Source organism: Paenirhizobium cremeum (genome assembly GCF_047553425.1).
GTDB classification, from domain to species: Bacteria; Pseudomonadota; Alphaproteobacteria; order Rhizobiales; family Rhizobiaceae; genus Allorhizobium; species Allorhizobium cremeum.
In genome coordinates, this window is sequence record NZ_CP180217.1 from 1,334,586 (window position 1) to 1,552,714 (window position 218,129).

At 61.7% G+C, this 218,129-nt stretch carries 232 protein-coding genes, 9 tRNA genes and 1 riboswitch (1 of these 242 only partly in view); of the genes, 153 read left to right on the top strand and 88 right to left on the bottom strand.

Features of this window, described 5'->3' with window-relative positions; genetic code table 11:
• Positions 1-11 precede the first annotated feature (11 nt).
• The 9 genes from rpsE to rplQ all read left to right on the top strand — a co-directional run bounded on the left by rpsE (position 12) and on the right by rplQ (position 6,298).
• On the top strand, positions 12-581 hold the full coding sequence (gene rpsE / locus ACLBKR_RS06655) for a 30S ribosomal protein S5 (RefSeq protein ID WP_112830271.1): 570 nt from the start codon (positions 12-14) through the stop codon (positions 579-581).
• Positions 582-595: 14 nt separating this feature from the next.
• On the top strand, positions 596-799 hold the full coding sequence (gene rpmD / locus ACLBKR_RS06660) for a 50S ribosomal protein L30 (protein WP_112830270.1): 204 nt from the start codon (positions 596-598) through the stop codon (positions 797-799).
• 16 nt (positions 800-815) lie between these two features.
• Entirely contained in the window at positions 816-1,295 is a 480-nt protein-coding gene (gene rplO / locus ACLBKR_RS06665; protein WP_112830269.1) for a 50S ribosomal protein L15, read from the top strand.
• Positions 1,296-1,526: 231 nt separating this feature from the next.
• The gene (gene secY / locus ACLBKR_RS06670) at positions 1,527-2,867 is read left to right on the top strand and encodes a preprotein translocase subunit SecY (RefSeq protein ID WP_112830268.1); all 1,341 of its coding nucleotides are present in this window, start codon (positions 1,527-1,529) and stop codon (positions 2,865-2,867) included.
• On the top strand, positions 2,864-3,514 hold the full coding sequence (locus tag ACLBKR_RS06675; protein ID WP_113487632.1) for an adenylate kinase: 651 nt from the start codon (positions 2,864-2,866) through the stop codon (positions 3,512-3,514). The genes secY and ACLBKR_RS06675 overlap by 4 nt, the downstream gene beginning before the upstream one ends.
• Positions 3,515-3,742: 228 nt before the next feature.
• On the top strand, positions 3,743-4,111 hold the full coding sequence (gene rpsM, locus ACLBKR_RS06680) for a 30S ribosomal protein S13 (protein ID WP_112830266.1): 369 nt from the start codon (positions 3,743-3,745) through the stop codon (positions 4,109-4,111).
• Between the two features lie 135 nt (positions 4,112-4,246).
• Entirely contained in the window at positions 4,247-4,636 is a 390-nt protein-coding gene (rpsK, locus tag ACLBKR_RS06685; RefSeq protein WP_007598338.1) for a 30S ribosomal protein S11, read from the top strand.
• Between the two features lie 100 nt (positions 4,637-4,736).
• Entirely contained in the window at positions 4,737-5,747 is a 1,011-nt protein-coding gene (locus tag ACLBKR_RS06690) for a DNA-directed RNA polymerase subunit alpha (RefSeq protein WP_112830265.1), read from the top strand.
• 125 nt (positions 5,748-5,872) lie between these two features.
• The gene (rplQ, locus tag ACLBKR_RS06695) at positions 5,873-6,298 is read left to right on the top strand and encodes a 50S ribosomal protein L17 (RefSeq protein ID WP_113487630.1); all 426 of its coding nucleotides are present in this window, start codon (positions 5,873-5,875) and stop codon (positions 6,296-6,298) included.
• Between the two features lie 82 nt (positions 6,299-6,380).
• Here rplQ and ACLBKR_RS06700 read toward each other — a convergent pair whose 3' ends face one another.
• From ACLBKR_RS06700 to ACLBKR_RS06710, 3 genes are read right to left on the bottom strand one after another with little or no spacing between them, the layout of a single operon-like run.
• On the bottom strand, positions 6,381-7,640 hold the full coding sequence (locus ACLBKR_RS06700) for an RNA polymerase sigma factor (protein WP_113487628.1): 1,260 nt from the start codon (positions 7,638-7,640) through the stop codon (positions 6,381-6,383).
• A gap of 50 nt (positions 7,641-7,690) precedes the next feature.
• Entirely contained in the window at positions 7,691-8,113 is a 423-nt protein-coding gene (locus tag ACLBKR_RS06705; protein ID WP_113448598.1) for a VOC family protein, read from the bottom strand.
• A gap of 25 nt (positions 8,114-8,138) precedes the next feature.
• A complete protein-coding gene (locus ACLBKR_RS06710) occupies positions 8,139-8,576 on the bottom strand; it encodes a YciI family protein (protein ID WP_113340540.1) in 438 nt (145 codons plus the stop codon).
• A gap of 454 nt (positions 8,577-9,030) precedes the next feature.
• Here ACLBKR_RS06710 and ACLBKR_RS06715 point away from each other — a divergent pair, with 454 nt between their 5' ends.
• Complete coding sequence (locus ACLBKR_RS06715; RefSeq protein ID WP_414901065.1) at positions 9,031-9,519, top strand: DoxX family protein; 489 nt, start codon at positions 9,031-9,033, stop codon at positions 9,517-9,519.
• 59 nt (positions 9,520-9,578) lie between these two features.
• Here the strand turns inward: ACLBKR_RS06715 and msrQ are convergent, their stop codons facing one another.
• From msrQ to ACLBKR_RS06730, 3 genes are all read right to left on the bottom strand, one after another.
• Positions 9,579-10,232: a protein-methionine-sulfoxide reductase heme-binding subunit MsrQ gene (gene msrQ / locus ACLBKR_RS06720; RefSeq protein WP_113448600.1), complete on the bottom strand. Its 654-nt coding sequence runs from the start codon at positions 10,230-10,232 to the stop codon at positions 9,579-9,581.
• Between the two features lies 1 nt (position 10,233).
• Positions 10,234-11,181: a protein-methionine-sulfoxide reductase catalytic subunit MsrP gene (gene msrP, locus ACLBKR_RS06725; protein ID WP_414901068.1), complete on the bottom strand. Its 948-nt coding sequence runs from the start codon at positions 11,179-11,181 to the stop codon at positions 10,234-10,236.
• Positions 11,182-11,349: 168 nt separating this feature from the next.
• On the bottom strand, positions 11,350-11,838 hold the full coding sequence (locus ACLBKR_RS06730; protein WP_414901070.1) for an RICIN domain-containing protein: 489 nt from the start codon (positions 11,836-11,838) through the stop codon (positions 11,350-11,352).
• Positions 11,839-12,064: 226 nt separating this feature from the next.
• Between ACLBKR_RS06730 and ilvD the strand changes: the two genes are divergently transcribed.
• Complete coding sequence (gene ilvD / locus ACLBKR_RS06735) at positions 12,065-13,900, top strand: dihydroxy-acid dehydratase (RefSeq protein ID WP_112830256.1); 1,836 nt, start codon at positions 12,065-12,067, stop codon at positions 13,898-13,900.
• Positions 13,901-14,015: 115 nt separating this feature from the next.
• Here ilvD and ACLBKR_RS06740 read toward each other — a convergent pair whose 3' ends face one another.
• Positions 14,016-16,355 carry a calcium-binding protein gene (locus tag ACLBKR_RS06740; protein WP_414901072.1) on the bottom strand — a complete coding sequence of 780 codons (2,340 nt, stop codon included), beginning with the start codon at positions 16,353-16,355 and terminating at the stop codon, positions 14,016-14,018.
• A 245-nt stretch (positions 16,356-16,600) separates the two neighbouring features.
• On the opposite strand from ACLBKR_RS06740, the gene ACLBKR_RS06745 reads away from it, so the two are divergent.
• The gene (locus ACLBKR_RS06745) at positions 16,601-16,993 is read left to right on the top strand and encodes a GFA family protein (RefSeq protein WP_113487622.1); all 393 of its coding nucleotides are present in this window, start codon (positions 16,601-16,603) and stop codon (positions 16,991-16,993) included.
• Between the two features lie 42 nt (positions 16,994-17,035).
• On the opposite strand, the gene ACLBKR_RS06750 is transcribed toward ACLBKR_RS06745, so the two are convergent.
• On the bottom strand, positions 17,036-17,356 hold the full coding sequence (locus ACLBKR_RS06750; protein WP_414901747.1) for a lysozyme inhibitor LprI family protein: 321 nt from the start codon (positions 17,354-17,356) through the stop codon (positions 17,036-17,038).
• A 200-nt stretch (positions 17,357-17,556) separates the two neighbouring features.
• On the opposite strand from ACLBKR_RS06750, the gene ACLBKR_RS06755 reads away from it, so the two are divergent.
• Together ACLBKR_RS06755 and ACLBKR_RS06760 are read left to right on the top strand one after the other, a co-directional pair.
• Positions 17,557-18,963 carry a DegQ family serine endoprotease gene (locus ACLBKR_RS06755; RefSeq protein WP_112830252.1) on the top strand — a complete coding sequence of 469 codons (1,407 nt, stop codon included), beginning with the start codon at positions 17,557-17,559 and terminating at the stop codon, positions 18,961-18,963.
• Entirely contained in the window at positions 18,960-20,270 is a 1,311-nt protein-coding gene (locus tag ACLBKR_RS06760; protein ID WP_113448605.1) for a replication-associated recombination protein A, read from the top strand. Before ACLBKR_RS06755 ends, ACLBKR_RS06760 begins: the two co-directional genes overlap by 4 nt.
• 11 nt (positions 20,271-20,281) lie before the next feature.
• Here ACLBKR_RS06760 and ACLBKR_RS06765 read toward each other — a convergent pair whose 3' ends face one another.
• Positions 20,282-20,593, bottom strand: a complete 312-nt coding sequence (locus ACLBKR_RS06765; RefSeq protein ID WP_112830250.1) for a DUF1883 domain-containing protein — start codon at positions 20,591-20,593, stop codon at positions 20,282-20,284.
• A gap of 182 nt (positions 20,594-20,775) precedes the next feature.
• Here ACLBKR_RS06765 and ACLBKR_RS06770 point away from each other — a divergent pair, with 182 nt between their 5' ends.
• The 3 genes from ACLBKR_RS06770 to ACLBKR_RS06780 all read left to right on the top strand — a co-directional run bounded on the left by ACLBKR_RS06770 (position 20,776) and on the right by ACLBKR_RS06780 (position 22,792).
• Positions 20,776-21,030, top strand: coding sequence for a hypothetical protein (locus tag ACLBKR_RS06770; RefSeq protein ID WP_414901076.1), 255 nt, complete (start codon positions 20,776-20,778; stop codon positions 21,028-21,030).
• 994 nt (positions 21,031-22,024) lie between these two features.
• Positions 22,025-22,456: an OsmC family protein gene (locus tag ACLBKR_RS06775; protein WP_112830248.1), complete on the top strand. Its 432-nt coding sequence runs from the start codon at positions 22,025-22,027 to the stop codon at positions 22,454-22,456.
• Between the two features lie 132 nt (positions 22,457-22,588).
• Positions 22,589-22,792, top strand: a complete 204-nt coding sequence (locus ACLBKR_RS06780) for a DUF1059 domain-containing protein (RefSeq protein ID WP_112830247.1) — start codon at positions 22,589-22,591, stop codon at positions 22,790-22,792.
• A 402-nt stretch (positions 22,793-23,194) separates the two neighbouring features.
• Here the strand turns inward: ACLBKR_RS06780 and ACLBKR_RS06785 are convergent, their stop codons facing one another.
• Both ACLBKR_RS06785 and ACLBKR_RS06790 read right to left on the bottom strand, forming a co-directional pair.
• Entirely contained in the window at positions 23,195-23,482 is a 288-nt protein-coding gene (locus ACLBKR_RS06785) for a GIY-YIG nuclease family protein (RefSeq protein WP_113487618.1), read from the bottom strand.
• A gap of 320 nt (positions 23,483-23,802) precedes the next feature.
• Entirely contained in the window at positions 23,803-27,615 is a 3,813-nt protein-coding gene (locus ACLBKR_RS06790; RefSeq protein ID WP_113487641.1) for a vitamin B12-dependent ribonucleotide reductase, read from the bottom strand.
• A 786-nt stretch (positions 27,616-28,401) separates the two neighbouring features.
• On the opposite strand from ACLBKR_RS06790, the gene ACLBKR_RS06795 reads away from it, so the two are divergent.
• The 3 genes from ACLBKR_RS06795 to ACLBKR_RS06805 all read left to right on the top strand — a co-directional run bounded on the left by ACLBKR_RS06795 (position 28,402) and on the right by ACLBKR_RS06805 (position 31,370).
• Complete coding sequence (locus ACLBKR_RS06795; RefSeq protein WP_414901079.1) at positions 28,402-30,306, top strand: methyl-accepting chemotaxis protein; 1,905 nt, start codon at positions 28,402-28,404, stop codon at positions 30,304-30,306.
• 165 nt (positions 30,307-30,471) lie between these two features.
• Entirely contained in the window at positions 30,472-30,840 is a 369-nt protein-coding gene (locus ACLBKR_RS06800) for a metalloregulator ArsR/SmtB family transcription factor (protein WP_113437812.1), read from the top strand.
• A complete protein-coding gene (locus ACLBKR_RS06805) occupies positions 30,837-31,370 on the top strand; it encodes an SRPBCC family protein (RefSeq protein ID WP_113339642.1) in 534 nt (177 codons plus the stop codon). The genes ACLBKR_RS06800 and ACLBKR_RS06805 overlap by 4 nt, the downstream gene beginning before the upstream one ends.
• An 85-nt stretch (positions 31,371-31,455) precedes the next feature.
• On the opposite strand, the gene gpt is transcribed toward ACLBKR_RS06805, so the two are convergent.
• The 3 genes from gpt to ACLBKR_RS06820 form a co-directional block, all read right to left on the bottom strand.
• Positions 31,456-31,953: a xanthine phosphoribosyltransferase gene (gpt, locus tag ACLBKR_RS06810; RefSeq protein ID WP_112830241.1), complete on the bottom strand. Its 498-nt coding sequence runs from the start codon at positions 31,951-31,953 to the stop codon at positions 31,456-31,458.
• 230 nt (positions 31,954-32,183) lie between these two features.
• Positions 32,184-33,026 carry a universal stress protein gene (locus tag ACLBKR_RS06815; RefSeq protein ID WP_112830240.1) on the bottom strand — a complete coding sequence of 281 codons (843 nt, stop codon included), beginning with the start codon at positions 33,024-33,026 and terminating at the stop codon, positions 32,184-32,186.
• Between the two features lie 95 nt (positions 33,027-33,121).
• Complete coding sequence (locus ACLBKR_RS06820; protein ID WP_113437813.1) at positions 33,122-33,910, bottom strand: competence/damage-inducible protein A; 789 nt, start codon at positions 33,908-33,910, stop codon at positions 33,122-33,124.
• Positions 33,911-34,236: 326 nt separating this feature from the next.
• Here ACLBKR_RS06820 and wrbA point away from each other — a divergent pair, with 326 nt between their 5' ends.
• Both wrbA and ACLBKR_RS06830 read left to right on the top strand, forming a co-directional pair.
• Positions 34,237-34,833, top strand: a complete 597-nt coding sequence (wrbA, locus tag ACLBKR_RS06825; protein ID WP_112830305.1) for an NAD(P)H:quinone oxidoreductase type IV — start codon at positions 34,237-34,239, stop codon at positions 34,831-34,833.
• Between the two features lie 145 nt (positions 34,834-34,978).
• Positions 34,979-35,236: a PilZ domain-containing protein gene (locus ACLBKR_RS06830; RefSeq protein WP_112830238.1), complete on the top strand. Its 258-nt coding sequence runs from the start codon at positions 34,979-34,981 to the stop codon at positions 35,234-35,236.
• Positions 35,237-35,330: 94 nt separating this feature from the next.
• Here the strand turns inward: ACLBKR_RS06830 and ACLBKR_RS06835 are convergent.
• From ACLBKR_RS06835 to ACLBKR_RS06850, 4 genes are all read right to left on the bottom strand, one after another.
• Positions 35,331-35,416: transfer RNA gene (locus tag ACLBKR_RS06835), tRNA-Leu, on the bottom strand.
• Positions 35,417-35,504: 88 nt separating this feature from the next.
• A complete protein-coding gene (locus ACLBKR_RS06840; protein ID WP_414901083.1) occupies positions 35,505-37,721 on the bottom strand; it encodes a putative bifunctional diguanylate cyclase/phosphodiesterase in 2,217 nt (738 codons plus the stop codon).
• A 134-nt stretch (positions 37,722-37,855) separates the two neighbouring features.
• A complete protein-coding gene (locus ACLBKR_RS06845) occupies positions 37,856-38,452 on the bottom strand; it encodes a hypothetical protein (RefSeq protein WP_113339621.1) in 597 nt (198 codons plus the stop codon).
• An 85-nt stretch (positions 38,453-38,537) separates the two neighbouring features.
• Positions 38,538-39,992, bottom strand: coding sequence for a TrkH family potassium uptake protein (locus tag ACLBKR_RS06850; RefSeq protein ID WP_112830235.1), 1,455 nt, complete (start codon positions 39,990-39,992; stop codon positions 38,538-38,540).
• Positions 39,993-40,092: 100 nt separating this feature from the next.
• Between ACLBKR_RS06850 and ilvA the strand changes: the two genes are divergently transcribed.
• Complete coding sequence (ilvA, locus tag ACLBKR_RS06855; RefSeq protein WP_414901086.1) at positions 40,093-41,343, top strand: threonine ammonia-lyase; 1,251 nt, start codon at positions 40,093-40,095, stop codon at positions 41,341-41,343.
• Here the strand turns inward: ilvA and ACLBKR_RS06860 are convergent.
• Positions 41,336-42,271, bottom strand: a complete 936-nt coding sequence (locus tag ACLBKR_RS06860) for an alpha/beta hydrolase (RefSeq protein ID WP_414901088.1) — start codon at positions 42,269-42,271, stop codon at positions 41,336-41,338. The two genes, ilvA and ACLBKR_RS06860, sit on opposite strands and share 8 nt — an antisense overlap.
• A 69-nt stretch (positions 42,272-42,340) precedes the next feature.
• Positions 42,341-43,351: a glycerophosphodiester phosphodiesterase family protein gene (locus ACLBKR_RS06865; protein WP_113339660.1), complete on the bottom strand. Its 1,011-nt coding sequence runs from the start codon at positions 43,349-43,351 to the stop codon at positions 42,341-42,343.
• Positions 43,352-43,454: 103 nt separating this feature from the next.
• Between ACLBKR_RS06865 and ACLBKR_RS06870 the strand changes: the two genes are divergently transcribed.
• The 3 genes from ACLBKR_RS06870 (at position 43,455) to ACLBKR_RS06880 (ending at position 48,553) form a co-directional block, all read left to right on the top strand.
• A complete protein-coding gene (locus tag ACLBKR_RS06870; protein ID WP_113439064.1) occupies positions 43,455-43,778 on the top strand; it encodes an HlyU family transcriptional regulator in 324 nt (107 codons plus the stop codon).
• A 285-nt stretch (positions 43,779-44,063) separates the two neighbouring features.
• Complete coding sequence (gene amt, locus ACLBKR_RS06875) at positions 44,064-47,153, top strand: ammonium transporter (protein ID WP_414901091.1); 3,090 nt, start codon at positions 44,064-44,066, stop codon at positions 47,151-47,153.
• Positions 47,154-47,290: 137 nt separating this feature from the next.
• Positions 47,291-48,553 carry a diguanylate cyclase gene (locus ACLBKR_RS06880; RefSeq protein ID WP_414901093.1) on the top strand — a complete coding sequence of 421 codons (1,263 nt, stop codon included), beginning with the start codon at positions 47,291-47,293 and terminating at the stop codon, positions 48,551-48,553.
• Here ACLBKR_RS06880 and ACLBKR_RS06885 read toward each other — a convergent pair.
• Positions 48,550-49,164 (bottom strand): FMN-dependent NADH-azoreductase, encoded by a 615-nt coding sequence (locus tag ACLBKR_RS06885; RefSeq protein ID WP_112830231.1) that lies wholly within the window; start codon positions 49,162-49,164, stop codon positions 48,550-48,552. The two genes, ACLBKR_RS06880 and ACLBKR_RS06885, sit on opposite strands and share 4 nt — an antisense overlap.
• 137 nt (positions 49,165-49,301) lie before the next feature.
• Here ACLBKR_RS06885 and ACLBKR_RS06890 point away from each other — a divergent pair, with 137 nt between their 5' ends.
• Entirely contained in the window at positions 49,302-50,309 is a 1,008-nt protein-coding gene (locus tag ACLBKR_RS06890) for a LysR family transcriptional regulator (protein WP_113487599.1), read from the top strand.
• A gap of 4 nt (positions 50,310-50,313) precedes the next feature.
• Here ACLBKR_RS06890 and ACLBKR_RS06895 read toward each other — a convergent pair whose 3' ends face one another.
• A complete protein-coding gene (locus tag ACLBKR_RS06895) occupies positions 50,314-52,302 on the bottom strand; it encodes a bifunctional 2',3'-cyclic-nucleotide 2'-phosphodiesterase/3'-nucleotidase (protein WP_113442872.1) in 1,989 nt (662 codons plus the stop codon).
• Positions 52,303-52,509: 207 nt separating this feature from the next.
• Here ACLBKR_RS06895 and ACLBKR_RS06900 point away from each other — a divergent pair, with 207 nt between their 5' ends.
• Positions 52,510-53,280 (top strand): hypothetical protein, encoded by a 771-nt coding sequence (locus ACLBKR_RS06900; RefSeq protein ID WP_162759003.1) that lies wholly within the window; start codon positions 52,510-52,512, stop codon positions 53,278-53,280.
• 74 nt (positions 53,281-53,354) lie between these two features.
• On the opposite strand, the gene ACLBKR_RS06905 is transcribed toward ACLBKR_RS06900, so the two are convergent.
• Entirely contained in the window at positions 53,355-53,690 is a 336-nt protein-coding gene (locus ACLBKR_RS06905) for a PilZ domain-containing protein (protein ID WP_112830227.1), read from the bottom strand.
• Between the two features lie 104 nt (positions 53,691-53,794).
• Positions 53,795-54,256 (bottom strand): Lrp/AsnC family transcriptional regulator, encoded by a 462-nt coding sequence (locus ACLBKR_RS06910; protein ID WP_113339612.1) that lies wholly within the window; start codon positions 54,254-54,256, stop codon positions 53,795-53,797.
• 157 nt (positions 54,257-54,413) lie between these two features.
• Between ACLBKR_RS06910 and ald the strand changes: the two genes are divergently transcribed.
• Positions 54,414-55,532: an alanine dehydrogenase gene (gene ald / locus ACLBKR_RS06915; protein ID WP_113339611.1), complete on the top strand. Its 1,119-nt coding sequence runs from the start codon at positions 54,414-54,416 to the stop codon at positions 55,530-55,532.
• Between the two features lie 103 nt (positions 55,533-55,635).
• Here the strand turns inward: ald and ACLBKR_RS06920 are convergent, their stop codons facing one another.
• The 7 genes from ACLBKR_RS06920 to ACLBKR_RS06950 all read right to left on the bottom strand — a co-directional run bounded on the left by ACLBKR_RS06920 (position 55,636) and on the right by ACLBKR_RS06950 (position 61,845).
• The gene (locus ACLBKR_RS06920) at positions 55,636-56,106 is read right to left on the bottom strand and encodes a DUF1203 domain-containing protein (RefSeq protein WP_113339610.1); all 471 of its coding nucleotides are present in this window, start codon (positions 56,104-56,106) and stop codon (positions 55,636-55,638) included.
• Between the two features lie 172 nt (positions 56,107-56,278).
• The gene (gene sseA / locus ACLBKR_RS06925; RefSeq protein ID WP_113339609.1) at positions 56,279-57,712 is read right to left on the bottom strand and encodes a 3-mercaptopyruvate sulfurtransferase; all 1,434 of its coding nucleotides are present in this window, start codon (positions 57,710-57,712) and stop codon (positions 56,279-56,281) included.
• Positions 57,713-57,751: 39 nt separating this feature from the next.
• The gene (locus tag ACLBKR_RS06930; RefSeq protein ID WP_113339608.1) at positions 57,752-58,489 is read right to left on the bottom strand and encodes an alanyl-tRNA editing protein; all 738 of its coding nucleotides are present in this window, start codon (positions 58,487-58,489) and stop codon (positions 57,752-57,754) included.
• A 4-nt stretch (positions 58,490-58,493) separates the two neighbouring features.
• A complete protein-coding gene (locus ACLBKR_RS06935; protein WP_112830221.1) occupies positions 58,494-59,534 on the bottom strand; it encodes a cysteine synthase A in 1,041 nt (346 codons plus the stop codon).
• 215 nt (positions 59,535-59,749) lie between these two features.
• Positions 59,750-61,192: a cryptochrome/photolyase family protein gene (locus tag ACLBKR_RS06940; RefSeq protein ID WP_113487593.1), complete on the bottom strand. Its 1,443-nt coding sequence runs from the start codon at positions 61,190-61,192 to the stop codon at positions 59,750-59,752.
• Positions 61,193-61,400: 208 nt separating this feature from the next.
• Positions 61,401-61,622, bottom strand: a complete 222-nt coding sequence (locus tag ACLBKR_RS06945) for a hypothetical protein (protein ID WP_113339606.1) — start codon at positions 61,620-61,622, stop codon at positions 61,401-61,403.
• Positions 61,623-61,770: 148 nt separating this feature from the next.
• A tRNA-Asn gene (locus ACLBKR_RS06950) sits at positions 61,771-61,845 on the bottom strand.
• Between the two features lie 161 nt (positions 61,846-62,006).
• On the opposite strand from ACLBKR_RS06950, the gene ACLBKR_RS06955 reads away from it, so the two are divergent.
• A complete protein-coding gene (locus tag ACLBKR_RS06955; protein ID WP_112830218.1) occupies positions 62,007-62,291 on the top strand; it encodes a hypothetical protein in 285 nt (94 codons plus the stop codon).
• 180 nt (positions 62,292-62,471) lie between these two features.
• Positions 62,472-62,545 (top strand) — tRNA-Cys (locus ACLBKR_RS06960).
• A gap of 107 nt (positions 62,546-62,652) precedes the next feature.
• On the opposite strand, the gene ACLBKR_RS06965 is transcribed toward ACLBKR_RS06960, so the two are convergent.
• The 13 genes from ACLBKR_RS06965 to ACLBKR_RS07025 form a co-directional block, all read right to left on the bottom strand.
• The gene (locus ACLBKR_RS06965; RefSeq protein WP_414901100.1) at positions 62,653-63,801 is read right to left on the bottom strand and encodes a tyrosine-type recombinase/integrase; all 1,149 of its coding nucleotides are present in this window, start codon (positions 63,799-63,801) and stop codon (positions 62,653-62,655) included.
• A complete protein-coding gene (locus ACLBKR_RS06970) occupies positions 63,783-64,061 on the bottom strand; it encodes a helix-turn-helix transcriptional regulator (protein WP_414901102.1) in 279 nt (92 codons plus the stop codon). Before ACLBKR_RS06970 ends, ACLBKR_RS06965 begins: the two co-directional genes overlap by 19 nt.
• Positions 64,045-64,254 (bottom strand): hypothetical protein, encoded by a 210-nt coding sequence (locus ACLBKR_RS06975; protein ID WP_414901104.1) that lies wholly within the window; start codon positions 64,252-64,254, stop codon positions 64,045-64,047. Before ACLBKR_RS06975 ends, ACLBKR_RS06970 begins: the two co-directional genes overlap by 17 nt.
• Entirely contained in the window at positions 64,251-65,396 is a 1,146-nt protein-coding gene (locus tag ACLBKR_RS06980) for a phage Gp37/Gp68 family protein (protein WP_414901106.1), read from the bottom strand. Before ACLBKR_RS06980 ends, ACLBKR_RS06975 begins: the two co-directional genes overlap by 4 nt.
• Positions 65,389-65,847 (bottom strand): hypothetical protein, encoded by a 459-nt coding sequence (locus tag ACLBKR_RS06985; protein ID WP_414901108.1) that lies wholly within the window; start codon positions 65,845-65,847, stop codon positions 65,389-65,391. The genes ACLBKR_RS06980 and ACLBKR_RS06985 overlap by 8 nt, the downstream gene beginning before the upstream one ends.
• Entirely contained in the window at positions 65,844-66,416 is a 573-nt protein-coding gene (locus ACLBKR_RS06990) for a hypothetical protein (RefSeq protein WP_414901110.1), read from the bottom strand. Before ACLBKR_RS06990 ends, ACLBKR_RS06985 begins: the two co-directional genes overlap by 4 nt.
• A 76-nt stretch (positions 66,417-66,492) precedes the next feature.
• On the bottom strand, positions 66,493-66,927 hold the full coding sequence (locus ACLBKR_RS06995) for a hypothetical protein (RefSeq protein WP_414901112.1): 435 nt from the start codon (positions 66,925-66,927) through the stop codon (positions 66,493-66,495).
• A 3-nt stretch (positions 66,928-66,930) separates the two neighbouring features.
• Positions 66,931-67,446 (bottom strand): single-stranded DNA-binding protein, encoded by a 516-nt coding sequence (gene ssb / locus ACLBKR_RS07000; RefSeq protein WP_414901114.1) that lies wholly within the window; start codon positions 67,444-67,446, stop codon positions 66,931-66,933.
• Positions 67,446-67,796, bottom strand: coding sequence for a hypothetical protein (locus ACLBKR_RS07005; RefSeq protein ID WP_414901116.1), 351 nt, complete (start codon positions 67,794-67,796; stop codon positions 67,446-67,448). The genes ssb and ACLBKR_RS07005 overlap by 1 nt, the downstream gene beginning before the upstream one ends.
• On the bottom strand, positions 67,793-67,948 hold the full coding sequence (locus ACLBKR_RS07010) for a hypothetical protein (protein ID WP_414901118.1): 156 nt from the start codon (positions 67,946-67,948) through the stop codon (positions 67,793-67,795). Before ACLBKR_RS07010 ends, ACLBKR_RS07005 begins: the two co-directional genes overlap by 4 nt.
• Complete coding sequence (locus tag ACLBKR_RS07015; protein ID WP_414901120.1) at positions 67,948-68,199, bottom strand: hypothetical protein; 252 nt, start codon at positions 68,197-68,199, stop codon at positions 67,948-67,950. The genes ACLBKR_RS07010 and ACLBKR_RS07015 overlap by 1 nt, the downstream gene beginning before the upstream one ends.
• Positions 68,192-68,923, bottom strand: a complete 732-nt coding sequence (locus ACLBKR_RS07020) for a hypothetical protein (protein ID WP_414901122.1) — start codon at positions 68,921-68,923, stop codon at positions 68,192-68,194. Before ACLBKR_RS07020 ends, ACLBKR_RS07015 begins: the two co-directional genes overlap by 8 nt.
• Positions 68,920-69,243, bottom strand: a complete 324-nt coding sequence (locus ACLBKR_RS07025) for a hypothetical protein (protein WP_414901124.1) — start codon at positions 69,241-69,243, stop codon at positions 68,920-68,922. Before ACLBKR_RS07025 ends, ACLBKR_RS07020 begins: the two co-directional genes overlap by 4 nt.
• Positions 69,244-69,518: 275 nt before the next feature.
• Here ACLBKR_RS07025 and ACLBKR_RS07030 point away from each other — a divergent pair, with 275 nt between their 5' ends.
• Positions 69,519-70,196, top strand: coding sequence for a hypothetical protein (locus tag ACLBKR_RS07030; protein WP_414901126.1), 678 nt, complete (start codon positions 69,519-69,521; stop codon positions 70,194-70,196).
• Positions 70,197-70,221: 25 nt separating this feature from the next.
• On the opposite strand, the gene ACLBKR_RS07035 is transcribed toward ACLBKR_RS07030, so the two are convergent.
• Complete coding sequence (locus ACLBKR_RS07035; RefSeq protein ID WP_414901128.1) at positions 70,222-70,458, bottom strand: hypothetical protein; 237 nt, start codon at positions 70,456-70,458, stop codon at positions 70,222-70,224.
• A 233-nt stretch (positions 70,459-70,691) separates the two neighbouring features.
• Here ACLBKR_RS07035 and ACLBKR_RS07040 point away from each other — a divergent pair, with 233 nt between their 5' ends.
• Entirely contained in the window at positions 70,692-71,909 is a 1,218-nt protein-coding gene (locus tag ACLBKR_RS07040) for a hypothetical protein (protein ID WP_414901130.1), read from the top strand.
• 23 nt (positions 71,910-71,932) lie between these two features.
• On the opposite strand, the gene ACLBKR_RS07045 is transcribed toward ACLBKR_RS07040, so the two are convergent.
• A complete protein-coding gene (locus ACLBKR_RS07045; RefSeq protein WP_414901132.1) occupies positions 71,933-72,550 on the bottom strand; it encodes a S24 family peptidase in 618 nt (205 codons plus the stop codon).
• Between the two features lie 64 nt (positions 72,551-72,614).
• Here ACLBKR_RS07045 and ACLBKR_RS07050 point away from each other — a divergent pair, with 64 nt between their 5' ends.
• The 9 genes from ACLBKR_RS07050 to ACLBKR_RS07090 all read left to right on the top strand — a co-directional run bounded on the left by ACLBKR_RS07050 (position 72,615) and on the right by ACLBKR_RS07090 (position 78,856).
• The gene (locus ACLBKR_RS07050; RefSeq protein WP_162757589.1) at positions 72,615-72,809 is read left to right on the top strand and encodes a helix-turn-helix domain-containing protein; all 195 of its coding nucleotides are present in this window, start codon (positions 72,615-72,617) and stop codon (positions 72,807-72,809) included.
• A gap of 20 nt (positions 72,810-72,829) precedes the next feature.
• Positions 72,830-72,905 (top strand) — tRNA-Met (locus ACLBKR_RS07055).
• 289 nt (positions 72,906-73,194) lie between these two features.
• Positions 73,195-73,653, top strand: a complete 459-nt coding sequence (locus ACLBKR_RS07060) for a phage regulatory CII family protein (RefSeq protein ID WP_414901134.1) — start codon at positions 73,195-73,197, stop codon at positions 73,651-73,653.
• Positions 73,650-73,838, top strand: a complete 189-nt coding sequence (locus tag ACLBKR_RS07065; RefSeq protein ID WP_414901136.1) for a hypothetical protein — start codon at positions 73,650-73,652, stop codon at positions 73,836-73,838. Before ACLBKR_RS07060 ends, ACLBKR_RS07065 begins: the two co-directional genes overlap by 4 nt.
• Positions 73,838-74,494 (top strand): GcrA family cell cycle regulator, encoded by a 657-nt coding sequence (locus ACLBKR_RS07070; protein ID WP_414901138.1) that lies wholly within the window; start codon positions 73,838-73,840, stop codon positions 74,492-74,494. Before ACLBKR_RS07065 ends, ACLBKR_RS07070 begins: the two co-directional genes overlap by 1 nt.
• Positions 74,491-75,834 (top strand): DNA methyltransferase, encoded by a 1,344-nt coding sequence (locus tag ACLBKR_RS07075; RefSeq protein ID WP_414901140.1) that lies wholly within the window; start codon positions 74,491-74,493, stop codon positions 75,832-75,834. The genes ACLBKR_RS07070 and ACLBKR_RS07075 overlap by 4 nt, the downstream gene beginning before the upstream one ends.
• Before the next feature lie 111 nt (positions 75,835-75,945).
• The gene (locus ACLBKR_RS07080) at positions 75,946-76,413 is read left to right on the top strand and encodes a hypothetical protein (RefSeq protein WP_414901142.1); all 468 of its coding nucleotides are present in this window, start codon (positions 75,946-75,948) and stop codon (positions 76,411-76,413) included.
• Complete coding sequence (locus ACLBKR_RS07085) at positions 76,410-76,733, top strand: hypothetical protein (protein ID WP_414901144.1); 324 nt, start codon at positions 76,410-76,412, stop codon at positions 76,731-76,733. The genes ACLBKR_RS07080 and ACLBKR_RS07085 overlap by 4 nt, the downstream gene beginning before the upstream one ends.
• Complete coding sequence (locus tag ACLBKR_RS07090) at positions 76,730-78,856, top strand: DNA cytosine methyltransferase (protein WP_414901146.1); 2,127 nt, start codon at positions 76,730-76,732, stop codon at positions 78,854-78,856. Before ACLBKR_RS07085 ends, ACLBKR_RS07090 begins: the two co-directional genes overlap by 4 nt.
• Before the next feature lie 8 nt (positions 78,857-78,864).
• On the opposite strand, the gene ACLBKR_RS07095 is transcribed toward ACLBKR_RS07090, so the two are convergent.
• Together ACLBKR_RS07095 and ACLBKR_RS07100 are read right to left on the bottom strand one after the other, a co-directional pair.
• Positions 78,865-79,293 carry a type II toxin-antitoxin system HicB family antitoxin gene (locus tag ACLBKR_RS07095; protein ID WP_414901148.1) on the bottom strand — a complete coding sequence of 143 codons (429 nt, stop codon included), beginning with the start codon at positions 79,291-79,293 and terminating at the stop codon, positions 78,865-78,867.
• A gap of 62 nt (positions 79,294-79,355) precedes the next feature.
• Positions 79,356-79,553: a hypothetical protein gene (locus ACLBKR_RS07100; protein ID WP_414901150.1), complete on the bottom strand. Its 198-nt coding sequence runs from the start codon at positions 79,551-79,553 to the stop codon at positions 79,356-79,358.
• Positions 79,554-79,646: 93 nt separating this feature from the next.
• On the opposite strand from ACLBKR_RS07100, the gene ACLBKR_RS07105 reads away from it, so the two are divergent.
• The 32 genes from ACLBKR_RS07105 to ACLBKR_RS07260 all read left to right on the top strand — a co-directional run bounded on the left by ACLBKR_RS07105 (position 79,647) and on the right by ACLBKR_RS07260 (position 106,659).
• Positions 79,647-81,002 carry a primase-helicase zinc-binding domain-containing protein gene (locus ACLBKR_RS07105; RefSeq protein ID WP_414901152.1) on the top strand — a complete coding sequence of 452 codons (1,356 nt, stop codon included), beginning with the start codon at positions 79,647-79,649 and terminating at the stop codon, positions 81,000-81,002.
• Positions 80,995-81,174, top strand: coding sequence for a hypothetical protein (locus ACLBKR_RS07110; RefSeq protein ID WP_414901154.1), 180 nt, complete (start codon positions 80,995-80,997; stop codon positions 81,172-81,174). The genes ACLBKR_RS07105 and ACLBKR_RS07110 overlap by 8 nt, the downstream gene beginning before the upstream one ends.
• Complete coding sequence (locus tag ACLBKR_RS07115; RefSeq protein ID WP_414901156.1) at positions 81,171-82,985, top strand: phage/plasmid primase, P4 family; 1,815 nt, start codon at positions 81,171-81,173, stop codon at positions 82,983-82,985. Before ACLBKR_RS07110 ends, ACLBKR_RS07115 begins: the two co-directional genes overlap by 4 nt.
• 304 nt (positions 82,986-83,289) lie before the next feature.
• Positions 83,290-84,087 carry a hypothetical protein gene (locus ACLBKR_RS07120; protein ID WP_414901158.1) on the top strand — a complete coding sequence of 266 codons (798 nt, stop codon included), beginning with the start codon at positions 83,290-83,292 and terminating at the stop codon, positions 84,085-84,087.
• Positions 84,088-84,273: 186 nt separating this feature from the next.
• Complete coding sequence (locus ACLBKR_RS07125) at positions 84,274-84,807, top strand: phage tail protein (protein ID WP_244710240.1); 534 nt, start codon at positions 84,274-84,276, stop codon at positions 84,805-84,807.
• A gap of 173 nt (positions 84,808-84,980) precedes the next feature.
• On the top strand, positions 84,981-85,631 hold the full coding sequence (locus ACLBKR_RS07130) for a hypothetical protein (protein WP_414901161.1): 651 nt from the start codon (positions 84,981-84,983) through the stop codon (positions 85,629-85,631).
• On the top strand, positions 85,628-87,607 hold the full coding sequence (locus ACLBKR_RS07135) for a phage terminase large subunit family protein (protein WP_414901163.1): 1,980 nt from the start codon (positions 85,628-85,630) through the stop codon (positions 87,605-87,607). The genes ACLBKR_RS07130 and ACLBKR_RS07135 overlap by 4 nt, the downstream gene beginning before the upstream one ends.
• Positions 87,604-89,217, top strand: coding sequence for a phage portal protein (locus ACLBKR_RS07140; protein ID WP_414901165.1), 1,614 nt, complete (start codon positions 87,604-87,606; stop codon positions 89,215-89,217). Before ACLBKR_RS07135 ends, ACLBKR_RS07140 begins: the two co-directional genes overlap by 4 nt.
• A complete protein-coding gene (locus ACLBKR_RS07145) occupies positions 89,214-89,483 on the top strand; it encodes a hypothetical protein (RefSeq protein ID WP_113437855.1) in 270 nt (89 codons plus the stop codon). The genes ACLBKR_RS07140 and ACLBKR_RS07145 overlap by 4 nt, the downstream gene beginning before the upstream one ends.
• 9 nt (positions 89,484-89,492) lie before the next feature.
• Entirely contained in the window at positions 89,493-90,413 is a 921-nt protein-coding gene (locus ACLBKR_RS07150) for a S49 family peptidase (protein WP_414901168.1), read from the top strand.
• 2 nt (positions 90,414-90,415) lie between these two features.
• Positions 90,416-90,997 (top strand): hypothetical protein, encoded by a 582-nt coding sequence (locus tag ACLBKR_RS07155; RefSeq protein WP_414901170.1) that lies wholly within the window; start codon positions 90,416-90,418, stop codon positions 90,995-90,997.
• A 3-nt stretch (positions 90,998-91,000) separates the two neighbouring features.
• Complete coding sequence (locus ACLBKR_RS07160; protein ID WP_414901172.1) at positions 91,001-91,363, top strand: head decoration protein; 363 nt, start codon at positions 91,001-91,003, stop codon at positions 91,361-91,363.
• 12 nt (positions 91,364-91,375) lie between these two features.
• Positions 91,376-92,395, top strand: coding sequence for a major capsid protein (locus tag ACLBKR_RS07165; protein ID WP_414901174.1), 1,020 nt, complete (start codon positions 91,376-91,378; stop codon positions 92,393-92,395).
• Between the two features lie 61 nt (positions 92,396-92,456).
• Entirely contained in the window at positions 92,457-92,822 is a 366-nt protein-coding gene (locus ACLBKR_RS07170; RefSeq protein WP_414901176.1) for a hypothetical protein, read from the top strand.
• A 3-nt stretch (positions 92,823-92,825) separates the two neighbouring features.
• The gene (locus ACLBKR_RS07175) at positions 92,826-93,227 is read left to right on the top strand and encodes a hypothetical protein (RefSeq protein ID WP_414901178.1); all 402 of its coding nucleotides are present in this window, start codon (positions 92,826-92,828) and stop codon (positions 93,225-93,227) included.
• Positions 93,214-93,945, top strand: coding sequence for a hypothetical protein (locus tag ACLBKR_RS07180; RefSeq protein ID WP_414901180.1), 732 nt, complete (start codon positions 93,214-93,216; stop codon positions 93,943-93,945). Before ACLBKR_RS07175 ends, ACLBKR_RS07180 begins: the two co-directional genes overlap by 14 nt.
• A 23-nt stretch (positions 93,946-93,968) precedes the next feature.
• A complete protein-coding gene (locus ACLBKR_RS07185) occupies positions 93,969-94,139 on the top strand; it encodes a hypothetical protein (protein WP_250943718.1) in 171 nt (56 codons plus the stop codon).
• Positions 94,129-95,613, top strand: a complete 1,485-nt coding sequence (locus tag ACLBKR_RS07190; RefSeq protein ID WP_414901182.1) for a phage tail sheath subtilisin-like domain-containing protein — start codon at positions 94,129-94,131, stop codon at positions 95,611-95,613. Before ACLBKR_RS07185 ends, ACLBKR_RS07190 begins: the two co-directional genes overlap by 11 nt.
• Before the next feature lie 60 nt (positions 95,614-95,673).
• On the top strand, positions 95,674-96,048 hold the full coding sequence (locus tag ACLBKR_RS07195; RefSeq protein WP_414901184.1) for a hypothetical protein: 375 nt from the start codon (positions 95,674-95,676) through the stop codon (positions 96,046-96,048).
• Positions 96,049-96,050: 2 nt separating this feature from the next.
• Complete coding sequence (locus tag ACLBKR_RS07200) at positions 96,051-96,425, top strand: hypothetical protein (RefSeq protein ID WP_414901186.1); 375 nt, start codon at positions 96,051-96,053, stop codon at positions 96,423-96,425.
• 58 nt (positions 96,426-96,483) lie between these two features.
• The gene (locus ACLBKR_RS07205; protein ID WP_414901188.1) at positions 96,484-98,370 is read left to right on the top strand and encodes a phage tail tape measure protein; all 1,887 of its coding nucleotides are present in this window, start codon (positions 96,484-96,486) and stop codon (positions 98,368-98,370) included.
• Positions 98,371-98,387: 17 nt separating this feature from the next.
• Positions 98,388-98,846: a DNA circularization N-terminal domain-containing protein gene (locus tag ACLBKR_RS07210; protein ID WP_414901190.1), complete on the top strand. Its 459-nt coding sequence runs from the start codon at positions 98,388-98,390 to the stop codon at positions 98,844-98,846.
• On the top strand, positions 98,846-99,469 hold the full coding sequence (locus ACLBKR_RS07215) for a hypothetical protein (protein ID WP_414901192.1): 624 nt from the start codon (positions 98,846-98,848) through the stop codon (positions 99,467-99,469). The genes ACLBKR_RS07210 and ACLBKR_RS07215 overlap by 1 nt, the downstream gene beginning before the upstream one ends.
• A 49-nt stretch (positions 99,470-99,518) precedes the next feature.
• Positions 99,519-100,589, top strand: coding sequence for a phage baseplate assembly protein (locus ACLBKR_RS07220; RefSeq protein ID WP_414901194.1), 1,071 nt, complete (start codon positions 99,519-99,521; stop codon positions 100,587-100,589).
• On the top strand, positions 100,586-101,005 hold the full coding sequence (locus tag ACLBKR_RS07225; protein ID WP_414901196.1) for a phage baseplate assembly protein: 420 nt from the start codon (positions 100,586-100,588) through the stop codon (positions 101,003-101,005). The genes ACLBKR_RS07220 and ACLBKR_RS07225 overlap by 4 nt, the downstream gene beginning before the upstream one ends.
• A 2-nt stretch (positions 101,006-101,007) precedes the next feature.
• Positions 101,008-101,544: a phage GP46 family protein gene (locus tag ACLBKR_RS07230; RefSeq protein ID WP_414901198.1), complete on the top strand. Its 537-nt coding sequence runs from the start codon at positions 101,008-101,010 to the stop codon at positions 101,542-101,544.
• A complete protein-coding gene (locus ACLBKR_RS07235) occupies positions 101,516-102,595 on the top strand; it encodes a baseplate J/gp47 family protein (protein ID WP_414901200.1) in 1,080 nt (359 codons plus the stop codon). Before ACLBKR_RS07230 ends, ACLBKR_RS07235 begins: the two co-directional genes overlap by 29 nt.
• A 3-nt stretch (positions 102,596-102,598) precedes the next feature.
• Complete coding sequence (locus tag ACLBKR_RS07240; RefSeq protein ID WP_414901202.1) at positions 102,599-103,303, top strand: hypothetical protein; 705 nt, start codon at positions 102,599-102,601, stop codon at positions 103,301-103,303.
• A gap of 15 nt (positions 103,304-103,318) precedes the next feature.
• Positions 103,319-104,080, top strand: coding sequence for a gp53-like domain-containing protein (locus ACLBKR_RS07245; RefSeq protein ID WP_414901204.1), 762 nt, complete (start codon positions 103,319-103,321; stop codon positions 104,078-104,080).
• A gap of 1 nt (position 104,081) precedes the next feature.
• Positions 104,082-104,639, top strand: a complete 558-nt coding sequence (locus ACLBKR_RS07250) for a hypothetical protein (RefSeq protein WP_414901206.1) — start codon at positions 104,082-104,084, stop codon at positions 104,637-104,639.
• A gap of 95 nt (positions 104,640-104,734) precedes the next feature.
• Positions 104,735-105,787, top strand: a complete 1,053-nt coding sequence (locus ACLBKR_RS07255) for an acyltransferase family protein (protein ID WP_414901208.1) — start codon at positions 104,735-104,737, stop codon at positions 105,785-105,787.
• Between the two features lie 47 nt (positions 105,788-105,834).
• On the top strand, positions 105,835-106,659 hold the full coding sequence (locus tag ACLBKR_RS07260) for an alpha/beta hydrolase family protein (RefSeq protein WP_414901210.1): 825 nt from the start codon (positions 105,835-105,837) through the stop codon (positions 106,657-106,659).
• Here ACLBKR_RS07260 and ACLBKR_RS07265 read toward each other — a convergent pair.
• A complete protein-coding gene (locus tag ACLBKR_RS07265; RefSeq protein ID WP_414901212.1) occupies positions 106,637-107,395 on the bottom strand; it encodes a class I SAM-dependent methyltransferase in 759 nt (252 codons plus the stop codon). The genes ACLBKR_RS07260 and ACLBKR_RS07265 overlap by 23 nt on opposite strands.
• A 134-nt stretch (positions 107,396-107,529) precedes the next feature.
• Between ACLBKR_RS07265 and ACLBKR_RS07270 the strand changes: the two genes are divergently transcribed.
• Genes ACLBKR_RS07270 through ACLBKR_RS07285 form a run of 4 tightly spaced genes read left to right on the top strand, consistent with a single transcriptional unit; the run spans position 107,530 to position 110,488 of the window.
• Entirely contained in the window at positions 107,530-108,231 is a 702-nt protein-coding gene (locus tag ACLBKR_RS07270) for a peptidoglycan-binding protein (protein ID WP_414901214.1), read from the top strand.
• A gap of 10 nt (positions 108,232-108,241) precedes the next feature.
• Positions 108,242-108,442 carry a hypothetical protein gene (locus tag ACLBKR_RS07275; protein ID WP_113450950.1) on the top strand — a complete coding sequence of 67 codons (201 nt, stop codon included), beginning with the start codon at positions 108,242-108,244 and terminating at the stop codon, positions 108,440-108,442.
• Positions 108,443-108,471: 29 nt separating this feature from the next.
• Positions 108,472-108,765, top strand: coding sequence for a hypothetical protein (locus ACLBKR_RS07280; protein ID WP_414901216.1), 294 nt, complete (start codon positions 108,472-108,474; stop codon positions 108,763-108,765).
• 4 nt (positions 108,766-108,769) lie between these two features.
• Positions 108,770-110,488, top strand: coding sequence for an SGNH/GDSL hydrolase family protein (locus tag ACLBKR_RS07285; RefSeq protein ID WP_414901218.1), 1,719 nt, complete (start codon positions 108,770-108,772; stop codon positions 110,486-110,488).
• 25 nt (positions 110,489-110,513) lie between these two features.
• Here the strand turns inward: ACLBKR_RS07285 and ACLBKR_RS07290 are convergent, their stop codons facing one another.
• On the bottom strand, positions 110,514-111,035 hold the full coding sequence (locus ACLBKR_RS07290; RefSeq protein WP_414901220.1) for a hypothetical protein: 522 nt from the start codon (positions 111,033-111,035) through the stop codon (positions 110,514-110,516).
• A 116-nt stretch (positions 111,036-111,151) separates the two neighbouring features.
• On the opposite strand from ACLBKR_RS07290, the gene ACLBKR_RS07295 reads away from it, so the two are divergent.
• The 3 genes from ACLBKR_RS07295 to ACLBKR_RS07305 are packed head-to-tail and all read left to right on the top strand — an operon-like array spanning position 111,152 to position 112,108.
• Positions 111,152-111,556: a secretion protein HylD gene (locus ACLBKR_RS07295; RefSeq protein WP_414901222.1), complete on the top strand. Its 405-nt coding sequence runs from the start codon at positions 111,152-111,154 to the stop codon at positions 111,554-111,556.
• A gap of 37 nt (positions 111,557-111,593) precedes the next feature.
• Complete coding sequence (locus tag ACLBKR_RS07300; RefSeq protein WP_414901224.1) at positions 111,594-111,761, top strand: hypothetical protein; 168 nt, start codon at positions 111,594-111,596, stop codon at positions 111,759-111,761.
• Positions 111,758-112,108, top strand: coding sequence for a DUF1515 family protein (locus ACLBKR_RS07305; RefSeq protein WP_414901226.1), 351 nt, complete (start codon positions 111,758-111,760; stop codon positions 112,106-112,108). Before ACLBKR_RS07300 ends, ACLBKR_RS07305 begins: the two co-directional genes overlap by 4 nt.
• Before the next feature lie 15 nt (positions 112,109-112,123).
• Here ACLBKR_RS07305 and ACLBKR_RS07310 read toward each other — a convergent pair whose 3' ends face one another.
• The 5 genes from ACLBKR_RS07310 to ACLBKR_RS07330 all read right to left on the bottom strand — a co-directional run bounded on the left by ACLBKR_RS07310 (position 112,124) and on the right by ACLBKR_RS07330 (position 115,332).
• On the bottom strand, positions 112,124-112,336 hold the full coding sequence (locus tag ACLBKR_RS07310; protein WP_414901228.1) for a hypothetical protein: 213 nt from the start codon (positions 112,334-112,336) through the stop codon (positions 112,124-112,126).
• Positions 112,333-112,566 carry a hypothetical protein gene (locus ACLBKR_RS07315; RefSeq protein WP_414901230.1) on the bottom strand — a complete coding sequence of 78 codons (234 nt, stop codon included), beginning with the start codon at positions 112,564-112,566 and terminating at the stop codon, positions 112,333-112,335. Before ACLBKR_RS07315 ends, ACLBKR_RS07310 begins: the two co-directional genes overlap by 4 nt.
• Positions 112,567-112,577: 11 nt before the next feature.
• Positions 112,578-112,808, bottom strand: a complete 231-nt coding sequence (locus tag ACLBKR_RS07320; RefSeq protein WP_414901232.1) for a hypothetical protein — start codon at positions 112,806-112,808, stop codon at positions 112,578-112,580.
• A 91-nt stretch (positions 112,809-112,899) separates the two neighbouring features.
• Positions 112,900-114,111, bottom strand: coding sequence for a recombinase family protein (locus tag ACLBKR_RS07325; protein ID WP_414901234.1), 1,212 nt, complete (start codon positions 114,109-114,111; stop codon positions 112,900-112,902).
• Between the two features lie 507 nt (positions 114,112-114,618).
• Positions 114,619-115,332 (bottom strand): SOS response-associated peptidase, encoded by a 714-nt coding sequence (locus ACLBKR_RS07330; protein WP_414901236.1) that lies wholly within the window; start codon positions 115,330-115,332, stop codon positions 114,619-114,621.
• A gap of 208 nt (positions 115,333-115,540) precedes the next feature.
• Here ACLBKR_RS07330 and ACLBKR_RS07335 point away from each other — a divergent pair, with 208 nt between their 5' ends.
• From ACLBKR_RS07335 to exoR, 9 genes are all read left to right on the top strand, one after another.
• Positions 115,541-115,807 (top strand): hypothetical protein, encoded by a 267-nt coding sequence (locus tag ACLBKR_RS07335; RefSeq protein WP_414901238.1) that lies wholly within the window; start codon positions 115,541-115,543, stop codon positions 115,805-115,807.
• Between the two features lie 148 nt (positions 115,808-115,955).
• Complete coding sequence (locus ACLBKR_RS07340) at positions 115,956-117,581, top strand: AAA family ATPase (protein ID WP_414901240.1); 1,626 nt, start codon at positions 115,956-115,958, stop codon at positions 117,579-117,581.
• A 285-nt stretch (positions 117,582-117,866) separates the two neighbouring features.
• Complete coding sequence (locus ACLBKR_RS07345; RefSeq protein ID WP_113487591.1) at positions 117,867-118,205, top strand: hypothetical protein; 339 nt, start codon at positions 117,867-117,869, stop codon at positions 118,203-118,205.
• Positions 118,206-118,378: 173 nt separating this feature from the next.
• Positions 118,379-119,050: a protein-L-isoaspartate O-methyltransferase family protein gene (locus ACLBKR_RS07350; protein WP_112830301.1), complete on the top strand. Its 672-nt coding sequence runs from the start codon at positions 118,379-118,381 to the stop codon at positions 119,048-119,050.
• Between the two features lie 257 nt (positions 119,051-119,307).
• Positions 119,308-120,702, top strand: a complete 1,395-nt coding sequence (locus ACLBKR_RS07355; RefSeq protein WP_113487589.1) for a TolC family outer membrane protein — start codon at positions 119,308-119,310, stop codon at positions 120,700-120,702.
• Between the two features lie 167 nt (positions 120,703-120,869).
• Entirely contained in the window at positions 120,870-121,730 is an 861-nt protein-coding gene (locus ACLBKR_RS07360; protein WP_113487587.1) for a PopZ family protein, read from the top strand.
• Between the two features lie 122 nt (positions 121,731-121,852).
• The gene (locus tag ACLBKR_RS07365; RefSeq protein ID WP_113437890.1) at positions 121,853-124,696 is read left to right on the top strand and encodes a valine--tRNA ligase; all 2,844 of its coding nucleotides are present in this window, start codon (positions 121,853-121,855) and stop codon (positions 124,694-124,696) included.
• Positions 124,697-125,115: 419 nt separating this feature from the next.
• The gene (locus tag ACLBKR_RS07370) at positions 125,116-126,273 is read left to right on the top strand and encodes an OmpP1/FadL family transporter (RefSeq protein WP_414901244.1); all 1,158 of its coding nucleotides are present in this window, start codon (positions 125,116-125,118) and stop codon (positions 126,271-126,273) included.
• A gap of 533 nt (positions 126,274-126,806) precedes the next feature.
• Positions 126,807-127,601 carry an exopolysaccharide production regulator ExoR gene (exoR, locus tag ACLBKR_RS07375; RefSeq protein ID WP_112830211.1) on the top strand — a complete coding sequence of 265 codons (795 nt, stop codon included), beginning with the start codon at positions 126,807-126,809 and terminating at the stop codon, positions 127,599-127,601.
• A gap of 63 nt (positions 127,602-127,664) precedes the next feature.
• Here the strand turns inward: exoR and xth are convergent, their stop codons facing one another.
• Positions 127,665-128,453: an exodeoxyribonuclease III gene (gene xth, locus ACLBKR_RS07380; protein WP_414901246.1), complete on the bottom strand. Its 789-nt coding sequence runs from the start codon at positions 128,451-128,453 to the stop codon at positions 127,665-127,667.
• Between the two features lie 4 nt (positions 128,454-128,457).
• Positions 128,458-128,787: an iron-sulfur cluster insertion protein ErpA gene (erpA, locus tag ACLBKR_RS07385; RefSeq protein WP_112830209.1), complete on the bottom strand. Its 330-nt coding sequence runs from the start codon at positions 128,785-128,787 to the stop codon at positions 128,458-128,460.
• Between the two features lie 207 nt (positions 128,788-128,994).
• On the opposite strand from erpA, the gene ACLBKR_RS07390 reads away from it, so the two are divergent.
• The 14 genes from ACLBKR_RS07390 to ACLBKR_RS07455 all read left to right on the top strand — a co-directional run bounded on the left by ACLBKR_RS07390 (position 128,995) and on the right by ACLBKR_RS07455 (position 145,288).
• Entirely contained in the window at positions 128,995-130,212 is a 1,218-nt protein-coding gene (locus ACLBKR_RS07390; RefSeq protein ID WP_112830208.1) for a deoxyguanosinetriphosphate triphosphohydrolase, read from the top strand.
• Positions 130,213-130,277: 65 nt separating this feature from the next.
• Positions 130,278-132,038 carry an arginine--tRNA ligase gene (gene argS / locus ACLBKR_RS07395; RefSeq protein ID WP_414901249.1) on the top strand — a complete coding sequence of 587 codons (1,761 nt, stop codon included), beginning with the start codon at positions 130,278-130,280 and terminating at the stop codon, positions 132,036-132,038.
• Positions 132,039-132,103: 65 nt separating this feature from the next.
• Complete coding sequence (locus ACLBKR_RS07400) at positions 132,104-134,941, top strand: SPOR domain-containing protein (RefSeq protein WP_414901251.1); 2,838 nt, start codon at positions 132,104-132,106, stop codon at positions 134,939-134,941.
• A gap of 117 nt (positions 134,942-135,058) precedes the next feature.
• Positions 135,059-136,087 carry a beta-N-acetylhexosaminidase gene (nagZ, locus tag ACLBKR_RS07405; RefSeq protein ID WP_113339598.1) on the top strand — a complete coding sequence of 343 codons (1,029 nt, stop codon included), beginning with the start codon at positions 135,059-135,061 and terminating at the stop codon, positions 136,085-136,087.
• A gap of 74 nt (positions 136,088-136,161) precedes the next feature.
• On the top strand, positions 136,162-136,959 hold the full coding sequence (locus tag ACLBKR_RS07410) for a segregation and condensation protein A (protein WP_244710467.1): 798 nt from the start codon (positions 136,162-136,164) through the stop codon (positions 136,957-136,959).
• Between the two features lie 8 nt (positions 136,960-136,967).
• The gene (scpB, locus tag ACLBKR_RS07415; protein ID WP_113448395.1) at positions 136,968-137,705 is read left to right on the top strand and encodes an SMC-Scp complex subunit ScpB; all 738 of its coding nucleotides are present in this window, start codon (positions 136,968-136,970) and stop codon (positions 137,703-137,705) included.
• Positions 137,706-137,804: 99 nt separating this feature from the next.
• Entirely contained in the window at positions 137,805-138,911 is a 1,107-nt protein-coding gene (locus ACLBKR_RS07420) for an ABC transporter ATP-binding protein (protein ID WP_113339596.1), read from the top strand.
• 33 nt (positions 138,912-138,944) lie between these two features.
• On the top strand, positions 138,945-139,142 hold the full coding sequence (locus ACLBKR_RS07425; RefSeq protein ID WP_112830201.1) for a twin-arginine translocase TatA/TatE family subunit: 198 nt from the start codon (positions 138,945-138,947) through the stop codon (positions 139,140-139,142).
• Positions 139,143-139,193: 51 nt separating this feature from the next.
• Complete coding sequence (gene tatB, locus ACLBKR_RS07430) at positions 139,194-139,898, top strand: Sec-independent protein translocase protein TatB (protein WP_414901255.1); 705 nt, start codon at positions 139,194-139,196, stop codon at positions 139,896-139,898.
• Complete coding sequence (gene tatC, locus ACLBKR_RS07435; protein ID WP_112830199.1) at positions 139,895-140,716, top strand: twin-arginine translocase subunit TatC; 822 nt, start codon at positions 139,895-139,897, stop codon at positions 140,714-140,716. The genes tatB and tatC overlap by 4 nt, the downstream gene beginning before the upstream one ends.
• 114 nt (positions 140,717-140,830) lie before the next feature.
• On the top strand, positions 140,831-142,114 hold the full coding sequence (serS, locus tag ACLBKR_RS07440; protein WP_414901257.1) for a serine--tRNA ligase: 1,284 nt from the start codon (positions 140,831-140,833) through the stop codon (positions 142,112-142,114).
• A 17-nt stretch (positions 142,115-142,131) separates the two neighbouring features.
• A complete protein-coding gene (surE, locus tag ACLBKR_RS07445) occupies positions 142,132-142,905 on the top strand; it encodes a 5'/3'-nucleotidase SurE (protein ID WP_112830197.1) in 774 nt (257 codons plus the stop codon).
• Positions 142,906-142,913: 8 nt separating this feature from the next.
• Positions 142,914-143,555 carry a protein-L-isoaspartate(D-aspartate) O-methyltransferase gene (locus ACLBKR_RS07450; RefSeq protein WP_414901259.1) on the top strand — a complete coding sequence of 214 codons (642 nt, stop codon included), beginning with the start codon at positions 142,914-142,916 and terminating at the stop codon, positions 143,553-143,555.
• A 167-nt stretch (positions 143,556-143,722) separates the two neighbouring features.
• Positions 143,723-145,288, top strand: a complete 1,566-nt coding sequence (locus tag ACLBKR_RS07455; protein WP_113442860.1) for a peptidoglycan DD-metalloendopeptidase family protein — start codon at positions 143,723-143,725, stop codon at positions 145,286-145,288.
• Between the two features lie 66 nt (positions 145,289-145,354).
• Here ACLBKR_RS07455 and ACLBKR_RS07460 read toward each other — a convergent pair whose 3' ends face one another.
• Positions 145,355-146,227 carry an ATP-binding protein gene (locus ACLBKR_RS07460; RefSeq protein ID WP_414901261.1) on the bottom strand — a complete coding sequence of 291 codons (873 nt, stop codon included), beginning with the start codon at positions 146,225-146,227 and terminating at the stop codon, positions 145,355-145,357.
• A gap of 212 nt (positions 146,228-146,439) precedes the next feature.
• Between ACLBKR_RS07460 and yajC the strand changes: the two genes are divergently transcribed.
• From yajC to ACLBKR_RS07485, 5 genes are all read left to right on the top strand, one after another.
• Positions 146,440-146,790 carry a preprotein translocase subunit YajC gene (gene yajC / locus ACLBKR_RS07465; protein WP_112830194.1) on the top strand — a complete coding sequence of 117 codons (351 nt, stop codon included), beginning with the start codon at positions 146,440-146,442 and terminating at the stop codon, positions 146,788-146,790.
• A gap of 70 nt (positions 146,791-146,860) precedes the next feature.
• Positions 146,861-149,413, top strand: coding sequence for a protein translocase subunit SecDF (gene secDF, locus ACLBKR_RS07470; RefSeq protein ID WP_112830193.1), 2,553 nt, complete (start codon positions 146,861-146,863; stop codon positions 149,411-149,413).
• Between the two features lie 2 nt (positions 149,414-149,415).
• A complete protein-coding gene (locus ACLBKR_RS07475; RefSeq protein WP_113339590.1) occupies positions 149,416-149,817 on the top strand; it encodes an Mth938-like domain-containing protein in 402 nt (133 codons plus the stop codon).
• Positions 149,818-149,832: 15 nt separating this feature from the next.
• Positions 149,833-150,687: a phytoene/squalene synthase family protein gene (locus ACLBKR_RS07480; protein WP_113487572.1), complete on the top strand. Its 855-nt coding sequence runs from the start codon at positions 149,833-149,835 to the stop codon at positions 150,685-150,687.
• A gap of 80 nt (positions 150,688-150,767) precedes the next feature.
• Positions 150,768-151,229, top strand: a complete 462-nt coding sequence (locus ACLBKR_RS07485; protein WP_112830299.1) for a hypothetical protein — start codon at positions 150,768-150,770, stop codon at positions 151,227-151,229.
• A gap of 22 nt (positions 151,230-151,251) precedes the next feature.
• On the opposite strand, the gene trmFO is transcribed toward ACLBKR_RS07485, so the two are convergent.
• From trmFO to ACLBKR_RS07500, 3 genes are all read right to left on the bottom strand, one after another.
• Complete coding sequence (gene trmFO, locus ACLBKR_RS07490; protein WP_113487570.1) at positions 151,252-152,667, bottom strand: methylenetetrahydrofolate--tRNA-(uracil(54)-C(5))-methyltransferase (FADH(2)-oxidizing) TrmFO; 1,416 nt, start codon at positions 152,665-152,667, stop codon at positions 151,252-151,254.
• 162 nt (positions 152,668-152,829) lie between these two features.
• Complete coding sequence (locus ACLBKR_RS07495) at positions 152,830-152,973, bottom strand: DUF1127 domain-containing protein (protein ID WP_099059989.1); 144 nt, start codon at positions 152,971-152,973, stop codon at positions 152,830-152,832.
• 260 nt (positions 152,974-153,233) lie between these two features.
• Positions 153,234-153,380 carry a DUF1127 domain-containing protein gene (locus ACLBKR_RS07500; RefSeq protein WP_112830189.1) on the bottom strand — a complete coding sequence of 49 codons (147 nt, stop codon included), beginning with the start codon at positions 153,378-153,380 and terminating at the stop codon, positions 153,234-153,236.
• 662 nt (positions 153,381-154,042) lie between these two features.
• Here ACLBKR_RS07500 and ACLBKR_RS07505 point away from each other — a divergent pair.
• From ACLBKR_RS07505 to tig, 4 genes are all read left to right on the top strand, one after another.
• Positions 154,043-155,146, top strand: a complete 1,104-nt coding sequence (locus ACLBKR_RS07505) for a DUF2157 domain-containing protein (RefSeq protein ID WP_113487568.1) — start codon at positions 154,043-154,045, stop codon at positions 155,144-155,146.
• Positions 155,143-155,733 (top strand): GDYXXLXY domain-containing protein, encoded by a 591-nt coding sequence (locus tag ACLBKR_RS07510; RefSeq protein ID WP_414901266.1) that lies wholly within the window; start codon positions 155,143-155,145, stop codon positions 155,731-155,733. The genes ACLBKR_RS07505 and ACLBKR_RS07510 overlap by 4 nt, the downstream gene beginning before the upstream one ends.
• Before the next feature lie 191 nt (positions 155,734-155,924).
• Positions 155,925-156,009 (top strand) — tRNA-Leu (locus tag ACLBKR_RS07515).
• A 188-nt stretch (positions 156,010-156,197) separates the two neighbouring features.
• Positions 156,198-157,679, top strand: a complete 1,482-nt coding sequence (tig, locus tag ACLBKR_RS07520; RefSeq protein WP_113487637.1) for a trigger factor — start codon at positions 156,198-156,200, stop codon at positions 157,677-157,679.
• A 281-nt stretch (positions 157,680-157,960) separates the two neighbouring features.
• Here the strand turns inward: tig and ACLBKR_RS07525 are convergent, their stop codons facing one another.
• Both ACLBKR_RS07525 and sthA read right to left on the bottom strand, forming a co-directional pair.
• The gene (locus tag ACLBKR_RS07525; protein ID WP_113438279.1) at positions 157,961-158,614 is read right to left on the bottom strand and encodes a LysE family translocator; all 654 of its coding nucleotides are present in this window, start codon (positions 158,612-158,614) and stop codon (positions 157,961-157,963) included.
• Between the two features lie 21 nt (positions 158,615-158,635).
• A riboswitch (ZMP/ZTP riboswitch) is annotated at positions 158,636-158,717 on the bottom strand.
• Between the two features lie 121 nt (positions 158,718-158,838).
• A complete protein-coding gene (gene sthA, locus ACLBKR_RS07530; RefSeq protein WP_113487566.1) occupies positions 158,839-160,245 on the bottom strand; it encodes a Si-specific NAD(P)(+) transhydrogenase in 1,407 nt (468 codons plus the stop codon).
• A gap of 181 nt (positions 160,246-160,426) precedes the next feature.
• On the opposite strand from sthA, the gene recQ reads away from it, so the two are divergent.
• Positions 160,427-162,286, top strand: a complete 1,860-nt coding sequence (gene recQ / locus ACLBKR_RS07535; protein ID WP_414901269.1) for a DNA helicase RecQ — start codon at positions 160,427-160,429, stop codon at positions 162,284-162,286.
• 32 nt (positions 162,287-162,318) lie between these two features.
• On the opposite strand, the gene radC is transcribed toward recQ, so the two are convergent.
• The 4 genes from radC to ACLBKR_RS07555 form a co-directional block, all read right to left on the bottom strand.
• A complete protein-coding gene (gene radC / locus ACLBKR_RS07540; protein ID WP_414901271.1) occupies positions 162,319-163,167 on the bottom strand; it encodes a RadC family protein in 849 nt (282 codons plus the stop codon).
• Positions 163,168-163,169: 2 nt separating this feature from the next.
• Positions 163,170-164,006 (bottom strand): type I methionyl aminopeptidase, encoded by an 837-nt coding sequence (gene map, locus ACLBKR_RS07545; RefSeq protein ID WP_112830184.1) that lies wholly within the window; start codon positions 164,004-164,006, stop codon positions 163,170-163,172.
• A 38-nt stretch (positions 164,007-164,044) separates the two neighbouring features.
• The gene (gene sfsA, locus ACLBKR_RS07550; protein WP_113439050.1) at positions 164,045-164,764 is read right to left on the bottom strand and encodes a DNA/RNA nuclease SfsA; all 720 of its coding nucleotides are present in this window, start codon (positions 164,762-164,764) and stop codon (positions 164,045-164,047) included.
• Positions 164,765-164,860: 96 nt separating this feature from the next.
• Positions 164,861-166,756, bottom strand: a complete 1,896-nt coding sequence (locus tag ACLBKR_RS07555) for a class I poly(R)-hydroxyalkanoic acid synthase (protein WP_112830182.1) — start codon at positions 166,754-166,756, stop codon at positions 164,861-164,863.
• 108 nt (positions 166,757-166,864) lie between these two features.
• On the opposite strand from ACLBKR_RS07555, the gene ACLBKR_RS07560 reads away from it, so the two are divergent.
• The 6 genes from ACLBKR_RS07560 (at position 166,865) to recJ (ending at position 172,943) form a co-directional block, all read left to right on the top strand.
• The gene (locus ACLBKR_RS07560) at positions 166,865-167,272 is read left to right on the top strand and encodes an SHOCT domain-containing protein (protein ID WP_112830181.1); all 408 of its coding nucleotides are present in this window, start codon (positions 166,865-166,867) and stop codon (positions 167,270-167,272) included.
• A gap of 230 nt (positions 167,273-167,502) precedes the next feature.
• Positions 167,503-168,720: an LL-diaminopimelate aminotransferase gene (locus ACLBKR_RS07565; RefSeq protein ID WP_112830180.1), complete on the top strand. Its 1,218-nt coding sequence runs from the start codon at positions 167,503-167,505 to the stop codon at positions 168,718-168,720.
• A gap of 63 nt (positions 168,721-168,783) precedes the next feature.
• Positions 168,784-170,103: a homoserine dehydrogenase gene (locus ACLBKR_RS07570; protein ID WP_414901274.1), complete on the top strand. Its 1,320-nt coding sequence runs from the start codon at positions 168,784-168,786 to the stop codon at positions 170,101-170,103.
• 192 nt (positions 170,104-170,295) lie between these two features.
• Entirely contained in the window at positions 170,296-170,514 is a 219-nt protein-coding gene (locus ACLBKR_RS07575) for a hypothetical protein (protein ID WP_162759210.1), read from the top strand.
• 251 nt (positions 170,515-170,765) lie between these two features.
• Complete coding sequence (locus ACLBKR_RS07580) at positions 170,766-170,975, top strand: hypothetical protein (RefSeq protein ID WP_112830177.1); 210 nt, start codon at positions 170,766-170,768, stop codon at positions 170,973-170,975.
• 165 nt (positions 170,976-171,140) lie between these two features.
• Positions 171,141-172,943, top strand: a complete 1,803-nt coding sequence (gene recJ, locus ACLBKR_RS07585; RefSeq protein ID WP_112830176.1) for a single-stranded-DNA-specific exonuclease RecJ — start codon at positions 171,141-171,143, stop codon at positions 172,941-172,943.
• A gap of 59 nt (positions 172,944-173,002) precedes the next feature.
• On the opposite strand, the gene ACLBKR_RS07590 is transcribed toward recJ, so the two are convergent.
• The 4 genes from ACLBKR_RS07590 to gloA form a co-directional block, all read right to left on the bottom strand.
• A tRNA-Glu gene (locus ACLBKR_RS07590) sits at positions 173,003-173,077 on the bottom strand.
• A gap of 210 nt (positions 173,078-173,287) precedes the next feature.
• A tRNA-Glu gene (locus tag ACLBKR_RS07595) sits at positions 173,288-173,362 on the bottom strand.
• Positions 173,363-173,547: 185 nt separating this feature from the next.
• Positions 173,548-174,357, bottom strand: coding sequence for a hypothetical protein (locus ACLBKR_RS07600; protein WP_162761958.1), 810 nt, complete (start codon positions 174,355-174,357; stop codon positions 173,548-173,550).
• 147 nt (positions 174,358-174,504) lie between these two features.
• Positions 174,505-174,945, bottom strand: a complete 441-nt coding sequence (gloA, locus tag ACLBKR_RS07605; RefSeq protein WP_113448409.1) for a lactoylglutathione lyase — start codon at positions 174,943-174,945, stop codon at positions 174,505-174,507.
• 185 nt (positions 174,946-175,130) lie between these two features.
• Here gloA and ACLBKR_RS07610 point away from each other — a divergent pair, with 185 nt between their 5' ends.
• The 5 genes from ACLBKR_RS07610 (at position 175,131) to ACLBKR_RS07630 (ending at position 176,906) form a co-directional block, all read left to right on the top strand.
• Positions 175,131-175,709 carry a cold-shock protein gene (locus ACLBKR_RS07610; protein ID WP_112830173.1) on the top strand — a complete coding sequence of 193 codons (579 nt, stop codon included), beginning with the start codon at positions 175,131-175,133 and terminating at the stop codon, positions 175,707-175,709.
• Positions 175,699-176,184: a DUF192 domain-containing protein gene (locus ACLBKR_RS07615; protein WP_113487676.1), complete on the top strand. Its 486-nt coding sequence runs from the start codon at positions 175,699-175,701 to the stop codon at positions 176,182-176,184. Before ACLBKR_RS07610 ends, ACLBKR_RS07615 begins: the two co-directional genes overlap by 11 nt.
• Before the next feature lie 108 nt (positions 176,185-176,292).
• A tRNA-Pro gene (locus tag ACLBKR_RS07620) sits at positions 176,293-176,369 on the top strand.
• 94 nt (positions 176,370-176,463) lie between these two features.
• A complete protein-coding gene (locus tag ACLBKR_RS07625; RefSeq protein WP_162759213.1) occupies positions 176,464-176,769 on the top strand; it encodes an ETC complex I subunit in 306 nt (101 codons plus the stop codon).
• Positions 176,770-176,829: 60 nt separating this feature from the next.
• Positions 176,830-176,906 (top strand) — tRNA-Arg (locus tag ACLBKR_RS07630).
• Between the two features lie 4 nt (positions 176,907-176,910).
• Here ACLBKR_RS07630 and ACLBKR_RS07635 read toward each other — a convergent pair.
• A complete protein-coding gene (locus ACLBKR_RS07635; RefSeq protein WP_113487679.1) occupies positions 176,911-177,474 on the bottom strand; it encodes a transglutaminase-like cysteine peptidase in 564 nt (187 codons plus the stop codon).
• A gap of 703 nt (positions 177,475-178,177) precedes the next feature.
• On the opposite strand from ACLBKR_RS07635, the gene ACLBKR_RS07640 reads away from it, so the two are divergent.
• Positions 178,178-178,933: a nuclease gene (locus ACLBKR_RS07640; RefSeq protein ID WP_113487681.1), complete on the top strand. Its 756-nt coding sequence runs from the start codon at positions 178,178-178,180 to the stop codon at positions 178,931-178,933.
• Positions 178,934-179,100: 167 nt separating this feature from the next.
• Here the strand turns inward: ACLBKR_RS07640 and ACLBKR_RS07645 are convergent, their stop codons facing one another.
• The 4 genes from ACLBKR_RS07645 to ACLBKR_RS07660 all read right to left on the bottom strand — a co-directional run bounded on the left by ACLBKR_RS07645 (position 179,101) and on the right by ACLBKR_RS07660 (position 183,365).
• Positions 179,101-179,874 (bottom strand): amino acid ABC transporter ATP-binding protein, encoded by a 774-nt coding sequence (locus tag ACLBKR_RS07645; protein ID WP_112830168.1) that lies wholly within the window; start codon positions 179,872-179,874, stop codon positions 179,101-179,103.
• A gap of 15 nt (positions 179,875-179,889) precedes the next feature.
• Positions 179,890-181,047, bottom strand: coding sequence for an amino acid ABC transporter permease (locus ACLBKR_RS07650; protein WP_112830167.1), 1,158 nt, complete (start codon positions 181,045-181,047; stop codon positions 179,890-179,892).
• A gap of 1 nt (position 181,048) precedes the next feature.
• The gene (locus tag ACLBKR_RS07655) at positions 181,049-182,242 is read right to left on the bottom strand and encodes an amino acid ABC transporter permease (RefSeq protein WP_112830166.1); all 1,194 of its coding nucleotides are present in this window, start codon (positions 182,240-182,242) and stop codon (positions 181,049-181,051) included.
• Positions 182,243-182,336: 94 nt separating this feature from the next.
• Positions 182,337-183,365, bottom strand: a complete 1,029-nt coding sequence (locus tag ACLBKR_RS07660; protein WP_112830165.1) for an amino acid ABC transporter substrate-binding protein — start codon at positions 183,363-183,365, stop codon at positions 182,337-182,339.
• 136 nt (positions 183,366-183,501) lie between these two features.
• Between ACLBKR_RS07660 and ACLBKR_RS07665 the strand changes: the two genes are divergently transcribed.
• Both ACLBKR_RS07665 and ACLBKR_RS07670 read left to right on the top strand, forming a co-directional pair.
• Complete coding sequence (locus tag ACLBKR_RS07665) at positions 183,502-183,660, top strand: hypothetical protein (RefSeq protein ID WP_162761959.1); 159 nt, start codon at positions 183,502-183,504, stop codon at positions 183,658-183,660.
• A gap of 66 nt (positions 183,661-183,726) precedes the next feature.
• Entirely contained in the window at positions 183,727-184,917 is a 1,191-nt protein-coding gene (locus ACLBKR_RS07670; RefSeq protein ID WP_113490170.1) for a cystathionine beta-lyase, read from the top strand.
• A gap of 2 nt (positions 184,918-184,919) precedes the next feature.
• Here ACLBKR_RS07670 and ACLBKR_RS07675 read toward each other — a convergent pair whose 3' ends face one another.
• Positions 184,920-186,086: an FAD-dependent monooxygenase gene (locus ACLBKR_RS07675; RefSeq protein WP_113488190.1), complete on the bottom strand. Its 1,167-nt coding sequence runs from the start codon at positions 186,084-186,086 to the stop codon at positions 184,920-184,922.
• A gap of 24 nt (positions 186,087-186,110) precedes the next feature.
• Complete coding sequence (locus tag ACLBKR_RS07680; protein ID WP_113488189.1) at positions 186,111-186,356, bottom strand: zinc-finger domain-containing protein; 246 nt, start codon at positions 186,354-186,356, stop codon at positions 186,111-186,113.
• Positions 186,357-186,524: 168 nt separating this feature from the next.
• Here ACLBKR_RS07680 and ACLBKR_RS07685 point away from each other — a divergent pair, with 168 nt between their 5' ends.
• Positions 186,525-187,307, top strand: a complete 783-nt coding sequence (locus ACLBKR_RS07685; protein WP_113448415.1) for an alpha/beta hydrolase — start codon at positions 186,525-186,527, stop codon at positions 187,305-187,307.
• 3 nt (positions 187,308-187,310) lie between these two features.
• Here ACLBKR_RS07685 and ACLBKR_RS07690 read toward each other — a convergent pair whose 3' ends face one another.
• Together ACLBKR_RS07690 and ACLBKR_RS07695 are read right to left on the bottom strand one after the other, a co-directional pair.
• A complete protein-coding gene (locus tag ACLBKR_RS07690; protein WP_414901284.1) occupies positions 187,311-188,099 on the bottom strand; it encodes a peptidoglycan-binding protein in 789 nt (262 codons plus the stop codon).
• A gap of 93 nt (positions 188,100-188,192) precedes the next feature.
• Positions 188,193-188,996: an enoyl-CoA hydratase-related protein gene (locus ACLBKR_RS07695; protein WP_113448417.1), complete on the bottom strand. Its 804-nt coding sequence runs from the start codon at positions 188,994-188,996 to the stop codon at positions 188,193-188,195.
• 74 nt (positions 188,997-189,070) lie between these two features.
• Between ACLBKR_RS07695 and cysE the strand changes: the two genes are divergently transcribed.
• From cysE to ACLBKR_RS07735, 8 genes are all read left to right on the top strand, one after another.
• A complete protein-coding gene (cysE, locus tag ACLBKR_RS07700; RefSeq protein WP_112830159.1) occupies positions 189,071-189,895 on the top strand; it encodes a serine O-acetyltransferase in 825 nt (274 codons plus the stop codon).
• 126 nt (positions 189,896-190,021) lie between these two features.
• Entirely contained in the window at positions 190,022-190,225 is a 204-nt protein-coding gene (locus ACLBKR_RS07705) for a DUF3126 family protein (RefSeq protein WP_112830158.1), read from the top strand.
• Positions 190,226-190,423: 198 nt separating this feature from the next.
• On the top strand, positions 190,424-190,777 hold the full coding sequence (locus ACLBKR_RS07710; RefSeq protein ID WP_112830157.1) for a phasin family protein: 354 nt from the start codon (positions 190,424-190,426) through the stop codon (positions 190,775-190,777).
• A 249-nt stretch (positions 190,778-191,026) separates the two neighbouring features.
• Positions 191,027-191,377: an ATP-dependent Clp protease adapter ClpS gene (gene clpS / locus ACLBKR_RS07715; protein ID WP_112830156.1), complete on the top strand. Its 351-nt coding sequence runs from the start codon at positions 191,027-191,029 to the stop codon at positions 191,375-191,377.
• Positions 191,378-191,386: 9 nt separating this feature from the next.
• Positions 191,387-193,858, top strand: a complete 2,472-nt coding sequence (clpA, locus tag ACLBKR_RS07720; protein WP_113448418.1) for an ATP-dependent Clp protease ATP-binding subunit ClpA — start codon at positions 191,387-191,389, stop codon at positions 193,856-193,858.
• A 187-nt stretch (positions 193,859-194,045) separates the two neighbouring features.
• A complete protein-coding gene (locus ACLBKR_RS07725) occupies positions 194,046-194,462 on the top strand; it encodes a nuclear transport factor 2 family protein (protein ID WP_113442846.1) in 417 nt (138 codons plus the stop codon).
• Positions 194,463-194,560: 98 nt separating this feature from the next.
• Positions 194,561-195,313: an AzlC family ABC transporter permease gene (locus tag ACLBKR_RS07730; protein ID WP_113467275.1), complete on the top strand. Its 753-nt coding sequence runs from the start codon at positions 194,561-194,563 to the stop codon at positions 195,311-195,313.
• Positions 195,310-195,645, top strand: a complete 336-nt coding sequence (locus ACLBKR_RS07735; protein ID WP_112830152.1) for an AzlD domain-containing protein — start codon at positions 195,310-195,312, stop codon at positions 195,643-195,645. Before ACLBKR_RS07730 ends, ACLBKR_RS07735 begins: the two co-directional genes overlap by 4 nt.
• 41 nt (positions 195,646-195,686) lie before the next feature.
• Here ACLBKR_RS07735 and ACLBKR_RS07740 read toward each other — a convergent pair whose 3' ends face one another.
• On the bottom strand, positions 195,687-196,568 hold the full coding sequence (locus ACLBKR_RS07740) for a LysR substrate-binding domain-containing protein (RefSeq protein WP_112830151.1): 882 nt from the start codon (positions 196,566-196,568) through the stop codon (positions 195,687-195,689).
• Positions 196,569-196,690: 122 nt separating this feature from the next.
• Here ACLBKR_RS07740 and ACLBKR_RS07745 point away from each other — a divergent pair, with 122 nt between their 5' ends.
• The gene (locus ACLBKR_RS07745) at positions 196,691-197,548 is read left to right on the top strand and encodes a DUF1989 domain-containing protein (protein ID WP_113448422.1); all 858 of its coding nucleotides are present in this window, start codon (positions 196,691-196,693) and stop codon (positions 197,546-197,548) included.
• Between the two features lie 6 nt (positions 197,549-197,554).
• Here ACLBKR_RS07745 and ACLBKR_RS07750 read toward each other — a convergent pair whose 3' ends face one another.
• The 5 genes from ACLBKR_RS07750 to ACLBKR_RS07770 all read right to left on the bottom strand — a co-directional run bounded on the left by ACLBKR_RS07750 (position 197,555) and on the right by ACLBKR_RS07770 (position 200,677).
• On the bottom strand, positions 197,555-197,683 hold the full coding sequence (locus ACLBKR_RS07750) for a hypothetical protein (protein WP_280519995.1): 129 nt from the start codon (positions 197,681-197,683) through the stop codon (positions 197,555-197,557).
• 96 nt (positions 197,684-197,779) lie between these two features.
• On the bottom strand, positions 197,780-198,205 hold the full coding sequence (locus ACLBKR_RS07755; RefSeq protein ID WP_112830149.1) for an HIT family protein: 426 nt from the start codon (positions 198,203-198,205) through the stop codon (positions 197,780-197,782).
• Positions 198,206-198,274: 69 nt separating this feature from the next.
• A complete protein-coding gene (locus ACLBKR_RS07760) occupies positions 198,275-199,465 on the bottom strand; it encodes a GNAT family N-acetyltransferase (RefSeq protein WP_113485921.1) in 1,191 nt (396 codons plus the stop codon).
• A 10-nt stretch (positions 199,466-199,475) separates the two neighbouring features.
• Complete coding sequence (locus tag ACLBKR_RS07765; protein WP_112830147.1) at positions 199,476-200,210, bottom strand: glycerophosphodiester phosphodiesterase; 735 nt, start codon at positions 200,208-200,210, stop codon at positions 199,476-199,478.
• A complete protein-coding gene (locus tag ACLBKR_RS07770) occupies positions 200,207-200,677 on the bottom strand; it encodes a RidA family protein (RefSeq protein WP_112830146.1) in 471 nt (156 codons plus the stop codon). Before ACLBKR_RS07770 ends, ACLBKR_RS07765 begins: the two co-directional genes overlap by 4 nt.
• A gap of 118 nt (positions 200,678-200,795) precedes the next feature.
• On the opposite strand from ACLBKR_RS07770, the gene ACLBKR_RS07775 reads away from it, so the two are divergent.
• The 14 genes from ACLBKR_RS07775 (at position 200,796) to lpxB (ending at position 214,991) form a co-directional block, all read left to right on the top strand.
• A complete protein-coding gene (locus tag ACLBKR_RS07775; protein ID WP_113425748.1) occupies positions 200,796-201,626 on the top strand; it encodes a cell envelope integrity EipB family protein in 831 nt (276 codons plus the stop codon).
• Positions 201,627-201,821: 195 nt separating this feature from the next.
• Positions 201,822-202,589 (top strand): 30S ribosomal protein S2, encoded by a 768-nt coding sequence (gene rpsB, locus ACLBKR_RS07780; RefSeq protein ID WP_112830144.1) that lies wholly within the window; start codon positions 201,822-201,824, stop codon positions 202,587-202,589.
• 239 nt (positions 202,590-202,828) lie between these two features.
• Entirely contained in the window at positions 202,829-203,755 is a 927-nt protein-coding gene (gene tsf / locus ACLBKR_RS07785; RefSeq protein WP_112830143.1) for a translation elongation factor Ts, read from the top strand.
• Between the two features lie 102 nt (positions 203,756-203,857).
• Entirely contained in the window at positions 203,858-204,580 is a 723-nt protein-coding gene (gene pyrH, locus ACLBKR_RS07790; protein WP_112830142.1) for a UMP kinase, read from the top strand.
• Positions 204,581-204,632: 52 nt separating this feature from the next.
• The gene (gene frr, locus ACLBKR_RS07795; protein WP_112830141.1) at positions 204,633-205,193 is read left to right on the top strand and encodes a ribosome recycling factor; all 561 of its coding nucleotides are present in this window, start codon (positions 204,633-204,635) and stop codon (positions 205,191-205,193) included.
• 44 nt (positions 205,194-205,237) lie between these two features.
• Complete coding sequence (locus ACLBKR_RS07800) at positions 205,238-205,981, top strand: isoprenyl transferase (protein WP_113485923.1); 744 nt, start codon at positions 205,238-205,240, stop codon at positions 205,979-205,981.
• Between the two features lie 8 nt (positions 205,982-205,989).
• A complete protein-coding gene (locus ACLBKR_RS07805) occupies positions 205,990-206,823 on the top strand; it encodes a phosphatidate cytidylyltransferase (RefSeq protein ID WP_112830139.1) in 834 nt (277 codons plus the stop codon).
• Between the two features lie 33 nt (positions 206,824-206,856).
• Positions 206,857-207,990, top strand: coding sequence for an RIP metalloprotease RseP (gene rseP / locus ACLBKR_RS07810; protein ID WP_113425840.1), 1,134 nt, complete (start codon positions 206,857-206,859; stop codon positions 207,988-207,990).
• 192 nt (positions 207,991-208,182) lie between these two features.
• On the top strand, positions 208,183-210,540 hold the full coding sequence (bamA, locus tag ACLBKR_RS07815; RefSeq protein WP_113425750.1) for an outer membrane protein assembly factor BamA: 2,358 nt from the start codon (positions 208,183-208,185) through the stop codon (positions 210,538-210,540).
• Positions 210,541-210,591: 51 nt separating this feature from the next.
• Positions 210,592-211,656, top strand: coding sequence for a UDP-3-O-(3-hydroxymyristoyl)glucosamine N-acyltransferase (lpxD, locus tag ACLBKR_RS07820; RefSeq protein ID WP_112830137.1), 1,065 nt, complete (start codon positions 210,592-210,594; stop codon positions 211,654-211,656).
• The gene (gene fabZ, locus ACLBKR_RS07825) at positions 211,649-212,116 is read left to right on the top strand and encodes a 3-hydroxyacyl-ACP dehydratase FabZ (RefSeq protein WP_112830136.1); all 468 of its coding nucleotides are present in this window, start codon (positions 211,649-211,651) and stop codon (positions 212,114-212,116) included. The genes lpxD and fabZ overlap by 8 nt, the downstream gene beginning before the upstream one ends.
• Positions 212,113-212,928: an acyl-ACP--UDP-N-acetylglucosamine O-acyltransferase gene (gene lpxA / locus ACLBKR_RS07830; protein ID WP_162748299.1), complete on the top strand. Its 816-nt coding sequence runs from the start codon at positions 212,113-212,115 to the stop codon at positions 212,926-212,928. The genes fabZ and lpxA overlap by 4 nt, the downstream gene beginning before the upstream one ends.
• A gap of 3 nt (positions 212,929-212,931) precedes the next feature.
• Positions 212,932-213,807 carry an LpxI family protein gene (locus ACLBKR_RS07835; RefSeq protein ID WP_112830135.1) on the top strand — a complete coding sequence of 292 codons (876 nt, stop codon included), beginning with the start codon at positions 212,932-212,934 and terminating at the stop codon, positions 213,805-213,807.
• Positions 213,804-214,991, top strand: a complete 1,188-nt coding sequence (gene lpxB / locus ACLBKR_RS07840) for a lipid-A-disaccharide synthase (RefSeq protein ID WP_112830134.1) — start codon at positions 213,804-213,806, stop codon at positions 214,989-214,991. Before ACLBKR_RS07835 ends, lpxB begins: the two co-directional genes overlap by 4 nt.
• Positions 214,992-215,105: 114 nt before the next feature.
• Here lpxB and ACLBKR_RS07845 read toward each other — a convergent pair whose 3' ends face one another.
• Positions 215,106-216,299: a CobW family GTP-binding protein gene (locus ACLBKR_RS07845; protein WP_112830133.1), complete on the bottom strand. Its 1,194-nt coding sequence runs from the start codon at positions 216,297-216,299 to the stop codon at positions 215,106-215,108.
• Between the two features lie 83 nt (positions 216,300-216,382).
• The gene (znuA, locus tag ACLBKR_RS07850) at positions 216,383-217,381 is read right to left on the bottom strand and encodes a zinc ABC transporter substrate-binding protein ZnuA (RefSeq protein WP_113467278.1); all 999 of its coding nucleotides are present in this window, start codon (positions 217,379-217,381) and stop codon (positions 216,383-216,385) included.
• A 105-nt stretch (positions 217,382-217,486) separates the two neighbouring features.
• Between znuA and ACLBKR_RS07855 the strand changes: the two genes are divergently transcribed.
• Positions 217,487-218,129, top strand: partial view of a metal ABC transporter ATP-binding protein gene (locus ACLBKR_RS07855; RefSeq protein ID WP_113442838.1) — the 5' portion only. The gene runs 329 nt beyond the window's last position; 643 of the gene's 972 nt are visible here — the first part of the coding sequence; the start codon lies at positions 217,487-217,489; its stop codon lies off the right edge, out of view.

The window sequence follows — 218,129 nt, forward strand, 5'->3', positions numbered from 1 at the left end:
GGAAAAGGACAATGGCACAGGAAAAGCGTGGTTCTCGCGAAGATCGCCAGAACCGTGAAGAGCGTGACAGCGAGTTCGTCGACAAGCTGGTCGCTATCAATCGCGTCGCCAAGGTGGTGAAGGGCGGCCGTCGTTTCGGCTTTGCTGCTCTCGTCGTCGTCGGCGACCAGAAGGGCCGGGTCGGTTTCGGCCATGGCAAGGCACGCGAAGTGCCGGAAGCTATCCGCAAGGCGACTGAATCCGCCAAGCGCGACATGATCTTTGTACCGCTGCGCGACGGCCGTACGCTGCATCACGACGTCAACGGCCGCCATGGCGCCGGCAAGGTTCTGCTGCGCTCCGCCAAGGCCGGTACCGGCATCATCGCCGGTGGTCCGATGCGCGCCGTCTTCGAAACGCTCGGCATGCATGACGTTGTCGCCAAGTCGACCGGCTCGTCGAACCCTTACAACATGGTTCGCGCCACGTTCGACGCCCTGAAGCATCAGGTGCATCCGAAGGACATCGCAGCTCAGCGCGGCATCAAGTATGCAACGCTGCAGGCTCGCCGTGCCGCTTCCGGCAATGCCTCTGAAGAATAAGGAGAGCTGGAATCATGGCAAAGAAGTCTGAAGCCAAGAAGACGATCACGGTCGAGCAGATCGGTTCGCCCATTCGCCGTCCGGAAGTGCAGCGCAAGACGCTCATCGGTCTGGGCCTCAACAAGATGCACCGGGTCCGCACCCTGGAGGATACGCCTTCGGTTCGCGGCATGATCCGTGCTGTCCAGCATCTCGTTCGCGTCGTCGACGAGAAGTGAGACGGAGGAAGTCATCATGAAACTGAATGAAATCAAGGACAACGAAGGCGCCTCCAAGGACCGTATCCGCGTAGGTCGCGGTATCGGCTCCGGCAAGGGCAAGACCGGCGGCCGCGGCGTCAAGGGTCAGAAGGCTCGTTCGGGCGTTGCTGTCAACGGCTTCGAAGGCGGCCAGATGCCGATCTATCGTCGCCTGCCGAAGCGCGGCTTCAACAATATCTTCGCTTCTGAATACGTCACCGTTTCGCTCGGCCGTATCCAGACCGCGATCGATGCCGGCAAGCTCGACGCAAAGGCAACGGTCGACGCAGCTGCTCTCAAGGCAGCCGGCGTTATCCGTCGCCCGAAGGACGGCGTTCGCATCCTGTCCGACGGCGAACTGAAGGCAAAGCTTTCGATCGAAGTTGCCGGCGCCTCCAAGGCTGCCGTCGAGAAGATCGAAAAGGCCGGCGGCTCGATCAAGCTGCTCGCCGCTGCTGCGGAAACCGCTGAATAACTGACAGATCGATCGCCCGGGGTGCTTCACACCGGGCGATCTTGCTCCCATATGTGAGCCTCACTGCCCATGGGCGGGCTTTCGTCCGTCTTCCGGGACATTCTGGAAAACAAGGGTGAGGCATGCGATTGCACCGCAATCTCTCCCGCGCCCGGTTTTCTTTTAAAACAATTGGACGAATGACCTCCGGTCTGGCAAAGCTCAGCCGGATTTGGTTTTGCGGAGAATTTCATGGCTTCTGCAGCGGAACAATTGGCCTCGAACCTCAACTTCTCGACCTTCGCCAAGGCGGAGGATCTGAAGAAGCGCTTGTGGTTCACTCTGGCCGCCTTGCTGGTCTATCGCCTGGGCACCCATATTCCGCTGCCCGGCCTCAACCCGGAGGCCTATGCCGCCGCTTTCCAGGGACAGTCCGGAGGCATTCTCGGCCTGTTCAACATGTTTTCGGGCGGCGCCGTCGAGCGCATGGCGATCTTCGCCCTCGGCATCATGCCCTATATCTCGGCTTCGATCATCGTGCAGCTCATGACTTCGGTCGTTCCGGCGCTCGAGAACCTGAAGAAAGAGGGTGAGCAGGGCCGCAAGATCATCAACCAGTACACCCGTTACGGCACGGTGCTGCTCGGCACGCTTCAGGCCTATGGCATTGCGGTCGGCCTGGAAAGCGGCAACGGTCTCGTGATCGATCCGGGCTGGTTTTTCCGTATTTCGACCGTCATCACGCTGCTTGGCGGCACCATGTTCCTGATGTGGCTCGGCGAACAGATCACCTCGCGCGGCATCGGCAACGGCATTTCGCTGATTATCTTCGCGGGCATCGCCGCCGGTCTTCCGACCGCGCTTGCCCACACCCTCGACCTCGGCCGCACCGGCGCGCTGTCGACGGCACTGATTCTGACCGTTATCGTCGTTGCTATCGGCGTTATCGCCCTGATCGTCTTCGTCGAGCGTGCCCAGCGCCGGCTTCTGATCCAGTATCCGAAGCGCCAGGTGGGTAACCGAATGTTCCAGGGCGATACCTCGCACCTGCCGCTGAAGCTCAACACGTCGGGCGTTATCCCGGCGATCTTCGCGTCGTCGCTGCTGCTGCTGCCGGCCACCGCTGCGGGTTTTGCCGGAACCACCACGCTTCCGGCCTGGGCGACCTCCATCATTTCGGCGCTTGGCCACGGCCAGCCGCTTTACATGGTGCTCTACGCCGCGCTGATTGCCTTCTTTGCCTTCTTCTACACGGCGATCGTCTTCAGCCCGAAGGACACGGCCGACAATCTGAAGAAGCATGGCGGCTTCATTCCGGGCATTCGTCCGGGTGAGCGTACTGCCGAGTACATCGACTACGTGCTGACCCGTATCACGGTCATCGGCGCGATCTATCTCGTTTTCGTCTGCATCCTCCCCGAGATCCTGGTCTCCCAAACCGGTGTGCCATTATCCCTTGGTGGTACGTCGCTTTTGATTGTTGTCAGCGTCACCCTCGATACTGTAGCACAGATTCAGGGTCATCTGATCGCACAGCAGTATGAGGGCCTGATCAAGAAGTCGAAATTGCGTGGAGGAAAGAGGGGACGATGAGACTTATCCTTTTGGGTCCGCCGGGAGCGGGCAAGGGGACGCAGGCCCAGAGAATCGTTGAGAAGCATGGCATTCCGCAGCTGTCGACCGGCGACATGCTCCGTGCGGCTGTCAGCGCAGGCACGGAGGTGGGCAAGCGCGCGAAGGCCGTGATGGATGCCGGTAAGCTCGTTTCCGACGAGATCGTGATTGCCATCGTCTCCGAGCGAATCGATGCTCCGGACTGCGCGAACGGTTTCATCCTCGATGGCTTTCCGCGCACGCTCATTCAGGCCGATGCGACCGAAAAGATGCTTTCCGACAAGGGGATCGATCTTTCGGCGGTCATCGAAATCCGTGTCGACGACGAGGTTCTCGCAGACCGAATCGCCGGTCGCTACACCTGTGCCAATTGCGGCACCGGCTATCACGACACGAATCTGAAGCCGAAGGTCGAAGGGGTGTGCGACAAGTGCGGTTCGACCCACTTCAAACGCCGTCCGGACGATAACCGGGATACGGTTCGTACCCGCCTGCAGGCTTATTACAAGGAAACCTCGCCGCTCATTGGCTACTACTATGCCAAGGGCAAGCTGCATTCCGTCGACGGCATGGGCGAGATCGACAACGTTACGGCGGATATAGAAGCCATCCTGGCCGGGCTCTGAACCCGGCGGGATACAAGAATTTTCACGGGGCCGGTTGCTTTTCGTCGCCGATTCCGTTAAACAGCGCGCCAACTCGCGACATTGAAGCGATCGGCGCGTTCTTCCATAGTGGAAGACCGGGTTCGATCGTTTTGACTTGTTGAGAACCTGATTTGTAATTGCGGCCGTGATTGGCCGTGTAACGAGACACCACTTGCCGGATGGCAACTGGAAGCAAGGAGAACAGGCGTGGCACGTATCGCTGGCGTCAACATCCCGACCGCGAAGCGCGTAGTAATTGCGCTCCGCTACATCCACGGGATCGGTCCGAAATTCGCGCAGGAAATCATCGAAAAGGTTGGTATTCCGGCCGACAAGCGCGTCCATCAGCTCACGGACGCCGAGGTTCTCGCGATCCGCGAAGCGATCGACCGTGACTATCAGGTCGAAGGCGATCTGCGTCGCGAAACCGCAATGAACATCAAGCGTCTGATGGACCTCGGCTGCTATCGCGGCCTGCGTCATCGTCGCGGTCTGCCGGTTCGCGGTCAGCGCACGCACACCAATGCCCGTACCCGCAAGGGTCCGGCCAAGGCGATCGCCGGTAAGAAGAAGTAAGTTTCCGGTTCTGTCCGGAGGGAAGGCTGGCGCGTCAGTGCCGGCCTTCTTTGAGTTTGGTAAGGGCTGTCGCTGGCCCTTCCTGGGTGTAGCCGCTGGTATTACGGCGGTGTCAAGATCAATGAAAGGGAAGTTATGGCCAAGGAAGCCACCCGCATTCGCCGTCGCGAACGCAAGAATATCTCGTCGGGCGTTGCCCACGTCAACTCGACGTTCAACAACACGATGATCACCATCACCGACGCACAGGGCAATGCCATTGCCTGGTCGTCGGCTGGCGCCAAGGGTTTCAAGGGTTCGCGCAAGTCGACCCCGTTTGCCGCCCAGATCGCTGCTGAAGACTGCGCCAAGAAGGCTCAGGAACACGGCATGAAGTCTCTCGAAGTGGAAGTTTGCGGTCCGGGTTCCGGTCGTGAATCCGCTCTCCGCGCCCTCCAGGCTGCCGGCTTCATGATCACCTCGATCCGTGACGTGACCCCGATCCCGCACAATGGCTGCCGTCCGCGCAAGAAGCGCCGCGTCTGATCATCGTTAATCACACCGATGAGCGCAGGGGCGCTCCTCTCGGTGCTTCTAAAGCTCGGTCGCCACGATTGGATGGTGGCGACGAACGGAAGGTAAAGTCATGATCCAGAAGAATTGGCAGGAACTGATTAAGCCGAACAAGGTGGAGTTCACCTCGTCGGGCCGCACCAAGGCGACGCTCGTCGCCGAGCCGCTGGAACGCGGCTTCGGTCTGACCCTCGGCAACGCGCTCCGTCGCGTTCTTTTGTCGTCGCTTCGCGGTGCGGCCGTCACGGCTGTCCAGATCGACGGCGTGCTGCATGAGTTCTCGTCGATCCCGGGCGTCCGGGAAGACGTGACCGACATCGTGCTCAACATCAAGGAAATCGCCATCAAGATGGATGGCGACGACGCAAAGCGCATGGTCGTGCGCAAGCAGGGTCCGGGCGTTGTCACCGCCGGCGATATCCAGACGGTCGGCGACATCGAGATCCTGAACCCCGCTCATGTGATCTGCACCCTCGATGAGGGCGCCGAGATCCGCATGGAGTTCACGGTCAACAACGGCAAGGGCTACGTCCCGGCCGAGCGTAACCGCGCGGAAGATGCTCCGATCGGCCTTATCCCGGTCGACAGCCTCTACTCGCCGGTCAAGAAGGTGTCCTACAAGGTGGAGAACACCCGCGAAGGACAGGTTCTCGACTACGACAAGCTGACGATGACCATCGAAACCGATGGTTCTGTCACCGGTGAAGATGCGGTCGCTTTTGCTGCCCGTATCCTTCAGGACCAGCTGTCGGTCTTCGTCAACTTCGACGAACCGCAGAAGGAAGTCGAAGAAGAATCGGTCACCGAACTCGCCTTCAACCCGGCCCTCCTCAAGAAGGTCGACGAACTCGAGCTTTCGGTCCGTTCGGCAAACTGCCTGAAGAACGACAACATCGTCTATATCGGCGACCTCATTCAGAAGACGGAAGCAGAAATGCTCCGCACTCCGAACTTCGGTCGCAAGTCGCTGAACGAAATCAAGGAAGTTCTCGCTTCCATGGGCCTGCACCTCGGCATGGAAGTGCCGGCATGGCCGCCCGAGAACATCGAAGATCTCGCCAAGCGCTACGAAGACCAGTACTAAGCGTCAGAAAAAGGCAGGTTCACCTCTGCCTTTCCAGTCAAACTGCAGGCGAATGCCTGTATGTGTCAGGAAACGGCAGGGCCGCTCGAAGTGCGAAGCGAAGCCTGCATTAAAGGAGAATAGCAATGCGCCACCAGAAAGCCGGTCGCAAGCTGAACCGTACCGCCAGCCATCGCAAGGCGATGTTCGCCAACATGGCTGCTTCGCTCATCACCCATGAGCAGATCGTCACCACGCTTCCGAAGGCGAAGGAAATTCGTCCGATCGTCGAGAAGCTCGTCACCCTCGGCAAGCGCGGCGACCTGCACGCTCGTCGTCAGGCCATCTCGCAGATCCGCGATCAGGATGCCGTCAAGAAGCTCTTCGACTCCATCGCTTCGCGTTATGCCAACCGCAACGGCGGCTACCTGCGTATCATGAAGGCCGGCTTCCGCCAGGGCGACAACGCCGCTCTGGCCGTCATCGAATTCGTAGAGCGCGACGTCAATGCCAAGGGCGCAGCCGACAAGGCTCGCGTCGCCGCTGAAGCCGACGCTGCCGAAGCCGCATAAGGTTCTTCCCGCAAGGGAATGAATGAAAAAGCCGGGTGAGCGCTCACCCGGCTTTTGCGTGTCGCTGCTCCGCGAGGCTCGGTCAGCCGCCGCCTGCGGCTCTTGCCAGGAGAAAGGCTCTTTCCTGCTCGTTTCCGGAAAGCGCTGCCGCCCGTTCGAAGGCGGCCTTCGCCTCCGGCCTTCTGCCGACTCGCTGCAGAAAATCCCCTCTTGCCGCATGCAGCGGAGCATAATCCTTGAGCGCCGGCTCGCTTTCCAGTTCGGCTAGAAGGACGAGCCCGGTCTCCGCTCCAAAGGCCATGGAATGGGCAATTGCCCGGTTGAGGCCGACGACGGGCGATGGCCAGGCATTGAGCAGCCGGTCGTACAGCGTGGCGATCCGCATCCAGTCGGTGTCTTCGTAGCGTGCCGCGCGGGCATGGCAGGCGGCCACCGCCGCCTGAAGCGCATAGACGCCGTTTGCGCCGCCGAAACGTTCCGCCCGTTCCAGGCTTGCCAGCCCGCGATGCAGCAGCAACCGGTCCCAACGTGCGCGATTCTGGCGGGTGAGGGGGACCGGCATGCCATCGGCACCGATGCGAGCCGGCAGACGCGAAGCCTGGATCTCCATAAGCGCCAGCAGGCCATGCACTTCCGGCTCGCCCGGCGCCAGCGCTGCGAGAATGCGGCCGAGCCGCATGGCCTCATGGGAAAGCTGCGGCCGGATGGCGTCCTCGCCGCTACTGGCCGCATAGCCCTCGTTGAAGATGAGGTAAACCACCTCCAGGACGGAGGCGAGCCTCGATTCCCGCTGTTCGCCGCGCGGCACTTCATAGGCGATGCCGGCATTGCCCAGCGCCTTCTTTGCGCGGACGATGCGCTGGGCGATCGTCTGTTCGCTGGAAAGAAAAGCCCGGGCGATCTCACCCGTAGTCAGCCCGCCGATCAGCCGCAGCGTCAGGGCCACCCGGGCATCGGTGGAAAGCGCGGGATGGCAGGCGGTGAAGATGAGGCTCAGGCGTTCATCGCCTATGTCGTCGTCCATCTTCGCTTCGATCTCCCCGAATGCGTCAAAGCGTTCCTCCTCCAGATCGCGGCCGATCTCCGCATGCTTGCGGTCGATCATCCTTCGCCGGCGCAACTGATCGATGCCGCGCCGTTTGGCGGCCGCCATCAGCCAGGCGCCGGGATTGGCCGGAATTCCGTTCTTCGGCCAGTCGGAAAGCGCGCTGACCAGGGCATCCTGCGCCAGCTCCTCCGCGAGCCCCGCGTCACGCAGCATCCGGACGAGCCCGGCGATCAGCCGGGCGCGCTCCATGCGGTAGACGGTCTCAATCGTTCTGTGGGTGTCCGAAGCCTCCATCGGCCGCGATTATGGAGGCGGTCCCGTACCAGTCAAGGAAAGGTCGCTCGTCAGCCCGCCGGCTTTTCGCCGGATGCGACCGCCGGGTCCATCCAGAAGACCTCCCAGACATAGCCGTCCGGATCCTCAATGCTGCGGCTGTACATGAAGCCGTGGTCCTGAAGGGGATTGGGGTCGGCCCTGCCTCCGGCGGAAGCGGCGCGATCGACGGTGGAATCCACATCCGCGCGGCTGTCGACGTTGATGGCCAGCAATGTCTGGGTTTCGCGGCGCGCGTCGCCGATCGGCCGGCTGGTGAACTGGCCGTAGCGCTCATGCGTGAGCAGCATCACCCCTATGGCCTCCGACAGAAGCAGGCAATTGGATTGCTCGTCGGAGAATTGCGGGTTCACCGTGCCGCCGAGCGCGATATAGAAATCCCGCGATGCCGCCAGGTTTCTCACCGGCAGATTGACGAAGATCATCCTTGTCATGGTTTTCCTCCTTCCCGTGTCGGGGTCAGTTTTTCTGGCCGTCCTGCTGCGCGAGCTTCGCGCCGGTGCGTTCATGCAGTTCCATGACCTCGGGCGTCAACGCATCTGCAAAGTCGGAAAGCTCATAGACGGGGCGGATTTCGATTTCGCTCGGGCCGGGCATCGGGTTCGGGCAGCGTTTCACCCATTCCACCGCCTCGTCCATGTCCTTGACCTCCCAGAGCCAGTAGCCGGCCACGAGTTCCCGCGTCTCGGCAAAAGGCCCGTCGATCACCCGGCGGCTTGCCCCGTCGAAGGCGACCCTCTTTCCCTTGGATGAGGGCTTCAATCCATCGCCGCCGAGCATGATACCGGCATTGACCAGTTCCTCGTTGAACTTGCCCATCGCCTCGCCGAGCTCGTTCGTGGGCATGATGCCCGCTTCGCTGTCTTCCGTGGCCTTTACGAATACAATTACACGCATTGCTCATTCTCCTCTTTATGAACCTGCGCACCGGGTTTCGATCGGGTGCGTGATTTAACGACGAACGAAAGACGCCGGAATCGACAAGGGCATGAATTTTTTCTCGCCATGCCTCCAAACAACGGGTCACAGCCGCCGCGACTTTCCACGGCAATGCTCGCACGGCCCGGGAAGGCGCGTGTTTCGGTTCTGGAGCGCCCCCTTCCTGGGTCGGCAAAAGGCACATCACGCAGATGTGAACACTGGAAGTTGAACGGACCGTTCAACTTTATTGGCGATTTTAGCGCTGTGAACTTGACCTGAGTCAAGCGTTTTTCGCCCGCCGGACCTACCCTCCAATCATTGCAACGCGCAAATTGTGAGGCATGAAATGTCCATTGAAGTCTTTGATAATACAAAAGAAAGACTGCTCATCCCGGCTTTGGGGCCGTTCTATGACAAGGTCGCCCAGCCCATGGCCTGGAGCATATTCCGGCTGGCGGTCGGCGGCATGCTTGTCATCGAAGGATGGCCGAAGATCACTGCGCCGCTGGCGCAGGTCGGTTTCGTCGAAAATCTCGGTTTCTACCCCGGTTGGCTGTGGTCGCCCTTCCTTGCGATCCTCCAATTCTTCGGCGGAATGTTCATCGCCCTCGGCCTTTTCACCCGTCCGATCGCTCTCGCAAACGGCGTCATGCTGGCGATCACCCTGCTGTATCATTTCACGCATCCCTACGGAGACGCCTTCCTGACTCAGGCCGGCATCGATGCGCTGAAGGCCGGCAGTGAGTTCTTTACTCCGGAGGCCAAGGTCAGGCTGATCGACGGTGGTGCGAAATTCCTGCATCAGGTTCAGGGCAAGGCCGAACTTGCCTCGCTTTTCTGGACGGGCGGCGTCTTCCTCGCCGCGGCCTTCGGCGGCGGCTATCTCTCGCTCGACCGGTTGTTCAGGAAGCAGTTCTGATCTGCCCGCGGGCGAATGCAGGAGAGCAGGGGCCGGCGTTCGCGCCGGCCTTTCGATGTTCAGGTGCCAGCGGAGCGCTGCGGTCGCATGACTGCACCCTTTCTGCCGCGCTTCCAGTCCAGGATGCGCCGCCGGACCATCCGGTAGGCGAGCAGCAGCGTTACCGCGCCGAGATAAAAGGCGGGTTCGGCGGTTATGGCTTTCAGCGAAAGCGAATAATGCAGAACGGCGGCCGCGGCGACCGCGTAGACGAGCTTGTGCAGCGTGTTCCAGCGGCTCCCCAGCCGGCGGATCGACCATTTGTTCGAGGTCAGCGCCAGCGGGACGAGCATCAGCAGTGCCGCCATGCCGAGCATGATATAAGGTCGTTTGGCGATGTCGCCGAAGATCGAGGAAAAGATCAGTCCCCGGTCGAGCGTCAGGTAGACGGTGAAATGGGCGAGCACATAGTAGAAGGCGAGAAGCCCCAATGCACGCCTGTAGCTAATTAGGTTAATGCCTAACAGGTCGCGAACGGGCGTGACGAGCAGGCCGAGACAGAGGAAGCGCAGGGCCCATAGACCGAGCATATGCTCGAAGGCGCGCACCGGATCGGCCCCGAGCCCGCCATAGATGCCGAGATAGAAGGCATAAAGGCCGGGAACGAGCCCGATGACATAGAGCGCCCAGATGGAGGCCGGTTTCAGCCGTGCGGAAAGTGCCGACGTTGCCATCTCAATAGAATTTCGTCAGGTCCATGCCGGAATAGAGGCCTGCGACCTCGTCGGCATATCCGTTGAAGGGCAGGGTGTTGATCCGTGCGCCGCCGAACAGGCCCTCGGCTTCGCCGATGCGCCGCTCCGTCGCCTGGCTCCAGCGTGGATGGTCGACCGCCGGGTTCACATTGGCGTAGAAACCGTATTCGTTTGGTGCCGCAATGTTCCATGTGCAGGGCGGCTGCTTTTCGGTGAGGGTGATCTTCACGATCGACTTGATGCCTTTGAAGCCGTATTTCCACGGAACCACCAGCCTGATCGGTGCGCCGTTCTGGTTCGGCAGCGTCTCGCCGTAAAGCCCTGTCGCGAGAATGGCCAGCGGATGGCGCGCCTCGTCGAGACGAAGCCCGTCGACATACGGCCAGGGCAGGGACTGGAAGAAGCCGCTCTGGCCGGGCATTTCCTCCGGCCGGACGACGGTCTCGAAGGCGACGTACTTGGCGCTGCCGAGCGGTTCCACGCGATCCAGCAGCGCGGAAAGCGGAAAGCCGATCCAGGGGATCACCATCGACCATGCCTCCACGCAGCGCATCCGGTAGACGCGCTCCTCCATGGTAAAGTCTTTCATGATGGTTTCGATGTCGATCGTCTGCGGCTTTGCGACCAGTCCGCCGATATCGATTGTCCAGGGGCGAGGCTTGAAGCGGCCGGAATTGGCGGCCGGATCGGCCTTGCCGGTGCCGAATTCGTAGAAGTTGTTATAGGTCGTGGCGTCCTGCCTGGTCGTCAGCTTCTCGCTCAGGGTATAGGGCCCCGGTTTGGCGGAAAGCGCGGCGGCATAGGCCTGAGGCGCGGAGCCGAGCGCCAGCCCGGCCGCCGCCGCCCCGAGAAAGGAGCGCCGGTTCAGGTAGAGCGCCTGCGGGGTGATTTCGTTGCCTGCAATGTGTGGCGGACGGTAGCGTGACATGGTGCGGGTCCTTCGTTTTGACCATCGGCTTTCATTTTACCAATACGCGGCATTGCAGAGCAGAGTTTCAGGCCGGTGAAAATAATCCCGCCCGCCACTTTTTCGTGTTTGCGCCGTGAGCCGGGCGGAGCAAGGACGGCCGCAGCCCGCAATATTCTTTGGGATTTTTCACCAGCTCCAGCTCTGGCCCGCGCTGGCGCGGCATGGCCATTGCACGATGGCGATGCCGGGACGCCGCACGGAGTTCGGAACGTTGAGGCAGAGATTGCTCTTCATATTGGCGAGCGAGTAACCGTTGCTGGATGGCGCGATGCGCCAAAGCTGGTTGGTCGTGTCGTCGCAGTTCGACTGAACGGTCGGAGTGCCGTTCGCACGGCTGCCGCCGCGCACGTCGAGGCAGAGATTGCTCTTCTTGTTGACGATGCGATAGCCGCCATCGGCCTGCTCGATACGCCAGGCCCGGCTGTCGCCGTCCTTGCATTCCGACTGCACGACGCCTGCGCCGGCTTCCTGGCTTTCGTCCATGACGTCGAGGCACAATCCGCTCGCGCCGTTCTTGATGGAAACCGGATCCTTCGGGAGATCCTCGGCGAGTGCGGTGCCTGCGCCAAGGATGGCGGCGAGGCAGAGGGCAATCGGTTTCTTGATGTTTGTCATGTCGATAACTTCTCCGGGCAAAGGATTTTTGATAACATGAATATCGGGAGGCCACGCTCCGTATGCTGGCGGATGCAGGCAGATGAAACGTGTGCGTCGACGTCTGCCGACAACCGTACCACTTTTTCGGCTTGTGATAGTGTCGATCTGCGGGAAATCGGCTAGAAGAGACGCCCAAACTCCTGCCGGTGGCAGTTTTTCATAGAAGCAAGCAAGAGATCACAAGATGCCAGCCTATCGTTCGAGAACCACGACCCATGGCCGCAACATGGCCGGTGCGCGCGGCCTTTGGCGCGCCACGGGCATGAAGGACAGCGATTTCGGCAAGCCGATCATTGCCGTGGTGAATTCGTTCACCCAGTTCGTTCCCGGTCACGTGCACCTGAAGGATCTCGGTCAGCTCGTCGCCCGCGAAATCGAGGCGGCTGGCGGCGTCGCCAAGGAATTCAATACCATCGCGGTCGACGATGGCATCGCCATGGGGCATGACGGCATGCTCTATTCGCTGCCCTCGCGTGAACTCATTGCCGATTCCGTCGAATACATGGTCAATGCCCATTGCGCCGACGCCATGGTCTGCATCTCCAACTGCGACAAGATCACGCCCGGCATGCTGATGGCGGCGCTGCGTCTCAACATCCCGGCCGTCTTCGTCTCCGGCGGCCCGATGGAAGCCGGCAAGGTCGTCCTGCATGGCAAGAAGCATGCGCTCGACCTGGTCGATGCCATGGTTGCCGCCGCCGACGACAAGGTGTCGGACGAGGACGTTCAGGCAATCGAGCGCTCGGCCTGCCCGACCTGCGGTTCCTGCTCGGGCATGTTCACCGCCAATTCCATGAACTGTCTGACCGAAGCGCTCGGTCTCTCGCTGCCGGGCAACGGCTCGACGCTTGCCACCCATGGCGACCGCAAGCGGCTGTTCGTCGAGGCCGGCCATCTGATCGTCGATCTCGCACGTCGCTATTACGAGCAGGACGATGCGACGGCCCTGCCGCGCACCATTGCGTCCAAGGCCGCTTTCGAGAACGCCATGGCGCTCGACATCGCCATGGGCGGCTCCACCAATACCGTCCTGCATATCCTCGCTGCCGCCCACGAAGCTGACGTCGATTTCACCATGGACGATATCGACCGGCTCTCCCGCAAGGTTCCGTGCCTGTCGAAGGTCGCGCCCGCCAAGAGCGACGTTCACATGGAAGACGTGCATCGTGCCGGCGGCATCATGCGCATCCTCGGCGAACTCGACCGCGGCAATCTCATCAATCGCGACTGCCCGACGGTTCACGCCACGACGCTGGGCGATGCCATCGATCGCTGGGATATCACCCGCACCAATTCGGAGGCCGTCCGCGAGTTCTTCAAGGCGGCGCCGGGCGGTATTCCGACCCAGACGGCTTTCTCTCAGAACGCCCGCTGGGACGATCTGGACATCGACGGCGAAAAGGGCGTCATCCGTTCGGTGGAGCATCCCTTCTCCAAGGATGGCGGTCTCGCAGTGCTGAGGGGCAATATTGCGCTCGACGGCTGCATCGTGAAGACGGCCGGCGTCGACGAGTCGATCCTGAAGTTCACCGGTCCGGCCGTCGTGTTCGAAAGCCAGGACGCCGCCGTCAAGGGCATCCTCAACAACGAGGTCAAGGCCGGCGACGTCGTTGTCATCCGCTACGAAGGCCCGAAGGGCGGCCCCGGCATGCAGGAAATGCTCTATCCTACGAGCTATCTGAAGTCCAAGGGCCTCGGCAAGGAATGTGCGCTGATTACCGATGGCCGCTTCTCCGGCGGCACCTCGGGTCTCTCCATCGGCCACGTCTCGCCGGAAGCCGCAAACGGCGGCACCATCGGTCTGGTGCGCCAGGGCGATACCATCGAGATCGATATCCCCAACCGCACGATCAAGCTGCTGGTGGCCGAAGACGAGCTGGCAGCCCGCCGCGCCGCCCAGGACAAGGCCGGCTGGAAGCCGGAACATCCCCGCAGGCGCAATGTCACCACTGCGCTCAAGGCCTATGCTGCCTTTGCAAGCTCGGCCGACAAGGGTGCCGTGCGCATTCTGCCGGAATAACGCCGGCTCAAGGCTAAGATACCGAACGCCGGCAACCCATGTTGCCGGCGTTCGTGTTTTCCGGATCTTGAAACCTGCGACCCGCGGATTGAGACTCGGTCGTTCCTTGCCGAACCTAAAGAAGCAGGATGTGCCCGATGTCGAAGTAGGTTTTCGCGGTCGGAAGGTTGACCACGGGTTCGGCTGCCTTCGCACCCACCCCGTCGCTGTCGTAGTAGAGCTTGCCGTCACTGTTGTTGTAGATCATCTGCGGTCCTTCCGTCGTGGCGGCTGAGGCGACCACGAAGGCGTCGGCATCCAGAACTCCGTCGCCGTCATCGTCCAGCCCGACGAAGAATCGGCTTTCCAGAGCGATCCGGTCGTCTGCGCTGTAATCCCAGATATTGTCGGCATTTGCCTTGCCGGCTTCGGCAAAGACAAAGGTGTCGGCGCCGCCCTTGCCGTAGAGACTGTCGATACCGAGGCCTGCGACGATGGTGTTGGACTGGCTGTTTCCGGTAATGAGATTAGCTGCGTCGTTGCCGAAAACCGTGGCCTCGCCCGCTTCCACCCTCAACCGGATGTTCTCGATCTCGTTATGCCCGCGCAGGTCGACGCCGAGATATGCCCAGACGGAATCCACACCGTCATCGGCTCCTCCGGCAACTTGGTCGAGGGCATTGTTGAAGACATAGGAATCGTTCCCCGCCGACCCGTGAAAGGTGTCCGCACCGGAGGAGCCGTTCAGCCAGTTATCGCCGGTGGTGCCGTAATAATGCGTCGACGGGGTCACAGGATCGGGTAGCGGCTCGGAGAGCCTGACCTGCAGATTGGCCGCGGTAAAGGAACTGGCGAGAACGTTGTCGAGCGTTGCGAGTGTCGTCCAGCCATTGTCGCCATCGCGTGCCTGAACCACGGAGTCGGTGCCGGATTGCACGACCCGGACGAGACCCTGTGCAAGATAATCGCCCTGGTCCCAGCCGAGCCTGAGGCCGAGGACGGAGACATCGATCACGTCACCGCCATCCCCGGTGGCGAAGCCGGTAATCACGTCCCCGCCTTCGTCGAGCGCATTGTAGGCGAACCGGTCGCGTCCGGCGCCGCCTTCGAGGGTGTCGGCCCCGACGCCGCCCCACAGATAATCGTTGCCGGCCCCGCCGGACAGGGCATCCAGGCCTTGTCCGCCGAGAAGCTTGTCGTCCTCGCCGGTGCCGATGAGCGTATCCGCATTGCCGACGACGTTCTCCTTCACCGTTGTATTGATAAACTCGACGGCATCCGGCGAGATGCTGTAACCCTTGCCATAGCTTTCGAAGTGGCTGTCGATCACGACGTTGTCGCGGGGCTGGCCGCTGATGATGAAGCTGTAATTGGTCGTTTCGCGCAGGGTCAGATTGTCGACTGTCGAATTGCGCCCGTCGCCGTCGCCATATTCGTAGAATTGGACACCATAGGTGTTTCCGGCCCCTGCGCTGTCGGAGAACGTGTTGCCGATCCCGCGAAGGTCGCCGAACATCCGGGAATCGAAGGCGAGCACATCGGTATACAGCCCGTCGCGGCTTTCCGAATGGAAGTCATAGGCCGCCTTTGCTGCATCGTAGACAACGGAGTTGGTGGTCACCAGTTGGATATCGGCGCCATAGTTGGAGGCGGATGCGGCATCCGGCGTGGTGCCGGTCGTATGCACCAGAACGCCGTGATTGACATGCTCGGCGAAGAGACCGTCGATCGTGGTGTTCAGCGAGGTCGCCGACTGGACGACGGAATGCAGGGTCGAGCCAGAGACGTCGGTCGCGCTGGCATTGACGTTGTTGATGAAGGCAATGCCGTTTGAAGCGTTCTGGACTGTGATATCGCTGATCTCGGTATCCGTCATCGAGCGCACGCGCACGAGTGCCGGCCCGCCTTCGACGATCTCGTCGTCGTATATGCCCTCGAAATGGCCGTTGCTGAGGCTGAAGCTGCCCTCGGCATAGAGGCCGGCACGGACATTGGTGGAGTAGAGTTCCTGCTCCACCAGCGAGCCATCGAGAACGACGGTATTTCCCTCGATGGCGATCACCCTGGCCGCTTGACCGAGATTGGTGTTGAGCCCCTTGTCGCCGCCATCGATGTGATCGCCCGGCAAGGCGTCGTCCGAGACGACCTTCAGCCAGCTTCCGACCTCGATACCCGCCGGCAGGCTGTCATAGGTTATGGTCGCATTTCCAGACCCGTCAGAGCCGAGCACCACGTCCTGGAGCGGCTTTTCCTGCCCGTAGACGTCGATGGCGCTGAAATTCCCGGTGGTCGTCAGCGTACTGCCATTCAGGTCGATTTTGATGTCCTGCGCATCTATCCGCACGACGATCGGTGCCGTGACGGTGATGTTGGCGTTCTCGGGGAGGACCACGGTTCCCCCCGAGGTCAGGCTCGCGATGGCTGTCGCGATGTCTTTGTCGGTGGCATTTTCCGGCAGATGGATCGTATCAGTCATGGTCTGGCCTCGGTGTTGCCCCAGCTCCCCCGAAACCCGCGATTGCATCAGGCTCTTCCAAACCTTAACGATGACTTAATGTTCCGTCCAGAATCTATCTATGGGATGTTGCGAGGGCATCAATATCCATATGTAGATTTTAATGTGTGTATGGATCTGTCCTGTCCGCGTCGCAAGCAGGTGTTGGCTTGAGATCTGCGCATGGTGCAATTGCCGCGGAGGGCCGTTTTGAGGAGGAGGTAAGCATGGAAAGTTTCAGCGGCGGTTGCCTGTGCGGCAATGTCCGCCTTGTCGCGACGGGACGTCCTTACCGGGTGGGGATCTGTCACTGTCTCGACTGCCGCAAGCATCACGGGGCGCTTTTTCATGCCTCGGCGATATTTCCGCACGATGCGGTGACGGTTAACGGCGAAACGGGCGAATATGCCGGGCGCCATTTCTGTCCTCGTTGCGGCTCGCCGGTTTTCGGACGCAGCGGAGACGAAGTCGAGGTGAACCTCGGATCGCTCGACGCTCCCGATCAGTTCATGCCGACCTACGAACTCTGGACCGTCCGGCGGGAGTCCTGGCTGCCGCCGTTTCCGCTCAGGAGACATTACGAAGGCAATCGCAACTCTTCCGGCCGTTCCGAGGAATAGCCGGCTGCGAACTCGAACGCTCCGAAACTCGGAGCCGGTATCCTAGAGCGGTTTACCGAGATTGTTGTAGGTGTCCTCGAACTGTTTCAGCCGCTCGTCATAGACGTTGCGCAAGCAGGTCGCATCGCCGCCGCAGGCCTGTCTTTTCTTCAGCCACGCGGACTGGTCGTCCTGCAGCTTTCCGCGATTGCCCATCGGTAGCAAACCGCTGATGAGCTCGAAGGTGGTCGCCATCTTCACGTCGAGATCGTTGAGAACACGGTTGCCGCAGATCGCGCTTTCGTCGGCCGCAAGGTCCATCCGATCGCAGTCGAAGCTTGCGGCGTTGGTCGGTGTGGTGGTGATGAAGCAGGCGTATGCCATCGTCAGGATCGTGGCGGCGGTAAAAGGGCGCATTTCGTCTTCCTCGCAAAGTCTCCGACATTACCGACTTGTAACGGTCAATGCCTTGGTTTTGTTCGATTCACGTCTAAATCATCAGCACGAGACACAAGCGGCCATATTTCCATTCCCTTCGCCCGTCGGCCGCACTAAAACACGATCGACAACAGCAGGAGACTTTCATGCAAGGCATTGTTCGGTATGCGGCGGTTACGCTGCTGGCGCTGTCTTTGGCCGGTCCCGGCATCGCATTTGCCCAGGATGCCAAGACCGTTCCGCAGTCGCAGCTCGAGATGCAGATGTCCTTTGCGCCCCTGGTCAAGCAGACCCATGGCGCCGTGGTGAACGTTTATGCCGAACGCATCGTGCAGCGGCGGCTTTCGCCCTTTGCCGGCGATCCGTTTTTCGAACAGTTCTTTGGCCAGCAGATGCCGAACCGCACCGAAAAGCAGTCGTCGCTCGGCTCCGGCGTGATCGTCGAGGAGAACGGCACGGTCGTCACCAATAACCACGTCATCGACGGTGCCGACGACATCAAGGTGGCGCTGGCCGATGGCCGCGAGTTTCCGGTCAAGGTCGTGCTGAAGGACGAGCGGCTCGATCTCGCGGTGCTGCGCATCGACGCCCACGAAAAGCTGCCGACGCTTCCGATCGGCAACTCGGATGCGATCGAGGTCGGCGATCTCGTGCTGGCGATCGGCAACCCCTTCGGCGTCGGCCAGACGGTCACCTCGGGCATCGTCTCGGCGCTGGCGCGCAATCAGGTGACCGAAGGCGATTTCGGCTTCTTCATCCAGACGGACGCCGCCATCAATCCCGGCAATTCCGGCGGCGCGCTGATGAACATGAAGGGCGAGCTGATCGGCATCAACACCGCCATATTCTCCAAGGGCGGTGGGTCGAACGGTGTCGGCTTCGCCATTCCCGCCAATCTCGTAAAAGTGTTCCTCGACGCCGCCGATCGCGGCACGACCAGCTTCGAGCGCCCCTATGTCGGCGCAAGCTTCGATCCGGTGACCTCCGACGTCGCCGAGGCGCTCGGTCTCGACAAGGCGCGCGGTGCGCTGGTTGTGCGCGTGGTGGACGGTGGGCCCGCCGCCAAGGCCGGCCTCAGGGCCGGGCAGGTGGTGGTGGCCGTCGACGGTGTGCCGGTCGAGCATCCCGATGCGCTCGGCTACCGGCTGACCACCGCCGGTCTCGGCAAGGCTGTCAAGCTCACGGTTCGCGAGAACGGCGAGGAAAAGCAGATCACCCTGACGCTTGCGGGGGCTCCGGAAACCACGCCTCGGGACGAAAGGCTGATCGAGGGCCGCAATCCCTTTGCCGGCGCCAAGGTCGCCAATCTTTCGCCCAAGCTCGCCTACGAACTGCAAATGCCGTCGGAGGTGACCGGCGTGGTGATTACCGATATCGCCCAGGGATCGCCCGCCGCCCGTCTCGGCTTCGCACCCCATGACATCATCGTCTCCGTCAACGGTGTCTCGGTCGGCTCGGCCGCCGAGATGGCGAAAATCGCCGACGGCGATCCCGGCTTCTGGCGCGTCGAGGTCGAACGCAACGGCCAGCGCATAAGACAGGTCTTCCGATGAGCGATCTCTTCGCGCCGCAGGTTCCGCAGGAAGTGGAGGCGCGGCGGCCGCTCGCCGACCGCCTGAGGCCGAAGACGCTTGCCGACGTGACCGGACAGGAGCATCTGACGGGTGAGGACGGCGTCCTTGCCCGCATGATCGCTTCCGGCTCGCTCGGCTCCATGATCTTCTGGGGCCCTCCGGGCACCGGCAAGACGACGGTCGCCCGGCTGCTTTCGGGCGAGGCCGGGCTCGCCTTCGAGCAGATCTCGGCGATTTTCTCGGGCGTCGCCGACCTCAAGAAGGTGTTCGAGGCGGCCCGCATGCGCCGCATGGAAGGCCGCCAGACGCTGCTCTTCGTCGACGAGATCCATCGTTTCAACCGCGCCCAGCAGGACAGTTTCCTTCCCGTGATGGAAGACGGCACCGTCATCCTTGTGGGCGCCACGACCGAGAACCCCTCCTTCGAACTCAACGCCGCTCTTCTGTCCCGGGCGAGGGTGCTGACCTTCAAGCCCCATGACGAGCAGAGCCTCGGTACGCTCCTGAAGCGGGCGGAGGAAACGGAACACCGGCCGCTGCCGCTCGACGAGGATGCCCGCGCCGCCCTGATCCGCATGGCCGACGGCGACGGTCGCGCGGTGCTGACGCTGGCAGAGGAGGTCTGGCGCGCCGCCCGCAAGGACGAGATCTTCGACACCGACGGCCTGACGCGGATCGTTCAGCGCCGGGCGCCGGTCTACGATAAGGGGCAGGACGGCCATTACAACCTGATCTCGGCGCTGCATAAATCGGTGCGCGGTTCCGATCCGGATGCCGCGCTCTATTATCTCTGCCGCATGTTCGACGCGGGCGAAGACCCGCTTTATCTCGGCCGCCGGCTGGTTCGGATGGCGGTCGAGGATATCGGGCTTGCCGACCCGCAGGCGCTCGTCATCTGCAATGCCGCCAAGGACGCCTATGACTATCTCGGCTCGCCGGAGGGAGAACTGGCGCTGGCCGAGGCCTGCGTCTATCTCGCCACCGCGCCGAAGTCGAACGGCGTCTATGTCGCCTACAAGGCGGCGATGCGGGCGGCGAAGGAGAACGGCTCGCTGCTGCCGCCGAAGCATATCCTGAACGCCCCGACCAAGCTGATGAAGGGCGAGGGTTATGGCGAGGGCTATCGTTACGACCACGACGAGCCGGACGCCTTTTCCGGCCAGGACTATTTCCCCGAAAAGATGGGCCGCCGAACCTTCTACGATCCGCCGGAGAGAGGCTTCGAGCGGGAAATCCGCAAGCGGCTGGACTGGTGGTCCAAGCTGCGCCGCGAGCGGGGCGGCTGAAGCCTGAAAGTTCAGGAGGCCTTGCTCACCCGCGGTGCCGAGGGTGCCGCAATCATCTTCACCGAGGAATCGGCAAGGCCGTGATGGCCTTCCATGTCGACGATCAGGTGCCAGTGGCCGCTTTCGGGAATGGTGAGCTTGATCGGCGACTTCTTGGCGACGCCGCCGAGATACTTGAAATCGAGCGCTTCCCTGAACCGCTGGAAATTGCCGGGCGTCATCAGCCGCACATTGGCGACCGCCGACAGCGTCACTTCGATGATGGTGCCGGCGCGCTGTTCCTTGAGGTCGTAGTGGCTAAAGCGGAAGGTCGGCCTGGACATTCGGCTCCTCGTCTCGATGTCATCAATTCAACTTCGCTAATCTACATCATCGGGGTTAAGGAAGGGTTCGTGGCGCATGGCGGTTCACGCGGTCACGAACCGGAACAAAGTCCGCCGCGGGGCGTTTTCCGGCTGAAGAAAGACTGAAGGCAAGATACACTGAAACAGAGAAGGAGACCCCGATGAAGACCGATCTTTTCATCACCTTCGTGGTCGCCCTGACGGTCAATGCCGTTCTCTTCGGCGTAGGCGCGATCACCGTGCTTTCGGTCCCGGCGCTCGCCGAACAGGCGAAATACCTGCTGCCGGCGGTGATCGTCGCGGCCTTCGTCGCCACACCCTTCATCGCCCGGCTTCTGGCGCCGCGTCTGCGTCTGAGCTACTGGCGCGAACGCGAGGAACTCCCCCTTCCTGCACGGAAGGCCGGCACGCCATAACCGCAAAGAAAACAGACAACGACATTCCCCTCCGACCTCCACCTGATCCCCCGTCTTCCCTGGACGGGGGATTTTTTTCCTCGTGACGGGCAGGCATGCGTTCTCTTTCACGCGAGCCCTGCGGCCCCGCGGCTTGAGGTGTTGTCCTGGTCCTCCCTCGCCACCTTGCGGAGGCCTCCGGCTGAAGGTCGGCCGGGACACGGTCGCGTGCCGCGAATGAAATAAAAACGATGACACCCGATCGTGTCCCGTTCGGCGGTTTTTATCCGCGCGGTCGGTCCCTCTGCTCCGGCGGTTCCCGGGAGTTTCCGTCCGTCGGGCTGCGGCTTTCGCCGCCGGACGCCCGGGACCACCCGATACCGCCGGTCTCTGACGCCTTGCAGGCGCGTCCGGCGCGCCGTCAGGGCCGACATGGGGTTCAGCCGTCCGAGGCCTTCCCATGTCCCCACGTCGCCGGAGGGAGACCAGTTTGCGCGGACCCGGATCGTGAGATCTTGCGTCTCTCCCTCACGACCCGCGCCGGCCCCGCCTCGCCGGCACGCCTGCCGGTGTATCCGCGACGGGACGAGGAGATTGTAGGCATGGGGCATGAGGACGGGGATTTTGCGGGAAAACGGGGAAGAGCGGATAGATTGGGGGTGAGGGGCGCTGTTTCTGCCCGCTCCGGTGATACTTCTTCATTTATTCCCGCCGTCATCTATCTCCGAAAGCTTCCCTTGGTCCACCCAATGCCACTCATTCCCCTTTATGCCGCCCCCTTCATGCCGGGCCTGACCCGATATCCAGCCGCGGGATGTCCATCTCACGGGGACACCGGCCTTCATTGGACCCCTTGAGAGACTGGCCCCGAGGTCAGCCCGGTTTGCGGACACCCCGGCGGGAGCCGGAACGGGTCAGGGATAACGGAGGGCAAAATCGGGTGAACGCGGAACAGATGTCGTCTTCGCGCATTAGGCTTAGGGTCGAATTCGGACTGAACCCAGGGAGAAAGAGAATGGCCATTGAAAAGCGTGGTTCCGCCCACTGGAGCGGCGGACTGAGGGACGGGCGCGGAACGGTTTCCACCGAAAGCGGTGCACTGAAAGAGCACCCCTATGGCTTCAAGACCCGTTTCGAGGGCGTTCCGGGCAGCAATCCGGAGGAACTGATCGGCGCGGCGCACGCCGCCTGCTTCACCATGGCGCTCTCCAAGGAACTCGGGGATGCCGGCTTCACCGCGGAAGCCCTCGATACGACGGCCAAGGTGACGCTCGATCAGGTCGGCGGCGGCTTTGCGATCACCGCGATCGAACTCAGCCTGCGCGGCAAGGTGCCCGGCACGGACGAGGCGACCTTCCGCGGCATTGCCGAAAAGGCCAAGGCCGGCTGCCCGGTCTCGAAGGCGCTCGCCGCCGTTCCGATCAGCCTCAATGTGACCTTCGGCTGAGGGGCTTTTCTCCCGATTGCGAAGGGTTTGGCGGGGCCGGCGGGCAGCGTTTGTCGTTTGCCGGTCCCCGATAATGGGCGTATAATTTCTGCCTTCCGGCCGCCCCGGCCGGAGCTTCGTGAGGAGGAGAAAATGTCACGCCAATACATCGATTGCCGTGAATTCCCGAGCGAAATGAAATGCACCGTCGCCATCTCGGCAGACACCACGGAGGAACTCGTCAACGCCGCCGTGCAGCATGCCGTTGCCGTTCATGGCGAACACGACACCCCCGCATTCCGCCAGGAAATCAAGAAGGCCATCCACAAGATGGAAGCATCCCGCAAAGTTGCATGACGCCGGGATGATGGGAGCCAAGCGCCACCTCCTTTGCGGAGGGGGTGGCGAGGGGATCCGGTAAGAACCGAGGCTGGATAGGAGTTCACGTTTCCCCGTCATCCCGGCCTTGTGCCGGGATCCAGCAGCGCGATGTCCATCGCGCGGAAGACATTTGAAGATATGGCCGGATGAAGACTATTGTCTTTTCGGCTCGCAGACGCTCGCCGGCTGGATTCCTGTGACAAGCACAGGAATGACGGGTGTGGGAACGATCTTCACACACTTGCCGCCTGCGAATTCGCGGCGAATTTCCCCGCGGAGCTCGGCGTTTAGGTAAAGGCTCTGCTATTGCCGGGCCCGCTTCGATCTCCCGAATTCCTTCATATTTTCCCGCCCGCCTGCAGCATTAAGGAAACGGGATCACAGCAGGTAGTGGGAGATGTCATCCCAGTCGGGATTCACGCTCTCGATCAGATTGAGTTTCCATGCCCTTGGCCATTTCTTGATGGTCTTTTCCCGCGTCAAGGCTGATGTAATCAGGTCATGGACCTCGAACCAGACAAGCGTCTTGACGCCATATCGGCTCGTGAAGCCTGGTGTGAGGTCATGCCGGTGTTCGTAAAGGCGGCGCGCGAGGTCGCTCGTCACGCCCGTGTAGAGCGTGCCGTTCCGTTTGGACGCGAGGATGTAGACATAGCCCTGACGCATGTGGGCAGGATGGCACGACCGGCCGAATACGCAAAGGCAATGTCATGCCGTGCCAACGTTTCCCCGTCATCCCGGACTTGTTCCGGGATCCAGCAGCGCGATGTCCATCGCGCGAAAGACATTTGAAGACACGACGGTATGAGACTGTTGTCTTCCCGGCTCGCAGACGCTCGCCGGCTGGATTCCTGTGACAAACACAGGAATGACGGAGAGATAGCGAAGCCGTCGGCGCGTTCTTACAAAAGATGTAGATAGAACAAAGCCCGGAAACCATGTTTCCGGGCTTTGCCAGTCGAAATTTGCTCAATCGGGCCTAGAGATCAGCTGCACCCGCTCGTTGCGCCGCAGGTGTCGCACTTCTCGCAGGTGCCGTTGCGGACCATGGTGAAGTTCTGGCACTCGGAGCACATGTTGCCGGTGTAGCCCTGGGCGATCGAGCGCATGCGGCGGTCGGCCTCGAGCTTCTTGGCTTCCGTCTTGGCGGCAGCGGCGTCGGCGGCGGCCTTGTCGGAGAAGAGCGCGGTCTTTTCCTGTGCCGGCTCGCTTGCCACTTCCTCGGCGATCTCTTCCGCCAGTTCGGCTGCGCGTTCCTCGTAGTCGCGCTTGAAGGCGACGATTTCGGAGGTCGAGATGGCGGTTGTCACTTCCAGCTTGCGGGCCGCGTTGCCGGAAAATGCCGTCACGTTGGCGCCACCGGATGCCTTGGCGGGGGCGGCGGTCGCCGCGCCCTTCGGCTCGGCCAGCGAGCGGTCGACATTGCCGCCGGAAACCAGCGTCGGCTTGTAGCCGCGGGTCCAGCCGGTGGAAATCAGGTTGGTCTTGCCTTCCTGGATGCCCTTGCCGAGCGCGGTGTTGGAAAAGTCCGACGTATCGACATGCGCGAGGTCGTGACGGCCGAGATAGGAGACGGCAAGTTCGCGGAACACGTAGTCGAGGATCGACGTGGCGTTCTTGATCGCGTCATTGCCCTGAACCATGCCGGCCGGCTCGAACTTGGTGAAGGTGAAGGCCTCCACATATTCCTCGAGCGGAACGCCGTATTGCAGGCCGAGCGAGATCGCGATGGCGAAGTTGTTCATCATCGCACGGAAGGCGGCACCTTCCTTGTGCATGTCGATGAAGATTTCGCCGAGGCGGCCGTCGCCGAATTCGCCGGTGCGGAGATAAACCTTGTGGCCGCCGACGGTGGCCTTCTGGGTGTAGCCCTGACGGCGGTTCGGAAGCTTTTCCCGCTCGCGCACGACCCGCTCGATCACCCGTTCGATGATCTTTTCGGTGACGGTGACCGCCTGGGCTGCAACCGGCTGCTGGATCAGGTCGTCGAGCGCATCCTCTTCATCCTCGTCCTCGATCAGCGCGGCGTTGAGCGGCTGCGAGAGCTTGGAACCATCGCGATAGAGCGCGTTGGCCTTGAGCGCCAGACGCCACGACAGCATGTAGGCTGCGCCGCAATCCTCGACGGTCGCCTCGTTCGGCATGTTGATCGTCTTGGAGATCGCGCCAGAGATGAACGGCTGGGCAGCCGCCATCATGCGGATATGGCTTTCGACCGAGAGGTAGCGCTTGCCGATCTTGCCGCAGGGATTGGCGCAATCGAATACGGCCAGATGCTCGGGCTTGAGGAAGGGTGCGCCTTCCAGCGTCATCGCGCCGCAGACATGGATGTTCGCGGCTTCGATTTCCTTCTTCGTGAAGCCGAGATGCTCCAGCAGGTTGAAGCTCATGTCGGAGAGCTGCTCGTCGGAAACCTTGAGCGTGCCCTTCAGGAAGTCGGCGCCGAGCGTCCACTGGTTGAAGACGAACTTGATGTCGAAGGCGGCCTTCAGCGCGCCGTTGACGGCTTCGATCTTCTCGTCGGTGAAGCCCTTGGCCTTGAGCGAGGACGGGTTGATGCTAGGTGCCTGGTTCAGGTTTCCATGGCCGACGGCATAAGCGTCGATTTCGGCGATCTGGCTCTCGGTGTAGCCGAGGGTGCGCAGCGCTTCCGGAACGGCGGCGTTGATGATCTTGAAGTAGCCGCCGCCGGCGAGCTTCTTGAACTTCACCAGCGCGAAGTCGGGCTCGATGCCGGTCGTGTCGCAATCCATGACCAGACCGATCGTGCCGGTCGGGGCAATAACCGAGACCTGCGCATTGCGGTAGCCGTGCTTTTCGCCAAGCGCCAAGGCCTTGTCCCAGGCAGCCTTCGCATGAGCGATCAGGGCCGGGTCGGAGCAATCGGCGTGGATAAGAGCCACCGGATCGACGGACAGGCCTTCATAACCCGAGGTCTCGCCATGGGCGGCGCGGCGATGGTTGCGGATGACGCGCAGCATGTTGTCGCGGTTCGGCGCATAGCCCGGGAACGGACCGAGTTCGGAGGCGATCTCGGCCGAGGTCGCGTAGGAAACGCCGGTCATGATTGCGGTCAGCGCGCCGCAGATGGCGCGGCCTTCAGCCGAGTCGTACGGAATGCCCGAGGACATCAGCAGGCCGCCGATATTGGCGTAGCCGAGGCCGAGCGTGCGGTATTCGTAGGAGAGTTCGGCGATCTGGCGCGACGGGAACTGCGCCATCATCACCGATATCTCGAGAACGACGGTCCACAGGCGAACGGCGTGTTCGTAATCGGCGATGTTGATCTTCTTGGTCGCTGCATCCTTGAACTGCAGGAGGTTCAGCGAAGCGAGATTGCACGCCGTGTCGTCGAGGAACATGTATTCCGAGCACGGGTTCGACGCACGGATCGGGCCGGCGGCCGGGCAGGTGTGCCAGTCGTTCATCGTCGTGTTGAAATGCAGGCCCGGATCGGCCGATGCCCAGGCGGCATAGGAGATCTTGTCCCAGAGGTCGCGCGCCTTCAGCGTCTTCATGACGCGGCCGTCCTTGCGGGCGGTCAGGTTCCAGTCGCCATCGGCCTCGACGGCGCGCAGGAAGTCATCCTTCAGCGAGACGGAGTTGTTGGAGTTCTGGCCGGAAACGGTGAGATAGGCTTCCGAATCCCAGTCCGTATCATAGGTCTTGAATTCCATGTCCTTGTAGCCCTGCTGGGCGAACTGGATGACCCGCTTGATGTAGTTTTCCGGAACCTGATCCTTCTTGGCGGCGCGGATTTCACGCTTCAGCGCCGGGTTCTTGGCCGGATCGAAGCATTCGTCGTTATCCGCTTCGCAGTTGACGCAGGCCTTCATGATCGCCTTGAGGTGCTTGGCGACGATCTTGGAGCCGGTGACCAGCGCTGCGACCTTCTGCTCTTCCTTCACCTTCCAGTCGATATAGGCTTCGATATCCGGATGGTCGATGTCGACCACGACCATCTTCGCCGCACGGCGGGTGGTGCCGCCCGACTTGATCGCGCCGGCGGCGCGGTCGCCGATCTTCAGGAAGCTCATCAGGCCGGAGGAGCGGCCGCCGCCCGAAAGCTTTTCGCCTTCGCCGCGCAGATAGGAGAAGTTGGAGCCGGTGCCGGAGCCGTACTTGAAGAGACGGGCTTCGCGGACCCAGAGGTCCATGATGCCGCCTTCGTTGACGAGGTCGTCCTCGACGGACTGGATGAAGCAGGCGTGCGGCTGCGGATGCTCATAGGCCGACTTGGACTTGACGAGCTTGCCGGTGAAGGGGTCGACGTAGAAATGGCCCTGGCCGGGGCCGTCGATGCCATAGGCCCAGTGCAGGCCGGTGTTGAACCACTGCGGGGAATTCGGGGCGACGCGCTGGGTGGCGAGCATATAGGCAAGCTCGTCCCGGAAGGCGAGGGCATCTTCCTCGGACGTGAAATACTTGCCCTTCCAGCCCCAGTAGGTCCAGGTGCCGGCGAGACGGTCGAAAACCTGACGGGCATCGGTTTCGGAGCCGAAGCGCTCGTTTTCGGGCAGCGCCTTCAGGGCTTCGGTGTCGGGTACGGAGCGCCACAGGAAGGAGGGGACGTCATTCTCCTCGACCTTTTTCAGGGCCTTCGGCACGCCGGCCTTGCGGAAATACTTCTGGGCGAGAACGTCCGTCGCGACCTGGCTGAACTGCGCGGGCACGTCGATATCGGCCGCCCGGAAGACGATCGAACCGTCGGGGTTCTTGATCTCGCTCACAGCCTTGCGGAATTCGATCTCCGCATAGGCTGATTGGCCTGGCTTGGTAAAACGTCGTTCTATACGCATCTTCGTCCCTCGCATCTGGCGCGCCATTATAGGCGCAAAAAGCCCCGTCCGTCTGCAAGCGCTTGCCGCGCAGCCGGTTGTCATTCGTCCGTCAGTTGATTCACCCGGAGATGAGTGACGGTCTATATTGTGTTGATTACGGCTGCAAGCCTACTAGATATAGTGTTAACAAATTCTTGCTGCCAGTCCCCACTTGTGTTTTGGCGGCAGAAAATCGCACACGAGACCGGTTCGGGCAGGCCGATTCCTCATGAATCGCATCCCGTGCTCAAACCATCGATTTTCAGAAACGAACCGGCCTCGTTATCGTCCGGTCCAGTCGCCGCCGCAACATAAGAAAGCATTAACTTTGAAACGGCCGAGTCCGTCAAGGGCTGGTTTGAGACGAAATGGTTAACACCACATCTTGTGGCTCGCATCTGTGGAAAACGGGGAAAGAGACGAGACCAAGGAAATCAGCGATTTGCCGGGAAAGCCTGAGGTGAAGCCTGTGCCTGGGCCGAATTTTTTCCACTGTTTTGCCACATTGCGGTCGAAGCAGGGAAAGGCGTGCACGGCATCCGCTTTGCGTCGTGACTGGAGGGAAAGACGGTCTGGCGATTCGCGCAGAAGCCCGTCAAAACGCCCGGATGCGGCGGTCTCGTGTGAATTATCTGTGCCGTCTGCAACCAATTTGAAACAGATTCCGGTCAAAATCGTCCCAAATGGACCCCAAATGACTTGCGGGTTTTACGGGACGGGTAGCCGCCGCGCATGAGCCGGTTCGCGCCCCCACGGGATTTCCACATGAACATCGTCAATCTCTCTATCCTGAAGAAGATCAGTCTTCTGGTCGTTCTCATGGGCTGTGCCGCGGGCATCATTGCGGCGGTGGGAGCGCAGAGCCTCTTCTCCCTCGGTGCGTCCCTCAAGGACACAGGCGCACGCGAGGAAGTGGCCCGCGAGGCCATGGACCTGCGCGTCGACATCATCGCCATCAGCCGCATGACCTACCAACTCGCGCTCGCGCCGGAGAAGGCCGCCGACTTCGCCGCCGAAACGGACAAGCGCTCCAAGGAGATGCTGGACCGCCTGCCGAAAATCGCCTCGACGGCGGACGCCAACGAACAGAAGCTGTTGGAAGACATCCGCACCACGCTGAGCGCCTATTTCGGCAAGATCCGGGAAATGGTAGCGGTCGCTGCAACCGACGCCGGCAAGGACCGGGCGATGATGGCCGCCGAACTCGACAAGGTCCTGGAAGCCCAGAAGACCGTCACCAACACGGTCAAGCTCTACAGCACTTCGTCCGCCGAATCGCTCGCCAAGTCCCGCGCCGCTGCGCTTGCCGCCTCGAGCTTCACCGTCGTCGTGCTCTTTGCCACGGCCATTTTCTGCATCGTTGCCGGCGTCGCCGCGAGTTTCCTGCTGGCAAGCCGCGGCATCGTAAAGCCGATCCGGAACCTCACCGACGTCATGTCGAAGCTTGCATCCGGCAAGCTGGGTGAAGTCATTCCCGGCACCGACCGCAAGGACGAGATCGGTGCGATGGCGCGCGCGCTGGAAGTCTTCCAGGCCAACGAGCGGCAGATGCGCGAAATGGAAGCTCAGGAAGCTGCACTGCACGCCCAGAGCAAGGACCTGCAGACCAGCATCAGCGGCATCGTCGCGGCAGCCGTTGCCGGCGATTTCAGCAAGCGTATTTCGAAGGCCTACGAAGACGAGGACCTGCAGCGTTTTGCCGCGAGCGTCAACGAACTCGTGGAAAGCGTGGATCGCGGCATCACCGAGGTCCGTCGCGTCATCGCCGCACTGTCCGACGCCGACCTGATGCAGGAAATGCAGGGGCAGTTCCAGGGCGCCTTCGCCGAACTTCAGGCAAACGTCAATACCACCATGGGCACACTGCGCAGCACCATGCTGAACATCCGCTCCGTGGCCGGCACGATCACCTCCAACTCCGGCGAGCTGAGCTCGGCCGCCAACCAGCTTGCCCGCCGCACCGAGCAGCAGGCGGCGGCACTCGAGGAAACCGCAGCCGCGCTCGAGGAGATCACCACGACCGTCCGCACCTCCAGCGAACGGGCGAACGAAGCGAGCCGCATGGTGCATGAGACGAAGGAAAGCGCCGGCAAGTCGGGCGCCATCGTCCGCAGCGCCATCGACGCCATGGGCCGTATCGAGCAGTCCTCGCAGAAGATCAGCCAGATCATCTCGGTGATCGACGAGATCGCGTTCCAGACCAACCTGCTGGCGCTGAATGCCGGCGTCGAAGCGGCGCGTGCAGGCGAGGCCGGGCGTGGCTTTGCCGTCGTCGCCCAGGAAGTGCGCGAACTCGCCCAGCGTTCCGCCAATGCCGCCAAGGAAATCAAGACGCTGATTACGGCGTCGGCCGAGGAGGTGAACGGCGGCGTCTCGCTGGTGCTGTCGACCGGCAAGGCGCTGACCGAGATCGAGGAACTGGTCAACCGCGTCAACGACCATGTGGCGAGCATCGCCCTTGCGGCTCAGGAACAATCCTCGGCGCTCGGCGAGATCAACACCTCGGTCAACCATATGGACCAGATGACCCAGCAGAATGCCGCCATGGTGGAAGAAACCACTGCGTCCAGCGAGATTCTGGCCGGCGAAGCCCGTCAGTTGCAGGAACAGCTCGGCCGCTTCCGCCTGGAAGGCAGCGCCTATGCCGGCCAGTCGCGCTACGCGGCATAACCCGGCTATCCGACTCCCGATCAGAAAAAGGCGCCGCAGCGATGCGGCGCCTTTTGTTTTAGATGTCCTCTTCTTCGCGAGTCAGAGCGGTGGCACCGCGCCGAAGGTCTGTTTTTATTTAACCGGTCGGTTGACTATTGACTCGGATGCCGTATATTCAACTTTATGGTTGAATATCTTGAGCAGTCTCTGGACGATGTTTTTCACGCGCTCGGCGACGCAACGCGCCGGCGCATGCTGCGCGAGTTGACCTCCGGTGAACGCACCGTCGGCCAGCTTGCCGAACCCTTCGACATGTCGCTTGCGGCAGTCTCCAAGCATATCAAGGTGCTGGAAGCCGCCGGTCTGCTCCGGCGGGAGGTGCGCGGCCGCACCCATTTTTGCCGGATCGAGCCGGGACCGCTCGCCAGCGCCCATGAATGGCTCGAATTCTACGAACGCTTCTGGACCAGCCGTCTGGATACGCTCGAACGCCTGCTTCGTGAGGAGGATGGGCGGCAAACCCGAACCAGTGAAAGAGGAGAAGAGCAATGACCGAACTTGCAGGCATGCACACCTTTGGCGAACTGATCGAGCCCGCCACGCTGAAGATCGAACGAATTCTGCCTGGATCGGCAGAACGTGTCTGGTCCTATCTGACCGATGGCGAGTTGCGCAGAAAATGGCTCGCTGCGGGAACCATGCAGATGAATGCGGGCACGCCTTTCGAACTTGTCTGGCGTAACGACGAATTGACCGATCCGCCGGGAAAGCGCCCGGACGCCTTTCCTGAGGAACAGCGGATGCAGAGCCGCATTATCGAGGTCGATCCGCCGCGGCGCCTGGTGTTTTCCTGGGGCGAACGGGGCGAGGTGTCCTTCACCCTGGAACCGAAGGGAAGCGAGGTGCTGCTCACCGTCATCCACCGCCGCATCAGCGACCGGACCAACGAGATCATGATCGGCGCCGGCTGGCACATGCATCTCGAAGTGCTCGCCGCGGTACTTTCCGGTGGCCGCAGCGAGCCCTTCTGGGATGGATGGGCCCGGCTGTGCCGGGAATACGAGCGCCGGCTGCCGGGCTGAATAGCCGGATGCAATCCCCGCTGTCGACGAAAAAGCCCGCCGGATGGCGGGCTTGGAAGATGCGACCGTATATCGTTGAGGTGGATCAGCCCTTGCTGCCCTTGGCGATCGGCTCCTGATAGGTGAAGCCCATGTCCCAGGGGAAGTAGATCCAGGTATCCTGTGAGACCTCGGTGATGAAGGTGTCGATGGTCGGGACGCCCTTCGGCTTGGCATAGACGCAGGCGAAGTGTGCCTTCGGCAGCATTTCGCGGACCTCCAGCGCCGTCTTGCCGGTGTCGGTGAGGTCGTCGACCACGAGGACGCCCGCACCGCCATCGGTGGCAAGATCGGGCACGATGCCCTTCAAAAGCTGCGTCTCTCCCTGATTGACATAGTCGTGACGGGTCGCGATGCAGACGGTGTCGATCAGGCGGATGTTGAGTTCCCGCGAAATGATCGCTGCCGGCACGAGGCCGCCGCGGGTGATGCAGACGATGCCGCGGAATTCCTGATTGAGGCTGGCCAGCCGCCAGGCAAGGGCGCGCGCATCGCGGTGGAACTGATCCCAGGAAACGGGAAAGGCTTTATCGGGCAGGGACATCAGACTAAGAGCTCCGCAAGGGCGAGGGTTTCGTGTTCGCCGGCCGGCCGGCATCCTTTGAAGACCGGTCCGTTGCGGAACGGCGCGTCGCATGCGGCGCGCCGATGCCAAAAACGGCAAACGCGCGGACATGCCGCGCGAGTGTCGCCCGCAAGGGGCTCTGGTCTCTGGCCGCTGCTATTAGCGGCATTTCGGGGCCGAGCGCAAGAGCTTGTCGGCCCCTCGTATTTTCAGCGGGACAACAGCGTCAGTGCCGTCATCGAATCGAGCACGGTGCGGGTTACGCCGCCGAACAGGGCTTCCCACCAGCGCTTGTGGCCGTAGGCTCCCATGACGAGCAGGTCGATGGAACTGTCCGAGAGACGGTTCTCGATTGCCGCGGAAGCCGGGAGATTGTCCGATTCCTGAAGCACCACGGTGACGTTGACGCCGTGACGGGCAAGCGTTGCCGCGATCTCGGCACCCGCCATCGAGGCGGACTGGCTGACAGTCTCCGGCGGATCGACCGAGAAGACCTCGACCGCCTCGGCGGCCTTCAGGAAGGGCAGGGCGTCGAACGTGGCGCGGGCGGCTTCCCGCGAACCGTTCCAGGCAATCAGGACCCGCTTGATCGGCTTTGGCTGTTTCAGGATATAAGGCACGAGCAGCACGGGGCGTCCGCTTTCGAACAGGAAATTCTCAAGATCGGCGCGGCTTTCCGAAAGCAGCCCGCTCTCGCCCTGGCCGGCCACCACCAGATCGACAGACCGGGCGCTGTCGATCAGCGAAGCGGCGCTGTAGCCGGCGGAAGACACGAAGCTTCGCCATTCGTGAGAGGTCCCGTTCCGCTCGGCTGCGGCGCGGAAGACCTGCTCCACTGCGAGGGTTTCCTTGTGGGCCATGTCCTGCAGCGCCTGAACGGTGGCGGGATCCGGAATTTCCATCGGCGCGACCAGCGGCACGGCGGCTAGCGCCTCGGCGTGCAGTCCGACGATGTGGGAACCGAATTTTTCGGCAAGGAAAATAGAAAAATCAGTGATTTGTTGCGCGTCTTTCTGCGTGTCCAGGACGGCAAGAAGTGTCTTGTAACCCATGGTGGTCTCCTCGGCGGTGTTTAAATCGGTCCCGCTTCAACATACTGCCGCCGGAGACTGGTCCCTTCCTTGACTTCGGTCAATAGCGCGCAGCGTCAGGCGAGTTCACCGGTGCCGAGATCCTTCCGGCGGTCGGCATCCTTCTCGGCGGTGATCGCCGCGATCATGGCCAGGATGTCGGCCGCCGCCGCGTCGACGGCTGCCGCATCGCGGGCGCGCACCACGAGTTCCGTCGAAAAACGCTGTCCGTCGAACTGCGGATAAGAGCCGATCGAGGTATCGGGATGCACCTTCTGTACGCCGGCGAGAAGTGTTCCGATATCGCCCTCGCCGAAGGGGCAGGCGATGGAGCGGGAAATGACCCTCGCGCCGGCGGGAAGGGCTGAAATCACGGCGTCCAGCATCGCCTGGAAGACCTGTGGAACACCGGCCATGACATGCACGTTGCCGATGATGAAGCCCGGCGCGGTCGACACCGGATTGGGAATGTGGCGCGCCCCCCGCGGCATGCGCGCCATGCGCTGGCGCGCCTCGGTAAATTCGAGGCCGCGGCGCTGATACATCTCGCCGAGCAGGCGCATCGCGTCGGCATCGTGTTCGCAGGGCACCCCGAACGCCTTCGACACCGCATCGGCGGTGATGTCGTCGTGAGTAGGCCCGATGCCGCCCGACGTGAAGACATAGTCGTAACGGCTGCGCAGCGCATCCAGCGCCGAAACGATCGCATCCTCCTCGTCGCCGACAATGCGCACTTCCTTGAGATCTATGCCTGCGACCGTCAGCATGTCGGCGAGGTGGCCGATATTCTTGTCCTTGGTGCGGCCCGAAAGCAGTTCATCGCCGATGGCGAGCATCGCCGCGGTCTTGATGGCTTGTTGTGTCATGAAATCCTGAGGTCCCGATTGTCCGCGGCGAAGGTAGTCCGCCGCCCGTCGAAAGCAAGAGGCAATCGAAAACAGGAGGCCAATCGCCAGTGGCAGGATAGTGGAGGCGTCGCACGGCGATGTGCAACGGAATTGCGAATGCAAGGGAAAAACGTTCACCTGGAATGAACACTGCGTATCAGTGTCGTCATCTGGTGAACGACCGACCGCCGCTATAGATTACCTCCATCGATCACGACGGAACATCGGGCATGATCCTCGACTTTATCAAACGGCTTTTCGGCGACCAGCCGCAAACGGCCATCCCAACCAAGGAAAGCAGACCAATGGCAAAGGTACTCGTTCTCTACTACTCCTCCTACGGGCACATCGAAACCATGGCTTATGCCGTGGCGGAAGGCGCAAAATCGGCCGGTGCCGACGTCACCGTCAAGCGCGTTCCGGAACTCGTTCCGGAAGAGGTCGCCAAGAGCTCGCACTTCAAGCTTGACCAGAAGGCCGAGATCGCAACCCCGGCAGAACTCGAAAACTACGATGCCATCATCGTTGGCGCCGGCACGCGCTTCGGCACGGTCGCCTCGCAGATGCGCAACTTCTGGGACCAGACCGGCGGTCTGTGGTTCGCCGGCAAGCTTGTCGGTAAGGTCGGCTCCGTCTTCACTTCGTCCGCAACCCAGCACGGCGGCCAGGAATCCACCATCCTCGGCTTCATTCCGACCCTGCTGCACCACGGCATGGTCGTCGCCGGCCTGCCCTATGCCTTCCAGGGCCAGATGGGCGTCGAAGCGGTCAAGGGCGGCTCGCCCTACGGCGCATCGACCATCACCGACGGCGACGGTTCGCGCCAGCCTTCCGAAGTCGAACTGGAAGCAGCCCGTTTCCAGGGCGCCCACGTCGCCAAGCTTGCCGCAAAGCTCGCCTGATCGGTCTTTTTATCTCAATGAATGGATGGGGCGGAGGATTTTCCTCCGCCCTTTTCGCTTGCGTGGCCAGTATTCGCCTGTCACGGCAATGAAACCTTAGGGATTTTCCGTATTCAATTCTGTCGAATGGACAGGATCGACGGCCATGGAAGAGAAAAGGGCACAACCAAGGGCGCGGGCGCTGAAGGCGGCTCGGATCATCCTGCCGGGCGGGTATTCCACCTTCGACTGCATGGTCCGCAACCTTTCGGCGGGCGGAGCCAAGCTGGTGATGGAAACGACCGTCGGCGTGCCGGATGAATTCAGCCTGCGATTCGAGGACGGAAGCATTCGTCCCTGCCAGGCGAAATGGCGCAACGCCAAGGAACTCGGCGTCGCCTTCGTCGCCACGAACGCTGCCTGACAGGCACGACAGTCATACGAAACCGGGGCGGACCAAGCGCCACCGCGTTGTGGCATGTCATATTCCCCTGACAGATTGAAATGTAGCGTCGGAGTGGTGCGGACGACGGGGGTCGAACCCGTATAGCCTAAGGCTGAGGGATTTTAAGTCCCTTGCGTCTACCAGTTTCGCCACGTCCGCGCGGGCTTCTATGTCCAGCACTTGGCGGATTCGGTCAAGGGCCGATGCCGGGGAATGTGTTCGCCGGGTGAATTCGGCGCCGGCGGCCTCATACAGCCTTGCGGAGCGGCCCCTGCGGCGAATGCTGGAGCATGCGCCAGATGTCTTCGCCGGGAACGGCCTGGGAATAGAGATAGCCCTGCAATTCGTCGCATCCGCTGGCAACCAGGAAATCCCGCTGTGCCGCCGTTTCGACGCCTTCGGCGGTGATCGAGAGGCCGCGGGCATGGCCGAGCTGGGTGATGGCGCGGATGATCGCTTCGTCGCCCGCCGACTTGCCGACGCCGGCGACGAACATGGCGTCGATCTTGATGCGGTCGGCGCCGATCTCCTGCAGGCGTCCGAGCGAGGAAAAGCCGATGCCGAAATCGTCGAGGGCGATCCTGACACCCAGTGTGCGCAGCGCCGCGATCGCCTTTGCGCAGGATTCTCGATCCTGCATGACGGCGGACTCCGTGATCTCGAGTTCCAGTTTCGAGGGAGGCAGCCCGGTTTTGTCGAGGATTCCGGCAACCTTGAGCGGGAAGGCGGGATCGCGCAACTGGGAAGGCGACACGTTGACCGCAATGGTGTCTATCGGCCAGTCCCGCGCGTCGCTGCAGGCCCGTTCGAGAACGAAGAAGCCTGTCGATGCAATAAGATCGGAGTCTTCCGCAATCGCGATGAACAGGTCCGGCGACAACAGGCCGCGGTCCGGATGATGCCAGCGCACAAGCGCCTCCACGCCGACCATCCTGCCGGTATCGCCCTCCACCTTGGGCTGATAATACACCTTCAGGTTCTCGCACGTATCCAGTTCCACACGGAGATCCTTTTCCAGCCGGGCCGTGTCCGCGATCAGAGCGTCCATGTGCTGGCTGTAGAAGGCATGCTGGCTGCGGCCGAGCGCCTTGGCGTGATAAAGCGCCAGATCCGCCTTGCGCACGAGGGCAGGGCGGTTGTCGGCATGTTCCGGCGCAAAGGCGATTCCGATCGATACGCCGATATGGGCGGTGTTGTGGCCGAGTTCGAAGGGTTTCTGGATGGCCGCCACGATTGCTGTCGCAAGAGCCTGCGCCGCGCCGTGATCGACGCTGCGCGCGATGATGACGAATTCGTCGCCGCCGATACGATAGAGCTTGTCGCCCTCGCCAAGCAATGTTCGCACGCGCCTCGTTGCTTCCAGGATGACATTGTCGCCTTCGCCGTGCCCGAGCGTGTCGTTCACCTTCTTGAAGCGGTCGAGATCCAGATACATGACCGCCAGCGGTATCGGCCGTTTCTCATCGCCGGCAAGGGCCCTGTCGAGATCCAGTTCGAAGCTGTAGCGGTTGGGGAGCGACGTCAGGGGGTCGTGATGGGCAAGGAAGCGGATGCGGTCCCGGTGTTCGGCGGCGTTCACCGATTTCCGATGGAGCGCGACAAGCGCCGTCACCACGGCGACGGCCAGAAGTCCGGCGGCGCCCGCGACGAGCGGCCAGATGGAATTCAGGAACTGCGAACCCGGCGCATCGGACCGCCACTGGATATAGCCGATGGTGTCGCCCGCGCCGCTGGTAAGGTCTGCATGGCCGAAACCCGCTCCGGCTGCGAACTGGCGAACGAAGGCGGGCGCGGCGAACTGATAAACGCTGGCAAGTTCGGAAAGAGAGCTTCCGTCCATGTAACGCACGGAAATGTGCAGGAATCCCTCTCCCGGCGCCTGCTCGATGTCGCCGCTGTCGGAAACGATCGGCTTGAGGCTGACGATCGCCGGATGCCCGTTGACAAAGGCATAGTCCTGTTTGCCCACGGTTTGTTCCCGCCGGTCCTTGTCGGGCTCCATGCCCTGTCGCAACATGGTCCTGAGGTTTTCGGCAAGGGGAACGGCGACGGATGCCACGGTCTCGAAGTAGGTGGGCTCCTGGCGGATTTCACGGGCGAAGGCATAGACCGGAGCGTTCCGTGTATCGACGATGTAGAGTTCGTCATGGCCGAAATAATCATGCATCCAGCGGCCCAGATTGCCGTCGATCCACCCGGCATCATATTCGATGCTCGTCTTGCGGACGGCTTCGTCCCATACCGTGACGCTCTCCTGATTGTGGGAGATCTCCTTGCGCATACGGTCGAGCGCCACCCGTGCAACGATGTCCTGCCGTTCGGCGGTGGCGCGGTCGATGTTGGAGGAGGCCCATACCAGGGTGTAGACCGCAATCAGTATGGCGCAGATCGTGCCGAGCGCTGCCGGCAGCGCGACCGCGAACAAGAAGCCGATACTTGTCCGCCGCTCATGAATCTCTGTCACGCATGTCCCCCTGTCTCGATGCAATCTCTATGACAGGGGAATATGTACGCTTGCTTAAACTCTGAATTCGAATTTAGCGATATATCACAAGTCGCGGTGCCTGTCCGTCCGGCTGGAAAACGACTGCAGACGGATCAGTTGCGCGCCGCGACGGTGAAGGGTTGCTCGAAGCTGGTCGATCGCCGACCGAGCGTGTCGTTGACCGTATACCGCAGACGATAGGCACCTGGAGCGGCGCCGTCGACGTCGAGCGTCAGATGTGTGTAGATTTCCTGGTTGCGGACAAAGCCGGCGAAAGAAAAGGTGCCGAAATTCTTCTGGCCGGCCAGGATTTCACCCTTGCTGTCGATCAGTTCGAAATCGACCGTGAAGGCGGAATGCTGCAGGCCGTCCTCCTGCCGCTGCCAGGTAAGGCCGATAAGCTCGATATAGGTAATCAGCGGTTCGCCGGCTTCGAAGACAGGTTCCGCTTTCGGCCGGTAGGAGCCGTAAGCCTTCGGCTTTTCGCTCACGAAGGCGGCCTTGCCGATGGTCAGGGGCATCATGGCGGTAAAATCGCCGAGCGCGTCGCGCATGGTCTCGAAGGCACGGATGAAATCGCCCTTGTCCGCCGTCTTCTCGGCCTCTGCCGCGGCCGTGGCGAGCATGCCGGCCAGAGCACCCGACGCGGCGAGGCTGAGACACGCGGCAATCGCCACCCGTTTCAGCGCATTGTGAATGATCTTCCCCATGTGCACGACATCCCCGCCTGCGAGTCACCGGTACCCAGTCTGGAAAAAAGCGGCGTGCCGTCAAGCGGGCGAAATTCTGTTTTCGTCAGTTGCGCCAAAAGACCGGCATCAGCAGGACGAGGACCGTCAGAACCTCCAGACGACCGAGCAGCATCAGAAGGGACAGGAGATACAGTTCAGGATCGTTGAGGCTCGCAAAATTGCCCACCGGGCCGATGAGCGGGCTGACGCCGGGGCCGACGTTCGAAAGCGCGGTGATGACGGCGGAAACCGATGTCGCCATGTCGTAGCCGAGGGCCGCCATGGCGAGGCTGCCCACGACCCAGAGAAAGATATAGGCGCTGAAGAAAAGGAAGATCGTTCTTTGCGTTTCGGCGTCGACCGTCTGGTTGCCGTAGCGCACCGAATAGACGGCATTGGGATAGATGAGCTTCTTGAGGCCGGTTGTGACGATATTGAACAGGATGACGAATCGATATGCCTTGATGCCGCCCGCCGTCGACCCTGAGCATCCCCCCATGAAGGTGGCGAAAAACGCCGCCATGACGGTGAATGGCCCCCAGCCGAGATAGTCCTGGCTGGAAAAGCCGGTCGTCGACAGGAGAGAGGAGAAGTTGAAGAAGCCGTGGGTTATGGCGTCCCGAAGGGGTTCGCCGTTGCGCAGATGGTTGTAGAGCGCCGTGGAAACGGAAAAGGCGCAGAGATAGCCGAGAAACACGCCGATCTGCGGGTCGCGAAGCGCGTCGAGGCGACCGCGGACCACGAAGACGATGAGAATCGAGAACGGCAGGCTCGAGATCGTCATGAAAAAGGTCGAAACCCACAAAACGGCATCGCTCTTGAAATAGTCAAACGAAGCGTCGTGGGTGGAAAAGCCGGCGGTGGCAACCGTCGCGAAGGCATGGTTGATCGCATCGAAGCGGCTCATGCCGGCGAGTGCGTAGCCGATGGCGCAGGCGAGCGTGATGCCGACATAGATGGCCATGAAGGCGCGGGTGAAGGTTGCCAGCCGGGCGAACGGCTTGTCGCCGGTATCGGAGGATTCCATCTTGAAGAAGGACATGCCGCCGACCCTGAGGAAAGGCAGCACGAACAGCCCGAGTGCGACGATGCCGATGCCGCCGAGCCAGGCGAGCAGCGAGCGCCACATCAAAAGCCCCGGCGGCATCGAATCCAGCCCGACGATCACCGTCGAGCCGGTGGTGGTGATGCCGGAGATGGATTCGAACAGCGCCTGCGCGAAATCGAGCCGCGGGCCGGAGAACATGAACGGTATCGCGCCGACCAGCGAGAAGACGGCCCACAAGACGTTGACCAGAAGAAAGCCGAGCCGCTTGGTAAACGTGGGCGGGGCGCCGCGCGTTGCCATCGCCGCGAGCAGGGACAGTCCGCCGACCATGAAGGCGCAGGTGGTGAAGACCCGCCAGTCCGGATGGCCGTAATAGAGATCGACCATCGCCGGAACCAGCATAGCTGTCGAAAGATAGAGCCCGCAAAGGGAGGCGATATAGACAACGGATCGCAGAGTGCTGGCGTTCAAGGATCGAAGCTTCCATTTCGTCGTCGGACAAACAGGCTTTGTCTCCGCCGCCTGTCTATGCCATAGCGAGACGGACCTGAAAATTCAACGGATGGAAAACGTGACGCACAAGGACGTCGATGCAGCGCTCGAAGCCATGCGGGGCCTCTTTCCCGCCACGCCGCTGCAGTTCAACGAGCATCTGAGCGCCCGGCACGGGGCGAATGTCTACCTGAAGCGGGAGGATCTGACGCCGGTGCGGTCCTACAAGATCCGCGGCGCCTTCAACTTCCTGCGCAAGATCGTGGCGGACGGCGCCGGGGGCAAGACCTTCGTTTGCGCCTCCGCTGGCAATCATGCCCAGGGCTTTGCCTTCGTCTGCCGGCATTTCGGCGTGCCGGGCATCGTCTTCATGCCGGTCACGACACCGCAGCAGAAGATCGACAAGACCCGCATGTTCGGTGGCGAATTCATTACGATCCGGCTGTTCGGCGACATTTTCGACCAGTGCTACGCTGCCGCCCGCGAACATGTCGAGGCAATCGGCGGCTTCATGGTGCCCCCGTTCGACGACAGCGACATCATCGAGGGGCAGGCGACGGTGGCGGCCGAAATCGCCGAGCAGTTGCCGGAGGGCGTGACGCCTGACCTCGTCGTCGTGCCGGTCGGCGGCGGTGGCCTTTCCGCCGGGATGACCGGCTATCTGGCCGACCGTCTGGAGCCCGCAACCTTCCTCTTTGCCGAACCGGCCGGCGCGCCGAGCCTGAGGACGAGTCTCGAGGCAGGAGAGATCGTTACCCTGTCGAAGGTTGACAACTTCGTCGATGGTGCGGCCGTCGCCCGTATCGGCGACCTGAATTTCGCCGCGCTCAAGGGATTTTCGCCCCAGCAGGTGATGATCGTGCCGGAGAACGCGATCTGCGTGACCATGACCGACATGCTCAATGTCGAGGGTGTCGTGCTGGAGCCGGCGGGCGCGCTGTCGATCGCCGCGCTTGACCTTCTGCCGCGCGAGCGGCTCGAAGGCAGGACGGTTGTCGCCGTGGTTTCCGGCGGCAATTTCGACTTCGAACGTCTGCCGGACGTCAAGGAACGGGCCATGCGCTATGCGGGACTGAAGAAATACTTCATCCTCCGCCTGCCGCAGCGGCCGGGCGCGCTCCGCGATTTCCTCAATCTGCTTGGGCCGGACGACGATATCGCCCGCTTCGAATATCTGAAGAAATCCGCCCGCAACTTCGGCTCGATCCTGATCGGCATCGAGACGAGCCGGCGCGAGAATTTCGCCGAACTGGCGGTCCGTTTCGAAAAAGCCGGCCTCGGCTACGAGGACATCACCGAAAACGACATCCTCGCCAACCTCATCATCTGAGCGCCGGCAGTCCGCCGAGCCAGTCGACGATGGCGCGGGCAAGCGGCGCGGTCGTTGCCGGCGACAGCGCATCGCCGGCGACCACGTGCCGTTCCGGGTCTCCGACCGGGCCGGGGTCGAGAAGCCGGTGGGGAGCGCCCCAGCGGCTTGCAACAGCCGCGGTCTTGTCGAAGCGGACGACGCGGTCGGACGGCGACTGGATGAAGAGGGCCGGCACCGCGATGCTTTCCACCGGGCAACGGACGGCAAGCCGCACGATACGCGCCATCGGCAGCAGCGCTTCGACCGGGTAGACCGTCGTCCAGAGCGCTGCGTGGGCAGCATTGACCGGTTCGAACCGCCGGTGCGATCCGAGCAGCAGACGAGCAATCCCACGGGCGAAGGGGAGCGTCAGCAGGAAGGCTCCGCGATTGGCGATGCCGTAGTTCGGGGACAAAAAAACCGCCGCCGCAACGCGCCCTGAAAATCGCGGCAGCGTCATGGCGTAGGTGGCAAGCGAGGCGCCGGTCGAGCAGGCGATCAACACGACCTTTTCCCCAAGACTTTCTCCGATCGCCAGCGCTTCCGCATAGTCGTCCAGCCATGCTTCGACGCTGGCATCCGCCATGGCATCGCCCGAGCGTCCATGACCGGTGAGCCGGGTAAGGAAGAGATTGGCGCCAAGCGAAGCGGCGATCAGGTCGGGCAGGGGACGCAGTTCGCCTGCCGTCGCGGAGAAGCCGTGGATATAGACAATGGAGATCCCCGTTCGCGTCCGGTTTGCCGGGTCCGCCCGGACGATCTGTTTCATCGCATGCGGCCGGATATCCGCAAAACGCGCCTCGGACGATGCGAGATAGGCCTCGGGATCGCCGCCGATTGCCGCCGGATCGAAATGCTGCGCGAAATCGCCGGATGGGCGGGAAATCGGCGGGAGAAGCTTCGGCATGGGGGTAGCCCGTTCCGCTTGCTGGACACGCTCGACGGTAGCCCAGCGGCGCAGAAAGGCAAGACCGTGTCAGCGGTTGCACAGCCGCGATGCCGGGCTCCTGTCGCAATAGCCGCTTTCCCGTGCGAGCGCCGCCGTCTTTTCGATGCGGTTGGTCCATACATAGCCGGCAAAGCCTGCGGGTACGCTTTTCCATTGTGCGATATCGTCGATGCCGCTGGAGCCGGGATCGCCGGCAGCAATCGGCCCGAGCAGCAGGACTTCGGAACCCGCCGCGGCCATGCGGTTGTAGAAGCGTTCCGGCCATCCCCACAGGAACGGTGCATAGTTGACCGGCACCGGCACCAGCGCATTGCGGCAGGCCTCCGGCACATACCCGCTCCAGCCCGTCGCCAGGTAGCCGAGCAGGCAGGACTTGGCGGAGGACTTGCCGTAGCCTTTAAGACCGGCGACGCTGGCGACCGCTTCATTCGTCGGTTCCTCGCCGCCATAGACGCCGAAAATCCTTTCGCGCAGCGCCGGGTCACCGAGCAGCCGCGCCAGTTCCGCACCTTCTTCCGTTCGGCGGCTTTTGAAGTTGATGAGAAAACGGCCCTGCGGCAATGTCGTCAACACCTCGTCGAGCGTCGGCATCAGGCCGATACCGGTGCCGCGAAACGGAAAAGTCCGGCCTCCGTCGAAGGTGTAGCCGTAGCCGATATCCAGCGTTTTCAGGAGGCTCATCGGCGTCTCTTCCGTGATGCCCGAGCCGTTCGTCCGGCAGTCGAGCGTCCAGTCGTGGAACACCGCGAATTCGCCATCCGGCGTCAGGTGCACGTCGAGTTCCACCACATCGGCACCCGAAGCGAAGGCAGCCTGCATGGAGGGCAGGGTGTTTTCGAGAAGCGGATGCTCCGGCTTGTAGATCCGGCTCGCCGTGCAGCTCTCGCCATCGAGGCCGGTGCGGTCGAAAAGCTGGTGTTGGCCGCGATGGGCGATCAGTCTCGGGCCGTCTCCCGCGGGGAAGTGGCTGAACAGGCTGGTATTGCCGACGAAAAGGCCGATGACGAGAAGAAATATCGCGAAGATGAAATAGCGCATGTCCATGCCTTTGAGACCGAAAGCGCGAAGGCTTCATTCGCTTTCCGGCGAATCCATGGCCGCGGGACTTTTTCTCCGGCGAGCGATGTGATAGCCAATCGCCATGGCTTCCTTTCTTTCCAGCATCCTGTCCGTTTTCACCGGTGGCTCCAAGGGACCGGCACCTGCCGCTCCGGCCGCCGAGCCTCAATCCTATCAGGACTGCCTGATCCACGCGGCTCCAATCCGTGAAGGCAGCCAGTACCGGCTGGCCGGACGGATTGAAAAACAGGTGAACGGCGAGACGCTGGAACGTTCCTTCATTCGCGCCGACATCTTCACCTCGCTCGACGACGCGCTCGAATGCACCTTCCGCAAGGCGCGCCAGATCATCGACCAGAACGGCGCGTCCCTTTTTTCCGACGGCGAGAAGTCGCGTTCGGTCTGAACAGGAAATGCCCAGTCCGCCCGGGGGCGAAACGCCTGTCCTGATTGCGTTTTGATCCTGGACCGCCCGGTGCGCCGGCAGCGCGTCCTTATCCTGAAAAAACATTAAGATCGATCACGCATTTTTAAGTGATTGCCGCTTGTATTGACCGATCAGGATACTTTCGAATCGGTTCGCGCCTTGCGATTTTCGCCTTTTTTTCGCCCGCTGTTTCGTCTCGTGACGGCGCTTCCCGTCGTTGTCATGACGCCCGGAGCGGTGTTTGCGAGCGACGCTGGGGCTGGAATGGATTTCCCGGCGGCCGATCTTGCCTGGATGATGGCGGCGGCCGGCATGGTGATGATGATGCAGGTGGGCTTCCTTCTGCTCGAAGCCGGCATGGTTCGTTCCAAGAATTCGATCAACGTCGCGCAGAAGAACCTTCTCGACTTCGTCTTCGGCGCGGTCGCCTTTGCCGCGGTCGGTTTCATGTTCGCGTTCGGTCGCTCGGCATGGCTGCCGATCGGCATTGAAGACAGTTTCTTTTTCCTGCGGAACCTCGATAGCCGAGAGGCTGCCTTCTTCGTGTTCCAGGTGATGTTCTGCGGCACGGCCGCAACCATCGTCTCCGGCGCCGTCGCCGAGCGCATGAAGCTTGCCGCCTATGTCCTTGGCTCCATTTTCCTGTCGGCCTTCATCTACCCGGTTTTCGTGCATTGGGTTTGGGGCGCCGCCATGGCTCCCAATTCCGGGGCGTTCCTCGCCAATCTCGGTTTCATCGATTTTGCCGGCTCGACGGTGGTTCATGCGACCGGCGGCTGGATATCGCTTGCCGCCTGTATCGTGATTGGTGCGAGACATGGCCGTTACGATGACGCAGGGAGGCCGGTGCGCATCGCAGGACACAGTCCTGTTCTGTCGACGACCGGGGCTCTCATCCTGTTCTTCGGCTGGATCGGCTTCAATGGCGGCTCGACGCTGTCGGCCAATGCGGACGTCGCGCCGATCGTCCTGAATACGGTGCTTGCCGGCGGCATGGCCTGCTGCGTCGGCTATGTGCTCGGCTATATGCAGGATCGCATCGTGCTTCCCGAGAAATCGCTCTGCGGCATGCTGGGCGGCCTTGTGGCCGTTACTGCCGGCTGCCATGTGCTCGAACCCGGCGGCGCGCTGATCGTCGGCGCTCTGGGTGCGGTGGTCGCGATCCTCGGCAATGACTTCCTCGAGCGCAGACTGGGCGTCGACGATGCCGTCGGTGCTGTCGGCGTTCACGCCTTCGCCGGGGTCGCGGGCACGATTGCGCTGGCCTTTCTGGCTCCGGTCGAGCGTCTGCCGGCCGGAGGCCGTTTCGATCAGTTCTACGTCCAGGCCTTCGGCGCCGCGCTGAATTTCTACTGGGCATTCGGTTTCGGCTGGCTCTTCTTCAAGCTCCTCGACCTAACGATGGGGATCCGCGTGTCGGGCGAGGTCGAGGAAATCGGCCTCAATGTTGCCGAACACGGCAGCCGTCTGGGCGTCGGGCATGTCGAACAGGCGCTATCCGATCTCGTCACCGGTACGGCGGATCTCAGCCACAGGTTGCCGGTGGAGGCGGGTGACGAGGCGGAAAAGCTGACGGCACTCTTCAACCGGCTGATGGACAAGATAGAGGTCGGCGAGCGGGCGCGGGAAGAGGCGCAGGCCCTGAAGCGCGACGATGAGGAGGCCGAAAGGGTAACCGCCCTCGCCAACGCCACCTTCGAGGCGATCGTCATTCACTGCGACGGCGTGGTGGTCGACGGCAACGACCAGCTTGCGGAACTGGTGGGAACGCCGCTTCAGGATCTCCTCGGATACCCCATCGACCGCCTGCTTATAGTGCGCGGTCCCGATGACGCCGGCGAGATCGCCCGTGATGGAAGCGACTTCGACGGGGAGATCGGACTGCTTCGCGTCGACGGCGAACTCGTGCCGGTCGAGGCCAAGGGGCGCGAGATCGTCTATCGCGGCCAGACGATGCGGATCGTCTGCCTGATCGATCTTCGTGAGCGCAAGCGCGTCGAGAACCAGATCCGCTATCTCGCCCAGCACGACCCGTTGACGTCCCTGCCAAACCGGGCGCTGTTCAACCAGAAACTTGCCGAGAGCGTTGCCGACGTCAGGCGGCTCGGCGGATGCGCCGTCCTCATGATCGACCTCGATCATTTCAAGGACATCAACGACATTCATGGTCACCCGGCCGGCGATGCCGTGATCCGCGAAACGGCCGACCGGCTGCAAAGGCTTCTGGGACGCAATGACATAGCGGCGCGTCTCGGCGGCGACGAATTCGCCATCATCCTTTCCCGGGTGAATTTCGTCGCGCAGGTTGAGGACTTCTGTCACCGGCTGGCACAGTCCTTCCGCAAGCCGTTCGATATCGGCGCGGGAGACCTGGTCAAATGCGGCGCGAGCATCGGTGCAGCCATGTGCCCGGACCATGCCGAAACCGTGGAAGAACTGGTCGGCCGGGCGGATGTCGCGCTCTATCACGCGAAAAACGCCGGTCGCAACATCTGGCAGATTTTCAAGCCGGGCATGAACGCGCTGATCGAGAAGCGTCGTGCGCTGGAAGTCGATCTCGACGCAGGCATTGCGAAGGGTGAATTCGAACTCTTCCTGCAGCCACGTGTCGACGTCGTTTCCGCGGAGGTTACCTCCTATGAGGCGTTGCTGCGGTGGCATCATCCCGAACGCGGCATCGTCAGCCCGGTGGATTTCATCCCCGTGGCCGAGGCATCCGGTAATATCATCGCCCTGGGCGAATGGGTGATCCATGAAGCCTGCCGCATTCTGGCGCTGGAGGAGAACGTCGAGAAACTTTCGATCAATGTCAGCCCGATCCAGTTCCGTCATACGGATTTCCATCGCCGTCTCGACGATATCGTGCGCAGGGCCGGTGTCGACCCGCGGCGGCTGGAACTGGAAATCACCGAGAGCGTGCTGATCGACGACGACAAGCGGGCGCTGAAGATCCTCAAGGAACTCAAGACGAGCGGCTATGCGATTGCGCTCGACGATTTTGGAACCGGCTATTCCTCGCTGAGTTATCTCAGCCGCTACCCCTTCGACACGATCAAGATCGACCGCGGTTTTGTCGCCAATCTCGGGGATGAGGGCAGCGCCGAAGCGATCGTCCATTCGATCATCGATCTCGGCGGCCGGCTGGGCATGACGGTGGTGGCCGAGGGGGTGGAGACGCTGGAACAGGCCTCGTTCCTCGCGCGATCGGGTTGCGACGAACTGCAGGGCTACCTGCTCGGCCAGCCGCAGCCGCTGGAGCGGATCGCGGTTTCCGTTCCGGCCGAGGTGGTTGCCGGCCTTGCGCGCGAAAAGCGCAACGGGGGCGGAAGGCCGTCGGTCCTGGCGTCGTCGTGACGTCTCTACGTCCGAGGCATGTCGAAGCTTGGCCCGGCGGACATGCCGGACCGGATCTCGGCAGATCTTGTTGAAGTGCCGAAAAGCCTGATAATACAAAGCTGCAGCATCGTCCCCATGAATGAGGAACCGTGAGTATGGAGACGTGGAACCTGGCATTGTTCGTCAGTGAAGCCGTGCTCTATTTCGTGTTGATGACGGCCCTTCTCCATTTCCGTCACAGGATCGGGCTTGGCGTGTTTCTGACAGCGCTCGGCGTCATGCATTTCGTCGAGACGTATCTCGCGGCCGTTTTCTACATCGCACTACCCTTCGGCGTGGTATCGCCGGGCTCCTCCGTATTCTTCGCGGGCAAGCTGATGATGATCCTGATGCTCTACATCAAGGAGGACGCCTCGACGGTGCGCCAGCCGATATACGGGCTCTTCCTCGGCAATCTGGTGACGGTTGCGGTGGCGCAGCTTCTCCTGTTGCACCAGACGATCGAGCCGACGCCCGCCCAGGCTGCCGACATGCAGTTCCTGCGGGATATGGGCCTGCTGATGATCTGGGGAACGACGCTGCTCTATCTCGATTCGCTCGGCATAATCCTGCTCTACGAGCGGCTCGGGCGACCGATGTCGCGTCTGCCGGTGATACGGTTCTGGCTCTGCGGCGCCGTGGTGCTCACCTTCGACCAGGCGGGTTTCTTCTTGCTGCTGAGCTACCTCTTCAACGCACCGATGGAGGTCTTCTGGGGCGGTTGGAAGGCGAAAATGGTTTCCGTCGCGCTCTATGCGGCGATGTTTGCGCTTTACCATCGCCTGTTGCGCGGCGTCGGCGCGACGCAGGCGAGGCGTCCGATCCGCGATATTTTCAGCGATCTGACATTCCGGGAGCGCTACGAGGACCTGCTGGCGCGGACCGGACGCGACGTGCTGACCGGTGTCTTCGATCGGGGCCGCATGGAGATCGAGGGCCCGCACATGCTGTGCGATTCGCTCAAGGAGGGCGCGCCGGCCAGTCTGATGATTCTCGATGTGGACTATTTCAAATCGATCAACGACCGTTTCGGCCATCTGCGCGGCGACGATCTGTTGAAGACCATCGCGGGCTGCCTTCAGTCCGAGATAAGGCAGCAGGATCATCTCTTCCGCTTCGGCGGCGAGGAATTTGTGGTGATGTGCCCGCGCACGGGCTATGCGGAGGCCATGGTTATAGGCGAGCGGCTGTGCGCGATCATCCGCGACACGGTGCGCAATCCGTCTGGTGAGACGGTGACCGTCAGCCTCGGCATTGCTGCCGCCCCGGAGGACGGCAACAGTTTCAACGGCCTGCTATCGACCGCTGACGAGCGGCTCTATCGGGCCAAGGGCGAGGGCCGGAACCGGATCGTGGGCCGGCCGGCCGCCGAGGCTTAGGCAGCCTGCGCCAGTTCCTGAGCGCGTGCCTTTGCAGCGCCGATCGCCTTTTCGGCCGCTTCCGGACCGTAGGCGACACCTTCGATGCGAATCGCTTCGATGTCGGTGATGCCGATGAAGTTCAGCACGCGACGAAGATAGGGTTCGGCGAAATCGAAGGCGGCTGCGTCGCCGGAGTAGATGCCGCCGGAGGCGATGACGAGATAGGCCTTTTTGCCGGAGAGGAGGCCGACCGGGCCGTTCTCGGTATAGCGGAAGGTGCGGCCAGCGCGGGCGACATGGTCGATCCACGATTTCAGAATCGAGGAAATCCCGAAATTGATGAAGCCGGTGGAGATCACGATCGTGTCGGCATCGAGCAGTTCATCGACCGCAGCATCGGAAACGGCGATGACTTCGGCCTGGGCCGGAGTGCGGTCTTCGGGTGTCAGACGGATCGCGGCCGAGAAATCGGCGCCGATATGGGGCAGGGGAGCAAGCGAGAGATCGCGGTCGACTACGGTCATGTCTGGCGTCTTGCGGCGCAGTTCGTCGACAAGCTGCAGCGCGATCTTGGTGGAGAGAGAATCGTCGCCGCGGGTGCTGCCGCGGACAAGAAGGAGATTCGACATGGTTTGCCTCTTGATCTGGAATGGTTAGCCGCAGGTCCAGGGAGGAGACGTGTGCGGTGCAAGACACATAAGTCGCACGACCAATCGAAAAAACTGTGATAATATCGATCCGTTCAATCGATGAATTGGATGGAGTTATGCTGCCGAATCCCACGCTCGACCAGTTGCAGGTCTTTGTCGCCATTGCCGAAACCGGTAGCTTTTCCGCTGCCGCCAGACATCTCAACAGGGCGCAATCCGTCATCAGTTACACGATCGGCAATCTGGAGGCGCAACTGCAGTTGACGCTCTTCGAGCGCAGCGGCGTACGCCAGCCGGTGCTGACGGAGGCCGGCAGGGCGGTGCTGGAAGATGCCAGGCGCATCATTGCGGATCTCGACGGGCTGCGCGCTCGCACCAAGGCGCTGACCGAGGGGCTGGAGCCGCAATTGTCCGTGGCCGTCAGCGTCATGGTGCCGGAGTTCACGGTGCTCGAGGTGCTGACCCTGTTCCAGCGGCAGTTTGCCACCGTGCCGTTGCACCTGACGGTCGGCTCGCCCTTCCTCGTTGCCCGGATGGTGGAGGACGGGACGGCCGACATCGGCATCGGCGGCGCCACCAAGGAGGCCGTCAGCGGCGTTTCGGAACTCAAGATCGGCCATTCCTTCATCGTGCCGGTCGCCGCCCCCAAACATCGGTTGGCGATGCTGCGCAGGCGCCTGACGCTCGCCGACGTTCAGGAAGACGTTCAGATCATCGTTTCCGACACAACACGTCCGCTCGACAACAGCGGCTTCAACATCATCTCGCGGCGCAGATGGCGCGTGAGCGACATGGGCACCAAGCATCGACTGGTGCTGGCCGGTCTCGGCTGGGGTGGGGTGCCGCTTCCGATGGTACGCGACGATCTTGTCGAGGGGAGGCTGGTCAGGCTCGACGTCGAGCCCTACGAGCACTTCGAATATCCCCTGGCCGCGCTGTGGCGGGTCGCCACCCCGCCCGGCCCGGCGGGGCGATGGCTGGTCGACCGCATGGCGGAGCGGCTGTCGAACTGCCCCAACAACATGGCTGACGCCATGGCCCGCCTGGTGGAGGGCAATGAAACGGCGCCTGCCACACCCATGGGCAGGCCCGCTGCGGCGTCGCTGCGCGAAGTGGCCTGCTGAGCGGTCAGAGAATGAGCCGGAACCTGGCGAAGCCATCGGCGCCGTTGCCGGCATCTTCGATCCTTGCGCCCTTTACGGCAGCGGCATAGTCGCGGCCTTTCGGACCTGTCTCGAAGACCGCCGTCGTTCCTTCCATCGGTGCGAAGGTCCAGTTGCCGTCGGCGGAGGGATTGATCGTGCCCTGTTCGACGATGTAGCGCACGACGACGTCGCGGTTGGTGTCCGGCGCGACGAGGATCACCTTGTCGGCGGCGATTTCCGGGAACTTTCCGCCGCCTCCAGCGCGATAGTTGTTGGTGGCGACCACGAACTCCTGGCCGGGATCGATCGGTTTTCCGTCATACATCAGATTGACGATACGGCTCGTTTCCGGATGCACCGGCTTGCCGTCCTTGTCGAAGCGGGCGGGCTTCGACAGGTCGATCTGGTAGGAAACGCCGTCGATCACGTCGAAGTTGTAGGACGGGAAATCCGGATTGATTAGCGGCTGATCCTTCTCACCGGGCTTAAGCTGGTTGAATATGCCAGCCGACATTTCCAGCCAGTTCTTCACCTGCTCGCCCGTCACCTTCACCGCCTGTACGGTGTTGGGATAGAGATAGAGATCGGCGACGTTCTTGATGGCGATATCGCCGGCGGCGACGTCGGTATAATAATCGGCGCCGCCGCGTCCGCCCGCCTTGAAGGGGGCTGCGGCCGAAAGCAGAGGCAGGTCCTTGAAGGCGCTCTCCTTCAGCATGTCCTTCACATACCAGGTCTGGGCATTCGAGACGATCTGCACGGAAGGATCGTCCGCCACCAGTGCGAAGTAGGAATAGAGCGGCGCCGAGGTCTTGCCGACCGGCGTGCGCACATATTCGAGCGTTGCCTGATGCTCGGCCGCGACGCTGGCCTCCACCTCCGCCTTGTCGGTGACGTTGGCGACGATCTTGCGGCTTTCGTCGCGATGGTAGATCGGGCGCGCCTCCGAGGTGAAGTCGATGATCTTCCAGCCGTTGCCGTCCTTTTCGAGGAGCAGGTCGATGAGGCCCATATGCGATCCCCAGAAGCCCGCCATCACCGCGGGCTTGCCGAGCAGCGAACCCTTGACCGGGTCGGCGCCCGGCACATCAGTAAAATCCTTCGGCCCCGGGAAAACGAGGTGCTGGTGTCCGGTGAAGACCGCATCGATGCCCTCGACGCCGGCGAGATAGAGCGAGGCGTTTTCCATCCGGTCCGTCTGTCCGTGTCCGTCGATGCCCGAATGGGAAAGCGCAACGACGATGTCGGCGCCTTCCTCCTTCATCACCGGCACCCATGCCCGTGCGGCCTCGACGATGTCGCGCGTCTGGCCCTTGCCCTCGAGGTTCTTGGCGTCCCATACCATGATCTGCGGCGGCACGAAGCCGATGAAGCCGATCTTGATCGGGCTCGTCTGCCCGGCGCCGTCGCGGATCGATTTCTCGAGGATCACATAGGGTTTGAAATGCAGCTCGTCCTGTTTCGGATCGCTGGCGAGCTGGCCCTTGGTGAAATTCGCGCAGACGATCGGAAAATTCGCCCCCGCCAGGGTGTTGAACATGAAGTCCAGCCCGTAGTTGAACTCGTGATTGCCGAGCGTGCCGCAATCATAGCCGAGTACGTTCATCGCCTTGATGACCGGGTGGAGGTCGCCCGCCTTCATGCCCTTCTTGTAGGCCATGTAGTCGCCCATCGGATTGCCCTGGAGCAGGTCGCCATTGTCGACAAGGATCGAGTTGCCTGCTTCGGCCCGGATCGAATCGATCAGCGTTGCCGTGCGCGCCAGCCCCATCGTGTCGTTCGGCTTGTCGGCATAGTAGTCGTACGGCATCACGTTGACGTGGATGTCGGTGGTTTCCATGAGGCGCAGATGCGCCTGATTGCCGTTGGCCCGAGCTGCGAAGGGGTGCAGCGCGATCAGCGCGGTGGAGGCTGCGATGCCGCCCATGAACGAGCGGCGGGAGATCGGATGGAGGTCGATCAAAGACGGCATGGGGGGCTCCTTCATGAAAATCCTCTCGGGCCGGGAGAGTATGTCTGTTTTGCGAGAAGTGCATCCTGAAAATGACAGGGATGTGATGCCTGTGCGATCCCCACCGACATATGCGAACGATCACATTTATCTTTGGTTGTCTTTAAGAATAAAAGCAATTATAAGGTGAGTAATAGGGTGTAGGACAATTGCTTATAGGGGGGCAGAATGCAGTGGTGGAGTTCCATCTTTGTGGCTGGAGCCGTCGGGGGAATGTCGCCGGAACTGGCGCGTATGGCCGTTCGGGCGCAATCAGGCGAATTCGCGGTATGGTTGGCGAAGCTGGTTAACGAGCCGTCCTTTTCCATAGCCGTTCCGGTGATCGCTTCGCTCGGCATTCTGTTGTTGCTTGCCCTGATCGGCGGGCTCGTTGCGCACTACGTGCGCGAGGAAAGCAACGGCAAGGCCTTTCTGCTCGGTATCGGGGCTCCCGCCTTTGTCCTCTCCACCCTGGGTGCTGCGTCTTCGAACGATGATGTGACCAAGTTCACTTCTGTCATCCCCGCCGGGACGGCGATGAACGGCAGTTCCTTCCCGTTTTCCAGCGCTTTCGCCCAGTCAAAAACCGAGGCGCCGCCGGCCACGGTCCTGCTCGATGTCGGGGCGATCTCGGGTCCATGCGTTGAATGTCGCGTTGTCCTGCAGGACGCAGCCGGCCAGCAGCTGGCCACCCAGCCCATCGGCGCCGGTGAGAAACAGGTCGAGCTGGTCGTTCCCTCCGGTGCGGCGACCGCGACGATCGAGGGCGTCGGCGATACCAACAATGCGCAGTTCTCGCTGAGCGGCCTTGCGGAGAACCAGCCTGGAGCGGGCGGCACCGTCGACATCGAGGTTTCCCGCTCACGTAACTATCTGAACGATTTCCGCTATCTGCTCGGCAATGCGAGCATACAGCCGTTCGACATCGAATTGAAGCAATCCGCCCCCGCGACGCAATAGAGCGGGGGCGATTCCTCTCGCAGAGCACGGCGAACTCCCCGTCGCCAACAGGATTTTTCGCCGCCGTCGCTGGCTCAGCGGGTGAGAACCGGCCTAACTTCCTGGTGGAAATTGCGGAAATAGGCCGATATCTGTGCCAGCGCATTGGAATTTTGCTGGATCTGCACGCCGAGATAACCGCCATAAGCCCAGCGGACGGTCCCCTCGATCAGGCCGATGTCATCGGTCTGGATGATGACGTTGCTGCCCTTTGCCACGTGCAGGCGCCCCATCAGTTCGAGACCTATCCCGGTCCGGGAGATGTTGTAGATACGTCCCTCGGCTTCCTGATTGAGATGCCTGACCTTGCCCTTCATCCGCACGCGGCTGCGGTTGGCCTTGCGCCCTTCGACGTGAAGTCTGTGCTCCATCGCATACCCCCTTGATGTTCGGTTTCGGGGCAGAATGCAGGCAAGGCGTCGCCACCGGTTGAAAACGATCGCTAAAATCCGATCCGTTCTGCATTTTTCCCGCGTCAGAGACCGACATTCGGGCGGTCCATGACCTCGCGCAGCGCAAAGCTGGAATTGATCTTGACCACATGCGGCAGGGCCGAGAGCCAGTCCCGGTGAATCCGTTCGTAATCCTCCAGATCCTTGGCCGCGACCCTGAGGATATAGTCGTATTCGCCGGACATCAGATAGCAGACGAGCACGTTGGGGCAGCGTTTGACCGCCGCCTCGAACTCGTTGAGCGTCTTGGCGAACTGTCCCGACAGCGAGATATGGACGATCACCATCATCCTGTACTCGATCGCCTTGTTCGACAGCCGCGCGTGATAGCCGCTGATGACACCCGTCTTTTCGAGAATGTCGTGTCGCCGGGAACAGGCCGAGGGACTGAGACCCACCTTCTCGGCGAGTTCGGCATTGGTGATGCGGCCGTTTTTCTGAAGCTCCTTCAGAATGGCAAGATCGATGCTGTCGAGTTCACTCATTCGTGTAACCTTCGAACTTTATAGGTATCTACGCAATTTTCTGCGAATGAGCCCTTCTTGGCAATCCGATTTTGCAAGGACATTCCACCCGTTCGATGCTTCAATTTCTCGCCTTCAACCACAGACCGGCGCGAGGCCGGCAAGAAGAGAGGAACCCATGCGCGTAGGCTGCCCCAAGGAAATCAAGAACCATGAATACCGGGTCGGACTGACGCCCGGCGCCGTACGGGAATACGTGGCCCATGGTCACGATGTTCTGATCGAAACGGGGGCGGGGGCCGGCATCGGCGCCGACGACGGCGCCTATATGGCGGCCGGCGCCAGGATCGCGGCAAGTGCGAAGGACGTGTTCGACAAGTCCGACATGATCGTCAAGGTCAAGGAGCCGCAACCCTCCGAATGGGTGCAACTGCGCGAGGGCCAGATCCTCTATACCTATCTGCACCTCGCGCCCGATCCGGAGCAGACCAGGGGGCTTTTGGAGAGCGGCGTGACGGCGGTCGCCTACGAGACCGTCACCGACGATCGCGGCGGCCTGCCGTTGCTCGCGCCTATGTCGGAAGTGGCGGGACGTCTCGCCATCCAGGCAGGCGCGACGGCGTTGCAGAAGGCGAATGGCGGTCGCGGCATCCTGCTCGGCGGCGTTCCGGGCGTCCTGCCGGCGAAAGTGACCGTGATCGGTGGCGGCGTGGTCGGCCTGCATGCCGCCCGCATGGCCGCCGGCCTCGGTGCGGACGTGAGCATTCTCGACCGTTCGCTACCGCGCCTTCGTGTGCTCGACGAACTCTTCGCCGGTCGGGTGCACACCATCTATTCGACGATCGACGCGCTGGAACAGGAAGTCTTTTCTGCCGATCTCGTGATCGGCGCAGTGCTGATCCCCGGAGCGGCCGCGCCGAAACTCGTGACCCGCGAGATGCTGTCCGGCATGAAGAAGGGAGCGGTTATCGTCGACGTGGCGATCGACCAGGGCGGCTGCTTCGAGACGTCTCACGCCACCACGCACTCCGATCCGACCTACGAGATCGACGGCGTCGTACATTACTGCGTCGCGAACATGCCGGGCGCCGTTCCCGTGACATCCGCCCATGCGCTCAACAATGCCACGCTGGCGCATGGTCTTGCTCTCGCCGACAAGGGCCTGCGCGCGATCGCCGAAGACCGGCACCTGCGCAATGGCCTCAATGTGCACAGGGGTCGTGTCACCAACAGGCCCGTCGCGGAAGCGCTCGGATATGATCTTCAGGCGCCGGAGCTGGCGTTGAACGTCGCCTGAGAAAAGACTGCCACGGCAAGCGCGATGTCAGGTCCGCTTCTTCGGCGTGGTCGTGGCCGAAAGGGCCGGCTCTTCTATCAGCCGGCCCTTTTTTCGTTCCCAGTCAGGCCCGGTCGATCCGGCATTGATAACAATTGTTACGGGCGGAGCGGACATGCACATAGGCAATGTCCGGCCGTGCCAGAAGTTCGGCGGCGCGTGCGCTGACGTTCTCGCGAAGGGTGACGGCGCCCGTGCCGTAAACGATGCGGTCGTCATGACCGTAGCCGCGCAGGATGTAATCCGGACTGCTTTCGAGAATTGGCGGTACGTCTTCCCCTGCATGGCGAGGGCATTCCTCGGCATGCAGGAAAATCGGCCCGGTCTCGGCATAGGGCTGGAGAGCAGGGAAGGGGCGATAGGCAAGCGTGAGGTAGGGCTCGCCGTCCGCGATCTCGTCGAGGCAATGGCGGCAGGGATAGCCGGAGCCGGTCGTCATGCGCCGCTCGGGTGCAAGACCGTAGGCATCCGCTTCCCCGCGTCGGTAGGACGCGGCCTGATCGCTTGGCATGGCGGTGAACGTGATGGTCGTCATGAGTGTGCTTCCTTGTGATGGAACCCCATTGTCCCGTTCGCAAGGAACCTCGCCCACCCGATTCTTGCCGTGCTGGCCGATATCCGCCAGGATTTCGCGGCTCTCCCTCTCTGCCCGCCCTCCTGGTTTCGACAACTCCGTCCGTCGCGGCTTTTTCGCGTTCAGGCCTGGATCAGAGCGCGGTGTTGTCGCGCTTGAGGAGCTGCAGGAGCTCGGTTTCGCTGATCGGGTCGACCAGCGCGCTGGAGGTTTCGACCGGAGAGAAGCCGAACTGCTGGTAAAGCTGCAGGGCGCGCGGATGATCCAGCGAATTGGTGGTCACGACCACTTTCTTCGGGTTGGCCTGCCAGGCGGAATAAAGCGCCTGCAGGAGGAACCACTTGCCGAGCCCGAGCCCGAGCGCATGTTCGATCAGCCCGAAATAGGAAAGCTCCACGAGTTCCTCGGTCTGCTGGGAAAGCTCGAAAAAGCCGGCCGGCGCTCCGTTGACGTAAAGCACGGATATGCTGACCCGGGGATCGTGGATCGTCGCTTTGAGTTCGGCGTCGGTCATCCTGAGCCGGGTATACCAGTGCCACCGGGCTCCGACCTGACGATGCAGGAAACGGTAGAAGGGCAGCGGAATCTCGTGCGTCCGCATGATGGCGGTCTGGATGTTGACCGGAACCGGCAGGCTGGCCTTCGGCGGCGCCGTCATTTCCAGCTTGGTCACGTGCGCGGTGAGGGGGCCGTGGGCCGAGGCGGCGATCGGCTCGGCCGGACCGGTGACGACAGGCGTTTCCTCCTTCGAGCCCCACTCCGACCATGAGCCGTCATAGAGCGTATTGTCGGTATGGCCGAGCGATTCCAGCGCCAGCGTGATGACCGCCGCCGTGACGCCGGATCCGCAGCTCGTGACCACGGGCGCGGAAAGATCGACGCCGGCGGTGGCGAAGATCGAGCGCAGGGTCGCCAGATCCTTCAGGTGACCGTTTTCCGACAGCACCGAGGAGGGAATGCTGCGGGCGCCCGGCATGTGGCCGGAGCGCATTCCGGCGCGGGGTTCCGCTTCCTGTCCGGTGAAGCGGCCGGCCGAGCGGGCGTCCGCGATCTGCCGCGAGCCGGTCTCGACGATATCCTGCATCTGCTGGAACGAGGTTACGCGCTTGCGGTCGAAGCTGATCTCGAAAATGGCGGGTTTCGGTTCCGGCAGGTCGGTTTCAAGCGGCCGGCCGCTCGCCTTCCAGCCGTCGAGGCCTCCGTCGAGGACATAGACGTTCTTCGCGCCCATGACGCGGAACATCCACCAGGCCCGCGGGGCAGCAAGGAAGCCGGGACCGTCGTAGACGACGATGGTGTCGCTGGCGGAAATGCCGAGCTTGCCGACTTCCTCGGCAAAATAGGACGGTGTGGGCAGAGTATGCGGCAGCTTGCTCGACTGGTCGGCTATCGCATCCTGGTCGAAGAACACGGCGCCCGGAATATGACCGGCGGCATATTCCGCCGCGCCGTTGCGATTATGGGCGGGCAGATACCAGGAGGCATCGACAATTCGGAATTCCGGCGCGCCGAGTTGTTTTTCCACCCAGTCGGCGGACACGACGAAACGGCTTTTCTCCGCGGGCATGCTCTTCTCCCAATGTTGAATGAGTCTCGACCCTTTGTGTCAGGCGGAAGCGTCCGGAGTGCCGAAGCGGATACGGAACCGCCGGTTTTCCCTGCCCTTTTTCTCGATCTTGGCGATATGAATCGCCCCGACCTCCTGGGTCTCCGAAACATGTGTGCCGCCGCAGGGCTGGCTGTCAACGCTCGAATTCTCGCCGATGCAGACAAGGCTGACGCGCCCCATGCCGACAGGCGGGCGAACATTCTTCGACTTGACGATGCCGGGATTGGCGATCAGTTCCTCGTCGGTGATCCACTGCACATAGATAGGGTGGTTTTCCGAAACGAGCCGCATCAACTCTGCGGTTACCTGATCCTTGTCGATCGTCTCCGTCATGTCGAAGTCGACCCGGCTCTCGTCTTCGCCGACCGCCGCGCCGGTGATCGGATAGGGGCAGACGACGGAGAGAAGATGGCAGGCGGCATGCATGCGCATCAGCTTGTAGCGCCGTGGCCAGTCGATATGCAGCACCAGCTTTTCGCCGACCGAGGGCAGGGCCTCCCCCTCGGCGACCTGATGCAGAATGATGTCCTTGGTCTCGCCGTGGCGGGTGAGGGCGACGGCGATCTTCGAGCCGTTGGCGCGCTCGAACATACCGGTATCCCCGGGCTGGCCGCCCGAGGTCGCGTAAAAACAGGTCTGATCGAGTTCGACCGCCCCACCTTCATGAACCGCCGTCACCATCGCTTCGCATGTCGAGAGATAGAAGTCGTCGCGGTAAAGAGCGGTGGTCGGCATGAGGTCACTCTGGAGATTCGAAGGGCAACGGGAACTGTGCCTTGTGCCCGATCCAGCCCGGTGCCGGCAGGTTCTTGGAACGCAGGAAATCCGGGTTGAAGAGCTTCGACTGATAGCGGGTGCCATAGTCGCAAAGCACGGTCACAATGGTATGGCCCGGACCGAGGTCGCGCGCAAGCCTGATTGCGCCGGCAATATTGATGCCGGAGGAGCCACCGAGGCACAGCCCCTCGTTCTCGACGAGGTCGAAAATGATCGGAAGCGCCTCTGAATCCGGGATCTGGTAGGCGAAATCGGGGGTGAAGCCCTCCAGATTGGCGGTGATGCGACCCTGGCCGATGCCCTCGGTGATCGACGAACCCGACGACTTCAGTTCGCCGTTCTTGTAGTATTCGTAAAGTGCGGCTCCCTCCGGATCGGCAATGCCGATCTTCACCTCCGGCTTGAGGTTGCGAAGGCCGGCGCCGGTTCCGGCAAGCGTGCCGCCGGAGCCGACGGCGCAGATGAAGCCGTCCACCTCGCCGTTTGTCTGCTCGTAGATCTCGCGGGCCGTGGTGGCGATATGCGCGTCGCGGTTCACGGTGTTGTCGAACTGGTTCGCCCAGATCGCGCCGTTCGGCTCGCTCTTGGCGAGCTGTGCGGCGAGCCGTCCCGAAAGCTTCACATAGTTGTTGGGGTTCTTGTAGGGGACGGCCGGAACCTCGACCAGTTCGGCGCCGAGCAGCCTCAGCGCGTCCTTCTTTTCCTGGCTCTGGGTTTCCGGGATCACGATGACGGTGCGATAGCCGAGCGCCCTGGCCACCAGCGTCAGGCCGATACCGGTATTGCCGGCCGTACCCTCGACGATCACCCCACCCGGACGAAGCAGGCCGCGGCGCTCCGCATCGCGGATAATGAAGAGCGCGGCGCGATCCTTCACCGACTGGCCCGGATTGAGGAACTCGGCCTTGCCCAGAATGGTGCAGCCGGTCGCCTGCGAAGCAGCCTTCAGGCGGATAAGCGGCGTATTGCCGATGGCTTCGATGACGGATGGATGAAATGCCATGGAGGATCTGCCTTCTCTTGCACGGAAGATAGGGCCAAAACCCTGATCGAATTTTTGACCCTAAGGGGGGACTTTTCCGGCCACAAGCGCACGATGGCAAGAAAACGCATTTCAACGCGGTCCCTGCTTCTGAAAAACCATGCCAAGCCGGAGGCGGTTTTGCCGGGGGCTCGATTGACGGCCCTCAAGGACCGAAATTATCGAAGGAGGTATTCTTAAAGCAGGGATTGATAGGCGGCCATCGCGATCTCCCGCGCCTTCCGGTGATCGACGATCGGAAGCGGGTAGCTCTCACCGAGCCTGATGCCCGCCTCGACAAGTACGGCCTGCGGTGCCTCGAACGGTTTGTGGATGTATCTGGCGTCGAGGCCGGCGAGTTCCGGCACGAAGCGGCGCACGTAATCGCCGTCCGGATCGAATTTTTCGCCTTGGGTGATCGGGTTGAAGATACGGAAGAACGGGGCCGCATCGGCGCCCGAGCCCGCAACCCATTGCCAGCTCGCCGCATTGGAGGCGGGATCGGCATCGACAAGTGTGTCGCGGAACCAGCGCTCGCCCTCCCGCCAGTCGATCAGCAGGTCCTTGACGAGGAAGGAAGCCGCAATCATCCGCACGCGGTTATGCATTGTGCCGTGCCGCCAGAGTTCGCGCATTCCGGCATCGACGATGGGATAACCGGTCCGACCCTCGGTCCATCGCCGGAAGAAATCCGGCGAGCCCGACCAGTAAAAGCGATCGAATCGCGGATTCCAGTTTCTCGTCGAAAGATCCGGGAAATGGAAAAGCAGGTGATAGGAGAAGTCGCGCCAGGCGAGTTCCTTGCGGAAATGAATGACGTCCTCCGTATCGATGCGTCCGCCAAGCCCCCGCGTGGCATGCCAGACCTCCGCCGGCGAGATTTCGCCGAACGCCAGATGGGGTGAAAGCTTCGAGGTGTGCGGCCGTGCCGGAAAGTCGCGTCCGTGACGGTAACCCGCAAGCCCCTCCTCGATGAAAGAGGCCAGTCGCTTTCGCGCGCCGGGTTCGCCGGGGTGCCAGACGTCGGAAAATTCCGCCGCCCAGTCGGGCTGCTGGGGCAGCAGCGTCCAGCACGCGATATCCTCGCTCCGCGGCCACACGGTCGGCCCCGCCAGGGAGATTGGCGCCGAAAGGGGCGCGGGCGGTTCGCCGGAGGCATCGAGTGCTTTCCAGAACGGCGTGTAGACGCGGTAAGGCGTTCCGCCGCCGGTCCGCATTCTGGATGGCTCGTGCAGCAGCTGACCGGAGAAGCTGCGCACCGTCAGCCCATGCGTGGTCAGCGTTTCCTTGAGCGCGGTATCGATAGCGACGCCCGGCGGGTCGTAGCGGCGGTTCCAATAGACTGCGGTCGCGCCGGTTTCCGCAATCAGCGATCCCAGCACGGCCTCGGCCGAACCGTGGCGCAAGGTGAGCCGGCTGCCGATTTCCTCGAGCGAGGTTGAAAGAGACACCAGGGAATGATGGAGCCACCAGGCCTGGGCCGCTCCGAGCGGCCCGGTTCCGGCCGCTTTGGGTTCCAGAATATAGACGGGAATGACCGGCCGGCCGTTTTCCCGCGCGGTGGCCAGTGCTAGATTGTCATGGAGCCGGAGATCCTTGCGGAACCAGACAAGGATCGGCGCCTGGCTGCGGGAAGTCATGAGGTATTGCCCGAATCTGCTGCGTCTTCATGAGTCTACGCGGTCGCGCGGCCGTGGATCAGAGCCATATGCAATTTTCCGCCTGCAACGCCGTCGGCGACCGCCAGGGCGATCCGCACGAGGGTTGCCGAGGCGCAAACAGCAAGGCGGGCGGACCGTCTCCGGCTCCGCCCGCAATGTTTTATCTCCGAAATGACGAAGGGTTTCGTCAGGCAGCCGTAAGGCGCGCCTGCCGTGCCTGCTGCTCGCCAATCATTTTCATGATTTCTGCCGCGCTTTCCCGGACATAGAGCCGATGAAGCTTTTCCGCGACCGGAGCGGTCGTCAGGAGGCAGGTGTATTTTTCCCTTTCGTACCAGCGGAAGTCCACCACATTGTCCATGTTCACGAAGAAGGGGAAGCCATCCCCGTCATGAAGCTGGAGCCACATATGTCTTTTCTCCTAATCAGAATATTATGGCTGTTTTGATATCAGGCAAAAATGAAGAGGGGGTTTCGCGCTGCCAAAAAGAGATGCCGCCAGCGGTCGGGGCGAAACGAAAAAGGCCCGCGCATCTCTGCGCAGGCCCTGAATTCTTTGGCTCCCCGGGTCGGATTCGAACCGACGACCTATCGATTAACAGTCGAGTGCTCTACCGCTGAGCTACCAGGGAACAACCGCTTGCCGCGGCGTGAGCGGGGTAATACAAATGCGCGTTCGATTTGCCAAGCGCTTTTTTGAAAAAAAATGTGACAGCTTGCATAATTTCTTCCGCTACCCATTTCTTGCGGGACGCCTTCCGGTGCGTTTTTCGATGAATCCAAAGGGTTTCGAATGGCTGGCAAAGGGAATTACCGTATCGATGGCGAGCGTGGAAAACTTGTGCTCGGCCGTTTCGAACTGCCGTTTCCCCGCTCTCGGGCCGGTCGCATCGCAACCGGGTCGCTGCTGATCGGCGGTGGCATACTGGGTTTCCTGCCAGTGCTCGGATTCTGGATGGTGCCTCTCGGTCTTCTCGTGCTTTCGCACGATCTTCCTGCCGTCCGCCGGAAAAGACGCCGGATGGCGATCTGGTGGCGCAAACGTTATCCACAGGTGAACCGGGCCGGGCGGGGCTGAGGACCACCGCTGCATGCGGCTCGCCGCTTGCTCGGGGAGCCTTTCCCCGCTGTTACATCGGTCATCTCGACGTGAGTGTAGTTTCGAACAATTAAAAGGTAGAATTTCGGAAAATCCCTCTTGCGGTTTCCCGGTATCCCGTCTAAATCCGCGCCACCACACGCTTTTAAGTTTGGAAATGGCCTCGTGGCGGAGTGGTTACGCAGAGGACTGCAAATCCTTGCACCCCGGTTCGATTCCGGGCGAGGCCTCCAATTCTCCTTTGCCTTCAGCCTATGTTATTGGGTTTTCGATGAAAAATCCGATTGGTGTGGCAACTTGAACCGTATGGGATGCCGAGGTGTGGCAATCTGTTCCGGTTTCACCCCTCAGACGTCAGCAGTTTTGTCCCGATCCCATCCCAGTTGATCTTTGCCACGGCGAGGCGGGCGAGGCGGGCGCGTTCGGCGTTGCGGGTGTAGATCTTCGAGGTCTTTCCGTCGCGCCAGCCGAACATCGCTTCGAGCATCGAATCGGTCGCCTCGTTATGGGCCTGGTCGGTCGCCAGCCCCTTGCGCACGGAATGGGCGGTGCAGTGGGGCAGGTTGGCCTGCTCGAACCATGCCGAGATGCGATTGCCGAGACCCTTGACGGAGAACGGTTTGCCGTATTCCGTCTGGAGATAGGTCAGGCCCTTGACCTTGTGGCTGTCGAGGACCGCCTCGAGGATCGGATGCAGCGCGATCTCGATATCGACAGGCGTGCGGTTGCGATTTTTGAACAGGCGCAGCCTGAACATGTCGTTGCGGCGATGCTGCGGTCCGATGACGGCCAGATCCGAGACGCGAAATCCGGTGAACATCATCAGAGCCACGGCCAGAACCGCTTTCGATTGTGGCCCATGGTGGGCGATGTACTGCGCAATCTCGTCTGACGTGATGGTGTGGTGGCCGTCGGAATGGACGCGGAACGAATCGACCAGGCGGGCCGTGTTCTCGACATAGGCATTCCCGTCCGGTCCCCTCGTGTCCATTACCTGTCGCAGGATCTTCAGCCGTTCGTCGGCGGCGAACGGTGTTTCGCGCTTCCTGTCGCGCAGAACCTCGATGTTGCCGCGATCGAGCCGCGACATCGGCATGTCGGCGAATTTCGGACCGTCCGGTCTCTGCCGGTCAAGCGGTTCATCCCACATCGATTCGATGATGGCCCGCCGCTTCGCCTGGGTCGTCGCGTCGAGCATGGTGAAGGCGGATGCCTTCATGTAGGCCATGGTGAGCCATTTGAAGCTTTCCGGCCTGACGGTCACGGATATCGGCCGAGGGCGCGGAACGCTCTCAGCGGGCTTTCCTGCGGCCTTTCTGGCGGCCCAATAGGCGCGGGAGAACTCCTCGCTATTGATATCGTCGGGCAGGCGGCAGATGCGCTTGCCGCCAATGCGCAGGAAATAGCGCACCTTGCCGTGACGGCTCGGGTTTTTCTCCACATAGGGCAGGTCGATATTGGCCACATCCATCATGGGGTGGCCCGCCATTCATCGACGTGTCCGCCCCCATCTCCCTCGGTCACCGGCGCCTTGCGGCCGGTCTCATCCTCGGGCCAGGCCTGCATGGCGGCGGCGATGTCGGCCACCAGCCAGACCTTGCGCCGGTGGAAACGGCGCGGCTGGGGGAGGAACCCCTCCTCAACCATCTGGTCGACCGTGTTGCCGCAAACGCCGATCGCAATCGCAACCTCGGCCCTGCTCAGGGCAAGGCGCGGGACGGGCCGCTGCATGTCAATGCTCGTCGACATGGTGCCCTTCCTTTTCCCCGCAATCCACAGAGGCGGCGCGGTTTCGCATCAGCTCATTGCGGCTGGTGACCATGGTGTAGCCATCGGCGAACCGGACGCAGCACGAATTCATCGTTCCGCGTGCCAGCACGTCACAGGGCTGGCCTTTGCGGCCCTGCCGGTTCCAGCGGTAGATGTAGGGCATGGCCGTCATTGTCCGGTCACCGGGAAGGCGTTGTGCTCGATGCCGTCGAGAAGACGACCGGTGGCGCGCTTGCCGATACGGCTCATCAGGCGACCTGGAGTGTCTTCCGGCAGTGTCTCCGGCGTAAAGCGTCGGCCGTCGTGGGTTATGAGGCAGTCGAAGTGCTCGTCCCACAACTCCGAGGCTTCGTGACTGTCTGCGTCTACAACGAGGTGGTTGCCGTTCTCGTCTCGCATTTCTGACCCGACTTCCCACCACTCTCCCCACTGTTTGAACAGGAACGGTACCGCGGCCGCCTTGCACTGGTCCCGCAAGGATCTCGCCCAGTCCGGATGCATCGGCCGAGCGCCGGGTCCGCTCTCGCCGCCGGCGACGACCCACTCGAGCGCTGGCCGGATAACGGAATAAAGAAGGCTGTCTGAACGTCCAACCGATTGCGGTTTATAGATGATCGTCTGAAAATATTCGGCGACATTCAACGGCCCAAGCAGCGGCTCGGCGCTGATCCAGCGGATTGCGGCCGGGGTGTCGAGCAGGATCGGGATGCGTTCGTCGGCGCGCTTCTGGTCTTCGACGGAGGTGCCGAGCCAGACGTTAGGCAGGGGCCAGTGGCGGATGCGCAGGCCATCTGGCCATTCCGGATCGCCCTCGGCGATCACGGGCCATGTGGTATCAACCTCGCGGATCATGCGCTGCATCATCGCCTTGTCATCAATCGCGAGATCGGTCACGCGGCCTGCGACGCTCCTGTCCCTTTCTTCCTGCAGATATTCCCGCATCCGTTCCGGCCGCTTGGTCAGCACCTGAAACGTGTGCTGCGGGGCGAGCGCCATGACGGCGAAGACCTGGTCGATCCATTCGTCCGGCACGCCCTCGGCGAAGAGATCGCCATGTGCGCAGACGAAGATCATGCGGGGTTTCGTCCATGTGAGCGGCTGGGTCAGCCATTGCTCGTTGAGGCGCACCTCTCCGGTCCAGACGGGGCCGCCCTTCGATTCCTTCGTCAGGCCGGCGCGGCTTTCGTGGTGTTTCAGGCGCGTGCCGGCGAGCTTCATGGCGTAGCAATTGGTGCAACCGGGCGAGACGACGGAACAGCCGGTGATCGGGTTCCATGTCGCATCGGTCCATTCGATCTTCGTTCCGTCAGACATCGAAGAGGCCTTTCCCATCACGAGGTTTGGAGGTGGCGGCGCGGATCACGCGCGGGCGCCAGTCGAAGAAGCCGAGCGCGCCGACAACGGGGATGAAATCGACCGGGCGGGTATCCTCGAGGACGAGGCCGACGGGGCCGAAGAACCAGTCGCTGTCATGGGCCGTCACGACATCGACGATGTTGGTGGCGCCGACGATGCCGCCGCGCTGGAGATCCTCGAAGGCGGGAACATCGGCAATACCGATCGACAGGATGAAGTGACGGGCATCGGCATATTCGGCCCGCGTCATCCCGGCCGAGGCATGCAGGCAGACGGGGCCGCGAAATTTCAGGCCGGGATTGCCGCGCTTCCAGTCACGGTTCTCGACCGGCTTGCCGGCGTGGACGATGGCCCATGTCCAGGGCTGGCGAACGGAGAGAGCGAGTTTGGGGAGGGCGGTGTCGATCATGGCTCGCCGCCTTCCAGAAGCCGCAACTGCCCCTCGCTGTAGATGTGGCAGAAGCTGCCGCCGCCGTCGGCGACCTCGTGCTCGACCACATAGCGCAGCGCGCCCTGCTTCATGACGAAGATGCCGCGAACCTCGCCTCGGGCGCGGTAATCGCCTGTGAACTTCTCGACCTGGTCGCCGACCCTGAATTTTTTCTCAAGGCCCGCGCTACCGCTGCCGAACAGTTCGTCCACCAGATAGCGGCGGGCCTGCTCCCTCGCGCGGTCGATTTCGATCTTCACGCGCTGCATGAAATATTTCGGGAGGTGCTTGTCGTGATAGTGCGCGGGATCTGCCGTCGTGGCCAACGGGTCGAAATCGTCTTTCTCAGGAGATCGGTCAACGATTTGGCCTGCCTCCGCTTCCGTCACCACGGGTACATTCTGCCAGATTTTCCTGCCGGTCTCGGGGTTTTTGAACGCCTGTTGCAGCCGCCCGCGCGCCCCGTTGGAGTAAGCGACAATACGCAGGTCCCATGTGGGGATCATGCTGACAATCGCAGCCTTATTTTCATAATCGCTCATGGTCATTGCCGCCCCCTATCGCTCTCCAGCATGCCGAGCAGGGATTGCACATCGCGAATGAGTTGCATGGGTTTTCTTCCTTTCAAAGAAAGCCGGTCGGGTAAGAAGGGTGGAGGCCAAGGTCTGAGAACCGCCGCGCGATCTGCGCTTCTGCCTGGGCATATTCTTCGTCTCGCTCCGGCGAGTGAGGGCCCGCCTGATATGCCAGCTTGTGGCGAGCCAGTTCCTCCTGAAGGCGTGCGAGGTCCGATCGAGGAATGCTGCAGGCGTAGAGATCCCCGCGTAGTTCGGCGGTGTACACCTTGCCGAGATTGCTCAGTGAAAGGGTTGCCAGTTTGCGGCGCTCGATCTTCAGCAGTCCGTCGTGGGAAGCGAGCTTTTCCAGCACCTGACGTTTCGCGTCGGCATCGTCGGGTGTGCCAAAAATCCTCCGAAGATCGAAACCTCCCGTCGATCTCATGGAGATGGACCCGTCGCGGTGCCTCTTGATTGTTACGGTTTGGGCCTTTTTCGCCATGGATCACCTCCATTCCGACGCGAATGGAATGTCGTCATTCATGTCGCGGGCATAGCTTCCGCCATCCTGGCTCGAAGATGTGGTGCGGGTCGAACTGCCGGCGGCGCGCTCGCCGTCGAAGCCGTAATCGCCGGGGTCGTCGCTGCCGGCGCGGTAGCCGGAGCCTTCCGAGCGATCGAGCAGGAGCAGCTGTGCATTGAAGCCCTGCAACACGATCTCGGTCGACCAGCGGTCCTGCCCTTTGTTGTCCTGCCACTTGCGGGTGGCGATCTGGCCCTCGACCATGACCTTCGAGCCCTTCCGGAGGTATTGCTCGGCAATCTTCGCTAGCGCCTCGTTGAAGATGACGACGGTGTGCCACTCGGTCTTTTCCCGGCGCTCTCCGCTGTTGCGGTCGCGCCATGTCTCGGAGGTGGCGAGCCGGATATTGGCGATCGGGCGGCCATCCTGTGTACGGCGGATCTCCGGATCGGCACCGAGGTGGCCGATGAGTTGCGCCCTGTTGAGAGAGCCGGCCATCAGGAGGCCTCCGCGACTGCCGGCAGGGGCGCGGTGGGCAGCGGCCATGCCATGGAGGCGCCGATGAGCGCGGTGGCGAGCAGCAGGGCGCAGCCCGGCTCGGTGATGGCGCGCGGATCGCCCTCGACGATGCGCCCCGCGAACTCGACCGTGGCCCAGAAATCCACCGGGCCGGCGGCGCAGCTGCCGTCGCTGTTTTGCAGCGCCACTGCGCCATCGGAAAAGCTGCGGGTCAGCGGCGCGCCATCCTTGTGGACGCCGCCGGTCAGGCTGCCGGCCTCCTCCGTCAGGCAGAGGCTGCGGCCGGAAACCGGGAATGTCTTGATGACGGTGACGACGATCTTGCTCATGCCGCCTCGCTTTCGCGGACCAGCTTCACCTTGCGGACCATACCGTCATGGGCGGCCTTGGCCTTGTCGGTCGCCGACTTGGCGTTTGCGGCGGAAATGTCGAGCTTGCGGCCGTCCTCGAAATGGACGCGGAAGAGGAGAAGTTTTTCCATCAGGTGGTGCTTTCTGCGGATGCCAGTGCGGACCCGACGGATGGGTCGGCGCTGGAATTGACGATGTTCATGAGGAGGAGGACGATCGCTTCGACATCGCTGTCGGGGCGAGCGGCATTGACGTCGACGGTCAGGACGTCCCGGCCATCGGCATCGACCAGCGTGGCGGAGCACTCGGCGCAGCGGCGAAGCGGCAGCTTCACGTCATGCGCGCTGAAGGCGAGCGCGATATCCGGTGCACGATCAGCCATGCCGCCCTCCATCCGCTGTCGCGACATGGGCCGCATGCAGCGCGCGGGCGCCGGTGCGGCGCTCGATGCCGATCAGGCGGTCGAACAGCTCGAGGAATCGGAACTCCGCATCGGCCGGCCCCCACGGCTTGGCCGGCGAGCCCTTGAGCTTCGGCAGGGCGCGGCGCGGCTGGCTTTTTACCCAGTCGATGGCCTTGCCCCCGAAGAGCGCCAGCGCCTCCGCATGCAGCATGCGTTCGTCCATGCCCTCGACACTGGAGCGCATGCGATTGGTCCAGGCGGAAGGCGCGGGCAGGCCGGCGGCGGCATAGATCGCCTCGTCCCACGCCGCCTTGATCTCGGCTATGACGCTGCGGATCTTGAGGCCGGTTCCCGGCCCGTATCGGGTGTCCATCATTTCGCCCAGCAGCATCTGGAACGGGCGCGTCTTGTCGCCGATCAGGTATTCATGGCCGTCATGCAGCAGGAAGAGCGCCGCGATCAGGCTGTCTTCGCCCTCGTTGAGCAAGGCCTCCGCGCCCATGACAGAATGCTGGGCCACGGAAAACGCGCCGGCCAGAGGCGCGCCGTTGAACCGGGCGATGCGCGAGAGACGGCCGGCCATGGCGCAGAAATCGATCTCCTCGACCATGGGGCGGGCGAGATCCATCAGGCTGCCATCGGCGCGGAAGCTCTCGACGACCTCGTGGCAAAGCGGCGGAAAAGACTGGGGCGCGGCCTTCATGCGATCTCCCCGGTCAGTTCGAGGATCTTGCGCCGGCGATAGGCGGGCCAGTCGGGCCAGCGCCTGGCGAGTTCGTCGCTGTCGCAGACGAAAAAGTCGACGAGGAACGAGTCGTCCTTGCGTGAGACGGGATGCTCGACCGAGAACTTCACGGCTGCCCGCCTTTCGGCGAGGTGGAATTCCAGATGCTGCGACAGTTTCAGCAGCGCGCGCACCCAGAGCGTGAAGAAAATGGCGGCGGTCCACCAGCCGGAGAGAAGAACGATCTGGTCGGTCATCGCAGCCCACCAGCCGGAGAGGAGAATGAATTGGTCGGTCATCACAGCCTCACATCCATTGCGATGCGGCGGTCGATATCCGCCACGCCTTGATGCGCCGTCATCGCCTGCACCGAGAGGAGAGCGGCGACCGCAAGCAGCGCCATGCCGGCGGCAAGGCCGAAAACGACCAGATTGAAGACACGCGGCGAGGCGGCGCGGGAGGGGTAAGCGGGGAAGGGTTCGATTTGCGGGTGGTGGAAAGTCTCGCTCGCCTCTTGATTGCGAGCGGAATGCGGGCGACGATGAACGCCACTTGCCGGGGAAAGGGATTTCGGATGTTTGCGCGTGTTGTTGTCGCGGTCGCCTTGTGGTGCGGCTTCGCGGGTGTCTCCTTCGGGCAGGATGCGGGCACGGTCGGCATGGCCGCTGCTTATCTCTCCGGCTGCCCGACGCTCCGGGCTGGTCCCCGGCTGGTCAATAGCGCCACCTATCTCTACGGGCTCGACAAGGACGCTTCGCCCGATTTCCGGGCTGGCGCGGAAGTTCAGATCAGCCAGATGCGTGACATGACCATGGGTGATATTTGCGCGGAGGGCGAAAAGCTCTTCGGCAGGAATGGCACGGTGGAGAGCGGGTTCCTCCTCGCGAGAGAGGCGAAGGCGCCCGACCTCGCCGACCTCGTCGTCGCCGGTGACAACCGGCTGCCTGGAGATGTCGATGATGTGGCGGTTACGTCCGCCTACATGTTCAGGGTGGTGCAGGCGTGCCCCGATCTCGCCGTTGGTAGTGGCTTTCCCTTCTACCTGGAGACGATGGGCACGACGATCGATGACGTCTCCCGGCGCGGTGACCGGGTGCCGCGGGTGATGCAGGCCTACCAGCAAATCATGAGGTGGCGTGAATGGCAGCAGACCGTCTCGACTGGTGACGCTGACAAGGTGTTCTGCCGGGTCGCCTATGATCGATACGGACCCGACGGCACGGCTGCGGCCCGTCTGCTCAAGATCAAGTGAAGCGCGATTGCCAACATCTTCCATGTCAGGCCGCTCCGACCTGACGGGTTGATTTGCGCCGTGCAATCTCGCGGGCTTCCGGCGCGAGGCGCTTGATGGTGTCGATGGTCCAGCCGCGCTCGCCAAGCGTTTCGAGGCTGACATTGCGCCCCGCGAAAGCCAGTTCGCGCATGTCGTCCGCCATCCTCTCCTGCAGGGAGCGGATGCAGCGCGGCGGCTGGGGAACCGGCGGTGTGGTGGCTACTGGTTGAAAGTGGATCATGTGCGGGCTCCAGTGCATTGGGAAAGGCCGGAAGGAAGGCCGATACATGGAGAACGCTCAGCCAACGATGTGCATAATGCACACAATTGGATGTGGCGTCAATGTGCAAAATGCACACTAAAAATTCCCGCTATGTGCGAATTTTAGCAATATGCAATCCGCGGTGCCCACATCATAGTGAATCCGTAGTTATAAATGTCGTGGAGGGGAGTATGCGACGCATTATAGCAGTAATGACTTTGCTCGTCGGTACGCTTGCTGGGGGATATAATTCGTCCCTCGCTGCAAGTTGCAGTGCAAGCAACGATGTGGGGGACACGTGCTCGATCGACTGCCAACTGGGGCAGGCCGCCGAGTGCCAGAATGCGAGTGGGGGCGGCCGACCGGTCTGCGAATGCAGCGGCAGCGCCGAGCTGAACGGGACTTTTCTGCCCACCGACATGTCTCTGATGAACGCCATTCAAGCTGCGACCTCGACAGGGAAGCTTGAGACGGATGTGCTCAGTGTTGTAAATGCAAGGCTGGCTCAGCTTAGGGACTACATTGTCAGCCGGTCTGAGTATCGGGTTGTCGTAGGACAGTGGTGCAGGCCTCCACGCAAGCTGCCTTGCGATGTTGGGGGCGCGATCATGTCAACGCCGGCGGCCGACGATGCAAGGATTCCTCCCGAGGATGATGGCCATATTGGTCCGCAGTGCTACGAGCAGGACTGCTACGACAAATACGAAACGCGTTACAAAGACGTCATGGGCAAGCTAACGTCCAACGGATCGTTCCAGATCGAAGTTCGCCCGGTGGTGAAGGTGGAAGAGCCGAACTGGCAGGATATCCCTACCATGTACTTCGGCTTGCGCGCCACATATCTGAACTGCAGCACTGAGCGACAGGAATACGGCTTCAATCACTCGTTCCGATCCAAGGTCGGTACGAGGGTCGTGAAGACCAAGACAGTGAAGAACTCTCAGGATGTATCGGCCGAAGTCTCATTTTCCTTCGTGGTGAATGGCAAGATCGGCGCCAAATTCAGCAAGGAAATCTCTGTCTCCGATCAGTCGGACGTGAGTGAGGAGAGGGAGGAGAATCTGGCCTTTAGCCAGAAGATCAATGTCGGTCCTATGCAGGAGATGATCTATCATCACGAATTCGCACAGCGGGTCGTTGATGTCCCCTACAGCGGAACGGTCCAGCTGAATGGTGGGGTCTCGCAGAATCTCGAGAACATCACCTCCCTGGCGCAGGTTCTGCCCAACGCCGCGGATCGCACTTTCGAGTTCGCCGGCGTCGTGTCGGACACGAGCCTTTACGGAGACGTGACCAAGAACCTAACGCGGAAGCTGACGGAAAAGGAATGCGCCGAGCACTTCAGCAAAGCGGGCGGAGGAGTCATTCCTCCGTCCTTCGAGCCCTATACAAGGATCTCTTCCGGCGCGGATCAGGGTGTCATGCAATAACGCTACCCGATGGGTGAGGTCTCTTAACGGGGCTTCACCCAATCGATCGGCGCCGCCCAATCCACTTGTTGATCGGTAATGTCCGAATAAAGCGGATTGAGGCTCTGCAGCGTGTAGAGGTCTCCTCCGCTGCCTTTCCGAAGGACCTTAACAAAGATCTTGCCGTTGGCGAGCTGGACGACGCAGCGGCGATTGAGCATCTGCTCGGGTGGCAGAAGTTTCGAGTAGTAAAGAAGGGTACGGTCCTCATAGGCCGGAAACATCGAGTCTCCGCTAACTTCCACGGCAACAGTGCTGGGAGCGGCTCCCGCCGGTGCCTCGACGGTATCGTCAGAGCCGTTGTCCAGCGCATAGACCTCCGCTCCGGCCCCGACCTTGCCCTTGAGCGGCACTTCTTGGGGCTGCCCCGGGCCCGACCCTTCCCCGGTCAGCAGCCAGGCCTCGCTGACCCGGAATGCCTTGGCATATTGTTTTGCAGCTCGCGTCAATCCACGCGTGCCATTTTCATGCTGTGCATAGGTATCGTATTTCCAGCCGAAAAAGGTCGTCGCCTTCTTCGCGTCTGAAAAACCGCGCGCAATACGCGCCTGCTCAAGTCTTTTCGCCGCATCCGGCCGGTCATCATAGGACATGATGTGCATATTGCACTCTCTTGGTGTGCGTTTCGACTTGACAGGAGGATGTGCGTTATGCACATTTCTCGACATGACCCACGATCCTGACTTGAGACAGATACGGTTAGAGAACGGTTGGACGCAGCTCGACCTGGCCAACATGCTCGGTGTTGATCGCTCGACTGTTTCGCGCTGCGAAAACGGCGCACGCATGTCTTCCACCATGCGTCGGCTGCTCATGCTCATCCTTCGCGACGGAAGGGTCGGTCAGGAGGCTGCTGAATGATGCCTCTTCCCCTTTCCCATGTCGGCGTGGAGAAACGGTCATCTCGCCTGGCTCATAACCAGGAGACAGCGGGTTCAACTCCCGCCGCCGCGACCAAATCCACCGGGAGGGCGGTCTGGTCCGGCTCGCAAGGCCGTCAGCACCCATCGACCCGCGCGAATGCATGCTTCGAAGCGGAGAGGAGAGGTCGCGAACGTAGGGGCAAAGCCCGCCGCCCGCACGGTGATTATCAGACGCTCGCATGTTGCGGTCCCCCGTGAGATTGATGTTGTACGTTAGAATGTTCTAACAAGTACTTGGAACACAAAGATTTCTATCTGTTGCCGCACCCGGGGTCAGCGAAATTCCGGGGCAGGGAATTTCGTTGACTTTTCGAGGAGGTCGCATGCGCCCCAGCACCGAACATGACCGCGCCAGACTGAAGGCCTCGACCCGTGCGGCGATCATCGCCGCCGGCAAGGCCAAGCAGCTTGCCGCCTGTTCCCGCGTGAACGAACCGCAGATCAGCCGCTATGTCGGCGGCGACTATCCGGATTTCATGCCGCTCGACGTGATCCTCGATTGCGAGTTGCTGGCGGGGCAGCCGGTGATGACCGCGGCGCTGGCCGACATGCTGGGCTACCGGCTGGTGCCGATTGCCGGCGGCGACGAGACCAGTCTCACCCTGGATCATGTTCTCGACGCTGTTAACGCGGTGGGCGAGTTGCTGAGAGCGTTCCGGGACGGGCATTCCGACGGTCATCTCGACGAGGCCGAAAGACGCGAAATCACCAACTGCTTCAACGAAAGCATGAAAAGCCTGCAGGACGGCCTCAGGGCTCATACCGGAGGGACGTTCCGATGAGCGAGCGTCCCGATCAGCACTTCGTCGAGGGGTTTGCGCCGGTGGAAATCGGCCTTCTGGCCGTCTCGATCATCGGCCGTGGCCACCCGCTCGACCTCGCAGCACAGATGAACGTCGAGCGGGGCGGAGACTGGCGAAAGCCGGGCAGCAAGCGCTGGCCGCGACCGGTCGGGGAGGGCAGATAATGGGCTGGTCGCGGGAACGTATCGATGCCATTCAAAAGCTGTGGGTCGAGGGGGTGAACCCCGCGCAGATCGCCGAACGATTCGGCGTGACACGCGCCGCAATTATTGCGTTTGCACAACGCAACCGCGATCGGTTCCCGGCGAAGCGGGAGACGCGCGGCGGTGGCGGACGTGGGTGGTCGGACGCCGATCTGGCGACCATGGAGAAACTGTGGCGCGAGGGCAAGAGCGCAACGCAGATCGCCGTCAGGTTCGCGACGTCGCGAAACGCCATCTTAGGGGTCGTCCATCGGAACCGTGACCGTTTTCCGCCGAAACGGGAACGCCTGGGGCGGCCATCCGCGCGCCGCGAGCAATCGTCAAAATCCATGCCGGAGGCGACGTCGCCGCTTCCCGCGCAGCGCCCCGCAGAACCGCAAAGGCCTGGGTGGTCGTTCGTTCCGCGCGAGGCAGTCTCGCGAGACCTCTCCGTGTTCCGCCTGCAGGGCTGCGAGCCGGTCGCCTTTGTCGACCTCAAGCGGGGGCAATGCCGGTTTCCGTTGCAGGCCTTCGATGAAAAGGCGGGGCCGCACATGTCCTGTTGCGGTATCCGGACGGATGGTCTTTCGCCGTATTGCCCGGCGCACCTGTCCGTGGCGAGCGGGAGGGCCGCATGATGGACTACCAGAGTTTTCTCGGCGGACGGGTGATTCTGCACTCGGGTGATTGCCTCGAGGTTCTGTCGGGGCTGCCGGAAAACAGCATCGATAGCGCGGTCATGGACCCGCCATATCATCTGACAAGCATCGTCGAGCGGTTCGGAAAGGAAGGCTCGGCTGCGGCTAAATCTGGTGCCACTGGGGCATTCGGGCGCGCTTCGGCTGGGTTCATGGGCAAAGAGTGGGATGGGGGCGACATCGCATTTCGGGTTAAGACCTGGGAGGCGGTGCTGCGTGTGCTGAAACCCGGCGGCTATCTGCTGGCGTTTGCCTCGACGCGCGGTTACGGGCGCATGTCGGTTGCGATCGAGGAGGCGGGCTTCATCGGCCATCCGCTGATCGCCTTCCTGATGGAGCATGACGACGCGGCGGATTTTCTCGCCACGCTCACGAAGCCGCAGCTCGACGCGCTCACGCGGCTGATGGTGCACAAGGAACTGGGTGGGATGCTGGGCTGGATCTTCGGTTCCGGCTTCCCGAAGGCAACCCGTATCAAGGCAGAATGGTTCGATGGGTGGCGGTATGGCGGCCAGGCGCTCAAGCCGGCCATCGAGCCGATCTATATGGGGCAGAAGCCGTTCAGCGAGAAGACCGGGACGGCCAATGTGCTGCTACACGGCACAGGTGCAGTGAACATCGATGGCTGTCGCATAGGTGATGAAATTAGGACAGCGGCATACACATCTCTCGCGCCATGCGAAGGAAACCGTCTAGGTCATGCTGACACGGCTGCGGCAAGGCGAGGAACGCAACGTGAGGCGAAAGAATATGTCGGACGCTGGCCTGCCAACCTCATCCATGACGGCAGCGCGGAGGTCATAGAAGCATTTCCAGAAGCGTCTGGGCAGCAGCGCGAAGTCAATGACACCTTTGCTCCAAAGCAAGGTACGGCTGTCTATGGTGATTATGGCCCGCGCCCAACGGTCGCGCCACGCGATGATGGCGGATCTGCCGCCCGTTTCTTCTACTCCGCCAAAGCCGATGCAGACGATCGCATAGGATCGAAACACCCCACTGTGAAGCCAGTAGACCTGATGCGCTACCTCGTGCGGCTGGTGACGCCGCCAGGCGGCACGGTGCTCGACGCATTTGCTGGCACCGGCACGACCGGCGAGGCGGCATGGAGGGAAGGTTGCAGCGCGATCCTGATCGAGCGCGAGGCTGAGTACCAGAAGGACATCGCGGAACGCATGCGACTTTGCCTGGCTGGCCCTGGAGAGAGGAGCAGGGAGATCGTCAAGCGCAGGGGGCTCGTCCAGCCCGCTGGCCCGCTGTTCGGAGGGGAGGCTGCGGAATGACCATGGCCCTCGCTATCACCGACCGGCCCGGCAGGGCGCACACCCCAATTTTCCTTCCTGAATCGAAATGGAGCTGAACCGATGGAACTGTATGCGTTCGGGTATTTTACCATGCCGGATCAGAGATTCTCTGCGCTGCTGCCGCACGAGAAAACGGAAATGGCCTTGCTCCTGCAGGAGCGATTGACCGTGGAAGGGGCGAGGAGGGTTTATGGCGAGGCTATCGCCGCCCATGCCGGGAAAACCCATGCATATGTCCTGCCGTTTGCAGACGGCGGCGCGCAGGTGCTGGAAGATGTCGCGGCCAAGGTGACGGGCGAGGCCGGGTGCAAGGGCGTCTGGACCAAGCTCGCATCGTCCGTGCTGCTGGCCATCCATGAGGCGCATGACGGCGTGCTGAAGGCGAACAAGAGCGAGATCGCCGCCCGCTTCGGCGCCAGCGCGACCGCGGTCGAGCGGACCATGGGTGGGCTGATCCGCGACGGCCTGGTGCGCCGCTGGGGAAAAACCTCCCATTGGGCGCTGACCGATCTCGGCCGGTCGCTGGTCGCAGACCTCGCCGCGAGGGCGGGCCGATGAAGGACAAGAGCCGCATCCTGCTGGTCATCGCGCCCTCGTTTAACGAATGCCGCCGCACGGCCATCGAGTTCGATCTCGACTTCGACAAGGTCGAGCACATGAGGTTTCTCCATCGCGTGCCGCAGCTGCGCGGCTGGTCTCAGGGCACGCCTTTCATCGCTTTGCGCCGCGACCGCTGGCCGGAGGAACTGGATAACACGCTGCATGCCCTGCAGGTGAAGGGGCAGCTGCGCATCGCCACCGACAAGGATCTGGCGGAGCTGGTGAAGGCCGGTCCGGCGCTGGCGGCGGCGGCTACGGCGGGGAGGGGTGCGCGATGAACATGCACTCTCTCTTCGGCTCTGCATCCACGCTTGATCTGATGCAGGCGGAGCCGAAGGGCCGCCCGATGATCGTCGACAGTTTTGCCGGCGGCGGCGGGGCGTCCACGGGAATCGAGATGGCGCTCGGCCGCTCGCCCGATATCGCCATCAACCACAATCCGGCGGCGCTGGCGCTGCATGCAGCAAACCACCCGGAAACGCTTCACCTTTCGGAAAACGTCTACCACGTCGATCCGCTCGACCATATGCGAGGCCGCCATATCGGCCTCATGCACTTCTCGCCGGACTGCAAGCATTTCTCGAAGGCGAAGGGCGGCAAGCCGGTCGAGCGCAACATTCGCGATCTCGCCTGGATCATTCCCGGATGGATTGAACGCATCCAGAAATCGGGCGGCCGGGTCGATGTCGTCACCATGGAGAACGTCGAGGAATGGAAGGACTGGGGGCCGCTGATCGAGACCGAGCGCGGCCTGATGCCTTGCCCGGAGCGGCGCGGCCAGACGTTTCAGGCGTGGTGCAAGGCCATCCGTAAGTTGGGTGGAAAGATCGAGTGGCGCGAGCTTCGGGCCTGCGACTACGGCGCGCCGACCATCCGCAAGCGGCTATTTCTGATCGTCAGGTTCGATGGGAAAAAGATCGCCTGGCCGGAGCCGACGCATGGCGCGCCTGACGATCCTGATGTGATTGCCGGGAAAAAGCTGACATGGCGCGTGGCGGCCGAGATCATCGACTGGTCTCTGCCTTGCCCGTCCATATTCGATACGGCGGCCGAAATCTGGAGCAAGCACGGATTGCGGGCCGTCCGCCCGCTGGCGGGCAACACCATGGCCCGCGTCGCGCGTGGCATGAAGCGCTATGTGCTCGATGCTGACAGGCCGTTCATCGTGCAGACCGGCTACGGAGAGCGAGCGGGGCAGCCGCCGCGGGTGATGGATGTTGACGCCCCCCTTGGGACAGTGGTCGCCGGCGGCGTCAAGCATGCGGTCGTTTCGCCATCCATCACGCGCTTCAACAGCGGCGCGACCGGCAGCGCCATGGATGAACCCATGCCGACCGTTACCGCCAACAGCTATATCAAGCGTCCGGGCGGTGCGGCTCCTCTCGGTATCGTCGCGCCGCATCTGATGACGATGCGCAATTCGGGGAAACCGTTCAACGGGGCGGACGAGCCGACGCATACGATCACGGCCGGTGGTGCCGGCCTGTCGCTTGTTGCTCCTCATCTGACGGCATATTACGGGCCGGGCGCTGGCGGCGAGGACCGCTCGGCCGACCCCGAAAAACCGCTCAATACCGTCACCACGGAAAACAGGCATGCCGTCATTGTTCCGACACTTGTCGGTTGCGGCGGGCGCGCCGGACAAAGCCGCCCACGCGGCGGAGACGAACCGCTGGCGACCGTCACCACCAAAGCCGACGGGTGTGTGGCGGCGGCGTTCATTGCCCAGCACAACAACGACAGCCGTCGGGTCGGCGGGGTTAATCCGGGCAGGGAGGCTGATGAGCCTCTTTCTACGGTCACCGCCACCGGCGCGCAACAGGGAACCGTTGCGGCGTTCGTCGCCCGGCAGTTTGGCGCGAGTGTGGGCCATGCGGTTGACGAGCCTTCCGCGACAGTAACGGCGGGCGTGAACAAGTCGCAGCTGGTTGCGCCATACCTGCAGAAATACTTCGGTACCGGCGACGGCGCGCGCGAAGATGGCCCTTGCCACACGGTGACCACCAAGGACCGCTTCGGGCATGTCGAGGCAGCCATTGACGCGCCGCCGTTCACGCCGGATCAGGAGGAGCGCGCCCGCGAGGTTGCGGCATTCCTTCGGGCGCACGGTTTCTGGGACGAGCGGGATTTCGTGACGCTCGACATCGGCGGACAGACCTTCGTCGTCGTCGATATCGGTATGCGCATGCTGACCCCGCGCGAACTGTTCAATGCGCAAGGCTTCCCGCCTGACTACGTCATCGATGGCGCGTGGGAAGGTGAAGGCGAGGATCGCCGCTTCGTGGATTTTCCGAAGAACGTGCAGGTCTCCTGCTGTGGCAATAGCGTTTCGCCGCCGCCATATGCAGCGATTGTCGCGGCGAATTGCCCTGAATTGATGGTTCAGTTGGAAGCGGCGTGATGATGCCTCTATTCCGCCGCTTCCAGCCCGACCACCAGCCGCTTGCCCATGGCCGAGAGGGCCAGCGCCAGCATCGGCAGCTTGGTCGAGGTGTCAGGATCGAGAACGCGCCTCGCTTCCTTCTCGTCCTTGCCCATGCGGCGCGCCAGTTCGCTGCGGGAAATCCCGGCTTCGCGAAAGGTCTCGATCACCGCGATCTTCGCCGCGACCTCGGCGTCAGGCGCGATCATCACGCCTTCGGCCTTTGCCTCCGGGAGAGGTTTTCCCTGTTCCAGATAGGTGAGCAGCACGATGCCCAGTGCATCGGCCGCCATCTCGCGGGCGTCCGCCATGTCGTCGCCTTCCGTGATTGCCTCCGGCACATCCGGGAACGTGACGGTGAAGCCGCCGTCTCGCTCGGTCGGCTCGAACACGGCCGCGTAAGAGTAAGTCCTCATTTCAGTCTCCGTTCATGGCCTCGATTGGCCGCTGTCTGGTCCGGACAAATGTGGAGTGGGGCTTATTTCAGCCCCAGCCCCTTTCTGATCTTCGCCGCCGTCTTCGGGTCTATCTCCCGGCTCGGGAGGGTGGTGAAGCGGTCTCCGATAAAGACCATTGCGTGCCCCCCTTTGCCTTTCGATTTGTTGACCCGGAAGGGGAGGCCAAGGCGTTTTGCTTCTTCCCTGAGTTCAGCGATGAAGCGGTCTCGCTTGTCCATGTCCATCTCCGTTTCAATGACTGGATATTCGGATATTTTTGTCCGAACGTCAAGCGATTTCGGATATTTTTGTCCGAATTTTTTGAGGGCACAATGAACGCCGCAATCGAAGAATTCGTCACCAATGCCCGCGCCGTCCCCTTCGATGCGGCGGCCGACCGGCTGAAGGTGCCCGAAGCGCCGAAGGGCAGGCCGGAATATCAGGGTCCGTGCCCGCGCTGCGGCGGCCATGACCGTTTCGCGGTCAATCGCAAGAAAGGCGTCTGGGTCTGCCGGGGCGCGGACGGCGGCCGCGACGGGATCGGTCTTGCCGCCCATCTCCTGCATCTCGACCTGCGCCGACGCGAGGAGTTCCTCGAGGCCTGCGCCGCCGTGCTCGGCGAAGAAGTGCCGGAAGGCGCCGAGCGGGAAAGCGACGAGGAACGGGAAGCCCGCCTGAAGCGGATCGCCGAGGCGAAGGCCAAGGCCGATGCCGACAGGCAGGACAGGGAAAAGAAACAGGCCGATTTCCGGGAAAGGGAGATCGGCAAGGGCCGCGGCATCTACCTCAACGCAATGGATTGCCGCAGGGACGAACCGGACGCTCTGGAGGGGGCGCGGGTCATTTCCTCCTACCTGCAGGCGCGCACGGGTTTCGTGCCCGCCGGCGGCGTGTTCGTCCACCTCAGGTTCGTCCCGCGCTGCACCTACTGGCACGGGCAGGACGATTTCGACCGGCCGCTGGCGCTGTATGACGGGCCGGCGATGATCGCGCCTTTCATGGATTGCGGAGGCCGGATTATCGGCTGCCACCAGACATGGATCGACCTGTCGCAGCAGCCGAAGCGCCGGCCGATGCTATGGGGTGTGACCAAGGCCGGATTCGAAGCGGGGATGCGCGACGAACCAGGTGTCGGTGCGCAGAGGCCCACCCAGAAATGGCTGTATGCCGAATACTTTGAGCCGCTTGCCACCAAGAAGATGCGCGGCGCGAAGAAGGGCGGGTTCATCCCGGTCTATGGCGATCCCTCTTCCGGGAGGTGGATGGGCGGCGAGGGGATCGAGACCGTCTGCGCCGTCGCGGCTCCCGAGGGCTGGCGCGACGACACGTTCTATTTCGCGGCCGGCGATATCGGCAATCTCGCCGGCCCGGCCGATCCGAAATCGGCGTTCAATCATCCGACCCTGAAGAAGGAGGATACGGCCGGGCGCCTTCGGGCGATCCGGGTACAAGGCCCGGTTCCGCGCCCAGATGCCGAGACCGGCGACGCTCTCCATGTTCCGGACCATGTCACCGACCTCGTCCTGCTTGCCGATGGCGACAGCGAACCTGTCGCGACCGCCTCGGCCATGGCCCGGGCGAAAGCCCGCCATACCCGGGAGGGACGGCAGGTCTCTATCTGGTGGCCGCCCGAGGGTCTGGATTTCGCCGAAGCGATGGCGGCGGCGATGGGAGGCGGCGATGCGTAAACCGGCGTTCCGTCTGTTCCTTGTCGCGTGGATGGGCGGCGCTTTCGCGGCCTCGTTCCGGGTCGACTGGCTGGGGCTTTGGCCCGGCCTTATCGCCCTTTTCCTCATCGGCGGTCTCACCCACTTCGTCTTCGATCTGATCCTCTCCCGATACTGGCTGCCAAAAGAATGACCGATACCAAAAAGCCGAATATCCCTGACGCCGTCGCGAGGATACTCGCCGAGGCGCAGGCGCAGCGTGCGGGCTATGCGCAAAACCCCGAAACCCCTGAAGGCCCTGCGGGCGAGCCGGTGGCGGCGATTGCCGGCGACAGCGATGCCGATCCGGCTGTCGTCGCGTTCTGCGCCGAGTTCGATCATTCCGATACGGACAACGGCAAGCGGTTGCGGCTGCATTTCGGCGACGACCTGCTCGTTGTCGCGCAGGAGAAGGGCAAGACGCCGACATTCGCGGTCTGGACCGGCTCCCATTGGGACGTGGCGAATGGCGGACAGAAGGCAAAGGCGATCGCGCAGCGTCTCGGAGACCGGATCGCGGCCGAGACGGCGTTCATCGTGCCGAACGCCTATGAACAGATGGTGATCGACCTGGCCGAGGAGGCGCGCAATAAGCCGGAAAGCGAGCGCACGGCGCAGGAAAAGAAACTGGTCGCTGAAGCCGACAAGGCCGATGAGGGGCATGGAAAACGGGTCAAGCGCCGGCTCGACCATGCGGTGACCTCGAAAAACGTGGCGAGGATCAACGCCATGCTGGAGAGCCTTGCGCCGCACATCATGCGCAGCCCGGACGATTTCAACGCCGACAAGTGGATGGTGGCGGTCAAGAACGCCACGCTGAAATTCGAGCGCACCATGGCCAAGCGGAGAAACCCGCGCCATGTGAGCCTCGAGGATACGCCGGATGCCCCTGAATTCATCGATGTCTGCACCGATTTCCGCCTGAAGGTGATCGAAGGCCACCGGCGCAAGGATCTGATTACCAGCGTCGTGCCGGTGGCCTATGACAAAAAGGCGACATGCCCACGATGGAATGCATTCATCTCCAGCAAGTTGCCCGATGAATCTGTGCGGCGGCTGGTGCAGGTGAGTTCCGGCCTCAGCATGCTGGGGATCACCGTGCAATACCTGTTCTTCCACTACGGAAACGGTGCCAACGGCAAGTCCGTCTACATGGAAACGCTGTGCCGTGTCCTGGGCGAGGCGGCCGTGACGTTGCCATCGACCAGTATCATCGGCGAGGGCGGATCGTCAGGCAGCGCAAGCCCCGATCTGGCGCGCCTTTATGGCAAGCGAATGCTGCGCGTGAAGGAACTGCCGGAAGGCGAGGACCTCAGGGAAAACCTCGTCAAGGAGCTGACGGGCGGCGAGACGGTGACAGCGCGTGACCTCTTCTCCGGCTACATGGATTTCGAGCCGAAATTCATCGCCATGATGAGCGGTAACGGATATCCACGCATCAGCGGCACGGATGACGGCATCTGGCGGCGCATGGCGGTCATCCACTGGCCGCGACAGATCGCCAAGGAAGACCGGCGAGAGTTTCAGGACGTGATCGCGTCCTTCGAGCCCGAATATCCTGGCATTCTCAACTGGCTGATCGAGGGCGTCGAGATATACCTGCGCGAGGGTCTGGTGATCCCGGAGGCCGTCGTGGAGGCGACGCAGGCCTATCGCGACGACATGGACCGCACGGCGGCTTTCGTTGCCCGCTGCATCCAGCGCGACGATGGCGCCCCACCTGTCGAGGGCAAGGTGCTCTATCAGGCCTATTGCGATTTCACCGTCGACCAGGGCGGCCGGCCGATGAACAACACCGCATTCGGGCGCGACATGGGCAAGAAATTCCAGAAGGACCGATCGACGGGCGTGGTGCTCTATCGCGGCATCCGCCTGGTCAATGTGCCCTACATGGACCGCGGCCCCGAACCGCCGCCCGGCCGCTTCGAGGAGCCATGGCCGGATGATTTCGGAGGACCGTTGTGACCCCGAAACCCCGTCGCGGCTTTGCTCCAACCGTCAGAATTCCGGAAAACTGTCTGACAGTTCCGACAGTTTTCCGGATAGTTCACCGGATAGTTTGAGGCGAAAAAAGCAAATGAAAACAATGGATGCTGACAGTTCGGATAGTTTTCCCGCGCCTATACGTAAAGGGTGTGGGGAGGTTCGGAGAATGCCATATGTTATGCGGGAATAACTGTCAGAACTGTCTAACCTATTGAAATATAATAAATAAACTATCCGAAGACTGTCAGGTAAACTGTCAGAACTGTCAGAAAGGGTTTTGACCATGAAGACCGTGAGCATTGAGAAGCTTTTGAACTGGGCTTTCACCCAGGAATTGCCCAAGGTAGGAAGCGGGGATGTGAGCGTCGGCATCGGTCTCAGTAGCGCCTGGGCGATGACGCGGGATTTCGCGGTGCTCGGAACGCTGATCGATCGTTCGCCCAATATCTATGGCGTTGTGCCGGATTTCCTCGAATATGCCGAGCCGCATCCGGATGCGCTGGCGGTCGGGGCGGCCGTGCGGGCGCTGGCGGAAATGTCCTTCTCGATCCCGGACGGGTGGCATCCATTCCCGGAATGGCCGGACGAGCATGGTCTGATCGCCGCAGAGGTCGCCCGCGTTGTCGAGGAACAGCGCTTGAAGGGCGACCGGCTGTCCGGTCGTTACGTCGTGGCACTCGTCACCGGCTCCGCCATCCTCGGCTTCGGCCCGGACTGGCGGGCCGATAAGCCGCGCGTGAGGGAAGTCGAGCACGCCGGAAAACCGGCATGGTTCGTCAGCCGCAAGAGCCGCGATGCATTCGGGCGCGTCTATGAATACGAAACGGACGGGTTTGATCGTCGCAAGCAAAGGCCGGTCAAGGGCGCCTATCGCAAGTATGTGCTGTCCGATCCGATCCGCGGCGCGATCCTGTCGCGGCTGGAGTGGGAACTCTGGCAGGACGCGCTTGCATACCTCGCAGGATCGCTTGCAGGCCGCCTTGAAAGCCACGCGGTTGCATCGTTCATTCCCGACCGTCATCCGTGGAGACGGCGGGTGCGTTCTGAAAATTCCTCGCAAGATGTTGATCTGGCTGGATAAGTTTTTCAGGAAACGGTCTTGAGATGCGGCAGTTGGTTGACATAGTATAAGCACACTGAAAAAGGTAGGAAAAACCCGCTAGGCCATCGCCCGGCGGGTTTTGCTTTTCCGGGCCTGATGTCGAGCCGATGGAGGCTGTCATGAACCCCGCCGCTGTAATGGCGGCATTCTCGAAAGGTGCATGCGGTGTCTGACGTCAGGTTCGATGCGTCCGAGATCGAGCAGCTGGGCAGGGCGATTGCCAATCTGCCGGGCGAGATCAAGGGCAAGGCCATGGCGCGGGCGATGAGCCGCATGCGCGACATGGCCAGAACCCGGATCGTCAGGCGAAGCGCCGAGCGTGTCGACATGACGCCCGGCAAGATCCGGCAATTGACGACCGCGTATTTCAACGCGGGCAGCGCGACGATCGAAGTCGTCGAGAAATCGGGATGGATACCGCTCTATCAGTTGGGCGCACGCCAGACGAGATCGGGTGTATCGGTCAGGCTTCGAGGGTCTTATCGCTCCGCATTCATCGCTGAGATGAAGTCGGGTCACCGCGGCGTAATGAAGCGGGAGGGCAAGGGCAGGCTCCCGATCCGTGAACTGTTCGGCCCGAACCCGGCGCACGACGTCACCAACAACCCGGAAGTGTTCCTCAAGGTGCTGGCGGAACTGATCGAGGACCATCTGGCGCCTCGCATCCTCCACGAACTCGACCGCCTCCTCCCCCGATAGGGCTGGTCTGCCGTCGAGGGCCGGGCACCCCACCCCCCTGGGTCAAGGGACCGTATAAAGTTTCCCCCCGCAGCGGGCCGGGGCGACCCCGAAATCTCGCCAGTCTGACACTAAATTCGAAGCCTAAACTTCTAAAGAACGGCTAAAGAGCTAAAGAACGCGGTAAAGTCGGAATGGAAGCCTCTGTCACCAAAGGCGAATTCGCGGCGCTGATCGGCGTTTCTCCGGGTCGGGTCAGCCAATACCTGACTGAGGGCAAGATTTCTCAGGCCGCGCTGGTCGGGTCCGGGCGTAACGCCAAGATCCGCGTCGAGCAGGCGAAAGCCGATCTTCGGCTCACGCTGGATGTTTCCCAGCGGCTCGGCAATGGTATCGATACGCTGATCGATGCCGGTAGTCAGCCGGTTATCGTTGATGGCAACGCTGGCGGGACCGTCGTCCCGCCGCCGCTCCAGCAGAGCGGCATTGACTATGAGATCAAGCAGCAGAAGCTTGAGGCAGCTCGTCGGGCAAATAGGAACGCAGCCATCAACGAGGCGCGTGAGCGCGGCCAGTTGATGGATACGGATGCTGGGCGTGCCGAGATGACGCGCGTCGCGTCCGCCCTGATGGATGTCTTCGATGGCGGGCTGACCGACATGGCGACGGCCATTGCTGCCGAATTCCAGCTTCCGCAGCGCGATGTGAAACACATCTTGCGAAAGGAATTCCGGAAGCTGCGGGAGACCGCGGCGAAGCAGATGAAGACGAGGGCAGTCAGCGTCCCCGAGTATAGTGAGGTCGTCATCGAGGCCGAGGAGGCCGACCCGGCGGAACTGGCATGAACCAGATCGTCGTGGAAACAGCCAATGCAGAGCGTATCGCCTACGATGTGCTGCATGATGTCCTCAAGCCGGCCGACGATGTCGACTATCTGAAATGGGCCGAAGACAACATCGTCTTCTCGGAACTGGAGAGCCCGGACTATCCGGGGCCATATAACCGGAGACTCTTCCGTTATTTCGATGAGGTGCTGCGGGCGCTTTCGCCTGACGATCTCTGTCGGATCGTGACGCTTGCAAAGTCGGCACAGATCGGCGGAACGGTCATCGCCAACATCTATACCGGCGGTTCGATGGACATGGACCCTTCGTGGTTCCTGTATGTCCACCCGACGGAGAACAATGCCGAGCGCTGGAGCAAGATGAAGCTCGCGCCGATGCTGAGAAGCACGACGGCGCTCGCAACTCTTTTTCCGAAGAAGAGTCGCGACGGCCTGGATAGCCTGCTCTACAAGGAGCGGGCGGACGGACGTGGCGCCATCCAGATATCCGGTGCCAACTCAGCGGCCTCGCTGAGCCAGGTCACCATGAAGCGGCAGGTTCAGGACGACCTGTCGAAATGGGAGAACAATTCCGGCGGCGATCCGGAAACACAGGCCGACAGCCGTTCCCGCGGGGTCGAAGAAGCCAAGATCTTCAAGATATCGACGCCGCTGGTCATGCCGGGATGCCGTATCACCTCGAATTTCGAGGCGGGCAGCCAGGAGTATCCATACGTTCCGTGCCCGCACTGCGATCACATGCAGGTGCTGGAATGGGAAAACATGCTGGCCAACCTCAACGAGGAGAAGCCGGAAGACGCCCATTTCACTTGCATCGAGTGCGGTTGCGAGATCCGTGAATATCATCGCCAGGCGATGGTCGATCGGATCGAGTGGCGCGCCCGCAACCCGGCGCAGAAGCGGTTCCACCGCTCATTCTGCATCTGGTCGGCATACAGCCCGCTGCAGAGTTGGGAGCGCATCGCCCGCGAGTGGTTGAGCGCAAAAGGCGACCCCGCGTCCGAGCAGACATTCCTGAACGACACGGTCGGCAGGGCGTATGTGACCGCCGGCGAGGCTCCGCCTTGGGAGACACTGCGGGACCGGGGGGCAAATGCGGCTTACGACAGAGGGCGAATTCATCCCGGCGGTCTGATCCTGACGATCGGCATCGACTGTCAGGACGATCGTGTCGAGTGGCAGTGCGTCGCGTGGGGAACCGATTTTCGCCGATGGGTCGTCGATTATGGCGTCATCCCCGGTCATATTTCGGAAGCGAAGTGCCAGGAACGGCTCAACGGTCTGATGCTCCAGACATGGGCGAACGCATACGGCCACCGCATAGCTGCCGACATGATCGCCATCGACGGCAATGCCTATACCGAGGATGTCTGGGAGTGGGCGAGGCGGCATCCTTCGGGACGCCTGATTATGATGCGAGGCGATAACCGGGACTCCGCACCGCTCATCCAGAGGGTGAAGAAGGAGCGAAACCAGAAGACCGGCAAGCTCCTGAAGTACTCGAGGCGCTTCTACAACATCAACGTGTCTGTCCTGAAGATGGCGCTCTATCGCAACGTGGCAAAGACCGACCCGCTGGAGCGTGGTTTCGTTGGTTTCCCGCGGGGCATGGATGATGAGTATTACCGGCAACTGACGGCCGAGCGGCGCGTTCCGAAAAAGCGCAAGGACGGCTTCACGGAATACAAATGGGAGAAGGACCAGGCTCAAGCCAACGAGGGCCTGGATACCATGAACCAGGCCGAAGCTGCTGCGATCAAGTTCGGCGTCAGAGGCCTGCCGGACGTCATCTGGAAAAGGCTTGAGGCCGAGCGTGAAACACCTGTGCAGGACGCCCAGCTCGACTTCGAGGAAGGGCTCTTCGCGCGAGGCCTGGAGCCGCAGACAGACGAAGATCCGGCCAAGGGTCGGCCCGAACCGACATCGTCGAAAAAGCCCGGATCGTCGTGGGCCGACAAGTGGAAGAAGCGGAAATGACGACAGCGGAAAAGCCTCGGATACGCGTCCGGGCGGGCAGCAGTGCGGTTCCCGCACCGCAGGCCGCACCTAGGGTCCGGGCGAGCTATATGCGCGACACGCCGTCGGGCGTGATCGCCTCGCGGCCGGCGTCGCTTCGCGAGCATCGTGACGAGATTCGTCGTGTCTGGTGGCGTGCGGCAGCGCTTGCCATGGACATGCTGCAGAATTCCGGGCGCCTGCGCGGCGCCGCCGACCAGATCATCGCCGATACGGTCGGCGTCGAGCTCCAACTCAATCCGCGCCCCAATCTCTCTTCTTTCGGTTACGACCAGAAAGAGGCGATCGAGTGGACACGGATGGTCAAGGCCCGCTTCAAGGTGTGGGCCTGGAACCCGCTGGAATGTGATTTCCGCGCCAAATTCACGATCCCGCAGCAGACGGACGTCGGGGTCCGGCACTGGCTGGCCTTCGGGGAGAGTGTCGGCATCGTCGAGTATCTGCCGCGTTCCCAGCGCCTTCCGGGAACGAAAACCGGTACGAAGTTCCTGCTCTTGTCCCCGCAGAAGCTGGTGCAGGAAACAAACGAGGCAGTCGGTCTCTATCAGGGCATCGCGCACGACGCTTATGGCCGCCCGACACACTACCGCTTCGAGGAGCGGCGCGACGGGATCACGGTCAAGACCGATTACGCGGCGCGTGACACCCACGGGCGGCAGCTCGTCATGCATGCCTTCGATCCATTTTCGTCCGATGACGTTCGCGGTCTGTCGCCGCTGGCGACGACGTTTCGCAAATATCTGATGGCGGAAAACACAGAGGACGCGATTGCCGCGGTGCATTTCCTCCAGACGATCTATGCCCCGATCCTGAAGAGCAGCAAACCATCGGCCGAGGCATTCGAGGCCTTGAGCGCCCTGAACGACAGCACCCTTGAAGGTGCGCAGGACGTTGCCAGCGGCCTGATAGCTTACTACGGACACAAGCTCGAGAAGGCGGCGGAATCGGAAATACGCTACGGCGAAGGCGCCGGCGTTTCCCATCTCGCTCCCGACGAGGACCTTGAGTTCAAGACGGTCTCGACGCCAGGCGGCCAGTCCATGCCGTTCATCGCCTCGCTTCATCGCGAGCAGGCCAGGGCGCTCGGTATTTCCTATGGTGGTTACACCATGGATTACACGGCTTCGACCTATGCCTCGACCAACATGGAGAACTCGGCGCTTTGGCCGCTGGCGCAGCGCCGAACCGACCGTATTGCCGCTCCCCACGTGCTCGTGCCCTACGCATCGTGGCTCGACGAGGAGATCGGTGAGGGCCGCATTGCCTTCAAGGGTGGATACGAAGCCTTTCTCGCGAACCGTGATGATATCCTCTGGGCGCTTTGTCAGGGACCGAGCAAGCCCACGGCAGACGATGAGAAGCGCGCCAAGGCGGCGAGCGAGCGGATTGCCAATGGTACGGGGACACTCGACCGGGAGTGCGGCGAACTGGGCGACGATCCGGAAGAGGTCTTCGAGAGCCGGTTGATGTGGCACCAGCGCTATGTCGAATCCGGCATGAGGAGTCCGTTCGAGCGCGGATACGGTTCCAAGTCTGCCTCCGAAGCGCAGCAGCATGGACCATCTGCATGACGAACCCTGTCAAGATCGGCGGCGTGACCGTCGACGTCGATGACCCGTGCGCGCTCTATGCCGCGCTCGCCGCCGCCAAGGCCAAGCGCCTGGCCGGCGAGCAGGTCGAGGAAACCGAGATCCGCTCGCCGGTGATGCATCAGCGTCTCAAGGTGGCATCGTCGAGCATGGCGGATATCGACGCCGAGTTGGTGCGCCTGCAGGCGGCCTGCATGGCGAAAACCAATGGCTGCCGCCCCTCGCGGCGGTGGAAATTCCGCTTCTGAGGATCGGCCATGAGCCTTCGTTACGCACATATCGCCCAGCGGATCTTCAACACCCCGCTGATGTACGACCCGCGCAAGGCCGAGGCTTTCCTGCATGGCATGGGCGGCCGGATCGCGGGAGACACGATCGTCATCACCAATCCAGAGGGGGCGGTCGATCATACGGCAGGCGCGAATGGTCGTCCGCTGGCAGGGAAGATCGGCGGCAGGATCGAGAGGGCCTACGGTCGTGCCAACATGCTGCCTTTCGACATGGTCGACAATGTTGCGATCATCCCCATTGAAGGCTCGCTTGTTCACAAGGGTGGATGGGTCGGAGCAGCATCCGGCGAAACGTCGTATCAGGGCCTTCAGGCGCAGGTTGCGATGGCGCGCCGTTCGAATCTCGTCCGCGGTGTCGCCTACGAGGTCGATAGTTTTGGCGGCGAGGTGAATGGCGGCTTCGAAACTGCCGCCGCGATGGCGCAGCTTTCGAAGGAAAAACCGACCATCTCTATCCTGACCGACTACGCCTATTCGGCCGGTTACCTGCTGGCGTCGCAGGCGCGGCAGATCGTCATGCCCCGCTACGGCGGAGCGGGGTCGATCGGCGTGATTATGATCCATGCCGATTACAGCCAGGCGCTGGACGAGGCTGGCATTCGTCTCACCATCATTCGCGCCGGCAAGAAGAAGGCCGACGGCAACCCCTATGAGCCGCTTAATGCAGCGCTCGCCGAACAGTGGCAGGCGCAGGCGGAAGAGATTCGACAGGATTTCGCGGAGACGGTGGCGAAGGGCCGCCGCGGCCGCATCACCAAAGCCAAGGCGCTCGCCACGGAAGCGGGCGTCTATGACGCCGCCGAGGCAGTGTCGCTTGGTCTCGCCGATGCTGTCGGCGACCCGCTGGAGGCGTTCGACGCCTTCGTCAAGGAAGTCAACCGGAGCTAACCATGTCCAGTCTTCTTGCGTCCATCCGGGCTGCGGTGCGGCCCGGAGCGATCCCCCATGACCCCGACACCATCGGGGCAGAAGCGGATGCTGCGGCATCCAATCTCGAAACGCCTCCGCAGGAGGCAAACCCCACAGGAGGCACAATGTCTGACACCCAGACTGTGGCCGGCGCAGCCCAGGCTGCCGCTGCGACCATTGCCGCCGCCGCTGCCGCCTCCGGTGGTTCCGACGGCTTCAAGACTGCCATGGACCGCATCAACGCGGTCCTCGGCGCCGACAGCATCAAGGGTGACGCCAAGCGCATGAGCGCGGCACTCGATCTCGCGAATGCCTCGCCCGACATGTCCGCTGAGGCTGTTGTGGCCTTCGTCGCCGCCAATGTTCCGGCAACCACTGCCTCGGCCGAGCCGCTGAAGCCGGCGCAGCAGGGGGCAGCCTCGACCGCCGCCTCCTACGAACAGCAGCGCGTTGCCGCCGCGAATCTGGCGATGCCGGGTGGTGGGACGACTGCCGGTGAAACCGTAGCAGCGTCGTGGAAGTCCGCCATAGCAAAGGCCGGTGTCGGCCGGAAGGGAGCGTAAGTCATGACCGTGCTCACCGAAAAACTCGGCCCTGGTTCCTGCATTATCCAGGAGGGCGACCACTATTATAGCCGTGATGTCGGCGTCGTCTCTGCTGGCGTGGACATCACCTATCCCGCCAATACCGTGCTCGGCAAGGTGACGGCGACTGGCAAATTCGTCGAATGGAACCCAGCCAACGTGGATGGCAGCCAGACTGTCGCGGCAATCCTGATCTACCCCGTGACGGGCGAGCAGGAGGCGACGCTGCTGTGCCGCCATGCCCAGGTGAAAAGCCTAGCCCTCAACTGGTTCACCGGCGCCACTGCCGGCAACAAGACGACCGGCATCGCGGGCCTCGCGGCGCTCGGCATCATCGCGCGCTAAGGAGAAACGACCATGGCATCCATGGATATTTTTAAGGACGATGCCTTCTCGATGGTGGAGCTCTCCGCCGCAGTGAGGGAAATCGAATACGTTCCGCAGCTTCTCGGATCGCTCGGCCTTTTCGAGGAGAAGGGCGTCTATACCCGCAAGATCGCTATCGAGAAGAAGGGCGACAGCCTTTCGCTGATCGAGACTTCGCCTGACGGTGCGGCTCCGCGGCAGTCAATCCAGAACCTCGCGAACATTCGCGATTTTCGGACGGTGCGCCTCGCGGACTCCTTCACGCTCTATGCGTCCGAAGTCGCAGAAATGCGTGCCTTCGGAACGGAAAGCGAGCTTCGCGTCGTGCAGGTCGAATATGCCGAGCGGATGGCCGATGTCAGGACCAATATGGACCTTACCCATGAGTTCCATCGCCTTGGTGGCCTGCAGGGCAAATTGCTCGATGCGGACGGGACGTCTGTGATCTACGACTATTTCGACGAGTTCGACATCGCGGAGCCTGCCGCCATCGACTTCGGGCTCGATGTCGCCACGACCGACATACGCGGCCAGTGCCACGATATTACCCGCAGCATGGCGCGGTCGGCAAAGGGGGCCTTCACCACGGCAACCAGCGTGCACGCGCTGGTCGGCGACGCATTCTTCGACGATTTCGTCAATCACCCGAACGTGATCCGGACCTACGAGGGATGGGCCGCAGCTGCGGATCTTCGGCAGAACCTCGCGTTCCAGTCGTTCCCCTTCGGCGGGATTACCTGGCATAATTACCGCGGCACGGATGACAACTCGACCGTGGCGATCGGTTCGGACGAGGCCAAGTTCTTCCCGGTCGGGGCGAAGGACGTGTTCAAGAAGTTCGTCTCCCCCGCCAACGAATTCATGCCCTTCATCGGCACGAAGGGGCAGGATGTCTATGCGATGAACATCGAGGACAAGGACAGGCAGGCTTGGGTCAAAGGAGAACTCTACTCCTACCCCCTCTACATGTGCGTGAAGCCTCAGGTCCTGCGCAAGGCCGTCGGTCGCTGATTGGTTCGATCGGCGCCTGGTTCGAGCGTCGCTCACCGTCCTATTTGATGGAGTTGTCATCATGACGAAATTCACAGTCAGAAACACAGGTTTGCGGGCGCAGGCAATCCGTGTGGCGGGTGGTACCAAGACCATCAAGTCCGGGGGCATCGCCGAGATCGAGCTCGAACAGGCACCGGATGATGCAGTCATCGCGCACTTCAAGGCCCGCGGCGTGACTTTTGCTGAAGCCAAGAAGAAAAAGCCGCTGGCGCCACCCACCGACGCTGCCGCCGCCGAGGCCGCTGCCGCGCTTGCCGCGGCCGAGGCTGCCGTGGCGGCCGCTCAGGAGAAGCTGACGGCGGCCGGCGACGATCTTGCGGCGAAGGCTGAGGCGGAGACCGAGGTGAAGGCGGCCGAGGCGGTTCTGGCAGCCCTGAAGGCCTGACCGATGGTCGACTGGGCATCGGCTCGGGCGATGCTCGAGGATAAGGTGGCAGGCGTGTTCGACGTCACGCCCTGCCAGCTTGTCGGTTACAGAACGGGGCAATCGGTCAATCACGGGATACAGGTCGACGACAGCCGGCCGGCATTCGACTTTCTCGGGACGATCGATCTCCAGCCACCTGCTGACAGGCTCACCCGCCATCCGCCCGGCGATCCCGGTACACCGGGCGCTACCGTGTCCTATGCGGCGGTGTTGACGGCGCATGTGGGCGAATGGCCGTGGCGGCCGCGAAACGGTGATCGGGTCATCAGCGGGGGTCGCACATGGCGGATCGAGGCCTCTGAGCGGGACGGTTCCTCGCGGCCGGCCTGGTATCTCTCGGAGGTGAAACATGCTGGCGGCTGAGGCTGTGCGGCTCGTTGCCATGGAAATCCTGCTGCCCACCGCGGCGCAGACCAGCGGCGGACCCTATCCGACGCTGGCCGGGGCGCGGGTGTTCGACAGCCGTGCAGCATCGATCTCCGATATCGACGAGGATGCGGAATACACGCCCGTCCTGTCGCTTTACACGTCGGAGAGCGGGGTAGCGCTTCGCGGTCCGATGACATCGGCGGATGATGCCGAGGCGGATGCCGTGCTCGACGTTGTGTCGGAACTCTGCATCGTCCTCCGAAACGCCGATGGAGAACCGGACGTCGATTGGATGGCCGACAACGATCCATCCGCGCGACTGGTGCTGGCAGCACTCGCATCGCAGGTTCGTTTCCTGCTGGAATTCAGCGCGGCCGGGGTTGCCTGGAGGAAGCTGGTGCGTCGCGTGATCCGGGTGGAAAACAAGACGTTTGCCGTCCCGGAATACGGGCTTCGCTTCCAGCGCATGACGACGCGGTTTCACCTGTCTATCCGCGACGACGATTTCGACGTGGTGGCGGGCGGATTGCCGGAGCCGATCCATACTGTCTGCGATGCCCTGCCTGAGGGCAGTTATGCCAAGGCCCAGTTGCAGGCGCTTGGCGCGCACTTCGCCGGGGAGCCGCCGACCGCGCTCGCCGGCATGGACTTTACCGCCCGGATTGCGGGCGGAACCGAAATTAACGGCGTGGTGGGCACGCCGAAACCCTGAGGCCCACATCACCGGAGGCATCCATGACAGTGCTCTATGTGGCGGCTCCCGGCCGCACGATCCCGAACGGCTGGCCGGAAGACGGCCGCCCGATCGATCCGCTTTCCCAGTTTCATCGCCGGATGGTCAAGGACGGCGATCTCATCGTGAAGCCGGAAGGCTCGAAGAAGAAGGACGACGCCGATGGCAAGTAATATTCCGAGCGGTCTCATCGCCCCGCTGCTGGCGTTCGACGTCGAGAGCGGCGGCCAGTTTTCCTCCGAAAACCGCGCCATCCTGCTCGGCCATGGCCTCGATGCCGGCGCGCTCGCCGTCTCCGGCATCGCGCTTTGCGGCAGCGTCGAGGAGGCGCGCTACCTCGCCGGCCGAGGCTCGATGTTGGAGGCGATGTTCATCCGCATGCGGCGCAACGCCGCCGCGCAGGAGATCTGGCTCGGGCGCGTCGAAGAGGCGACCACGGCGGAGGCGAGGACCATCACGGTCGGCGTGGTTCCGGCCGCCGGCGGGCAGGGCGTGCTGCAAATCGCCGGCGAAAGCGTGGCGATCAACATCGCAGCCGGCGACAGCGCCAATGCGGTGGCAACCGCGCTGGCCGCCGCGATCAACGCCTATATCAATCCGGTCACCAAGATCTCGCTGCCGTTTACCGCGACTGCCGCGGCCAATGTCGTGACCATCACGGCGCGGCACAAAGGGGTCTACGCCTCCGGGATCGACGTCTACATTCCGGTGCTCGACGGCGCCAATGCGTTTTCCGGCATTCTGACGTTCGCGGTATCGATTGCAGGGGCCGGCACGCCCGATGTCTCCGCCGTGCTGGCGGCGATGGGCGACGATCCGTTCGAAATGGTTGTCTCTGCCTTCGGCGACGATGCGAACCGGACCCGGCTCGACGATTATCACAACAATGTGTCGGGCCGCTGGTCCTATCTCCAGCAGCTCTATGGTCATGTCTTCTACCCGAAATCCGGCACCACCGCGACAGTCGCTACCTCGGCACTGGCGAAGGACACATGGCACCTCTCCATGGTTCCTCTATTTCCCAATGGAGGGATGGCGCGACCGGATTACGAAACCGCCGCGATGGTAGCCGGTCGTATCGCTCCGTTTGCCGATGGCGGATCGGACGGACGCGTTTCGGTCAATCAATCCGGTCTGGTTGTCGTCGACATGATTGCGCCGCGCGATCGCGATTACTGGCCGGACTATACGACGCGCAACAGCCTGCTGGCGAGTGGTGTATCGACCTGGGCTGTCGATCGCTCCGGAAACGTCATCATTGACAAGATCATCACGCAGCAGCAGACGACAAATGGGGTTCCCGACACGGCCATGCGGGATATCCAGGCGATCTACCAGACCACCTATGCGCTGAAATATTTCCGCGCGCAGCTGGCATACGAGCATTCGAACAAAGCGATTGTCGACGACAATCCTAGCGGAAATCCAAACCTTGTGACGGCGGCTGATGTCCGCGCGACACTGGTCAATTCGATGGTCGAACTGTCCACTCGTGGCGTTCTTGAGGCTTCCTCCGCGGCGCTGGGCGCCATCGTGGTCACCCGTAACGCGGATAATCCGGCTCGCTTCGATATCGGTCTCGACATGGATCGCGTCAATCCCGCCGACATCTTCGCAGGCCTCGCCCGCGTCTTCGCACAGATCTGAGGTGCAGTCTGCGCCTCGCATCCCCCTTCGCGGATCTAACCCCTCACAGGAGAGCCAGCAATGAAAGGCAATGATTTTGGCGGACGCATGAGCGTCCGTCTTTCGGGCGGCGGCTTTCTGTCGCTGCGCGGCACGTTTTCGGTTCAGCGCGGACGGCAGAGCAACGAGGCGATCACCAATCAGGATGGCTCCACCGACCGGATTGGCACGCCGACCTCGCCGCGCGCCAATGTGGTGTTTGCGGACAGCGGGATCGACTTCGACGCGCTGATGACCGCGCCACGGCAGAATATCGTCGTGACCGAGGAATTCACCGGGGTGACGCATCACTATATCTCGGCGTTTTTCGCCGGGGACTCCGACAATAACCGCATCAATGGCGAGGTGAGCGGCCTCACCATCGTCGCCGCGGACTATCGCTCGACGGGTGGCTGACCATGGCGGAACACGTTGTGAAACTGTCCCGGCGCTACGAGCCGCCGGCTGGTCAGCCGTTCGACAGTGTCGTGCTCCGTGAGCCGACCTATGTCGACACCTACATGGATGGTCTCGGCATCCCGGAGGAGTGGCAGCCGAACGGACAGGGCGGCGGGATGCTCATCACCTATCCGACGACCATCGATGCCTATCTCCAGCGGCTGGTGAAGGTCGGGTCTCCCGGCTACGAGAACCTTGCTCTCATCTCATCGCTGGACGGCAAGAAGCTTGCCGACAAGGTGCTCGGTTTTTTCCGCGAGGCGGCGGCCACGACGTCGCCGCCGACCACCTCGTCTTCCGGTTCGGATGGGACGCAACCCGCGTCCAGCGAATGACGCTTTCCGAAATCGCCTGGTGGGCCAATCGCGCCGTACAGTACCGTAGGAGGTGACCATGAACCGCGTCATCACGGCGGCTCTGCAGATCTCCGCGATCGACAAGACGGGGAGGGTGTTCAAGAACATCGCCGACAAGATGGGCGATGTGAACAGACGGGCCGGGGAGTTCAACCGCCGTCAGGGTATGCTGGCGCGCGGAACGGCTGATATGTACGCCATGGTGGCGCGTTATGCTGCGCCCGCCGCGCTGGCCTATGGCGCAAAGGCTGCAGTCACCGATTTTGCCGCGCTGGAACGGCAGATGACCCGCATCGGCATCACGGCCGATGCGACAAGCGAACAGACGTCCAGGGCCTTCGCTGAGGCGCTGAAGGTCTCCAAGGATTTGAACTATGACAGCGTGGCCCCTGCCATCGAGGCGCTGGACACGCTGGTTTCCTCCGGCAAGTCGCTAGAGGAAGCGATGGCGTTCTTGCCTTCGGTGCTGGCCACGGCGCAGGCGTCCGGGGCAGCGACGGCCGATATTGCCAATACGGGCCTGAAGGCTGCCGACGCGCTCGAGATCGAGACGTCGCAGTTGCAGCGCGCCTTCGACATCATGGTCATGGGCGGCAAGGCGGGCCAGTTCGAACTCAAGGACATGGCGCAATATATTCCGGGCTTGGCGAACAGCTTCGCGACGCTCGGTTATCAGGGAGAGGACGGGCTGAAACGGCTGGTCGCCATCCTGCAGACGATCCGCGAGGATACCGGCGACGCATCCAGTGCGGCGACGCAGGCGCAGAACATTTTCGGCAAGATGTTCTCCGAGGAAACGGCCAACAAGTTCAAGAAGTTCGGCGTCGATCTCCGCAGCGAAATGCAGGCGGCGGCGAAGTCCGGCGAGGACGCGGTTTCCGCCTTCGTGCGTCTTTCGAAAGAGGCGATCAAGGGCGATCTGTCGAAGCTCCCCTTGCTGTTCTCCGACCAGGAATTTCGCCTCGGCATGCAGTCGCTGATTACCAGCGAGGACAGCCTGCGGAAATTCCTCGAGCTGATGAACTCGGCCGAGGTCGACGGCGCGGTGTGGCGCGATGTCAACCGCGTGATGTCGGATACGCAGGCATCGATCGACCGCATGTCGAACAGTTGGGATCGGCTGTGGACGAACTTCGGCAAGGCCGCCGCGCCGACGGCCATCGGTCTGATGGACAGCGTGTCGAGCAATCTCGACTACCATGCCTCCGTCAATGCGGGGCTGGAAAAGCGTGGCATGGACTGGTGGGACCGGACCCGGTGGGGTCTGACCAGCACCGACGACGAAAAGATGCAGGCGGCTATCGAGGGCGGCTACAGCGACCGGAAGGCCATCGCGGACTATCGCCGGCGGCAGTATGAGAGCGGCAAGGTCAAGGCCTCGACGGGGCGGCATAACCTGCCGGTGGTCCGTCCAGAGTTTCCTGGCGGAGATCGCCATCTCAACGCCCGCAACCTGCCGAAGACCGATGTTCCGATTCCCGGTGTGCGCCCGGCAGCACCGATGCAGGGGCCGTCGCGTCCCGAGGCCCCGAAGATCGGTGCAACGCCGGCAATCGCCGATATGGGGCAGTCTGCGGCGGGCCTCTTCCGCCTGCCGTCGAAAAGCGAGTGGCAGGATGCCCTGAAAATCGACATCGGGACCGACGAGCTGAAAAGCGGCGGCGAGGAGGCGGGGCGCAGCATTGCCGACGGAGGCCGGCAGGGGGCGGATGCCATCAAGGAGTCCTCCGGCTTTTTCAAGGTCGCCGGCGTCGACGTGGCTGCCGCCATCTCCAGCGCGGCGGACAAGCTGGTCAATGCCGCGGCCGCATTCAACCGCACCATGGCGGCAAGCACAGGGGCAGGCGCGCCGGGGCGCCCTGCCGTCAACGCCGATACCGGGCGGACCATGCCGCCGCAGAAGCCGGGCGGCGGCGGCTGGTGATTTCGAGGACCTGAAACATGCGTGACTGGGCAAAAACCCTCAGGCGGGCGAGTTTTCGCGGCGTGCCGTTCTGGGTCGACATGGACGACCATTCCGGCGGAAAGCGGTTGGCGCGGCATGAATATGCCGGCGGACGCACGACCTATCTGGAGGAGATGGGGCTGGCGACGCCCGCCTATGACGTCACGGCCTATCTGCTCGGCGACCTGAGCGACGCGCAGGCGAGGGCTCTGGAGGTTGCGTGCAACGCCGCCGGTCCGGGGCGGCTGGTGTTGCCGATGGATGGCGGGCAACTGGCTTATGTCGAGGGCTTCCGGCGCAGCCGGTTCAAGGACCAGCGGGGCTATATCGCCTTCACCTTCACGGCGATCCCGGCCGGCAATACGCCTGGCGCCATTCTCGGGCTCGGCGATGTGACAGCCGCCGTACTCGACAACCTCACGGCTGCCGGCGGCGCTTTCGGCGGATGGTTCTGATGGCGGTTGACAGGCAGGAGATCTGCGACTGGCTCTCGACGCTGGCCTCGATGCTGGTGACGGATGCGCTCGATGCGGCCGATGTCGCCGACAGGCTGGCGGCGGCACCCGATCTCGATGCGGAGGCCTTTGCGCTGGAGGCGATTTCGCTGATGCGGATCGTCGCAGAGAGCGTGATCGCGCCGGCAGGGTTCGATTCGATCAAGACCACGGATTTCGTGGCAACCGATACCGCCGATGCGGCGGCGATCCTGCTCGCCGTCGGCCTCTGCATCGCGGGGCCACGGGCCGGCTGGATTTCCCGGCCGCAGGCACGCGCCGCGCGCGAACGGATCGGGACGGCGGGAGCCGCGGCGCTGGCGCTGGTTTCCGCCCGTGGCGCGGTTGCGGTCGATCTCTATGTCTGGCTGTCGCGGCTGGTCGACGTCTCGGTTCGGCTGGTTTCCGACCAGGCGGCGGATGCCGTGCCGGTCGTGCGGGTCGAGACCGGGATTTCGCTGCCATCGACGGTGCTCGCCTATCAGCTCTATGGCGATGCCGCCAGGGCGGAGAGCCTGGTGGAGGTGGCCGGGGCCTCGACGCCGATGCTGATGCCTGTCGCTTTCGATGCGCTGCAATCGTGATGTCCTCGCGCTGCGGCCTGTATAGGCACAATACGGAAGAGCGGTTTCAGTGAGAGAATTATCCTATGGCCCGCTGGAAACGGTCGTGGTTTCCGGCCTGCCGCCGGTCAAATCCATCGACATTACCGTGTCGGCGGAGGAGGCGGCGCGGTCGGCGAGTGGCGATTTCGTAATGGTGGGGTCCGGTAAGGTCGCGGCCAACTATCGCTCCGCTCCTGTAACGATCACCGCGTCCGGTGACCTGATGCTGACCGGCTACGTGCGGGATGTCGATATAGGCAAGGGCGATGGTACTCGGACACTGTTTTGTTCGATGGTCTCGCGCACCGTCGATTACGTGGAGTGCTCGGCGGAGCATGACAGCGGCGAAATCCTCAACAAGGATCTCGCGGCCATTGCCGCGGAACTGGATAGTTACGGGATCGGGATCGAGACCGATGGCGCCAAACTGCCGGTCGAGGCCGTCCACCGGATCGCCATCGGCGAGAGCGCATTTGCCTCAATCGAGCGGCGCGCGCGGGGGCGGGGCCTGCTGATCCATGACACACCCGCGGGTCGGCTGAAGCTGGCGTCGAAACCGGCGGGCAGCCATCGCGGCACATTGCGGCGCGGGGTGAATATCCTGCCGGGGGCGAGGGCCAGCTTTACCGAGCGGGGGCGCTATTCCGAGACCCGTATTCGCGGACAGGCGACGGAGGGCACGGATAAGCAGCAGCTCAGGCCGCAGGCGACGGCAACCGACAGTGGCGTGACGCGCAAGCGGGTGCTGATCCTGCCGCACGAGGGCGAGGCGACCATCGACCGCATGCGCGAGCGGGCGGTCTGGCAGGCGCGCCGGGCGGCGGGCGAGAGCGTGACGGCCTCCATCCCGGTGACCGGCTGGCGCGACGCGGCGGGGCAGATCTGGCAGCCGAATTTCCTGGTGCAGGTCGAGGATGACGATCTGGGGCTCGACGGGCTGATGATTATCAAGAGCGTGAGTTTCCATCAGGGGGATATGACCATGGCGACGCTGTCGCTGGCCGATCCACGGGCGCTCGGCGGGGATAATCCACGCGGGCAATCGGCGGACGGTTATGCGGCGCCCGGCGTCACCGACGCGGAGTATGCAGACGAATGATCCGGTTCGACTTCGACGGGCGCGTGGAGGAAAAGGGCGGGCAGCAGTTCGTCTCCGGCCGCGGGGCGTACGGCCATGGCTACACCCGTGTCTATCGACCGGAGCCGCATGGTTTCGCTTCGAGCCCGATCAAGGGGGGCAAGGGCATCTTGCTGCCCATGCCGGGCAATCCGGATTTCGCGGTGGTTCTCGGCGGCGAGCATCCGGGCAAGCGGGCGGCGGACCTGCCGAGCGGCGGGACGGCGATCTATGACAGTTCGGGCAATATCATCAGCCTGGTCGGGAGCAAGATTCGGCTGGTCGCGCCGCTGTTTGAATTTGTCGGTGACATCACCATCGACGGCAGCATTTCCATGACCGGCGGCATTTCGGCGGCCGGTTCGATCGTCGATGGAGACGGCAATAACGGGGCGTGACCATGATCCGCATCATACCGATCGACGAGGCCGAGGAGCCTTATCGGGCGCCCGATCTCGGCTGGGACGGATATGTCGGCGACCTGATCCTGAACGGGCTCGACCATGCCTCCGCGCCCGGCGATTTCCGGGCCGAGCAGGGGCTGGTGACGCAGGTGTTGATCCTGCTGCAGACGGATCGCCGGGTCGAGGACAGCGAGCTTCGCGACGGCGAGGAGAACCGGGGCTGGATCGGCGACAGTTTCGATCAGATGGACGGCGAGGGGCCGCTCGGTTCGCGCCTCTGGCTGCTGCGCCGCCGAGCGATCTACGACGGTATCGAAACCGACATAGAGGACTATGTGCGCGAGGCGCTGGAACCGCTGATTGCGCAGGGGGCGGCGGCTTCGATGGATATCACTGTGGCCGCCGACCGGCCGGCAAACCGGATCGACTATGCGGTGACGCTCTACGGGCGCGACGGCGAGCGCGTCTATGACGGAAAATTCGAACTTCTCTGGAGGCAGGTCAATGGCGTGGTCCATCCGCTCGCTCGATGATGCCTCGACGGCGATTCGGGGCGCGTTCCGCCGCTGGCTGCCCGGCAGCGATACGGCGCTCAAAAACAATTTCGTGACGGTGGTCGTCAAGGTTCTGGCCGGGCTATCGCACGAATTCGAACTGCGCATGGGCTATCTGGCGCGGCAGATGTTCATGTCGACGTCGACGGGGAAGTTCCTCGAACTGCACTGTTCCGATGTCGGGATCTACAAAAAGAAGGCCGCCGCGGCCGTCGGGCTTGCGGCCGGAACGGCTGCAGCGAGCACCGCCTATCCGGAGGGTATACGCTTCGTCTCCGGCAATGTCACCTATATTTCGACTGCGGCTGCGACCTCGGACGCGGATGGCAGCCTGACGCTATCGGTCAAGGCGGAAACCAAGGGATCGCACACCAATCGCGATGGCGGCGGGCTTCTGTCGCTGGCCGATCCCGGCCTTTATCCGGATCTTTCGACGACATTTGAGGTCGATGCGGACGGGCTCGGCGGCGGTGCGGATGTCGAGACAGAAGACTCTCTCAAGGCGCGAGGCCTGCAGCGCAAGCGCAATCCGCCCGGCGCCGGCACGCTCGGCGACTACGAGCGCGAGGTGCGGGCCGTCTCCGGGGTCAGACAGGCATGGGCCTTTCGCGGGCAAAATCCGGGCGATGTGTTCGTCTATTTCCTGTTCGACGGTCGCCCCGGTTATATTCCAGAGGCCTCGGATGTCACGGTCGTGCAGGCGGCGCTCGATGCCAAACGCCTGATCCGCTCCGACGCCAGCGAGGTGGTGGCGCCGACCGCGCATCCCATCGACGTGACGATTACCGGGCTTTCCGCCGATAGCGCGGAGATCCGTGCGGCGATCGAGGCGGCGATTGCCGATGTCTACCTGACGAAATGCCGGCCGGGCATTGCGGGCAATACGTTTACCCTATCGCGGAGCTGGATCGGCGAGGCCATTTCCGGGGTGACCGGCGAGGAGCGCCATGTGCTGGTCGCGCCTGCCGCCGATATCGTCTTGACCGGCGGGCAATTCCCGACGCCCGGCACCTACAGCTATCCGGGTTGATCCATGCGCAGCACCTATGAGCACACGCGGACGAACATCGGCTCGGACGACGGCGAGAGCGTTCTCGTCGTCGCGCCGTCCGACGCGCTGACCGCGCCGGAAAGCGACGACCTGATCGGGGCGGCGCTGTCCTTCTGGCCGCAGGGGGCGGCCTGGGGGACGCCGGACGGTCAGGCGATGTCTCTCGCCTCCGTGCTGGCGCGGTTTACCCGCGTGCTGATCGACCCGTTCGCCTGGCTTTATGCGCGGGCATGGAGGCTGGCGCGGGAATCGACCGTCGCCGGTGTCGACGAATTGCTGCCGGAGTGGGAGGCGGACTACGGCCTGCCGGACAATTGCGTGACCGGCGAGACCAGCCGCGCCGAGCGGCTTCGGGCGCTGGAGGCGAAAGTCCGGGCCGTCGCCGTCTCGACGCCGGGCGATTTCATCGCGCTTGCGGCGCGCTACGGGTTCTCGATCACGATCACGGAACCTGTGATTTTCGAGTGCGGCTTTTCCGAATGCGGAGGCGAGCACGAGACCGGAGCGCCGGAAGAGGAATGCTACTGGCTCGTGCATGTCGCGGATCTCGCGATCGACTATTTCGAATGCGGCTTTTCCGAATGCGGGCATGACCCGCTGTTCGACCTCGGCGACGCCGAGCGACTGATGTGCATCCTGCGACGGCTCGCCCCGGCCTGGACCATTCCCATTCTCGCCAACGACTGATCTCGAGAGGTCAACATGAAGTATTACCCTCCATACGGGTCGACCGATCCGGATGCATCCTATGTCGACCGCTATAGCGTGGGCGCGACCAGCGGCTCCAAGGTGCCGGCAAAGGCGCTGGAAGTGCCGCAGCGGGAAATCGTCGATGTCATCGAGAAATCGGGATTGACGCCAGACGATGTGTTGCAGCTTGCGGCAGCCATCCAGTCCGGCGGGCTGAATTATGCGGTTGCCGGCGGGACGGCCAATGCGTTGACGGCGACTCTTTCACAAGTGCCTGACGCGCTCGTCGCCGGGATGGAGGTGTCGCTGAAAGTAGTTGCGGCCAATACCTCGACGGCCGTGACGCTCAATCTCAACGGTCTCGGCCCTGTAACCGTCTACCGACCGTTCGAGGATGCGCTCAAGCCCGGCGATATCGGCATCGGTATCAACACGTTCCGCTATGACGGGACATATTGGCGACTGGTGGGGCAGGCCAACGTCATCTCGGGTGATCCAGCGTCTCGTTGGACCAAGCTCTCCAACGGGCTGATCATGCAGTGGGGGACTGTGACCACATCTGCCAGCAGCGTGGTGACAGTCACATTCCCGATCGTGTTTCCGACCGCCGTCGCGAGCGTCGTCATCTCCGATACATCCTCGCCAGTCATACCTGGACAACTGTCCGTATTTACGGTCGGAAGCGTTACAACGTCATCGTTCCAGGTTGTTTCTACCAGGGATTTCTCGACGGCAGTCGCCGACATCGGCAACTGGATCGCAATGGGGTATTGATATGAGCACTTATTTTTTCTCCCCCTCAACTGGCGGATTTTACCATAGCGGTATCCACACCGAAATCCCAAAGGACCACATCGCGATCACGGAGGCCGAGCATGCGGCGCTACTCGCCGCACAGGCCGCTGGCGCAGAAATCACCGCTGGCGAAGGCGGTGCGCCGACAGCCCTTGCACCGCCGATCGATCTCGATGCGCTGAAGACGGCCCTCAGACGCGGGGTCGACGTCGCCGCCGAGAGAGAACGGATGCGCTACATCACCGGCGGTGCGGGACAGGCCATGACCTACCAACGCAAGGCTGACGAGGCGCGGGCGTGCCTTGCCGCGGCTGATCCGCAGCCAGCCGACTATCCTATGCTGTCCGCCGAGGTCGGCATCACGGCCGCGACACTCACCGGCGTCGCCGAGGTGGTCAGCGCCGCCTATGAGGCGTGGCTGTCCATCGGCGCACGGATCGAATCTACTCGCCTCGGGGCAAAGGCTGCGATCGATGCAGCAAAGACCCCCGAAGATGCCAGGACGGCTGCTGAGGTTATCTTTCGGGTCGAAAATTAAAGGAGGATCTGAACATCGCTCCATCAGGTGGGAGTGCATCTGGTCGCCTGATGCTGTAACTCCCACTCGAAGTGTTGAGCATGGGGGAATGTCTGGTGCAAGGTGAAATACGTTGGTTGCAGGCCCTGCGTGGCGTCGCGGTGTTGCTGGTTGTTTTGTTTCATGTCGCGTTGCAGGAGCGTGCCACGATTCCCTCGATGCAGTATTTGGAGTTCTTCATCTACTTCGGCTATGGCGGCGTAAACCTCTTCTTTGTAATTTCAGGCTTCATCATGGTTTACATCAGTTTGGGGCGCTGGGGTTACCGTGCCCAGTGGCGTGATTTCGTCCTTCGCAGAATGATTAGGATATACCCGACATATTGGGCGGTATTCCTGATCACGGTTGCCGTCTTTTCCGGTTATTATGGGAAGCAAAGCTGCTTGGGGGGGGATTGGGGCAAGACCATCGGCGCGATCACCCTCGCTCGTGATCCGCGTGACATGTGTTTCGTTCCGCAAGCATGGACCCTGCATTGGGAGCTTCTCTTTTATCTCACCTTCAGTGCAGTCTTCTTTGTCGGCCACAAATGGGCGATCCGTCTTGGCGTCATATGGGCGATAGCGTCCGCTGCTGTAATTGCGTTCGCTCGCGATGGAGTCTCTGAGGATATCTTCAATTATTGCATCTATAACCTCCACTTTCTTGCAGGTGCTGCTCTTTGTCTGTTCTACGCTAGGACTGACCTTAGGTATCCTGTGATCTGGGTTTCCGGTGGAGCCTTGCTTTTCGTGCTGGCAGGCATTCTCAATTCTCGTGGCATGATGGACACCGAGGATACGCTGCATCGGCTCGCTCAGTTTGTGCCGGCGTCACTCATGCTATTGCTCGGTGCTCTAGGTCTGGAGAAACGGGATATAGCTGTGCCAACGTGGCTATTGCTCATTGGAAACGCATCCTATTCCATATATCTGATACATCTCACGACGTTCTTGGCGTTCCGGCGCGCCACCGCTGGCATGGTTCACACCCCAGCAACCCATCTAATATGGGTTATCGGCCTGGTGGCCGTCGCGATCATTCCAGGGGTGCTGATCCATTACGCGTTCGAAAGACCGGCAATAAAACTGGGAAAGCGGGCTATACCGCGCTCGTCATTGGCGAACTAAGAAGGCTATCCGATGAAACGTGTCTCATTTTATGTTCGGCACTGATAGTGACGACGTTCGCGCTTGCTGCAGAGGGATCGCAGATGGACTTGATTTTAGCATCTATACAAAGGGCGAGCGACAACGCGGCGGCGGCGACCTATCCGTCCGATATGCTGTCATCCACGTGGCAGGTGGGTGACGCGGCTGGCGAGCCGTATCGGTGGATTACCACAGGGCCGGGAAAGCCCACCAAAATACTCCTTTATCTGCACTCATGGTCTGGTGATAAAGATCAAGCCGCACTGTTCCCAGACCTTCTGTCCATCCGAAATGCGGTCATCATCGCTCCGGATTTTGGTGGACCGAATAATACGCCCGGCGCGCTCGGTAGCCCGGACAGCACCGATCGCATAATGCGGGTCATCAGGGAGATCCGGTATAAGACCGGCTTGACGCGCGTCTATCTCATTGGCGCTTCCGGCGGCGGCATGGCTGCGCTTCTGCTGCTCGGGAGGTATCCAGATGTTGTTTACCGGGCATCGATTTGGGTTCCGATTTACGATCTGGCTGCGCTGTATGGCGAGACAAGTAACAATGATCTTAAGGCGGATATGGTGGCGGTTCTGGGGAGCGCGCCGACCGATCCGGATGACATGCGATATCTCGCGCGCTCGCCACGTTCGGCGCTTCCCGACTACAATGGCAGCGCGAGCAAGATCATCATCAACGTCGGTGCACTCGACACCGAAGTGCCGAAACATCACGGATACGATGCGCGGGCGGCCATGCTAGCCGCGTCGCCCGACGCTGATGTCGCTATCATCGAATGGCCAACGATGGGGCATGAATTCCGTGGCCTGGATGCACTCAAGCAGTTGATTCTTGAGTGATGGGCAGTTTTCGACGGTCGCCGTTCTTCACGAATATTACCTGACGGCCTTGCCACGGATACTCAAAATCCTGCGTCTCCCAAACGGTGAGGCCGACGCTCTCAATCCGTCCAATCACGTCGTTGAGTGTTTTCCACCAGATCGCCTCGTAGTCGCCAGGGCCGCGAACGGATGGATCGACGATCTCGGCGATGAAAATACCATCGTCTTTCAGGACGCGGATGACTTCGGAGACGATTTTTTCAAGGTCGAATGCGTGGTCGAGAGCGTTGGTGTAGACCATATCGACGGTCTTATCCGCATATTGCAGGTCATGGAAATCGCCGACGACGACATAACGATTGCCCTCACCGGGATTGAGATCGATTCCGATCGGGAAATATCCGAGCTTGATGAATGCGTCACACTCTGCGCCAGTGCGGGCGCCCAGGCACAATACATTGGAGCCACGGAATTTGACCCCGCCAATAACCTCGCGGAGGCGATCCTGGAGCGCTTGCGAGAAATCCAGATTGTATTTCGATAGGTCGAGTTTGGCGAGTTTCGATTTCTGATGCTCGGCGTAGGCTTCGTATGTTGGGTACGTGCGCTGCTGAAACGCTTCGGATTGTGACCATTCGAAGACTGGTTTCGGTGCCGGCGCCGGCACGCTGGGTGCTGGATTGGCAGCCTGGGCCGCAACGGCGATCTTTTCGGGTGAGGATTTCTTGCCCCAGATCAAGTCCTTGAGCCCCATTGGTATTACCTCCTGACATGCCGATCGATGTGAGTGTCTCTGCCCCGCTGTAAAACACAACTGCAGCTTTGATGCAAACGCCGTCCACGTGGGCTGGCGTCGATTGCAACAATAAACCCAAAGGAAAAGTCCCCATGAGAACGACACTGGATATCCAGCGGCGGCTGGCGGAACTCGGTTACGATCCGGGTCCGGCGGACGGCATTCGCGGGCGGCAGACCATTGCGGCCGTCAAGAGGTTTCAGGCAGCGAGCCATCTTGCCGTCGACGGGATCGCCGGGCCTGCGACGCTCAAGGCGATGTTCGGGGGCGCGACCGTTGCGCCGACCGAGAGCCCGGACGCCTGCCCCTGGCTGGATCAGGCGTGGCGCATGAAGGGGCTGCACGAGCGGCGCGACAATGCGGCGCTGCGCGAATTCCTGAAACGCGACGGCGGCACGGTCGGCGACCCGGCGAAGGTGCCGTGGTGCGGCGATTTCGTGCAGACCTGCATCGCGCTCACCCTGCCGGACGAGGTTTTGCCGAACAACCCTTATGCGGCGATCAACTGGATGACATTCGGGCGCGAATGCGCGCCGCAGCGCGGGGCCGTGCTGGTCTTCTGGCGCGGCTCTCCCGAGGGATGGCAGGGGCATATCGGCTATTACGTCGGTGAGGATGCCACGCATTACCACGTGCTCGGAGGCAACCAGAGCGACAGCATCACCGTCAGCCGGATCGCCAAGACGAGGCTCCGCAAGGGAGGCTGCCGCTGGCCGCTGACCGCGCTTGCCGTCAACGGCGGAACTGTGATCGCCGACGGTTCGGCGCTCACCGAGACGACGAACGAGGCTTGAGGAGGGCAACATGACCGTCTGGATTCGCATCGGCCTCTACATGGTTGCCGGCTGGCTTTACGGCTCCGGCTATATCGGCGAGGAGGTGAAAAGCCTCATCACCACGGACCCCGCCGTCGTCTCCTCCATCGAGGCCGGCATCTCGGCGCTGGTCGCATCCGTTCCCGTTGCCTGGTGGCAATGGGCGCGCAGGACCGGCAAGCCGACCTGATACCACCCTCCCGCTGAAGGAAACTCATCATGACCGCAACGACAGAGGCCGTGCTTTGCCCGGCAGGGCAATGGACCGCCGTTTCGACCGCCAAGGTGAAGGTCCTGCTTTCGCTGCGCAGTTCCGGCGCGATCTATCTCAAGACGGGCGCGGCGCTGCCGACCGTTGCGCCGACGACGGACGACAGCGGAAGCGCGGGTTTCGACTTCCTGACGGTCACGGCCGACCGGCCGGCGTCGTTCACGTTTTCGGACACGACGACCAATATCTACGCCTATCCCCGCGGCGACGGCGCCATGACCCTCGAGACCGTGACGGAGTAGCGCCATGCCGGTGATTACATTCGGCGGGCCGGGACCGGCGTTCGGGCTGGGCGGGATGGCGTTGGGGGTGGGGGCGACAATCGCCTTGTCCTCCAACGCGATCGACGAGGACGCCGCTCCCGGAACGGCGATCGGGGCGCTGTCCATCGCCGGCGGAGGCGCCGGTCCCTGGACCTACAGCCTCGCCGACGATGCCGGCGGGATGTTTGCGCTCTCCGGCGACGAGCTGGTCGCCGGACTGACGGCGCTCGACCACGACACCATGCCTGCACCCACAGTGGTGGTCAGCGCCACGGATGGCTCCACGTTCCTGTTCGGAGCGTTTTCTCTCGACGTCCGTCGCCCTCTCCCGGCGCTGCCGCTCGCGGCCGGCGCGAAGGTCGTCGGTCTCGGGCATTCCTTCATCCAGCGCGGCGGGTGGGGGATCACCGCCGGCGGCAAGCCGCGCGACCTTGCGACCAGCAATCTGCGGGCCGCACTGCCGTGGATCAGGCTGCGTGACAATCGTTTCAACCTCGACATGTGGCACGATACCACCCACGATCTCGGCGGGGGCGATAACTACGTCAACGGTGCGTTCCAGGGGGTGGGCGGCGACCACATTATCGCAGAGGGCAGCGCGCCGGGCGTGATCGAGCGCCTGCCCTACGTCGTTTCGCTCGGACCCGACATCGTCTATCTCGATATCGGCACGAACGACATTTCGTCCGCGCCCGGCGCGTCGGTCGCGCTGGTGACGGCACGCCTGGACCGGCTGCTGACCATGCTGCGCAGCGAGGGCATCTGGACCGTGATCCAGACCATCACGGATCGGGGATCGTGGGCCGAGGGCTCGGAAAAGGCGCTGATCGTGGCCGGCGTCAACGACTGGATCAAGGCGCAGGCGACGCGCGACGGCGTCAACGTCTGCGACCTGACGGCGGCCGGTTTCAACTATCCGACATTCGACACGACCCTGTTCGGCGGCGACGTGCTGCATCCGAACCCGATCGGCGGCGCGGCCATTGCCGAGGTGCTGCTGCCTGTGTTGCAGGACATGGTTTCCGCCGGCGATCACATGGACCTGTCGGCCGCAGCGACGCATCTTTCCGCCTCCAACCTGTGGACAGATTCCGTCTTTGCCGCATCGGCCACGTCGACGGGGACCGGAACGAGCGGCCAGCGCGTCAGCACCATGGGGCTGGCCCGCCAGACGGGCGACAGCACGGCCGTGCTCTCGATCGAGGCGGCGGCGGACCACAACAAGCAGGTGATAACGTTCACGCCCAGCGGCACACAGAGCGGCAACCGATACGAGGAGTGGCGCTACCGCAAGACCGGCTCGGCGCTCACGCTGACGGCTCTCGGTATCGTTCCGGGCACCGACTGGCTGGAGGCCGGCATTTATGTCGAGTTGTCTCCCTGGGTCGGATGGCTGTCCGTGAGCTGGCAATTCGAGTTCTATAACAGCTCCAATTCGCAGGCCTATATCGCTCGCGGCGGTCTCTCGAACCCTGACAGGTCGACCCAGGACCTGCCATTCGCTTCCGAGGGCTTTGCCGGCTGGCTCACTGTTCCGTCGTTTCTGATCCCCGGCGATGTCGACGCCCTTAACTGGCAGGTGCAGTCGCGTCCTGTCGTGATCGAGTTCAACCGGCGCGTGGCGGGGACGGGGACGATCAAACTGTCCCGGCCGTTCCTGCGCAAGCGGGGCGATCCAAGACCGACATGGAACCTCGGCTGACGGTCGGCGCCTCTGTGACCGCGCCTCACCGCGGCAGGAACCGGTACGCCAGAAAATTCCCCGTCGCGTTTCTGCATCGCCGACAGATCAGACGAGCGGCGAGGGCGGTTGTCGTCATGCCGGGATATTCCCGCGCCAGCTTTCGAACATCCAGCGTGTTGCGCCGACCGCAGGGGCAATAACCGAACACCTCGTAGTATTCCGGCACCTGCGACAGCGGCATGTCCTCGATACGGTGCACACCGACAGGCAGGCGGATTTCTGACGGCGATCTGGGTTTTGGAATGTCGCTGAATGGCTTGGAAGGCATCATCTCCAGACGGCATCGTGCCCACCCCTGCAGATCGATGCGCGGGCACCTGAGCAGGCGGGCAATGACGACGGGCAGGGAGCGAATGGAGACATCCCCCTCCTGCGCCAATGCCTCATCGACCCGGTAATGTTTCGTCATCCGGCATCGATAGCACACCAGGTGCATGATCCGGCCGCGCTGGGCCGACAGCCACAGTACTCCGTGATCCCAGCGGTGAGCGCTCGGTTCTTCCATGTTCCGTCCTCGTCTGGACGGCCGGCCGCCACGGCCAGGTTTATCCCCATCGCCACATGAGGATGGGCATAACTGCACCCGCCTCGATCCTCTGTCAATCGACCGGAGATTTCACCATGATTTTCCTCACCCGTTTCCGGGCGGCGCTGGCCGCCTGGGATGTCATCCTGCTCGCCATCGCGCTCACCGTCGCGGCCTACCACGTCTGGCCGGGATGGCTGAGGCAGGCGCGGGAGGCGGGCGTGCTTAGCGAACGTCTCGTCTGGCAGGAAAAACAGCGGCGCGCGGATCTCGACCGGGAGCGGGAGCGCGAGGCCGCGCAGGCCAAAATCGACACGGCCGAACGCAACCTGATCGATACGCAGGCGGCCGGCGCCATTCGCATCAACGAACTCGAAACAGCCATTGCCGAAAAAAGGAAACCTGCCGATGCGAATGCCGCTGCTGGTGTTGCTGATCGTTCTACCTGCGACCCTATCCCTGAGCGGGTGCGGAACGCGCTCAACAGCATCGGCCGTTGATGCGCGGCCGCGGCTGGCGCATGTGCCGGAGAGCGTGATGCGCGACTGCGATGCGGCGACCTATATCCCGGCCGGCGCGGATGAGGATATCCGATACCGGCTCTGGGGGCGGGACCGGCAGGCGCTGGCGGATTGCCGGGCGCTCAATGCGGCCAAGGGCGCGGCGATCCGTGCATATCAGGGACAGGGGAAAACGGCGGAATGAACATCGAGGCAATGCTGGCGGAAATGCGTGTCGAGCTGAAGTACATGCGGGAGGATCTCGCCGAAATGAAGGAGGAGCAGAATGCGCGGCAGGACAAGGCGGACGAGAGCCGCGCTCGGGTCCATCAGCGGCTCGATGTGATGACCGAGCGTGTCGGGGCGCTGGAAGGCAGCCACAAGTCCGTCACGGCGACGGTGACCGACATGAAGCAGGTAACGGACGAGGTCCGTCGCTGGAAGATCATGGGCATGACGTCGCTCTCCATCGCCGGCGTCGGTGCGGCTGCCATGGGTGTGACGTTTTCGGACGGCATCAAGTGGCTGCTCAAGTCGATACTGGGGCGATGATCCAGCATTGCCTTGTTAAAACTCTCCAAACGGTGGCAGACCTGCGATCAACGCAGAGATAGCCAGATCTGTTTGCCGTTGCCTTGTTCCTTCCCGCTCCATATTGTCGATAGATTGACGCGTCATGCCAAGGAGCTTCGCAAGCGCGGTTTTCCAGCCATGGCCAGATACGATGATGCCGCGCTGTTGTAACTCCAGCGCGGCAGACGAAAACTGTTCAGGGGTCATGCTGCGTAAACCTCTTTCGGGATGCCGTACATTTCGGCAGCAAGCCAACTATTGTGGAGATTTACCCTGTTTTCCTCGGTGGCGATATTTTTCACCACCGCCGGTGACGGATACCATGGGCGTTTTGCAACCCACCCGTTGTGAGTTGCGTCCATAATGTACCAAGCGCCATCATGCTTGATAAAACGGATGGTCGGGCTGTGGTAGTCGCAGTAGACTTCGATGCTCATTGCCTTGGTCCTTATTCCTCGAGAGCGCCCGACACGGTGTTGAGATAGGTGGCGATCTTTTCTGCCTGTTCTTCGGTCAGGCCATTGACAACTGCTGCGCCAGGATTGCGGCGATCCATAACGCCCCATGTTATTAGTTCGCGGCCATACTGATATTTCTCGGTCGGCTCTACAAACGTTGCATATGCAGGGCGGGAAGGCTGGCCGGAAATGAAGTCTGCGAAGATATCGTCATTGGTCATCGTCATCATCCTTAGCTTGGCTCTTGGCCGTTTCGATGTTTTTAATATGCCAAATTATTTTACGTTTGTAAAGCGATATAGACAAATTATTTTACGTTTTTCGCCGAATGACCGTCCGTCCTCCCGCGTAAGCATCGAACTTGAGCCCGGATTTGAGCGTGATCGTCATGCGGTCGCCATCGATCGCGATCCGATCCACCAAGCCCCGAACCATTGCCACGCAATCCTCATGAGACCTCGGTGACGACGGCGCGCCGCAGATCAGCCGATCCAGGGCGCTGATGACATCCGCCTCCAACTCCTCGGCTCGATAGCTCACTGTTGGCCAGATCGGCGGCGGAGACATCTTGCGGCGCCTGTAACGGCCATCCTGGTAGAGCCGGACCACCCGCCTCTCTCCGGAGCGGAGTGCGTAGTGCAGATAACGGTGCTCCATGGGGATATCATTGACGGTGACTAGGATACCTTTGAGCATAATATCCATGTGGGCGACGCGCCGACGTGGTGCTGCACGTCTGTTGGCGCTGGAGATTGCCTGCTGCACCCGCCGCCAAGCAGATTCGGTTATGATCGGCTCGTGTGTGGTAACGCCTTCCTGATTTTTCATCTCGCCGCGATACAGGCGACTTTGCAGCATTTTCTGGACCATAATGACGGTAAATTCGCCTCCGTGCCTCCCTCGATGACCGGCCTTGTTGAGTTCGGTGGCGAGTTTTGAATATGACAACAGGTTGGGATAGCGACGAAAAGCCTTGCGGATCACATTGGCCTCGGCTTCATCCGTCTCCAGCCTGAGATCTACGACACGATAACCGTACGGCCGGCGACCGTGTAACCACAGCCCGCGGGCCCTCGAGGCCGCGAATTTGTCTTTGAGCCTCTCACTCGTCAGCTCGCGCTCAAATTGGGCAAAGGACAGGAGTACATTGAGGGTAAGCCTGCCCATGCTGGTACCGGTGTCAAAGGCTTGCGTCACAGAAACAAACGTGACGCCGCGCTCATCAAGGTTGGCAACGAGATTTGTAAAATCCCGTAGCGATCGCGAAAGGCGATCAATTTTGTAAACGACGACGATGTCTATAAGTCCGCCCTTAACATCATCAAGCAATCGCTTGAGCGCCGGTCGGTTGAGATTCCCGCCGGAAAAGCCTCCGTCATCATAGATTGCGGGAAGTTCGAGCCATCCCGCACCGCCCTGGCTGGCTATGTAGGCGGAGCAGTATTGTCGCTGATTTTCGAGCGAATTGTATTGTTGGTCCAGTCCCTCAGTGCTGGATTTTCGGGTATAGATGGCGCAGCGCATAGATGACTCTGATCAAAAAACGACCGTTGCGCGGAAACCGCGCGGTTATCGTATCAATGTCGTTTTGATCCACGCCAGCGAGGGCGACAGTGTCACCATAGCAAACCACTGTCATTGTAACAATCGAGGGATTTCGATACGGCGACGGTTACCGACACGCAACAGGTCACGGACGAGGTCCGTCGCTGGAAGATCATGGGCATGACGTCGCTCTCCATCGCAGAGGCAGACGACGAGATCGGCCGAGAAGATGGGGCCGCCCCTATCTGATGACTTCAGCCACAGACAGCGCCAGCCCCGCCAAAGTGGCTACGGTCAGCAGGACCATGAGGCCTAGAGCCACCCACCTCATCTTCGGTGATGCGGGTAGTGCTCACCGCACCACCAGCGCGCCGCCTCGTTGGCGGATCGGGCGTAACCGAGCAATCCCCATTTTTTGGAGCCTGGATGCTCGCAATAGTGCTCTTGATGCACTGCGTCTGCATTCGATTTTTCGTCGCTCATCGGTCACCTCGGAAGGAGTATCAGCCGATCCTCTGGCAACGGCCGCTGCAACGTCTTGGCCGATTCCCACGGCTCTGTCAGCCACCGCTCGACCTCATCGGCCTCCGTTAGCAGGACCGGCATGGCCTTCTGGTGGATCGGCGCGACGATGTTATTCGGCTCGCAGGTGGGGAATGCGAAGAGGTCGGTGGTTATCAGCCCCTCCTTGACCTTGCGGACGCTTGTCCACTGCGGCACCCATATTCCGGCGAAAAACATCAACGGCTGCTCCAGGTTGCGGGCGAACCATGCGTTTGGTGTCCGACCACTCTCCGGTTTGTTGGCAGGGTCGGGTTCGGCAAATCGAGTGACCGGTACGACGCAGCGATGCTCGATGCCCAACCAGCGCGTCCAATGCCGGCTTTTCGTGTTGCGGACATTCGTCGTTCCGCCATCCGGCTCCATTTTCAGCAGCTCGTCGAAATCGACGTCCTTTCCCTTGGCGCGCAGCTTGTCGGCCCGTTTGGTTGCCGCCTCATAAAGCGCCTGCGATGACGACGGCAATCCCCATCTGACACGCGCAAGTTCCCGACCTGCCGGCGTGTTGCGCACGATCGGCGCCATTTGATCGGGATAGACGTCGAACGACGGTTCGAGATTGCCGACGTTTCCGACCAGCGCCCGCGTGATGGCGATGATTGCCTCCTGATTCGTCGTGACATTGTAGAGATTGCACATCGACGCCTCCTCAAGCGCCTTACTCTTATCAGTTCTGCCCGATTATTTCATCCGTTTGGTTTCGCCAAAATTACAGCGGTCTCAATGGGCCTGAACAACCAAATACAGGCTATTCGGATTTTCGTATGGGAGTTTATTTTATTGACCACCATTCAACATCGGCGAATTACGCCAGTAGAATAGAGCTATCAACATATCGGGGCTTACCATGACCAGATGGACAAAATCCAAAACCTTTGCGGAAGAGCTGACACGGCTGCTCTCCAGTGACAAGGCGAGTTTCGACGCTACGGTCGCCATTTTCCAGGAAGCTATTGATTATGGCCGCCGAACGGAACGCAAAGCCGCGCTGCGCAGATTGCAGAAGACCTATGATGCGGGCGGCTTCGAAGGCGGCTCCCTAACATCGTGGGGATCGTTGGAAGCCGCTATCCAAGCCGTCAAGGGCGAAATTGTTCATGGCTCCGAAGATTGAACATTCCCCATGAAAATCCGAATAGCCCAAATACATTGCCGCGTATCGCGTTTAAACTGTCGGTGAACTGGATTGATTTCGAAACATGCTTTGACAATGCTTCATGGCTAGGGCGAATCGCCAGTCGCCCCGCCAATTGACGTTCGCCATGAAAGGAATCGCCGTGGACTTTTCTGATTTAGTCACCGATGCTGCGTCTCCTGGCCCAATTTGCCTCATGGGCGTCAATGGATGTGGCAAAACGCGCCTACTAGAAAGATTGTACAACGCGCTCAAGCAGCAGGGCCGCCCGACGTACTTCATACGCGCAGCGAGGCAGGCCATGCTTCGCTTTCAATCGGATTCATCACCGCATGATGTGCCACTTGGGTCCCATGAACACGTTCTGGAACGAGTGGCAAAGTCTGCGACCTCTGATGATTATGGCATAGGCCAAATTGCGACGATCTCGCTCAAAGAGTTGTACAGAATAGATGAGCAAGACGAAGGGAACTATATAGTAAGCGTAGCGGAGTGGCTTCGACGTGGGAAATCTCCACCGGAGCCTGTCCCTCCGATCAAGCGATCAGATGCATTGTTGGATTTGTTGGGTGATATATTGGGATATAAATTATCTATCTACAGATATCCAAATTATGACGCAACCCATACAAGAGATATACGTGTTGAAGTTAATGGGATAAAGTTCACGTCATCTGAATTATCTGATGGCGAAAAACAGATATTTTCTGTCGCGATATTATTACTTCAGTCTGTTGGCAGTGAAATTACACTTTTCGTGGATGAACCAGAACTGCACCTCAATGAAGCTCGTGCTGTGTCTCTTTGGGAGGAAATTGAACGGCGCCTGCCAAACGTGAAGTTTGTCTACGCCACGCACAGTCTGACTTTTGCCACACGACCGGATGTCAAGCATCTTTACGTCATGGAAGCCGGCGAGGCACCTCGCAAAGTCGATACGATGCCGGAGATAGACGGCGAAATTATCAGAGACATGGTGGGTGCGCGCATTCAGCTGCGTCATAAAGACACGGTACCAATTTTCTGTGAGGATGAAGCTCATGCGAAGCTCTTGAATTCGCTGTTGGTGGATGAACGCTTCGAGCCTGTCGTACTTGGCAGCTGGGAAAAAGTGGTTGCCGCGATGAGGGCCGATGACGTTTTTCGGAAGATTGTGTCTGGATCTGGGGTGCGTTTGGCCGTCATCGACAGGGATCAGCGATCACAAAGCGAGATTGATGGTTTCAATCGTATTGGAGTGCATGTTCTTCCTTTCAACGAGGCTGAAAGCATTCTCTTGCATCCTGCGGTGGCGCTCCCCTATTTGCGGCAGTTGCCTGCTGCTATCGATGAGGACGGCTATATTAAAGCAATCGTCACGGGAGCGATGAAGGCGCTGGATGAAAGTCTTCAGAAGCTCAGGAGCGCTGTGGAGCAACAATTTCCTCCGAAAATCAGGTTTGAACGCGACGGTTCTCAATTAACCGTTGAACTTGCGAAGACGGAGGATGGTTGTTGCGACGAGTTTAAGAGCAGAGGCGACCAAATGATTGCCGCTGTATACGGCGGGGATTTGGACCTGATTTTGTCGTCGGTGAAGGGCAAGGCGCTTTACAGGCACGTTTGTCGTTACATACGCGAAACCTATGGTGTGCAATTGTCCCCACCTGGTCAGCAATTGTCACAATACCAGCTGCGACGGGAGTTCGCTGACGATCTCCGTCAAGTCCCAGGTCTCGCATCTCTGGCCGATGCCATCAAGGGGTTGGTCTAGCAACGCGGCCTTTCGCATCAGTGTCACTCGCCTCGTTAATGGATATCAGGTGTGGCAGGGTGTGGCAGTCAGCGTTGATTCTCAACGATAAATATCCGCGCCGAGTGTGTGGCATGTTTCCGGCAATCTATTGATATTGCTTTCTCTCGTTATTCCGGGCGAGGCCTCCAATTCCTTTTTTCCGGTTGCTGTTTCCAGATCCGCACAAAGTTGGTCGATCGCGCCTGATTGCGACTTTATCTCAATCGCTTAGAGCATAGGGCTCCATCAAGGAGGATCCTGCTCATGCGCCGTTCCGGTTTCATCGTCTCCATCATGACCGCCGTCACTCTTGTCGGCTTATCGCCCGCTGCCGCAGGCGATCTCGGCGTGACCCTGGAAAACGACACGGACGGCATGATCGTGAAATTCTTCGTCTCGCCGATAAACGGCAAGGGGCAGCGCCAGGAACTGTTGAACAGGCATGGCCTCGGCAAAGGCAAATCCCGCAAGCTTACGCTCGTCGGCGGCTCGGACGTCTGCGAGTATCGCGTGCGGGCGGTCTTCGAGGATAGCGCCGAATATCAGGATGTCTCCGACAGGATCGATTTTTGCGAAATCGATACCTATACGATCGAGGATTGAGGGGCCCGTCCTCATCGGTTCTTCGCGCGGGGGCCGTTTCCTGCCTTCTGACTGTCGCCCGGACGCTGCGCCCACCGAGAATTGCCCGTCGGCCCGCGCAATGGCTTGAAAGCCGAACCGGCTCCAATTAAGACACTCGGGACGAAACGCGGCCGGATATGGGGCGACAGGAAATGATGGACTTCGAAGCAGCACGCATCAAGATGGTGGACAACCAGATTCGCACGACCGACGTGACGTCGCATTCCGTGCTGACGGCATTCCTGACGGTGCCGCGCGAGGCTTTCGTTCCCGCTCATCTGAAGCTGCTTGCCTATATCGACGAGGATATGCAGATCGCGCCGGCGGCCAATGGCCTCCCGGGACGCTTCATCATGGAACCTTCGCCGCTCGCCAAGCTCTTGCAGCTCGGTGCGATCACGAAGGACGATATCGTGCTCGAGATCGGCTGCGGCACGGGTTATACCGCCGCTGTTCTTTCGATGCTCGCCGGGTCGGTGGTCGCTCTCGAAAGCGATGAAACGCTGGCGGCATCGGCCACGCAGAAGCTCTCCGAACTCGGTTACGACAATGTCGCCGTCGTCACCGGCCCGCTGGAAAAGGGTTATGCCGCCGAAGCCCCCTACGATGTGATCTTCGTCAACGGTGCCGTCGAGGAAGTGCCGGAAGGCCTGCTGGCCCAGCTTCGCGAGGGCGGTCGCCTGATCGCCGTCGTCGGATATGGCAATGCGGCCAGGGCGCGACTTTATGTCCGGACCGGAAATTCCTATTCCAGCAACGATTATTTCAACGCCGCCGTGAAGCCTCTGCCGGGCTTCCGCAAGGCCGAGGAATTCGTGTTCTGAAACCCACGCCCCCGATTTTTCGGGGGGTCTGCTCCCTTCGGGCGATTGATTTAATCGCAACTGGGTGAGAATGTTGCCGTTGGGCAACGATGCTGGTGTTTCTCCCTGGCGGGGGAGGGGGCCGTGTTGCAGTCGGGGCTGCGGCAGGTCATCTAATGAACGCAAGGCGTTGATGCGTCACGAGCGCGCTGTTGGCGTTATGTGCCGTGCGGAGCAGGGATAGCTGCGCAAAGCCGTTCTTAGGTGGGGAGTTGAATATGACGTTCATCCGGAAAACTGCGCTCGCTTCCGTTGTGCTGCCTGCATTGATGATCGCGGCTTTACCCGCGATAGCCTCCGCCGAAACCCTCTTCGGCGCCATGGCCAAGGCCTATCAGAACAATCCGGACCTGAACGCCGCCCGCGCTGCCCTGCGGGCGACCGATGAGAATGTCACCATCGCCAAGGCCGCCATGCGTCCGCAGGTTTCGGCCACAGCCACGGCAAGCGCCGTCAACGTCTCCAATCTCAGCGGCGGCATTGCCGACTATGGTTACAACAACCAGACGGTCGGCGTTTCCATCACCCAGCAGGTCTTCGACGGCTTCCAGACGCTGAACAATGTGCGGGCTGCCGAATCCGGCGTCTTTGCCAATCGCGAAAGTCTTCGCGCCAACGAGATTTCGATCCTGCTCGCGGCTGCCCAGGCCTATGCCGACGTCGCGCGGGACCAGCAGATCGTGGTCATTCGCAAGCAGAACCTCGCATTCCTGCAGGAACAGTTGAACGCCGCCAACGCCCGCCTGCAGGTTGGCGAAGGCACGCGCACGGACGTCAGCCAGGCGGAAGCCCAGCTTGCCGGTTCGCAGGCGCTCCTCTCGGCGGCCATCGCGCAGCTCAAGCAGAGCGAGGCGACCTATGTACAGATCGTCGGGGAAGCTCCAAAGGGCGTCAAGCAGCCTTCGCCTGCGGCCAAGGCGCTGCCGCCGAACCTCGACGCCGCCGTGCAGGCCGGCATCCGCGAGCATCCCTCCGTTCTGGCGGCGCTCCATGCCGTCAACGCCGCCGGCTATCAGGTGAAATCCGCTGAAGGCAGCCTCCTGCCCGGCGTGGTGATCCAGGGCAATGTCGGTCGCAACTGGACCAATGAGCCCTCGACCGGAGGCATCGACAGCCCGGACAATAGCGTGGCGAGCGTGACCGCGCAGCTGAAGATCCCGATTTATCAGGGCGGCGCCGAATACGGCCAGATCCGCAAGGCCAAGGAAACCCTGGGTGAGCAGAGGATACTGGTTGATTCCGCCCGGGCCGAGGTGATCCAGCAGATTACTTCCGCCTATGCGCAGATGGAGGCGGCGACCGCCGCAATTTCTGCGGCCCGCAAGCAGATCTCGGCCGCCAACCTCGCGCTGCAGGGCGTGATCGAAGAGCGCAACGTCGGTCAGAAGACGACGCTCGACGTCCTCAATGCCCAGCAGACGGTGCTCGAGGCGAAGGAAAGCATGGTCGGCTATCAGCGCAATGCCGTCGTTGCCAGCTATGCGGTCCTTGCCGCTTCGGGTCGTCTGACGGTTCAGAGCCAGGGTCTCCAGGTCGCCGAATACCGCGCCGAGGAGCATTACGAGGCCGTCAAGGACGCCTGGTTCGGCCTGCGCACGGTCGACGGTCGCTGAGCACCCACGGGAATTCGTCCGAAGAAAGCTGTGTATCAGTGTCAATTCGGGGCGGAGCCGTGATTTTTTTCCCCGTAGGCGTATCCTAAGGTGAACGCGAATCAGCCTGCGGCCAAGCGATGCCGCATTGCGGCAGGCGGTCAATTCTGGGACCAACGGGGATGAATATGGCTCAGCCAAATGTAGCGCGTGAACCGTCCATGGAAGAAATTCTGGCATCGATCCGCCGGATCATCGAGAGCAATGATCCGGGTGGAGACAAGGCCATGTCCGGTTCCCTGCCGCCGGTCTATGGCGGCGACGAGGACGAGATGGACGATGAGGTTCACCTGACGGTGGAGGACGAACTGTCCTATGCCGCTGCCGATATCGTTCCCGCCAACGACGCGGGCATTCCGGTCCAGCAGGCTGCCGCTTCGTTTGTCGCGCAGCCGGCTTCCGCCGAAAAGTCCCAGCCGAAGAATGTGTCCCTGGCGGATCTTGCCGCGCGCGTGCGTTCCGCTTCCGAGCGTGCCGATCGCATGGCCCCGGTGGAGCAGGAATCTGCCCCCGCACGCGCCGAAAGCCCGGTGATGACGAGCCGCATGGCCGAACTGCGGGCGGCTCCCACCCGTCCGGCCGAGCAGCCGTTCGCGCGTGCCGTCGTGGTGAGCGCCGACCAGCTCGCAGCCGCTCCGGCTGCTCTGGACGAGGCGGTTTTCGAAGCCGCGGCGATGGCCGATGTCGAGGCCGTAACAGCCCCCGCTCCCGTTATCGCCGAGCCGGCTTCGACAGCCGTCGAAGGCGCGGCGACCGCCGACGCCAGCATCAAGGCTCTCGTTTCGGCTGCCACAGTCGAGCAGGTTTCCCGCTCTTTCGGTGAACTCGCCGCGGCAATCGATGGCCAGCAGCGCCGCTCTCTCGATGAGATGGCGGAGGAAATGCTGCGTCCCATGCTGCAGGAATGGCTGGACGACAATCTTCCGACGCTGGTCGAACGGCTGGTGCGCGAGGAAATCGAGCGAGTGGCCCGCGGACCCCGCCGATAATTGCTTTTTTGCCGGGTTGAAGGACAGGGCCGCTCCGGCAACCGGGGCGGCTTTCTTGTTGACTCGGGATCGGCCATCCTATTTACAACCCAGCAAGAAGAACCTCGAAGTCTGGTCAGAAAATGCTCGAAAAGACCTACGATTCAACTACCGTCGAACCGAAGATCGCCAAGGCATGGGAAGAGGCCGACGCCTTCCGCGCCGGCGCCAACGCCAAGCCGGGGGAGGATACGTTCACCATCGTGATCCCGCCGCCGAACGTCACCGGTTCGCTGCATATGGGGCATGCGCTGAACAACACGCTCCAGGATATCATGATCCGTTTCGAGCGGATGCGCGGCAAGGACGTGCTGTGGCAGCCGGGCATGGACCATGCCGGCATCGCCACCCAGATGGTCGTCGAGCGTAAGCTCGCGGAAAAGCAGCTTCCCGGCCGGCGCGAGATGGGCCGCGAGGCCTTCGTCGAGAAGGTCTGGGAATGGAAGGCGGAATCGGGCGGCCTGATCTTCAACCAGTTGAGGCGCCTCGGCGCCTCCTGCGACTGGTCGCGCGAGCGCTTCACCATGGACGAGGGCTTGTCCGAGGCAGTACTCGAGGTTTTTGTCACGCTCTACAAGCAGGGCCTGATCTACAAGGACAAGCGGCTGGTCAACTGGGACCCGAAGCTGCTGACCGCTATTTCCGACCTTGAGGTCGAACAGGTCGAGGTCAACGGCAACCTCTGGCACCTGCGCTATCCGCTGGAAGACGGCGTCACCTACGAACATCCGGTCGCTTTCGACGATGACGGCAAGCCGACCGAGTTCGAGACCCGCGACTATCTGGTGGTCGCCACCACGCGTCCGGAAACGATGTTGGGCGATACCGGTGTCGCCGTTCATCCGGACGATGCGCGCTACGCGTCGATCGTTGGCAAGCATGTCATCCTGCCGATCGTCGGCCGCAAGATTCCGATCGTCGCCGACGAATATCCGGACCCGACCGCCGGTACCGGCGCCGTCAAGATGACGCCCGCGCACGACTTTAACGACTTCGAGGTCGGCAAGCGCAACGGTCTGCGGATGGTCAGTGTCCTGAACGTCGACGCGACAGTCACCATCACCGACAACGACGACTTCCTCGAGGGGCTGACGCCGACGCGCGAGCAGCAGGAAGTCTGGGAAACGCTGCAGGGGCAGGATCGCTTCCATGCGCGCAAGAAGATCGTGGACATCCTTGAGGCGGAAGGCCTCCTGGACAAGATCGAACCGCACAAGCACATGGTTCCCCATGGCGACCGCGGCGGCGTGCCGATCGAGCCGCGGCTGACCGAGCAGTGGTATGTCGACGCCAAGACGCTGGCCAAGCCCGCGATCGAGAGCGTCCGGGAAGGCCGCACCAAGTTCGTTCCGAAGAACTGGGAAAAGACCTATTACGAATGGATGGAAAACATCCAGCCCTGGTGCGTGTCCCGTCAGCTCTGGTGGGGGCACCAGATTCCGGCCTGGTACGGCCCGGACGGACAGGTTTTCGTCGAGAAGACCGAGGAAGAAGCGCTCGACGCGGCCGTTCAGCACTATCTTGCCCATGAAGGCCCTTGGAAGGCCTGGGTTCAGGAGAAGCTCGAGAATTTCCAGCCGGGTGAAATCCTCACCCGCGACGAGGACGTGCTCGACACCTGGTTCTCCTCGGCGCTCTGGCCCTTCTCGACACTGGGCTGGCCGGACGAGACGCCGGAACTCGCCAAGTATTACCCGACCGACGTACTCGTCACCGGCTTCGACATCATCTTCTTCTGGGTTGCCCGCATGATGATGATGGGCCTGCATTTCATGAAGGACGAAGACGGCAAGCCGGTCGAGCCCTTCCATACGGTCTATGTCCATGCGCTGGTTCGCGACAAGAACGGCCAGAAGATGTCGAAGTCGAAGGGCAACGTCATCGATCCGCTGGAACTGATCGACGAATACGGCGCCGACGCGCTGCGCTTCACGCTTGCCATCATGGCGGCGCAGGGCCGCGACGTGAAGCTCGATCCCGCCCGTATCGCAGGTTATCGCAATTTCGGCACCAAGCTCTGGAACGCGACACGCTTCGCCGAGATGAACGGCGCGGCCAACGATCCGCATTTTCTGCCGGAAACGACGACGCTGACCATCAATCGCTGGATCCTGACCGAGCTCGCGCGGACCGAACGCGAGGTGACCGAAAGCATCGCCGGTTTCCGTTTCAACGATGCGGCGGGCAGTCTCTATCGTTTCGTCTGGAATAATTTCTGCGACTGGTATCTCGAACTGCTGAAGCCGGTCTTCGCCAGCGACGATGCTGCGGCCAAGGCGGAGGCGCAGGCCTGTGCGGCCTATGTTCTCGACGAGACCTACAAGCTTCTGCATCCCTTCATGCCCTTCATCACGGAAGAGCTCTGGGCGCATACAGCGGGCGAGGGCAAGGGACGCGACATGCTGCTCTGCCATGCCGACTGGCCGACCCCGACCTTCGTCGATGACAGCGCCGCCGCCGACATCAACTGGCTGATCGACCTCGTCTCCGGCATCCGCTCTGTTCGCGCCGAGATGAACGTGCCGCCGGCTGCCGTGGCTCCGCTTGTCGTCGTCGGGGCAAACGGTGTGACCCGCGAGCGTCTTGCCCGGCACGAAGCCTCGATCAAGCGGCTTGCCCGCGTCGAAAGCATTGCGCTCGCCGGCGAGGCTCCGAAGGGCGCGGCACAGATCGTCGTCGGAGAAGCGACCGCCTGTCTGCCGCTGGGTTCGCTCATCGACCTTGCCGCCGAGAAGGCCCGCCTCGAAAAGGCGATCGCCAAGGTGGACCAAGAGAAGTCGCGCATCGCTTCCAAACTCGCTAACGAGAAGTTCGTGGCAAACGCCAATCCGGAAGTCGTCGCCGCCGAGCGCGAACGCTTTGCCGAGCTCGAAATACAACGCGCCAGCCTCGAAACCGCCTTGAAGCGGGTGGCTGAAGCCGGTTGACGGCAGCCTGCGGCGAATCGAATTTGCTGCAGTGCTTCCTTCGTTCGGGCATTTTTCGACGGTTTTTCATGGAGATGGATATGCTGCTTCGCAACAAGCGGAGCAGCATTTTTCATGCCGACCAAGCGGTAATAACCAATTGTGATGAGGGACACAGTTTTTTATCGATGTGTCGCCATTGCAACAAGTTGTTGATGTTTTGAAATTATGTTCCTTTTTTCGACGTAATTTAGAGATTTTTTGGAAAAAATGTCTTGTAATTATGACTTCTTACGTGAAGGTAAGAAGATTTACGTAAGAAATGCGATGCGTCTCGCCTGTTCTGGTGGTTTCCCGTTAGATTGTTATTACCCCCTGCCTCGCTAGAATGGGGTTCTTAGTTTTTGCCAGGAGTGGGGAGACAGATGGCAACTAATCTCATGAAAAAAACCTTGCTTTGCCTGTTGAGCGCCGGCGCCTTCGCCTCGGCGGCCCATGCCGGTGGTTTCTCGCGTGGTGAAGCAGATACCGACATTCTTTACGAGGATGGGACTGTCGTTATCCGTTCGGGTGCAACCTGGGTATCGCCCCAGCGCGAGTTCGAGACCACGGGAGGGGTCGCGAACGACGATGGCGTTTTCTCGGAAGACTACTGGATTCCAAGCATTGCGATGAAGGTGAAGCTGCACGACCGCCTGGCCTGCGCATTCACCTATACCCAGCCCTTCGGTGCGGACTCGAATTACGGTCCGGACGCGCAGGTGGCCGCATTGCTGAACGGCAACAACCCCTACGGCTACAAGGGCTTCGACACCAATGAATACGCTGCGACCTGCGACGTGAATTTCGAAGCGGGCCGGGGCGTCTTCCATGTCCTCGGTGGCGGGTTCATCCAGGATTTCAGCTATACCGCGCACAACGTCAGCAACAGCTACAACAGCCTGTTGCCGTCGGCGCTTCGCAACCGTGGCGGCACGCTCGAACTCGATGACAGCGGTTCCTACGGCTATCGTCTCGGCGCCGCCTACGAAATCAAGGAATACGCTCTGCGGGTGCAGTTGATGTACCGTTCGCAGATCGATCACGAAACGGACAGCGGTTCGTATAGCCTGGATGCTTTCCCGATCGAGCGCGAGGCAAGCGGCTACGGTTCGCTGCCGCAGTCCCTGAAGCTCAGTGTGCAGACCGGCGTTGCTCCGGGCTGGCTGGTCTACGGTTCCGTCAAGTGGACCGACTGGAGCGTGCTCGATGCGCTGAACTACAATATCGCCGGAACCAACTATCAGGACGTCTACAATTGGCGTGACGGCTGGACCATTCAGGCCGGTGTGGCGCACGCCTTCACCGAAAAGGTCGCCGGCACGATCAACGTAACCTGGGACAAGGGTGTCGGCACCGGAGCCGATATCATGACCGATACCTGGACCGTTGCTGCCGGCGCGGCTATCAAGGCGGGACCGGGCGAACTGCGCTTCGGCGCCGGTATCAGCTACATGACCGAAGGCAGCCAGTCCGTGGCACAGGGTGCGACCTACAATGCAACGGCGGATGGCGACTGGGCCTATGCCGTCTCCGGTTCTTACAGGATCTCCTTCTGATCCGTCAGTCTTCAGAAAAAGTCGAAAGCCCGGTTCACGCCGGGCTTTTTTGATCCCAGCCGCTCCCGAAAATGTGATGAAACTGCAACAGTTGTCCAATCCTTCCCTGAGGACCTCGGGTCGCCCGATTTTGTCCATTTCCCGCCACAAACGGAGCGCAGCGATACATTCGAGAAACGGCGGAAGCGTTTCGGGGTGGCGTTGCGCGAGTGAAGAATGGGGCAAGTGAACGGGGAATACCCTCTGGATTCAGCCGTTGTCGCGGGGGTGAGACGGCTTGCTAAGAATTTCCCCGGGTCGGAAATGCGTTGCATTGCGGCAGTCGCAGTCTTGCCAGAAAGGCTTTGTAATCTTGCGGAAGTCGCGTTTGATGCACGCGCAGGATACAGCGCTCGGCGCGTCGAATTGCGGCTCGGCGATGAACTCGATGTTCATGCTTTCGCGCTAAATCGTTCCAATGATACAGCCGATCCCTCGGTATCGAACGGACGGGTGGGTTGATGTCGTCGGTTTTGTGGAAGAAATTCGGAATTATGCTCAATTCGGACTGGAAGTCTCCGGCGACATTGCTTCTAGCGGCGGTTCTCTTTCTTGCTGCTGGCAACTCCGGGCATGCATTCGATATCAATTCGGGCGTGAGCAAGGAATCAGGCCCCTTCGACCTCTTCAAGTTCGGCTTCAAGGCTTACAAGAACGGCCAGAAGCAGGACGCGGTGGAGGCCTATCGCTACGCCGCCGAAAAGGGTCACACCGGCTCGCGCTGGGCGCTTGCGAACATGTATGCAGATGGTGACGGCGTCGTCGAGAATGATTTCGAGGCCTTCAAGATCTATTCGGAAATCGCCAGCGAAGGCGTCGAACCCGGCTCGGAAGACACCGGCTTCTTCGTCAATGCACTGATGTCGCTCGCCCGTTATTATCGCCAGGGCATTCCGGGAAGCCCCGTGCAGATCGATCTCACGCAGGCCCGGCAACTGTATTTCCAGGCAGCCTCGACCTTCGGCGTGCCGGAGGCGCAATTCCAGCTTGCCCGCATGATTCTCGCTGGCGAGGGCGGCAAGACGAACGTGCAGCAGGCCAAGAAATGGCTGAATCTTGCCCGCAAGGGCGGCCATGCCGGCGCCATGTCGGTGTTTGGCAACGTGCTCTTCCAGGAGGGGCAGACGGTTCGTGGTCTTGCTTTCCTGACGGCCGCCGTCGAGCGTTGTCCGCCGAAGGATTGCGGCTGGATGCAGGATCTCCAGGAGCAGGCCTTCTCGCTGGCGAGCGAGGACGATCGTCGTGTCGCCGTGGCGCTTGCTCCGCAGGTCTACAGCCAGAACGAATAGTCGCTTGAAGCAGCGGCGCAACCGGCGGCCCTTGCCGGCCGGTTGAAGGAGCGTACCCGAATTTCAGGCGAAGTCGAAGACGGCCGTGACCGGGACGTGGTCAGACGGCTTTTCCCAGCTCCTCACGTGCTTCTCGATCGAAGCGGATAGGAGGCGGTCGTTCGCCTCGGGCGACAGCATCAGATGATCGATGCGAATGCCGTTGTTCTTCTGCCAGGCGCCGGCCTGATAATCCCAGAACGAGTAGAGCAGGGGATCGTCGCTCGTCGCCCGCACGGCATCGGTCAGGCCGAGGTTTTCAAGCCGCCGGAAGGCAGCGCGCGTCGGCGGCAGGAAGAGCGCATCCGTCTCCCATTGCCTCGGATCGCGGCAGTCGTGCGGCTCGGGAATGACGTTGTAGTCGCCCGCGAGAATGAGCGGTTCCTCCAGCGCCAGCCGGCTTTCGGCAAACGCCTTGAGGCGCTCCATCCAGGCGAGCTTGTAGGGGTATTTGACCGGGTCATCGGGGGGATTGCCGTTCGGCAGGTAGAGGGAGGCAACGCGGACGACACCGCCCGCGACCGAAAAAACGCCTTCGATGAAGCGGGCCTGCTCGTCGGCGTCATCGCCGGGCAGGCCGCGATTGACCTCGTCCGGCCTGATTTTCGACAGAAGGGCGACCCCGTTGAAACCCTTCTGTCCGTGCGTTTCGACGTGATAGCCGAGCGCCTCGATCTCGAGACGTGGAAAGGCATCGTCCACCGACTTGATTTCCTGCAGGCAGACGATGTCCGGAGCCGAGCTTTCGAGCCACTGGACCAGATTGGCGATCCTGGCCTTGACGCCATTGATGTTCCAGGTGGCTATCTTCATAGGGTCATACCGAAAAGCTGGTGCCGCAGCCGCAGCTCGCGACGGCATTGGGATTCTTGATCTGGAAGGACTGGCCGAGCAGGTTGTCGACGAAATCGATCTCCGAGCCCGTCATGTAGGCGATCGACATCGAATCGATCAGCAGCGTTGCGCCGTCCTTGGTGATGACCACATCGTCGTCCTGTGGCCCCTTGTCCAGTTCGAACTTGTAGGAAAAGCCGGAACAGCCTCCGCCTTCCACGGAAATACGCAGCGCGCTCTTGTCGGCCTCGCTGGCGACGATGGCGGCGATGCGCCTGGCGGCGGCGTCCGAAAGGGTAACGGTTTCATCCATTTGCTATGTCCTCCTGACGGGTTCAAGGCCCGCGGGTTGGCAATCGGAACCGGCGCGGCTTCAAACGCGGGACACGAAAGAATGCCACTTTCGCGGATGGGATGAAGCTTATGCGCCCGACATTCGCTAAACTCAGCCTTGCCGGCTGATTTGCTATAGGTATGAAGGCGGCGCAATGGCGTCAATGGGCTGCAGACAGGACAAGGAATGACGATCGATAGAAGTGCCCTTGGTTTTGGATCGGGCGAGCGGGCGGTCTACGCGACCGACCCGTGGACGACGAGGGGCCGTTTGTTCCCGGAAAGCGGAAGCCCCACGCGCTCGGACTTCCAGCGCGACCGCGACCGCATCGTCCATACGACGGCTTTTCGCCGCCTGAAACACAAGACGCAGGTTTTCATCGGGCCGGATGGCGATCATTATCGCACGCGGCTTACCCACACGATCGAGGTGGCCCAGGTCGCCCGCGCACTTGCCCGCGCGCTGAAGCTCGATGAAGACCTCGCCGAAGGCGTGGCGCTTGTTCACGATTTCGGCCACACGCCCTTCGGTCACACCGGCGAGGATGCGCTGGACGAGGTTCTGAGGCCCTATGGAGGCTTCGATCACAATGCCCAGTCGCTGCGCATCGTCACCAAGCTGGAGCGCCGTTATGCCGAGTTCGATGGCCTCAACCTGACATGGGAAACCCTCGAAGGGCTGGTGAAGCACAACGGTCCCTTGCTGACGAAGGATGGCGAGGGAACCCGGGGTCCTGTGCCGCAGCCGATCCTCGACTATTGCGAGATCCACGATCTCGAACTTGCGAGTTATGCCGGTCTGGAGGCCCAGGTCGCGGCGATTGCCGACGACATCGCCTACAACACCCATGATATCGATGACGGCCTGCGTTCGGGTTACCTGACCTTCGAGATGCTGGAAGACGTGCCCTTCCTCGCCGGACTGATGCGGGAAGTGCGCGATCGCTACCCGCATCTCGACGAGGACCGCTTCACTCACGAGATCATGCGCCGGCAGATCACCCGCATGGTGGAGGACGTGATCGGGGTCGCACAGGAGCGGTTGCGGGCGGTTCGTCCGATGAGCGCCGCAGACGTGCGCGCCGCCGACCGCACCATTGCCACCTTCTCGGAGGAAATGGCCGAGACCGACCGGCAGATCAAGAAACTGCTGTTCAGCCGCATCTACCGCCATCCGGACATCATGCGCATCCGCGCGGGTGCCGCCCAGATCGTCACCGATCTCTTTCGCGCCTACATGACGGACCCGCGCCTGATGAAGAGCCATTATTGGGTCGACCACATAGCCGGCCTCAATTCGCAGGCGAGGGCGCGTCATGTCGGGGACTATCTCGCCGGCATGACGGACACCTATGCGCTGCGTACCCACAGGGAGCTGTTTGACCACACTCCCGATTTGCGATAGGCACCCCCACGATTTCTTTCAATTCGCCAGGCCTCCCGGTCGAGCGCCTGCTCCAGGTAAACGTCATGAACCTCTTCGCCGATTTCGAAACGAGAATTAAGAACGCGCTGGAACAGATCGACAGCATCAAGGAAAAGCGTTCCACCCTCGATTTCAGCCGTATCGTCGTCGAACCGCCGCGCGACTCGAGCCACGGCGATGCCGCGACCAATGCCGCCATGGTTCTGGCCAAGGGGCTCGGCACCAATCCGCGCGCGCTCGCGGAGGTGATCGGCGAAAAGCTCAAGGAAGATGCAGATATCACCGAGGTGACCGTCGCCGGTCCGGGCTTCATCAACATCCGTTTGTCGACCGGTTACTGGCAGTGCCTGTTGTCGACCGTGATCGCGGAAGGCACGGACTTCGGACGTTCGACGCTCGGCAAGGGCCGCAAGGTCAATGTCGAATATGTTTCGGCCAATCCGACCGGTCCGATGCATGTGGGCCATTGCCGCGGCGCCGTGGTCGGCGATGCGCTGGCCAATCTCCTGGCTTTCGCCGGCTTCGCGGTCGAAAAGGAATACTACATCAACGACGCCGGCGCCCAGATCGACGTTTTGGCGCGGTCTGTCTTCCTGCGTTATCGCGAAGCGCTGGGTGAGAACATCGGCGAGATCCCGTCGGGTCTTTATCCCGGCGATTACCTTGTTCCGGTCGGTCAGGCGCTCGCCGAGGAGTTTGGCGTTCGCCTGCACAACATGCCGGAAGAGGATTGGATGGCGATCGTCAAGGACCGCGCCATCGACGCTATGATGGCGATGATTCGCGAAGACCTCGCGACGCTGAACGTCCACCATGACATCTTCTTTTCCGAGCGCACGCTGCATGCCAACGGGGCTGCCAAGATCCGCACCGCGATCAACGACCTGACCTTCAAGGGACACGTCTATCGCGGCACGCTGCCGCCGCCGAAGGGGCAGTTGCCGGAAGACTGGGAAGACCGCGAGCAGACGCTTTTCCGCTCCACGGAAGTCGGCGACGACATCGACCGTCCGCTGATGAAGTCGGATGGCAGTTACACCTATTTTGCTGCCGACGTGGCCTATTTCAAGGACAAGTTCGACCGCGGCTATTCCGAGATGATCTATGTGCTCGGCGCCGATCATGGCGGCTATATCAAGCGCCTGGAGGCGGTCAATCGGGCGGTTTCGGAAGGCAAGTCGAAGCTCACCGTGCTGCTCTGCCAGCTCGTGAAGCTCTATCGCAACGGCGAACCGGTGAAGATGTCGAAGCGCTCCGGCGATTTCGTCACCCTGCGCGACGTGGTGGAAGAGGTCGGGCGCGATCCGGTCCGCTTCATGATGCTCTACCGCAAGAGTTCCGAGCCGCTGGACTTCGACTTTGCCAAGGTGACCGAGCAGTCCAAGGATAACCCGGTCTTCTACGTGCAATACGCTCATGCCCGTTGCATGTCCGTCTTCAGGCAGGCCCGCGAAGCCTTCCCGGATCTCGATATCGACGGTCTCGATCTGGCATCCGCTGTGGATGGCCAGATCAACGATCCGGCGGAACTGCAGCTTATCGCCAAGCTTGCCGAATATCCCCGGATAATCGAGGCTGCAGCCCAGTCCCAGGAGCCGCACAGGCTTGCTTTTTACCTCTACGATCTGGCAAGTTCCTTCCATGCTCACTGGAACAAGGGCAAGGATTCGCCCGAATTACGTTTTGTTAACGATAAACATCGACAATTGACCATCGCCAGGCTTGGGCTGGTGCATGCTGTCGCCTCCGTTCTGAAGTCCGGATTGTCCATAACTGGCACTGAAGCTCCGGCAGAAATGCGATAGTATCGTCACCATTTCCCCACATTGCACTGGCAAGCGTCTTGTCGCGTAAGTGAGTGGAAGTTGTAATGGTACAAAAGCAGGCAGCCTACAGCAGTCGATATGGCAATGACAGTTTTGCGGACGACGATCCGTTGGCTGAGCTTGCACGTATCGTCGGCTTCGAGCCGGAGGAGCCCCAGGCGGCTGCCCCGGCAGCGCGCGTGTCTCCGTCCGACGAAGGCCACTTCAATCTTGAAGACGAACTGCTGCGCGAATTCGAGGTCTATGACGCCCCGCAGCCGGTAGAGCCGGTTGTCGCGCGTGCCGAAGACGTGCCGGCGGTCTCGCCGGTTCCCGTTGTCGAGAACGCCTATCGCGAGCCGGAGGCCTCTCCGTCCTATTTCGCGCCCGAGCCCTCTTACGATCACTATCGCGAAGAGCCGTCCTTCGATGTCGATCTGGCCGATGAGCTCGAACTTGCGGTTTCGGAGGCGGACGAGGATGCGCATTGGCAGCCGGCGCAACCGGTAGCCGTTTCCGCCCCCGAACCAGAGCCGGAGCCTGCTCCGCGCCTCCGTCTTCCGCTTGCGAATTTCTCGGCGGCTCCGCCCGTGTCCGTCGCAAGCCAAGCGCAGCCGGTCGAGACGTCCGTCTCCGCCCAGCCGCAGTCGGCGGTGCCGGTGAGGGCCGATGTCGACGATTTCTCGATCGATGACTTCGCGCTGGAATCTGAATTGCCGGCGGAGAATTTCGACTGGTCTCCGGTCGAGCATGCATCTGCGCCTGTCGCAGAGCGGGCGTCGTCCGGAGCACGGGCCGATGATTTCTTCGCATTCGACGACCTGATCGCGGAAGCGGATGCGGGCAAGGCTCCTGTCGTGCAACCCGCGGCGGTCGCTCCTGCGACGCCGGTCGCGCGTACCGAGCCGTCTTTCACCTTCTCCTTTTCCGACGAACTTGCCGCCAGCGAGGATGCCACGCCTGCGCCGATGTCTCCGGTGTCGTTCGGAACTCAACCGGTTGTCAGGTCCCAACCGGTTGTTGAGCCGGTTAAGGCCGAGCCCGCGCGCGCGGCCGTTGCCGAAGACGAGGCTTTCGATCCCTTCGCGGACGCCGAATTCGATCTGCAGCTCGACGATATCGAGCTCGACCTCTCCGACATTGAGGCGGACGCAGACATGCGCACCGCCCGGCCGGCGATGGCGGCCCCCGCAGCGACGGCAGAGCCGCGCCCGCAGCCCGTCCGCTCCGTCGAGCCGGCAATCCCGGTAGAGCCCGTGCGAGCCATGCCTCAGCCGCGTGCGCCGGAAAGGGCGGCCGTCGTCGAGCCGTCGTTCGATCTGGCCGAAGAACCTTTGCCGTTCGATCCGGCTGAAATCGCCGAACAGGAAGAACAGCCAGAATCCGTTGCCGAGATGGATGTTCCGGAAGTTCCTGTTCCCGAGGCCAAGGAGCCGCCGGCGGCTTTCCACCACGATTACGATCTCGATCTCGATACCGAGCTTGCTTCGCTGTTCGACGACGCCGCAGCGGCGCCGGCAGTCAAGGCTCATCAGCCGGCCGCACCCGTTATCGCCGCAGCCGCAACTGCTGGCGTGGCGACGGCCGCTGCTGCATCTGCATCGGCAAAGGGCGTCGCCCACCAGCCGCCGCCGCTCGATGACTTCGACGCCTTCGAGCGGGCGTTGGAGGAAGACTTCCGCCGTACTCTCAGCAAGCCCGAGGATTACAGGGGCAATGCTTCCGGCCGCATCAACATTCCGCTCGAACCGCAGGAAGGCATTGCGGCGGCGCGCAGTTCCACCCGTCGCCTGTTGCTGACGGGCTCTGCGATTGCGGTCGTTCTGTTGCTCGGCGCAGGTGGTCTTTATGCCTGGTTCAGCGGTTCGAGCGTTCCGGGAATCTCCTCCGGAACGCCGCCGGTGATTACGGCCGACAAGGAGCCGGTGAAAGTTGTGCCCGAGGATCGTGGCGGCAAGTCCGTCCCCAATCAGGACAAGGCCGTATACGACCGCGTAGCCGGTGCCAGCGTCGAAGATCCGAAGCAGCAGAGCCTGATTTCGTCCAGTGAAGAGCCGGTCGACGTGGTCCAGAAGACCCTGATCCCGGAAACCCTTCCGCTGGAAGGCGAAAACGAAGCCGAAGCGCTGGGTACACCCGTCGGTGAGACCGAAGATCCGCGCCTGTTGCCTTCGGAGAACCAGCCGGAGCAAACAGCCGCTGCCGATGACGACCAGGCGACGATTACACCGCGCAAGGTGCGCACCATGATCGTCCGTCCGGATGGTACGCTGGTGGCTCAGGAGGCCCCGGCCGAACCCGCACCGGTTAAGCCGGCTGTCAGCGAAAAGACGAGCATGCCGGCCGCCGAAACCAAGCCCGCCCTTGCAGCACCGACGGCGGGGCGCGTACAGCCGACGGAGACCGCAGCCGCTCCGGCAGCCTCCGTGAGCGACGCCGCTCCCGCCATGGAGCAGAAGGCTGTGGTTCCGGCTTCCAAGCCGGTTCAGCCGACGGCACCTGCCGCAAGTCCGGCAAGCAAGCCGGCAACGGCTGCAACCCCCGCAGCACCGGTGGCCCCGGCCGCGCCCGCCAAGCCGGTCGCTACCGAAACCGCGGCTGCAGCGCCGGCCGAACCTGCCCCTGCACCGGTTGCTCCGGCGCCTGCCGCCGCGGCCCCCGGAAGCTACTTCATCCAGGTCGCATCGCTTCCGTCCGAGGCTGAGGCCGAGAAATCCTACAAGAGCATTTCCGGCAAGTTTGCGAGCGTCGTCGGCGGGCACGCCTACGAGATCAAGAAGGCGGAAATTGCCGGCAAGGGCACCTATTACCGCGTACGCATCTCGGCCGGCAGCAAGGCAGATGCCCAGGCGCTTTGCGAACGTTTCAAGGCCGCCGGCGGAAGCTGCCTCGTCACGAAGTAGGAACTGTCGCTTTCAATGTTGAAAAGAGAGGCGGAAACCATGGGTTTTCGCCTCTTTTCCTGTGTATGACACGCTGCAGAGCTTCGGCTTTTTACCCATCCCTCTTATGATTCGCCCATGACCCATCGATACGCTCCGGCGAAAGCCATGATCCTCGGCTGCAGCGGCCTTGCGCTGACTGCGGACGAAAAATCCCTCTATCGCGACGAACAGCCCTGGGGCTTCATCGTCTTTGCCCGCAATCTTTCGGAGCCGGCGCAGATATGCGATCTCGTTGCGGAGATGCGCGAGACCGTCGGCGGCCGCAATGCGCCGGTGCTGATCGACCAGGAAGGCGGCCGTGTCCAGCGTATCCGTGAGCCGATCGCGCCCCGGTATCCATCGGCTGCGGTACTCGGCGAACTCTATCGTCGGGACAAGGCAATCGGTCTGCGTGCGGCCTGGCTGATGTCCCGCCTCCATGCTTTCGATCTCCTGAAACTCGGCATCAACGTCGATTGCCTGCCGGTGCTCGATGTGCCGGTCGAAGGCGCAAGCAATGTCATCGGTGACCGGGCCTATGGCACCGATCCGCTGACGGTCGGCGAAATGGGCGAAGCGGCGGCCGAAGGTTTGAAAGCGGGCGGTGTGCTGCCGGTGATGAAGCATGTGCCGGGCCATGGTCGCGGCATGGCGGACAGCCACCACGAGCTGCCGGTGGTCACGACGTCCCACGAGGAATTGTCGGCCCATGATTTTCCGCCGTTCCGCAGGCTGCGCAACGAATTGATGGCGATGAGCGCGCATGTGGTATACTCGGCCATCGATCCGGATCATCCGGCATCGACGTCGAAAGTGGTGATCGACAAGATCATCCGCGGCGAGATCGGTTTCGATGGATTGCTGATGTCCGATGACGTGTCGATGAATGCCCTGAAGGGAACGATAGGTGAGCGCGCCGCAGCGATCGTGGCGGGCGGTTGCGATGTCGTTCTCCATTGCAATGGCGTGCTGGAGGAGATGCGGGCTGTGGCTGCCGCAGCGCCTGTTCTGTCCGGCCGGGCAAGGACGCGCGCCGATGCGGTCGAGAATGCCTTCGGTCGCATCGATGCCTATGCCGAAGCCGATATCCGCAACGAATTCGATGGCTTGAGGGCGACGGCCTGATGTCGCGCACCGGAGCCCAGCCCCCGAACACCTCTGCACGCAATCCGGCGGGCGGCACGGGCGCCGCCACGCCCATGGACCCGTTGTGGCAGGAGACCACGGCCGAACGGCTGACGGGCGAGCCGGCTCTGGTGATCGATGTCGCGGGCTTCGAAGGTCCGCTCGATCTTCTGCTGTTTCTTGCGCGCAACCAGAAGGTCGACCTGTCGCGCATCTCGGTTCTGGCGCTTGCCGAACAATATCTGCAGTTCATCGAAAGCGCCCGGCGCATCCGCATCGAGCTCGCGGCCGACTATCTCGTCATGGCGGCCTGGCTCGCCTATCTGAAGTCACGCCTGCTGATCCCGCAACAGGCCAAGGACGACGGACCGTCGGGTGAAGAAATGGCGGCGACGCTGGCCTTCCGGCTGAAACGCCTCGAAGCCATGCGGGAGGCGGCAACCCGCCTCATCAACCGCAATCGCCTCGGCCGGGACGTCTATGTGCGGGGAGCGCCGGAACACGTGCCCACCCGCGTCGAGAACGCTTATGAGGCGACCCTCTACGATCTGCTGACCGCCTATGCGGCTCTTCGCCAGCGGCAGGCAATCACCCAGGTGACGATCGAGCGACGCAAGGTCTGGGCGTTGTCCGACGCTCGCGCCATTCTGACGCGGATGATCGGCGAGATCGCCGACTGGACGACCCTGGAGCAGTATCTGTTGCGCTATCTTTCCTCCGAGGAGGAGAGGGTGACCGCTATTGCCAGCGCCTTTGCCGCTTCGCTGGAGCTTGTGCGCGAAGGCCGGTTGGAAATCCGCCAGGACGGCGCCTTCCAGCCGATCTACATGCGTAGCGGTCCGCGCGCAGCCGATCTCTCGTCGGTGGAATAGGGCGCGCGATGGGCGAACCGCAGGATCAGGATTTCTTCGAGGACGAAACCGAGGTGGCGGAGCGGCCGGCCGAACCGAGCGCCGAAAGCGTGCGTCTGGAGAACGAGGCCGCCCGGATCGCCGAGGCGCTGGTGTTCGCCTCCGCCGAACCGGTGTCCGAAAGCTTCATCGCCGACCGCCTGCCGCGCGGAACCGATGTTCGCGCCATCATGCGCCGCCTCAAGGAGGACTATGCCGGCCGCGGGGTCAATCTGCTGCAGGTCGACGACCACTGGGCCTTCCGCACCGCCGCCGATCTGTCCTTTGCGATCCGCAAGGACGAGACCGAGGCGAAGAAGCTGTCGCGTGCTGCCCTCGAAGTCCTGGCGATCATCGCATATCACCAGCCCGTCACCCGCGCCGAGATCGAGGATATTCGCGGCGTCCAGACGTCGAAAGGCACGCTCGACGTGCTGATGGAGGCGGGTTGGGTGCGGTTTCGCGGCCGCCGCCGTACGCCTGGCCGGCCTGTGACCCTCGGTACGACGCGGGATTTCCTCGACCATTTCGGGCTTGAGGAACTGCGCGACCTGCCGGGTCTCGAAGAACTCAAGGGCGCGGGGCTGCTTTCGGGTCGCATCCCTCCGAACATTTCCGTACCCCTGCCGATCGGCAATGACGACCTCGCGGAAGACGAAGATCCGATCACTCAGCTCGATCTCGAGGAGCTTGGCCTCTTGACACCGGGCGGTGAAGCGGACGAATAGCATCATGTTTTGTTGGACAACCGGGCTCGCGTTCGGAATGCCCCGCGGCGGTTGGTTCCGGCGCGTGGCGCATCGGCGGGCGGCCTCGCGGAAGATGGAATGAACTCGGTCGCGATCGATGGGGCAGATGCGAGGCGGACGGCAGGGGTTACCTTCGCCGCCAGCCTGCGCTTTGAAGATATCCGCCACGGCTATCATGGCAGGGAGACGATCCGCGGCGTCTCGCTGACCGCCAAGGCCGGCGAGGTACTCTGCCTGCTCGGACCGTCGGGCTCCGGAAAGACAACGCTTCTGAGGATTGCCGCCGGGATCGAGGTACAGTCTTCCGGTCGCCTGCTGATGAACGATCGCGAGGTCGCCGGACCCTCCGGTTTCATCCCTCCCGAAAAGCGTGGCATCGGGCTGATGTTCCAGGATTTTGCGCTCTTTCCGCATATGAACGTGCTCGATAACGTCCGTTTCGGCCTGACCGCCCTGCCGCCGAAGGAGGCGGTCTCCGGAGCCATGGCGGCGCTCGAGCGCGTCGGTCTTGCCCATTATGCCGACAAATATCCCCATGCGCTTTCGGGTGGCGAGCAGCAGCGCGTGGCGCTGGCCCGGGCGCTTGCGCCGCGGCCCGGAGTCCTCCTGATGGACGAGCCCTTTTCCGGCCTTGATTCCCGGTTAAAGGACACCATTCGCGCCGACACGCTTGCGATCCTGCGCGAGACGCGAGCGACCGCCGTCGTGGTTACCCACGACGCCGAGGAGGCGATGCGCATGGCTGACCGGATTGCCCTGCTGCGCGACGGACGTCTGGTGCAGGTCGGAACCTCAGACGATCTTTATCGCCGGCCGAAGGATCTTTTTACCGCCGCCTTCTTTTCGGAAATCAATGAGTTTTCCGGCGTCGTGCGCGATGGCTGTGTCGAAACGCCGCTCGGAACGACCTCCGCGCCCGGCATGAAGGACGGCCAGTCCGTCTCCGTCGCCGTCAGATTGTCCGGCGTCGGGCTGCGGGAGGAGGGCGGTGCGATACCCGCGCGTATTCTTTCGCGCCGTTTTCTGGGCGTTGTGGAACTGCTGGAACTTGCCGTGCCCGGAACCGAGCGTCCGGTTCGTTCACGCATCCGGGCTGACATCCTGCCGCAGGGGCTTCGTGACGTCACGGTGACTGTGAATCCACAGGACATTTTCGTATTTGAAAAACAAGCTGAAACACCTTAAATCGGTGGGACACGCAAACAAGGAGTGACAGTAATGGGTTCTTTTAGCATGTGGCACTGGCTGATCGTATTGGCCATCGTCCTGTTGCTGTTCGGCCGTGGCAAGATCCCTGAACTGATGGGTGACGTTGCCAAGGGCATCAAGAGCTTCAAGAAGGGCATGTCTGACGACGAAGCCGAAAATCAGGCTCCGGGCAAGACGGTCGACCATAAGGTCGAAGAGACCAAGTAAGCGCGTTACGGCCGCTCGGCGGTCTCGGAATATGGCGTCGGGAGCCTTTTGATGCTGGATATAGGCTGGAGCGAGTTGCTCGTCATCGCGGTAATTCTGATCGTGGTGGTGGGGCCGAAAGACTTGCCGCCGATGATCCGTGCCTTCGGAAAGATGACGGCGCGGCTTCGTCGCACCGCAGGGGAATTCCGCGCCCAGTTCGACGAGGCCCTGCGGGAAGCTGAACTGGATGATCTGCGTCAGAGCGTGGATGAGGCGCGAAAGCTCAATCCCGCGTCCTCCCTGCGTGACGCGATCAATCCGCTGCGTCAGATGGGCAATGAGATCAAGGCCGACCTGCAGAAGGCGACGAAGCCCGATAACAAGAGCGTGATGCCGCCGGACGCGGCATCCTTGGAAGAGGCGGCGCCGGTCCTGCCGGAAATACCGGCTCCGCTGTCCGGAACGCCATCCGGTCTCTCGCAGCCGGCGCCGGCTGCCGCACCGGCCGCTGCTCCCGCTCCTGCTGCCGCAGCAGTGGCGACATCCGCTTCCACTGGTGTTGATACGGTCAAGGCTTCCGCTGCCAAGCCGACAAGCCGCAGCCGGAAACCCAAGACGCCCGCTGAATCCGTTCCGGCACCCGTTGTCGAAGCCGCAGCACCTGCCAAGCGGACCCGCAAAGCTGCCGCTCCCAAGGCTGCCGCGGAGGCTTCGCCCGTCAAGGCGGCCAGGACCAGCAAACCCCGCAAGACAAAGACCGAGGACCGTGCATGAGCGGCGACATCGAAGACAAGCCGCAGCCGCTGATCGAGCATCTGATCGAACTGCGCTCCCGCCTCATCTGGGCGCTGGGTGCGTTCTTCGTTGCGTTCATCGCATGCTTCGCCTTTGCCAAGCAGCTCTTCAACCTGCTTGTCATTCCCTACAAGTGGGCGGTGATGTGGGCCGGCCTCGACGTCGGCAAGGCCGAACTGATCTACACGGCACCGCAGGAATTCTTCTTCACCCAGGTGAAGGTCGCCATGTTCGGCGCCATGGTCATCGCCTTTCCAGTGATCGCGGCCCAGATTTACAAGTTCGTGGCGCCGGGTCTTTACAAGAACGAGAGGGCGGCGTTTCTACCGTTCCTGGTCGCTTCGCCGATCCTTTTCCTGATGGGCGCCGCACTGGTCTACTTCTTCTTCACGCCGATGGTGATGTGGTTCTTCCTCGCCATGCAGCAGGCGCCGGGCGAGGGCGAGGTGGCGATTTCTCTGATGCCCAAGGTTTCGGAGTATCTGAGCCTCATCATGACGCTGGTCTTTTCCTTCGGGCTGGTCTTCCAACTGCCCGTCGTGACCACTCTGCTTGCCCGCGTCGGCATCCTCGAAAGCACGTGGCTGGCCGAGAAGCGCAAGTACTTCATCGTCGTCGCCTTCATCATCGCCGCGGTGCTGACGCCGCCCGATCCGATGTCCCAGATCGGCCTTGCTTTGCCGACCATCCTTCTCTACGAGGTAGCCATCTATGCTGCACGACTCGTGGAGCGCCGGCGGGCTTCGGAAGCGGACGCGCTCGTTCCGGCGGGCGAGGCAGGCGAGAAGGGCGAATAGGGCGACAGCCTTCGCTTCCCCGGCCTTTTCCATCGCGAGCATGCATCCATGGGGCCGGACAGGGCGCCCGCCAGGTCCGATCCGACGATCACCGCAAGACGACCTGGAACGACGATGCTTGATATCAAATGGATCCGTGAAAACGCCGAGACCCTTGACGATGCGCTGGCCAAGCGCGGCGCCGAGCCACTGGCTGCGCAGCTGATTGCGCTCGACGAAAAGCGTCGGGCCGTGGTCCAGTCGCTTCAGGACATGCAATCCCGCCGCAACGCCGCCTCCAAGGAGATCGGCGCGGCGATGGCGCAGAAGAACGCCGAGCTTGCCGAAAAGCTGAAGGCAGAGGTTGCGGCGCTGAAGGACACCATGCCGGCGGCCGAGGACGAAGAACGTCGCGTCTCGGCCGAACTTGCCGACCAGCTTTCGCGCATCCCGAACGTTCCGCTTGACGACGTGCCGGTGGGCAAGGACGAGCACGACAACGTGGTTGCCCGCGTGGTCGGCCAGAAACCCGGCTGGAACCATCCCGCCAAGGAACATTTCGAAATCGGCGAAGCGCTCGGCTACATGGATTTCGAACGGGCCGCCAAACTGTCGGGTTCGCGTTTCACGGTCCTGACGGGACCTCTCGCCAAGCTTGAGCGGGCGCTCGGCCAGTTCATGCTGGATCTGCACACGACGGAGCACGGCTATACCGAAGTCTCTTCGCCGCTGATGGTGCGCGACGAGGCCATGTACGGCACCGGCCAGTTGCCGAAGTTTGCCGAAGATCTGTTCAAGACCACGGACGGCCGCTGGCTGATTCCGACGGCCGAAGTGACGCTCACCAATCTGGTGTCCGGCGAAATCCTCGAGCAGGAAAAGCTGCCGCTGCGCTTTACAGCGCTGACGCCATCCTTCCGCTCGGAGGCAGGTTCGGCCGGCCGCGACACCCGCGGCATGCTTCGCCAGCATCAGTTCTGGAAATGCGAACTCGTCTCGATCACCGATGCGGAAAGCTCCATCGACGAGCACGAGCGGATGACGGCCTGCGCGGAAGAAGTGCTGAAGCGCCTCGGCCTGCATTTCCGCACGATGACGCTCTGCACCGGCGACATGGGTTTCGGTTCGCGCAAGACCTACGACCTCGAAGTCTGGCTTCCGGGGCAGAACACCTATCGCGAGATTTCATCCTGCTCGGTCTGCGGCGACTTCCAGGCCCGCCGTATGAATGCGCGCTATCGCGGCAAGGACGGCAAGGGCACGACCTTCGTGCATACGCTGAACGGTTCCGGCACGGCGGTTGGCCGTTGTCTGATCGCGGTCATGGAAAACTACCTGAACGAAGACGGGTCGATCACCATTCCGGACGCATTGCTGCCGTATATGGGCGGACTGAAGAAGATCGAGAAGGCAGCCTGAAACAGGGGAGATACGGTATGCGCATTCTCCTGACCAATGACGACGGCATCCACGCCGAGGGGCTGGCCGTGCTGGAACGCATCGCCCGGACGCTTTCGGACGATGTCTGGGTCGTCGCGCCGGAATCCGACCAGAGCGGCCTTGCCCATTCGCTGACCATTTCGGAACCGCTGCGTCTGCGCAAGGTGGCCGACAAGCGTTTTGCGCTGCGCGGTACGCCGACCGACTGCGTCATTATGGCAGTGCGGGAGGTTCTCGACGGCAAGCCCGACCTGGTTCTGTCCGGTGTGAATGCGGGAGGCAATCTCGCCGATGACGTGACTTATTCGGGGACCGTGGCCGGCGCCATCGAAGGGACGCTGCAGGGTGTCCGTTCGGTCGCCCTCAGCCAGCTTTACGAATACGACAATGGCGGCCGGGTCATTCCCTGGGAAGTCGCGGAGACCCTTGGTCCCAAGCTGCTTGCGCAGTTGATCGAGGCTGATCTTCCCGATGGCACGTTCCTGAACGTCAACTTTCCCCGCTGTGCGCCCGCCGAAGTGCAGGGCATCGAGGTCACGGCGCAGGGCAAGCTCGATTTCGGCCTCGAAGTCGAGCAGCGTGCCGATGGGCGGGGTTTTCCCTATTACTGGCTCCGCTTCGGCGACCGCGGCAGCCGTTTTCGCGAGGGAACCGATCTGCAGGCCATCAAGGCCAACAAGATATCCGTGACCCCGCTCAAGCTGGACATGACGGACTATGCCTCGCAGGATCGTCTTGCGAAGGCGCTCGGTTTCGGAGCGGCGGGTTGAAGTCGGGCATGCTGGAAAAGGAGGGTTTTGCGGCCCTCGTTCTCAGGCTCCGGTCGGAGGGGATCTCGGATCTCGATCTCCTGACGGCGGTGGAGCAGACGCCCCGTTCGCTCTTCGTGCCCCCGCAATATTCCGAGGACGCCTATTCCAGCCGCTCGATCCCGATCGAATGCGGGGCCTTCATGGAAGGTGCCGACCTTGCCGTCCGCCTGCTGTCGCTGCTGCAGGTGAAACCCGGTCAGCGGGTGTTGGAGATCGGCACGGGAAGCGGCTTCATGTCGGCGGTGCTCGGCAGGCTTGCCGAACGGGTTCTCTCGATCGACCGCTACAAGACGCTGATCGCAGGAGCCCAGCAGCGCCTTGACAATCTCGGCCTGCGCAATGTCGTGCTGCGCCAGTCGGACGGCAGCAACGGTCTTTCGGGCGAGGGGACCTTCGACCGCATCCTTTCGACCGCCGCCTTTCCGGCCATGCCGCGCTTCTTCGCCGAGCAGCTCGTCTCTGGCGGCATGTTCCTCGCACCGCTGGTGACCGGCGAGAATACCTGCGTAATGGTGCGCCTTATCAAGACCGGCAGCCGTTTCGAGCGGGAAGATCTGTTCGAGGCGCCTTATCTGCCGCTGATGCCGAAGATCGCTTCCTTTCTCTGAAATCCTGTGGCGCCAGCGGGAGCGCGATTGCGCGTCGGCGGACGCGGCTACCGATGAATGTGCGCCTTTTCGAAATTATTCACAGCGATTCCTGCAAGTTAACCGCCCGGTAACACTAACGCGCTTTAATCAAATCACATCAAGTTGCGTAGAATGTGGGTCGAGTTATGCGTCAAAGTGTATCGCCGAAAGCCGGACTGCCAGTTGCCCGTATCGCTGTGGCAATGCTGTTGGCTGGAGTTGCCAGCGGTTGCAGTTCCGATGCGACCCGCTTCAGTTCCGTATTCAATACCGACAATATGACCACGGCTTCGACGCCGAGGCGGCACATTACCGGCATGAATGGCCAGCAGCCGATGCCGACCCAGGATATCGCCGGCGCCCAGCCCGATTACACCACCCGCCAGCAGGCCATGAGCCAGCCCTATCCTTCGGCTCCGTCGTCCTATCCGACGACAAGCGCGCCGTCGGTTGCCCGCAGCGCCGCCGCTCCGGTTTCGGTTCAGCGCGCCGAGCTTGCGGCTCCCTCCGGTTCGTCGAGCGATGCGGATCGTCAGGCCGCTCTCGCCCAGCCTTTCCCCGGGACGCCGAAGAATACGCAGACGGCCGGCCTCGGCGCTCCGCCGCGCAACCTGAATGCGGATGACCTGTCCACCGGATCCACCCGCCCGGCTTCCGGCTGGACGACGGCGAACGCCACCCGCGTGACGCTGAAGCCCGGCGAAACCATCGCGACTCTGGCGCAGCGCTATGGCGTGCCGGAACGCGAAATCCTCAAGGCGAACGGCCTCAGCCACGCCTCCGACGCCGCCACCGGGCAGCTCGTCATCATTCCGTCCCTCGCCGGCCAGAAGAACGCCGCCCGTGCTGCGGCCGATGCTTCCGGCCTGCCGGCCAACGGTCAGAAGCCGCTGGCGCCGCAATCGCCGGAACAGAACGTCGCCGTCTTGCCGAGCACGCCGACCTCGCGCGACAAGTCTCAGGCGGTCGCATCGAGCGCCACCGGCAAATCGGACGCCGCAGCCGGCGCCGCACCCGGTGCTTATGTCGTCAAGCCGGGGGATTCCCTCAACAAGATCGCCAAGGCGAACGGTGTATCCGTCGATGCCCTCAAGAAAGCGAACGGCATCACCGACGGCAATATTCGCATCGGCCAGAAGCTGAAGATGCCGGGCGCGTCGAGCCAGGTGGCTTCCGCTCCGGAAAAGACGCCAGCGGCAGACCCGGTCAAGACCGCTTCTGTCCCGACGAAGGACACCAAGCCCGCGCCGGCCGCATACAAGCCGCCGGCCGCCACCCAGTCCGTCAGCGAAGTCGCCTCCGTCGATACGAAGGAAGATGCCCCCGAAGCCACCGGCATCGGCAAGTATCGCTGGCCGGTCCGCGGTGCGGTGGTCGCCGGTTATGGCGCAAACGTCGAGGGCAAGCGCAATGACGGCATCGACATCTCCGTGCCGCAGGGCACGCCGGTCAAGGCTGCCGAAAACGGTGTGGTCATCTATGCCGGCAACGGCCTGAAGGAACTGGGCAATACCGTCCTGGTGCGCCACGACGACGGAACGGTCACCGTCTACGGACACGCCGATGCGCTTTCGGTCCAGCGCGGCCAGAAGGTCCAGCGCGGCCAGCAGATCGCCACCTCCGGCATGAGCGGCAACATCAAGCGCCCGATGCTGCACTTCGAGGTTCGCAAGGATGCGACCCCGGTCAACCCGATGACTTTCCTGGAATAGGTATTGCGTCCCAGGCAGGCGTTGAAAAGGTCCGGAAATCCGGGCCTTTTCTCGTTTAGGGCATTTTCAGGCGTGGTCGGTTCTGACGCGAAGGCGCCCGGCGAGATCCTGAATATATTGCCAAGCGACGCGGCCGGAGCGGCCGCCGCGCGTGGTGGCCCACTCCAGCGCCTCGCGGTGAAGCTGTTCGCTGTCGAGCGGCAGGGAAAAATGCTCGGCGTAACCGTCGATCATCGCGAGATAGTCGTCCTGACTGCACTTGTGGAAACCGAGCCAGAGACCGAACCGGTCCGAAAGCGAAACCTTCTCCTCGACGGCTTCCGACGGGTTGATGGCGGTGGATTGCTCGTTCTCCATCATGTGGCGCGGAAGCAGGTGCCGGCGGTTGGATGTCGCATAGAAAAGCACATTGTCCGGCCGGCCCTCGATGCCGCCGTCGAGTGCCGCCTTCAGCGACTTGTAGGCCGTGTCGTCGTGATCGAAGGACAGATCGTCGCAGAAGACGATGACCCGGTGCGGCACGTCCTTGGCGATGTCGAGAAGCGCGGGCAGGGTGGCGATGTCCTCGCGGTGCACCTCGACGAGTTTCAGCGAGATGCCGGTCTCGGCGAGGACGTCGGCGTGGACTGCCTTTACCAGCGAGGATTTGCCCATGCCGCGTGCGCCCCAGAGCAGCACGTTGTTGGCCGGATAGCCCTCGGCGAAGCGCAGCGTGTTTTCATGCAGGATATCGCGAACGTGATCGACGCCGCGGATAAGCTTGAGCGCGATGCGGTTCGGCCGTTTCACGGGCTGGAGTTCCTGACGCGCCGGGCTCCAGACGAAGCAGTCGGCGGCGCCCCAGTCGTTTTCGGCGGCGGCGGGGCCGGCCAGCCGTTCGACGGCTGCCGTCAGCCGGCGCAGTTCAGCGAGCAGCGAAAGATCGATGTCTTCGGACATCACGATTCCCTCCCAGGTTTGTTCCGGCAAGTGCGTTCACGGTTTTCCCCGGCGCTACCATGGCGTTTTCGGGCTCGAAAGGGTAAGAGGCGGTAAAACGGTACGCATCGCCGCTGTTTTTGTTGCATTCGCAGGGCCGGTCACTATATTCCGGCGACCTGATGCGGGGGGCCGCGGCTGCCCGTGCGCTTGGCTTGTCTAGGGAGTTATTGATGTTCATTACTGAAGCCTTCGCCCAAGAAGGGACTGCTGCAACCGGTGCATTCGGCTCCGGTCTCGAAATGCTGTTCCTTTTCGCGCCGCTGATGCTGATCTGGTATTTTCTGCTGATCCGTCCGCAGCGCCAGCAGATGAAGAAGCGCGAGGAAACCCTGTCCTCCATCCGCCGCGGCGACCAGGTCGTCATGGGTGGCGGCATCGTCGGCAAGGTCACCAAGGTCGTCGACGACAAGGAACTCGAGGTCGAGATTTCCGAAGGCGTCAAGGTCCGTGCGCTGCGCACCTATATTGCCGAAGTCCGCGTCAAGGGCGAGCCGGTGAAGACCGAGGCTTCGGCCTCCTGATGCTGCCGGGCAGGAGGCCGGTGCTGCCGGCTTCCGTCCGCTGAAGCAAACCTCTGATTTCGAGAGTTACATGCTATACGTTTCGCGCTGGAAGACGATCTTCATTTGGCTCACCGTGCTGGTAAGCGTGTTGGTGGCATTGCCTAACGTTTTCAGCGAGGAACAACTTCGCTCTCTTCCGTCCTGGTTGCCGCACAGGCAGGTGACGCTCGGCCTGGACCTGCAGGGCGGTTCCCACATCATGCTCAAGATCGAGCGCGCCGACATCGTCAAGGAGCGTCTCGAAACGACGGTCAGCGATATCCGCGCCGCCTTGCGTGACGCGGGCATTCGTTATACCGGCCTTTCCGGCGTGGGCCAGCAGATCCAGGTCCGCATTACGGATGCTGATAAGGTCGAAGCGGCCAAGAAGGCGCTGGAGAACATTACCGCGCCCGTGAGCGTTGGCGGATTGACCGGCGGCTCCATCCAGGAAGCGACGCTGACCGAGGACGGGACGCTCCTCCGGTTCAATCTTACCGACGCCGGTATCGATTACCGCGCCTCTTCGGCACTGACCCAGTCGATGGAAGTGGTTCGCCGGCGCGTCGACGAGCTGGGCACCACCGAGCCGTTGATCCAGCGGCAGGGCAACGATCGCATCATCGTTCAGGTTCCCGGCCTGCAGGACCCCCAGCGCCTGAAATCGCTGCTGAACCAGACCGCCAAGCTCTCCTTCCACATGGTCGACACGAGCATGCCGGTCGTGGAGGCGATCAACGGCCGTCCGCCGGCAACGTCGGAGGTACTTTATTCCACCGACGATCCGGCGGTTCCCTATCTGATCGAAAAGCGTGCGCTCGTTTCCGGCGAGAATCTGGTCGACGCGCAGGCGAGCTTCAACCAGCAGACCAACGAGCCGGTCGTCACCTTCCGCTTCGACAGCAAGGGGTCGCAGCGCTTCGCCCAGGCGACGCAGCAGAACGTCGGTCGTCCCTTCGCCATCGTCCTCGACGACCAGGTGATCTCGGCGCCGGTCATCCGCGAGCCGATCATCGGCGGTTCCGGCCAGATCTCCGGCAATTTCTCGGTGGAGGGCGCCAACGATCTCGCCGTTCTCCTGCGCGCCGGTGCCTTGCCGGCGACGCTGACGGTCGTCGAGGAACGGACCGTCGGCCCGGGCCTCGGCCAGGATTCGATCAATGCCGGCGTCACGGCAAGCGGCATCGGTGCGATCTTCGTCGTGCTCTTCATGCTCGGTTTCTACGGCACCTTCGGTGTGATGGCGAATATCGCGCTTGCAGCCAACGTCGTGATGATTCTCGCCGTTCTGACGCTTCTCGGCTCAACGCTCACCCTGCCGGGTATCGCCGGTATCGTGCTGACCATGGGCATGGCGGTCGACTCCAACGTTCTTGTCTACGAGCGCATCCGCGAAGAAGTCAAAAGCGGCCGATCGCTGATCCAGTCCATCGACACGGGCTTCAACAAGGCTTTCGCGACGATCGTCGACGCCAACCTGACGACGCTGATCGCCGCGTTGGTTCTCTTCTTCCTCGGTTCCGGCCCGGTGCGCGGCTTTGCCGTGACGCTCGCCGTCGGTATCGTGACGACCGTCTTCACCGCCTTCACCATGACGCGCTGGCTGATGGCGATGTGGTATCGCTGGCGCAGGCCGAAGCATTTGCCGAAGGGTATCCGCACCGGCATCTTCGACGCCCAGAACATCCGCTTCATGGCGATCCGCCGCTACACATTCGCGGTCGCGGGTGCGCTGGCGCTCGCTTCCGTCATCGGCTTCATGACGATCGGCCTCAGCCTCGGCATCGATTTCAAGGGCGGCTCGATCATCGAGGTGAAGGCGCGCAACGGCGCAGCCGATATCGCCGATATCCGCGACCGTCTGAGCCAACTCAACCTCGGGGAAATCCAGGCCCAGGGCTTTGGCGATCCGTCGAGCGTTCTGATCCGCATCCAGGCGCAAGAGGGCGGCGAGAATGCCGAGCAGTCGGCGATCACGCTGGTTCGCGGCGAGCTCGAGAATGCTTATGAGTTCCGCCGTGTCGAGGTGGTCGGTCCGGCCGTTTCGGGGGAATTGACGAGGAGCGCGACCATCGGCGTCGGCGTGTCGCTGATCTTCATCCTGATCTACATCTGGTTCCGCTTCGAATGGCAGTTCGCCGTAGGCGCGATCATCGCGACCCTGCACGACGTGATCCTGACGCTTGGCCTCTTCGTCTTCCTCGGCATCGAATTCAACCTGACGAGCATCGCGGCGATCCTGACCATCATCGGCTATTCGCTCAACGACACCGTTGTCGTCTATGACCGAATGCGTGAAAACCTCAGGCGCTACAAGAAGATGCCGCTCAACGTCCTGATCGATACCTCGATCAACCAGACGCTGTCGCGTACGGTGTTGACCGGTTCGACCACCTTCCTGGCGCTGGTGGCGCTCTATCTCTTCGGCGGCGAGGTGATCTCCTCCTTCACGCTGGCGATGCTGTTCGGCGTCATCGTCGGCACCTTCTCGTCGGTCTACATCGCGGCGCCCGTGCTGATCGCCTTCCGCCTGCGTCCCGAGGCCTTCCAGAAGGAAGATGTCGACAAGGCGCGTCCTGTCTCCGGTAAGGTCGAGGCCTGACGGTGGCGCTCGGGCCGACAGGCAAGGGCATCGTCGTCCGGCAGGCGCATTTTCCCGGTCGGGCGCCGATCGACGCCTACGGCAATGGTGGTTTCCGCTTCGCCGACATGTCCCATCGCGGTTCCCTGTTGCTCATGCCTTCCGGCATCTATGGCTGGGAGATGGAGGAGGGCGCGCCGCTGACGCTTGCCGCATTCGAGCGCGTCCTGGAGGAATCGAGGGATATCGAAGTGCTGCTGGTCGGAACCGGCAAGCAGCTTCGTCCCTTGCCCGCCGATCTCAAGGCTGCACTGAAGGCGCGGGGCATTTCCAGCGATCCGATGGGCACGGGCGCCGCCGTGCGCACCTACAATATCATGCTGGCCGAACAGCGGGCGGTCGCCGCTGCACTCATAGCCGTCTGAGAAAGCGGAAGCTCAGTGAGCCAGCAACTGTCGACGAATGACACCCTCGCTCTTGCGGCACTGCGTGAGACGGACAGAGACCGTTATCTCGCCTGTCTGCTGTCGCCTGTAGAAAAACGCGGAGCGCTGGCGGCGCTCTACGCCTTCAACGCGGAAATCGCCCGGATCCGCGATCTGGTGCGTGAACCCCTGCCGGGCGAGGTGAGGCTGCAATACTGGCGGGATCTCCTCGCCGGAGCCGGACACGGCTCGACAGAGGCAAACCCCATCGCCGCAGCCCTGCTTCAGGCCGTCGAGCAACATCGCCTGCCGGTCGCGGCGCTTCAGGCCATGGTCGATGCGCGGATTTTCGATCTCTATGACGATCCGGTCGAAACGACGGCGATGCTGGAGGGTTATGCCGGAGAGACGGCAGCCGCCTTGATCCAGCTTGCGAGCCTGGTGCTCGATCCGGCGGCTTCGCCTTCCTGCGCGGATATCGCCGGTCATGCCGGCGTCGCCCAGGCGATTGCAGGCGCCTTGCTGCTGATGCCGGGCCATCGCGCCCGTGGCCAGCTTTTCCTGCCGCTGCAGATTCTTTCCGCTGTCGGTCTCGATCGGGATGGTTTTCTCGCCGGGAGCGATCGCGAGCGAATTTCGGCAGCGATCGAAGCCTTCGCCGGTCTCGGCCTCGATCACTTGCGCAAGGCGCGCAGCGGCGGCAGGCTGCCGCGCAGTCTCGTTGCCGCCTATCTGCCGGTGGCGCTGGCGGAACCCGTCCTTCTCGCCGCCCGGAGCGCCGGTGCCGGCATCTTCGAACGGGACATCAGGCCGGCCCAATGGCGCCGGCAACTTAGGATGATGCGCGCGGCTTATGCCGTGCGATTCTGATCGCGGTCAAATTCGCACAAGGCTCGGCTGTTATCGCTTCGTCCGCCGCCGGAAAACCGGCCTGGATTTGGAGGCATGGCGTGAGCTTGGTCACTTGGACGTTCATCTTCGGACTGGTCGCGGTCTTCGCGTATTATTCGACGCGCATGACGAAGCGGGCCGCCGAGGACAATCTGCATGACACGGGCCTCGCCATCATGGAATTCGGCCGCGCTTTTCCCAAGGAGGCGATCCGCAGCCTGCATGCCACGGCGGATGGCAAGGCCGTTTTCGTGCGCCTGCATGACAACAAGGCAGGCTTCATGCGCAGTCTCCGGGGCCACTATGCCTGCCATCTGATCGAGCCGGGCACAGTCCGGGTGCGCGATCTGCCCGACGGACGTGGCTTCTCGATCGAATTCCTCGACGCACCGTTCCACAATGGCGACTTCACCTTTGCCACGCCGGCGGAAGCAGCCGAAGTCTCGCTCTGGCTTCTTGGGAATTACGTCGCTCCGGCCGGACGCGACGCGCCGTCTGCCGGAGCGCTGCCAACGGGCTGAAATTCACCGGAACAGGAAAGTCTCAGCGGTCGCCGGTCTCGAGCCAGGCCTTGCAGTCTGCAAGCGCGCGCGCGGCGATGAGCTGCCGCTTCATGATTGTCTTGTCCTTGCCGCGAAAGCGCTTGACGCCCTCCGGCTTGACGATCGAGCCCGGTTCGAGTTCCGGGAACAGGCCGAAATTGATGTTCATAGGCTGGAACGAGCGCTTGCCCGGTTCCTCATCATTGACGATATGCCCGCCGGTGATGTGGTTCAGCAGGGAACCGAGCGCCGTCGTCGCCGGCGGCAACCGGACCGGCTCGCCCTTGCGTTCCGCTGCGGCAAACCTGCCTGCGAGCAGTCCCACGGACGCGCTTTCCACATAGCCTTCGCAGCCGGTGATCTGGCCGGCAAACCGCAGGCCGGGGCGGCTTTTCAGTTGCAGCGACGGATCGAGCAGCACGGGCGAGTGAATGTAGGTGTTCCGATGCAGTCCGCCGAGGCGGGCGAATTCCGCATTTTCAAGGCCGGGGATCATCCGGAAGATCTCGGCCTGGGCGCCATAGCGGAGCTTCGTCTGGAAACCCACCATATTGTAAAGCGTGCCGAGCGCATTGTCCTGACGAAGCTGCACGACGGCATAGGGTTTGACGGTCGGATTGTGGGCATTGGTGAGGCCCATCGGTTTCATCGGCCCGTGCCGCAGCGTTTCGCGGCCCCGTTCGGCCATAACCTCGATCGGCAGGCAGCCGTCGAAATAGGGCGTGCCTTCCCATTCCTTGAAACCCACCGCGTCGCCGGCAATCAAGGCATCGACAAAGGCATTGTACTGGGCCTCGTCCATCGGGCAGTTGATATAATCCTTGCCTGTACCGCCCGGTCCCACCTTGTCGTAGCGGGACTGGTACCAGCAAATCTCCATGTCGATGCTGTCGCGGTAGACGATCGGGGCGATGGCGTCGAAGAAGGCGAGCGCATCCTCACCGGTTTCCGCACGGATGGCCTCCGCAAGATCGGGCGAGGTGAGGGGGCCGGTCGCGACGATCGTCAGGCCCCAGTCCTTTGGCGGAAGGCCTCGGATTTCCTCCCGCACGACGGTGATGAGCGGATGCGAGGAGATGGTCGCGGTGACGGCGTCGGAAAAGCCGTCGCGATCGACGGCAAGTGCACCGCCGGCCGGAACCTGATGCTTGTCGGCGCAGGCCATGATGAGAGAGCCGGCAAGCCGCATTTCCGCATGGATCACGCCGACCGCGTTCGATGTCGCGTCGTCGGAGCGGAAGGAGTTGGAGCAGACGAGCTCGGCAAGGCTGTCCGTCTTGTGTGCGTCCGTGCCGCGCACGCCGCGCATCTCGTGCAGGATAACCGGGACACCGGCCTGTGCGGCCTGCCAGGCGGCCTCCGAACCGGCGAGCCCGCCGCCGATGACGTGAATGGGGGAAATCGTGGTGTTTGTCATGGGCGGCTGCTTATCACGGGCCGGTCCCGCTTCCAATCATTTCCATTCCGGCCCCGGAAATCAAAAGGCCCGGAAATCAAAAGACCCGGAATTGGAAGACCCCGGAATCAAAAACGGCGCCGGATGGCGCCGTTCACGAAGCTTACGCAGCAACCTTATCGATTAACGAAAGGAGCGCGAAGCGATGTTACGGATTTCGTAACGGGTGATACCGATGTCGGAGAGAGCCTGGTTGGACAGGTTACCCAGTTCGGCCATCGTGCGGCGGTAGCTAATCCAGTTCTTTGCAATGCGGATCGGGTTCATGGTCGTTTCCTCGGATGTGATCTTGTGCGCTGGTCCTGCGGCTCATTCCGCATCAGCGATTGACCCTCTTATACGCCTGTAAAACAAGATTGTGCAGTGCAAATTATAAGCGACTGCTATGCATTTGTGCAGGGATGTGCCGAATATGGGAGCAGAGGACAAGAAATAGGCACAGGTTTCGGCCATCTGAGAAAACGTGCGGCAAATAAAAAAGCCCCCCGAAACGGGAGGCCTTTTTCAAGGTCTGAATGCTGGCGGGATTAGCCGGCAACAGCCTGACGGGCAACGCGACGGATGTCCTCACGGCCGATGCCGAGGTCGCGAAGTTCACGGTCGCTCATGCGGCCGAGTTCGGTTACGGTCTGACGGTACTTGCGCCAGTTGTTCAGCGAGCGAGCGAAGTTCATGATATGCCTCTTTCCTATCTGCGGCGCTCCTCTTTCGGGCGCCTCGTGATCTCATGGCGCTAATATATGCTGCGACGCAAAAGAGATGAAGGCTCAAACCTGTATGACACCTATGCGGAAGATGCATGGGGCAGTGGTTAGCAAAGGGTAAACTGCTGCATTTTTCGGCGACCGATGCAGCATTGACGGTTCATGGAGGGGTGAGGCGTGCTTCGTTTTGCGCGGCACACGACCGGCGGACCGCGACGAGCGACTGCCCGATGACGGTGTGGAGGGCAAAAAAATAACGCTCACCGGGGGAGGAGGTCCGGTGAGCGTCATTTTGAGCGACCAGCGACTGGGAGGAGGAGTGTCGCCGGTCAAATCGACGCTGTGCTGGGAGGAGGAGTGCACAGGTCGAAGCTATCTGGTGGATCATCCACCGAACGATCGCGGAACCGTTTGATCCTTCGTGATCGTTGTTGACTATTATCTACCGCATAAGATTGGTTTTGTGCAGTGCGATATCTTCATGGAAGCCATGCATATCTTGCATGGACATTGCCTGACATGATCCGGCGTTTTGGTGATTGTCTTTCTCTCGGGCTCGGAACAGACTGTACGAAAAGAACGGGAACCACTTCCGGCCGCTTCTCGCCGGATGGTGACAACTGGGGGGATCGATGTATCGGGGACGGTTGACGCGGGATCTTGCGATCTGGGTGGACAAGGGAATGATTCCCTCCGCCACCGCCGAAGCCTTGCTGAAGGAACTCGATTCCCGCAAGTCCTCTTTCAGCGTCGGCGGTGTGCTGATGATTATCGCGGCCGTGCTGATCGCCGCGTCGATCCTGCTTCTGGTCGCCGCCAACTGGCAGGACATACCGCGTCTCACCAAGGTCTTCGGCATCATTCTGCTGATATGGATTTTCTACCTTTCCGCGGCGCTCGCCTTCAGCCGTGGCGCGGACCGGTTCGGTGCTGCGCTGCTGGTTCTGGGGGCGGCGAGTTTCGGAGGAGCGATCGCACTCATCGGCCAGCTCTATCACCTTTCCGGCGACACGCTCGATGCCATGCTGCTGTGGTTTGCCATGACGGTGGCCTCGGCGGCGGCATTCCGCTCCGCGGCTCTCACCGTTTTCGCAGGCTTTCTGGCCTTTGTCGTTTTTGGCACCTATCTCGAGCAATATGAAGCGGAATGGAGGGGGATCTATGCCTTCTGGCCGCCTGTCGCCGGCCTTGTACTGGCAGTGCTCGCTCAATGGAGCGGAGCCGAGCGGTCGCGGCATCTCATCTATATTCTTCTCCTGTCCTGGTGCGTGTGGCTCTATTCGCTTCGTGCCGACCTGGCGGTGGCGCTTTTGTTCGTGGTTGTGGGTATGCTGGCCTTCCTGGCGGTGGCGCTGCCGCAGTCACCGGTTTCGGCCCTTGCACGCCGGCGGGGCGCTTCCCCGGCCTTTTACAGCTTCGTGCTGACGTCGCTCGGCCTGGGCCTCCTGCATTTTCACTGGACGGAGGGCGGCGAACTGGCTCTGCTCGCCTTGCTGACTATCGGCACGACGCTGCTCGCCCTTTCGCTGGAGGGACGCGACAACGGCGCCGTTCGCTATCTCGCCTATGTTATCTTCGCGGCGGAGGTCCTTTACCTGTCGTTCGTGACCATCAATTCCATGCTCGGCACTTCCGCCTTCTTCCTGCTGGCGGGACTTGTCGTCGCCGCGCTGGCCTTCGTTGTGGTGAAGCTTGAAAAGCTCTTCGCCCGAAAGGATGGGGAGGTCGCCCGATGACCCGGATGTTCAGCCGTCCGCTTGTCCGCTATCTCGCGATAGCCGCGGTTCTCTCGCTTGTGCAGACGGCGGTGCTGGCCGCGATGATCGAGAGACGCGCTTCCGTCCTGCGTTCGGGAGCGGAGATCCTGCTGAAGACCGCGCCGGTCGATCCCCGCGATCTGCTGCGCGGCGACTACGTGGTCCTTTCCTATGATATTTCCACGATACCCCTCGCCTTGGTGAAGGGCGACAGGCCGGAACCCTATGACTGGGTGGAGATGAATGTTCGCCTCAAGCCTGGAGCCGATGGTTTCTGGGTGGTGGACGAGGCCTCCTTCGCAGAGTTGCCGCTCGTCGAAGGAACGGTTGTCATGCATACCCAGCCGTTCCAGACATACAGGCTGGCCGCTGACACCGAGGGAAGCCTGCGGGTCGATTACGGAATCGAGCGCTATTACGTGCCGGAAGGTGAGGGGCGGGCGATCGAGGAAGAACGCAACGAGGGCGCCGTCTCGGTTGCCGTACGGGTCGGCGCGGACGGCCTTGGGCAGATCCGTGAATTGCGCATCGATGGCAAGTCGCTCTATGAAGAGCCGCTCTACTGAGCCCTCGATCTGCGATTTGTCCGGTCCTGTTCGCGACAATGTTTGGCTACCGCACCAACGGCGCCTGCGGCCGATTCCCGTGGGAGCCGGGGTTTGCCTGTCATTTTTCCTTTGCGTGCGTAAAAACGGGTGATATAGAGACGCGCGCTCCGGAGGGGCCATGCTGACGGCAGCATGCGGTTCTCTTGGACGCGGGTATGGTGAAATTGGTAGACACGCCAGATTTAGGTTCTGGTGCCGCAAGGCGTGGGAGTTCAAGTCTCTCTACCCGCACCAGGTTTGCCGCGCGGGTAGATGCGGAACGGAAAGGAAGCCGTTCACGTCGCTCTCTGCGCCATATTGCCTGGCAGAATGCTTGAGGATTGCGTCGCAGCCACGCCCGGGAAATCGTTTGAATTCCGGCGTCGTGCTCAGGGAAACAACCGGCTGTCCGAGCACGGCCGCCACGACATGAAGGTATGAACATGCAGGTTATCGAAACGCTCGCTGAAGGGCTGAAGCGCGAAATCAAGGTCGTCATTCCGGCCAAGGACATGGAAGCTCGCATGAACGAGCGTCTCGCCGATGCCAAGGACAAGGTCCGCATCAACGGCTTCCGTCCGGGCAAGGTGCCGGTTGCGCATCTGAAGAAGATGTACGGCAAGTCCATCATGGCTGACCTCGTCAACGAGATCCTCCGCGAGAAGCCGACCTCGATCCTTTCGGAACGCGGCGAAAAGTCGGCGACCCAGCCGGAAATCGCCATGACCGAGGACGAAGGCGAAGCCGAGAAGATCCTGACCGCCCAGGCCGACTTCGAATTCACCATGGCTTATGAAGTCCTGCCGCCGATCGAACTGAAGTCGGTCGAGGGCATCAAGGTCGTTCGCGAAGTCGTCGACGTCTCCGACGACGAAGTCAACGAACAGATCCTCAAGATCTCCGAAAGCGCCCGTTCCTTCGAAACCAAGAAGGGCAAGGCCGCTGATGGCGACCGCGTCACCATGGATTACGTCGGCAAGGTCGACGGCGTTGCCTTCGACGGCGGCACCGACAGCGACGCCGAACTGGTTCTCGGTTCCGGCCGCTTCATCCCGGGCTTCGAAGACCAGCTCGTCGGCACCAAGGCCGGCGAAGAGAAGACCATCACCGTGACCTTCCCGGAAGACTATCCGGCGAAGAACCTTGCCGGCAAGGAAGCGACCTTTGATGTCACCGTCAAGGATGTCGCTGCGCCCGCCGCAGTCGAGATCAACGACGAACTGGCCACCAAGCTCGGCATCGAATCGCTCGATAAGCTCAAGGAAATCGTTCGCGGCCAGATCGAAAGCCAGTACGGCAACGTCACCCGCCAGAAGGTCAAGCGCCAGATCCTCGACCAGCTCGACGCCATGTACAAGTTCGACGCCCCGTCGAAGCTGGTGGATGCCGAGTTCGAAAACATCTGGCGCCAGATCAACACCGATCTCGCCCAGTCCGGCAAGACCTTCGAAGATGAAGACACGACCGAGGAAAAGGCGCGCGAGGAATATCGCACGCTGGCCGAGCGTCGTGTTCGCCTCGGCCTCGTTCTCTCCGAAATCGGCGAGAAGGGCGGCGTAGAAGTCTCCGAGGACGAAATGCAGCGGGCCCTCTTCGCCCAGCTCCAGCAGTTCCCGGGCCAGGAAAAGCAGATCCTCGACTTCTTCCGCAACACCCCCGGCGCTGCCGCTTCGCTGCGCGCCCCGCTGTTCGAGGAAAAGGTTATCGACAAGCTGCTGAGCGAAATCGACGTCACCGACAAGAAGGTCTCCAAGGAAGAGCTTCTGGCTGACGACGAAGCCGAGGAAGGCGACAAGCCGGCCAAGAAGGCTGCGCCGAAGAAGAAGGCTGCTGCCAAGGCCGAAGACGCTGCCGAAGGCGAAGAAGCCGCTCCGAAGAAGAAGGCTGCTCCGAAGAAGAAGGCCGCCGAAGGCGACGCCGAATAATCTTCGAATTATCGAACGGACATGTGGAAAGGCCGCCCGGTGGGGCGGCTTTTTTCGTTGGAGGGCGGCTATGGAGCCGGATGCGGACTGTTCGACGTTGGGGTCGCGAAAGGAGAAGCGGACATCCAAGTATCTGCTGCTGTTGTCTGAGTTCGGCCCAAAGCGGCCATCCGCCGTCGGAGCAATAGCCGTAAGGTATCGCAAATGTCGGTCGCGAAAGGCTGACTTTTGCATCGGACTTTCGCGACAGAAATATCCCTTGAGATTTAGCAGTTGGCCGATTAGGGCAAAACTTGGGATTTCTGCGACTGCATAGCCTCCACGAGCAGCCGAACGCCCAATGCGCCCATGACAGCACCCGCGACCCGGTCGATCCATGTTTTGGAATGGAGATAGACGGCGCGCGGCTTATTGGCAGAAAACGCAAGCGCGACGATCGCATACCACGACGCTTCGACAAAGAAGATCATCGGAGGAAGAGTGAACAGCAGCCATTGCGGCGGGGAAGCCGGCAGCATGGCAGCGAAAATGCTTCCATATACGATAGCAGTTTTCGGGTTGCTGATCTGCGTGGCGAACGCGAAGGTGAAGGATCGCAGCACCGATTTTCTCTCGGAGGTCGTCGCCATATCGACCGAAAGGGGCGCGCTCGCACCGCGCCAGATGCGGATGCCTAGATAGAGAAGGTAGGCCCCACCCATGAGCTTCAGGGTCATGTAGAGCCATTCGACCTGAAGCAACAGCGCGCTTAGTCCAGCGAGCGCCACGGCCCCGAACAAGGCCCCACCAAGCCCCATGCCGAGAGCGGCGGCAAGTCCGTCGAGTCTGGATGCGGTAACGGCGATTCTGGATACGAGAACGAAGCTCGGACCGGGGCTGATGGCCCCAATCAGGAGAGCACCGAGAATCCCAAAGAAAACGGTTGTCTCAGGCATGGACATGCTCCTTTCGGTTTTGGAGGATGCCCAGGCGAGCGGCTTTGTGTCTCCGTGCTCCCCGATGGTGTCCCATCTGTATTCGCCAGTTACACGGACGAGCGCATGATCCTGTTTTTAGATTGGCTTGGCAAGTATACCGTTCTCACAAAATTCCCAATTAAAGCGACACTTGTTTTCCTAATTTTTGCAACGTCGCCCGATAGCGCAAACCAGCCGCCAACTCACGCTTCCTTCTTCAGTTCCCCCATCCGGTTCCACGCATCGAGCCCCGCGATCTTGTAGGCTTCGGCGAGCGTTGGATAGTTGAACGTATTCTCCACGAAATATTCGACGGTGCCCTTCAGGTTCAGCACCGCCTGGCCGATGTGCACGAGTTCGGTCGCTCCCTCACCGACGATGTGGACGCCGAGCAGGCGTCGGGTCTTCAGCGAGAAGATCATTTTCAGGAGGCCGCTATCGAGCCCCATGATATGGCCGCGCGAGGTCTCGCGGAAATGGGCGATACCGCATTCATAGGGAATGCCGCGCTGCTGGACTTCTTCCTCCGTCAGCCCGCAGGTCGAGATTTCGGGGACGGCATAGATGCCATAGGGAAAATATTGCGGCGGCTCCTGTGCCGGCGCGCCGACGGCATGGCGGGCGGCGATGCGGCCCTGTTCCATCGAGGTCGAGGCAAGGCTCGGAAAGCCGACCACGTCGCCGGCGGCATAGATACCGGGAACCGCGGTCTGGAAGGTCTCCGGATCGACTTTGATACGGCCGCGGGTGTCGGCCTCGAGGCCGCAGGCTTCAAGGTTGAGCAGATCGGTCGCACCGACCCGTCCCGCGGCGAAAAGCACCAGTTCCGCGGTGAGCACGCGACCGTTCTGCAGCATCACCCGACAGCGTCCGCTCGGCTCCTTCTCGACCTTTTCCACCGTCTGGCCGAAGATCAGTTTCATGTTGCGGTCACGCAGCTGATAGGAAAAATCCTCGACGATTTCCTTGTCGATGAAGTCCAGCATCGTATCACGCGGCTCGACGACCGTGACGGCCGTATCGAGCGCGCTGAAGATCGTCGCATATTCGATGCCGATGACGCCGGCGCCGATGACGACCATCGACCGCGGCAGTTCCTTGATTTCCAGAATTTCGTCGCTGTCGAGGATGCTCGTGCCGTCAAAGGGAATATGGGCCGGCCGGTAGGGCCGGGTGCCCACCGCAAGCAGCACGGCTTCCGTCTGCACACGCAGGACCTCGCCGTCCTCTTTTTCCACCTCAAGGGTCTTGGGGTCGATGAAGTGGGCCTTGCCCCGCAGCTGGCTGACGCGATTGCGGGCGAACTGATGTTCCAGGACGTCGACCTCGTGATCGAGGGTAATCAACAGGCGTCGGCGCAGATCCTCGGCGCGGATCTCCTGCTTGACGCGATAGGCGCGTCCATAGAAGCCACGCTCGCGCCAGCCGGTCAGGTTGAGGGCCGTCTCGCGCAGCGTCTTGGAAGGGATCGTGCCGGTATGGACGGAGACGCCGCCGACCCGCGTGCCCTTTTCGATGACCAGCACGCGCTTGCCGAGCTTGGCAGCCTGAATGGCGGCCCGCCGTCCGGCCGGTCCGCTGCCGACGACAACGAAGTCATAACTGTTCATCTGGTGTGTCCCTCAAGCCCCTGAAAGCGAATCGGAAACGGCGAATGCCGCATTGCAGCAGAAATTAGCAGGTCATTCTGACTGTTTCGTTATCGGCACGGCCGCATGTCCTGCGAAGTCGCAAAGGCTCGCCGCACCGGATGAACTGTGCATAATGCCGGCTTCCCGAGAAGGCGATTCCATGGAACTGACCCAGAGCCGCACCGATCCCCTGTTCGACCGTGAAGGCGCGAAAAATCCGCTCATCGTCCTGAAGCAGGTCTATGGTTATCCCGCCTTCCGCGGCAGGCAGGCGGAGGTCGTCGCTCAGGTCGTCGCCGGCGGCGACGCGGTCGTGCTCTTTCCGACCGGCGCGGGAAAGTCCCTTTGTTATCAGATCCCGGCGCTCTGCCGCGATGGAGTGGGCATCGTCGTATCGCCGCTGATCGCCCTCATGCGGGATCAGGTGGAGGCGATGAAGCAGCTCGGCGTGCGCGCCGCCGCGCTGAATTCTTCCCTCGGGCGGGAGGAATTCGTCGATATCCGCCGGGCGCTTACCCGCGGCGAACTCGACCTTCTCTACGTCACGCCGGAGCGGATCGTAACGCCGGCCTTCCGGGAGATGATCGGCGAGGCAAGCATTGCGCTGATCGCCATCGACGAAGCCCATTGCGTCTCCCAGTGGGGACATGATTTCCGCCCAGAATACCGGGAACTCGGCCGGCTCGCCGATGACTATCCCGGGGTGCCGCGTATGGCGCTGACGGCGACCGCCGATCCGCATACGCGCGACGACATCATCGCGAGGCTGGGGCTGGAAGCGGCCGCGGTCTTCACCACGTCCTTCGATCGTCCGAACATCGCCTACGAGATTGTCGAGCGCGATCAGCCGCGCCAGCAGCTCCTCGGCTTCCTCGGGCGTCACAAGGGCGAGAGCGGCATTGTCTATTGCCTGTCGCGCGCCAAGGTCGAGGAAACCTCCGAATGGCTGAACACGCAAGGCCTGCGGTCGCTTCCTTATCATGCCGGCATGGAGCGCGAGCTTCGCGATGCCCATCAGGACGCTTTCCTGAAGGAGGAGGGGCTTTGCCTCGTAGCGACCGTCGCCTTCGGCATGGGCATCGACAAGCCGAATGTCCGTTATGTCGCCCATCTCGACCTGCCGGGCTCCGTCGAAGCCTATTATCAGGAAACCGGTCGCGCCGGCCGCGACGGCCTGCCATCGGAAGTCTGGATGGCCTACGGCATGGCCGATGTCATCCAGCGTGGCCGGATGATCGACGGCGGTAACGCCGGTGACGACATCAAGCGTGTCGAGCGGGCCAAGGTCAACGCGCTGCTCGCCATCTGCGAGACGGCCGGCTGCCGCAGACAGGCGATCCTAGCCCATTTCGGCGAGACGCATGCCGGCAATTGCGGCAATTGCGATACCTGCCTGAAACCGGTGGAGACCTGGGACGGAACGGAAGCGGCGATCAAGGCCCTGGCCGCCGTTTACCGTACAGGTGAGCGATTCGGTACCGGACACCTGATCGATGTGCTGACCGGCAACGAGAACGAGAGAACGATACGCTTCGGTCATGTCGATATGCCCGTGTTCGGTGCTGGGCGCGATCTTCCGACGAGAACCTGGCAGTCCGTCTACCGTCAGCTTCTCGCAGCCGGGCTCGTACGCATCGATCACGAGGCTTTCGGCGCACTGAAACTGGAGCCGGAGGCCCGCGCGGTCTTCCGGCACGAACGGCAGGTTCTGTTCCGCAAGGACCGTCCGACCAAGGGCAAGGCGGTAAAGAGCGCCGGCCTTCGCGCGGCCAATGCGAGGAATGCGCTCGAAGGGGCCGACATGGAGCTTTTCGAGGCGCTGCGCGCCACCCGTATGGAGATCGCCAAGGCGCTTTCCGTGCCGCCCTACGTCGTCTTCCCCGATACGACGCTTATTGCCTTTGCAACGGAACGCCCGACGAGCCGCGATGCGCTGCTCGGAATTTCGGGTGTCGGGCAGGCGAAGCTCGAACGATATGGCGACGATTTCCTCTCCGTCATCCGTTCGCATCAGCGCTAGGGAATTTTGTCCCCGGCACGCCGTGGCCGCGGTCAGATGAGCCGCAGCCCCTTGAGGCTCGCATGGCCGTCGCGACCGATGATGATGTGATCGTGCACCGTAATCCCGAGCGGTTTCGCCGTGTCGATAATCATTTTCGTCATGTCGATATCGGCGCGCGAAGGGGTCGGATCACCACTTGGATGATTGTGGACCAGGATAATGGCGGTTGCGGAAAGCTCCAGCGCCCTTTTCACCACCTCACGCGGATAGACGGGGGTGTGGTCGACGGTGCCGCGGCCCTGCACTTCGTCGGCAATCAGCGCATTGCGCTTGTCGAGGAAGAGGATGCGGAACTGTTCCGTCGTCTCGTAGGCCATGGCCGAGTGGCAGTAGTCGATCACCGATGACCATGAGGCCAGAACCTGTTTGCCGCGCAATTCGCTTTTCAGCATGCGCTGCGCGACGGTGGCGATCAGCTTGAGGTCGTGCGCCACGGTCTCGCCGACGCCCTTGACCTCCTGCAACAGGGCGGGCGGTGCACCGAGCACGCCGGCCAGCGAACCGAACCGGCCGATCAGCGCCTTGGCGATCGGTTTGGTATCGCGTCGGGGAATGAGCCGGAAGAGCAGCAGTTCGAGCATTTCGTAATCGGCAAGCGCGCCGTCGCCGCCATCGCGAAAACGCGCCCGGAGACGGTCGCGATGTCCGTGATAATGGGCTTCCGCCGTATCGACGACTTCGCTGACCGGCGCGCGCTTTTTGAGGTTGCCGGCCTTGGCCGTCTGTTCGGCGAAAAATCCGCGCTCATCGGTGATCTCGGTCGTGTCCTCGTCCGCCCCGCTTTCTGTTGCGGCGGAGTTTTGGTTATCCGGCGGATCAGAAAGCGGCGGGCGGGTCATGGTCAGCCTTTGAGGGGCGGCAGGCCCGGGCGGTCGAGCCCGGCGGGTGAGAGCGTGAAGATTTCACAGCCCGTCGCCGTGACGCCGACGGCGTGTTCGTATTGCGCAGTGAGCGACCGGTCGCGCGTGACCGCCGTCCAGCCGTCGGCGAGCACTTTGACATGCGGCCGGCCGAGATTGATCATCGGCTCGATGGTAAAGATCATGCCCTCCCGCAATTCCGGCCCTTCGTTGGAGCGGCCGTAATGCAGGATGTTGGGGCTGTCGTGGAAAAGCTTGCCGACGCCGTGGCCGCAGAAATCGCGCACCACGGAGCAGCGCTCTGCCTCGGCATAGGTCTGGATCGCCTCGCCGATGGCGCCGGTGCGCACACCCGGGCGAACGACGGCAATGCCGCGCATCAGGCATTCATAGGTGACTTCCAGCAGCCGCTCGGCCGCACGCTTGATCTCACCGACGGGATACATGCGGCTTGAATCGCCATGCCAGCCATCGACGACATAGGTGACGTCGATGTTGACGATATCGCCTTCGCGCAGCGGCTTGTCGTTGGGAATGCCGTGGCAGACGACGTGGTTGATGGAGGTGCAGACGGACTTGGTGTAGCCCCGGTAGTTCAGCGTCGCCGGCAGGGCGCCGTTGTCCATGCCGAACTCGAAAACGAAACGGTCGATCGCATCGGTGGTGATACCCGGCTTGACCATGCCGGCCAGCTCGTCCAGGCAGCGGGCCGTCACCTGGCATGCCTTGCGCATTCCTGCGAAGTCTTCCTGGTTGTAGAGCCTGATTGCCCCGGTATTCTTGAGCGGCGCGGTTGCCGCATCGACATAGGTCACCATGCACATGCTTTCGGTCTGGTCTGCGATTTCCGTTCAAGTCATAAAGCAGCAAGGACCGGTTCGTCTATCTCGATCAGTCCTGACGGCGTGATTTCCGCCGGTGAAACGGTACATTTTACCGCATAGGCCTCCACGCCGCAGCTGCTGGCCTCGGCAAAGGCTGCTGCATAGACAGGGTCGAGATCGCCGGAAAGCCGGAAGCGGTCGCAATCGCCGCGCTGGATGAGGAAGACCATGGCGGCCCGGTGGCCGGCCGCGACCATATCGGCCATTTCCCTGAGATGCTTGGCGCCGCGAGCGGTGACCGTATCCGGAAACTCGGCAAGCCGCGGACTTCGGGTGAAATGCACGTTCTTCACCTCGACATAAAGGTCCGGCCGACCGGGCCCGCTGAGCAGGATATCGATCCGCGAGTTCCGGCCATAGCGCTGCTCGCGCCGAAGGATCGGATAGCCGCTGAAATCTCCGACGATCCCTGCGAAAATGGCCTCCTCGGCAAGCCGGTTCGGCAGCGCCGTGTTGACCCCGACCACCGCGCCATCCACCTCGACCAGTTCCATCGCATGGCGATATTTGCGGTTTGGGCTGTCATGCTCGGAGAGCCAGATGCGTGAACCGGGCGTCGTCAGGCCCAACATCGAGCCGGTATTCGGGCAGAAACCGGTAATCTCCCGGCCGTCTTCAAGAACGGCATCGAACAGGAAGCGCTTGTATCGACGGATGAGACGGGCAGGGACTAGGGGCGGATCGAAGAGCATGGACAGGGTGTAGCCTGTCGCCGTGATCGCCGCAAATGGGGCGCCGATCTTTGTCGCTTGCCGCCTACTCCCGCCCATCATCCGGCAGTGCGGATTCTAGACCCGCGCCAGAACGTAGGTTCCGGGCGCATTGGCGATCGCGTTCAAAGCGCCACCGCCCGGCGTGCGGGCAGGGACGCGCTCGCTGTCCTGCGCTTCGATCCAGGCTTGCCAGTGGGGCCACCAGGAACCTGCGGTTTCCTTCGCCTTCGCGGCCCAATCCTCATAGCTGCCCACCGGGGCGCCGTTGGTCCAGTATTGGTATTTCGCCTTGTCCGGCGGATTGACGACGCCGGCGATATGGCCGGAACCGCTCAGTACGTACTCGACGGGACCGCCGAACAGCGCGCTGCCGACAAAGACCGACTTGGCCGGAGCGATGTGGTCCTCGCGGGTCGCCAGATTGTAGATCGGGATCGTCACGTCCTTCAGAGACACGGTCTTGCCGGCAAGTTGCATGCGGCCCTGGCTCAGATTGTTGTTGAGGTAGCAGTTACGCAGGTAGAAGGAGTGGTTCGCCGCCGCCATGCGGGTGGAATCGGAATTCCAGTAGAGCAGGTCGAAGGGCATGGGGTCCTGGCCCTTCAGGTAGTTGTTGACAAAATACGGCCAGATGAGTTCGGAGGCGCGCAGCATGTTGAACGCCGCCGCCATCTTCGAGCCGTCGAGATAGCCGGTCTGGCGCATGCGCTCCTCCAGCCCGCCGATCTGCGTTTCGTCCACGAAGACCTTGAGATCGCCCGCATAGGTGAAATCGACCTGGGTGGTGAAAAAGGTCGCGCTGGCGATGCGGCGATCGCCTAGCTGGGCATGCAGCGCAAGGGTTGCGGCCAAAAGCGTACCGCCCACGCAATAGCCGATGGCGTTCACTTCCGTCTCGCCGGTTGCCTTTTCGACGGTGTCGAGCGCGAAGTCGATCCCTTCCTCGATATAGTCTCCCCAATCCTTGTCGGCATGGCGTTCGTCCGGATTGACCCAGGAGATCACGAAGACGGTGTGGCCCTGCGCCACGCACCATTTGATGAAGGATTTCTGTGGGTTGAGGTCGAGGATATAGAACTTGTTGATCCACGGCGGCACGATCAGCAGCGGTCGCTTGAGAACCGTTTCGGTCGATGGTTCATACTGGATGACCTCGCAGATGTCGCTCTGCGCGATCACCTTGCCGGGCGTCACCGCCATGTTCTCGCCGACAGCGAACTTGCTCGTGTCGGTGTGGCGCAACCGCAATTCGCCGCCTCCGGCGGCAATGTCCTCCGCCAGCATCTGCATGCCCCTGACCAGATTGGCGCCATGGCTTGCGACCGTCTCGCGATAGAGCTGCGGATTGGTGACGACGAAATTGGTGGGAGACAGCGCCGCCGTGATCTGGCGGACATAGAAGGCTGCCTTGTGGCGCGTGTGTTCGTCGAGCCCTTCCGCCTCGTTGACCAGCTTCTCCGCCCATTCACTCAGGACGACATAGGCCTGTCGCAGGAAATCGAAGAACGGGTTGCGTTGCCAGTCCTCGTCGGCGAATCGCTTGTCCTTGACGGGCGGTTCGGGCGGCAGGTCGCTTGCACTGCCGGAGAAGCGCGAAAGCGTGCGCGACCACATGGCGAAGACGCCAGCCATCAGGTGGGTCTGCGCCTCGAGCGTGCGCTTTGGGTCGGCCATCCAGTATTCGGTGACCTTCGACATGGTCTTGACGAGTTCGGCCATCGGTTCCGAAACCGGATCGACGATTTCGCCGCGTTCGCGCGGCGCAAGCCAGACGGAGGCGGCCTTGCCGAGATTTTCAAGCGCCCGGGCGACATTGACGGCAAGCGCTTCCGGGTCCTTGACGATATACGGTTCGATCAGCTTCGGATCGAAACCGGTCGCTCCCGGACCGTTCTGCTGCGCATCTTCGCGTTCGCTGCTCAAGCCGTCCTCCCCAGGATCGTTCTGCCGGTGTCTTTTGTAATTGCGCATCCTGCCCGAAAACGACTACAAGTTCCAGCAATACGAAAGCCGGGCTGACATGCAATGCAATCCGGGCTTGCGGCTCTATAGAACCACGACTGTCAGCGGATAGCGATAATGATCGACGATACTTGGACAAACGGAATGGCAGCGCGTCTCGGGATCGGTGCCGCCGCCGCGATTCTGATGTTGTCCGGCTGCACCTCCACGAAAGAGCAGCCCGTCGCTGCATCGTCAACGCCGGCTTCTCTGGAGGTCACGGTCGATGATCCGGATGCGCCCGTTGGCCCGACGGTTTCCTCGACATCGCCCGACGGCTATCCGGATTTTTCCGGTTCCCTGACGGCCGCAAGCGTCCAGATGAGCAATGAGGAGGCCGGCGATCTCGAGCGAAAACTGTCGTCGCTTGGTGCCGCCCGCCGCTCCGGAGCGATCTCGGAAGCTGAATATCAGCGTCGCGTGCAGGAACTGCGCAAGCTCGCTGCCGAGCATGGCGCCGAAACCCAGGCCCAGATTACCAAATAGCGCTTGCGTTTGAGAGTGTTTTTAAGCAAAGCAACGCAGATGCGACCGGCACCGGTTTCCTGAAAGTTTGTCGGCGGTTTTGCGGATTTGCGCCATGATTTGCCGCTACCGCATTCCATGCATTACACTCGTCCTGTCCCGGTTTTGCGGTTCGTTGCGGGATGGGCGATAGCCAGAAGAACGAACGCGCCTGCCGCGGTAGAAATCCGCGCGGTCCCCAGGGGTTGAAGATGGAAGAGTTTCACAAAGTCCGGCGTCTGCCGCCTTATGTTTTCGAACAGGTCAACCGTTTGAAGGCGAGCGCGCGAGCCGGTGGCGCCGATATCATCGATCTCGGCATGGGCAACCCCGATCTTCCGACTCCGAAGGCGATCGTCGACAAGCTTTGCGAAGTGGTCCAGGACCCGCGCACGCATCGTTACTCCTCCTCCAAGGGGATTCCCGGTCTGCGCCGCGCACAGGCAGCCTACTACGCCCGCCGATTCGGCGTGAAGCTCAACCCGGATACCCAGATCGTCGCCACGCTCGGGTCCAAGGAGGGCTTTGCCAACATGGCGCAGGCCATCACCGCGCCGGGCGACGTGGTGCTTTGCCCCAACCCGACCTATCCGATCCATGCTTTCGGTTTCCTGATGACGGGCGGGGTGATTCGTTCGATCTCCGTCGAGCCGGACGAGACCTTCTTCCCGCCGCTGGAACGGGCCGTGCGGCACTCGATCCCCAAGCCTTTGGCGCTGATTCTCAACTATCCGTCCAATCCGACGGCGCATGTTGCCTCGCTGGATTTCTACAAGGATGTCATCGCCTTCGCGAAGAAGCACGACATCATCGTCCTGTCGGATCTCGCCTATTCCGAAATCTACTTCGACGGTCCGCCGCCGCCGTCGGTGCTCGAGGTTCCCGGTGCGATGGATATCGCCGTCGAGTTCACCTCCATGTCGAAGACCTTCTCCATGCCCGGTTGGCGCATGGGCTTTGCCGTCGGCAACGAGCGCCTGATTTCGGCGTTGACCCGCGTGAAGTCCTATCTCGACTACGGTGCCTTCACCCCGATCCAGGTGGCCGCGACGCATGCGCTGAACGGCGATGGTTCTGACATCGCGGAAGTCCGCTCCGTCTACAAGCGCCGCCGCGACGTGCTGGTCGAAAGCTTCGGCAAGGCCGGCTTCGAGGTTCCGCCGCCGGCGGCCACCATGTTCGCCTGGGCGAAGATCCCGGAAAAATTCCGCGCCATGGGCTCGCTCGAATTTTCCAAGCTGCTGGTGGAAAAGGCCGATATCGCGGTCGCTCCCGGCATCGGATTCGGCGAGCAGGGCGATGATTACGTCCGTATCGCTCTGGTGGAGAACGAGCATCGCATCCGCCAGGCCGCGCGCAATCTCAAGCGCTTCCTCTCGACGGCCGACGATACCATGCATAATGTGATCTCTCTCAACGCCCACCGTTGAGATCCCCGGGGCGGCCCGTTCGCGGCCGCCCGACCTCCGAATTCGAAATGTCAGGAAAGAACCATGGCTGATGCCCTGAAAATCGGCATTGCGGGTCTGGGTACCGTCGGTGCCTCGCTCGTCCGGATCATCCAGCAGCGCAGCAACGCGCTTGCGGTTGCCTGCGGTCGCGCGATCACGATCACGGCGGTTTCCGCCCGCAACCGCAACAAGGATCGCGGCGTCGATCTTTCCGGCATTGCCTGGTTCGATGACCCCGTTGATCTCGCCGAGAACGCCGATATCGACGTTTTCATCGAACTGGTCGGTGGCGCCGACGGCGCGGCGGATCAGTCGGTGCGCGCAGCCCTTGCCCGTGGCGTGCATGTGGTGACGGCAAACAAGGCGCTCCTCGCCCGCCATGGGGTGGAGTTCGCGCGCCTCGCGGAAGAAAAAGGCCTGCTTATCAACTATGAAGCTGCGGTCGCCGGTGGCATTCCCGTCATCAAGGCCATGCGGGAAAGCCTGACCGGCAATAACTTCTCGCGCGTCTACGGCATCATGAACGGCACCTGCAACTACATCCTGACGCGGATGGAAAAGGAGGGGTTGTCCTTCGAGGACTGCCTGAAGGAAGCGCAGCGTCTGGGTTATGCGGAAGCCGATCCGACCTTCGACATCGAGGGCAACGACACCGCCCACAAGCTCGCCATTCTGACCACGCTCGCTTTCGGTTCCGAGATCGCAGCCGACGATATCTATCTGGAAGGTATCAGCAACATCTCGATCGAGGATATCAATGCGGCGGCCGAACTCGGCTATCGCATCAAGTTGCTCGGTGTCGCACAGCGTACCGAAAGCGGCATCGAGCAGCGGGTGCACCCGACAATGGTGCCGCTGGATTCGGTGATCGCCCAGGTCGACGGCGTGACCAATGCCGTGGCGCTGGAATCCGACATCCTTGGCGAACTGTTGATGGTTGGCCCCGGTGCCGGCGGCAATGCGACGGCCTCCGCCGTTCTCGGCGATATCACCGATATCGCCAAGAGCCGGCCGGGCGCCCAGCAGGTTCCGGTGCTTGGTCGTCCCGCGGCGCTGCTTGAACCCTATCGTCAGGCGAAGATGAAGAGCCACGAAGGCGGCTATTTCATCCGGCTTTCGGTGGTGGATCGCGCCGGCGTCTTCGCGAGCATCGCCACCAAGATGGCGGAGAACGGTATCTCGCTGGAATCGATCGTGCAGCGGTCTCAGCATACGACCGCCGATGCACCAGTGACGATCGTGCTCGTAACCCATGCGACGATGGAGAATGCGGTGCGCAAGGCTGTTTCGGCCATCAAGCATGAAGGCTATCTGATCGGTGAGCCGCAGGTGATCCGTATCGAGCGGCCGAAGAGCGCCTGAGCGAACAACGGATTTTCCCCTGTGAGCGGCTGGAACGTTGCCCGTTGCGCCTGGCGCAACGCGAGAAAACGATCATGCCCATAAGTATGAATATTTACATATCATATATAGTGAATATGATCGTGGCATCGGATGGAATAATGCTATAAGTACCATCCATTGGTTGAGCTGGTTCTCGGGGGGAGGGCCCATATGTCATACGCAGGAATGCCGCCGCATACGCCGGCGATGTCTCGGAAGAACACCAAGCTTCAGGAAAAAAAACCGAATGAAGCTTTGATCGAGGATTGGCCGGACGATCCGCCTTCGGAAACGGATGATTTCGAGGGTAGCCGCAACTGGGCGATGATCCTTATCTTTCTCGCCTTGTCGGTCCTTCCGGTAATCGGTCTCGCGCTCCTGCTGTTTTGAGGGGGAGGGCGAATCGGCATAAGGGCCCTTTCGGGAACCTTGGCGCTCGATGATGAAGAATTTCATGCTGCAACGCGATATAGGCGTTCGGTTTTTCTTCGAATTTCGCTGCAATGCAGTAATATTTTTGTCTTTTTGCAGTATAATTTGAATTTTCACGTGGATATGACCTGAACCCTCTCGCATATTCCTTCGAAGCAGCGTAGCTTTTATTCACACCGATGATTTAGGGGTCTTGGGAGGAGCCTTGAATGATCCGCATGAAAAAATCGGCACATTTGTCGCCGGTCAGGGGATACGATTCTGGCTGGCAGAGCGTTCAGATCGCGCCTTGGAGCGTCGGCGAAGTGAGACGCCTTCAGGACGATGACTTCGAGGGCATGCGCAACTGGGCGATGATTATTCTCTTCGTATCGTTGATGATGATCCCGTTTGCTTCTGTTGCCTGGCTTCTTTCCTGACAAACATCGCTGCGGGATTTTCCGCCTTTCGGGCCTGGGTTTATTCGCCTGGGCCCTGTCGTCTGCGTGGAAGAAGTGCGTGGCGTTGGTATTCTGCCAGCGGAAGGGCTGTTCATTTGCCTTGGGACCTGTAGAAGAAGGACAGGTATATTGGGCATTTGAGGCATGGAAGAACCGGTAGATCCCGTCCCGCGCGCATTTTTGGGTGTAGAGCAGTCCGTTTCGGGTCAGCGCTGGGTTTCCCGCCTCGATCAGGCCGGGCAGAACAGGGCGCTTGCAATCAGCCAGCTTCACGGCCTTCCGGATCTTGTCTCCCGCGTGCTCGCCGGTCGGGGCGTGTCGGTCGAAGATGCCCCGGCCTTCCTTGATCCGACGATTCGCACGCTGATGCCCGACCCTCTGCGGCTCACCGACTGCGGCAGGGCGGCTGAACGCTTGGTGAAGGCGATCCGTGACGGCGAAAGGGTTGCCATCTTCGGCGACTACGATGTTGACGGCGCATCGTCGTCAGCCTTGCTCCATCGCTTCCTCCACCATTTCGGCATCGAGGCGGAAATCTATATTCCAGACCGCATCTTTGAGGGATACGGACCCAATCCGACCGCGATCGGCCAGTTGATCGACAGGGGCGCGCAGCTCATCGTCACCGTCGATTGCGGCTCGACCAGCGTTGAGGCGCTGGCTGCCGCGGCAGATCGTGCCATGGACGTCGTGGTGATCGATCATCACCAGATGGGCCACGAGATGCCGCCCTGTCTCGCGCTGGTCAACCCGAATCGGGAGGACGATCTTTCCGGGCAGGGGCATCTCTGCGCCGCCGGTGTGGTTTTCCTCGTCCTCGTGGCGACGCTGCGCATCCTGCGCGAAGCGGGTCACCCGAAGGCGCGTTCGATCGATCTGCTCGGATGGCTCGATCTGGTGGCGCTCGCCACCGTTTGCGACGTCGTCCCGCTCAAGGGTCTGAACCGCGCCTATGTCGTGAAGGGGCTGATTGCCGCGCGACACCAGAACAATGCCGGTCTTGCCGCGCTGCTGCGCGTGGCGGGGATTGGCGGGCCCGTGACGCCTTACCACTTCGGTTTCCTGGTCGGGCCGAGAATCAATGCCGGCGGCCGGATAGGCGATGCCGCACTGGGAAGCCGCCTCCTCACTCTGGATGATGCTGCGCAGGCCGACCAGATCGCCGAGAGGCTCGACGAACTCAATCGCGAGCGTCAGGCGATGGAGCAGGTGATGCTGGCGGAAGCCGAAGCGGAGGTACTTGCCGAATACGGAACTGGCGAATCGGCCTCCGTGATCGTTACCGCGAGGGATAACTGGCATCCGGGCATTGTCGGGCTTCTTGCAGCCCGACTCAAGGAGAAGTTCAGGCGGCCTGCCTTTGCCATCGCCTTCGACCCCTCGGGCAGGGGCACCGGCTCCGGTCGGTCGATCAACGGTTTCGACATGGGACGAATGGTGCGTGCCGCCGTCGATGCCGGCCTGTTGCTCAAGGGCGGAGGCCACGCCATGGCCGCGGGACTGACCGTCGAGCGAGCGAATCTCGGGCGGCTGCGGACATTCTTCGAGGAAGCCTCGGCCGCGCAGGTCGCTTCGCTCTCCGCCAATCGCGCCCTGAAGATTGACGGGGCCCTCGGCGCCTCGGCTGCCACGGTTGCACTCATCGACCAGCTCGAATCGGCCGGTCCCTATGGTTCCGGCCATCCGCAGCCGGTATTCGCCATTCCCGCCCACAGGCTGAAGGACGCAAGGCCCGTCGGCACGACGCATGTGAAGATCACGATTGAAGCGCAGGACGGCTCCCGTCTGGACGGGATAGCCTTTCGCGCCGCAGAAACACCGCTCGGTGATTTCCTGCTCAATGGCCGGGGCGCGCAGATCCATGTCGCGGGGTCACTCAGTGCGGATCACTGGCAGGGCACAAGGCGCGTGCAGATGCGTATCCTCGATGCCGCGAAGGCACCCTAGCGAAAACGGCTTTCGCCAGCCGCTACACGATAACGCAATAATCTCGGGGAAAGAAGAAGTGGCACGCCCTAGGGGAGTCGAACCCCTCTTCCCAGAATGAAAATCTGGTGTCCTAACCGATAGACGAAGGGCGCGTGCGCTTCGTGGCGCCCTTATAGTCAGGGCTTGAAAAACCCGCAAGCGGAATCTTGCTGTTTTTCCATTCTAATTTCGAAAAAATACCGATGCCGTGAACAACCGTCGAAACGGCGGCGGATGTCCGTTCCCCTGCCAAGAGACGGGCGTTCCGGTGCTCTCTCTGACCAGGATTTATCGGAAATTCGACGGGAAAAAAGAAACAGGAGTGGCACGCCCTAGGGGAGTCGAACCCCTCTTCCCAGAATGAAAATCTGGTGTCCTAACCGATAGACGAAGGGCGCGTGCGCTCCGTGGAGGCCCTTATAGTCAGGAGGATTTATTCCCGCAAGCGGCAAATTTCGATTTTTTGCAAAAAAATGACAGTCGCGGAACGCCTGTGGAAAATGAAGGGATAAATGAATAAAACCAGCATGTTGGCGAATATGCTGGCTTCCTGCGGTCGGCATTGGCCGGGAAAATGGCCGGATCAGCGGTTCTCTGTCGAGGTCTCGGCGGCTGCCTTGTCCTTCTTGCCGCCGGAGAGAAGTTCGGACAGCGAAGGCAGCCACCTGCGCTTTTTCTGCGGAGTTTCCGCGGTCGCCACGTCTTGGCCGTTCGCTTCGACGGGCTTGGCAGACGGCGAGCTTTCGGTTTCCTCCTCGGCGAGCGAAACCGGCTCGGCCGCATCGTACTTCGCCGGAGCCATCGGCTCCTGATAATCCGGCATGACGGCGGTTTCACGCATAGGCTCGACCGGCTCCGGCAGGTCGGCGCTGAACAGGCTCTTGCTCATCGGGCTGACGGCCCGGGAGGGCAGATCGGCGGGAACGATGCTGGACGAGGCGTTACTGTTCGGGGAAAGCGACGCCATCTCCCCTCCGGTCGCCGGATTTTCCCCCGTCGGCAATTCCGGCATGGCTGCTTCGGGCGGTGGCGAAAAAATGCTGTTTCGGCCGGCCGATACGGTGGTTGGCTGCATGGTCAGCTCGCCGAGATCGGCCGGTGCCGCGACCTGCTGGGCGGGCTCGGCAGATGATGGCTCCTTTGCACGCGAAACGGCGGGGGACTTTTTGCCGTCGGGAACGCTGACGACGAGCGGATCGGTATAGGCGGAAGCGGCGGCGGGCAGGGCGCCCTTGTTTTTCTTGGGAACGGCGGGGGGCGCCTCCGGCGTGGCGTCGCCGATTTCCATGCTTTCGACCAGCTGGCTGGTCTGGCATCCGGCGAGCGCCATCAGGCTAGCGCCGATGAGGAGAGAGCGGAGAGCAGGGTTTGCCCTTGCGAAGCGAAAAGCCATGCGCAGATACCTCTTGATCGGCTGCGCGGCGTCAAATGCGGTGTCCCGCTGTTAGCCCCGCCGCGTTCCGAGCGTGGCGCGCCGGATGTGGCGAACCATTCGAAACGCGACCCTAGGGCCATGAACTTGCGCGAGGCGGGTGCGATCTTACCAGGCACCGGTATTGGGCATGGAAAGCCAGGGTTCCATAGGAGGCAGGTTCTCACCCTTTTGCAGGATCTCGATGGAAATACCGTCGGGCGAGCGCACGAAAGCCATATGGCCGTCGCGCGGAGGCCGGTTGATCGTCACGCCTTTGTCCATCAGCTTCTGGCAGATCGCGTAGATGTCATCGACCTCATAGGCGAGATGACCGAAATTGCGTCCTCCGGTATAATCCTCGGTGTCCCAGTTATAGGTCAGCTCAAGGCAGGGCGCCATATGGCTCCGCACGGCATCCAGATCGTCGCGGGCGGCGAGGAAGACGAGCGTAAACCGGCCTTTCTCGTTTTCCATGCGACGGACCTCAACGAGTCCGAAAACGTTACAGTAGAAATCGAGGGCTGCGTCCAGATCTTTGACGCGAACCATGGTGTGAAGATAACGCATGAAGCTTCTCCTGATGACTGTACGGGATATGGATCAGGCGACAGTTTCGAGCAAGCCTCATAGCCCAAAAAGCATCTGGGAATATCTGAATCTAGGACTTGCGTTGATCCATTGTGGGAATGTTAATCTGAACGTCAAGAATCGGTTAACTTTACGATGTGACGCGTTTTCGAGGGGCTAGGGAGATGGCGGACAGGATTTCACCGAAAGGGCTCGCGGATTTCGAAGAGCTGTCCGGCGAAGCCGTTGACCTGATCGAGATCACTGGCGTCGTCAAATGGTTCGATGTCGCGAAGGGATTCGGGTTCATCGTGCCGGACAACGGCATGCAGGATGTCCTGCTGCACGTGACCTGCCTGCGTCGCGACGGTTATCAGACGATCCTGGAAGGCACCCGCATCGTCGCGCTGATCCAGAAGCGCGACCGCGGCTACCAGGCGTTTCGCATCCTCTCCATGGATCAGTCGACGGCGGTTCATCCCTCGCAGCTGCCGCCCGTGCGGACCCACGTTCAGGTAACGCCGACGAGCGGGCTCGAGCGCGTGCTGGTCAAGTGGTTCAACCGGACCAAGGGCTTTGGCTTCCTGACGCGCGGAGAGGGGACCGAGGACATTTTCGTGCACATGGAGACGCTGCGTCGTTTCGGCCTGACCGAGTTGCGGCCGGGACAGACCGTGCTCGTGCGTTATGGCAATGGTGACAAGGGATTGATGGCGGCTGAAATCCACCCCGACAATCCGGCGCCGGCTGCCCGTGCGCACTGAGGTCCGCGTGGCGATCGTCGAACTGGCAAAGAGCGCCTTTCTGGCGCTTTTTCTGTTTCTGGCGCTTGTGCGGCCGGGTACCGCCGACGACGTCCGTTTTGACAGGGGCCTGTTGCGGATCGAAACGCCTGAAGGCAAGACCCACGAGTTCAAGGTCGAACTGGCCCTCAGCCCGGAGCAGCGGGAGCATGGCCTGATGTATCGCGAGACGCTGGGCGACGACGAAGGCATGATCTTCGACTTCGGCCTGGAGCGGGACGTCATGATGTGGATGAAAAATACGCCGCTTTCGCTGGACATGCTGTTTATCGATGCCGCCGGAACGGTCCGCCGGGTGGCCGGCCGGGCCGTTCCCTATTCCGAATCAATCATTTCGTCCGGTGGACCGGTGCGATACGTGCTGGAAATTCGGGGCGGCCGCGCCGCCGAACTGGGGATCGCCGCCGGAGCGCATGTCACCATTGCGGTCCCGTGAGCCGTCGCGCGACGCCTCTCGCCGGTGGCCTGGGGCATGATGCGAATACCGGTTTTTTACTGTTGCGGGTCAATGGTGAACCGTGTATTCCGGCTGTGATTGCTGGAACGGAGTGTAGCGCAGTCTGGTAGCGCATCTGGTTTGGGACCAGAGGGTCGGGAGTTCGAATCTCTCCACTCCGACCATTCAGAATTGGCCGCGGCTTTCCGGTTTGCGGCTGGTGCGACGATCAAACGACAGGGAGGGCTTCCTCCCGTCACTCTGGAGTTGGATGCGACCATGTCTGCGAAGATCTACCGCCCGGCAAAGACGGCAATGCAGTCCGGCAAGGCGAAGGCCCATGTCTGGATCCTCGAGTTCGACCAGGCCAGCCCGCGCAAGATCGACCCCATCATGGGTTACACCAGCTCCGCCGACACGCGGCAGCAGGTGAAGCTCGTTTTCGATACGCTGGAGCAGGCGGAAGCTTATGCCAGGCGCGAGGGTATCGAATATCGCGTGCTTCAGCCGAAAGAACCGAAGCGCCAGTCCGTCTCCTATTCCGACAATTTCCGTTTCAACCGCCTGCAGCCCTGGACCCACTGACCGACCGCAGGCGACTGGGTGACATCGTCGTATCCCGCCCGCGACGACGGCGGACGGTTCGGCCCCTTAGCTCAGCTGGATAGAGCACCTGCCTTCTAAGCAGGTTGTCGTTGGTTCGAGTCCAACAGGGGTCGCCAAACTTCAAAGCGCATACCACCATTTCGGATTATCGGCCGATTCGATCTTCATCCAGACGAGATCGACCTCGTCGGCCCGTTTGACAGCATCGCTTCTATTGTCGAGAACGAGATCGCCGTTTCGGGTTCTGACGATGACGACTGCATGGCCCCGGCCATCGGGTGTAAGGCCGACGGCAAGACGGATCGCGCGGGCGGGCAGGCCGTGTTCAATGAGCTTTCTGCGTTTGGTCACCGCATAGTCCTCACAATCGCCCGCCCAGGGCGAAAGGGTCCAGAGGTCTTGTCCGGGCCTGTCCCGGCGCGGGACGATCGCATGATTGACGCTTCTGTTGATCGCGGCAATGTCCGCTGCAATGTCGTCTCTCACCTCGCCGGCGCCATGCTTCATGGCACATTCGCTCGGTGCCGCCAGGCAGAATCGCACAAAGGCGAAGGGAGCGAGCACGGGGGCCTTTTCCTCGAGGAATGCGGGACGGTCGAGGCCACTGCCCTGCACAGCGCCGCCGGGCAATGCCGGCAGGATTGCCGTGGCCAGGACGAGGACGCAAATGGACGCGGCACGCATGGCATGCCTCCCGAACTGGTCGAATCATCGGCGCGCAGCAAAAGGCCGCAGAACGGTGCTTCCTGCTTCGGCAGAATCATCTGGTGAAAACGGCGCGAAAGGACGCGAGTCGGCTGCGGACAGCATGTCCGGTCAGCGACTAAGCGGTCGTCTTTTCGATTTTGAGGTTTTTGCCTGGTCGTCTTTCCGGCTGAAGCCTATCCCTGGTAAGGAAAGGTTCTTTCTGCCGTAAGCGACATCGCGAAAGTTACGCGACATCGGATTGTATCAGGCCACAGTTTTGTTTTTATTTGCATTTTGGCTCCTCCCCACCGCATGCGGTGAAAGAGAATTTGTGCATCTATTTTAGGCATTGTGAAGCCGCCCGATAGGGCTATCGAATGTGATAGCCCGTTCGATTGTTTAGCCGGCAAAATTGGTGGCCAATGTATTCAACGGGTTAGGGCGGACTTGAACCCAATGCGCCCATTCCACGCGTGTCCGGCGTAAGCCGGGCGGAATCCAGTGGACGGCGGGACCGGGGAGAAAAGCTGTTCAGCAAGTATTTACCAATGCCGCGCACATCCTGAGACATGGTGCGCAAAAGCGTTGAGCGGTTTGCGGCCATGGCATGCGAAGGAACAGGGATCTAAAGCATAGGCCGCGCATCCGCCGGATCGCGACATGCTCCAGCAAGCGAAAGCGCCGCAGACGAGAGGCTTCCATGGCAGGCACGACCCAGACCAAACGCGCCCCGCGAAAACGCAGGAAAGCCGCAGGCAGGCAGAGTTCGGGAAGCCTCTGGCCCTGGCTCGCAGCCCTGCTTATCGTGGCGGGCGGCATCGCCGCCTATGATAATCGTGGGAAATTGCCGCCATCGGTGCTTGCCTATCTGTCCGGCAAGGAAAGGGCGCGTTCCTCCGTATCTCAGACCGAAGCCTCAGCAAAGCCGGTACGCAAGGAGGCCCTGCCGGCGATGCGCGCCGCGCCTCCTGCGGAAAGGCCGAGACAGGAGGCGAAGCGCACCGACGGTCCGATCCCGCCGACCCCGGTTGGCGGCGCGACGGTCAGTCCGGTTTCGGCCAAACCCGCGGCTGCCGACATACCCCGGACGGAGACCGTTCTGCTCGGCAAGGGATTTTCGGGGAAGTTCTATTTCTGCGGAACGTCCGGCCTCGATAACTGCGTCGCCAGCGGCGACACCTTCTGGTACCGCAAGACCCGGATCGCGCTCGCCGATATCGTGGCGCCCGAAACGGAAAAGGCCCGGTGCCAACAGGAGCGAGAAAAGGGCTTTGCCGCCAAGGTGCGGCTGCGCGACCTGCTGAATGGCGGTGATCTCGAGTTCTCCACGCTCAAGGGACAGGATGTCGCCGAAACGCGGATCGTCGCCCGCAACGGTCGCTCGCTGGGATCGATTCTTGTGTCGGAGGGACTGGCGCGTCCGCGCATGGGCAAGCAGGAAACCTGGTGCCCGTAGGCCGCTCACCTGTCGAACGGCGAGCATGACATGCCAAAGCCCGCAGGTGCGGACCTGCGGGCTTTATCTTGCGAGCTGGACGTACCCATATGCAGCGGCCCTGCTTCCGGCTGGGTTCTTGTTGCACGCCTGCGGAGGTAAAACCGCAGCGTATCTTGCGCGTCGGCTTAATGCAGGATCTGGCTGAGGAAGAGCCTGGTGCGTTCGTGCTGCGGATTGTCGAAGAACTCCGCCGGTGAATTCTGCTCGACGATCTGGCCCTGGTCCATGAAGATCACGCGGTTGGCGACCTGACGGGCAAAACCCATTTCGTGCGTCACGCACAGCATGGTCATGCCTTCCTCGGCAAGCCCGACCATGGTGTCGAGCACTTCCTTGACCATTTCCGGGTCGAGCGCCGATGTCGGCTCGTCGAACAGCATGATCTTCGGCTTCATGCACAGCGCACGGGCGATCGCCACGCGCTGCTGCTGGCCGCCGGAAAGCTGGCCGGGATACTTGTGGGCCTGTTCCGGGATCTTGACCCGCTTGAGGAAATGCATCGCGACTTCCTCGGCCTCCTTCTTCGGCATCCTGCGCACCCAGATCGGCGCGAGCGTGCAATTTTCCAGAATGGTGAGATGCGGGAAGAGGTTGAAGTGCTGGAACACCATGCCGACCTCGCGGCGCACCTCGTCGATCTTCTTGAGGTCGTTAGTCAGTTCGGTGCCGTCAACGATGATGTGGCCGCTCTGGTGCTCTTCGAGGCGGTTGATGCAGCGGATCATCGTCGACTTACCCGAGCCCGAGGGACCGGCAATGACGATGCGCTCGCCCTTCATCACTTTGAGATTGATGTCGCGCAGTACGTGAAAATCGCCGTACCACTTGTTCATGTTGATGATCTCGACCATCACATCGGTGTCGGAGACGGTCATCTTGGCGGGTTGCGTGTTAGCCATGTGTGTTTCCCTGAATTATCGTTTGTGGCCGGTGTCGAGGTGGCGCTCCATGAAGGCGGAGTAGCGCGACATGCCGAAGCAGAAGAGCCAGAAAATGAAACCGGCGAAGATCAGGCCGGTGAGCGGCGTCACCGGTGTCAGCCAGCTTGCATCGCCGAAGCTTGCCTTCACGATGCCGAGCAGGTCGTACATGTTGATGATCGACACCAGCGACGTGTCCTTGAACATGCCGATGAAGGTATTGACGATGCCCGGAATGACGAGCTTCATCGCCTGAGGCATGATGATGAAGGTCATCTTCTGGCCATAGCTGAGACCGAGCGAATCGGCGCCCTCATACTGACCCTTCGGTATCGCCTGCAGACCGCCGCGGATCACTTCCGCCATGTAGGCGGAGGCGAAGATGGATACGCCCACCAGCGCGCGCAGGAACTTGTCGATATTGTTGCCGGGCGCGAGGAACAGCGGCAGCAGCACGGAGGCCATGAACAGCACGGTAATCAACGGCACGCCGCGCACCAGTTCGATAAAACCGATGCAGGCCGCCTTCACGATCGGCATTTTCGACCGGCGTCCGAGTGCCAGAAGGATGCCGACGGGCAATGAGACGACGATGCCGACGAAAGACAGGATCAGCGTCACCATCAAGCCGCCCCACTGGGTCGTCTCGACATGGGAGAGGCCGAAATAGCCGCCGAGCAGCAGGACATAGGCAAGGATCGGCAGAGCCACCAGAAGCAGGATCGCGTTCAGTCCCTTGCGGGGAAAGGACGGGATCAGCATCGTGGTCAGCAGTCCGACGAACAGGATGGCGATCAGGATCGGTCGCCACAGCTGGTCGCGCGGATAGGACCCCACCATGAACTGGGTGAACCAGTCGCCGACATAGGCCCAGCAGGCGCCGCTCCAGCCATCGGGCTGTGTGCCGCCCTGGGCGATTGTAGCGCAGGCCGCGCGGCCTTCACCGGTCCAGACCGCCGAGAGGAACAGCCAGTCCACGCTCGAGGCGAGGAACCAAACGATCACGACGCCGAACAGGACGCTCATCAGGCTGTCGAGCGGCGTGGCGAAGAGATTCTTGTGCAGCCAGCCGCCGACCGAACTGTCGCTGGTCGGGGCGGGAAGGGCTGGCAGGAAGTCCTGCCGTACATAGGAAACGGAGTTCTTGTCCATCTCAGCGCTCCACCAGGGCCATTTTGGCGTTGAACCAGTTCATGAACAGGGAAGTCGCCAGGCTTATCGACACATAGATCGCCATCCAGATCGCGATGATCTCGATCGAGTGGCCGGACTGGTTGAGGATCGTGCCGCCGACCGCCACGAGATCGGCATAACCGATGGCGACCGCCAGCGAGGAATTCTTGGTCAGGTTGAGATATTGCGAGGTGAGCGGCGGAATGATGATGCGCAGCGCCTGCGGCAGGACGACGAGACGTGTCGTAAGGCGCGGGCGAATACCGAGAGCGGAGGCCGCCTCGTTCTGACCCTTCGATACGCCCTTGATCCCTGCGCGCACGATCTCGGCGATAAAGGCCGCCGTATAGAAGGAAAGCGCCAGATAGAGCGACAGGAATTCCGGCCCGATCACGGTGCCGCCGCGCATGTTGAATTTTCCGAGCTCCGGAATGTCGAAGGTCACGGGAAAGCCGAGGACGGCAAAGACGACAAGCGGCAGGCCGACGATCAGCGCTATGTTGACCAGCAGGACCGGCGGGCGTCGGCCGGTCAGCAACTGCTGCTTGTTCGCCCATCTCGTGTAAGCGATGGCCGCAACGATACCGACAGCCAGGGCCGCGAGTATCATCCAGCCGCCTTCACCGAACATCGGTGCAGGCATGTAGATGCCGCGATTGCTGACGAAGATCGAGAGCGGCAGTTCAAGAGAGGCGCGGACGTCCGGAAGCAGCGACAGCACGCCCTTGTACCAGAAAAAGATAACCAGAAGGGGCGGGATGTTGCGGAAAACTTCCACATAGACGGTCGTCAGGCGGGCAATCAGCCAGTTGTGCGACAGACGACCGATGCCGACGAGCAGGCCGATGATCGTGGCGGTAACGATACCGCAGCCGGCGACGATCAAAGTGTTGATGAAACCGACGAGCAATGCCCGGGCGTAAGATTCATCGCTCGAGTAGCTGATCGGGGTCTGCGCGATGTCGAAGCCCGCACGACCGTTGAGGAACTCGAAACCGGCCGTCATGTTGGCCTTTTCGAGGTTCGCTATTGCGTTCGAACCGGCAAACCAGAAAAGCCAGACGATCGCCAGCACCGTCAGCGCCTGATATACGAACTGCCGAACGGTCGGGTTGTAAATGAAGGATTGTACCGGGCGGCCAGCGCCGTCTCCGTTCGTGGCGACCACTGCCATGCGTTATCCCCTGTTGCGACCGTCTTCGGCCGTCTTCTCATTCGTTGTCGGTGGGAAGGCACCGGGAAGGCGCCTTCCCAAGTCTGCTTGGCGCTTAGCGGATCGGCGGGGCGTACTGCAGGCCGCCCTTGGTCCACAGGGAGTTCAGGCCGCGCTGGATCTTCAGGTTCGAGCCTTCGCCGACGTTGCGATCGAAGCTTTCGCCATAGTTGCCCACCTGCTTCACGATGTTGTAGGCCCACTTTTCGTCAACGCCGAGGTCCTTGCCGATGGTCTGGTCCTTTTCGACGCCGAGGAAGCGCTTGATGTCCGGGTTGGCGGAGCTGGTCATCTCGTCGACGTTTGCCGAGGTGATGCCGAATTCCTCAGCCGCCACCATGGCGTAATGGGCCCAGGTCACGATATCCAGCCATTTCGAATCGTTCTGGCGGACGGCCGGACCGAGCGGCTCCTTGGAGATGATTTCCGGCAGGATGACGTGATCGGCCGGGTTCGACAGCGACAGGCGGATCGAATAGAGGCCCGACTGGTCGGTCGTATAGACGTCGCAACGGCCGGACTGATAGGCGGCGTCGACTTCTTCCTGCTTCTCGAACACGACCGGCTTGTATTCGAGGTTGTTGGATTTGAAGTAGTCGGCGAGGTTGAGCTCGGTGGTGGTGCCGGCCTGAACGCAGACCGCGGCGCCGGAAAGCTCGAGAGCGGACTTCACGTTCAGGCTCTTCGGAACCATGAAGCCCTGGCCGTCATAATAGTTCACCGCGCGGAAGTCGAAGCCGAGCTGCGAATCGCGGCTGATGGTCCAGGTGGTGTTGCGGGCAAGCATGTCGACTTCGCCGGACTGCAGCGCCGGGAAGCGGTCTTTCGCAGAAAGGGGCGTGTACTTGACCTTGGTGGCGTCGCCGAAGACGGCGGCTGCAACCGCGCGGCACAGGTCGACGTCGAGGCCGGTCCAGTTGCCCGAGGAGTCCTGCGCGCCGAAGCCGGCAAGATTCGAGCCGTTAACACCGCACTGGACGAAGCCTTTGGCCTTCACGTCGTCCAGAGTGCCGGCGTTCGCCGCCGCTGCGCCGAAACCGAAAACCGTGGCGCCGAGAACGGCGGACAGAATCGTCTTGTTCATTTTTCCCAACCCTTATCTTGTTGTCTTTTGACTCACAGCGAGTTGCGTACGGGTGCACAGTTATGCTCGCCGGTCCGCGAGCCTCCCGGAGCGGACGACTTATCACAGTCGTAAATGGGTGTGTGGTCAAGTCTTGATGATTGAAATCAGACATAAAAGCGGCAATTTGCTAAAACCGGTTGAAAATGAGGCAGATTTCGGTGCGCTGAAGCAGGCTCTTGAACAAAAAAACATCGGCCGCAAACGCTTTGGATTGCACTCTGTGCATATCGTGCGCCAAGCGCATCCCCCTTGACCGGCCAAATGCGGGCGGTCACAAATGACGGTCGAAAGACCCTCCTCAGCAAAGGTACCATCTCCCATGAAGAACCGGAAAGAAACGCTGGCCAAGGCCGGTACGGACACGAAGCTTTGCCATATCGGCAATGATCCGTCGGAGTTCTTCGGGTTCGTCAATCCGCCCGTGGTGCGCGCCTCGACGGTGTTGTTTCCCGACACCCGGACCATGGAAACGCGAGCGCAGAAATACACCTACGGTACCCGCGGCACCCCGACGACCGATGCCCTGTGCATGGCGATCGACGAACTCGAGGGTTCGGCCGGCACGATCCTCGTCCCGTCGGGTCTGGCTGCGATCACTGTTCCGTTTCTGGCTTTCCTGTCTGCCGGCGACCATGCCCTGATCGTCGATTCGGTCTATTCGCCCTGCCGCCACTTCTGCGACACCATGCTGGCACGCCTCGGCGTAAGCGTGGAATATTACGACCCTGCCATCGGGGCCGGCATCGAGGCCCTGATCAGACCCAACACCAGGCTCGTGCATACCGAGGCGCCGGGTTCGAACACCTTCGAAATGCAGGATATTCGCGCCATTGCCGATGTTGCCCACAAGCACGGTTGCGTGGTGACGATGGACAACACCTGGGCCACTCCCCTTTATTTTCGCCCGCTCGATTTCGGAGTCGACATCTCGATCCATGCGGCGACGAAATATCCTTCCGGCCACTCTGACGTGCTGTTTGGCACGGTCTCGGCCAACGAGGCCCATTGGCGTGCGCTTGACGATGCGAGGATTACCCTCGGCGTCTGTGTATCGCCGGATGATTCCTATCAGATCCTGCGGGGGCTGAGGACCATGGGCTTGCGTCTCGAGGCGCATCAGAAGAGCGCCCTTGCCGTGGCGCAGTGGCTGGAGGGCAGGGCGGATGTCGCCACCGTTCTGCATCCGGCCTTGCCGAGCTTTCCCGGGCACGAGATCTGGAAGCGCGACTTCAAGGGCGCAAGCGGCATATTTTCCTTCGTCCTGGCGGTCGACGATCCGGCCCAGTTCAAACCCAAGGCGCGCGCCTTCCTGGACAGCCTCGATATTTTCGGTCTCGGCTATTCATGGGGCGGTTACGAGAGCCTTGCCGTCATGGTCAATCTCGACGACCGCAAGATCTGCAAGGCGCCGAAGGAGGGGCCCGTCATCCGCCTCCAGATCGGCCTGGAAAATGTCGAGGACATTATCGCGGATCTTGAGAAGGGCTTCGCCGCCGCAGCGGCGATCTGAGTTCAGCCTTTTGCCCGGTAGCCGTAGAGCCAGTCCATATCCGCGGCGAGGCTCTGCGGCGGGCGCAGCGACAGGACGATGTCGCGCGCGATGCGAACCGGACCTCGGGCGTGATAGGCGAATTTGTTGAACGCACCGCGATCCCTCACTCGGCCGGCGCGAGCCTTGCGATGGGTCTCGAAGGCGGCGAGGGCGTCCGGCAGGGCAGAATGACCCGAGACGTGACCGGCGAGCTCGAACCCGTCCTCAATGGCCATCACCGCACCCTGGGCAGAAAACGGCATCATCGCATGGGCGGCATCCCCGATCAGCACGGTATCGCGACCATTCTGCCAGCGCCCGGCCGATGCTTCGTAGAGGGGCCAGAAGGTCGCCTGCTTCACACCCGCGAGAAGCGTAAGGATCGAAGAATTCCAGCCGGAAAACTGTGCCAGCAGCATGCCGCGCTGCACGTCGCTTCCCTGGGCCGCCCAGGTCTCGCCAGGGTTCATTCCGGCCGCGATGGCGACCAGATTGAAGCCGTCGATCTCTTTGAGTGGATAGCAGACCAGATGCGTCTTCGGGCCGAGGAAGGCGGTAACGCAACGCTCCCCGAGGAAGGCCGGCGCGCCGGCGGCTTCGATCGTCAGGCGCCAGGCGATATTGCCCGAAAAGCTTATTGTCGGGCCGCCTTCGATCAGTTTGCGCGCCGGCGACCATGCCCCGTCGGCGCCGACCACCAGATCCGGCCTTGTCCCGGTGATCGCCTCGACCGCCGAAGCCGTCGGGTGTTCAATGCGCTGGCCGAGTTGGAGCCTGCACAGGGAATTGCGGATGACCGCAGTCAACAGCGCCTGTTGCAGCGTCGAGCGGTGAAGGACGCCATAGGGCGCTCCCCAGCGCTCGCGGGCGAAGCGGCCGACTGGAACGGTGGCGAGCGGCTTGAGTGTCGCGCCCGACGCGAGCCGAATCTCGTCCGGCTCGATCCAGTGACGTTCTAGATCCGCCAATACGCCGAGTTCGGCGAGAATGCGGGTGGCGTTGGGCGAAAGCTGGAGGCCGGCGCCCACCTCACCGAGTTGCGGGGCCTGTTCCAGGATATCGACATGGATGCCATGCCGTGCGAGCGAAAGCGCAGCAGTCAAGCCCGCCACGCCTGCTCCGATGATGGCGGCGGTCTTGATGGTCATGCAACTGGCCGATCAGGACGCCGCTCAGGCCGCCTTCACGTGATAGACGCAGCCCGGCGGGTTGGTCTGTTCCGTCTTGAGGGACGGGTTGTACTTGTAGAGCGTCGAGCAGTAGGAGCAGACTTTTTCGTCGTCATGCCCCATGTCGATGAAGATATGCGGATGGTCGAAGGGGGCCGATGCGCCCGTGCACATGAATTCCTTCACGCCGATCTCGATCACTGCGTGACCGCCGTCGTTCTGGAAATGGGGAATGCTGTGCCCGGCCATGTTTTTCTCCGCTATGCCATTCGAAAGTGCCCGGACATTATCTTCCTTCCTCAAAAAAGGGTAGAGCCAAACACGATGCGGAGTCACAGAAAAACACACAGAAAGGGGTTTGAGGACGCCGCCGCCTTCAATATTGTCTCCCCACGATACAGCCGACAGGAATGACCGATGAATCTCGATGCGCCTCCCTTCTCTTCCTTCATGCATGACGGTTTCCAACTGGCCTATTTCGACGAGGGAGATCCGACAGGCGAACCGGTGTTGCTGATTCACGGCTTCGCCTCCACGGCAAACGTCAATTGGGTCTATCCGGGATGGCTGAGGACCCTGGGCGAGGCCGGCTACCGCGTCATCGCCATCGACAATCGCGGCCATGGCGCAAGCGACCGGCCGCATGAGCCGGACGCCTACTACCCCTCGCTGATGGCGGGGGACGCAGCGGCTCTGCTGACCCATCTCGGTATAGAGCAGGCCCATGTCATGGGATATTCCATGGGCGCGCGCATTTCCGCCTTTCTGGCAATGGAGCATGCCGACCGCGTCCGCTCCCTCGTGTTCGGTGGGTTGGGGATCGGCCTTTGCGACGGTGTCGGCGACTGGGACCCGATCGCCGATGCTCTTTTGGCTCCATCGCTCGATGATGTGACCCATGAGCGTGGCCGCATGTTCCGCCAGTTCGCCGAACAGACCCATTCGGATCGTTTCGCGCTTGCCGCCTGCATCAGTACTTCACGGGAGTTGGTGAGCCGCGCCGATATTGCAAAGGTCGATGTCCCGGTCCTGATTGCCGTCGGGACGAAGGACGATATCGCAGGCTCGCCGCACGAACTGGCTGCCCTGATGCCCCATGCGCAGGCGATCGACATTCCGAACCGCGATCACATGCTCGCCGTCGGCGACCGGGTCTTCAAGAAGGCCGTGCTCGATTTCTATCGCGGGCTGAAGGCGTAGACCCTATTGCGGTGACGCCTCGCGCAGTGCCGCCATCGTCTTCGGTCCCGCGATACCGTCGGTGGCGAGACCCTGGCGAATCTGGAATTCGATGACGGCGGCGCGGGTCGCCGGACCGAAGATGCCGTCCTCCTCGACGTCCAGACCGTAGAGACGGTTCAGTCGCTCCTGCACCCATTCGACGTCCGGACCGCGGTCGCCGAGCGCCAGCCTGTTCGCCTCCGCAGGCAATTCCGCCTTCTCGCCGAGGAGGCCGCCCTCATGCCACTCGAGCAACTGTTGACGGCAGATCTCGAAGTGCATGGCATCCTCGGTGCTGAATGCGGCACCCCAGAAGAAGCCATGGGCGTTCATGATGGGATGAATGGCGATCAGGCCCTTCTGCGCCTTGCCGTCGCCGCGTGAATCCAGCCTGCCTTCCAGCGTAAGGTCGATCGCACATCCCCAGGAATGGTTGCTGATCGAGGCCCGGCTGCCGCGCACATAGCGGCAGCAGAGCATGCCTGCATTGCCGAGCGCGGCATGGATGGCCGGTTGCTTCTGCCTGATATCCGCGAAGGCAAGCTTCAGACGTTCGACCACGGGCTTCAGGCCGGTCACGGAAAAGGGGCCGACATCCGCCGTGACGATGAGCCGGTTTATCCTGGGATTGGTGACCGGACGACAGGTCTGGTCATAATTGCCCCGCGGGCTTCCCAGCACGCGCAGCATGACACTGTTGGTCAGGGGTTGGAGATCACCATTCAGTTTCTGGCGGTCTTTCAGGATCTCGGTTTCACTTATCCAACTCATTGTCATCCCCCGGTTGATGAGGGGATGATATGAGCTCCATCTTAAATTGCAACAAACTGAAATGCAACCTATTAATGCAGACGGGTGTGCCGTTCAACGGCCGGAAAAGACCGGACGGCGCTTTTCGGCGAAGGCCGCCCGTCCCTCGGCATAGTCGGCACTGTCGAAGGTTGCCGCTCCGATGACCTCCGCTTCGCGCAGCAGGTCGTCATCATTGGTTGCGACGGCGCGCAGAGCGAGCTTGGACGCCTGCACGGAAAGCGGCGCATTGGCCGCGATGATTTCGGCGAGCGACAGCGCGGCTGCGTCGAGCGCCGCCGGTGCGGTGATCTCCATAAGGAAGCCTGCCTCGCAAAGCTCGGAGGCCCCGACCGCAAGGCCGGTGAACAGCATTTTCCGCGCAAGCTGAGGACCGAGCGCATGGAAAAAATCCTGCACGGCGTCCGCCGGATAGGCAAGCCCGAGCCGGGCGGCAGGCACAGCAAAAGCGGCATCATCGGCGGCGATACGCAGGTCCGCCGCGGCCGCCAGCCCGAAACCTCCGCCGTAACAGATGCCGCGGATCGCGGCGATCACCGGAATACGGGCATTACGGATCGCAGAGAAGGCGGCGCTGTTGTCGCTCTCGTAAACCCGCGCCGTTGCCGTATCCTTGCGCACTGTCGGGAATTCGGAAATGTCGGCGCCGGCGCTGAAATCCTTCGTGCCGCCACCGGTCAGCATCACCACGCGCGCGCCTGCGTCGGAAACGAGCCAGTGCATCGCATCCGGAATGGCGCGCCACATGGCCGCGTTGATTGCGTTTTTCCGCTCCGGATTGTCGATCGTCAGGATGCCCACGCCGTTCTGGCAGGTGGCGAGGATCTTGCCGGCGGCGAATTGGCTGGTGTGTTTCATTTCTCGGAGCCCATTTATGTTGAATCGAGGATGGACTATATAATGATGTTAGAAATGAAACGAGGAGACCGGCGATGGCCGCAAAGAGCGAATTCCTCAAGCGAGAGCATATCATGTCGATGGACCCGATCTGGGATAGTCTCCAGGGGGAGGCGCGCTCGGCCGCCGAGCACGACCCTCTGCTTGCGACTTTTCTCTATTCGACCATCCTCAATCATCGCTCGCTCGAGGACTGCGTCATCTACCGGATCTGCGAACGCCTCGACCATCCGGATATGCAGGCGATCCTGCTGCGCCAGGCCTTCGATGAGATGCTGCGCGACTGGCCGGAATGGGGCCAGATCGTGCGCGTCGACATTCAGGCTGTCTACGACCGCGACCCGGCCTGCACGCGCTTCATGGAGCCGGTCCTTTATTTCAAGGGCTTCCATGCCATCCAGACCCATCGTCTGGCCCATTGGCTGTGGAACCGAGGCCGGCGCGATTTCGCGCTCTATCTGCAGAGCCGTTCCTCCAGCGTCTTCCAGACCGATATCAATCCGGCCGCTCGCATCGGCAAGGGCATCTTCCTCGATCATGCGACCGGTCTTGTCGTCGGCGAAACGGCGCGTATCGGCGATAATGTATCGATCCTGCACGGCGTGACGCTCGGCGGCACCGGCAAGGAAGGCGCCGACCGTCATCCGAAGATCGGTGACGGCGTGATGATCGGAGCCGGAGCCAAGGTGCTCGGCAATATCGAGGTCGGCTGCTGCTCGCGCGTCGCTGCCGGCTCGGTCGTTCTGAAGCCTGTGCCGAAGGGGTCGACGGTCGCCGGCGTTCCGGCCCGCGTGGTCGGGGAGGCGGGTTGCGCGGAGCCGGCCCGTTCCATGGACCAGATGCTCGCTGCAGACGACTGATTCATATCGGGCGCCACCGGCCTGCGAGGGATCGCCGGCCGGTGGCGTTCATGCCGTTTGCGTCTTTACATCTGCTGACGGCACATGCGACAAGCGGGCCAAATTGAATCGACATGGAGAATTTCAGTGAAGCCCGAAGAAATCAAGAAACTCGACGCCTATTTCAAGCGGATGTTCGGTCCGAGCATCTCGGTCAAGGCGCGTCCGCGCAAGAACGATTCCGCCGAAGTCTATGCCGGCGAGGAGTTTCTGGGCGTGGTGTTCAAGGACGAGGAAGACGGCGATCTTTCCTATAATTTTTCGATGGCCATTCTCGACGTCGATCTCTAATCCGAGAGTTGCATAGAGACTGATATATGTTTTCCTTTTCAAGGAATGAGAGGTCGGCCGTGTTGCGGTCGGCTTTTTTGTTTTGGTCGCAATTGCAACCATAAGAGGATATTGCGGCGCACAAGACTACTTGACCAAATTTGTGCATCTGCTATCGTCCGCTGCATTCAAAAAGGGCACGAGCAGGAGGAATTGCGCATGTTCAACTTCGATGAGGCCAATAAGAAGGGCAAGGAAGCCATGGATACCATGCTGAAAAATTATGCAGAAATCAGCAAGGGCTTTCAGGCGATCGCGACGGAAGCGTCCGAGTTCTCCAAGAAGTCCTTCCAGGACACGGCGGCCTTCATGGAATCGCTCGCTGGCGTAAAGAGCATCGAGAACGCGTTCGAGTTGCAGTCGAATTTCATGAAGTCCTCCTACGAGTCCTTCGTGGCCGAGGCAACCAAGATGAGCGAAATGTATGCCGATCTCGCCAAGACGGTCTACAAACCCTACGAATCGACCATCTCCAAGGCAACGTCTTCGACGCCGTACTCGGCTGCGGCCTGATCGCTGTCGAACAGTCCAGTTCCGGATTTTCGGACCGGCCGCACCTTGGTGCGGCCGGTCTTGCGCTTTTAAGGGGCTGATATACGCTTTGACTCTTTTCAGGCTTTTCGGTGCGTCGCCGCGATTCTGTTTGCAGTGAGCGTCGGGGGGCTTAAAATCACCGGAATATGAACTACCTTACTGTCCTGAGTGTTCGTCCGTCGCATTGCATCTTCGGCAAATCGGCCGGACAATGGAGAATGAACTGAAATGATCGCCAAGCCGGTCTTCATGCAGAGCAATGGGCGCGATGGGGACAATGCCAATCGTGGCACGTCCGTCATCACGCGCACAAAGCCCAAGACGAAGAAACCGAACCTGTATCGCGTCCTGCTGCTGAACGATGACTACACCCCGATGGAGTTCGTGATCCACATCCTGGAGCGCTTCTTCCAGAAGGACAGGGAAGCCGCCACCCGCATTATGCTGCATGTGCACAACCACGGTGTGGGGGAATGCGGTGTCTTCACCTACGAAGTCGCCGAAACCAAGGTAAGCCAGGTGATGGACTTCGCAAGACAGCATGAACACCCGCTGCAATGCGTCATGGAAAAGAAGTGAGGATCTGACGTGCCAACATTTTCTCCCAGCCTCGAAAAGGCGCTGCATCAGGCACTGACCTACGCCAACGAGCGGCACCATGAATACGCCACGCTCGAGCACCTGTTGCTTGCGCTGATCGATGATGCGGATGCGGCGGCCGTGATGGGCGCCTGCAATGTCAATCTGGATGTTCTGCGCAAGACCGTGATCGACTATGTCGACAATGAACTCGCCAATCTCGTCACCGGTTACGACGAGGATTCAAAGCCCACCTCCGGTTTCCAGAGGGTCATCCAGCGCGCCGTGATCCATGTGCAGTCGTCGGGTCGCGAAGAGGTGACCGGCGCCAACGTCCTCGTTGCGATCTTCGCCGAGCGGGAAAGCCATGCGGCCTTCTTCCTGCAGGAGCAGGAGATGACCCGCTATGACGCCGTCAACTACATCTCCCACGGGATTGGCAAGCGGCCGGGCTCGGCCCAGGTCCGTCCGCCGCGTGGTGCTGAAGAAGGCGACGGCGAAGCCAAGCAGGCCCGCGAGCAGGAAGAGGGGTCCGCAAAGACCAAGCAGGAAGCGCTCAAGGCTTACTGCGTCAACCTGAACGAGAAGGCCAAGAACGGGCGCATCGATCCGCTCATCGGCCGTAACGACGAGGTCAACCGGACGATCCAGGTGCTTTGCCGCCGCTCGAAGAACAATCCGCTCTATGTCGGTGATCCCGGCGTGGGCAAGACGGCGATTGCCGAAGGCCTGGCCAAGCGGATCGTCGAAGGAAAGGTTCCGGAGGCGCTGGCGGATGCGACCATCTTCTCGCTCGATATGGGCACGCTGCTTGCCGGCACCCGTTACCGCGGCGATTTCGAAGAGCGCCTGAAGCAGGTCGTCAAGGAACTCGAGGACTATCCCGGTGCGGTGCTCTTCATCGACGAGATCCACACGGTGATCGGCGCGGGCGCCACCTCGGGCGGCGCGATGGATGCGTCCAACCTTCTGAAGCCGGCATTGTCCTCGGGTGCGATCCGTTGCATCGGCTCGACCACCTACAAGGAATATCGTCAGTTCTTCGAGAAGGATCGCGCGCTGGTTCGCCGCTTCCAGAAGATCGACGTCAACGAACCCTCGGTCGACGATGCCATCGAGATCATGAAGGGCCTCAAGCCCTATTTCGAGGACTATCACAAGCTTCGCTATACCAACGAGGCGATCAAGTCGGCCGTCGAGCTTTCGGCGCGCTACATCTCGGACCGCAAGCTGCCCGACAAGGCGATCGACGTGATCGACGAAACGGGGGCGGCCCAGATGCTTCTCCCCGCTTCCAAGCGCCGCAAGCTGATTACCGAAAAGGAGATCGAGGCAACGATCGCCACCATGGCCCGCATTCCCCCGAAGACGGTGTCCAAGGACGACGAGATGGTGCTCGCCAACCTCGAAAAGGAACTCCGTTCGGTCGTCTACGGCCAGGACAAGGCCATTGAGGCGCTTTCCACCTCGATCAAGCTGGCCCGTGCCGGCCTGCGCGAACCGAACAAACCGATCGGCTGCTATGTCTTCTCCGGTCCGACCGGCGTCGGCAAGACCGAGGTTGCCAAGCAGCTCGCCGCTTCGCTCGGCGTGGAACTGCTGCGCTTCGACATGTCGGAATATATGGAGCGGCACACGGTTTCGCGCCTGCTCGGCGCTCCTCCCGGTTATGTCGGCTTCGACCAGGGCGGTCTCCTGACTGACGGCGTCGACCAGCATCCGCATTCGGTCGTGCTGCTCGACGAAATCGAGAAGGCGCATCCGGACATCTACAACATCCTGTTGCAGGTGATGGACCACGGTTCGCTGACCGACCATAACGGCAAGAAGATCGACTTCCGCAACGTCATCCTGATTATGACGACAAATGCGGGCGCGTCCGAAATGGCGAAGTCGGCCATCGGTTTCGGCTCGTCCAAGCGGACCGGCGAGGATGAAGAGGCGCTGAACCGTCTGTTCACACCGGAGTTCCGCAACCGTCTCGATGCGACCATTCCGTTTGCCCCGCTGCCGACGGAAGTGATCCATCAGGTCGTGCAGAAATTCGTCATGCAGCTCGAAGCCCAGCTTTCCGAGCGCAACGTCACCTTCGACCTCGCGCCGGAAGCCATCGCATGGCTCGCCACGCGCGGTTACGACGAAAAGATGGGCGCCCGACCGCTGTCGCGGGTCATCCAGGAGCACATCAAGAAGCCGCTCGCCAACGAGATCCTGTTCGGCAAGCTGCGCAAGGGCGGGGTGGTCAAGGTCGGCGTCAAGAAAGGCGAAGATGGCTCCGACATCCTCGACCTCGAGGCCGTTGCCGATGCCGCACCGGTAAAGCCGAAGCCTGAGGCCGAACTTGTCGAGGTCGCCGCGGAAGCTGCGGAAGCAGTGAAGAAGCCGCGCAAGGCCAAGGCGAAGGCCGAGAAGACGGAAGCTGTGGTCGAAGTGCCGCCGAAGCGTCGGAGTTCGGTGCCGAAAGTGCCCAAGAAAGGCTGAGGCCTCGGCATTGATCTGCCCTCGGATGATCTTATTGATGAAAGCCCCCGGATCGACGATCCGGGGGCTTCTTTTTCGGGTGATGACGATCGCGTGATCGGAGCACCTATCCTTTCGATGAGGTTGCGGCGGGTTGCGACCGCGCGTAGCCTTCAATGAAGTGCATGGCTTGAGACAGGCGATCTTGATGGATACGGATGCGGGCGACGATGCCCGGTTCACCGATGAGCAGCGGGAGTTGTGGGATCACGTTGCGGCCTTGTGGGAAGTTGCCCGGCGGCGGGAAACCGAGCCGGTTCGCAAGCTCCTGCATCGCGAATACTCCGGCTGGGTGACCGGCACCGATGCGCCCCATGACTACGAAGCGGCGATCGCCTCGGTCGGTCCCTATTCGCCGCGTGTCCTGCGGTACCGTCTGAAGCCCCTGAAGGTTACGGTCTTCGATCACGAGGTGGGCGTGGTCCATTACAGCTACGAGGCTGCGGTCGAGACACCGGACACCGGCGCAAAGTCCATTTCCGGCCGCTGGACGGAGGTCTACAAGAAGGACGGCGACCGATGGCTGATGATTTCGGTCAGCGGCGGGCCTGACGGTATGCGTTGAAACGCGGTCTGTCCCGCGGTCTTGCCGCGGGACCGGTGAACGGTGTAGGTCTGTTGCACGTCTCCTGCGCCCTCCTGTTTCGCTTTGGCCTTTGTTGAATGACCCAGCCTCTTCCTCAATTCACCTCGCTGCGCTGGGCGGCAAAAGGGGCTGCGGGCATTTTCAGCCTGCCTGCGATCATCCTGATGACGTCCTTCGTCGGTTTCGCCGCCTTCGCGCTCGAATCGGGTATCTCCCGCGAGCAGGCGATGCTGATGACCCTGATGGTGTGGGCCTTGCCGGCGAAGATGATCCTCATCGGCATGATGGCGAGCGGGGCGAATATCCTGGCGATGTTTCTTGCCGTGTCCCTGTCTTCGATCCGCATGATGCCCATGGTCGCCTCGCTCGTTCCGGAGATGCGCAACGAGCGGACACCCACATGGCTGCTGCTCTTTCTCTCGCATTTCGTGGCGATTACCGCATGGGTCTTCGCCATGGGCACCTTGAAGACCGTTCCGCGGGAGGCGCGCACGGCCTATTTCGCCGGATTCGGTCTGACGCTCGTGCTGGTCAACACGATATTGGTGGGATTGAGCTACGGTCTCGTCTCCACCTTTCCCCCGCCCGTTGCGGGCGTGTTGTTCTTTCTGACGCCGGTCTATTTCGTTGCGTCGATCTGGGCCTCGGCTCGCCATTCCGTGGTCAGGATCGCTTTTGTGGTCGGCGTCATCGGCGGTCCACTTCTGGCGCTTGTGGTGCCGGGCTTCGACATTCTGATCGTCGGTCTTGGAGGCGGTACCCTGGCCTATCTGCTCGACCGCCATGTGGTCCGCGCGAGGAAATCGCGCAACGAAGGAAGCGGGCCATGAGCGTCGGCGACTGGTGGCCCTATGTCGTGATTCTGGTTGCCGGCTGGTTGGCGACCGATATCTGGCGCTGGCTCGGCGTGGTGGCCGGGAACCGCCTGGCCGAGGGTTCGGAAGCGCTTTTGTGGGTGAGGGCGGTTGCCACCGCTCTCGTCATGGCCGTCACCTCAAAGCTCATCGTCTTTCCGACCGGCAGTCTTGAGCACACGCCGCTATGGATGCGGCTGGGCGCAGCGGGCATCGGTTTTCTGGCCTTCCTGCTGGCGGGCGAGCGTGTCGTCGTCGGGGTCGTCGTGTCGCTTGCGCTGCTGGCGCTTGGAATCACCCTCTATTGATCGGGCCGCCGCATCGACGGACTACGATACCCACCGGGATTTCACGAAGAAAGCTGGCCTGAATTGCGGGACTCCGAAAGCAGCCAGTCGCGCATGAGCAGGGCCTCCGGTGTCGGTCGATCCGCCTCGAGGAGCCAGTAGTGCTTTTCCGTGTCGCTCGCGCGCTCGAAAAGGATCTGCAGTTCGCCGCGTGCCAGTTCGTTGGCAATCAGTGCGCTCGGGCAGAGCGCCACCCCCAACCCCGAAGTCACCGAGCTGACAAGCAGGTTGAAGTCTGCGAACAGCGGACCGGATTCCGTCGGCGCCACGATACCCCCTTCGGTAAACCATCGCCGCCACGCCGCCTTGTCCTCGTCATGCAGCAGGTCCGCGCGGGCGAGATCGGCCGCATCGGGAAACGGGCCTTTCCGTTCGACATAGCTGCGCGCTGCGGTCGGGCGGGTCGCTGCGCTGAGGATCGGCAATGCTTCGGGAGATGGCCGGGCACCATGCCGGATCAGGAGGTCGGCCTTCGCCTCCGCGGGCGTTTCTGCGCCGGCGGAATAGCCGATCGTCACCTGTATGCCGGGATGCGCTGCCCGGAAGGCAGGAAGGCGAGGGGCGAGCCAGTGCGATACCACCGATGGCAGGCAGGCAAGGCGCACCTGCCGCGGCCGGCGCGCAGCGGCAAGTTGCTCCGCTGCGGCAGCAATCGCCCCGAGGCTTGCCGATACGGTGCCGCTGAAATCCCGCCCTTCCGGGGTGAGCCGGACACCGCGCGCGCTGCGTTCGAAAAGAGCGATCCCTAACCAGCCCTCCAGCGCCCTGACATGCTGGCTGACGGCTGCTGCCGTCATGCCGAGTTCGGCTGCGGCATGGCGGAAACTTTCCTTGCGGGCAGCGGCCTCGAAGGCGCGCAGACTGGGGAGCGGCGGGAGCTTCATACCTCCATGGCTAAGCCATGCTTGCTCTTGAGGCAAGAAGAAGCCGTCTTGCCAGAGCCCTTGCCGGCGTGCAGTTTCCGACGGACGATCATCCTCAACCCGCAGCAAGACGGAGGATTTCCATGAACATCAGGCCACAGATCGCCGCTCCCGCGGATGCCGCCGCACGGCGTGCCGTCAAACCCGTTGTCGTCTATCCCAACGGGACCTTGCCGACGCCGAACATGGCGCTGCTGAATGAGGCCCGGAGCAATCTCGAAAAGATCGACGAAGTCGTCGTCCCGCCACGTGACGGGCGGACGTTCAACGTGCCGAAGGGGCATTTCTTCCGGATCGTCAGCGTCGAGGGCGCGCAGGTCGGTGATCTCAACCTTTGGAATGCGAATGACCTTTCAGAGCGGTTCTTCAGCGGCAAGACCCGTGCGCTGCATGCCACACACGTTACGGTCGGCGACCGTCTGTGGAGTACGCTTCCCTATCTGCGGCCGATGGCGACGATCACCCATGATACGCTTGCCTGGTACGGCTTCGATGACGATGGCGGCGGCGTTCACGATGTCATCGGTACGCGCTGCGACCCCTATACCAACAGGCTGCTGTCCGGTGGCGACTATCACAATTGCTGTCATTCGAACCTGACACGAGCGCTTGCCGGCGCGCGGGGGCTGAGCTTCGCGGAGGCCGAGCCCCATGTGCACGACGTGCTCAACGTTTTCATGTGCACGGGCTTCACCCGCGATACCCACCAGTACTTCATGAAGGCGAGCCCGGTCCGGCCGGGTGATTTCATCGAATTCTTCGCGGAAATCGATCTTCTCGGCGGCCTGTCGGCCTGCCCGGGCGGCGATTGCAGTTCCGAGCATTCGAGCGATGTCGCCGCCTGCTATCCGTTGAAGGTGGAGATTTTCCGTCCTGATACCGAGTTGCTGAAGAACTGGCCGTTCCCGGTGAGGAACGGCTATGTCAGCCCCGAAGCGTGAGGGGCGTTAGCCGATCAGCCAGAAGAAGCCGCCGCCGATGACGACAAAGGCGATGACGAGCCCGAGAAGCCGGCCGAGACCTTCGTTCGTATTCGTGTTGTGTCCGACGATGGCGTAGTAAAGATTGTCGTTCATCTCGGTGCTCCTTCTGAAGATGCGCCGACTGGCTTGCCGGTCAGCCAGTCGAATACCAAGTCGGCTGCGTTTCGCCGCATTGTCTCGAGGTCGAGTTCAGAGTGCGGCCCTGATCTTCTCCGCATTGGCTTTCAGCACTTCGATATCCTCCATCTTGCCGGAATGCGGCTTGAGCGGCACGCCCTCATGACGCGGAATGACGTGGAAATGCAGGTGGTAAACGGTCTGCCCGGCTGCCGGCTCGTTGAACTGGGCAACGAACACGCCATCGGCTTCGAAGGCTTCCTTGGCGGCGACCGCGAGTTTCTGCACCACCGGTATCAGCTTGGCGAGAACGGTCGGATCGGCATCGAGGATGTTGCGTGAGCCGACCTTGGGGATGACCAGCAGGTGACCGGTCGCCTGCGGCATCACATCCATGAAGGCGAGGGTGTCGTCGTCCTCGTAGAGCTTCACGGAGGGGATATCCCCTTTCAGGATCTTGGCGAAGATGTTGTTCGGATCGTAGGCCGGGCTGGTCATGGCTATCTCCTCGTTGTCGGCGCCACTTAATGCGATCACTCGCTTGGGATCAAGGATGGCTTCGGTCGCTCAGTCGTCCTCGCGCTGCTGCCTCTCGCCCTTGCGGAAAGGCGTGTGCTCGTCGAGATAGTCGCCGATCTGCGCGACCTCCCGTCGTTCGTGCTCCAGATAGTCGGAAACCGCGCGCCTCAGCCCCGCATGGGCGATGTAGTGAGCGGAATGGGTGGTCACCGGTTGGTAGCCGCGCGCGAGCTTGTGTTCGCCCTGCGCGCCGGCCTCCACCTTCTTCAGGCCTTTTGCCAGAGCGAAATCGATCGCCTGGTGATAGCAGACCTCGAAATGCAGGAAGGGGTGATCCTCGACACAGCCCCAATGACGGCCGAACAGCGTATCGGCGCCGATGAAATTGATGGCGCCCGCAATATATCTGCCGTTGCGCTTTGCCATGACCAGCAGGATGTCGTCAGCCATCCGTTCGCCGATCAGCGAATAAAACAGCCGGGTCAGGTAAGGCTTGCCCCATTTGCGGCTGCCGGTATCCATGTAGAAGGCGAAGAACTGGTCCCAGATATCCTCGGTCAGATCCGATCCGGTCAGCCAGTCGATGGTGATGCCGTTTTCAAGCGCGGCGCGACGTTCCTTTTTCAGCGCCTTGCGCTTGCGGGAGGCGAGCGTTTCGAGAAACGCCTCGTGGTTGGCATAGCCGTTGTTGATGAAATGGAACTGCTGGTCCGTGCGGTGCAGGAAGCCCTCCGCCTCGAAGACCCGCATTTCATTTTCCGGCACAAAGGTCGCGTGTGCCGAGGAAACGCCGAGCTCGTCCGCGACCTGCCGCAATCCGCCGGCCAGAACGCCTTGAATGGCGCTGCCATCCTGACCGATGGCCGCCATGAGGCGAGGCCCTGTTGCGGGTGTGAAAGGAATGGCGCTTTGCAGTTTCGGATAGTATCGGCCGCCGGCGCGTTCAAAGGCATCCGCCCAGCCGTGGTCGAAGACGTATTCGCCCCGGCTGTGGCTTTTGAGGTAGCAGGGCACGGCGCCGATAAGTGCGCTGTCGCTGTTTTCGAGGAGAAGGTGATGGCCGAGCCAGCCGGTCTGCGCCGCGGCCGATCCCGATTCCTCCAGAGCGGACAGGAAGGCATGGGAGTTGAAGGGATTATAGTCCTTCGATCCCCGCCGGGCGCCGCAGAGTTGCGCCCAGCGTTCCGGTGCGATCGCACAAAAGGATCTTTCGATCCGGATCGTCATGTCTCCTGTCATGCGTCTCCCGTCAGGCGGTCGCAACCGGCGTCTCGCGCGGATCGAAACCCTCGAAGGTCATCTGGTCTGCATACTTATAGGTATGCTCGCGCATGATTTCATCCCTGACCGTCCAGGTGATGACCGGAATGCCTTTTTCCCGGAGAGCCGTGACAAAGCTGTTCGGCAGGTGGGGGGCGCAGTAGGAGACGAAATCCAGCCCGAGTTGCATGGCCTCGTCATGCACGAAGAACCGTTCAGGATCCGCGCCTTCGGCAGTCAGGCCGACCGGGTATGGGCAGTCGAGGGACTTGAGGTTCTTCAGCAGCCAGTGGTCGAAGCTCATCAAGGCGACCTTGCCGTCATAGCCTTCCAGCACATCGAGCACGGCTTCCGCGAGGCCGTCATCCTCCTCGGCACTGATGCCCTTGAGTTCGATGACCAGCGGCACGCGCCCCTTGACGAGCGCGAGCATCTGTTTGAGCGTCGGAATGCGGTCTGCGGTGCCGCCGATCGAAAGCATGCCGAGTTCACCGGCTGTGCGTTCCCGCACTTCGCCCTTGAGCCCGCAGAGGCGCTGCAGGTCGTGATCGTGAAAGACCATCGGCACGCTGTCGGAAGAAAGCTGAATGTCGCATTCGATGGCAAAGCCGGCGTCCACCGCACGCGAAAAGGCCGAGAGCGTATTCTCCCAGACCTGGTTGTTCATGTCGTGATAGCCGCGATGGGCGACCGGGCGTTCCTTGATCCAGTCTGCCGAGGTCACGCCTTGATCTCCAGGATCGCGTCGATCTCTACGGCGGCGTTGAGCGGCAGCGATGCCATGCCGACGGCTGCGCGGGCATGTTTTCCGGCCTCGCCGAGTACGTTTGCGATCAGGTTCGAAGCGCCGTTCATCACGAGGTGCTGCTCGGTGAAGTTAGGGGCCGAAGCAACGAAACCGTTGAGCTTGACGACGCGCGTGATCCGGGAGAGATCGCCGCCGAGTGCCGACCTGGCCTGGGCCAGGATGTTGATGGCGCAGAGTTCGGCTGCGCGCTGGGCGTCGGCAAGCGTCACATCGGTGCCGACGATGCCGGTCACCGCGAGCTTGCCGCCTTCGATCGGCAACTGGCCGGAGAGATAGAGAAGGTTGCCGCTGATGACATAAGGCACATAATTGGCGGCGGGGGCGGCTGCTTCCGGCAGCTGGATGCCCATGGCCGCCAGACGACCGTCGATGCTATCGGACATGTGTGTTTCCCGGATCTGTTAGTAAGTTGAAAAAGAATCCCGTGGTGACCAAAGCAGGTCTCGCTTTTGCCGGATCTGTTCTTATAACATCGCAAAAGAGTCCAACAGGAGGATATCGATGTTTCGTTCGTCATTTGCGGTTGCGTTGGCTGCCTTCGGTACGCTCAGCATGACGGGTGCATCGGCGAATGCTGCGGTTGCGGGCGGCCTTGTGCCGCATCGCGCAGTCTACGATATCGAACTGAAACAGGCGTCGGACCGCTCCGGCATCGAGGGCATGCGCGGCCGCATGGTCTACGAGTTCAGCGGTTCGGAATGCGCCGGCTACACGACGAATTTCCGCTTCGTTACCCGCATCGACACCGGAGAGCAGGTTCGCGTCACGGATCAGCAGAGCTTCACCTTCGAGGATCTCGTGAAGGGCAAGTTTCGTTTCGAGACGAAGTCCTTCACCGACGATCAGCTCGACAAGGATGTGAGCGGGGCGGCGGCCGACGAGGACGGCAAGGTGAAGATCGAGCTTTCGGAACCCGCCAAACGCGCGGTCGAACTGGCCGATAGCCGATTTCCGGCCGAGCACATGCTTGAAGTCATCGAGAATGCCCGCAAGGGTCGCACCTTCTTCGAGGCCCGCATATTCGACGGATCCGAGGATGGCGACAAAAGCTATCTGACCACCACGATTGTCGGTCCGGAGCGCAAGCCCGGCGAGGACGCGCAGAAGGACAAGACGTCCGAGGCGCTCGCCGGAACGGCCTACTGGCCGGTGTCCATCGCCTACTACGACGAGAAGGCCGTCGGCGACGTTCTCCCGATCTATACCCAGTCCTTCAAGCTCTACGAAAACGGCATCACGCAGGATCTGACGCTGGACTACGGCGATTTCATCCTGAGCGGCAAGCTGACGAAGCTTGAGGTGCTGGGATCGGGCGACTGCAAGGCCGATTGAGGTCCGCTCGACGGACGCTCCCTCGATTTTGTCACGCAATACTCTTGATTTCCAAGGGCAAGCCCTATATGGGCAGCTCCATTCCACACGCGAAGCTTGGGATCGACCGGGAGAAATCCGGCCGTTTCCGCCGGTGGCGTCGAAAAAGGACGCTGTTTGTTTCGCGGGGGTTAAACCGGAAAAGGAGTAAAAGGCATGGCATTGCCCGACTTTAGCATGCGTCAGCTTCTGGAAGCTGGCGTTCACTTCGGCCACCAGACGCATCGCTGGAACCCGAAGATGAAGCCGTACATCTTCGGCGATCGTAACAACATCCACATCATCGACCTGGCTCAGACCGTTCCGATGCTGTCGCGCGCCCTTCAGGTCGTGTCCGACACCGTCGCCCGCGGCGGCCGCGTCCTGTTCGTTGGCACCAAGCGTCAGGCTTCCGAGTTGATCGCAGACTCGGCCAAGCGTTCGGCCCAGTACTACGTCAACTCCCGCTGGCTCGGCGGCATGATGACCAACTGGAAGACCATTTCGAACTCGATCCAGCGCCTGCGCAAGCTCGACGAGATCCTGTCTTCGGAACAGTCCGGCTACAACAAGAAAGAGCGTCTGAACCTCGAGCGCGAGCGTGAAAAGCTCGACAAGGCTCTCGGTGGTATCAAGGACATGGGCGGCACGCCGGACCTGATGTTCATCATCGACACCAACAAGGAAAAGATCGCGATCGACGAAGCCAAGCGCCTCGGTATCCCGGTCGTTGCGATCATCGACTCGAACTGCGATCCGGACCTGATCGACTACCCGATCCCGGGTAACGACGACGCTTCGCGCGCAATCTCGCTCTACTGCGACCTGATCGCCCGCGCCGCCATCGACGGCATCGCTCGTCAGCAGGGCGCTGCTGGCCGCGACATCGGCGCTTCCGCCGAAGTTCCGGTCGAGCCCGCTCTCGAAGACGAAGCCGGCGCCTGATTCGAAATGGCGGGTTTGCCCGCCATCGCAGTATAGTTGCAATCGGCCGCCACTCAGCCAATCGGGTTGGCGGCCGGTTCCGTTTTTGAAAGCCGGCCCGGCCGCGGGTGATAACCTCCAGCCGAGGCGAATTCGACGTGATGGTTCGGCTTCATCACGATGTCACACTTCCGGGTACAACTCGTGCCCCAAACAGGCGCCGGTCCCACGGCGTCGCGTGAAACGATAAGAGGCAAACAATGGCTGAAATCACTGCTGCACTGGTGAAGGAACTGCGCGAAAAGTCTGGCGCAGGCATGATGGATTGCAAGAAGGCTCTGACCGAAACCAACGGTGATATCGAAGCTGCAATCGACTGGCTGCGCGCCAAGGGTATCGCCAAGGCCGACAAGAAGTCTGGCCGTACCGCAGCCGAAGGCCTGGTCGGCATTGCCAGCGCCGGCCACAAGGCCGTCGTCGTCGAACTCAACTCGGAAACCGACTTCGTCGCCCGCAACGATGCCTTCCAGGATCTCGTCCGCGGCATTGCCAGCGTCGCGCTGAACACCGATGGTTCCGTCGACGCCATCTCGGCCGCCACCTATCCGGCAACCGGCAAGTCCGTCGCTGACACGATCAAGGATGCGATCGCCACGATCGGCGAAAACATGACCCTGCGTCGCGCTGCCAAGCTGGAAGTCGAGCACGGCGTTGTTGCCACCTACGTTCACAACGCTGCCGGCGACGGCATCGGCAAGCTCGGCGTTCTCGTCGCCCTGAAGTCGGTCGGCGACAAGGAAGTGCTGACCTCGATCGGCCGTCAGGTTGCCATGCACATCGCCGCGACCAACCCGCTCGCCATCCGCGCTGAGGAAGTCGACGCAACCGTCGCCGAACGCGAACGCAACGTCTTCATCGAGCAGTCCCGCGCTTCCGGCAAGCCGGACAACATCATCGAGAAGATGGTCGAAGGCCGCATGCGCAAGTTCTTCGAAGAAGTTGCTCTCCTGTCGCAGGCCTTCGTCATCAACCCCGACGTCACCGTTGGCCAGGCTGTCAAGGATGCTGAAAAGCTCGCTGGCGCATCGATCGAAGTCGTCGGCATGGCCCGCCTGCTGCTCGGCGAAGGTGTCGAAAAGGAAGAGACCGACTTCGCTGCCGAAGTCGCTGCGGCCGCCAAGGGCTGATCTCCAGTTGGTCGCAGACCATGTTAGGGAAAAAATCGGGCATCGCGTGACAACGCGATGCCCTTCGTGTATCCGGCATCAGACCAATCCCTAGGAGCCAGCATGTCTTCCAAGCCTATCTTCAAGCGTGTTCTTCTGAAGGCCTCCGGAGAAGCCCTGATGGGCAGCCAGGGCTTCGGCATCGACGTTGCGGTCGCCGATCGCATTGCTGCTGATATCGCCCAGGCGCGTTCCATGGGCGTCGAAGTCGGCGTGGTCGTCGGCGGCGGCAACATCTTCCGCGGCGTGGCCGTTGCGTCGAAGGGCGGCGACCGGGTGACCGGCGATCACATGGGCATGCTCGGCACCGTCATCAACGCCCTGGCGCTCGCCACCTCGCTGCGCAAGCTCGAAGTCGATACCGTCGTGCTGTCGGCCATCGCCATGCCGGAGATCTGCGAAAGTTTCTCCCAGCGCGGCGCGCTGCACCATCTCGCGCAGGGGCGCGTGGTGATCTTCGCCGGCGGCACGGGCAACCCCTTCTTCACCACCGATTCGGCTGCTGCGCTGCGCGCCGCCGAGATGGGCGCCGAAGCGATTTTCAAGGGCACCCAGGTGGACGGCATTTATTCGGCCGATCCGAAAAAGGATCCCGCGGCGACCCGTTTCGACAAGCTCACCCACAGCGAGGTTCTCGAAAAGGGGCTCGCGGTCATGGACGTGGCCGCCGTCGCGCTTGCACGCGAGAACGCCATTCCGATCATCGTCTTCTCGATCCACGAGAAGGGTGGTTTCTGCGATATTCTGTCGGGCGCCGGTCGCATGACCATCGTCACGGATCATTGACATACGGCTTTCCTTCCCGGGAACGTCGAGCGAAGAATAAAGGGAGTTCATCATGAGCGAAGGCATTGATCTCAACGACATCAAGCGCCGCATGGACGGCGCCATCAACGCGTTCAAGCACGATATAGCGTCGCTGCGCACCGGCCGCGCATCCGCCAACATTCTCGATCCGGTGACGGTCGAGGCTTACGGCTCGCGCATGCCGCTGAACCAGGTGGCGAACGTCACCGTTCCCGAGCCGCGCATGCTCAGCATTTCCGTCTGGGACAAGTCGATGGTGAACGCCGTCGACCGCGCCATTCGCGAAGCAAACCTTGGCCTGAACCCGATCATCGACGGCCAGAACCTGCGTATTCCGCTGCCGGAACTCAACGAGGAGCGCCGCAAGTCGCTGGTGAAGGTTGCCCATGACTATGCCGAAAAGGCCAAGGTGGCGATTCGCCATGTTCGCCGCGACGGCATGGACGGCCTTAAAAAGGCCGAGAAGGACGGTGTGATAGGGCAGGACGACAGCCGTGCACAGTCCGAGAAGGTGCAAAAGATGACCGATGACACGATTTCCGAAGTCGACCGCTTGCTCGTCGACAAGGAAAAGGAAATCATGCAGGTCTGATACGGTTCGCCGCCCCGCACGTGATGTTCAAACCGGAACCTTCAATGTCGAAAGCCGAAAACCGCCGCGCTCCCGAGCATGTCGCCATCATCATGGACGGCAACGGGCGTTGGGCAAATGCGCGTGGCCTGCCGCGTGCGGTCGGTCATCGCAAGGGTGTCGAAGCCGTGCGGGAAATCGTGCGCGCCGCCGCGGATGCGGGAATAGCCTATCTGACGCTGTTCGCCTTCTCGTCGGAGAACTGGCGCAGGCCCGAGGCCGAGGTCAACGATCTCTTCGGGCTGCTGAAGATGTTCATCCGCCGCGACCTCGCCGAACTCCATCGGGAGAACGTCCGCATCCGCATCATCGGTGATCGTGTCAACCTGCAGGGCGATATTCTTTCGCTGTTGCTGGAAGCGGAGGAGACGACGAAGGACAACAGCGCGCTTACGCTGGTGATCGCCTTCAACTACGGGGCGAGGGACGAGATGGCGCGCGCCATGGCGTCCATCGCGGCGGACGTCGCGGCAGGTCTGCTGAAGGCTTCCGAAGTCAACAGCGCGCTGATCGACAGTCGTCTCGATACTGCGGGCATTCCCGATCCCGACCTGATTATCCGCACGAGCGGCGAGGAGCGCCTTTCGAACTTCCTGCTCTGGCAGGCTGCCTATTCGGAACTGATGTTCGTGCCGGAATACTGGCCTGATTTCAGCCGCGAGGTCTTCTTTGCCGCCCTGGAACGTTACGCCGCCCGTGACCGCCGCTTCGGCGGGCTTTCGGACAAGGCGGTAGCGCTCGGATCGTAGCCCAGCCGATGTCCCGGGAACTAACGCTCCGCATCTATTCGGCGATCGTTCTGGCCGCCATCGTGCTCACGGCCACCTGGATCGGCGGTTTTGCCTTTCGCCTGCTTTCGGCGCTGATCGGCCTTCTCGTCTATTACGAATGGTCCAGAATGACACAGCTTGCCGAAAGCAGCATGCGGGGCCATGCCTTCGGCTGGTTTTCGCTTGTTGCCGTCAGCGCCAATATGCTGTTCGGCTCTGCGGACATGACCGTGCCGCTCTTCGCCGGGCTGGTGGTGACGGCCATTCTGCCTTCAATCGTCGGAAACTGGCGCTGGTGGCAGGCGGGCGGCATCTTCTATTCCGGCCTCAGCGCCATTTCGCTGGCCGCGATCCGGGGCGAGGATTCGGTTGGATTTGCCGCCATGCTCTTCGTTTTTGCGGTCGTATGGTCGACGGATATCCTCGCCTATTTCGTGGGGCGCGCCATCGGCGGGCCGAAGCTTGCGCCGAGGATTTCTCCCGGCAAGACCTGGTCCGGTGCGATTGGCGGCACGATTGCCGGCGTACTCGGCGGCTCCGCGGTGGCCCTTGCCTATTTCCAGTCGGTCGGCTTGTGGATTCCGGCCGTCGCCCTGCTGCTGTCGGTTGCGGGCCAGATCGGCGATCTCTTCGAGTCCTTCATCAAGCGCCGCTTCGGCGTGAAGGATTCGAGCCACCTCATTCCGGGCCATGGCGGTGTCATGGATCGGGTTGACGGACTTGTTTTTGCCTGTTTTGCGGCTTTCTTTCTTGCTGTAGGGTTCTCCACGGTCGGCGAAGGAGCGGTAACATCGCTCGGAGCGTTCCTGTTTGGTCTGTGATCGCAGCCGGAACGCCATGAACGGGATGGAATGATGGATCAGATTACCGCGTTTTTTGGCTTTCTCGTCGGCTATATCCTGCCTTACGTGATCGTTCTTTCCTTGCTCGTCTTCGTGCATGAACTCGGGCACTATCTCGCGGGACGCTGGTCCGGTATTCGCGTTCTCGCTTTCTCCGTCGGTTTCGGGCCTGAGCTGGTCGGCTTCACGGACGGCCACGGAACCCGCTGGAAAATTTCAGCTATCCCGCTCGGCGGCTATGTCCGCTTCTTCGGCGATGCGGATGCTGCAAGTCGTCCGGACGGCGAGGAACTGAAAGAGCTGACGCCCGAGGAAAAGGAGCAGACGCTTGCGGGAGCCAAACTCTGGAAGAGGGCCGTCACGGTTGCCGCCGGCCCGATCGCCAATTTCGTCCTGGCAATTGCCATATTCGCCATCCTTTTCGGCACCATGGGCAAGCCCGTCGCCGACCCGGTTGTCGCGGAGGTCAAGGCTGACAGCGCGGCCGCCGAGGCGGGCGTTCAGCCGGGCGACGTGCTGGTCGCGCTCGACGGTGAAACAGTCGAGACCTTCGACGACGTTGTGCGCTACATCAGCATGCGTCCCGAAATTCCCGTCGTCGTCACTGTCCGCAGGAACGGGAGTGAACTCGGCCTGAACATGACGCCGCGACGGGTGGAAACCACCGACCGTTTCGGCAACAAGATGGAAGTCGGCCAGATCGGCATCGTCACCAACCAGCAGTCCGGCAATTTCCGTATCGTCGAACTGACACCGGTGCAGGCTCTCGGCGAGGGCGTGCGCCAGACGTGGCATATCGTCACCGGCACCGTCGATTACATCTCGAATCTGATCGCCGGCCGCATGAATGCCGACCAGCTTGGCGGTCCGGTGCGGGTGGTTCAGGCCTCCGGTCAGATGGCGACGCTCGGCGTCGTCGCGCTTGTCAATCTGGCGGCCGTTCTGTCCGTTTCCCTTGGACTTCTGAATTTGATGCCAATTCCGGTCCTTGACGGCGGCCATCTCCTCCTCTACGCGCTTGAAGCGTTGCGCGGGAAACCGGTGGGGCCGAATGCACAGGAGATCGCGTTCCGGATCGGATTGGCGATGATCGTGTCTCTCATGGTCTTCGCCACCTGGAACGATATCAGCAGGTTGATCGGCTGAGGGTCGTCTTGCCAATTTTGGAAGGATTTGTTTACGATGTTTCAAACTGATAGTGGCGATTGGGCCACGCCTGCAAACGAAGTAAATAGAAATTAACGTCCGCCCTTGCTTGTAGGGTAAAACCCGGTAAAACCACACACGGGCCGGAGTCGGGTACGGCTGCGGGACAATGGAAGAAGGTTGAAAATACACATGAAGGCTGGTTCAAGATTTTTGAACGCAGTATCGGCGGTCGCGCTGTCTGCTGGTGTTGTTTCTTCGGGCGCGGGTGTAGCTGTCCTTGCATCGGCCATTGCAGCCGAGGCTGCCGTGATCCAGCGTATTGAGGTCAAGGGCACCCAGCGTGTCAGCCCCGAGGCCGTTCGCTCGAATATCTCGATCAAGCCCGGCCAGAGCTTCTCGAATGTGGATATCGACGAATCCGTCAAGCAGCTTTACGCGACGGGCTTTTTCTCCGACGTTCGCATTTCCGTTTCCGGCAGCACGCTGGTCGTCAGCGTCTCCGAGGCGCAGCTCATCAATCAGGTGGTTTTCAACGGCAACCGCAAGATCAAGGACGACAAGCTGCGCGGCTTCGTTCAGACGCAGCCGATGGGTCCCTACAGCGAAGCTCTGGTTGCTGCCGACATCTCGCGCATCAAGGAAGCCTATGCCGGCATCGGCCGCAGCGACGTCGAAGTGACGACGCAGGTGGTTCCGGTGGCTGAAGGCCGTGTCAACCTCGCTTTCGTCATCAACGAGGGTGAGCGTACCAAGATCTCCAAGATCAATTTTGTCGGCAACAACGCCTATGGCGACGGTCGCCTGGAGTCGGTCATCCAGACCAAGCAGTCCGGCATGCTGTCCTTCCTGACCCGCAAGGACGTCTATAACGAGGACAAGCTGCGCGCCGATGAGGAAGCGCTGCGCCAGTTCTACTACAACCACGGCTATGCCGACTTCCGTGTCGTTTCCTCTGACGTTTCCCTGAACGAGGCCGGCAACGAATACACCATCACGATCACCGTAGACGAAGGCGAGCGCTACAAGTTCGGTGACGTCAAGGTCGAGTCGACGGTTGAAGGTGTCGATGGCGCCGAACTGCAGGGGCTTCTCGAAAGCCGTGCGGGCAATACCTACAGCGCCAAGGACGTTCAGAAGTCCATGGAAGCGATTTCCCAGCGCGTTGCGGCCAAGGGCTATCCTTTCGCCCGCGTGGTTCCGCGCGGCGATCGCAACTTCGGAAACAACACCATCGGCGTTACCTATCTCGTCGATCAGGGTGAGCGCGCTTACGTCGAACGCATCGAGATCCGCGGCAATACCCGTACGCGTGACTACGTCATCCGTCGCGAGTTCGATATTTCCGAAGGCGATGCCTTCAACCAGGAAACCATCACGCGCGCGAAGCGTCGCCTCGAAGCGCTCGGTTATTTCACGACCGTGAATATCTCGACGCAGCAGGGCAGCGCTCCCGACCGCGTCGTACTCGTCGTGGATGTCGAGGATCAGCCGACCGGCTCGTTCGGTATCGGTGCCGGCTATTCGGTCGGTGGCGATGGTCTGGTGCTCGAAGCCTCGGTTGAAGAGAAGAACTTCCTGGGTCGCGGCCAGTTCATTCGTCTCGCCGTCGGTGGCGGTTTCGAAGACAGCCGTACCTATAACTTCTCCTTCACCGAACCGTATTTCCTCGGCTATCGCTTGGCTGCCGGTTTCGACCTGTTCAAGAGCCAGACGAGCAGCAACTCGGATTACGAATACGAGGAGCAGGGTGTAACCTTCCGCGTCACGGCGCCGATCACCGAAGATCTCGCCACGACCGTTCGTTATACCTACAAGGAAATCAAGTATAACGAAGATGGCGCATACGGTGCGGACGGCGTCCGTGGCGGCGGTGACGATACGCTTTCTGATCCTTATCTCGATCTGATCGAGGAAAGCCCGTGGCATCAGTCGATCATCGGTCATTCGATCGTTTACAACACGCTTGACGACCGCACGATGCCGCGCGAAGGCATCTACGCCAGCTTTACGCATGAATATGCGGGCCTGGGTGGGGATTCGGACTACTACAAGGTCTACGGCAAGATCCGTTACTTCCATCCGTTGTCGGACGAATTCGACATCATCGGCTCGGTTTCGGCCAGCGCCGGCCATGTTGTCGCGACCGACGGGAAGCTCAATGTCTTCGATCAGTTCCAGATCGGCGGCAAGGAACTGCGCGGTTTCGATACCCAGGGCATCGGTGCCCGTGCGGGTGACGATGCGCTCGGCGGTACGACCTACTTCACCGCTTCGGCTGAGGCCAGCTTCCCGATGCCGTTCGTTCCGCAGGATCTCAACCTGCGCGGCGCGGTCTTCGCTGACGCCGGTACGCTTTACGGCAATGATGTCGATACCGGAAGCTCGACGGTCGTCGGGACCGATATGTCTCTGCGCGCCTCGGTTGGTGCCGGCATTGTCTGGCTGTCGCCCTTCGGGCCGCTGCGCTTCGATTATGCGGTTCCGGTCGCCAAGGAAGACTACGACGAGGTCCAGAACTTCCGCTTCAGCATGGCGAACCAGTTCTAAGGTCCGTAGCCCAGGGGCTGCTGACAGCATAACGTTCTGGGGCTTTGGCTGATGGAGCATAATCACTTCTTTCCGCCCCATGAGGGGATCACGCTTGCGTCGATCGCCGCTCATGTGGGGGCGGAACTGTTGGACCAGGGTGCGGGCGATCGGGTGATCCGGTCGGTCGCGCCCGTTAACCGTGCGCGTGCGGGTGACATCTGTTACATCCTGTCTCGTCGCAGCAAGGAAGAGCTGAAGACCTGCGAGGCTTCCGCGATCATCTGCGACAAGGCGCTACGGTCCCTTATTCCTGACCATATCCCGGTACTTCTGAGTTCGGCTCCGGCTATGGCTTTCGCCATGGCGGGCGGCCTGCTTTATCCGTCGGGTCTTCGGCCGGTGGCCACTGTTGATCAGGCAGAGGCGATTTCGCCGGCGGCTTTCGTCGACCCTTCGGCAAGGCTGGAAGCAGACGTGCGGATCGAGCCTATGGCGGTCATCGGTGCGGATGTCGAAATCGGCAGCGGCAGCCATATCGGCGCAGGTGCTGTGATCGGGCGTGGCGTCCGTATCGGCCGCAATTGCACCATTGCGTCGGGCGCGACCGTACAGACCGCTCTGATCGGCAACAATGTCATCATCCATAACGGCGCCCGTATCGGGCAGGATGGCTTCGGATATGCGCCCGGACCGCGCGGCATGATAAAGATCGTGCAGGTTGGCCGGGTCATCATTCAGGATCATGTCGAGATCGGTGCCAATACGACGATTGACCGCGGCACCATGGATGACACCGTGATCGGTGAGGGAACCAAGATCGATAACCTGGTGCAGATCGGGCACAATGTCCGCATCGGCCGCCATTGCGGCATCGTTAGCCAGGTGGGCATCGCCGGCAGCACGCGCATCGGCGATGGCGTGATGCTTGGCGGGGCCTGCGGGGTCAATGGCCACATCACTATTGGCGACGGTGCCCAGATTGCCGCGATGAGCGGCGTTCTTTCGGATGTGCCGCCGGGTGAACGTTACGGCGGGGTGCCGGCACGCCCCATGAAGGATTATCTTCGCGAAGTCGCCGAAATGCTCAGCCGCACGGATAGCCGCAACAAGGAAAAGGAGGGCAAGAATGACTGAAGGCGTGAAGACGGAACTGGGTTCGGCCGATGTCCTCCAGATCATGAAATTCCTGCCCCACCGCTATCCGTTCCTGTTGGTGGACAAGATCATCGAGATTGACGGCGATAATTCCGCGATCGGCATCAAGAACGTGACGGCCAACGAGCCGCATTTCACCGGCCATTTTCCGGAAGCGCCGATCATGCCGGGTGTTCTGCTGATCGAAGGCATGGCCCAGACGGCCGGCGCGATCTGCGCGCGCAAGGAAGGGCAGGGTGGAAACCTCGTCTACTTCATGACGATCGACAACGCCCGCTTCCGCAAGCCTGTGGTGCCGGGTGATCGCGTGGAGTACCATGTCGTGAAGCAGAAGCAGCGCGGCAACATCTGGAAGTTCCACTGCGACGCCAAGGTGGATGGCGCGTTGGTGGCCGAGGCCGATATCGGTGCGATGATTATGCGCAAGGATGACAAATGAGCATGATCGCCGCAAGCGCCAGCATTCATCCCCTTGCAGTCGTCGAAGAGGGAGCGGTGATCGGGGAGAACGTCCGGATCGGCCCTTTCTGTCATGTCGGCGCGAAGGTGAAGCTCGGCGATGGCTGCGAACTGATTTCGCATGCTTCGGTGACAGGCCTGACGACCATCGGCCGCAATGCGAGGATTTTCCCCTGTGCGGTGATCGGCGGAGAACCGCAGAGCATCCATCACGCCGGCGAGGAAACCACGCTGACGATCGGTGACAATTGCACGATGCGGGAAGGCGTGACGATGAACACCGGCACCGTCGAAGGCGGCGGCAAGACGGTGGTCGGCAACAACAACCTGTTCCTCGCCAATTCCCACGTGGCGCATGATTGCCAGCTCGGCGACAATATCATCCTGTCGAACAACGTGATGCTTGCGGGCCATGTGAAGGTTGAGGATCGCGTGATCCTCGGCGGCGGCTCGGCGGTGCACCAGTTCACCCGCATCGGCAGACAGGCATTCATCGGTGGTCTGTCCGCGGTGAGCTACGACGTCATTCCGTACGGCATGCTGAACGGAAATCCGGGTGTCCTCGGCGGCCTGAACGTCGTCGGCATGACACGCGCCGGCATCGAACGGTCGGTGATTCATCAGGTTCGCCGCGCCTTCAAGCAGATCTTCGAAGGCGAGGGCTCGGCGCGCACCAATGCGGAGGCCATTCGCGGGGAATACCTCGATTGCCCGCAGGTCATCGAAATCCTGGATTTCATTGCCGCCGAAAGCGACAGGGCGCTTTCTTCACCGTATCGCGGCAAGAGTTGATCCATGGCGCCGGACAAGGCAGCGACGGGTCGTCTGGCGATTGTCGCCGGAAGCGGTCTTTTGCCGCTCTACGTCGCCGAGGCGGCGCGACGGTCCGGTGAGGACCCCTTCATTCTGCGCCTGAAGGATGAGGCCGATCAGCAGTGGCAGGGTTTCGAGAACGCCGTTGTGGGCGTGGGCGATGTCGCCGGCCTTTCCGCACTTTTCCGTCGTCATGGGATCGGCCGTGTCGTGCTGTCCGGCGGCGTCAAGCGTCGGCCGGGCTTTCGTGAAATTCACGTCAACCTGAAGGCGCTGATGAAGTTGCCCATGGCGTTGAAAACGCTGCTTGCGGGCGGCGATGACGCAGTGCTCAAGATGGTGATTTCGCTGATCGAGGCCCAGGGATGCCATGTCATCGGCGTTCAGGACATAGCGCCCGATCTTCTTGCATCCACCGGTCCGCTGGGAGCGGTAGCGCCGACCGAAGACGATCTGCGTGACATTGCCAGGGGCGCCGAGGCAGCCGAAGCGCTCGGACGGCTCGACGTCGGACAGGGCGCCGTCACCGTCGGTGGACGTATCGTGGCGCTTGAAGGCGTCGAGGGAACCGATGCCATGCTCGGACGCGTTGCGCGGCTCAGGGGCGAAGGGCGGATTTCCCAACGTCGGAAAGGTGTGCTGGTCAAGCTGTGCAAGCCGCAGCAGGATCTTCGCGCCGACCTGCCGTCTATTGGCCGCTCGACCGTGGAGAATGCAAGGCGAGCGGGTCTTGCCGGCATCGCCGTCGAAGCCGGACGCGCGCTGGTGATCGAGCGCGAGGCGACGATCGCGGCCGCCAACGAGGCGGGTCTTTTTGTCATCGGCATTGATCGCGGCTTGCCGGGAGGCGTGATGTGAACGACCGTCCGCTGAAGATTGCCGTCATTGCCGGCGAAGTGTCCGGGGATCTTCTGGGGGCAGACCTGATCGCCGCCCTGAAGCTGCGTTACGGTGGGCGGGTCGAACTCATCGGCGTCGGTGGCGAGGCGCTGGAACGCGAGGGCTTGCACTCTCTCTTCGATTTCTCCGAGCTATCGGTGATGGGGATTTCCCAGGTGCTCGCGCGCCTGCCGCGATTTCTCTCGCTGATCCGTCGGACGGCGAGGGCCATCATCGAAGCCCGCCCCGACCTGCTGCTGATCGTGGACAGTCCCGACTTCACCCATCGCGTGGCGAAGAAGGTAAGGCAAGCTCTGCCGGACCTTCCGGTCGTGGATTATGTCTGCCCAAGCGTATGGGCATGGAAGGAATATCGCGCCAAGGCCATGCTCGATTATGTCGATGCGGTTCTGGCCGTTCTGCCTTTTGAGCCGGAGGTGATGCGGCGTCTCGGCGGTCCTGCCACCCATTTCGTGGGCCATCGTTTGACGACCAATGCAAGGCTGCTTGAGACTCGGGCTGCACGTGCGGGAAAGCTGCCGAAGCGGGCCGACGAACAGAAGACGATCCTGCTGCTTCCCGGTTCGCGCGGGGCTGAAATATCTGCGCTCCTGCCGATCTACGGGCAGGCGATGGTCGAATTCACCGAAAGGAACGGCCCCACGCGGTTTCTCTTGCCGACCGTCTCGCGTCAGGAGGCGCGTGTGCGCCAGATGATTGCTGACTGGGATCTGAGGCCCGAGATTCTGACCGGCGAGGACGCGAAATGGCAGGCCTTCGCTGAGGCGGATGCGGCAATTGCCGCATCCGGCACCGTGATCCTGGAACTGGCGCTTGCGACGGTGCCCATGGTGTCCACCTATAAGACCGATTGGCTGATGAAGCTCATCAGCCATCGCATCAAGATCTGGACGGGAGCGCTTCCCAACCTGATCGCCGACTATCCGATCGTGTCGGAATATCTGAACGACTACGTGCGACCCGGTAACCTTCTGCGCATGGCGGAAAGGCTTGCCGCCGATACGCTGGAGCGCCGCGCAATGCTGGCGGGTTTCGATCTCGTCTGGCAACGGCTGACGACGGAGCGACCGGCTGGTGACGAGGGCGCGCGGATCGTCCTCGATCTCTTGCGTGACAAGGGTGTTCTTCCCGGAAACGCCTGAGATATCTCCGTGCGAACCGATTGAGGACCTGCCGGCGGCTGACGTCTGCAGACCGGCAGGCCCCTCCGGACCGGAGACATGCGCACCGCCGGTCCGGAATCTGCGGATAGGTGGTTATTGTGTCCAGGACGCAAACGGGTCCGGCAGCTTGCTCCAAGCCGCCGGTGTAAAACCCTTGGCCGGTACGAGGCAGGCATCGAGTTCCGCCCGTATCCGGTGTTCGTCCATGGGGTCTGCGCCGATGAACACGATCTCCTGTCGGCGGTCGCCCCATTCCGGATCGAGATAGGGCGTCATGGCACGCTTGAAGCCCGGATCATCAGGCCAGCGTTCGCGCGGCACCGAAGCCCACCACAGACCCATGCGACCGGTCCGGACCAGGGCGCCGGCCTGGCTGATCGCGCCGACATGATGCGGTCTCGTAGCCAGCCAGAAGAAACCCTTGGCGCGGATGACGCCCGGCCAGGCCCGGTCGATGAACGCCTGAAATTTCACCGGATCGAGTGGCTGGCGCGCCTTGTAGACGAAGGAGCGGATGCCGTATTCCTCCGTTTCCGGCACATGCTCCTTGAACCCGTTCAGTTCCTTGAACCAGAGAGGATGGGTCTCCGCCTTGTCGATGTCGAAGAGGCCGGTTCCGAGGATGTCGCGCGGTGCGACTGCGCCGAAATCGGTTTCGATCACCCTGGCATCCGGGTTGAGGCCGGCAACGATCTTGAGCGCGGCGTCGCGCTGTTCCGGCGTCGCGGTGCCGATCTTGTTGAGCACGATGACGTCGGCGAATTCGATCTGTTCGACCAGCAGGTCGACAAGGGCGCGATTGTCGCCGGTGCCCGCGGTTTCACCGCGATCCGCAAGAAAATCGGAGGAAGAATAGTCGTTCAGCAGGTTTGCTGCGTCGACAACCGTCACCATGGTGTCGAGCCTTGCTATATCGGACAGGCTCCGCCCGTCGTCATCACGGAAATCGAAGGTGGTGGCGATCGGAAGCGGCTCCGCGATGCCGGTCGCTTCGATCAGCAGGTAATCGAAGCGGCCCTGCATCGCGAGATCCCGCACCTCGCGCAACAGGTCATCGCGCAGCGTGCAACAGATGCAGCCATTGGTCATCTCGACCAGTTGTTCTTCCGTCCGGGAAAGTGCTGCATCTCCGTCACGCACCAGTGCCGCGTCGATGTTCACCTCGCTCATGTCGTTGACGATCACCGCGACGCGAAGCCCGCTTCGGTTGGAAAGAACGTGGTTGAGCACGGTCGTCTTGCCCGCTCCAAGGAAGCCGGAGAGAACCGTGACGGGCAATTTGTCCATGTGACAAACTCCATTATGTAATGTTATTACATGTGAGGTCCTAAAAAAGGCGGACCAGCGTCCGCCTTCCGTGGGGCCGCGTTCTACTGGGAAAGGCAGTCTGCCAGAGACTTTGCCATGCCGCGCAGCAGCGTCGGGTAAAGTTCGGGGCCTTCCTGGATAGCTCCGCCCTCGGGGTCCAGCGTACCGCTCTTTGCGTCGGTTCCCTCGGTGACGACCTTAATCAGCTTCGGTTCGAACTGGGGTTCGGCGAAGACGCAGACAGCGCCGAGTTCCTTGACCTTGGCATGAATCTGGGAGACGCGCTCTGCCCCGGGCATCGTTTCCGGGCTGACGGTAATCGAGCCAGCGACCCGTACATGGTAGCGGTGCTCGAAATACTGATAGGCGTCGTGAAAGACGATGAAGGGCCTGTCGACAACCGGACCGACGGTTTCCGCGATTTCCTTGTCCAGCGCGGTGAGTTCGTCATCCAGCGCCTCGGCATTCGCCTTGTAGCGGGCGGCATTGGCCGGATCGGCCTCGATCAGCGTGGCTTCTATCGCGCCGGCCATCGCCTTGGCATTCATGGGATCGAGCCAGAGATGCATGTCGGTGCCGCCATGCTCGTCATGATGATGTTCATCGGCGTTTTCGGCTTCTGCTCCGTGATCGTCGTGGTGCTCGCCCTCGGCATGCTCGTCGTGTTCGTGTTCGCCATGATCGTGAGCTTCGAACGCGCCACCTTCCCGGAAGGGAAGCTTGGTGATGCCGGGGGCATCCTCGAGTTCGACGACCTTTGCCTTGCCGGCCAACGCATCGAGCGGCTTTTCAAGAAAGGCCTCAAGCCCGGGGCCGACCCAGAAGACGACATCGGCATGTTCCAGTGCGCGGGCATTGGAGGGCTTCATGTTATAGGTATGGGGGGATGCTGCGCCCTCGACGATCAGGCTCGGCTCTGCCACGCCTTTCATGATGGCCGCCACCAGCGAGTGGATCGGCTTGATCGAAACGACGACTTCCGGCGGCGCGGCAAAGGCGATCGTAGGCAGGAAAAGCAGAGCGGCCGTGGTGGTAAAAAGACCGACGCGGGACTTGAGCATGGGGGTGTCTCCATCTTGAATGCGTAATGTAATATTATTACATTCATTGCGTAACGCTATAACGTGTGGCATAGCATCGCGCAACAACAAATTTTCGGGGTCACGATGTCCCAGCCAGAAACAGAGAACGATCAGCCGCTCGTCCTGCTCCAGGATGCCGGCATAAGGAGAAACGGACGCTGGCTCGTGCGCGGGGTCGAATTTTCCGTGCGGCGTGGAGAGATCGTTACGCTGATCGGACCGAACGGCTCGGGAAAGTCCACCAGCGCCAAGATGGCGATCGGTGTTTTGAAGCCGGACGAGGGCAGGGTGGAAAGGAAACCCGGCCTTCGCGTCGGTTATGTACCGCAGAAGCTGGCTGTCGACTGGACCATGCCGCTCACCGTCAGGCGTCTGATGAGCCTCACCGGCCCCCTGTCGGAGACTGAGATATCGGCGGCTCTCGAGGCGGTGGGCATTGCCCATCTGGCCTCGGCGGAGGTGCAGCATCTATCGGGCGGTGAATTCCAGCGTGCCTTGCTTGCCCGCGCCATCGCCCGCAAGCCAAACCTGCTGGTGCTGGACGAACCTGTGCAGGGTGTGGACTTCTCCGGCGAAATTGCTCTTTACGATCTCATCACCTCGATCCGCAATTCGACCGGCTGCGGCATTCTGCTGATTTCTCATGACCTCCACGTCGTCATGGCCGAAACCGATACCGTCATCTGCCTCAACGGTCATGTCTGCTGTCGCGGAACGCCGGCAGCCG

Excerpts from the sequence above, each read along its gene's own strand:
- ACLBKR_RS06745 (WP_113487622.1), top strand. The coding sequence starts at position 16,601 with ATGGAAAGTTTCAGCGGCGGTTGCCTGTGCGGCAATGTCCGCCTTGTC.
- ACLBKR_RS07145 (WP_113437855.1), top strand. The coding sequence starts at position 89,214 with ATGACGAACCCTGTCAAGATCGGCGGCGTGACCGTCGACGTCGATGAC.
- ACLBKR_RS06945 (WP_113339606.1), bottom strand. The coding sequence starts at position 61,622 with ATGTGGCTCCAGCTTCATGACGGGGATGGCTTCCCCTTCTTCGTGAAC.
- ACLBKR_RS06780 (WP_112830247.1), top strand. The coding sequence starts at position 22,589 with ATGTCACGCCAATACATCGATTGCCGTGAATTCCCGAGCGAAATGAAA.
- exoR (WP_112830211.1), top strand. The coding sequence starts at position 126,807 with ATGCTCAATTCGGACTGGAAGTCTCCGGCGACATTGCTTCTAGCGGCG.
- ACLBKR_RS07460 (WP_414901261.1), bottom strand. The coding sequence starts at position 146,227 with ATGTCCGAAGACATCGATCTTTCGCTGCTCGCTGAACTGCGCCGGCTG.
- ACLBKR_RS06995 (WP_414901112.1), bottom strand. The coding sequence starts at position 66,927 with ATGGCGAAAAAGGCCCAAACCGTAACAATCAAGAGGCACCGCGACGGG.
- ACLBKR_RS07555 (WP_112830182.1), bottom strand. The coding sequence starts at position 166,756 with ATGCGCAATTACAAAAGACACCGGCAGAACGATCCTGGGGAGGACGGC.
- ACLBKR_RS06900 (WP_162759003.1), top strand. The coding sequence starts at position 52,510 with ATGCAGTGGTGGAGTTCCATCTTTGTGGCTGGAGCCGTCGGGGGAATG.
- recQ (WP_414901269.1), top strand. The coding sequence starts at position 160,427 with ATGGAACTGACCCAGAGCCGCACCGATCCCCTGTTCGACCGTGAAGGC.
- surE (WP_112830197.1), top strand. The coding sequence starts at position 142,132 with ATGCGCATTCTCCTGACCAATGACGACGGCATCCACGCCGAGGGGCTG.
- ACLBKR_RS06880 (WP_414901093.1), top strand. The coding sequence starts at position 47,291 with ATGGAGACGTGGAACCTGGCATTGTTCGTCAGTGAAGCCGTGCTCTAT.
- ACLBKR_RS07635 (WP_113487679.1), bottom strand. The coding sequence starts at position 177,474 with ATGCGTGCCGCGTCCATTTGCGTCCTCGTCCTGGCCACGGCAATCCTG.
- ACLBKR_RS06990 (WP_414901110.1), bottom strand. The coding sequence starts at position 66,416 with ATGACCATGAGCGATTATGAAAATAAGGCTGCGATTGTCAGCATGATC.
- wrbA (WP_112830305.1), top strand. The coding sequence starts at position 34,237 with ATGGCAAAGGTACTCGTTCTCTACTACTCCTCCTACGGGCACATCGAA.
- ACLBKR_RS07805 (WP_112830139.1), top strand. The coding sequence starts at position 205,990 with ATGTCCCGGGAACTAACGCTCCGCATCTATTCGGCGATCGTTCTGGCC.
- trmFO (WP_113487570.1), bottom strand. The coding sequence starts at position 152,667 with ATGACAAACACCACGATTTCCCCCATTCACGTCATCGGCGGCGGGCTC.
- ACLBKR_RS06785 (WP_113487618.1), bottom strand. The coding sequence starts at position 23,482 with ATGCGTCAGGGCTATGTCTACATCCTCGCGTCCAAACGGAACGGCACG.
- ACLBKR_RS06930 (WP_113339608.1), bottom strand. The coding sequence starts at position 58,489 with ATGCCGACCACCGCTCTTTACCGCGACGACTTCTATCTCTCGACATGC.
- ACLBKR_RS07580 (WP_112830177.1), top strand. The coding sequence starts at position 170,766 with ATGATCCGCATGAAAAAATCGGCACATTTGTCGCCGGTCAGGGGATAC.
- ACLBKR_RS07135 (WP_414901163.1), top strand. The coding sequence starts at position 85,628 with ATGAACCAGATCGTCGTGGAAACAGCCAATGCAGAGCGTATCGCCTAC.
- tig (WP_113487637.1), top strand. The coding sequence starts at position 156,198 with ATGCAGGTTATCGAAACGCTCGCTGAAGGGCTGAAGCGCGAAATCAAG.
- ACLBKR_RS07800 (WP_113485923.1), top strand. The coding sequence starts at position 205,238 with ATGTCGAAAGCCGAAAACCGCCGCGCTCCCGAGCATGTCGCCATCATC.
- ACLBKR_RS07150 (WP_414901168.1), top strand. The coding sequence starts at position 89,493 with ATGAGCCTTCGTTACGCACATATCGCCCAGCGGATCTTCAACACCCCG.
- ACLBKR_RS07320 (WP_414901232.1), bottom strand. The coding sequence starts at position 112,808 with ATGACCAATGACGATATCTTCGCAGACTTCATTTCCGGCCAGCCTTCC.
- ACLBKR_RS07265 (WP_414901212.1), bottom strand. The coding sequence starts at position 107,395 with ATGGGGCTCAAGGACTTGATCTGGGGCAAGAAATCCTCACCCGAAAAG.
- ACLBKR_RS07505 (WP_113487568.1), top strand. The coding sequence starts at position 154,043 with ATGTATCGGGGACGGTTGACGCGGGATCTTGCGATCTGGGTGGACAAG.
- ACLBKR_RS07225 (WP_414901196.1), top strand. The coding sequence starts at position 100,586 with ATGATCCGGTTCGACTTCGACGGGCGCGTGGAGGAAAAGGGCGGGCAG.
- ACLBKR_RS07270 (WP_414901214.1), top strand. The coding sequence starts at position 107,530 with ATGAGAACGACACTGGATATCCAGCGGCGGCTGGCGGAACTCGGTTAC.
- ACLBKR_RS07005 (WP_414901116.1), bottom strand. The coding sequence starts at position 67,796 with ATGAGCAAGATCGTCGTCACCGTCATCAAGACATTCCCGGTTTCCGGC.
- ACLBKR_RS07170 (WP_414901176.1), top strand. The coding sequence starts at position 92,457 with ATGACGAAATTCACAGTCAGAAACACAGGTTTGCGGGCGCAGGCAATC.
- ACLBKR_RS07315 (WP_414901230.1), bottom strand. The coding sequence starts at position 112,566 with ATGAGCATCGAAGTCTACTGCGACTACCACAGCCCGACCATCCGTTTT.
- sthA (WP_113487566.1), bottom strand. The coding sequence starts at position 160,245 with ATGAACAGTTATGACTTCGTTGTCGTCGGCAGCGGACCGGCCGGACGG.
- msrQ (WP_113448600.1), bottom strand. The coding sequence starts at position 10,232 with ATGGCAACGTCGGCACTTTCCGCACGGCTGAAACCGGCCTCCATCTGG.
- ACLBKR_RS07205 (WP_414901188.1), top strand. The coding sequence starts at position 96,484 with ATGAACCGCGTCATCACGGCGGCTCTGCAGATCTCCGCGATCGACAAG.
- ACLBKR_RS07675 (WP_113488190.1), bottom strand. The coding sequence starts at position 186,086 with ATGACCATCAAGACCGCCGCCATCATCGGAGCAGGCGTGGCGGGCTTG.
- tsf (WP_112830143.1), top strand. The coding sequence starts at position 202,829 with ATGGCTGAAATCACTGCTGCACTGGTGAAGGAACTGCGCGAAAAGTCT.
- ACLBKR_RS07725 (WP_113442846.1), top strand. The coding sequence starts at position 194,046 with ATGGATACGGATGCGGGCGACGATGCCCGGTTCACCGATGAGCAGCGG.
- ACLBKR_RS07845 (WP_112830133.1), bottom strand. The coding sequence starts at position 216,299 with ATGGACAAATTGCCCGTCACGGTTCTCTCCGGCTTCCTTGGAGCGGGC.
- ACLBKR_RS07345 (WP_113487591.1), top strand. The coding sequence starts at position 117,867 with ATGCGCCGTTCCGGTTTCATCGTCTCCATCATGACCGCCGTCACTCTT.
- ACLBKR_RS07760 (WP_113485921.1), bottom strand. The coding sequence starts at position 199,465 with ATGACAGGAGACATGACGATCCGGATCGAAAGATCCTTTTGTGCGATC.
- rplQ (WP_113487630.1), top strand. The coding sequence starts at position 5,873 with ATGCGCCACCAGAAAGCCGGTCGCAAGCTGAACCGTACCGCCAGCCAT.
- ACLBKR_RS07425 (WP_112830201.1), top strand. The coding sequence starts at position 138,945 with ATGGGTTCTTTTAGCATGTGGCACTGGCTGATCGTATTGGCCATCGTC.
- ACLBKR_RS06895 (WP_113442872.1), bottom strand. The coding sequence starts at position 52,302 with ATGCCGTCTTTGATCGACCTCCATCCGATCTCCCGCCGCTCGTTCATG.
- ssb (WP_414901114.1), bottom strand. The coding sequence starts at position 67,446 with ATGGCCGGCTCTCTCAACAGGGCGCAACTCATCGGCCACCTCGGTGCC.
- ACLBKR_RS07325 (WP_414901234.1), bottom strand. The coding sequence starts at position 114,111 with ATGCGCTGCGCCATCTATACCCGAAAATCCAGCACTGAGGGACTGGAC.
- ACLBKR_RS07685 (WP_113448415.1), top strand. The coding sequence starts at position 186,525 with ATGAATCTCGATGCGCCTCCCTTCTCTTCCTTCATGCATGACGGTTTC.
- ACLBKR_RS06710 (WP_113340540.1), bottom strand. The coding sequence starts at position 8,576 with ATGCGTGTAATTGTATTCGTAAAGGCCACGGAAGACAGCGAAGCGGGC.
- ACLBKR_RS06885 (WP_112830231.1), bottom strand. The coding sequence starts at position 49,164 with ATGTCGAATCTCCTTCTTGTCCGCGGCAGCACCCGCGGCGACGATTCT.
- ACLBKR_RS07745 (WP_113448422.1), top strand. The coding sequence starts at position 196,691 with ATGAACATCAGGCCACAGATCGCCGCTCCCGCGGATGCCGCCGCACGG.
- ACLBKR_RS07075 (WP_414901140.1), top strand. The coding sequence starts at position 74,491 with ATGATGGACTACCAGAGTTTTCTCGGCGGACGGGTGATTCTGCACTCG.
- clpS (WP_112830156.1), top strand. The coding sequence starts at position 191,027 with ATGATCGCCAAGCCGGTCTTCATGCAGAGCAATGGGCGCGATGGGGAC.
- lpxD (WP_112830137.1), top strand. The coding sequence starts at position 210,592 with ATGGAGCATAATCACTTCTTTCCGCCCCATGAGGGGATCACGCTTGCG.
- ACLBKR_RS07185 (WP_250943718.1), top strand. The coding sequence starts at position 93,969 with ATGACAGTGCTCTATGTGGCGGCTCCCGGCCGCACGATCCCGAACGGC.
- ACLBKR_RS07100 (WP_414901150.1), bottom strand. The coding sequence starts at position 79,553 with ATGGACAAGCGAGACCGCTTCATCGCTGAACTCAGGGAAGAAGCAAAA.
- ACLBKR_RS07065 (WP_414901136.1), top strand. The coding sequence starts at position 73,650 with ATGAGCGAGCGTCCCGATCAGCACTTCGTCGAGGGGTTTGCGCCGGTG.
- ACLBKR_RS07775 (WP_113425748.1), top strand. The coding sequence starts at position 200,796 with ATGTTTCGTTCGTCATTTGCGGTTGCGTTGGCTGCCTTCGGTACGCTC.
- ACLBKR_RS07050 (WP_162757589.1), top strand. The coding sequence starts at position 72,615 with ATGACCCACGATCCTGACTTGAGACAGATACGGTTAGAGAACGGTTGG.
- ACLBKR_RS07500 (WP_112830189.1), bottom strand. The coding sequence starts at position 153,380 with ATGAACTTCGCTCGCTCGCTGAACAACTGGCGCAAGTACCGTCAGACC.
- ACLBKR_RS06845 (WP_113339621.1), bottom strand. The coding sequence starts at position 38,452 with ATGGGGAAGATCATTCACAATGCGCTGAAACGGGTGGCGATTGCCGCG.
- ACLBKR_RS06905 (WP_112830227.1), bottom strand. The coding sequence starts at position 53,690 with ATGGAGCACAGACTTCACGTCGAAGGGCGCAAGGCCAACCGCAGCCGC.
- ACLBKR_RS06775 (WP_112830248.1), top strand. The coding sequence starts at position 22,025 with ATGGCCATTGAAAAGCGTGGTTCCGCCCACTGGAGCGGCGGACTGAGG.
- ACLBKR_RS07120 (WP_414901158.1), top strand. The coding sequence starts at position 83,290 with ATGAAGACCGTGAGCATTGAGAAGCTTTTGAACTGGGCTTTCACCCAG.
- ACLBKR_RS06870 (WP_113439064.1), top strand. The coding sequence starts at position 43,455 with ATGGCTTCCTTTCTTTCCAGCATCCTGTCCGTTTTCACCGGTGGCTCC.
- ACLBKR_RS06910 (WP_113339612.1), bottom strand. The coding sequence starts at position 54,256 with ATGAGTGAACTCGACAGCATCGATCTTGCCATTCTGAAGGAGCTTCAG.
- ACLBKR_RS06980 (WP_414901106.1), bottom strand. The coding sequence starts at position 65,396 with ATGTCTGACGGAACGAAGATCGAATGGACCGATGCGACATGGAACCCG.
- argS (WP_414901249.1), top strand. The coding sequence starts at position 130,278 with ATGAACCTCTTCGCCGATTTCGAAACGAGAATTAAGAACGCGCTGGAA.
- ACLBKR_RS06755 (WP_112830252.1), top strand. The coding sequence starts at position 17,557 with ATGCAAGGCATTGTTCGGTATGCGGCGGTTACGCTGCTGGCGCTGTCT.
- ACLBKR_RS07045 (WP_414901132.1), bottom strand. The coding sequence starts at position 72,550 with ATGCACATCATGTCCTATGATGACCGGCCGGATGCGGCGAAAAGACTT.
- ACLBKR_RS06860 (WP_414901088.1), bottom strand. The coding sequence starts at position 42,271 with ATGCCGAAGCTTCTCCCGCCGATTTCCCGCCCATCCGGCGATTTCGCG.
- ACLBKR_RS06935 (WP_112830221.1), bottom strand. The coding sequence starts at position 59,534 with ATGGCATTTCATCCATCCGTCATCGAAGCCATCGGCAATACGCCGCTT.
- ACLBKR_RS07645 (WP_112830168.1), bottom strand. The coding sequence starts at position 179,874 with ATGGCTAACACGCAACCCGCCAAGATGACCGTCTCCGACACCGATGTG.
- rpsB (WP_112830144.1), top strand. The coding sequence starts at position 201,822 with ATGGCATTGCCCGACTTTAGCATGCGTCAGCTTCTGGAAGCTGGCGTT.
- ACLBKR_RS07755 (WP_112830149.1), bottom strand. The coding sequence starts at position 198,205 with ATGACCAGCCCGGCCTACGATCCGAACAACATCTTCGCCAAGATCCTG.
- bamA (WP_113425750.1), top strand. The coding sequence starts at position 208,183 with ATGAAGGCTGGTTCAAGATTTTTGAACGCAGTATCGGCGGTCGCGCTG.
- ACLBKR_RS06790 (WP_113487641.1), bottom strand. The coding sequence starts at position 27,615 with ATGCGTATAGAACGACGTTTTACCAAGCCAGGCCAATCAGCCTATGCG.
- ACLBKR_RS06985 (WP_414901108.1), bottom strand. The coding sequence starts at position 65,847 with ATGATCGACACCGCCCTCCCCAAACTCGCTCTCTCCGTTCGCCAGCCC.
- ACLBKR_RS07510 (WP_414901266.1), top strand. The coding sequence starts at position 155,143 with ATGACCCGGATGTTCAGCCGTCCGCTTGTCCGCTATCTCGCGATAGCC.
- ACLBKR_RS06890 (WP_113487599.1), top strand. The coding sequence starts at position 49,302 with ATGCTGCCGAATCCCACGCTCGACCAGTTGCAGGTCTTTGTCGCCATT.
- scpB (WP_113448395.1), top strand. The coding sequence starts at position 136,968 with ATGGGCGAACCGCAGGATCAGGATTTCTTCGAGGACGAAACCGAGGTG.
- ACLBKR_RS07335 (WP_414901238.1), top strand. The coding sequence starts at position 115,541 with ATGACCAGATGGACAAAATCCAAAACCTTTGCGGAAGAGCTGACACGG.
- ACLBKR_RS07095 (WP_414901148.1), bottom strand. The coding sequence starts at position 79,293 with ATGAGGACTTACTCTTACGCGGCCGTGTTCGAGCCGACCGAGCGAGAC.
- ACLBKR_RS06700 (WP_113487628.1), bottom strand. The coding sequence starts at position 7,640 with ATGGAGGCTTCGGACACCCACAGAACGATTGAGACCGTCTACCGCATG.
- ACLBKR_RS06715 (WP_414901065.1), top strand. The coding sequence starts at position 9,031 with ATGGCCTGGAGCATATTCCGGCTGGCGGTCGGCGGCATGCTTGTCATC.
- secDF (WP_112830193.1), top strand. The coding sequence starts at position 146,861 with ATGCTATACGTTTCGCGCTGGAAGACGATCTTCATTTGGCTCACCGTG.
- ACLBKR_RS06940 (WP_113487593.1), bottom strand. The coding sequence starts at position 61,192 with ATGACTTCCCGCAGCCAGGCGCCGATCCTTGTCTGGTTCCGCAAGGAT.
- gloA (WP_113448409.1), bottom strand. The coding sequence starts at position 174,945 with ATGCGTTATCTTCACACCATGGTTCGCGTCAAAGATCTGGACGCAGCC.
- ACLBKR_RS07115 (WP_414901156.1), top strand. The coding sequence starts at position 81,171 with ATGACCGATACCAAAAAGCCGAATATCCCTGACGCCGTCGCGAGGATA.
- ACLBKR_RS07035 (WP_414901128.1), bottom strand. The coding sequence starts at position 70,458 with ATGATCCACTTTCAACCAGTAGCCACCACACCGCCGGTTCCCCAGCCG.
- ACLBKR_RS07560 (WP_112830181.1), top strand. The coding sequence starts at position 166,865 with ATGATCGACGATACTTGGACAAACGGAATGGCAGCGCGTCTCGGGATC.
- ACLBKR_RS07835 (WP_112830135.1), top strand. The coding sequence starts at position 212,932 with ATGGCGCCGGACAAGGCAGCGACGGGTCGTCTGGCGATTGTCGCCGGA.
- ACLBKR_RS07230 (WP_414901198.1), top strand. The coding sequence starts at position 101,008 with ATGATCCGCATCATACCGATCGACGAGGCCGAGGAGCCTTATCGGGCG.
- ACLBKR_RS07710 (WP_112830157.1), top strand. The coding sequence starts at position 190,424 with ATGTTCAACTTCGATGAGGCCAATAAGAAGGGCAAGGAAGCCATGGAT.
- ACLBKR_RS07015 (WP_414901120.1), bottom strand. The coding sequence starts at position 68,199 with ATGGCTGATCGTGCACCGGATATCGCGCTCGCCTTCAGCGCGCATGAC.
- ACLBKR_RS07180 (WP_414901180.1), top strand. The coding sequence starts at position 93,214 with ATGCTGGCGGCTGAGGCTGTGCGGCTCGTTGCCATGGAAATCCTGCTG.
- ACLBKR_RS07110 (WP_414901154.1), top strand. The coding sequence starts at position 80,995 with ATGCGTAAACCGGCGTTCCGTCTGTTCCTTGTCGCGTGGATGGGCGGC.
- sseA (WP_113339609.1), bottom strand. The coding sequence starts at position 57,712 with ATGCCCGCGGAGAAAAGCCGTTTCGTCGTGTCCGCCGACTGGGTGGAA.
- ACLBKR_RS07655 (WP_112830166.1), bottom strand. The coding sequence starts at position 182,242 with ATGGCAGTGGTCGCCACGAACGGAGACGGCGCTGGCCGCCCGGTACAA.
- ACLBKR_RS07195 (WP_414901184.1), top strand. The coding sequence starts at position 95,674 with ATGAAAGGCAATGATTTTGGCGGACGCATGAGCGTCCGTCTTTCGGGC.
- ACLBKR_RS07340 (WP_414901240.1), top strand. The coding sequence starts at position 115,956 with ATGAAAGGAATCGCCGTGGACTTTTCTGATTTAGTCACCGATGCTGCG.
- ACLBKR_RS06820 (WP_113437813.1), bottom strand. The coding sequence starts at position 33,910 with ATGACACAACAAGCCATCAAGACCGCGGCGATGCTCGCCATCGGCGAT.
- ACLBKR_RS07690 (WP_414901284.1), bottom strand. The coding sequence starts at position 188,099 with ATGAGTTGGATAAGTGAAACCGAGATCCTGAAAGACCGCCAGAAACTG.
- ACLBKR_RS07695 (WP_113448417.1), bottom strand. The coding sequence starts at position 188,996 with ATGAAACACACCAGCCAATTCGCCGCCGGCAAGATCCTCGCCACCTGC.
- ACLBKR_RS07290 (WP_414901220.1), bottom strand. The coding sequence starts at position 111,035 with ATGGAAGAACCGAGCGCTCACCGCTGGGATCACGGAGTACTGTGGCTG.
- ACLBKR_RS07400 (WP_414901251.1), top strand. The coding sequence starts at position 132,104 with ATGGTACAAAAGCAGGCAGCCTACAGCAGTCGATATGGCAATGACAGT.
- ACLBKR_RS07750 (WP_280519995.1), bottom strand. The coding sequence starts at position 197,683 with ATGAACGACAATCTTTACTACGCCATCGTCGGACACAACACGAATACG.
- ACLBKR_RS07280 (WP_414901216.1), top strand. The coding sequence starts at position 108,472 with ATGACCGCAACGACAGAGGCCGTGCTTTGCCCGGCAGGGCAATGGACC.
- ACLBKR_RS06805 (WP_113339642.1), top strand. The coding sequence starts at position 30,837 with ATGACCGAACTTGCAGGCATGCACACCTTTGGCGAACTGATCGAGCCC.
- ACLBKR_RS07660 (WP_112830165.1), bottom strand. The coding sequence starts at position 183,365 with ATGAACAAGACGATTCTGTCCGCCGTTCTCGGCGCCACGGTTTTCGGT.
- ACLBKR_RS07140 (WP_414901165.1), top strand. The coding sequence starts at position 87,604 with ATGACGACAGCGGAAAAGCCTCGGATACGCGTCCGGGCGGGCAGCAGT.
- ACLBKR_RS07680 (WP_113488189.1), bottom strand. The coding sequence starts at position 186,356 with ATGGCCGGGCACAGCATTCCCCATTTCCAGAACGACGGCGGTCACGCA.
- ACLBKR_RS07190 (WP_414901182.1), top strand. The coding sequence starts at position 94,129 with ATGGCAAGTAATATTCCGAGCGGTCTCATCGCCCCGCTGCTGGCGTTC.
- ACLBKR_RS06800 (WP_113437812.1), top strand. The coding sequence starts at position 30,472 with ATGGTTGAATATCTTGAGCAGTCTCTGGACGATGTTTTTCACGCGCTC.
- ACLBKR_RS07215 (WP_414901192.1), top strand. The coding sequence starts at position 98,846 with ATGGCGGTTGACAGGCAGGAGATCTGCGACTGGCTCTCGACGCTGGCC.
- ACLBKR_RS07575 (WP_162759210.1), top strand. The coding sequence starts at position 170,296 with ATGTCATACGCAGGAATGCCGCCGCATACGCCGGCGATGTCTCGGAAG.
- rseP (WP_113425840.1), top strand. The coding sequence starts at position 206,857 with ATGGATCAGATTACCGCGTTTTTTGGCTTTCTCGTCGGCTATATCCTG.
- ACLBKR_RS07295 (WP_414901222.1), top strand. The coding sequence starts at position 111,152 with ATGATTTTCCTCACCCGTTTCCGGGCGGCGCTGGCCGCCTGGGATGTC.
- frr (WP_112830141.1), top strand. The coding sequence starts at position 204,633 with ATGAGCGAAGGCATTGATCTCAACGACATCAAGCGCCGCATGGACGGC.
- sfsA (WP_113439050.1), bottom strand. The coding sequence starts at position 164,764 with ATGCTCTTCGATCCGCCCCTAGTCCCTGCCCGTCTCATCCGTCGATAC.
- ACLBKR_RS07390 (WP_112830208.1), top strand. The coding sequence starts at position 128,995 with ATGACGATCGATAGAAGTGCCCTTGGTTTTGGATCGGGCGAGCGGGCG.
- ACLBKR_RS06740 (WP_414901072.1), bottom strand. The coding sequence starts at position 16,355 with ATGACTGATACGATCCATCTGCCGGAAAATGCCACCGACAAAGACATC.
- ACLBKR_RS07020 (WP_414901122.1), bottom strand. The coding sequence starts at position 68,923 with ATGAAGGCCGCGCCCCAGTCTTTTCCGCCGCTTTGCCACGAGGTCGTC.
- ACLBKR_RS07085 (WP_414901144.1), top strand. The coding sequence starts at position 76,410 with ATGAAGGACAAGAGCCGCATCCTGCTGGTCATCGCGCCCTCGTTTAAC.
- ACLBKR_RS07525 (WP_113438279.1), bottom strand. The coding sequence starts at position 158,614 with ATGCCTGAGACAACCGTTTTCTTTGGGATTCTCGGTGCTCTCCTGATT.
- ACLBKR_RS07060 (WP_414901134.1), top strand. The coding sequence starts at position 73,195 with ATGCGCCCCAGCACCGAACATGACCGCGCCAGACTGAAGGCCTCGACC.
- ACLBKR_RS07025 (WP_414901124.1), bottom strand. The coding sequence starts at position 69,243 with ATGACCGACCAATTCATTCTCCTCTCCGGCTGGTGGGCTGCGATGACC.
- ACLBKR_RS07010 (WP_414901118.1), bottom strand. The coding sequence starts at position 67,948 with ATGGAAAAACTTCTCCTCTTCCGCGTCCATTTCGAGGACGGCCGCAAG.
- ACLBKR_RS07160 (WP_414901172.1), top strand. The coding sequence starts at position 91,001 with ATGACCGTGCTCACCGAAAAACTCGGCCCTGGTTCCTGCATTATCCAG.
- ACLBKR_RS06965 (WP_414901100.1), bottom strand. The coding sequence starts at position 63,801 with ATGGCGGGCCACCCCATGATGGATGTGGCCAATATCGACCTGCCCTAT.
- ACLBKR_RS07455 (WP_113442860.1), top strand. The coding sequence starts at position 143,723 with ATGCGTCAAAGTGTATCGCCGAAAGCCGGACTGCCAGTTGCCCGTATC.
- ACLBKR_RS07175 (WP_414901178.1), top strand. The coding sequence starts at position 92,826 with ATGGTCGACTGGGCATCGGCTCGGGCGATGCTCGAGGATAAGGTGGCA.
- ACLBKR_RS07730 (WP_113467275.1), top strand. The coding sequence starts at position 194,561 with ATGACCCAGCCTCTTCCTCAATTCACCTCGCTGCGCTGGGCGGCAAAA.
- ACLBKR_RS07090 (WP_414901146.1), top strand. The coding sequence starts at position 76,730 with ATGAACATGCACTCTCTCTTCGGCTCTGCATCCACGCTTGATCTGATG.
- ACLBKR_RS06975 (WP_414901104.1), bottom strand. The coding sequence starts at position 64,254 with ATGACGGCCATGCCCTACATCTACCGCTGGAACCGGCAGGGCCGCAAA.
- ACLBKR_RS07625 (WP_162759213.1), top strand. The coding sequence starts at position 176,464 with ATGTCTGCGAAGATCTACCGCCCGGCAAAGACGGCAATGCAGTCCGGC.
- ACLBKR_RS06815 (WP_112830240.1), bottom strand. The coding sequence starts at position 33,026 with ATGGGTTACAAGACACTTCTTGCCGTCCTGGACACGCAGAAAGACGCG.
- ACLBKR_RS06955 (WP_112830218.1), top strand. The coding sequence starts at position 62,007 with ATGGCTGGCAAAGGGAATTACCGTATCGATGGCGAGCGTGGAAAACTT.
- ACLBKR_RS07735 (WP_112830152.1), top strand. The coding sequence starts at position 195,310 with ATGAGCGTCGGCGACTGGTGGCCCTATGTCGTGATTCTGGTTGCCGGC.
- ACLBKR_RS07365 (WP_113437890.1), top strand. The coding sequence starts at position 121,853 with ATGCTCGAAAAGACCTACGATTCAACTACCGTCGAACCGAAGATCGCC.
- ACLBKR_RS07305 (WP_414901226.1), top strand. The coding sequence starts at position 111,758 with ATGAACATCGAGGCAATGCTGGCGGAAATGCGTGTCGAGCTGAAGTAC.
- rpsE (WP_112830271.1), top strand. The coding sequence starts at position 12 with ATGGCACAGGAAAAGCGTGGTTCTCGCGAAGATCGCCAGAACCGTGAA.
- ACLBKR_RS07570 (WP_414901274.1), top strand. The coding sequence starts at position 168,784 with ATGGCTGATGCCCTGAAAATCGGCATTGCGGGTCTGGGTACCGTCGGT.
- ACLBKR_RS07235 (WP_414901200.1), top strand. The coding sequence starts at position 101,516 with ATGGCGTGGTCCATCCGCTCGCTCGATGATGCCTCGACGGCGATTCGG.
- ACLBKR_RS07665 (WP_162761959.1), top strand. The coding sequence starts at position 183,502 with ATGATTGAAATCAGACATAAAAGCGGCAATTTGCTAAAACCGGTTGAA.
- recJ (WP_112830176.1), top strand. The coding sequence starts at position 171,141 with ATGGAAGAACCGGTAGATCCCGTCCCGCGCGCATTTTTGGGTGTAGAG.
- cysE (WP_112830159.1), top strand. The coding sequence starts at position 189,071 with ATGGCCGCAAAGAGCGAATTCCTCAAGCGAGAGCATATCATGTCGATG.
- ACLBKR_RS07770 (WP_112830146.1), bottom strand. The coding sequence starts at position 200,677 with ATGTCCGATAGCATCGACGGTCGTCTGGCGGCCATGGGCATCCAGCTG.
- ACLBKR_RS06770 (WP_414901076.1), top strand. The coding sequence starts at position 20,776 with ATGAAGACCGATCTTTTCATCACCTTCGTGGTCGCCCTGACGGTCAAT.
- ACLBKR_RS07640 (WP_113487681.1), top strand. The coding sequence starts at position 178,178 with ATGGCAGGCACGACCCAGACCAAACGCGCCCCGCGAAAACGCAGGAAA.
- ACLBKR_RS07275 (WP_113450950.1), top strand. The coding sequence starts at position 108,242 with ATGACCGTCTGGATTCGCATCGGCCTCTACATGGTTGCCGGCTGGCTT.
- ACLBKR_RS07410 (WP_244710467.1), top strand. The coding sequence starts at position 136,162 with ATGGACCCGTTGTGGCAGGAGACCACGGCCGAACGGCTGACGGGCGAG.
- ACLBKR_RS07070 (WP_414901138.1), top strand. The coding sequence starts at position 73,838 with ATGGGCTGGTCGCGGGAACGTATCGATGCCATTCAAAAGCTGTGGGTC.
- ACLBKR_RS07350 (WP_112830301.1), top strand. The coding sequence starts at position 118,379 with ATGATGGACTTCGAAGCAGCACGCATCAAGATGGTGGACAACCAGATT.
- ACLBKR_RS07105 (WP_414901152.1), top strand. The coding sequence starts at position 79,647 with ATGAACGCCGCAATCGAAGAATTCGTCACCAATGCCCGCGCCGTCCCC.
- ACLBKR_RS07495 (WP_099059989.1), bottom strand. The coding sequence starts at position 152,973 with ATGAACCCGATCCGCATTGCAAAGAACTGGATTAGCTACCGCCGCACG.
- ACLBKR_RS07240 (WP_414901202.1), top strand. The coding sequence starts at position 102,599 with ATGCGCAGCACCTATGAGCACACGCGGACGAACATCGGCTCGGACGAC.
- ACLBKR_RS06830 (WP_112830238.1), top strand. The coding sequence starts at position 34,979 with ATGGAAGAGAAAAGGGCACAACCAAGGGCGCGGGCGCTGAAGGCGGCT.
- rpmD (WP_112830270.1), top strand. The coding sequence starts at position 596 with ATGGCAAAGAAGTCTGAAGCCAAGAAGACGATCACGGTCGAGCAGATC.
- ACLBKR_RS06865 (WP_113339660.1), bottom strand. The coding sequence starts at position 43,351 with ATGCGCTATTTCATCTTCGCGATATTTCTTCTCGTCATCGGCCTTTTC.
- nagZ (WP_113339598.1), top strand. The coding sequence starts at position 135,059 with ATGACCCATCGATACGCTCCGGCGAAAGCCATGATCCTCGGCTGCAGC.
- ACLBKR_RS07310 (WP_414901228.1), bottom strand. The coding sequence starts at position 112,336 with ATGACCCCTGAACAGTTTTCGTCTGCCGCGCTGGAGTTACAACAGCGC.
- ACLBKR_RS06675 (WP_113487632.1), top strand. The coding sequence starts at position 2,864 with ATGAGACTTATCCTTTTGGGTCCGCCGGGAGCGGGCAAGGGGACGCAG.
- amt (WP_414901091.1), top strand. The coding sequence starts at position 44,064 with ATGGATTTCCCGGCGGCCGATCTTGCCTGGATGATGGCGGCGGCCGGC.
- xth (WP_414901246.1), bottom strand. The coding sequence starts at position 128,453 with ATGAAGATAGCCACCTGGAACATCAATGGCGTCAAGGCCAGGATCGCC.
- ACLBKR_RS07740 (WP_112830151.1), bottom strand. The coding sequence starts at position 196,568 with ATGAAGCTCCCGCCGCTCCCCAGTCTGCGCGCCTTCGAGGCCGCTGCC.
- rpsK (WP_007598338.1), top strand. The coding sequence starts at position 4,247 with ATGGCCAAGGAAGCCACCCGCATTCGCCGTCGCGAACGCAAGAATATC.
- ACLBKR_RS07420 (WP_113339596.1), top strand. The coding sequence starts at position 137,805 with ATGAACTCGGTCGCGATCGATGGGGCAGATGCGAGGCGGACGGCAGGG.
- ACLBKR_RS07285 (WP_414901218.1), top strand. The coding sequence starts at position 108,770 with ATGCCGGTGATTACATTCGGCGGGCCGGGACCGGCGTTCGGGCTGGGC.
- lpxA (WP_162748299.1), top strand. The coding sequence starts at position 212,113 with ATGAGCATGATCGCCGCAAGCGCCAGCATTCATCCCCTTGCAGTCGTC.
- msrP (WP_414901068.1), bottom strand. The coding sequence starts at position 11,181 with ATGTCACGCTACCGTCCGCCACACATTGCAGGCAACGAAATCACCCCG.
- ald (WP_113339611.1), top strand. The coding sequence starts at position 54,414 with ATGCGCGTAGGCTGCCCCAAGGAAATCAAGAACCATGAATACCGGGTC.
- ACLBKR_RS06920 (WP_113339610.1), bottom strand. The coding sequence starts at position 56,106 with ATGACGACCATCACGTTCACCGCCATGCCAAGCGATCAGGCCGCGTCC.
- ACLBKR_RS07130 (WP_414901161.1), top strand. The coding sequence starts at position 84,981 with ATGGAAGCCTCTGTCACCAAAGGCGAATTCGCGGCGCTGATCGGCGTT.
- map (WP_112830184.1), bottom strand. The coding sequence starts at position 164,006 with ATGGTGACCTATGTCGATGCGGCAACCGCGCCGCTCAAGAATACCGGG.
- gpt (WP_112830241.1), bottom strand. The coding sequence starts at position 31,953 with ATGTCCCTGCCCGATAAAGCCTTTCCCGTTTCCTGGGATCAGTTCCAC.
- ACLBKR_RS07600 (WP_162761958.1), bottom strand. The coding sequence starts at position 174,357 with ATGGCTTTTCGCTTCGCAAGGGCAAACCCTGCTCTCCGCTCTCTCCTC.
- ACLBKR_RS07450 (WP_414901259.1), top strand. The coding sequence starts at position 142,914 with ATGCTGGAAAAGGAGGGTTTTGCGGCCCTCGTTCTCAGGCTCCGGTCG.
- ACLBKR_RS06750 (WP_414901747.1), bottom strand. The coding sequence starts at position 17,356 with ATGGCATACGCCTGCTTCATCACCACCACACCGACCAACGCCGCAAGC.
- ACLBKR_RS07565 (WP_112830180.1), top strand. The coding sequence starts at position 167,503 with ATGGAAGAGTTTCACAAAGTCCGGCGTCTGCCGCCTTATGTTTTCGAA.
- ACLBKR_RS06795 (WP_414901079.1), top strand. The coding sequence starts at position 28,402 with ATGAACATCGTCAATCTCTCTATCCTGAAGAAGATCAGTCTTCTGGTC.
- tatC (WP_112830199.1), top strand. The coding sequence starts at position 139,895 with ATGAGCGGCGACATCGAAGACAAGCCGCAGCCGCTGATCGAGCATCTG.
- ACLBKR_RS07080 (WP_414901142.1), top strand. The coding sequence starts at position 75,946 with ATGCCGGATCAGAGATTCTCTGCGCTGCTGCCGCACGAGAAAACGGAA.
- ACLBKR_RS07360 (WP_113487587.1), top strand. The coding sequence starts at position 120,870 with ATGGCTCAGCCAAATGTAGCGCGTGAACCGTCCATGGAAGAAATTCTG.
- radC (WP_414901271.1), bottom strand. The coding sequence starts at position 163,167 with ATGACCCGCCCGCCGCTTTCTGATCCGCCGGATAACCAAAACTCCGCC.
- ACLBKR_RS06690 (WP_112830265.1), top strand. The coding sequence starts at position 4,737 with ATGATCCAGAAGAATTGGCAGGAACTGATTAAGCCGAACAAGGTGGAG.
- ACLBKR_RS06730 (WP_414901070.1), bottom strand. The coding sequence starts at position 11,838 with ATGACAAACATCAAGAAACCGATTGCCCTCTGCCTCGCCGCCATCCTT.
- erpA (WP_112830209.1), bottom strand. The coding sequence starts at position 128,787 with ATGGATGAAACCGTTACCCTTTCGGACGCCGCCGCCAGGCGCATCGCC.
- ACLBKR_RS07200 (WP_414901186.1), top strand. The coding sequence starts at position 96,051 with ATGGCGGAACACGTTGTGAAACTGTCCCGGCGCTACGAGCCGCCGGCT.
- ilvD (WP_112830256.1), top strand. The coding sequence starts at position 12,065 with ATGCCAGCCTATCGTTCGAGAACCACGACCCATGGCCGCAACATGGCC.
- ACLBKR_RS06765 (WP_112830250.1), bottom strand. The coding sequence starts at position 20,593 with ATGTCCAGGCCGACCTTCCGCTTTAGCCACTACGACCTCAAGGAACAG.
- ACLBKR_RS07030 (WP_414901126.1), top strand. The coding sequence starts at position 69,519 with ATGTTTGCGCGTGTTGTTGTCGCGGTCGCCTTGTGGTGCGGCTTCGCG.
- yajC (WP_112830194.1), top strand. The coding sequence starts at position 146,440 with ATGTTCATTACTGAAGCCTTCGCCCAAGAAGGGACTGCTGCAACCGGT.
- ACLBKR_RS07355 (WP_113487589.1), top strand. The coding sequence starts at position 119,308 with ATGACGTTCATCCGGAAAACTGCGCTCGCTTCCGTTGTGCTGCCTGCA.
- secY (WP_112830268.1), top strand. The coding sequence starts at position 1,527 with ATGGCTTCTGCAGCGGAACAATTGGCCTCGAACCTCAACTTCTCGACC.
- ACLBKR_RS07650 (WP_112830167.1), bottom strand. The coding sequence starts at position 181,047 with ATGGACAAGAACTCCGTTTCCTATGTACGGCAGGACTTCCTGCCAGCC.
- ACLBKR_RS07245 (WP_414901204.1), top strand. The coding sequence starts at position 103,319 with ATGAAGTATTACCCTCCATACGGGTCGACCGATCCGGATGCATCCTAT.
- ACLBKR_RS07210 (WP_414901190.1), top strand. The coding sequence starts at position 98,388 with ATGCGTGACTGGGCAAAAACCCTCAGGCGGGCGAGTTTTCGCGGCGTG.
- pyrH (WP_112830142.1), top strand. The coding sequence starts at position 203,858 with ATGTCTTCCAAGCCTATCTTCAAGCGTGTTCTTCTGAAGGCCTCCGGA.
- ACLBKR_RS07610 (WP_112830173.1), top strand. The coding sequence starts at position 175,131 with ATGGCGGACAGGATTTCACCGAAAGGGCTCGCGGATTTCGAAGAGCTG.
- ACLBKR_RS07300 (WP_414901224.1), top strand. The coding sequence starts at position 111,594 with ATGCGCGACTGCGATGCGGCGACCTATATCCCGGCCGGCGCGGATGAG.
- ACLBKR_RS06970 (WP_414901102.1), bottom strand. The coding sequence starts at position 64,061 with ATGTCGACGAGCATTGACATGCAGCGGCCCGTCCCGCGCCTTGCCCTG.
- ACLBKR_RS07370 (WP_414901244.1), top strand. The coding sequence starts at position 125,116 with ATGAAAAAAACCTTGCTTTGCCTGTTGAGCGCCGGCGCCTTCGCCTCG.
- rplO (WP_112830269.1), top strand. The coding sequence starts at position 816 with ATGAAACTGAATGAAATCAAGGACAACGAAGGCGCCTCCAAGGACCGT.
- ACLBKR_RS07670 (WP_113490170.1), top strand. The coding sequence starts at position 183,727 with ATGAAGAACCGGAAAGAAACGCTGGCCAAGGCCGGTACGGACACGAAG.
- fabZ (WP_112830136.1), top strand. The coding sequence starts at position 211,649 with ATGACTGAAGGCGTGAAGACGGAACTGGGTTCGGCCGATGTCCTCCAG.
- ACLBKR_RS07330 (WP_414901236.1), bottom strand. The coding sequence starts at position 115,332 with ATGTGCAATCTCTACAATGTCACGACGAATCAGGAGGCAATCATCGCC.
- ACLBKR_RS07155 (WP_414901170.1), top strand. The coding sequence starts at position 90,416 with ATGTCCAGTCTTCTTGCGTCCATCCGGGCTGCGGTGCGGCCCGGAGCG.
- ACLBKR_RS06760 (WP_113448605.1), top strand. The coding sequence starts at position 18,960 with ATGAGCGATCTCTTCGCGCCGCAGGTTCCGCAGGAAGTGGAGGCGCGG.
- znuA (WP_113467278.1), bottom strand. The coding sequence starts at position 217,381 with ATGCTCAAGTCCCGCGTCGGTCTTTTTACCACCACGGCCGCTCTGCTT.
- ACLBKR_RS06705 (WP_113448598.1), bottom strand. The coding sequence starts at position 8,113 with ATGACAAGGATGATCTTCGTCAATCTGCCGGTGAGAAACCTGGCGGCA.
- ACLBKR_RS07250 (WP_414901206.1), top strand. The coding sequence starts at position 104,082 with ATGAGCACTTATTTTTTCTCCCCCTCAACTGGCGGATTTTACCATAGC.
- ACLBKR_RS07165 (WP_414901174.1), top strand. The coding sequence starts at position 91,376 with ATGGCATCCATGGATATTTTTAAGGACGATGCCTTCTCGATGGTGGAG.
- ACLBKR_RS07040 (WP_414901130.1), top strand. The coding sequence starts at position 70,692 with ATGACTTTGCTCGTCGGTACGCTTGCTGGGGGATATAATTCGTCCCTC.
- serS (WP_414901257.1), top strand. The coding sequence starts at position 140,831 with ATGCTTGATATCAAATGGATCCGTGAAAACGCCGAGACCCTTGACGAT.
- tatB (WP_414901255.1), top strand. The coding sequence starts at position 139,194 with ATGCTGGATATAGGCTGGAGCGAGTTGCTCGTCATCGCGGTAATTCTG.